General features: G+C 59.9%; 167 protein-coding genes, 1 tRNA gene and 3 pseudogenes (2 of these 171 cut by a window edge). 98 read left to right on the top strand and 73 right to left on the bottom strand.

Features of this window, described 5'->3' with window-relative positions; translation table 11 throughout:
• Positions 1-157 carry the 5' portion of a hypothetical protein gene (locus KDX39_RS02115; protein ID WP_231659190.1) on the bottom strand. 113 nt of this gene lie to the left of the window's left edge, so 157 of the gene's 270 nt are visible here — the first part of the coding sequence; its start codon is at positions 155-157; its stop codon lies beyond the left edge, outside the window.
• Between the two features lie 444 nt (positions 158-601).
• Positions 602-1,558 carry a tyrosine-type recombinase/integrase gene (locus KDX39_RS02120; RefSeq protein WP_231659191.1) on the bottom strand — a complete coding sequence of 319 codons (957 nt, stop codon included), beginning with the start codon at positions 1,556-1,558 and terminating at the stop codon, positions 602-604.
• 51 nt (positions 1,559-1,609) lie between these two features.
• On the opposite strand from KDX39_RS02120, the gene KDX39_RS02125 reads away from it, so the two are divergent.
• A tRNA-OTHER gene (locus KDX39_RS02125) sits at positions 1,610-1,679 on the top strand.
• A gap of 134 nt (positions 1,680-1,813) precedes the next feature.
• On the opposite strand, the gene KDX39_RS02130 is transcribed toward KDX39_RS02125, so the two are convergent.
• The 3 genes from KDX39_RS02130 to KDX39_RS02140 form a co-directional block, all read right to left on the bottom strand.
• On the bottom strand, positions 1,814-2,176 hold the full coding sequence (locus KDX39_RS02130; RefSeq protein ID WP_231659192.1) for an NUDIX hydrolase: 363 nt from the start codon (positions 2,174-2,176) through the stop codon (positions 1,814-1,816).
• Between the two features lie 197 nt (positions 2,177-2,373).
• Positions 2,374-2,751 (bottom strand): hypothetical protein, encoded by a 378-nt coding sequence (locus tag KDX39_RS02135; RefSeq protein WP_231659193.1) that lies wholly within the window; start codon positions 2,749-2,751, stop codon positions 2,374-2,376.
• A gap of 294 nt (positions 2,752-3,045) precedes the next feature.
• The gene (locus KDX39_RS02140) at positions 3,046-4,110 is read right to left on the bottom strand and encodes an NAD(P)-dependent alcohol dehydrogenase (protein WP_231659194.1); all 1,065 of its coding nucleotides are present in this window, start codon (positions 4,108-4,110) and stop codon (positions 3,046-3,048) included.
• A 266-nt stretch (positions 4,111-4,376) separates the two neighbouring features.
• Between KDX39_RS02140 and KDX39_RS02145 the strand changes: the two genes are divergently transcribed.
• Positions 4,377-7,262, top strand: coding sequence for a bifunctional diguanylate cyclase/phosphodiesterase (locus KDX39_RS02145; protein WP_231659195.1), 2,886 nt, complete (start codon positions 4,377-4,379; stop codon positions 7,260-7,262).
• A gap of 173 nt (positions 7,263-7,435) precedes the next feature.
• Complete coding sequence (locus KDX39_RS02150) at positions 7,436-7,987, top strand: hypothetical protein (RefSeq protein WP_184322875.1); 552 nt, start codon at positions 7,436-7,438, stop codon at positions 7,985-7,987.
• A 138-nt stretch (positions 7,988-8,125) separates the two neighbouring features.
• Here the strand turns inward: KDX39_RS02150 and KDX39_RS02155 are convergent, their stop codons facing one another.
• From KDX39_RS02155 to KDX39_RS02190, 8 genes are all read right to left on the bottom strand, one after another.
• On the bottom strand, positions 8,126-9,064 hold the full coding sequence (locus KDX39_RS02155) for a carbohydrate kinase family protein (RefSeq protein ID WP_231659196.1): 939 nt from the start codon (positions 9,062-9,064) through the stop codon (positions 8,126-8,128).
• Positions 9,065-9,088: 24 nt separating this feature from the next.
• Entirely contained in the window at positions 9,089-10,570 is a 1,482-nt protein-coding gene (gene xylB / locus KDX39_RS02160; protein ID WP_231659197.1) for a xylulokinase, read from the bottom strand.
• Between the two features lie 9 nt (positions 10,571-10,579).
• Positions 10,580-12,061 carry a mannitol dehydrogenase family protein gene (locus KDX39_RS02165; RefSeq protein WP_231659198.1) on the bottom strand — a complete coding sequence of 494 codons (1,482 nt, stop codon included), beginning with the start codon at positions 12,059-12,061 and terminating at the stop codon, positions 10,580-10,582.
• An 18-nt stretch (positions 12,062-12,079) separates the two neighbouring features.
• Positions 12,080-13,186, bottom strand: a complete 1,107-nt coding sequence (locus KDX39_RS02170; RefSeq protein ID WP_231659199.1) for an ABC transporter ATP-binding protein — start codon at positions 13,184-13,186, stop codon at positions 12,080-12,082.
• Positions 13,187-13,217: 31 nt separating this feature from the next.
• The gene (locus tag KDX39_RS02175; protein ID WP_004884895.1) at positions 13,218-14,051 is read right to left on the bottom strand and encodes a carbohydrate ABC transporter permease; all 834 of its coding nucleotides are present in this window, start codon (positions 14,049-14,051) and stop codon (positions 13,218-13,220) included.
• A gap of 10 nt (positions 14,052-14,061) precedes the next feature.
• Positions 14,062-14,994: a carbohydrate ABC transporter permease gene (locus tag KDX39_RS02180; RefSeq protein WP_099230373.1), complete on the bottom strand. Its 933-nt coding sequence runs from the start codon at positions 14,992-14,994 to the stop codon at positions 14,062-14,064.
• Positions 14,995-15,069: 75 nt separating this feature from the next.
• Positions 15,070-16,392 (bottom strand): ABC transporter substrate-binding protein, encoded by a 1,323-nt coding sequence (locus KDX39_RS02185; RefSeq protein WP_231659200.1) that lies wholly within the window; start codon positions 16,390-16,392, stop codon positions 15,070-15,072.
• 239 nt (positions 16,393-16,631) lie between these two features.
• Positions 16,632-17,537 carry an AraC family transcriptional regulator gene (locus KDX39_RS02190; protein ID WP_099230810.1) on the bottom strand — a complete coding sequence of 302 codons (906 nt, stop codon included), beginning with the start codon at positions 17,535-17,537 and terminating at the stop codon, positions 16,632-16,634.
• Positions 17,538-17,666: 129 nt separating this feature from the next.
• Between KDX39_RS02190 and cobF the strand changes: the two genes are divergently transcribed.
• Positions 17,667-18,446 carry a precorrin-6A synthase (deacetylating) gene (gene cobF / locus KDX39_RS02195; RefSeq protein ID WP_231659201.1) on the top strand — a complete coding sequence of 260 codons (780 nt, stop codon included), beginning with the start codon at positions 17,667-17,669 and terminating at the stop codon, positions 18,444-18,446.
• Positions 18,447-18,467: 21 nt separating this feature from the next.
• On the opposite strand, the gene KDX39_RS02200 is transcribed toward cobF, so the two are convergent.
• The 3 genes from KDX39_RS02200 to KDX39_RS02210 all read right to left on the bottom strand — a co-directional run bounded on the left by KDX39_RS02200 (position 18,468) and on the right by KDX39_RS02210 (position 21,107).
• On the bottom strand, positions 18,468-19,019 hold the full coding sequence (locus tag KDX39_RS02200) for a BRO-N domain-containing protein (RefSeq protein WP_231659202.1): 552 nt from the start codon (positions 19,017-19,019) through the stop codon (positions 18,468-18,470).
• 404 nt (positions 19,020-19,423) lie between these two features.
• Positions 19,424-20,755: a glycosyltransferase gene (locus KDX39_RS02205; protein ID WP_231659203.1), complete on the bottom strand. Its 1,332-nt coding sequence runs from the start codon at positions 20,753-20,755 to the stop codon at positions 19,424-19,426.
• Positions 20,742-21,107, bottom strand: a complete 366-nt coding sequence (locus KDX39_RS02210) for a response regulator (protein ID WP_231659204.1) — start codon at positions 21,105-21,107, stop codon at positions 20,742-20,744. The genes KDX39_RS02205 and KDX39_RS02210 overlap by 14 nt, the downstream gene beginning before the upstream one ends.
• Positions 21,108-21,438: 331 nt before the next feature.
• Between KDX39_RS02210 and KDX39_RS02215 the strand changes: the two genes are divergently transcribed.
• From KDX39_RS02215 to KDX39_RS02235, 5 genes are all read left to right on the top strand, one after another.
• Complete coding sequence (locus KDX39_RS02215) at positions 21,439-24,945, top strand: response regulator (protein WP_231659205.1); 3,507 nt, start codon at positions 21,439-21,441, stop codon at positions 24,943-24,945.
• Between the two features lie 46 nt (positions 24,946-24,991).
• Entirely contained in the window at positions 24,992-25,813 is an 822-nt protein-coding gene (locus KDX39_RS02220; RefSeq protein WP_231659206.1) for a CheR family methyltransferase, read from the top strand.
• The gene (locus KDX39_RS02225) at positions 25,810-26,424 is read left to right on the top strand and encodes a chemotaxis protein CheB (RefSeq protein ID WP_231659207.1); all 615 of its coding nucleotides are present in this window, start codon (positions 25,810-25,812) and stop codon (positions 26,422-26,424) included. The genes KDX39_RS02220 and KDX39_RS02225 overlap by 4 nt, the downstream gene beginning before the upstream one ends.
• Entirely contained in the window at positions 26,418-27,599 is a 1,182-nt protein-coding gene (locus KDX39_RS02230; protein ID WP_231659208.1) for a hybrid sensor histidine kinase/response regulator, read from the top strand. The genes KDX39_RS02225 and KDX39_RS02230 overlap by 7 nt, the downstream gene beginning before the upstream one ends.
• Before the next feature lie 113 nt (positions 27,600-27,712).
• Positions 27,713-28,090 carry a response regulator gene (locus tag KDX39_RS02235; RefSeq protein ID WP_004884919.1) on the top strand — a complete coding sequence of 126 codons (378 nt, stop codon included), beginning with the start codon at positions 27,713-27,715 and terminating at the stop codon, positions 28,088-28,090.
• A 232-nt stretch (positions 28,091-28,322) separates the two neighbouring features.
• Here KDX39_RS02235 and KDX39_RS02240 read toward each other — a convergent pair whose 3' ends face one another.
• Together KDX39_RS02240 and KDX39_RS02245 are read right to left on the bottom strand one after the other, a co-directional pair.
• Positions 28,323-30,353, bottom strand: coding sequence for a response regulator (locus KDX39_RS02240; protein WP_231659209.1), 2,031 nt, complete (start codon positions 30,351-30,353; stop codon positions 28,323-28,325).
• Positions 30,350-31,834: an ATPase domain-containing protein gene (locus KDX39_RS02245; RefSeq protein ID WP_231659210.1), complete on the bottom strand. Its 1,485-nt coding sequence runs from the start codon at positions 31,832-31,834 to the stop codon at positions 30,350-30,352. Before KDX39_RS02245 ends, KDX39_RS02240 begins: the two co-directional genes overlap by 4 nt.
• 215 nt (positions 31,835-32,049) lie before the next feature.
• On the opposite strand from KDX39_RS02245, the gene KDX39_RS02250 reads away from it, so the two are divergent.
• Positions 32,050-32,862: a crotonase/enoyl-CoA hydratase family protein gene (locus KDX39_RS02250; protein ID WP_231659211.1), complete on the top strand. Its 813-nt coding sequence runs from the start codon at positions 32,050-32,052 to the stop codon at positions 32,860-32,862.
• A gap of 39 nt (positions 32,863-32,901) precedes the next feature.
• Complete coding sequence (gene nudC, locus KDX39_RS02255; RefSeq protein ID WP_231659212.1) at positions 32,902-33,738, top strand: NAD(+) diphosphatase; 837 nt, start codon at positions 32,902-32,904, stop codon at positions 33,736-33,738.
• Here nudC and KDX39_RS02260 read toward each other — a convergent pair.
• The 6 genes from KDX39_RS02260 to KDX39_RS02285 form a co-directional block, all read right to left on the bottom strand.
• Positions 33,706-34,485, bottom strand: coding sequence for a TSUP family transporter (locus tag KDX39_RS02260; RefSeq protein WP_231659213.1), 780 nt, complete (start codon positions 34,483-34,485; stop codon positions 33,706-33,708). The genes nudC and KDX39_RS02260 overlap by 33 nt on opposite strands.
• 73 nt (positions 34,486-34,558) lie before the next feature.
• Complete coding sequence (locus KDX39_RS02265; RefSeq protein WP_231659214.1) at positions 34,559-35,707, bottom strand: Gfo/Idh/MocA family protein; 1,149 nt, start codon at positions 35,705-35,707, stop codon at positions 34,559-34,561.
• 110 nt (positions 35,708-35,817) lie between these two features.
• Positions 35,818-36,585 carry an SDR family oxidoreductase gene (locus KDX39_RS02270; protein ID WP_231659215.1) on the bottom strand — a complete coding sequence of 256 codons (768 nt, stop codon included), beginning with the start codon at positions 36,583-36,585 and terminating at the stop codon, positions 35,818-35,820.
• Between the two features lie 23 nt (positions 36,586-36,608).
• A complete protein-coding gene (locus KDX39_RS02275; RefSeq protein WP_231659216.1) occupies positions 36,609-37,676 on the bottom strand; it encodes a phosphotransferase family protein in 1,068 nt (355 codons plus the stop codon).
• A 207-nt stretch (positions 37,677-37,883) separates the two neighbouring features.
• The gene (locus KDX39_RS02280; protein ID WP_231659217.1) at positions 37,884-38,201 is read right to left on the bottom strand and encodes an SCP2 sterol-binding domain-containing protein; all 318 of its coding nucleotides are present in this window, start codon (positions 38,199-38,201) and stop codon (positions 37,884-37,886) included.
• A 69-nt stretch (positions 38,202-38,270) separates the two neighbouring features.
• Positions 38,271-38,981: a histidine phosphatase family protein gene (locus tag KDX39_RS02285; protein ID WP_231659218.1), complete on the bottom strand. Its 711-nt coding sequence runs from the start codon at positions 38,979-38,981 to the stop codon at positions 38,271-38,273.
• A 203-nt stretch (positions 38,982-39,184) separates the two neighbouring features.
• Between KDX39_RS02285 and sohB the strand changes: the two genes are divergently transcribed.
• Positions 39,185-40,216: a protease SohB gene (sohB, locus tag KDX39_RS02290; protein WP_231659219.1), complete on the top strand. Its 1,032-nt coding sequence runs from the start codon at positions 39,185-39,187 to the stop codon at positions 40,214-40,216.
• Positions 40,217-40,422: 206 nt separating this feature from the next.
• Here the strand turns inward: sohB and KDX39_RS02295 are convergent, their stop codons facing one another.
• Both KDX39_RS02295 and KDX39_RS02300 read right to left on the bottom strand, forming a co-directional pair.
• Positions 40,423-40,917, bottom strand: a complete 495-nt coding sequence (locus KDX39_RS02295) for a DUF934 domain-containing protein (protein ID WP_210041346.1) — start codon at positions 40,915-40,917, stop codon at positions 40,423-40,425.
• A complete protein-coding gene (locus tag KDX39_RS02300; RefSeq protein ID WP_231659220.1) occupies positions 40,901-42,559 on the bottom strand; it encodes a nitrite/sulfite reductase in 1,659 nt (552 codons plus the stop codon). Before KDX39_RS02300 ends, KDX39_RS02295 begins: the two co-directional genes overlap by 17 nt.
• A 538-nt stretch (positions 42,560-43,097) precedes the next feature.
• Between KDX39_RS02300 and KDX39_RS02305 the strand changes: the two genes are divergently transcribed.
• Positions 43,098-44,198 carry an ABC transporter substrate-binding protein gene (locus KDX39_RS02305; RefSeq protein WP_231659221.1) on the top strand — a complete coding sequence of 367 codons (1,101 nt, stop codon included), beginning with the start codon at positions 43,098-43,100 and terminating at the stop codon, positions 44,196-44,198.
• On the opposite strand, the gene KDX39_RS02310 is transcribed toward KDX39_RS02305, so the two are convergent.
• Together KDX39_RS02310 and metH are read right to left on the bottom strand one after the other, a co-directional pair.
• Entirely contained in the window at positions 44,180-44,410 is a 231-nt protein-coding gene (locus KDX39_RS02310; protein ID WP_231659222.1) for a DUF2970 domain-containing protein, read from the bottom strand. The genes KDX39_RS02305 and KDX39_RS02310 overlap by 19 nt on opposite strands.
• A gap of 104 nt (positions 44,411-44,514) precedes the next feature.
• On the bottom strand, positions 44,515-48,234 hold the full coding sequence (gene metH, locus KDX39_RS02315) for a methionine synthase (RefSeq protein ID WP_231659223.1): 3,720 nt from the start codon (positions 48,232-48,234) through the stop codon (positions 44,515-44,517).
• A 327-nt stretch (positions 48,235-48,561) separates the two neighbouring features.
• Here metH and KDX39_RS02320 point away from each other — a divergent pair, with 327 nt between their 5' ends.
• The 3 genes from KDX39_RS02320 (at position 48,562) to nfuA (ending at position 52,604) form a co-directional block, all read left to right on the top strand.
• Positions 48,562-50,694, top strand: coding sequence for a fatty acid cis/trans isomerase (locus KDX39_RS02320; RefSeq protein WP_231659350.1), 2,133 nt, complete (start codon positions 48,562-48,564; stop codon positions 50,692-50,694).
• 179 nt (positions 50,695-50,873) lie between these two features.
• The gene (locus KDX39_RS02325) at positions 50,874-51,896 is read left to right on the top strand and encodes an acyltransferase family protein (RefSeq protein WP_231659224.1); all 1,023 of its coding nucleotides are present in this window, start codon (positions 50,874-50,876) and stop codon (positions 51,894-51,896) included.
• A gap of 114 nt (positions 51,897-52,010) precedes the next feature.
• Positions 52,011-52,604 carry a Fe-S biogenesis protein NfuA gene (gene nfuA, locus KDX39_RS02330; protein ID WP_004884435.1) on the top strand — a complete coding sequence of 198 codons (594 nt, stop codon included), beginning with the start codon at positions 52,011-52,013 and terminating at the stop codon, positions 52,602-52,604.
• 55 nt (positions 52,605-52,659) lie between these two features.
• Here the strand turns inward: nfuA and KDX39_RS02335 are convergent, their stop codons facing one another.
• The 4 genes from KDX39_RS02335 to KDX39_RS02350 are packed head-to-tail and all read right to left on the bottom strand — an operon-like array spanning position 52,660 to position 58,244.
• Complete coding sequence (locus tag KDX39_RS02335; protein ID WP_231659225.1) at positions 52,660-54,615, bottom strand: acetyl/propionyl/methylcrotonyl-CoA carboxylase subunit alpha; 1,956 nt, start codon at positions 54,613-54,615, stop codon at positions 52,660-52,662.
• A complete protein-coding gene (locus KDX39_RS02340; RefSeq protein ID WP_231659226.1) occupies positions 54,612-55,451 on the bottom strand; it encodes a gamma-carboxygeranoyl-CoA hydratase in 840 nt (279 codons plus the stop codon). Before KDX39_RS02340 ends, KDX39_RS02335 begins: the two co-directional genes overlap by 4 nt.
• Positions 55,452-55,459: 8 nt before the next feature.
• Positions 55,460-57,067, bottom strand: a complete 1,608-nt coding sequence (locus tag KDX39_RS02345) for a carboxyl transferase domain-containing protein (protein WP_231659227.1) — start codon at positions 57,065-57,067, stop codon at positions 55,460-55,462.
• A 13-nt stretch (positions 57,068-57,080) separates the two neighbouring features.
• Positions 57,081-58,244: an isovaleryl-CoA dehydrogenase gene (locus tag KDX39_RS02350; protein WP_231659228.1), complete on the bottom strand. Its 1,164-nt coding sequence runs from the start codon at positions 58,242-58,244 to the stop codon at positions 57,081-57,083.
• Positions 58,245-58,379: 135 nt separating this feature from the next.
• On the opposite strand from KDX39_RS02350, the pseudogene KDX39_RS02355 reads away from it, so the two are divergent.
• Positions 58,380-58,681, top strand: a pseudogene (locus tag KDX39_RS02355) (hypothetical protein).
• 281 nt (positions 58,682-58,962) lie between these two features.
• Here KDX39_RS02355 and KDX39_RS02360 read toward each other — a convergent pair.
• From KDX39_RS02360 to KDX39_RS02370, 3 genes are all read right to left on the bottom strand, one after another.
• A complete protein-coding gene (locus KDX39_RS02360) occupies positions 58,963-59,874 on the bottom strand; it encodes a hydroxymethylglutaryl-CoA lyase (protein ID WP_231659229.1) in 912 nt (303 codons plus the stop codon).
• A gap of 17 nt (positions 59,875-59,891) precedes the next feature.
• Positions 59,892-60,284 (bottom strand): MerR family transcriptional regulator, encoded by a 393-nt coding sequence (locus KDX39_RS02365; RefSeq protein ID WP_025995485.1) that lies wholly within the window; start codon positions 60,282-60,284, stop codon positions 59,892-59,894.
• Positions 60,285-60,444: 160 nt separating this feature from the next.
• On the bottom strand, positions 60,445-61,380 hold the full coding sequence (locus KDX39_RS02370) for a LysR family transcriptional regulator (protein ID WP_231659230.1): 936 nt from the start codon (positions 61,378-61,380) through the stop codon (positions 60,445-60,447).
• Between the two features lie 170 nt (positions 61,381-61,550).
• Between KDX39_RS02370 and KDX39_RS02375 the strand changes: the two genes are divergently transcribed.
• Entirely contained in the window at positions 61,551-62,780 is a 1,230-nt protein-coding gene (locus tag KDX39_RS02375) for an acyl-CoA dehydrogenase (protein WP_231659231.1), read from the top strand.
• 42 nt (positions 62,781-62,822) lie between these two features.
• Here the strand turns inward: KDX39_RS02375 and KDX39_RS02380 are convergent, their stop codons facing one another.
• Together KDX39_RS02380 and xthA are read right to left on the bottom strand one after the other, a co-directional pair.
• The gene (locus KDX39_RS02380) at positions 62,823-64,169 is read right to left on the bottom strand and encodes a substrate-binding domain-containing protein (RefSeq protein ID WP_231659232.1); all 1,347 of its coding nucleotides are present in this window, start codon (positions 64,167-64,169) and stop codon (positions 62,823-62,825) included.
• A 127-nt stretch (positions 64,170-64,296) separates the two neighbouring features.
• Positions 64,297-65,109, bottom strand: coding sequence for an exodeoxyribonuclease III (gene xthA / locus KDX39_RS02385; RefSeq protein ID WP_231659233.1), 813 nt, complete (start codon positions 65,107-65,109; stop codon positions 64,297-64,299).
• Between the two features lie 191 nt (positions 65,110-65,300).
• Here xthA and KDX39_RS02390 point away from each other — a divergent pair, with 191 nt between their 5' ends.
• The 10 genes from KDX39_RS02390 to KDX39_RS02435 all read left to right on the top strand — a co-directional run bounded on the left by KDX39_RS02390 (position 65,301) and on the right by KDX39_RS02435 (position 83,127).
• Positions 65,301-65,972 carry a GNAT family N-acetyltransferase gene (locus tag KDX39_RS02390; protein ID WP_184322817.1) on the top strand — a complete coding sequence of 224 codons (672 nt, stop codon included), beginning with the start codon at positions 65,301-65,303 and terminating at the stop codon, positions 65,970-65,972.
• Between the two features lie 58 nt (positions 65,973-66,030).
• On the top strand, positions 66,031-67,758 hold the full coding sequence (locus KDX39_RS02395) for an autotransporter assembly complex protein TamA (RefSeq protein WP_231659234.1): 1,728 nt from the start codon (positions 66,031-66,033) through the stop codon (positions 67,756-67,758).
• 5 nt (positions 67,759-67,763) lie between these two features.
• Positions 67,764-71,444: a translocation/assembly module TamB domain-containing protein gene (locus KDX39_RS02400; RefSeq protein WP_231659235.1), complete on the top strand. Its 3,681-nt coding sequence runs from the start codon at positions 67,764-67,766 to the stop codon at positions 71,442-71,444.
• Between the two features lie 112 nt (positions 71,445-71,556).
• The gene (locus KDX39_RS02405; protein WP_231659236.1) at positions 71,557-72,474 is read left to right on the top strand and encodes a LysR family transcriptional regulator; all 918 of its coding nucleotides are present in this window, start codon (positions 71,557-71,559) and stop codon (positions 72,472-72,474) included.
• Positions 72,475-72,566: 92 nt separating this feature from the next.
• On the top strand, positions 72,567-73,067 hold the full coding sequence (gene tpx / locus KDX39_RS02410) for a thiol peroxidase (RefSeq protein ID WP_043306091.1): 501 nt from the start codon (positions 72,567-72,569) through the stop codon (positions 73,065-73,067).
• Positions 73,068-73,216: 149 nt separating this feature from the next.
• Positions 73,217-74,533 (top strand): MdtA/MuxA family multidrug efflux RND transporter periplasmic adaptor subunit, encoded by a 1,317-nt coding sequence (locus tag KDX39_RS02415; RefSeq protein ID WP_231659237.1) that lies wholly within the window; start codon positions 73,217-73,219, stop codon positions 74,531-74,533.
• On the top strand, positions 74,530-77,640 hold the full coding sequence (locus KDX39_RS02420; RefSeq protein ID WP_231659238.1) for an MdtB/MuxB family multidrug efflux RND transporter permease subunit: 3,111 nt from the start codon (positions 74,530-74,532) through the stop codon (positions 77,638-77,640). Before KDX39_RS02415 ends, KDX39_RS02420 begins: the two co-directional genes overlap by 4 nt.
• Positions 77,637-80,744, top strand: coding sequence for a multidrug efflux RND transporter permease subunit (locus KDX39_RS02425; RefSeq protein ID WP_231659239.1), 3,108 nt, complete (start codon positions 77,637-77,639; stop codon positions 80,742-80,744). The genes KDX39_RS02420 and KDX39_RS02425 overlap by 4 nt, the downstream gene beginning before the upstream one ends.
• Positions 80,741-82,213, top strand: a complete 1,473-nt coding sequence (locus KDX39_RS02430; protein ID WP_231659240.1) for an efflux transporter outer membrane subunit — start codon at positions 80,741-80,743, stop codon at positions 82,211-82,213. Before KDX39_RS02425 ends, KDX39_RS02430 begins: the two co-directional genes overlap by 4 nt.
• Positions 82,214-82,380: 167 nt before the next feature.
• Complete coding sequence (locus KDX39_RS02435) at positions 82,381-83,127, top strand: SDR family oxidoreductase (RefSeq protein ID WP_231659241.1); 747 nt, start codon at positions 82,381-82,383, stop codon at positions 83,125-83,127.
• A 99-nt stretch (positions 83,128-83,226) separates the two neighbouring features.
• Here the strand turns inward: KDX39_RS02435 and KDX39_RS02440 are convergent, their stop codons facing one another.
• Complete coding sequence (locus tag KDX39_RS02440; protein ID WP_231659242.1) at positions 83,227-83,385, bottom strand: hypothetical protein; 159 nt, start codon at positions 83,383-83,385, stop codon at positions 83,227-83,229.
• A gap of 319 nt (positions 83,386-83,704) precedes the next feature.
• Between KDX39_RS02440 and KDX39_RS02445 the strand changes: the two genes are divergently transcribed.
• The 3 genes from KDX39_RS02445 to glgB are packed head-to-tail and all read left to right on the top strand — an operon-like array spanning position 83,705 to position 91,299.
• Positions 83,705-85,726: an alpha-1,4-glucan--maltose-1-phosphate maltosyltransferase gene (locus tag KDX39_RS02445; protein WP_231659243.1), complete on the top strand. Its 2,022-nt coding sequence runs from the start codon at positions 83,705-83,707 to the stop codon at positions 85,724-85,726.
• Between the two features lie 18 nt (positions 85,727-85,744).
• Entirely contained in the window at positions 85,745-89,071 is a 3,327-nt protein-coding gene (treS, locus tag KDX39_RS02450; RefSeq protein ID WP_231659244.1) for a maltose alpha-D-glucosyltransferase, read from the top strand.
• Entirely contained in the window at positions 89,068-91,299 is a 2,232-nt protein-coding gene (gene glgB, locus KDX39_RS02455; RefSeq protein WP_231659245.1) for a 1,4-alpha-glucan branching protein GlgB, read from the top strand. Before treS ends, glgB begins: the two co-directional genes overlap by 4 nt.
• Before the next feature lie 231 nt (positions 91,300-91,530).
• On the opposite strand, the gene KDX39_RS02460 is transcribed toward glgB, so the two are convergent.
• Complete coding sequence (locus KDX39_RS02460; protein WP_231659246.1) at positions 91,531-94,167, bottom strand: autotransporter family protein; 2,637 nt, start codon at positions 94,165-94,167, stop codon at positions 91,531-91,533.
• A 246-nt stretch (positions 94,168-94,413) separates the two neighbouring features.
• Positions 94,414-95,619: an MFS transporter gene (locus KDX39_RS02465; protein ID WP_231659247.1), complete on the bottom strand. Its 1,206-nt coding sequence runs from the start codon at positions 95,617-95,619 to the stop codon at positions 94,414-94,416.
• Between the two features lie 163 nt (positions 95,620-95,782).
• Between KDX39_RS02465 and KDX39_RS02470 the strand changes: the two genes are divergently transcribed.
• Entirely contained in the window at positions 95,783-96,916 is a 1,134-nt protein-coding gene (locus KDX39_RS02470; RefSeq protein WP_231659248.1) for a lactonase family protein, read from the top strand.
• 97 nt (positions 96,917-97,013) lie between these two features.
• Here the strand turns inward: KDX39_RS02470 and KDX39_RS02475 are convergent, their stop codons facing one another.
• The 3 genes and pseudogenes from KDX39_RS02475 to KDX39_RS02485 form a co-directional block, all read right to left on the bottom strand.
• On the bottom strand, positions 97,014-98,603 hold the full coding sequence (locus tag KDX39_RS02475) for an ABC-F family ATPase (protein WP_025995726.1): 1,590 nt from the start codon (positions 98,601-98,603) through the stop codon (positions 97,014-97,016).
• Between the two features lie 20 nt (positions 98,604-98,623).
• Positions 98,624-98,896 (bottom strand): annotated as a pseudogene (locus KDX39_RS02480) (hypothetical protein); the annotation flags it as partial.
• Between the two features lie 6 nt (positions 98,897-98,902).
• A complete protein-coding gene (locus tag KDX39_RS02485) occupies positions 98,903-99,175 on the bottom strand; it encodes a hypothetical protein (RefSeq protein ID WP_231659249.1) in 273 nt (90 codons plus the stop codon).
• A gap of 224 nt (positions 99,176-99,399) precedes the next feature.
• Between KDX39_RS02485 and KDX39_RS02490 the strand changes: the two are divergent.
• A pseudogene (locus KDX39_RS02490) lies at positions 99,400-99,609 on the top strand (chemotaxis protein); the annotation flags it as partial.
• 93 nt (positions 99,610-99,702) lie between these two features.
• Here the strand turns inward: KDX39_RS02490 and KDX39_RS02495 are convergent.
• On the bottom strand, positions 99,703-100,503 hold the full coding sequence (locus KDX39_RS02495) for a lipopolysaccharide biosynthesis protein (protein WP_442964518.1): 801 nt from the start codon (positions 100,501-100,503) through the stop codon (positions 99,703-99,705).
• Positions 100,504-100,851: 348 nt separating this feature from the next.
• Between KDX39_RS02495 and KDX39_RS02500 the strand changes: the two genes are divergently transcribed.
• From KDX39_RS02500 to KDX39_RS02580, 17 genes are all read left to right on the top strand, one after another.
• Complete coding sequence (locus KDX39_RS02500; protein ID WP_231659250.1) at positions 100,852-101,313, top strand: hypothetical protein; 462 nt, start codon at positions 100,852-100,854, stop codon at positions 101,311-101,313.
• Between the two features lie 186 nt (positions 101,314-101,499).
• Entirely contained in the window at positions 101,500-102,201 is a 702-nt protein-coding gene (locus KDX39_RS02505; RefSeq protein WP_231659251.1) for a DUF3053 domain-containing protein, read from the top strand.
• Positions 102,202-102,352: 151 nt separating this feature from the next.
• The gene (locus KDX39_RS02510; RefSeq protein WP_099230504.1) at positions 102,353-102,550 is read left to right on the top strand and encodes a hypothetical protein; all 198 of its coding nucleotides are present in this window, start codon (positions 102,353-102,355) and stop codon (positions 102,548-102,550) included.
• Between the two features lie 101 nt (positions 102,551-102,651).
• The gene (locus tag KDX39_RS02515; protein WP_231659252.1) at positions 102,652-103,218 is read left to right on the top strand and encodes a GNAT family N-acetyltransferase; all 567 of its coding nucleotides are present in this window, start codon (positions 102,652-102,654) and stop codon (positions 103,216-103,218) included.
• Between the two features lie 9 nt (positions 103,219-103,227).
• The gene (locus tag KDX39_RS02520) at positions 103,228-103,851 is read left to right on the top strand and encodes a glutathione S-transferase family protein (RefSeq protein WP_231659253.1); all 624 of its coding nucleotides are present in this window, start codon (positions 103,228-103,230) and stop codon (positions 103,849-103,851) included.
• Positions 103,852-103,924: 73 nt separating this feature from the next.
• A complete protein-coding gene (locus tag KDX39_RS02525) occupies positions 103,925-104,350 on the top strand; it encodes a DUF3830 family protein (protein WP_099230508.1) in 426 nt (141 codons plus the stop codon).
• 125 nt (positions 104,351-104,475) lie between these two features.
• Positions 104,476-104,919 carry a hemerythrin domain-containing protein gene (locus KDX39_RS02530; protein WP_004884478.1) on the top strand — a complete coding sequence of 148 codons (444 nt, stop codon included), beginning with the start codon at positions 104,476-104,478 and terminating at the stop codon, positions 104,917-104,919.
• Between the two features lie 48 nt (positions 104,920-104,967).
• Positions 104,968-105,315: a 2-oxoacid ferredoxin oxidoreductase gene (locus tag KDX39_RS02535; protein WP_184322803.1), complete on the top strand. Its 348-nt coding sequence runs from the start codon at positions 104,968-104,970 to the stop codon at positions 105,313-105,315.
• Positions 105,316-105,651: 336 nt separating this feature from the next.
• Positions 105,652-106,503, top strand: coding sequence for a transporter substrate-binding domain-containing protein (locus KDX39_RS02540; protein ID WP_231659254.1), 852 nt, complete (start codon positions 105,652-105,654; stop codon positions 106,501-106,503).
• A 65-nt stretch (positions 106,504-106,568) separates the two neighbouring features.
• The gene (locus tag KDX39_RS02545; RefSeq protein ID WP_099230514.1) at positions 106,569-107,231 is read left to right on the top strand and encodes an amino acid ABC transporter permease; all 663 of its coding nucleotides are present in this window, start codon (positions 106,569-106,571) and stop codon (positions 107,229-107,231) included.
• 9 nt (positions 107,232-107,240) lie between these two features.
• Positions 107,241-107,903, top strand: coding sequence for an amino acid ABC transporter permease (locus tag KDX39_RS02550; RefSeq protein ID WP_210069790.1), 663 nt, complete (start codon positions 107,241-107,243; stop codon positions 107,901-107,903).
• Positions 107,900-108,691, top strand: a complete 792-nt coding sequence (locus KDX39_RS02555) for an amino acid ABC transporter ATP-binding protein (RefSeq protein WP_099230518.1) — start codon at positions 107,900-107,902, stop codon at positions 108,689-108,691. Before KDX39_RS02550 ends, KDX39_RS02555 begins: the two co-directional genes overlap by 4 nt.
• A 24-nt stretch (positions 108,692-108,715) precedes the next feature.
• On the top strand, positions 108,716-109,102 hold the full coding sequence (locus tag KDX39_RS02560) for a RidA family protein (RefSeq protein WP_099230520.1): 387 nt from the start codon (positions 108,716-108,718) through the stop codon (positions 109,100-109,102).
• Between the two features lie 56 nt (positions 109,103-109,158).
• Complete coding sequence (locus KDX39_RS02565) at positions 109,159-109,941, top strand: IclR family transcriptional regulator (RefSeq protein WP_099230522.1); 783 nt, start codon at positions 109,159-109,161, stop codon at positions 109,939-109,941.
• A 24-nt stretch (positions 109,942-109,965) separates the two neighbouring features.
• On the top strand, positions 109,966-111,171 hold the full coding sequence (locus KDX39_RS02570) for an amino acid deaminase (RefSeq protein ID WP_231659255.1): 1,206 nt from the start codon (positions 109,966-109,968) through the stop codon (positions 111,169-111,171).
• Between the two features lie 29 nt (positions 111,172-111,200).
• Complete coding sequence (locus tag KDX39_RS02575) at positions 111,201-112,121, top strand: sugar kinase (RefSeq protein WP_231659256.1); 921 nt, start codon at positions 111,201-111,203, stop codon at positions 112,119-112,121.
• Between the two features lie 128 nt (positions 112,122-112,249).
• Positions 112,250-114,748, top strand: coding sequence for a UvrD-helicase domain-containing protein (locus KDX39_RS02580; RefSeq protein ID WP_231659257.1), 2,499 nt, complete (start codon positions 112,250-112,252; stop codon positions 114,746-114,748).
• Positions 114,749-114,773: 25 nt separating this feature from the next.
• Here the strand turns inward: KDX39_RS02580 and KDX39_RS02585 are convergent, their stop codons facing one another.
• On the bottom strand, positions 114,774-115,034 hold the full coding sequence (locus tag KDX39_RS02585) for a DUF1652 domain-containing protein (protein WP_231659258.1): 261 nt from the start codon (positions 115,032-115,034) through the stop codon (positions 114,774-114,776).
• A 356-nt stretch (positions 115,035-115,390) separates the two neighbouring features.
• Here KDX39_RS02585 and KDX39_RS02590 point away from each other — a divergent pair, with 356 nt between their 5' ends.
• Positions 115,391-116,470 carry a polyamine ABC transporter substrate-binding protein gene (locus KDX39_RS02590; protein ID WP_231659259.1) on the top strand — a complete coding sequence of 360 codons (1,080 nt, stop codon included), beginning with the start codon at positions 115,391-115,393 and terminating at the stop codon, positions 116,468-116,470.
• A 21-nt stretch (positions 116,471-116,491) separates the two neighbouring features.
• Here KDX39_RS02590 and KDX39_RS02595 read toward each other — a convergent pair whose 3' ends face one another.
• Genes KDX39_RS02595 through KDX39_RS02605 form a run of 3 tightly spaced genes read right to left on the bottom strand, consistent with a single transcriptional unit; the run spans position 116,492 to position 119,061 of the window.
• Positions 116,492-117,205: an ABC transporter ATP-binding protein gene (locus tag KDX39_RS02595; RefSeq protein ID WP_231659260.1), complete on the bottom strand. Its 714-nt coding sequence runs from the start codon at positions 117,203-117,205 to the stop codon at positions 116,492-116,494.
• A gap of 3 nt (positions 117,206-117,208) precedes the next feature.
• Positions 117,209-118,054: an ABC transporter permease gene (locus KDX39_RS02600; RefSeq protein ID WP_231659261.1), complete on the bottom strand. Its 846-nt coding sequence runs from the start codon at positions 118,052-118,054 to the stop codon at positions 117,209-117,211.
• On the bottom strand, positions 118,051-119,061 hold the full coding sequence (locus tag KDX39_RS02605; RefSeq protein WP_231659262.1) for an aliphatic sulfonate ABC transporter substrate-binding protein: 1,011 nt from the start codon (positions 119,059-119,061) through the stop codon (positions 118,051-118,053). Before KDX39_RS02605 ends, KDX39_RS02600 begins: the two co-directional genes overlap by 4 nt.
• 484 nt (positions 119,062-119,545) lie before the next feature.
• On the opposite strand from KDX39_RS02605, the gene KDX39_RS02610 reads away from it, so the two are divergent.
• Positions 119,546-120,232 (top strand): hypothetical protein, encoded by a 687-nt coding sequence (locus tag KDX39_RS02610; protein WP_231659263.1) that lies wholly within the window; start codon positions 119,546-119,548, stop codon positions 120,230-120,232.
• A gap of 78 nt (positions 120,233-120,310) precedes the next feature.
• Here the strand turns inward: KDX39_RS02610 and KDX39_RS02615 are convergent, their stop codons facing one another.
• The gene (locus tag KDX39_RS02615) at positions 120,311-121,306 is read right to left on the bottom strand and encodes an aldo/keto reductase (RefSeq protein WP_231659264.1); all 996 of its coding nucleotides are present in this window, start codon (positions 121,304-121,306) and stop codon (positions 120,311-120,313) included.
• A 201-nt stretch (positions 121,307-121,507) separates the two neighbouring features.
• On the opposite strand from KDX39_RS02615, the gene lexA reads away from it, so the two are divergent.
• The 5 genes from lexA to KDX39_RS02640 all read left to right on the top strand — a co-directional run bounded on the left by lexA (position 121,508) and on the right by KDX39_RS02640 (position 128,183).
• On the top strand, positions 121,508-122,125 hold the full coding sequence (lexA, locus tag KDX39_RS02620; protein ID WP_231659265.1) for a transcriptional repressor LexA: 618 nt from the start codon (positions 121,508-121,510) through the stop codon (positions 122,123-122,125).
• Positions 122,125-122,745 carry a translesion DNA synthesis-associated protein ImuA gene (gene imuA / locus KDX39_RS02625; protein WP_231659352.1) on the top strand — a complete coding sequence of 207 codons (621 nt, stop codon included), beginning with the start codon at positions 122,125-122,127 and terminating at the stop codon, positions 122,743-122,745. The genes lexA and imuA overlap by 1 nt, the downstream gene beginning before the upstream one ends.
• A gap of 7 nt (positions 122,746-122,752) precedes the next feature.
• The gene (locus KDX39_RS02630) at positions 122,753-124,168 is read left to right on the top strand and encodes a Y-family DNA polymerase (RefSeq protein WP_231659266.1); all 1,416 of its coding nucleotides are present in this window, start codon (positions 122,753-122,755) and stop codon (positions 124,166-124,168) included.
• Complete coding sequence (locus KDX39_RS02635) at positions 124,165-127,260, top strand: error-prone DNA polymerase (protein WP_231659267.1); 3,096 nt, start codon at positions 124,165-124,167, stop codon at positions 127,258-127,260. Before KDX39_RS02630 ends, KDX39_RS02635 begins: the two co-directional genes overlap by 4 nt.
• A 71-nt stretch (positions 127,261-127,331) precedes the next feature.
• Complete coding sequence (locus KDX39_RS02640) at positions 127,332-128,183, top strand: urea carboxylase-associated family protein (protein ID WP_231659268.1); 852 nt, start codon at positions 127,332-127,334, stop codon at positions 128,181-128,183.
• A gap of 142 nt (positions 128,184-128,325) precedes the next feature.
• Here the strand turns inward: KDX39_RS02640 and KDX39_RS02645 are convergent, their stop codons facing one another.
• Both KDX39_RS02645 and KDX39_RS02650 read right to left on the bottom strand, forming a co-directional pair.
• Positions 128,326-129,255: a magnesium transporter CorA family protein gene (locus KDX39_RS02645; protein WP_231659269.1), complete on the bottom strand. Its 930-nt coding sequence runs from the start codon at positions 129,253-129,255 to the stop codon at positions 128,326-128,328.
• Positions 129,256-129,261: 6 nt separating this feature from the next.
• Positions 129,262-130,848, bottom strand: coding sequence for a RimK family protein (locus KDX39_RS02650; RefSeq protein WP_231659270.1), 1,587 nt, complete (start codon positions 130,846-130,848; stop codon positions 129,262-129,264).
• 92 nt (positions 130,849-130,940) lie between these two features.
• On the opposite strand from KDX39_RS02650, the gene KDX39_RS02655 reads away from it, so the two are divergent.
• Together KDX39_RS02655 and KDX39_RS02660 are read left to right on the top strand one after the other, a co-directional pair.
• The gene (locus tag KDX39_RS02655) at positions 130,941-132,068 is read left to right on the top strand and encodes a GNAT family N-acetyltransferase/peptidase C39 family protein (RefSeq protein ID WP_231659271.1); all 1,128 of its coding nucleotides are present in this window, start codon (positions 130,941-130,943) and stop codon (positions 132,066-132,068) included.
• A gap of 90 nt (positions 132,069-132,158) precedes the next feature.
• Complete coding sequence (locus KDX39_RS02660; RefSeq protein WP_231659272.1) at positions 132,159-133,058, top strand: polysaccharide deacetylase family protein; 900 nt, start codon at positions 132,159-132,161, stop codon at positions 133,056-133,058.
• A 157-nt stretch (positions 133,059-133,215) separates the two neighbouring features.
• Here KDX39_RS02660 and KDX39_RS02665 read toward each other — a convergent pair whose 3' ends face one another.
• The 4 genes from KDX39_RS02665 to KDX39_RS02680 form a co-directional block, all read right to left on the bottom strand.
• Complete coding sequence (locus KDX39_RS02665) at positions 133,216-134,475, bottom strand: metal-dependent hydrolase family protein (RefSeq protein ID WP_231659273.1); 1,260 nt, start codon at positions 134,473-134,475, stop codon at positions 133,216-133,218.
• Entirely contained in the window at positions 134,472-135,785 is a 1,314-nt protein-coding gene (locus KDX39_RS02670) for an MFS transporter (RefSeq protein ID WP_231659274.1), read from the bottom strand. The genes KDX39_RS02665 and KDX39_RS02670 overlap by 4 nt, the downstream gene beginning before the upstream one ends.
• 188 nt (positions 135,786-135,973) lie before the next feature.
• On the bottom strand, positions 135,974-136,876 hold the full coding sequence (locus tag KDX39_RS02675; protein WP_231659275.1) for a LysR substrate-binding domain-containing protein: 903 nt from the start codon (positions 136,874-136,876) through the stop codon (positions 135,974-135,976).
• Between the two features lie 12 nt (positions 136,877-136,888).
• Positions 136,889-137,794 carry a LysR substrate-binding domain-containing protein gene (locus KDX39_RS02680; protein ID WP_231659276.1) on the bottom strand — a complete coding sequence of 302 codons (906 nt, stop codon included), beginning with the start codon at positions 137,792-137,794 and terminating at the stop codon, positions 136,889-136,891.
• A gap of 154 nt (positions 137,795-137,948) precedes the next feature.
• Between KDX39_RS02680 and ydiJ the strand changes: the two genes are divergently transcribed.
• Positions 137,949-140,996: a D-2-hydroxyglutarate dehydrogenase YdiJ gene (ydiJ, locus tag KDX39_RS02685; RefSeq protein ID WP_231659277.1), complete on the top strand. Its 3,048-nt coding sequence runs from the start codon at positions 137,949-137,951 to the stop codon at positions 140,994-140,996.
• A gap of 47 nt (positions 140,997-141,043) precedes the next feature.
• Here ydiJ and yghX read toward each other — a convergent pair whose 3' ends face one another.
• Entirely contained in the window at positions 141,044-141,931 is an 888-nt protein-coding gene (yghX, locus tag KDX39_RS02690; RefSeq protein WP_231659278.1) for a YghX family hydrolase, read from the bottom strand.
• 314 nt (positions 141,932-142,245) lie between these two features.
• On the opposite strand from yghX, the gene KDX39_RS02695 reads away from it, so the two are divergent.
• A complete protein-coding gene (locus KDX39_RS02695; protein WP_231659279.1) occupies positions 142,246-143,337 on the top strand; it encodes a GGDEF domain-containing protein in 1,092 nt (363 codons plus the stop codon).
• Here KDX39_RS02695 and KDX39_RS02700 read toward each other — a convergent pair.
• Entirely contained in the window at positions 143,309-144,205 is an 897-nt protein-coding gene (locus tag KDX39_RS02700) for a polyprenyl synthetase family protein (protein WP_306456799.1), read from the bottom strand. The genes KDX39_RS02695 and KDX39_RS02700 overlap by 29 nt on opposite strands.
• A gap of 172 nt (positions 144,206-144,377) precedes the next feature.
• Between KDX39_RS02700 and fni the strand changes: the two genes are divergently transcribed.
• Genes fni through crtB form a run of 5 tightly spaced genes read left to right on the top strand, consistent with a single transcriptional unit; the run spans position 144,378 to position 150,297 of the window.
• Positions 144,378-145,427: a type 2 isopentenyl-diphosphate Delta-isomerase gene (gene fni, locus KDX39_RS02705; RefSeq protein ID WP_231659280.1), complete on the top strand. Its 1,050-nt coding sequence runs from the start codon at positions 144,378-144,380 to the stop codon at positions 145,425-145,427.
• Complete coding sequence (locus KDX39_RS02710; protein ID WP_231659281.1) at positions 145,424-146,704, top strand: glycosyltransferase; 1,281 nt, start codon at positions 145,424-145,426, stop codon at positions 146,702-146,704. Before fni ends, KDX39_RS02710 begins: the two co-directional genes overlap by 4 nt.
• Positions 146,694-147,860, top strand: coding sequence for a lycopene beta-cyclase CrtY (gene crtY, locus KDX39_RS02715; RefSeq protein ID WP_231659282.1), 1,167 nt, complete (start codon positions 146,694-146,696; stop codon positions 147,858-147,860). Before KDX39_RS02710 ends, crtY begins: the two co-directional genes overlap by 11 nt.
• Entirely contained in the window at positions 147,857-149,347 is a 1,491-nt protein-coding gene (locus KDX39_RS02720; protein ID WP_231659283.1) for a phytoene desaturase, read from the top strand. The genes crtY and KDX39_RS02720 overlap by 4 nt, the downstream gene beginning before the upstream one ends.
• Entirely contained in the window at positions 149,344-150,297 is a 954-nt protein-coding gene (gene crtB, locus KDX39_RS02725; RefSeq protein ID WP_231659284.1) for a 15-cis-phytoene synthase CrtB, read from the top strand. The genes KDX39_RS02720 and crtB overlap by 4 nt, the downstream gene beginning before the upstream one ends.
• On the opposite strand, the gene KDX39_RS02730 is transcribed toward crtB, so the two are convergent.
• Complete coding sequence (locus tag KDX39_RS02730; protein ID WP_231659285.1) at positions 150,227-150,763, bottom strand: sterol desaturase family protein; 537 nt, start codon at positions 150,761-150,763, stop codon at positions 150,227-150,229. The genes crtB and KDX39_RS02730 overlap by 71 nt on opposite strands.
• A gap of 205 nt (positions 150,764-150,968) precedes the next feature.
• Here KDX39_RS02730 and KDX39_RS02735 point away from each other — a divergent pair, with 205 nt between their 5' ends.
• The 9 genes from KDX39_RS02735 to KDX39_RS02775 all read left to right on the top strand — a co-directional run bounded on the left by KDX39_RS02735 (position 150,969) and on the right by KDX39_RS02775 (position 160,301).
• Positions 150,969-151,919: a LysR family transcriptional regulator gene (locus tag KDX39_RS02735; protein WP_231659286.1), complete on the top strand. Its 951-nt coding sequence runs from the start codon at positions 150,969-150,971 to the stop codon at positions 151,917-151,919.
• Positions 151,920-152,132: 213 nt separating this feature from the next.
• Positions 152,133-153,593, top strand: coding sequence for an NAD(P)-binding domain-containing protein (locus KDX39_RS02740; RefSeq protein WP_231659287.1), 1,461 nt, complete (start codon positions 152,133-152,135; stop codon positions 153,591-153,593).
• Positions 153,590-154,564, top strand: coding sequence for an ABC transporter permease (locus KDX39_RS02745; RefSeq protein WP_184322773.1), 975 nt, complete (start codon positions 153,590-153,592; stop codon positions 154,562-154,564). The genes KDX39_RS02740 and KDX39_RS02745 overlap by 4 nt, the downstream gene beginning before the upstream one ends.
• Positions 154,561-155,481 carry an ABC transporter permease gene (locus tag KDX39_RS02750; protein WP_231659288.1) on the top strand — a complete coding sequence of 307 codons (921 nt, stop codon included), beginning with the start codon at positions 154,561-154,563 and terminating at the stop codon, positions 155,479-155,481. Before KDX39_RS02745 ends, KDX39_RS02750 begins: the two co-directional genes overlap by 4 nt.
• Positions 155,478-156,482 carry an ABC transporter ATP-binding protein gene (locus KDX39_RS02755; RefSeq protein WP_231659289.1) on the top strand — a complete coding sequence of 335 codons (1,005 nt, stop codon included), beginning with the start codon at positions 155,478-155,480 and terminating at the stop codon, positions 156,480-156,482. Before KDX39_RS02750 ends, KDX39_RS02755 begins: the two co-directional genes overlap by 4 nt.
• Positions 156,472-157,485 carry an ABC transporter ATP-binding protein gene (locus tag KDX39_RS02760; protein ID WP_231659290.1) on the top strand — a complete coding sequence of 338 codons (1,014 nt, stop codon included), beginning with the start codon at positions 156,472-156,474 and terminating at the stop codon, positions 157,483-157,485. The genes KDX39_RS02755 and KDX39_RS02760 overlap by 11 nt, the downstream gene beginning before the upstream one ends.
• A gap of 57 nt (positions 157,486-157,542) precedes the next feature.
• Positions 157,543-159,108, top strand: coding sequence for an ABC transporter substrate-binding protein (locus KDX39_RS02765; protein ID WP_231659291.1), 1,566 nt, complete (start codon positions 157,543-157,545; stop codon positions 159,106-159,108).
• 66 nt (positions 159,109-159,174) lie between these two features.
• Positions 159,175-159,705 carry a CMD domain-containing protein gene (locus KDX39_RS02770; protein ID WP_442964519.1) on the top strand — a complete coding sequence of 177 codons (531 nt, stop codon included), beginning with the start codon at positions 159,175-159,177 and terminating at the stop codon, positions 159,703-159,705.
• Complete coding sequence (locus tag KDX39_RS02775) at positions 159,702-160,301, top strand: peroxidase-related enzyme (protein WP_231659292.1); 600 nt, start codon at positions 159,702-159,704, stop codon at positions 160,299-160,301. Before KDX39_RS02770 ends, KDX39_RS02775 begins: the two co-directional genes overlap by 4 nt.
• Before the next feature lie 70 nt (positions 160,302-160,371).
• Here KDX39_RS02775 and dhaL read toward each other — a convergent pair whose 3' ends face one another.
• From dhaL to KDX39_RS02810, 7 genes are all read right to left on the bottom strand, one after another.
• Positions 160,372-161,016, bottom strand: a complete 645-nt coding sequence (dhaL, locus tag KDX39_RS02780; protein ID WP_231659293.1) for a dihydroxyacetone kinase subunit DhaL — start codon at positions 161,014-161,016, stop codon at positions 160,372-160,374.
• A gap of 3 nt (positions 161,017-161,019) precedes the next feature.
• On the bottom strand, positions 161,020-162,021 hold the full coding sequence (locus tag KDX39_RS02785) for a dihydroxyacetone kinase subunit DhaK (protein ID WP_099230610.1): 1,002 nt from the start codon (positions 162,019-162,021) through the stop codon (positions 161,020-161,022).
• Positions 162,022-162,061: 40 nt separating this feature from the next.
• Positions 162,062-163,177 (bottom strand): MDR/zinc-dependent alcohol dehydrogenase-like family protein, encoded by a 1,116-nt coding sequence (locus KDX39_RS02790; RefSeq protein WP_231659294.1) that lies wholly within the window; start codon positions 163,175-163,177, stop codon positions 162,062-162,064.
• 27 nt (positions 163,178-163,204) lie between these two features.
• The gene (locus KDX39_RS02795; protein WP_231659295.1) at positions 163,205-163,960 is read right to left on the bottom strand and encodes an SDR family oxidoreductase; all 756 of its coding nucleotides are present in this window, start codon (positions 163,958-163,960) and stop codon (positions 163,205-163,207) included.
• 231 nt (positions 163,961-164,191) lie between these two features.
• Positions 164,192-165,202 carry a substrate-binding domain-containing protein gene (locus KDX39_RS02800; protein ID WP_099230617.1) on the bottom strand — a complete coding sequence of 337 codons (1,011 nt, stop codon included), beginning with the start codon at positions 165,200-165,202 and terminating at the stop codon, positions 164,192-164,194.
• A 52-nt stretch (positions 165,203-165,254) separates the two neighbouring features.
• On the bottom strand, positions 165,255-166,232 hold the full coding sequence (locus KDX39_RS02805; protein ID WP_099230619.1) for an ABC transporter permease: 978 nt from the start codon (positions 166,230-166,232) through the stop codon (positions 165,255-165,257).
• On the bottom strand, positions 166,229-167,716 hold the full coding sequence (locus tag KDX39_RS02810) for a sugar ABC transporter ATP-binding protein (protein WP_231659296.1): 1,488 nt from the start codon (positions 167,714-167,716) through the stop codon (positions 166,229-166,231). Before KDX39_RS02810 ends, KDX39_RS02805 begins: the two co-directional genes overlap by 4 nt.
• Before the next feature lie 278 nt (positions 167,717-167,994).
• On the opposite strand from KDX39_RS02810, the gene rpiB reads away from it, so the two are divergent.
• From rpiB to KDX39_RS02825, 3 genes are all read left to right on the top strand, one after another.
• Positions 167,995-168,456 (top strand): ribose 5-phosphate isomerase B, encoded by a 462-nt coding sequence (gene rpiB / locus KDX39_RS02815; RefSeq protein WP_184322763.1) that lies wholly within the window; start codon positions 167,995-167,997, stop codon positions 168,454-168,456.
• A gap of 63 nt (positions 168,457-168,519) precedes the next feature.
• The gene (locus KDX39_RS02820; RefSeq protein ID WP_004885472.1) at positions 168,520-169,500 is read left to right on the top strand and encodes a sugar-binding transcriptional regulator; all 981 of its coding nucleotides are present in this window, start codon (positions 168,520-168,522) and stop codon (positions 169,498-169,500) included.
• Between the two features lie 386 nt (positions 169,501-169,886).
• Complete coding sequence (locus KDX39_RS02825) at positions 169,887-172,253, top strand: membrane-bound PQQ-dependent dehydrogenase, glucose/quinate/shikimate family (protein ID WP_231659297.1); 2,367 nt, start codon at positions 169,887-169,889, stop codon at positions 172,251-172,253.
• A 154-nt stretch (positions 172,254-172,407) separates the two neighbouring features.
• Here KDX39_RS02825 and KDX39_RS02830 read toward each other — a convergent pair whose 3' ends face one another.
• Positions 172,408-173,175 carry a helix-turn-helix transcriptional regulator gene (locus KDX39_RS02830; protein WP_231659298.1) on the bottom strand — a complete coding sequence of 256 codons (768 nt, stop codon included), beginning with the start codon at positions 173,173-173,175 and terminating at the stop codon, positions 172,408-172,410.
• 339 nt (positions 173,176-173,514) lie between these two features.
• Here KDX39_RS02830 and KDX39_RS02835 point away from each other — a divergent pair, with 339 nt between their 5' ends.
• The 4 genes from KDX39_RS02835 to KDX39_RS02850 all read left to right on the top strand — a co-directional run bounded on the left by KDX39_RS02835 (position 173,515) and on the right by KDX39_RS02850 (position 204,028).
• Positions 173,515-183,009, top strand: coding sequence for a non-ribosomal peptide synthetase (locus KDX39_RS02835; protein ID WP_231659299.1), 9,495 nt, complete (start codon positions 173,515-173,517; stop codon positions 183,007-183,009).
• Complete coding sequence (locus KDX39_RS02840; protein ID WP_331462069.1) at positions 183,006-200,747, top strand: amino acid adenylation domain-containing protein; 17,742 nt, start codon at positions 183,006-183,008, stop codon at positions 200,745-200,747. Before KDX39_RS02835 ends, KDX39_RS02840 begins: the two co-directional genes overlap by 4 nt.
• Positions 200,748-200,865: 118 nt before the next feature.
• Entirely contained in the window at positions 200,866-202,017 is a 1,152-nt protein-coding gene (gene macA, locus KDX39_RS02845; protein ID WP_210069767.1) for a macrolide transporter subunit MacA, read from the top strand.
• Position 202,018: 1 nt separating this feature from the next.
• Positions 202,019-204,028: a MacB family efflux pump subunit gene (locus tag KDX39_RS02850; RefSeq protein ID WP_231659300.1), complete on the top strand. Its 2,010-nt coding sequence runs from the start codon at positions 202,019-202,021 to the stop codon at positions 204,026-204,028.
• Here the strand turns inward: KDX39_RS02850 and KDX39_RS02855 are convergent.
• Entirely contained in the window at positions 204,003-204,713 is a 711-nt protein-coding gene (locus KDX39_RS02855; protein WP_231659301.1) for a helix-turn-helix transcriptional regulator, read from the bottom strand. The genes KDX39_RS02850 and KDX39_RS02855 overlap by 26 nt on opposite strands.
• Positions 204,714-205,236: 523 nt before the next feature.
• Between KDX39_RS02855 and KDX39_RS02860 the strand changes: the two genes are divergently transcribed.
• From KDX39_RS02860 to KDX39_RS02935, 16 genes are all read left to right on the top strand, one after another.
• Positions 205,237-205,746: a sigma-70 family RNA polymerase sigma factor gene (locus KDX39_RS02860; protein ID WP_099230640.1), complete on the top strand. Its 510-nt coding sequence runs from the start codon at positions 205,237-205,239 to the stop codon at positions 205,744-205,746.
• Positions 205,746-206,708, top strand: a complete 963-nt coding sequence (locus KDX39_RS02865) for a FecR domain-containing protein (RefSeq protein WP_269439787.1) — start codon at positions 205,746-205,748, stop codon at positions 206,706-206,708. Before KDX39_RS02860 ends, KDX39_RS02865 begins: the two co-directional genes overlap by 1 nt.
• A gap of 71 nt (positions 206,709-206,779) precedes the next feature.
• Entirely contained in the window at positions 206,780-209,182 is a 2,403-nt protein-coding gene (locus tag KDX39_RS02870) for a TonB-dependent receptor (protein ID WP_231659303.1), read from the top strand.
• 343 nt (positions 209,183-209,525) lie between these two features.
• A complete protein-coding gene (locus tag KDX39_RS02875; RefSeq protein WP_231659304.1) occupies positions 209,526-210,908 on the top strand; it encodes a diaminobutyrate--2-oxoglutarate transaminase in 1,383 nt (460 codons plus the stop codon).
• Between the two features lie 202 nt (positions 210,909-211,110).
• Positions 211,111-212,919, top strand: a complete 1,809-nt coding sequence (locus tag KDX39_RS02880) for an IucA/IucC family protein (RefSeq protein WP_231659305.1) — start codon at positions 211,111-211,113, stop codon at positions 212,917-212,919.
• A complete protein-coding gene (locus KDX39_RS02885) occupies positions 212,912-214,129 on the top strand; it encodes a type III PLP-dependent enzyme (RefSeq protein ID WP_231659306.1) in 1,218 nt (405 codons plus the stop codon). The genes KDX39_RS02880 and KDX39_RS02885 overlap by 8 nt, the downstream gene beginning before the upstream one ends.
• The gene (locus tag KDX39_RS02890) at positions 214,126-215,568 is read left to right on the top strand and encodes a DHA2 family efflux MFS transporter permease subunit (protein ID WP_231659307.1); all 1,443 of its coding nucleotides are present in this window, start codon (positions 214,126-214,128) and stop codon (positions 215,566-215,568) included. Before KDX39_RS02885 ends, KDX39_RS02890 begins: the two co-directional genes overlap by 4 nt.
• 17 nt (positions 215,569-215,585) lie before the next feature.
• A complete protein-coding gene (locus KDX39_RS02895) occupies positions 215,586-217,463 on the top strand; it encodes an IucA/IucC family protein (protein WP_231659308.1) in 1,878 nt (625 codons plus the stop codon).
• A complete protein-coding gene (locus tag KDX39_RS02900; RefSeq protein WP_231659309.1) occupies positions 217,463-218,236 on the top strand; it encodes an HpcH/HpaI aldolase family protein in 774 nt (257 codons plus the stop codon). The genes KDX39_RS02895 and KDX39_RS02900 overlap by 1 nt, the downstream gene beginning before the upstream one ends.
• 4 nt (positions 218,237-218,240) lie before the next feature.
• Positions 218,241-220,109, top strand: coding sequence for an IucA/IucC family protein (locus tag KDX39_RS02905; protein WP_231659310.1), 1,869 nt, complete (start codon positions 218,241-218,243; stop codon positions 220,107-220,109).
• Entirely contained in the window at positions 220,099-221,019 is a 921-nt protein-coding gene (locus tag KDX39_RS02910) for an ABC transporter substrate-binding protein (RefSeq protein ID WP_231659311.1), read from the top strand. Before KDX39_RS02905 ends, KDX39_RS02910 begins: the two co-directional genes overlap by 11 nt.
• Positions 221,016-222,005, top strand: a complete 990-nt coding sequence (locus tag KDX39_RS02915; protein WP_099230660.1) for a FecCD family ABC transporter permease — start codon at positions 221,016-221,018, stop codon at positions 222,003-222,005. The genes KDX39_RS02910 and KDX39_RS02915 overlap by 4 nt, the downstream gene beginning before the upstream one ends.
• The gene (locus KDX39_RS02920; protein ID WP_231659312.1) at positions 221,998-223,029 is read left to right on the top strand and encodes a FecCD family ABC transporter permease; all 1,032 of its coding nucleotides are present in this window, start codon (positions 221,998-222,000) and stop codon (positions 223,027-223,029) included. Before KDX39_RS02915 ends, KDX39_RS02920 begins: the two co-directional genes overlap by 8 nt.
• 10 nt (positions 223,030-223,039) lie before the next feature.
• Positions 223,040-223,831, top strand: a complete 792-nt coding sequence (locus KDX39_RS02925) for an ABC transporter ATP-binding protein (RefSeq protein ID WP_099230663.1) — start codon at positions 223,040-223,042, stop codon at positions 223,829-223,831.
• Positions 223,828-224,604: an IucA/IucC family C-terminal-domain containing protein gene (locus KDX39_RS02930; protein WP_231659313.1), complete on the top strand. Its 777-nt coding sequence runs from the start codon at positions 223,828-223,830 to the stop codon at positions 224,602-224,604. The genes KDX39_RS02925 and KDX39_RS02930 overlap by 4 nt, the downstream gene beginning before the upstream one ends.
• Positions 224,601-225,251 (top strand): RraA family protein, encoded by a 651-nt coding sequence (locus tag KDX39_RS02935; protein WP_231659314.1) that lies wholly within the window; start codon positions 224,601-224,603, stop codon positions 225,249-225,251. Before KDX39_RS02930 ends, KDX39_RS02935 begins: the two co-directional genes overlap by 4 nt.
• A gap of 74 nt (positions 225,252-225,325) precedes the next feature.
• Here KDX39_RS02935 and KDX39_RS02940 read toward each other — a convergent pair whose 3' ends face one another.
• From KDX39_RS02940 to KDX39_RS02965, 6 genes are all read right to left on the bottom strand, one after another.
• Positions 225,326-225,763, bottom strand: a complete 438-nt coding sequence (locus tag KDX39_RS02940; RefSeq protein ID WP_099230667.1) for a response regulator — start codon at positions 225,761-225,763, stop codon at positions 225,326-225,328.
• Between the two features lie 126 nt (positions 225,764-225,889).
• Positions 225,890-227,116 (bottom strand): pectate lyase family protein, encoded by a 1,227-nt coding sequence (locus KDX39_RS02945; protein WP_231659356.1) that lies wholly within the window; start codon positions 227,114-227,116, stop codon positions 225,890-225,892.
• A 318-nt stretch (positions 227,117-227,434) separates the two neighbouring features.
• A complete protein-coding gene (locus KDX39_RS02950) occupies positions 227,435-228,382 on the bottom strand; it encodes a sugar-binding transcriptional regulator (protein WP_099230671.1) in 948 nt (315 codons plus the stop codon).
• Positions 228,383-228,456: 74 nt separating this feature from the next.
• The gene (locus KDX39_RS02955) at positions 228,457-229,260 is read right to left on the bottom strand and encodes an SDR family oxidoreductase (protein WP_184322744.1); all 804 of its coding nucleotides are present in this window, start codon (positions 229,258-229,260) and stop codon (positions 228,457-228,459) included.
• Between the two features lie 57 nt (positions 229,261-229,317).
• The gene (locus tag KDX39_RS02960) at positions 229,318-230,082 is read right to left on the bottom strand and encodes an SDR family oxidoreductase (RefSeq protein ID WP_231659315.1); all 765 of its coding nucleotides are present in this window, start codon (positions 230,080-230,082) and stop codon (positions 229,318-229,320) included.
• A 10-nt stretch (positions 230,083-230,092) separates the two neighbouring features.
• On the bottom strand, positions 230,093-230,686 hold the final stretch of the coding sequence (locus tag KDX39_RS02965) for a sugar ABC transporter ATP-binding protein (protein WP_231659316.1). 918 nt of this gene lie beyond the right edge of the window; 594 of the gene's 1,512 nt are visible here — the last part of the coding sequence; its start codon lies off the right edge, out of view; its stop codon occupies positions 230,093-230,095.

A 230,686-nucleotide genomic window follows, 5' to 3' on the forward strand; every position in this document is an offset into this window, starting at 1 on the left:
TGGGGAGCCCTGTAGCAGCACAAAACTCAGCGCTTGAGATAGTAGACCAGCCAAAGACATCAGCTTGATTACGTACCATAAGCCAAATGATCTTTCTTGGCAGTGTGTTAAGCTGGTTGTGTTGCAAAGCAACAATCTGTTCTAAAGTGATAGACATTTAATCTTACCTATATAAGTTGATAGTTAAAGGCAGCCCCCTATATCCCCCATAAGATTGGGCGTGATATTATCTAGGAGGAAGTCTCGTGTTCCTACATCGCGTAATGGCGAGTAAGGAGGATGGTGCTAGAGGGTGTAGCAAGTGAGAGAGGGTTGCAGAAGGAGAAAAGCTTCTCCTATATATACTATACCTCGTTTTGAGAGAATTCCCTTCAAATTAAATTGAGATATTTTTCTCACTCAAATATATCTATACCTAGATTTGAGGCAAAAGTCCTCAAACTATTTTTAAAGTTGGCTCATTAGTTTGTTTTGATACTATGAGATAAGAGAGTGTGCGTGTTCCTACGCTTCCTGTAAGGCTCTGTAAGGCACGCTATAAGCAAAGCCTGCAACTGATGAGGATAAGAGTCTTACGCCTCACCAGTGAGCTTGTAGGGCCTCAGTCAATCAGATGTAATACATCCTTAGCATTCAGGTGGGAGTATCTGGCGAAAGACCTAGTGTCTCTATGTCCAGAGACAATCATTATCTGAGCGTTGTTAAACCCTCTCTTAGCTACATTGGTTATTCTTGTATGTCTGAGTTGGTGTAGCCTGACATTGCTATCAAGGTTAGCTGCTGTTCTAGCTCTCCTGATGGCCTGAGAGACGCTGTGAGGCGCTACAGAGAACAGTCTGCCTCTTGGTAGGCGTTCTGCTAGAGCATGTCTTTGAGCCTTTTTCAGAAGCTCTATTGCACGTAGGGTCAGGGGCACTGAGCGTGTACCATTCTTGCCATCCACTACGTCCACAATCCTTTGTTCCAGATGCAGGCAGTTAACTGTCAGCTTCAGTATCTCAGAACGACGCATAGCTGTTTCGTATGCAAGCTCTGCTATCAGGGCCATTGTGGGTGATAGCTCATTGAGGATTAGACGTAGCTCACCAGCAGTTACCACCTTGTCACTGGACTTGTCGGGCTTAGGTAGGGTGATATCACAGACAGGGTTAGGTATGTCTATTAGCAGGCCACGCTTAGCGTACTTGAAGAACCGAGAGAGGAACGCTAGTTGATGTCTGCATGTGGCTGCCTTGACGGTCTGTAAGCGCATCAGTTTGAAATCGTTTACTAGCTTAGGGGTTATGTCATGAATTGACTGAGGGAAGGCGTGAGCTAGTTGCTCAACGATCTGGACAGCATGGGTGTAGGAACCCTTGCCCTTGAGGTGGGAGTCACAGTAGGTCATGCCCAATGTGAATATGGTGTGTTGCTTGTGGTCCTTGATGACAGCTTCAAGCTTGTCAGCCCATGCCTGAGCCTCTGCCTGTGTAGAAAATGTCTTCGACTGAGGGGGTTTCCCTTTCAATCTGACCTGAGCGTTCCAGTTGCCTGATGGTAGGGAGCGGATGTTAGCCATGTTGACGCCTCATGATGTGAATGGGCGTTCTCTCAAGGCCATAGCCTGTAGGGGCTACGCGTTGTGGTTCCTCTCCTTGACATGGTGGGGGTCGTTGGTTCGAGTCCAATCGCGCCTACCAAACAAAATCCGCTCTGCTGGGCGGTGATGAAAAGGGCGATCCGAAAGGGTCGCCCTTTTTTTTGCGTGCGTTTTACAGGGTCGCGCCCGGGCTTGCCTCAAATGCGCCAGCGCTTGGGCGCATCGAGGCCGGGTTCACCCTTGTAGAGCAAATGATTTGACGATGGACTTGGTGGCCGGGCTCGCTTTCAGATCGCTGACGTTCTTGGGGGCGAGCCATTTGCAGGCAGCGATCTCGTTTTGCGGTCTGGCTTCACTGGAGTCAGGCACCAGTGTGATGAACACGTGGTGGGTCACCCGGTCCTGTTCATACTCGGCCAGATAACGCAGCTCCAGATTTTCCAGGCCTGTCTCTTCGTTCAGCTCGCGCGCTGCGGCCTGTGCCGGAGTTTCTCCGGGCTCGACTTTGCCGCCTGGCAAGGCCCATTTGGATTTTGGTTTGCGCACGTAGAGGATTTGTCCGTCTCGCTTGCAGATGACTGTCGCTCGTTTTTTCATATCCCTTCACCTGTTAGCGTCCCTTACCTTCAATATCTGCAAGGACTTCATGAACTTGAGACCGGCACGCAGCAAGCGATAGTCACTAAATTGTAATAAAAAGTTCATTTATATGAATAGAGCACAATCAGTGCCATGAATTGAGCTTAGTCGAAGAGCGGCGAGCGCTTCATTCAGCGAGTGCTCGGCCCCTGGCTTCAGAAATGTCTGACGAGATCACGCGTTGCGATGTGTTGCGAGAGTTTCTGAAAGGTCCTGTCGTCGGCGGCCGCGAGTATTTTTCGGCCGTCCTTCAGCGTCGTCAGGAACGTTATTTCCTTTTCCTCGCCTGCCAGCATGACGCCTGCCGCAGCGCCCACAGGCCCGAGTACCAATGCGCCCGCCAGACCGTAGCCTATGGCGCCTTCGATTTTTTTACTGGAAGCCTGGCTGGCCATTTCCACTGACTTGATATCGCCGTGCTTGAAACTGATACCCGGCCAAGGGAAGAGAGGCGTTACGAGGGTGATGGTGCCAGCACGGTACTCTCCATCACCTTGAAGAAAGTCACCCGCTAAAATTTTGATCTTAGCCATGTGTAATTCTCCGTCCATTGAGTTGGCGCGTTTCAATCGAGCAACTATTTCGCGCCCCAAAAAAGTGCGTGTCAATGCTCTGGAGACGAGTTGCGGAAGCTAAAGACGAAAGGTTCGACGTTCGTCCGCGTTCCACACTGCCGGAAAGCGGAACGCATGATCGGCAGGGGGCTCGAAATTGCAGCGTCGGGCGGCGGCCTGTCATGAGGCGGGACATGTGTGTGCATGAGGGTAGGCATCAGGTTGACAGTGGCGGTCTGGCTGGCATGCCGCCAGCCGGACCGCCTGTGAAGGTCAGGCTGCAGAGGCTTCCTGCTTGAGCGTTGCCATGTCGATCACGAAACGATATTTAACGTCGCCCTTGAGCATGCGCTCGTAAGCTTCGTTGATGTCCTGCATGGCAATTTCTTCGATGTCCGACACGATGTTGTGTTTGGCGCAGAAGTCGAGCATCTCCTGGGTTTCCTGAATGCCGCCAATCAACGAGCCTGCCAGGCTGCGACGTTTGAAGATCAGGTTGAACACGGCTGGCGACGGGTGAGGTGTAGCGGGGGCGCCGACCAGTGTCATGGTGCCGTCGCGCTTGAGCAGCCCCAGGAATGCATCCAGGTCATGAGGTGCGGCAACGGTATTGAGGATGAAATCCAGGCTGTTGGCGTGAGCGGCCATTTCATCAGCGTTTTTGGAGACCACCACTTCGTCCGCGCCGAGACGCTTACCGTCTTCGCGTTTGTTAGGCGACGTGGTGAACAGCACTACATGAGCACCCATGGCGTGCGCAATCTTCACGCCCATGTGGCCCAGACCACCCAGCCCCACGACTCCGACTTTCTTGCCGGGACCGACTTTCCAGTGACTCAGCGGCGAGTAGGTGGTGATGCCCGCACACAGCAACGGTGCAACGGCCGCCAGATTCTGGTCGGGCGCGATGCGCAGGACGAACTTCTCTTTGACGACGATTTTGTCAGAGTAACCGCCGAAGGTGTTTTCGCCGCCGAAGACCGGCCCGTTGTAGGTGCCGGTAAAACCGCTCTCGCAGTACTGCTCTTCGTTGTCGGCGCAGGACGGGCACGTCTGGCAACTGTCGACCATGCAGCCGACGCCAGCCAGATCGCCTACCTTGAATTTGGTCACATTGGCACCGACGGCAGTGACTTTGCCGACGATCTCATGGCCTGGCACCGACGGATAAAGCGTGTTGTGCCATTCGTTACGGGCCGTGTGCAGGTCAGAGTGGCAGACACCGCAGTAAAGGATGTCGATCTGAACATCGTCGGCGCCCGGAGCGCGTCGTTCGAATTGGTAAGGTGCGAGCTTGTCGGTGGCAGCCTGGGCTGCATAGCTGTAAGTCTTGATCATTGCGATCACCTGTCCAGTATGTGTTTGGCGAAGAAACCGCAGACAGAATAGTGTGGAAGATGCGATGTTGTCCGCTGCGGGAGCCGTTTATGACCTGAAAAACCATCAATTAGTGCCATGATCACCGCCATATTCAGTGAATGAGGCAGCCGACTTGAAGGTACAATCCTTGCATTGAAATTGTTGCCTGAATGTGACAGCGCACTGCCAACCCTTGTCAGAAGCGTGAACTATATTCGCCGTCTGTTTCTGAATCTGGTATCGAAATGACAGTTCCACCTTTGGCCTCCTGCATGCGCCAGCCGACTGATAGCGCGGCTCCCTGCGATGCACTGCGCGACCGCCGTCACCGGCTTTCCAGTCATCAGGCCATTGATGAGCTTCTGGCTGTGACACGCAGTCAGATCCCGGCAGTGCCTTGGGCGGTCTATATCGCAGGTGAGCAAAAGCGCCTGTTGGGGCAGGGTGCGCTTCATTACGATTGGCCCGAGCAGATTCCCGTTGGCCAGTTTGAGTCGTTCTGTAACGAAGGACAGGTCTATCGGTGGGCGACAGGTCAAGGTGAGGAGGCACTTGGCTGGCTGCTGGCACCCTTGTCTGAACAACATAATCCGGCACTGGTCGATCTTGCTGTCAGGCTGGGCTCGTTGTTGCAGAGCGCTGCACTGGTCAGGGCGCAGATTACCCAGAGGGCGCTTTACGAGATCAGCCTGCTGGCCAGCTCCACCCATGAACGAGGCACACTGCTGCAAGGCATTCACCAGCAGCTCGGCACGCTGATCGATGCCGAGAACTTCTATCTGGCGCTTTACGACAGCCAGTCCGGCAAGATCACCTATCCGTATTACATCGACCGTTTCGACGATGAAGCGATGGCCCCGGAAACCTTCGAGTACCTGGATCCCGCCAGTATCTCCATGACCGGCTATGTGCTGACCCAGGGGCAGTCCATGTTTCTCGATGCCGCGGGCATCGAAGAAGCAGAAGCGGCTGGCCGTTTCAGGTGCAGAGGGCGTCGTCCGGAATTCTGGATGGGGGCGCCGCTGAAAAACGCCTCGGATGAAGTGTTCGGCATGGTTGCGATGCAGGTCTATGACGTGTCCCGTGTCTACAGCGCTCAGGATCGGGCGTTGTTTTCGGTGGTGTCCAGGCATGTGGCCATGGCAATGGACAGGCTGTTGCACCGTGCCCACCTTGAGCAGACCGTGCTGTTGCGCACCCAGCAACTGTCTGCCGCCAACGTCGCGTTGCGTCTGGAAGTGGCCGAGCGCGAGCGTGCCGAGCATCTGCAAAGTGCGTTGTTTCAGATTGCCGAGCTGTCCAGCCGTCCCGGAGACATGAACGAGCTGTTCCAGAGCCTGCATACGATCGTGGGTGAACTGCTGGTCGCGCTCAACTTCTATATCGCGCTTTACGAGGAAAGTACGGGCGAGGTCACCTTTCCCTACTACATTGACGAGCGTCTGACGCAGTCGCCTGCGCCCCGGCGTGGTCAGCGCGGGTTCACCGAATATGTCATTCGCCAGCGCCGTCCGTGCCTGATCGACAGTGAAGACGCACTCAGGCTGGAAGCTGCGGGCGAGATCGAAGTGCAGAATCAGTCCAACCGCTCGACGTCCTGGCTGGGCATTCCGCTGTTCGAAGCTGAGGAAGTGCGGGGTGTTCTGGCTGTTCAGAGCTATTCGCGTCACGTCAGCTATACCTTGCGCGATCAGGAGTTGCTGACCTTCGTGTCACGCCATATCGATACGGCGCTCTCTCGCCGAAGCGCTGCCGAGGCGATTCATACCGCCAACCTGCGTCTGGAGGCGCGGGTACTGGACCGGACTCGTGAACTGGATCAGTTGAACGCAAGGCTCCAGTATGAAAACGCTCATGATTCGCTGACGGGGCTGCCCAATCGCAGCTACTTGCAGCAACGATTGCAGGTGGCCTGGGAGGATTTCTGCGGCCGGGGGCGGGCACTGGTGGTGATGTTCATCGATCTGGATCGCTTCAAGATCGTCAACGACAGCCTTGGCCACCACTGTGGCGACTTGCTGCTGGTTCAGGCGGCGCAGCGTTTGCGCAATTGCATGCGTGACGGTGACCTGCTGGCCCGTTTAGGCGGCGACGAGTTTGCCGTGCTGGGCTTCGGCGCGCGATTGAGCGCCGGTGTCGGGATAGCCCAGCGCATCCTCACGGCATTCGAATTGCCCTTTATGATCGATGAACACACGGTGTTTACGTCCTGCAGCATCGGCGTGGTCGGGGCCGATGGTCAGTTCCACAAGGAGCCCGCAGACCTGTTGCGTGATGCCGATACAGCGATGTACACGGTGAAGAGCGGCGGACGTGATGGCTGTGCAGTCTTCAACCAGGCATTGCGCCGTCAGGTTTCGGATCAGATGGATCAGGAAGGTGCATTGCGTACGGCGCTGAAACGTACCGATCAGCTTATTCCCTATTTTCAACCCATCACCTGCCTGGAGACCGGCAGACTGCTGGCGCTGGAGGCGTTGATTCGCTGGCGACAGCCTGACGGGCAGGTGGTCACTCCCGAGTGTTTCCTGCCGGCGCTGGAGGGCCTGCGGCTGATTGGCCGTCTGGACCTGTACATGCTCAGGCAGGTCATTGCGATTCTGGCTGACCCGGCCAATGCGCATCTGCCTCCGGTCCATGTGAACTGCTCCAGCTACAGCATTACCCGACCGGCGTTTGCAGGCGAAGTGCTTTCCATGCTGGTCGAGTACGGCGTATCCCCGGCCAGACTGTGCCTTGAACTCACCGAAGGCGCGCTGGTTGCGGACCCCGAACAGGCCCGTCTGTCCATGAAGCAACTGGCGGATCAGGGCATGTCGGTGGTGCTGGATGACTTCGGGGCCGGGTTTTCCTCTCTCAGCTATGTGCACCAGTACCATTTCAGCGGTTTGAAGATCGACAAGTCGTTCATCTTCGAATTGACCACCAGTGATCGAAGCCGCGCGATCGTGCGGGCGATTGTAAGGATGGCCGAATCGCTGGACCTGACCGTGGTAGCCGAAGGGGTGGAAGACCTGCAGACGCTGGAACTGTTGCGCGAGATGGGTGCCGGTCAGGCTCAGGGCTATTACTTTGCGGGCCCGTTGCCGCTGGAACAGTTGCAGGTCGTTCAGGGCCAGACCGCCCTGTGACGGCAACGCTTTGCCGCGTTTGGCGTGGTTGAGCAGGTTGATCACGTAAACGTCATCTTTCTGCCGCTGCCTGTAGCGGCCATTGTCCTATGAATCATGGGCTTACGATGATTTTGGCAATTGGCATCGGTCTTGCTGGTGTACAGGCGCATCACGTCATCAGGAGGTGAAAGATGATTATTGGCAACAGTGGGCTTGAACAGCTGGTTTCCCATGCTGTTGGAGCCATAGGGCGCAAGACGCTGGGCGAGGTGTCGCAGGATACGTTCGGCGCGGTGGCCGCGGCAGGTCTCGGCAACGGTGCGTTCCCGGTCACCTCGCAAAACGCCAACGCTGCGTCCACGGATGACGCGCAGGGCAACGGTGGTTACAACGAGTCGTTCGCACGGATGATGGTCAATCTCAAAAGCGCGGCGGACACGTCGCTTTCCGAGAAGACGGCGGATCGTGATAACGGTGTTACAGGATCGACGGCCAGCGCTGGTGTTTCGGATGGCGCTGCGACCGGTGTCCAGAAGTTCATGGACACGCTGAAGCAGACAGCCGAAGAGAAAGTGCGGGAAAAACTGACTGGCATCACCCAGCAGCAATACACCGCGATGAAGCCTGAGGATCAACTGACTATCGATCAGAAAGTCCAGGACGCCCTCAAGGACAAGCAGAACGATGTTGCGGATGACATCAATACGCGCATCCGGGGCATCAAGGCCGGTTTGCTGGCCTGACATTTCAGCAGGCTGCACCCATGATTTCGCGAGCCAGCTTGCTCACACGTACTCGTGAGAGCAAGGTGATTCGCGATTTTTTTTGCCCGGGTTTCGTTGAGGTGGTTCAGCGTGCACACCCGGACGCTCTGCGGTCACTCAGCGCAACTGATCCCGGTAGGGCAGATCCGGCCCGACCCGTGTGCAGGTCAGCGCCGCTGCACTCGCTGCAAACTCCAGCATCTGATCCAGCATTTCCTTCGTGATTTCCGACAGCGCCTTTGGCGTATCCACCTGCCGCTCGGTCAGGAAGGTCAGCAGCGCTGCCTGGAACGTATCGCCTGCGCCTACCGTGTCCACCGTCACGACGCTCTTCGCCGGGATCGACCAGGTGCCGTGCTCGCGGGTGAAGATGCTGGCGCCTTGTGTACCACGCGTCACGATGACCAGGTGCGTATGCCGGTTCAGCCAGCCTTTTGCAATGGTCTCGGGGTCGCGGTCGGGATACAGCAGGTGCAGGTCTTCATCGCTGACCTTGATCATATGCGCATGCTCGGCAAATGCCGCGATCTGGGAGCGCCAGCGTCCGATGTCCGGCGCCGGGTTGAGGCGTACGTTCGGGTCGAGCGAAATCAGGCGTTTGCCGCTCTCACGAGCGACCAGCGCCAGCAGCGTATCGGCAATCGGCTGCACCACCAGCGAGAACGAGCCGACATGAATGCCTCGTACGGTGTCGTCGAGTCTGGGCAAGTGTTCCAGGCGCAACTGGCGATCAGCACAGCCTTCGCCTCTGAAGCTGTAGGTGGGCGAACCGTCGGCCCCGACCGCGACCATGGCCAGTGTGGTGGGCGCATTGAATTCAATCAGATGCTCTGCACCGACCTGCTCGTCTTCAAGCACAGCGCGCAGACGACTGCCCAGGTAATCCGTCGACAGACCGGCAAACAACGCGGATTCGACACCCAGCCTGCGCAGGCCGATGGCAACGTTGAAGGGCGAGCCGCCGGCGATGGCGTCAAACCCCAGTTTATTGAGCGCGCTGCCGGTGTCGGCGCGGGTGAAAATGTCGAACAGGGCTTCGCCGCAAACCAGAAACATAGGTGCTCCGTCAAAAAGGCAGGTTCAAACTGCTCGTAATTGGTCTTGATAATGCCGGTAGACCTGTTGATAGGCGGCCACGTTCTGCGCAATCGGTCGGGTCTCGCTGGCCGGGTCCAGGCTTACGCATCGCTCACACAGGTCCTGCAAGCTGCCGGATTGATCATTGGCCGATGACCAGCACCACGCCGCCTGGATTGCCGCGCCCAATGCTGCGGCTTCTGCGAAGCTTGTGCAGACCACCGGCGTGTCCATGATGTCGGCCACGATCTGCCGCCAGACTGCGCTTTTCGAGCCGCCGCCGATCAGGCGGATGCTCTCGCTTTTGATGCCGCTGGCGCGCAGCAGATCGAGTCCGTAGCGCAGGCCGAACGTCGTGCCTTCCACCACCGCCCGACACAGATTGGCCTGGCTCAGATTGGTGCTGTCCAGACCGTGAATGCTACCGGTGGCGTCGGGCAGGGCGGGTACGCGCTCGCCGTTCAGGAACGGCAGCATGAGCACGCCCTCGGCGCCAATCGGCGCGCTGGCTACGGCCGTATTGAAAGCCGCAATGTCCAGCGCGAACAGCTCGCGGATGGCCGTCGTGGCGTTGGTCAGGTTCATGGTGCAGATCAGCGGCAGCCAGCCGCCGGACGACGAGCAGAAGGTCGCAACCGAACCGTGCTCGCTGACCGCAGGTTGATCGGCGAACGCGTACACCGTGCCGGAAGAACCCAGGCTCATGGTGATCAACCCCGGCTGGATATTGCCGGTGCCGATGGCGCCCATCATATTGTCGCCGCCGCCGCTGGACACCAGCGCCTGCGGATTCAGACCCAGCAGTCGGGCAATCTCGGGCCGCACTGTGCCAACGGCCTGCTCAGCGTCCAGCAATTGCGGAAGTGCCTTTTCAAGGCGTCCGCTCGGGTCGATGTGTGCCAGCAGCGGTAGATCCCAGTCGCGCGTGCGCACATTGAAATAACCGGTGCCCGAGGCGTCGCCGTAATCGGTGCAGCAGCGGCCGGTCAGCCAGTAGTTCAGGTAGTCGTGCGGCAGCAGAATCCTGTCGATCTGCCCGAACAGTTCCGGGTGTTGCTCCTTGGTCCACAACAGCTTTGACACCGTATAGCCCGGCGCGATGACCAGTCCCAGGCGCTCCAGTGAACCTGTTTCACCACCCAGATGGTCCAGCAGACGCTGGTTTTGCGGAGCGCTTTCGGTGTCGCACCAGAGCTTGGCCGGCCGCAGCACCTGACCCTGCGCGTCGAGCAGTACCAGCCCATGCTGCTGTCCGGAAATGCCGATACCTTTCACCTGCTGTCCTGAAACGCCGGACTGGGCGAGCGCTTCGCCGACCGCGTGCTGCAGGGCCGAGAGCCATTGCTGAACGTCCTGTTCGCGACGTCCGTGATGGTCACTGATCAGGCTGTGGGGCGCCGAGCCTTCGCCCAGCACGCGGCCTGTCTGTGTATCGAGCAGCAAGGCTTTGGTGCCTTGGGTGCCGCAATCGATTCCAAGAAACATGGTTGTCCCTCAGCGGCCCTTGGCCAGTAATTTTTCCAGAGTGCCGCTGACGCCCAGTGTGCGCAGATCCTTCAGGTTCTGTTCGAACGCTGCCACGAAAGGTGCCGACTGCGGGATGGCCAGACCGAAGATTTCTTCGACCTGCAACAGACGTTCGGTGATCAACGCATCATCGGTGACCAGGCCTTTGCAGAACTCGGCGCGTGGGTCGGGAATGCTGTAGACCGCGCCGTTCTCGTCCATACCCTTTAGGTACAGGGCCCAGGCGGCGACCACGAGTGAGGCCCGCTCCAGATTGCCCTGATCGACAATCAGCCAGTTGATGGTCGGAATCGTGAATTTCGGAAATTTTGAAGACCCGTCCGAGCAGACTCGCTCCAACTGGTCGGCAATCGCCTGATTGGAGAATCGCTCGATCAACGTGTCCTTGTAGCTCTCCAGATCGATACCGGGCACCGACGCCAGTTGCGGCGTGACGTCAAGGTCCATGTAGGCGCGGATGTAACGCACGAACAGCGGATCGTTCATGGTCTCGTGTACGAACCGATAGCCCTTGAGAAAGCCCAGATAGGTCAGTGCCAGATGGCTGCCGTTGAGCAGCTTGATCTTCATTTCCTCGTAAGGCGTCACGTCGTCGGTGAACTGCACGCCCACCTTTTCCCAGGCGGGCCTGCCGTTGACGAACTTGTCTTCCAGCACCCACTGCACGAACGGTTCGCAGACCACCGGCCAGGCATCGTCGATGTGTTTCTCGTCAGCCAGCTTCAGTCGGTGAGCGGCGCTGGTCATCGGCGTGATGCGGTCGACCATCGCATTGGGAAAGCTCACGTTGTCTGCAATCCAGTCGTGCAGGTCGGCGTCACGCTGGGCGGCGAAGGTCAGCAGCGCCTTGCGCGTGACAGCGCCATTGTGCGGCAGGTTATCGCAGGACATCAGCGTGAAAGCGGGCGTACCTTCGGCGCGGCGTCGGGCGAGTGCCGCGCACAGGAAGCCGAACACGGTTTTCGGGCTGTTCGGGTTGGCAAGGTCATGCTGAATCTGCGGCAGATGCGTCATGAACTGACCGTTGCTGTCGTCGATGCAGTAGCCGCCTTCGGTGATGGTCAACGACACGATACGGATGTCCGGGCTGGCCAGCTTATCGATCAGCGCCTGCGGACTGTCCCCGGCCAGCAGCATGCCGCTGATCGACGCGATGACGCGTGTCCGGGTGTCCGGTGTGTCGCCCAGCTCGTAGAGCGTGTACAGGTAATCCTGTTGGGCGAGGGCATCGCGCACAGCCTGGTCCTCGGGGCGCAGACCGACGCCGCAGATGCTCCAGTCCATACCTTCGCCGGTGTTCATCAGCGCATCGGTATAAAACGCCTGATGGGCGCGGTGGAAACCGCCGACCCCGATGTGGGCGATGCCCTGGCGGGTGTCGGTCGCAGAATACGCAGGCACATCAATATCGGTGCCCAGGCGCGACAGATTCTGTTTGTTCAATTTCATGACAGGACTCTCCAGTACTCAGGCGGCAGCGGTCTGCAGGGCTTTGGGGATCACCAGACCGTCAGCGTCGAACAGGTGGCAGTGGGCATTGTCCAGATGCAGATGCAGCGTCTCGCCATACTGGCTGGCCAGATCGCCACGAATACGCATGGTCAGTGCCTCTCCCGAACGGGTACGCACGTGGCAGAAGGTGTCGCTGCCCAGGCGTTCGCTGACATCGGCAATGACCTGCAGCTGGCAATCACCGGTCTGGGCGATGTCCAGATGCTCGGGGCGGATGCCCAGCGTGACCGGAGCGCCGACTGCCAGACCTGCGCGGCTGACCGGCATGCTGATCGTGGTGCCCGCGTCCAGATCCACCTGACAACTGCCGCTGTCGATGCGACTGATTTTGCCTTTGAGAAAACCCATTTTTGGCGTGCCGAGAAAGCCCGCCACGAACAGGTTCGCCGGATGGTGATACAGGTCCAGCGGAGAGCCGACCTGTTCGACCTTGCCGCCGTTGAGCACCACCACCTTGTCTGCGAGGGTCATGGCTTCGACCTGGTCGTGGGTCACGTAAATCATGGTTGCCTGTAGTTCTTTATGCAGGCGCGACAGTTCCAGACGGGTCTGCACGCGAAGCGCGGCGTCGAGGTTGGAGAGCGGCTCGTCGAACAGGAAGATTTTCGGATTACGCACGATGGCGCGGCCAATCGCGACCCGCTGACGCTGACCACCGGAAAGCTGTTTGGGTTTACGCTCCAGCAGCGGCCCCAGCTCCAGGATGCGCGCAGCTTCATCGACTTTCTTCTTGATCTCGTCCTTGTTGCCGCCAGCCAGGTCCAGGGCGAACGACAGGTTCTTGCCTACGGTCATGTGCGGGTACAGCGCGTAGGTCTGAAACACCATCGCCAGGTCGCGCTTGGCCGGGGTCACCTGCGTGATGTCGCGGCCATCGAGTTCGATGGTGCCGGAGGTCACTTCCTCCAGCCCTGCGATCAGGCGCAGCAGCGTGGATTTGCCGCAGCCCGATGGACCGACGAAAACCACGAACTCGCGGTCTTTCACGTCAAGGTCGATGCCTTTGATGATTTGATGACCGTCGAAGCCTTTTTGCAGATTTCTGATGCTGAGGTTAGCCATGATGGACTCCTTTTTATTCTGTAGGCCGGGGCTATTTGACGGCGCCGAACGAAAGACCGCGAACCAGTTGCTTCTGGCTGATCCAGCCGAAGATCAGGATCGGTGCGCAGGCAAGCGTCGAGACGGCGGACAGCTTGGCCCAGAACAGACCTTCGGGGCTTGAGTAGGATGCGATCAGCGCAGTGAGCGGCGCCGCGGCGGACGAGGTGAGGTTCAGGGACCAGAACGCTTCGTTCCAGCACAGGATCAGCGAAAGCAGGGCGGTGGACGCCAGACCTCCCTTGCAGATCGGCATCAGCACGCGAAAGATTTCCTGCCGTGTACTGGCGCCGTCCAGGCGCGAAGCTTCGAGAATTTCGCCCGGAATGTCCTTGAAGTAGGTGTAGATCATCCAGACCACAATCGGCAGGTTGATCAGCGTGTAAATGATGATCAGCGCCAGCCGCGAATCAAGCAGGCCAAAGGTCTTGGCCAGCAGGTAGATCGGCATCAGCACGCCCACCGGCGGCAGCATCTTGGTGGAAAGCATCCACAGCAGGGTGCCGCGCGTGCGTTTGGTTTCGAAGAACGCCATCGAGTAGGCCGCCGGAATGGCCACCAGCATGCTCAGGATGGTCGCACTGAACGAGATCAGCACCGAGTTCCAGGCGAAGTGGAAGTAGTCACTGCGCTCCTGAATGTGCAGGTAGTTTTCCAGTGTGGGCGTGAAAAACAACTGCGGTGGCGTGGCGAAGGCGTCGATTTCGGTCTTGAAGCTGGTCAGTACCATCCAGAAGATTGGAAAGAAGATCAGCGCGGCGATGAGCCAGGACAGGGTCCCGAGCAACAGGCTTTGCAAGCGGCGTGATTGTTTGAGCGTCATCATGGCAGGGCCCTCATGACTTGTCGGTGAGGTTTTTGCCGATCATCCGGATCAGGACGATCGCTGCGATGTTGGCGATGACCACGGCGATCAGTCCGCCCGCAGACGCCATGCCGACGTCGAACTGCAGCAGCGCCTGGATGTAGATCAGGTAAGCCAGGTTGGTCGAGGCAAAACCCGGACCGCCGTTGGTCGTGGTGAAGATTTCAGCGAATACCGACAGCAGAAAGATGGTTTCAATCATCACCACGACTGCAATCGGACGAGCCAGGTGCGGCAGGGTCAGGTGCCAGAAAATCGCCACAGGGCCTGCGCCGTCGAGACGCGCCGCTTCCTTCTGTTCCTGATCCAGCGACTGCATGGCGGTCATCAGAATCAGGATGGCGAACGGCAGCCACTGCCAGGACACAATGATGATGATCGACAGCATCGGGTAATGGGCGAACCAGTCGATGGGCTCGGCACCGAAGAACTTCCACACGGCCGCCAGCACGCCGGAAACCGGGTGGAAAATCAGGTTTTTCCAGATCAGCGCGCTGACCGTCGGCATGATGAAGAAGGGAGAGATCAACAGCACCCGTACGATGCCGCGACCGAAGAACTCACTGGCTTCCAGCAGCGCCGAAATCAGCACGCCGAGAATGACACTGATCGCCAGCACACTGCCCACCAGCAGCAGGGTATTGCCTGCGCCGGGCAGAAAGCCGCTGTCGGTCACGAAGTATTGGAAGTTCTCCAGACCGACGAATTCATTGTCGCCGGGGGACAGCAGGTTGTAGCGAATCAGCGAGAAATAAATGGTCATGCCCAGCGGGACGATCATCCATACCAGCAGCAGCGCGACGGAAGGGCTGACCAGAAACCAGCCCGGCTTGAAACGACGGCTTTTGATCGGGGGCAGTTCGCCGGACGCGTCCGTACGATCAGAAATGGCTGAGGTTTTCATGGGGGCTCCCATCGGATATCACAAAGTCTTGATGCAAGGGCGGAAGAAGTGGATCTCCCGCCCTGCAGCGTGCGGTTACTTCTTCGGATAACCCGCGCGCTTCATGTCGCGCTCTGTGGAGGTCTGAGCATTCTTCAAGGCAGCATCGACCGAGGTCTGACCGATGAGCGCGGCCGAGAACTGCTGGCCGACACTGGTGCCGATTGCCTGGAACTCGGGGATCGTCACTAGTTGAATGCCGACATAAGGCACCGGCTTGAGGGTCGGTGTCTTGGGCGTCACAGCCTTGAGCGATTCCAGCGTGATGTTGGCGAACGGTGCGGCTTTCTTGTACTCATCGCTGTAGGTCGAAGCGCGGGTACCTGGCGGCACGTTGGAAACGCCATCCTTCTCGGCCACGAGCGCGGCGTACTCTTTGGAGGTCGCCCACTGGGTGAACTCGGCGGCGTCCTTGGCATTCTTGGCGCTGGCAGGAATCGCCAGGGACCACGAGTAAATCCAGGATGAGCCCTTGTCGGTCACTTCATGCGGCGCGTAGGTGAAGCCGACGCTGTCAGCCACTTTGCTTTGGGTCTTGTCGGTCACGAAGGAGCCGGCCACGCTGGCGTCCACCCAGATGGCGCACTTGCCGCTGTTGAACAGTGCGAGGTTCTCGTTGAAACCGTTGCTCGATGCGCCCGGCGGGCCGGACTGCTTCATGGTATTGACGTAGAAATTCAGCGCGTTCTTCCATTCCGGCTGATCGAACTGTGGTTTCCACTGCTCATCGAACCAGCGTGCGCCATAAGCGTTGGCCAAGGTGGTGATCAGCGCCATGTTCTCGCCCCAGCCGGCCTTGCCGCGCAGGCAGATGCCGTACTGTTCCTTGGATTTGTCGGTGAGCTTGCCGGCGAACTCGGCGATCTGTGTCCAGGTCGGACGCTCGGGCATGGTCAGGCCTGCCTTTTCGAACAGGTCCTTGCGGTAGTAGGTGATCGAGCTTTCTGCATAGAACGGCAGGGCGAACAGTTTGCCGTCGACCGACAGGCCGTCACGCACCGAAGGGAACACGTCATCGAGTTCGTAACTGGCAGGCAGGTCCTTCATTTCCTGCAGCCAGCCCTTGGCGCCCCACAGTGACGCCTCGTACATGCCGATGGTCAGCACATCGAACTGGCCGCCCTTGGTGGCGATGTCAGTGGTCAGGCGCTGACGCAGGACGTTTTCTTCGAGCACCACCCAGTTGAGCTTGATGTCAGAGTGCTTTTCTTCAAAGGTCTTGGAGAGGCGCTGCATGCGGATCATGTCGCTGTTGTTGACCGTGGCGATGGTCACGGTTCCGGCAGTGGCGGTGCCACTGGCCATGAAACAGGTGCTGAGGACGGTACTGGCAAGCAGAACTTTTGCTGAGGTCTTCATTGATCACTCCTCTTCCACGCCCAGAGAGCTGCAGAAGGCAGGTTATTGTTTTTGTCTCTTCCGGAGGAAGGAAGATGTGGACTGATTACAACGGCGTTCGTGATGAAAGACAAATCCTGCACCGCACTGCCACTGATACTTTTTTGCAGTGAGTCTGCAAGCGTGCCTGCACCGCGAACGCCCGGTGACAGGCGTTGGCGAAGTTTGAGCGTAGACGATGGGCGAGGAGGCGGGGCGAATCAGTACAGGTTTTGTTCGGTCAGTCGCTGGACGGCCAGGCGCCGGTAGTGCGACGGCGTCATGCCCTTGAGTTGCTGAAAGCGCCGGTTGAAGTTGGAAATGTTATTGAAGCCGGACTCGAAACACACGTCGGTCACTGGCTTGTCGCCATCTGCCAGCAGCTCGCAGGATTTGCTGATGCGCAGGCGATTCACGAACTCGACAAAGCAGCGTCCGGTGGCCTGCTTGAAGACTCTGGAAAAATACGTGGGCTTCATGCCCAGGTACTCGGCAACTTCCTCCAGCGGCAATTCCCGGCTGTAGTTGGCAAAGATGTAATCCACCGCCCGGTTGGTCCGGTCGACGCTGTGCTCGTCCGCCGCATGGGTGACGGCCGTGCCGGACAACAGCTGATAATCATCGCTGGCCGCCAGCAGTTCCAGCAATATGAAGAAGTGGCCCAGACGGGTGATGCCACTGGAGTCGGCGATGCGTTGCATCAGCTTCATGGCCTGGCGAATGGTGCGCTTGCAGCGAAACTCGATACCGTACCGGGCACGTTCCAGCAGCGGTGCCAGGGTTCTGAGTTCGGCGAAGACCTGATTACCGCTTTCCAGCAGCTCGTCGGTGAAGTTGACCAGCATGTCGCGCTTGGGCACGACTTCGTCTTCGTCGATCTGGCTGATCCAGTTGTGCGGCAGGTTGGGACCGGTCAGGAACAGGCTGGCCGGGTGGAAGTTGCCGATGTAATCACCTACGAATACCTTGCCGGAACTGGCAACGATCAGGTGCAACTCGTATTCCTTGTGAAAGTGCCAGCGCACCAGCGGACAGGGAAAACCGTGCTCGCGATAAATGATCGAAAGACCGTTATGGTCGTCCATCAATTCGTAGGAAGGGTCCGCAATTCTTGTTGTTTTGCTCATGGCGTGGCCGTTTGCAGTGGTTGCCAGAGCGTTAATGTGCCTCATTTTTCAGATCATTGCCCGACCGTCACCGAAAAAACGCTTAGGATCAGTCACTCTTCACAGCAGTGATTGCAGGAGCGGCACGCGATGAAACAGATTCTTCTCATCGGCATGGGGGCCGGCGATCCCGAGCAGATCACGGTTCAGGCCATCAACGCGCTGAACCGGGCGAACGCCGTTTTCCTGCTCGACAAGGGTTATGCCGACGACGATCTGCTGCAAGTGCGCAAAGCGATTTGCGAGCGCTACATCACGCACACCGATTATCGACTGGTGCAGGTCCAGGACCCGCGCCGCGAAGACGATCCCGACGGCTACGAGCGCGGTGTCGAGCATTGGCACGAACAGCGCGCCATCCTGTTTGAGCGCCTGATCGGCGATGAGCTTGGCGAGAACGGGGTGGGCGCGTTTCTGGTCTGGGGCGACCCCGCGCTCTACGACAGCACCATGCGCATCCTCGACCGGGTGCTGGCGCGGGGCAGGGAAGTCCTTGAGTATCAGGTCATTCCTGGCATCACCAGCGTGCAGGCGCTGGTCGCCAGTCATCGCATACCGCTGAACCGTATCGGCGAACCGCTTCTGATCACCACAGGCCGTCGCCTTGCAGCGAACCCGGAAGATGAGCCAGACAACGCGGTGGTCATGCTCGACGCCCATTGCACCTTTGATCGTTTCGTCGGCAAGGGGCTGGATATCTATTGGGGCGCCTACCTGGGCACCCCGGACGAGATACTGGTGTCAGGCAGGCTCGATGACGTGTGTGGACAGATCAAACGCCTGCGCGCCGAGGCGCGACAGCGCAAGGGGTGGGTGATGGATACGTATCTGTTGCGCAGGCCTTGTTCCTCGACGCAGACGAAAGCTTGACCGTTCAAGGAGCACCAGACTTCAGGCCCTGAATCGCACGGATTGCATCATCAACCGTTTCCACCACGGCCCTTTCACGGGCGCTGAGTCTGAAGTTGTCTGCACCTGAACCAGTTCAGGCACGTCGCGCAATCTGATCCAGAGATCGTCATGCCATTGCAATGTGCTCAGCGGACGCCCTTGCCAGCGCATCTGACAGGATTCAGGGTGGTCGAAGTCTTCGCGATGCCGGGCGTGCAAGGTCGGAAGTACGTCCTGAACCAGCCACTGACGCAGGGCTCGGTTCTCGGGAACGTAATGATGGACGAGCATGGCGAACACTGCGGATTCGCTGAGCATCAGGCAGCGTTCCCACGCTTTGTGCGTCTGCAGCCACGCTGTGCGGGATTGATCGGCATCGAGTTTCAGCGTAGAGCGTTCGTCCAGGCGCTTGCCCATGAGGCGGGCAAGGTCTGACAGGGGAAACCAGGCCTGAGCACCGATCATGACGGCTCGCAGCATGCGGTGATGGCGGATGAAGACGGTGGGTTCGAGATAGTCGGTGCAAGGGGAGGCGGGGTGTGGCAGGTCCATGAGTGAAAGCTCCTTTGAGGTAAACCCCACCCGTTACGTCGCTAAACATAATGGGTGGCGACTGTACGACGGTTAGCGAACCGGCCACAAAGGCACACCGGCAGATCCGAAGATCTCCGAAGTACAGCCGCCATAACGCGTGCACCAGATGAAAAATACCTGACGCAGTCTTAGGGCACCTTTGAGTCGGATCGCTAAATCCGGTCACTGTTCTGCAGCGACGGCGCACCTTAAAGCCGCAAATCGACACGCGCAAGCGGTCAGGATTTTCTCGGAAACTTCATACGAAGGAAAGGGAATTGTCGCCACTAGCAGACGACTTTGGGGCCGCTATACAGGCTTTAGCGTAAAAGAATGCATGCCGATATCGGGCGAATGGGCATCCGTGTATTGACAGAAAACACTCAAACCTTGCGATTCTTCGCCTCGATCCACTGCGCCATGTACTTGGTGCTCTTGTGGTGATGGTGCCGCAGCATCGAGCCGGTGAAATTGGCCAGCCTGTGACTCGGCAGGTCGCGGCGCAGGGCGTCGATGCGCTCCATCAGGCTGGCGCAATGCTGCTCGTGTCGAAAACGCGCGTTCAAGAGGGTCCAGCCAGCCGTTTGCGCTTCAGACCACAGCGCTCGATTCTGATAAAGACGCACCGCGGCGTCTGCGATGTGCGCCGGATCGGTCTCGACCTTTCCGGGCCATGGCAACCCGCCACTCATGGCTTCGGCACCGATCGGTGTCGTGACCGAGGGTGTGCCGCACAGCATGGCATCAATGAGCTTGCCTTTGATGCCGGCCCCGAAGCGCAAGGGTGCCAGGCATACGCGTGCGTCGGACATGACCTGCAGCGCATCCTCGGCCCAATTCATGATGTGGAAACCTTGAGCGCCATTGTGCAGCGCCGTCGCCTTGGGTGGCGTGTAGGCGCCGTAGATGTGCAGTTGCGCCTGAGGCAGCTGCTGGCGGATCAGCGGCCAGATGGCGTTTTTCATCCAGAGCACCGCATCCCAGTTCGGCGCATGGCGAAAGTTGCCAATGCTGAGGAAGTGCGCACGCTGGTCAAACGGCCTGGCGGCCTGCGATGGCTCATCGAGCATCAGCGGGCACCAGTGCAGCAATGATGCAGGCATGCCGAACCATCCTGTCAGCAGATCGATCTCCACGTCCGAGGTCATCAGGTTCAGGTCGCATCGGTACAGCGATGCGATTTCACGCTGGGCCAGATCACTGGCCGCCATCAGGCTGAACAATTCAGCATCGCCAGCGCCGAACAGGTCTGAAACGTCATTGCCGGACTCTTCGTTCAGCAGATCCTTCAGCCTTTGATGGCGTGCATGGCGCAGGCTCTGCAGGTCGGAGGTCTCGAGAATCCGTAGCGCGCCGGGGCACTGCTGCTCGACCCGCCAGCCGAACTGTTCCTCGATCATGAACTGATCGAACAGCACCACGTCGGGTTGAAGGTCGCTGACGAACGCATCGAAACTGCTGTTGTTGAGCTCGATGCGCACCTCGGTGATGCCCAGGCTGACCAGATCCGCGCGATGCTCGCCTTCTGTGGCAGGGCTGGCGAAGGTGATTTGCCAGCCATGCTCGAGGAAGCAGCGAATCAACTGCATCACGTGCCCGCTGGCCGCAGACGAGCGAGGTTCGGGCCAGACATACCCTATAATCAACAGGCGCCGGGTGGCGTTCTCGGCAGGCGGGGAAATACGGCCGGATGTCTCGATATCAATGCTGGCCAAGAACGCTTTTTACCTTGTCGCGCAAATCATCGATGGAGAAGGGCTTGCCGATCGAGTGCATGCCCGCGGGCACCTCGATGTTTTCCGAATACCCGCTGGCGAACAATACGGGCAGTTCCGGGCGCAACGCCCTGGCTTTTTTGGCCAGCTCAGTGCCTTTCAAATCAGGCAGGCCCTGATCGGTCATCATCAGGTCGATGCTTCTGGTTTCATCCTTGATGATTTCAAGCGCCGTCATTGCATCTTCGGCTTCGAGCACCGCGTATTCCAGCTCCTCGAGAACGTCGACGATCAGCATGCGCACAATAGTGTCATCCTCGACTACAAGAATGGTGCTGGTTGCGTCCGGCATGGTTGACTCCTTAAAGCCTGAAAATAAAGGTGGTGCAAAGAACGCAGAACGTCATGCGCCTTGCCGGGCAGTGCAAGGTCAATGACCCTGACGTGTCCGCTATTCATACAGTCCCTGTATCAGTAAATAAAACGCACACAGAAGTTCAATCTGTCGCAGTTCCCCGCAAACCAGCATAGCAATCCATGACGCAAGAGCCACGCTTGTCGATGCGCAGGAGCTTATCGCCGATTTATGTGTGAAATTTCAATCCTCTAAGTGAGAAATGAGAGTCTTTTTCACGGCTTTACGGCAAACTCTACGGTTTTGATCAAACCGTCAGGGATTTTTCATGAATCGGACGTCTGTCGTCGATGAACAACGCTTCCGCAAACTACTGGGACGTAACGTCGGTCTGCCTCTAGGTGTCGGCGTGTTAAGCGCGGTTTTCTTCATCCTTTTGATCAGCTATCTGCTGTCGGCCATTCAGTGGGTCGAACATACCGATAGAGTCATCAACAACACCAATCGCTCGATGAAACTGTCCATCGACATGGAAACCGGCATGCGCGGTTTTCTGCTGACCGGCGATCAGCATTTTCTCGACCCTTATGAAGTTGCCAAGCCTCTGCTGACGGCGGAACTCCAAGGTCTCAAGACGCTGGTGGAAGACAACCCGACTCAGCTCGACCGTTTTCGGCGCCTGCTCACCCTGCAGGACGAATGGAATGCCTTTGCTCTTGAGATGATCAAGCTGCGCCGCGAAAACGGCGACTACCAGACGCCGGTTCTGGCCGGGCGGGGCAAGCGTATCACTGACCAGATCCGCACCGAATACGATCAGGCGGTGGAGATGGAGCAGCAACTGCGCCTGAACCGCAACGCCGAAGTCACTCGCAGTACAGTGATGTCTGTCGCGCTGTACCTGGTTTTCGTGGTTATCGTCAGCGGCATTCTGGCCTGGGTCGGCCGTCGTGACCTGATGTCGCTGTCCGACACCTACAGCGATAACCTCAGGCAGCAGGAAACCAACGCTGAACGCCTGCAGAAAGTTGCCTGGCTGCGCAACGGGCAGAGCGAGCTGGCCGAACAGGTGCTGGGGCAACTGACCCTGAACATGCTGGGCCGCAATATACTGCTTTTTCTGGCCCGGTACCTGGGGGCTTCAGTGGCTGCGATCTATGTGCGTCAGGAGCACGGTGGTCTGGTGCGCGTGGCCTCTTACGGTTTTTCGCGTGAACAGGAAGAGCGCGATCAGACCATTCATAGCGATGAAGGTATCGTCGGCCAGGCGGCGCGACAGGATCGTGTCATCACTCTGAACGATGTGCCCGTCGATTACTTCAAGGTCAGCTCCGGCCTGGGCGACGGTTCGCCACGCAGCGTGATCGTTGTGCCGACCAGCAATGACGATCAGGTCAACGGCGTTGTCGAGCTGGGCTTTCTGCACGCGCTGACCGAACAGGACGTTGAATTCCTCGAATTGATCTCCGACAACATTGGCACCTCCATCGAGGCGGCTCGTTATCGCCAGCGTCTGCAGGAAGTGCTGGCCGAGACGCAACAGCTCAATGAAGAGTTGCAGGTGCAGCAGGAAGAACTGCGTACCGCCAACGAAGAGCTTGAGGAGCAGTCGAGGATTCTCAAGGAATCCCAGGTGCATCTGGAAACCCAGCAGGCCGAGCTTGAACAGACCAACGAACAACTGGCCGAGCAGGGGCAGGCGCTGGCTGATCAGCGCGATGCGCTGGATCGCAACAACGAAGAATTGAATCAGGCGCAGGTCGAATTGCAGGCCCGCGCCGACGAGTTGCAGCGCTCCAGCAAGTACAAGTCCGAATTTCTGGCCAACATGTCCCATGAGCTGCGCACGCCGCTCAACAGTTCGCTGATTCTGGCCAAACTGCTGGCCGAAAACCCGACCGAGAACCTCACTGCCGAACAGGTTAAGTTCGCCGAGTCGATCTATTCGGCGGGCAACGACTTGTTGAACCTGATCAACGACATTCTGGACATTTCCAAGGTCGAGGCCGGCAAGCTTGAAGTGCGCCCTGAAAACAGTAGCGTGTCGCGACTGGTGGAAGGGTTGCGCGGCCTGTTCCAGCCTCTGGCAACCGAGAAGCGTCTGCAGTTCACGGTGGAAATTCAGCCCGGTGCGCCGACCATGCTGTACACCGACCGGCAGCGACTGGAGCAGATTCTGAAGAACCTGCTGTCCAACGCCATCAAATTCACCGAAACCGGCACCGTGAGCATGATCGTGTCGCGTCAGCCGGGTTCGGGCATTGCATTCACGGTACGCGACTCTGGCATCGGCATTGCTGAAGAACATCAGCAGAGCATCTTCGAGGCATTCCGTCAGGCAGATGGCACGACCAACCGTCGTTACGGCGGCACCGGGCTTGGGCTGTCGATTTCCCGCGACCTGGCCGCGCTGCTGGGCGGTTCGATCAGCGTGACCAGTGCGCCGGGGCAGGGCAGCATCTTCACGCTGGTATTGCCGGAGCAGTACCTCGAGCACCCCGCAGAGAGCCAGAGTTCGGACGTTGCTGCCGTGGTGTCGGTACCGATCACGCCCGCGCCGGTCATCGCCAGGCCTGTGGTGGAGCCGGAAGTGGTGCGTGACGAGGCGATTCCGGTCTTCGACGATGACCGCGACAAGGCGCCTTTCGACAAGCGCTGCATTCTGGTCATCGAAGATGAAGTGCGGTTCGCTCAGATCCTGTTCGATCTCGCTCATGAACTGGGCTACTACTGCCTGGTGGCTCATGCGGCCGACGACGGCTTCAATCTGGCCGCGCGCTTCACGCCGGACGCGATCCTGCTGGACATGCGCCTGCCGGACCACTCGGGCCTCACAGTGCTGCAACGCCTCAAGGAACTGGCGCCTACCCGACACATCCCCGTGCATGTGATTTCGGTCGAGGACCGGCAGGAAGCGGCCTTGCACATGGGCGCCATCGGTTACGCGGTCAAGCCCACGACCCGTGAAGAACTCAAGGACGTGTTCGCCAAGCTGGAAGCGAAACTGACCCAGAAGGTCAAGCGCATTCTTCTGGTCGAGGACGATGCCTTGCAGCGTGACAGCATTGCGCGCCTGATCGGCGACGACGATATCGAGATCACTGCGGTAGGTTTCGCTCAGGAAGCGCTGGATCTGCTGCGCGACAACGTCTATGACTGCATGATCATCGACCTCAAGCTGCCGGACATGCTCGGCGACGAGCTGTTGCGGCGCATGTCCACTGAGGAAATCTGCTCGTTCCCGCCCGTGATCGTATACACCGGGCGCAACATGACCCGTGATGAAGAAGCCGAGCTGATGAAGTATTCACGCTCGATCATTATCAAAGGCGCTCGCTCGCCGGAGCGTCTGCTCGATGAGGTGACGCTGTTCCTGCATAAGGTGGAGTCCCAGCTCTCGAATGAGCGTCAGAAGATGCTCAAGACGGCCCGCAGCCGCGACAAGGTGTTCGAGGCTCGCAAGATTCTGGTGGTCGATGACGACGTGCGTAACATCTTCGCGCTGACCAGTGCGCTGGAGCACAAGGGCGCAGTGGTCGAGATCGCGCGTAACGGGTTCGAAGCGATTGCGAAACTCAATGAAGTCGAAGATATCGATCTGGTGCTGATGGACGTGATGATGCCGGAGATGGACGGCTATGAAGCGACCATCGAGATTCGCAAGGATCCGCGCTGGCGCAAGCTGCCGATCATTGCGGTGACGGCCAAGGCCATGAAGGATGACCAGGAGCGTTGCCTGCAGGCAGGTTCGAACGACTACCTGGCCAAGCCTATCGACCTGGACCGACTGTTCTCGTTGATTCGCGTGTGGCTGCCAAAAATGGAACGTATTTGAATGCGCACGGCCAAACCGGTCTTCGACCACATTTTCGGGCTCGTCCATGCACCTTGATCGCAACGCCGACATCGAGTTGAGGTTGCTTATTGAGGCGATCTACCTCAAGTACAGCTACGACTTTCGGGATTATTCCGGCGCTTCGGTCAAGCGCCGTGTGGCGCACGCGTTGCGCCAGTTCGATTGCAGCACCATCTCCGCGCTCCAGGAGCGTGTGTTGCACGACCCGGCCGCGTTCATGCAGTTGCTGCAGATCCTCACCATTCCCGTGAGTGAGATGTTTCGTGATCCGTCGCACTTCCTGGCGATTCGCCAGGAAGTCGTGCCGCTGTTACGCACCTATCCTTCCATCAAGGTATGGATCGCCGGCTGCAGTACCGGAGAGGAGGTGTATTCGATGGCCATCCTGCTGCGTGAGGAAGGGCTGCTGGAGCGCACGATCATCTACGCCACCGATATCAATCCCAGCTCACTGGAGAAAGCCAAGCAGGGCATTTTCTCGATGGAAAACCTGCGTGCCTACACCGAGAACTATCGCAAGTCCGGTGGGTTGCGTGATTTCACGGACTACTACACATCGGCCTATGATTACGCGATCTTCGACAAGACGTTGCGTGAAAACGTGACCTTTGCCGATCACAGTCTGGCGACAGATAGTGTATTCTCCGAGACGCAATTCATTTCCTGTCGTAACGTATTGATTTACTTCAATAAAAAACTTCAGGATCGAGCTTTTGGGTTGTTTCATGACTCGCTTTGTCATCGGGGGTTTCTGGCGTTGGGCAGTAAGGAGACGCTCGAGTTTTCAGCCTATGGCAACGCGTTCGAGGCGCTGGTCAAGCCCGAGCGGATCTACCGCAAATCATGAAGACGACCTTTGCCGGGGCTTCGGCCGGCGACGCTTTGCCGGTGGTGGATGCGATTGTGGTCGGCGCTTCTGCAGGTGGTGTCGAGGCGCTGCTGAAAATTTTCAGTTGTCTGCGACCGGGTTTCGGTCTGCCGATCCTGGTGGTACTGCATCTGCCGGATGATCGTCGCAGCCAGTTGGCGCATGTGTTCCAGAGTCGGCTGCCGTTTCCGGTAAAGGAAGCCGACGACAAGGAAAGTATCGTGCCCGGCACGTTGTATTTTGCGCCGTCGGGTTATCACCTCTCTGTCGAGACTGACCGTACGTTGTCATTGAGTCAGGAAGACCGGGTTTTCTATTCAAGGCCGAGCATCGACATCCTGTTCGACTCGGCCTCGGACGCCTACGGTGAGCGCCTGGCTGGCGTGCTGCTGACCGGTGCCAACAACGACGGAGCGCAGGGATTGCTGCAAATCAAGCGTTATAAAGGTTTCACAGTGATTCAGGACCCACGGCAGTCCCAGGCGAGTACCATGCCCGAGGCCGCTCTGGCGCTGCACTCGCCGGATTATCTTCTGTCTTTGAACGAAATCGGACCTTTGCTGGCCGAGCTGGAACGAATCGCATGCTAAATGAAGTCCAGGCAAAACTGCTGATCGTCGACGATCTGCCGGAGAACCTGCTGGCCCTCGAAGCGCTGATCAAGCGCGAGGACCGACTGGTGTTCAAGGCGCTGTCGGCTGACGAGGCGTTGTCGCTCCTGTTGCAGCATGAATTCGCCCTCGCCATCCTCGATGTGCAGATGCCCGGCATGAATGGCTTTGAGCTGGCCGAGCTGATGCGCAGCACCGAGAAGACCAAGAGCATCCCCATCGTGTTCGTCAGCGCTGCGGGTCGTGAGCTCAACTACGCGTTCAAGGGCTATGAAAGCGGTGCGGTGGACTTCCTGCACAAGCCGCTGGACATCCATGCGGTCAAGAGCAAGGTCAACGTGTTCGTCGATCTGTTCCGGCAGCGCAAGGCCATGAAGATGCAAGTCGAAGAGCTTGAACGCAGCCGCCAGGAGCAGGAGACACTGCTCAAGCGCCTGCAATCCACTCAGGGTGAGCTTGAGCACGCGATACGCATGCGTGATGACTTCATGTCGATTGTCTCCCATGAAGTGCGCACGCCGCTCAACGGCCTCATTCTGGAAACCCAGTTGCGCCAGTTGCACCTGGCCAAGGACAACATGTCGGCGTTTACGCTCGACAAGTTGCGCGCCATGGTCGACCGCGACGAGCGTCAGATTCAGAGCCTGATACGGCTGATCGAGGACATGCTGGACGTGTCGCGCATCCGGACGGGCAAGCTGTCTATCCGGCCCAGCCCGTTCGATCTGTGCGAGTTGGTGACCCAACTGCTGGAAAATTTCTCGGCTCAGATCGCAGCGGCGAACTCGAGCATCACGCTGGTTGCCGATGAGCCGGTCATCGGCGTTTGGGATGAGTTCAGGATCGAGCAAGTGGTCGCCAACCTGCTGACCAATGCACTGCGCTATGGCGCTCGCAAGCCCATCGAGGTTCGCGTGTACTGCGAGGGCGGTCAGGCCAGTGTCGAGGTTCGCGATCAGGGCATCGGCATCACCCCCGAAAACCAGAAGCGTATCTTCCAGCAGTTCGAACGGGTCTCGGCCAACCATGCGGTCGCCGGACTTGGCCTTGGGTTGTTCATCTCCGAACAGATCGTCATGGCTCACGGCGGCCGTATAGAGGTGGAAAGCGAAGAGGGCAAAGGGTCGGTTTTCCGCGTCTGCCTGCCTCAGTAAAACGGGCAGGCCTCAAATACAGATGGCATTACGGAATTATCGTATTTCCATCGCAACCTCCTCAGCGCGCCGTGGTCGTATTGGCAGCTATCTATAAGATCAAAGGCAGTTCAATGAGCGCTGATGCAGAAAACGTCGTACTTATCGTCGAAGATGAACCCCTGATCCTGATGCTGCTGGCCGATTATCTCTCGGGCGTGGGCTATCGCGTCCTGCAGGCCGAGAACGGCGAGCAGGCATTCGAGATTCTGGCCACCAAACCGCATCTGGACCTGATGATCACGGACTATCGCCTGCCTGGCGGTATTTCAGGTGTGCAGATTGCAGAGCCGGCAGTCAAGTTACGACCGGAACTGAAGGTCATTTTCATCAGTGGCTACCCGGCAGAAATCATTGATTCGGGCAGTCCTATTGCGGCCAAGGCCCCCATTCTGGCCAAGCCGTTCACCATGGAAACGCTGCAGTCGCAGATCCAGGACTTGCTGGCCTGATTGTTCGCTGAAATCCGTTTCTGCCCGGACGGCGTGGGGCTCTCGGAGGTCACGACAGCAGCGATTGGCTGCGTGGCGGTCTCTGGCTACATCTGATACACCGCCTGCCGGAGCTTGGCACATCGCTGGCAAGCCGCCTCCCACAGTCGGGTGTTCGCTTCGCCATGAAGGGAAGGCAGGGCTCCATGAACCGGGATGGCGTGCAGCGGAGGGGTATCGAGTTCGAGCTGTCTCAGGCTTCGATCATTTCCCGCACTTTGGACGTCAGGTGATCGAACGCAAACGGTTTGGTGATCAATTGCATGCCGGTGTCCAGGAATCCTGCGCGTGCCGCTGCATGCTCGGCATAGCCAGTGATGAACAGAACCTTGAGTTCCGGACGCAGTTGCCGGGCAACCTCCGCGAGTTGGCGTCCGTTCATGCCTGGCAGCCCGACATCGCTGATCAACAGATCGATGCGCTGACCTGACTCCAGTATCGGCACCGCAGCCAGAGAGTCTCCTGCCTCGAGGAAGGCATATCCAAGCTCGCTGAGTACCTCGCTGACCAGTGCCCTCACGGCCGGATCGTCTTCGACGATCAGCACCGTTTCGCCTTCTTTGGCATAAACCGCATTGCTCTGGAAGTTTTGTTCGTCCTCGTCCTGATTACCCTTGAAGCGCGGCAGGAACAATTCCACGGTGGTGCCCCGGCCGACTTCGCTCTTGATCGCCACATGGCCATGAGACTGTTTGCTGAAACCGTAGATCATGGATAACCCCAGGCCTGTTCCCTGACCGATAGGCTTGGTGGTGAAAAACGGGTCGAATGCGCGGCTGATGACCGCTTCCGGCATGCCGCAGCCGTTGTCGGTGATGCTCAGGACAACGTAGTCGCCGGGCAGCAGGTTTTCGTGGGCGTTGGTAAAGGATTTGTCCAGTTGACGATTGTGAGTCGCCACCGTCAGCAATCCACCATCAGGCATTGCATCCCGGGCGTTGAGTACCAGGTTGAGCAGGGCGTTTTCCAGCTGATTGGGGTCCGCTTCGGCGGTCCACAGATCACTGGCCAGACGCATGTCCAGCTTGATGCTCTCGTTGACACTCCGCTGAATCAGTTCCCCCATGGCATTGATCAGGTGATTCATTTCAACCGGCTTGGAGTCCAGCGACTGACGACGCGAGAACGCCAGCAGGCGGTGGGTGAGGGCGGCTGCGCGGTTGGCTGACGTCACGCCAAGGTCGATGAGGTTGTCGAGCCCCTCGGTGCGTCCGCGGGCCAGACGTCGCCTGATCAGTTCCAGACTGCCGATGATGCCGGTCAGCATGTTGTTGAAATCGTGGGCAATGCCCCCGGTCAATTGGCCGACTGCTTCCATCTTTTGTGACTGACGAAGTACTTCTTCCTTGTGTCGCAACTGTGAGGTGCGCTCTTCGACCTGCTGTTCCAGCGTCTCGTTGAGGCGCCGCAGTTGGGATTCAGCCTGTTTGCGCTCGGTGATATCGGACGTCACACCGACCAGCGAGATGACGAAGCCGTTATTGTCGCGTATGGCGCGGGCCCGTACGTCAACCCAGTTGAGCGATCCGTCCGGCCAGACATTACGGTATTCAATGATGAAATCCACGCCGATATCCAGACTTCGCTGCAGCGCGGATTGCATGCGCGGCTGGTCTTCGGGATAAACGACACCCAGCCAGTCTTCGTAGGTAAAATTTTCAAGCTCTTCACGGCCGTAATGGCCTCGGGTAATCGCTGAACACGTGAGTTGCAGACGCTCGGACTCCAGCTCCCATGAGCCAAGACGTCCGGCCTTGAGCGCATTTTGCAGGCGCTTTTCGCTTTCCAGAAGGTCTTCCAGGCGCCCACGGGCTTCGTACTGACGTCGTCGCCCGCGTACTGCGGTCGCCACCAGACTGACCAGCGTGACCGGGTGGAAGGGGCGTTCGAGGAAGGTCACGTTGCCCAACAGGCTGCCCATGCGCGCCGAAGGATTCTGCTCGGGGCCACCATGGTGAGTCAGAAGTACAATGGGCAGGTCCGACCAGGCGGGCTGTTGACCCAGCAGGTCGAGCAGTGGAGTGATATCAACGGTGCGCAAGGCTTCATCGGCAACGATCGCAAGGCCCGCGCCGGTCTGTAATTGCGCGACCAGCTCATTCAGATCGCGTGCCACGATTGCCGGATAACCGGCCTCTTTGAGAATCATCAGGGCAATCTGGCTGTCCCGTCCACGTGGCGCCAGAATGATCGCCCGTTCTGAAAGTTGCCCCGCAATACTCACAAGTCTTCGTCCGTCAACAGCGGTTTGCTTTCGCCCAGATAGGTAGGAACGCCACGCAGCACGCCTTGGAAGGCTTCCAGCGGCGCACCAATCTTCAGACCCTTGTTGCTGATCCGGTATTCGCGGATGGTCGATTCGTGCGTACCGGTTCGTTTCTTGATGATGGAGATGGCCCGGCGTACCTGGCCCAGCGCCTCGAAATAGCGCAGAAGAATGACGCTGTCGGCCAGGTAGGTGATGTCGACCGGCGAGCGCATATCACCGACCAGCCCGTGTTGAGCGACAGTCATAAAGGTCGAGGCACCGCGGCGGTTCAGATAGAGCAGCAGCTCATGCATGTGCAGAACCAGTGCATTCTCTTCAGGCATGGACGCCTGATAGCCATTGATACTGTCGATCACGACGGTCTTGATCTGCTTTTGATCGACTGCACGTCTGACGCGATGAGAAAATTCGCCGGGCGACAGTTCTGCGGCGTCAATCTGCTCAATCAGCATGTTGCCGGTTTCCTGCAGCGCACGCAGGTCAATGCCGATCTTCAACATTCGCTCGAACAGCAGCCCCATCTCTTCATCAAAGATGAAAAGCCCGACTCGCTCGCCTCGTGCAACTGCCTGAGCAGCAAAAACCATCGAGATAAGTGACTTGCCCGTGCCCGCAGGGCCCAGAATCAAGGTGCTGGAGCCGCCCTCGATGCCGCCGCCGAGCAGATCGTCCAGCTCCTGAATGCCGCTGCTGAACTGAGCGCGCGAGTAGTCTGATCGGTGTTCGGCAGCCACCAGTCTTGGAAAGACGTGAATACCATCTTCGGCAATATTGAAGTCGTGAAAGCCGCCACGGTACTTCTGGCCACGGTACTTGACGATCTTCAAGCGCCTGCGTTCTGCGCCATAGGCAGGCGTCAGTGACTCGAGTCGGATAACACCGTGGGCCACGCTGTGCACGGTCTTGTCCAGCGCTTCGGTGGTCAGGTCGTCCAGCAATACGACGGTGGCATCGTAGCGCGCGAAATAGTGTTTGATTGCCAGAATCTGACGGCGATAGCGTAGCGAGCTTTGCGCGAGCAGGCGTATTTCGGAAAGGCTGTCGATGACCACGCGGCTCGGCTTGACGCGTTCGACCACTTCGAAAATCTGCCGTGTCGCTTCGCCCAGCTCCAGGTCGGAGGAGTACAGCAGGCTCTGATGATGGTCGGCGTCCAGCAGGCTTTCCGGCGGCGTCAGCTCAAAAATCTTGATGTGCTCATCCAGTTCCCAGCCATGGGAACGCGCGCCATCACGCAGCTCCCGTTCGGTCTCGGAAAGCGTGATATACAGCGAGGTTTCGCCCGCTCGGGCACCTTCCAGCAGAAACTGCAGCGCTACCGTTGTCTTGCCGGTTCCGGGTTCTCCTTCGAGAAGGAAAACGTGACAGCGTGAAAGACCTCCGGAAAGGATATCGTCCAGACCTTCAATGCCGGTTGCCGCTTTTGACGTATTCAAGTATCGCCCTCTGATAACTGACGGAGCAGTAGTAGTGTCACCCAATACTGGACATCATGGCACTACGACGGTTCAGACTATTTGGTGGCTCGCACTGCCTGCACCTTGCCGCAAGGGCATATGGGTCCGGCAAATGTCACAACAGTCGCTGACAGCAGTCATGACTGGATTGTTATAGTCCAACGATGGACATTCACCTGCCTGAGGATCATGCCGTGCGTGATTACCAAACTTTCCTGGTTGAGCTGAACGACAACATTGCCCATGTGCAGATCAATCGCCCGGACAAGATCAACGCCATGAGCGAGGCCTTCTGGACCGAGATCATCGAGATATTCCAGTGGATCGAACAGGAGGACGAGGTCCGGGTCGTGGTGCTCAGCGGCGCGGGCACGCACTTTTCGTCCGGCATTGACCTGAAGATGCTCGCTGCGGTCGCCGGACAGCTCGGCGAGGACGCGGGGCGCAACGCCCGGGTGCTCAGGCGCACCATCCTCGACATGCAGGCGTCGTTCACTGCCGTGGACAAGTGTCGCAAGCCGGTTCTGGCTGCGATTCAGGGCTATTGCCTGGGAGGAGCCATCGATCTGGTGTCGGCTTGCGACATGCGCTACGCCGCAGCCGACGTGCAGTTCGCGATTCGTGAAATCGATATGGGCATGGCGGCCGATGTCGGCACACTGCAACGCCTGCCGAAAATCATTCCCGATGGCATCATGCGCGAGCTGGCGTATACCGGCCGTATGGTCGAGGCCGAGGAAGCCGTGCGCATCGGTCTGATCAATCGCAGCTTTACCAATAAAGCCGCTTTGCTTGAAGGTGTCATGGCCATCGCCGGGCAGATTGCCGGGAAATCGCCGATTGCCATCGAAGGCACCAAGCAGATGATTGGCTATATGCGTGATCACCGCGTGGACGATGGGCTTGAGCACGTTGCTATCTGGAACGCTGCCATGTTGCAATCAGCGGACCTGAAGCTGGCAATGGTTGCCCAGATGAGCAAGCAGAAGCCAGTCTTCGACAATTGAAGCGATAGCACGCTTGTGTTCGAACAAAGGAGTTTTTCCATGACGCGCCCGGAGCGTTGGACGACCGCAGTACTGGATATCGAGGCCAGTGGTGGTTGGGCCGTGGTCCATGGCGACCACGGGTTTCTGTTGGACAGCAACGGGGTGATGTTCCCCAGGGCCTGGCTGAAGGGGCTGGACCTGCCGGTACAGAGTGAGCACGGCATCGGTCACTTCGACGGCGAAGCGGTCTATCTGCTGGTGCTTGAAAGGTCGGTAGCGGTTGAGGGCTGTTCGTGGCAGGGCCTGCGGCAGTTCATGCTGGAGGGTGACTTTGCCATCTTTCAAATGCTCGGTTATGCAGCGCAGATCAGCACCTGGGCCAGGGAACACCGTTTCTGCGGAGCCTGCGGCCGTCCGACGGTGCAGGTGCCCGGCGAGCGCGCCATGTACTGCGAACATGACAACCTGCGGCTCTATCCGCGCATTTCACCTTCCATGATCGTCCTGATCACCCGCGGCGACGAGATCCTGCTGGCGCGCTCTCCGCGCTTTGTAACGGGCGTTTACAGCACGCTGGCGGGGTTCGTCGAGCCCGGCGAATCTGCCGAGGATTGTGTGCGTCGTGAGGTGATGGAAGAGGTGCAGGTTCGCATCAAAAACCTCAAATACATGGGCAGTCAGTGCTGGCCGTTTCCGCATTCCATGATGCTGGGCTTTCATGCTGAATACGACAGCGGTGAGATCGTGCCTCAGGCCGATGAAATCGAAGACGCACGCTGGTTCAAAATCGATGACCTGCCACCGTTGCCCGCCAGCCGTTCCATTGCGCGTTATCTGATCGAGGCCTATCTGGCCGCGCGATCAGGCGCCTCCGAACCAGTGTTGCCAGGCTAGACGTACCGTCAGGCCCAGCACCACAGTGATGAACACAGGGCGGATGAACTTTGCGCCGCCCTTGATCGCCGTCCCTGCACCGAAGTAGGCGCCGAGCATCACCGCCAGGCCCATGCACAGGCCGATCACGTAATCCACCTGGCCCGAGAACATGAACACCGACAGCGCCACCGCATTGCTGACAAAATTCATGCTGCGCGCAACGCCGCTGGCTTTCACCAGGTCGACCGGGTAAATCAGCAGTGTGCTGACCGTCCAGAAAGCGCCGGTTCCAGGCCCGGCGACACCGTCGTAGAAGCCCAGACCGAGACCCTGCGGCACCTGCCATTTCTTCCTGATAGGCGCATCGCTGTCCAGCGGTGCCTTGGGTGTGCCGCCGAACAGCAGGTACAGGCCGCAGCCGAACACAATCACCGGCAGCATCTGATTCAGCCACTCCGCAGGCAGGTAATGGGCAATCACCGCACCTATTGCCGCGCCGGCAGCGGTGCCGACAATGGCGTGAATCCACTGTTTCGGATCGAACAGCTTGCGCCGGTAGAACGTGAAGCTGGCGGTCGCTGAACCAAAGGTCGAGCTGAGCTTGTTGGTGCCCAGCACGAGATGAGGCGGCAGGCCTGCGGTCATCAGGGCCGGTGTGGTCAGCAGTCCGCCTCCGCCAGCGATGGCGTCGATGAATCCGGCAATGAAGGCAACCACCGCCAAAATGGCGAGGGTGGTCAGGTCGACGCTGAGTTCGAAAGGCATGGAGGGCGGCTTATGGCAGAAGGGCAGAATGGCGGCGCATTCTAACCCTTTGCCGAATGTTGCAGGAAGCCTGTCAGATATCCGCGAGCGCTATCCAGCGTTGCTGCTCGGCGGCCAGCCGGATTGCCGCGGCCAGTCGCTCGATCTGCCAGGCTTCCTCGAAATCAGGACCTCGGCTGCCTTGGCCGCATATCGACAGGATCAGCGCCTGAACCTCCAGTGCCTTGAGCTCGTTGTACCCCAACTGATGGCCCGGCGCCGGACAAAACGCAGCGTAGCCAGGCAGCGACGGGCCGGCCAGCAGTCGCTGGAAGCCGTCCCGGCCGGGCGCTCCGCCACGGTACAGGCGCAACTCGTTGAGTCGCTCCTGGTCGAAGGCCAGCGTGCCTTTGGTTCCGCTGATCTCGAAGCTGAGATGATTCTTGTAGCCGTGCTTGAGCCAGCTGCTGCTGAAGGTGCCGCGTGCGCCGTTGGCGAAGCGCAACAGGGCATGGGTCTGATCGTCGACCGCAATGTCGCGCAGTTCGGTGCTGCCCGCGCTGGCGGGGCGTTGACGGTGAACGGTGCTGACATCGGCACATACCGCTTCGACGTCGCCCAGCAGGTGACGCGCCATGGCCAGCAGGTGGCTGCCCAGATCGGCCAACGCTCCGCCTGCGTGAGCGGCTTCGCAGCGCCACGACCAGGGCGATTGTGCGTTGCCCATGAAGTCTTCACTGAATTCGCCCTGAAAGCTGACGATGTCGCCCAGCTCACCCGCCCTGATCATTTCCCGGGCCAGGCCAATCATCGGGTTATGCTGATAGTTGTAGCCCACCTGGGTCACGACACCTGCGGCCCTGGCGCTGCGGCGCATCTGATCGGCCTGGGCCAGACTCACGGCCAATGGTTTTTCGCAGTACACCGCCTTGCCTGCGGCAATGGCAGCCATGGCCATCGGGAAATGCAAGTGATTTGGCGTGGTGATCGCCACGATCTGTACGCTCGGATCATCGATCAATTGTTGCCAGTCGGCATGGCTGCGATTAAAGCCCCAGGCCTGCGCGCACTGCTCGGCGCGTGCGCTGTCGGCGTCGGCCAGCGCGGCGAGACGAATACGCGCGGGAAGATCCAGGGCCGCGTTGGCATTGCCGAATGCCAACGCGTGAGCACGGCCCATGAAGCCGGTACCGATCAGACCGATACCGTATTCCGGAAGGGTGGAAGAAGTGATTTCCCGCATGACAGTCTCCAGAGAGGATTGTTGTTATGCGGAAAATATATTCCAAATAAATAATTAATGGAAAATATAATTCATATTTATAGCCGTGCGATGGCCTCGGTCCTGGTGAATCAGGACAGGAAACCACCATCCACGTTCAGCGCCACACCCGTGGTGTAGCTGGACGCCTCGCTGGCAAGGTACAGCACCGCTCCGGCCATTTCACTGGGCGCTGCGACACGCTTGAGCGGTATCTGGGCCAATGCCATGTTCAGAATCGCGTCGTTCTTGACCAGCGCCGAGGCGAATTTGGTGTCGGTCAGGCCGGGCAGCAGGGCGTTGCAGCGGATGCCGAAGCCTGCACATTCCTTGGCAAATACCTTGGTCATGTTGATCACTGCGGCTTTGGTCATTGAGTACACGCCCTGGAACGCACCCGGTGAAACCGCGTTGATCGACGCCACGTTGATGATGCTGCCCCCGCCGGTCTCGCGCATCAGCTTGCCGGCCTCCACCGACATGAAAAAATAGCCGCGAATGTTCACGTCCACTGTTTTCTGGAAAGCGCTCAGATCAGTGTCCAGTACGTTGCAGAATTGCGGGTTGGTGGCGGCATTGTTGACCAGAATGTCCAGACGCCCGAACTGCTCACGAATCTGCGCGAAGACGCCGCCGATCTGTTCCATTTCGCCGATGTGGCAGGCGATCGCGGTGGCCTTGCCGCCATCGGCGGTAATGGCATCGGCAACCGCCTGACACCCGTCGATCCTGCGACTCGACACGATGACATGGGCACCTTGCTGTGCCAGCAGACGGGCAATGGCTTCACCAATTCCGCGGCTGGCACCGGAAACGAAAGCGATCTTGCCGTCGAGGTCGAAGAGTTGGGTTCTGGACATGTCTTTTCCTTGTTCTGATGTCATCAAAGGCTGGATTTGGCGATCACGTTCAGGCTCATCTGCTCCAGCAGCCTGTTCATATGAATGAACTGTGCGAAGCGTTTGTCCTGCGTCTGGCCGTGATAGAACCGGTAGTAAATCTGCTGCACGATGCCGGCCAGGCGAAACAGGCCGTAGGCGTAATAGAAGTCGAAGTTGTCGATCCGCACGCCTGCACGTTCCGCGTAGTAATCCACGAATTGTTGGCGGGTCAGCATGCCGGGCGCGTGGCTGGGCTGACGACGCATCAGTTGTACGGGCGCCGGGTCATCGGCCTGAATCCAGTAGGCGAGGGTGTTGCCCAGGTCCATCAGCGGATCGCCCAGAGTGGTCAGTTCCCAATCCAGCACACCGATAATGCGCATGGGGTTTTCCGGGTCGAGAATCACGTTGTCGAAGCGGTAATCGTTGTGGACGATGCTGGCGACCGGCGAATCGGCTGGCATCTTTGCAGCCAGCCAGGCCTTGACCTCATCCCACGCAGGCGCGTCGGGGGTCATGGCTTTCTCATAGCGCTCGGTCCAGCCCAGGATCTGTCTTTGCACGTAGCCCTGGGGTTTACCCAGATCACCCAGGCCGCAGGCCTGATAATCGACCCGGTGCAGGTCCACCAGTTTTTCGATGAAGCTTTTGCACAGGTCTTCGGTCTGACTCGCGTCCAGGCCCAGTGCCGGTGGCAAATCCGAGCGCAGGATAATGCCCTGGACGCGTTCCATGACATAGAACTCGGACCCGATGACCGATTCGTCGGTGCAGTGCAGATAAGCCTGGGGGCAGTAGGGGAACGCGTCCTTGAGCTGGTTGAGGATGCGATACTCGCGGCCCATGTCATGGGCCGAGCGTGCCTTGTGCCCGAAGGGCGGCCGACGCAGTACCAGTTCCTGTTCGGGGTACTGGATCAGATAGGTGAGATTCGAGGCGCCGCCCGGGAACTGGCTGATCAACGGCGTGCCGTGCAACTCCGCAATATGGTTTTTGAGATACGGGTCGATAAGGGCGACGTCAAGTTCTTCGCCACTACGAATATCCGTGGACTGGTCAGTCAGCGCCATGCTTATCCCTTCTGCTTATTATGGTCAGCCAGAAACATTGACTAATCTAATGATCGAGTGATCCGCTAACAACTTCCGGATCGCCTTATAGGCTAGCGTGTTGCCGGTCAATCAGCGGCCTTGATCACTGATCGTGATTCGCCAGACGAAAAAAAACCGAAGCCTGTCGGCTCCGGTTTCTTCAGGTGCATCAATCGGGTCCTGGACTCAGACCGGGAACAGCTCGCTCAGCTTCATTGCCAGCATCATGTCGCCTTCGGCGCGCAGCTTGCCACCCATGAAGGCCTGCATGCCGTCGGTTTCGCCGCTGACAATGCCTTTGAGCGTTTCGCTGTCCATGACCAGCGTCACGTTGGCGTCAGGGTTCTTGCCTTCCTGCAGGTCGCAAGTGCTGTCCTTGACGATCAGGGCGTAATCCTTCTCTTCGTCGGTGATGTGAAAACCGAAGACCAGATCCAGGCCGGCAGCGGCGCTCGGGTTGAACTTGGCTTGCATGGTTTTCACGGCGTCAGCGGTTGAGGTCATGTCTTGATCCTTTTATGGGTTCTGGTTTTGGTGAGTTCTGGCGCCCGACGAGCGCGCCTTTGGCCGGGCTCAGCGATAGGTGATGAGTTCCGGCGCTTTCAGCAATTGCAGGTGCGTATAACTGTTGAAGGAAGCCAGGGTCACTTCGTTGCCTCTGAATCCAAGCCGGTGCAACGAAGTATTGACGATGTGCCAGTTGAGTTCGAATGCCTGCTGCGCGGGCATGCCTGTAATCAGATGCAGCAGCGCGGTAATGGTGCCGCCGGATGTGAACACGGCGATACGCTCATCGGGTTCTGCGTTTTGAATGATCCGGTCCAGTCCGGCCTTTACTCTTGCGACGAAACCCGACCAGCTCTGCAGGCCGAGGGTGTCGTGCTGACCACCGATCCAGCGGCCGATGACCAGTGAAAACAGACGCTGAAACTCGGCACGGTTGTTGGCCGCATCCCGCAGGATCTCCAGCGCCTTGGGTTCTTCCGAGAGCATCGCGGGGATCAGGGCACGCAGGACGCCCTCGGCGTCGAACTCATCGAACGCACCGTCTATTTCCAGTTCAGGCACGTCCAGACCGGCTTCGCTGAATTGGGCCAGTGCATTGAATGCGGTGTCTTTCTGACGACGCAGCTCGCCGGAGATGCAACGGTCAAAGCCGATACCCAGATCCACAAGGTGTGCGCCTACAATCTGTGCCTGACGAATGCCCACAGGCGACAGGACGTCGTAATCGTCTGCACCGAATGAGGCCTGGCCATGTCGTATCAGATAGATGCTGCCCACGTCCGGTTCGTCTCGGTACGTTGAAGGTCTGGCGAGGTTATGAGGGATGCCGGGGAGCTGTCAATAAAAAAACATACGCTCGTTTGAAATCATCGTTTTAATGGCTGGTAACCCTTGCCGCTGGTGATCCCGAGGGGGCGTCGGTATGCTGGCGACATCGCGGCCCTTGATTGGTAAGGGCGCAATGCAAGTGAGGAATATCCGTGGATTTCGTTGTCGATTACGCCAGCTTTCTGGCCAAGACAGTCACGCTGGTGGTTGCCATTGTCGTGGTGCTGGTCGCCATTGCGTCCATGCGTGGCAAGGGACGTCGTAAAACGGCCGGTCAATTGCAGGTCACGCGTCTCAATGACTTCTACAAAGGTCTGCGTGAGCGCCTGGAACAGTCGCTGCTGGGCAAGGAACGCCTTAAAGCGCTGCGCAAGGAGCAGGCCAAGGCACTGAAAAAAGAGAAAAAGGACAAGCAGCAGGCCGAGGACAAGGCCCGTGTCTACGTGCTGGACTTCGATGGCGATATCAAAGCCTCTGCCACCGAAAGCATGCGCCACGAAATCACTGCACTGCTGACCCTCGCCACCGAGAAGGACGAAGTGGTACTGCGTCTGGAAAGCGGCGGCGGCATGGTTCACAGCTACGGACTGGCGTCTTCGCAACTGGCGCGCATTCGTCAGGCGGGCATCCCGCTGACCATCTGCATCGACAAGGTGGCAGCCAGCGGCGGTTACATGATGGCCTGCATCGGCAACAGAATCATCAGTGCACCGTTTGCGATTCTGGGGTCGATCGGCGTGGTGGCGCAGTTGCCCAACGTCAACCGTTTGCTCAAGAAGCACGATATCGACTTTGAAGTGCTGACCGCCGGCGAGTACAAACGCACCTTGACGGTGTTTGGCGAAAACACCGAGAAGGGCCGCGAGAAGTTCCAGCAGGATCTGGATATCACCCACGACCTGTTCAAGAACTTCGTCGCCAGCTACCGCCCGCAGCTGTCCATCGATGAAGTCGCGACCGGCGAAGTCTGGCTGGGTATGGCGGCGCTGGACAAGCGGTTGGTGGATGAACTCAAAACCAGCGACGAATACCTGGCCGAACGCGCCAGGGATGCCGACGTTTTCCATCTGCACTACGTGCAGCGCAAGAGTCTGCAGGAGCGTATGGGCATGGCAGCTGCGGCATCGGCAGATGGCTTGATCGCCAAATGGTGGGGGCGATTGACGCAGCAGCGGTTTTGGTGATCCTGGCTCTTTCAGTCCTCATGCCGATTGAATGCGCTGGATCATGAATGACCTGATGTGAGCCATGCGTCGGGCCCACCGGATCGGCCATCTGTGCCATACAGGGTGCATGGCAGAACCGAGGTACTAACCCTTTTGCAAGACGCAAATAAAAGCCCGGACCTTCAACAAAGGCCCGGGCTTTTGGTTTCAGCGGATCAGTGCAATCAGCGGCGACGGAACAGCGGCAGCGGTTCGTCAGTAGCGGCCTGATAGGTCACCGAGAAGTCCTTGAGGCCTTCCAGCGCTTCGTACGGGTCCTTGTCGGCACGCACCGCAAAGGCGTCGAAACCGCAGCGGCGCATGTAGAACAACTGGTCGCGCAGTACGTCGCCGATGGCACGCAGCTCACCCTTGTAACCGTAGCGGTCACGCAGCAGGCGCGCATTGGAGAAGTTGCGCCCGTCAGTAAAGGCCGGGAAGTTGAGAGCGATGACCTGGAACTGATCGACGTCGGCGCCGATCTCCTCGGCTTCTTCATCGCTGTCCAGCCACACGCCCAGGCCGCCATCACGCGCCTTGAGGGCGTGGCCGTGTTCGCGCCACAGTGCCAGCGGAACGATCAGGTCGTCGCAGTTCGAAAGGCTGTCGAAGGTCGTGTCCTTGGGCAGCAGGTGCCAGGTTTCATCGATAACTTCGTTGTTCTTAATGATTCGCTGCATAGACGCGCTCCTTGAAAGGGTCAATGCCAATACGCTGATAAGTGTCGATGAAACGCTCGTCTTCGTTGCGTTTTTCGACGTAGACGTCGATCAGCTTCTCGATCACATCCGGCATGGCGTCCTGGGCGAAGGACGGCCCGAGGATCTTGCCCAGGCTGGCATCGCGGCTGGCACTGCCACCCAGCGAAACCTGATAGAACTCTTCACCTTTCTTGTCCACGCCCAGAATGCCGATATGGCCTACGTGGTGGTGGCCACAGGCATTCATGCAGCCGGAGATGTTCAGGTCCAGCTCGCCGATGTCAAAGAGGTAGTCCAGATCGTCGAAACGGCGCTGGATCGATTCTGCAATCGGGATCGACTTTGCATTGGCCAGCGAGCAGAAGTCGCCGCCAGGGCAGCAGATGATGTCGGTCAGCAGGCCGATGTTCGGCGTGGCAAAGCCGTTTTCGCGCAGTTCGTTCCACAGCGTGAACAGTTCAGTCTGCTCGACGTCTGCCAGAATGATGTTCTGTTCGTGGGACGTGCGCAGTTCACCGAAGCTGTAGCGATCGGCCAGGTCTGCAACGGCGTCCAGTTGCTTGTCGGTCACGTCACCCGGTGCGACGCCGGTCGGCTTGAGCGACAGGGTCACGGCGACATAGCCAGGCTTCTTGTGCGCGAACACATTGCGTTGGCGCCAGCGCGCAAAGCCAGGGTGCTGCGTATCCAGCGCGGCCAGTTCGGCGTGCTGGTCGGCCAGAGCCTTGTATTGCGGGTCGATGAAGTGCTTCGAAACGCGCTCTACCTCGGCTTCGGTCAGTGTGGTCTGGCCGCCTCGCAGGTGAGCCATTTCCGCTTCGACTTTCTCGGCGAACACTTCAGGAGTCAGCGCCTTGACCAGAATCTTGATGCGCGCCTTGTACTTGTTGTCACGACGGCCATAGCGGTTGTACACACGCAGAATGGCATCGAGGTAGCTCAACAGATCCTGCCACGGCAGGAATTCATTGATGAAGGCACCGACGACGGGCGTACGGCCCAGACCGCCACCGACCAGCACACGGAAACCCAGCTCGCCGGCTTCGTTGCGCAGCGGCTCAAGGCCGATGTCATGCACTTCGATGGCGGCGCGGTCACTGCTCGAACCATTGATCGCGATCTTGAACTTGCGCGGCAGGTAGGCGAATTCCGGGTGGAAGGTCGTCCACTGGCGAACGATCTCGCACCACGGACGCGGATCCACCAGTTCATCCGCAGCGACGCCGGCAAACTGATCGGTGGTGACGTTACGCAGACAGTTGCCGCTGGTCTGAATGGCGTGCATCTGCACGGTGGCCAGTTCAGCCAGAATGTCCGGCACATCTTCCAGTGCCGGCCAGTTGAATTGCACGTTCTGGCGGGTGCTGATGTGGGCGTAGCCCTTGTCGAAGTCGCGGGCGATCTTCGCCATCATGCGCGTCTGGCGCGACGTCAGTTGGCCATAAGGAACGGCCACGCGCAGCATCGGGGCGAAACGCTGGACATAGAGACCGTTTTGCAGGCGCAACGGTCGAAACTCTTCCTCGCTCAGTTCCCCGGCCAGGTAGCGTCGGGTCTGATCCCGGAACTGCTTGACGCGGTCCTCGATGATCTTCTGATCGTAATCGTCGTATACGTACATATAGGTCCTGTTCTCAGGCTTCGTAATGAAGCAGGGCGGCTGCGGGTCGATTGCAGGCGGTCACTGCGTCATCTGATCAATTCTGCGCGCACGGTCGCGCACTCCCTACGGAGCGGAGGCGAAGATATCAGTTTGGAGATATCGATAAAAGTGATGTTTATATATATGCAAATCACTAAAAGCGATAAGCATTTCAGCGCTTGGATATACCCCTGCTTGCCGTGTGGGCAAGTGTCGGCTTAACTGACTTTTATCTCCGTCTGAAGAACCTGCTTCAGTCTTTTCATGTGCTATCACCCATAAGACCGACAAGAGGCGATGCAATGAGCAAGCACCCCAAAACGACCAAGCCCGACAGCTCCGTGGATGCCTGGGCCATTCTTTTCATTATCCTGCTGGCGGTAGGGGCCGCAGTGTTCTGGATCAGCGGGCAATAGTCAGGGCCCGGAGAATTTGCTGCGCACGCTCCAGAATCCGTCAGTTGCAGCCGATAGACCCGCCATAGAGTGATCAATTCTGTGGTTCAGGGTCTGGGTATATGAAGGTGTTCGTGGTTCGTCTGGCGGTCCTGGTGGGCTGGCTGTGGGCGAGTTCGGCGTGGGCGGCCTCGGTTGTGTTTATCAGTCCCGGTGCTGAGAGCGACGGGTATTGGCGCAGCTATGTCCGGTTAATGCAGTCGGCAGCCCGCACCACCGGCATGACGCTGACGGTCCTGCATTCCGACCGTGACACCCGCAAACTGCTCGCCATGGCGCGCGAGACGCTGCAAGGAACAGTGCGTCCCGATTATTTGCTGTTCTCCAACGAACTTAACGTTGCTCCGGAGATTTTGCGTCTTTCGCAGGGCAGCGGCGTCAAATTGTTTGCCGTCAACAACACCCTCACTGCGGACCAGATTCGCATTATCGGCGACCTTCCTACGCGTTATCCCGATTTCATCGGCAGCCTGGTCGGCAACGACGAGGAGGGTGGATACCTGACTGCCAAGCGCCTTATCAGCCTTTATCCGCGTCCGTCAGAAGGCAGTACGGTCGAGATGCTGGCATTTGCCGGCACCAATACCACGCCTGTTTCGTTGTTCCGTGAGCAGGGCTTGCGCCGCGCGCTTGCGGAGCACCCTGAAGTTCACCTGCGTCAAATCGTGTTGAGTGGCTGGCTCAGGCATCGGGCGCTTGAGCAGGCGCGGGTATTGCTTAACCGCTATCCGGATGTTCGCCTGATCTGGGCTGCCAACGAACAAATGGCCTTCGGTGCCATGGACGCGTTGCGGGAGCGCGGCGGCCAGCCGGGCAAGGACATTCTGTTCAGCGCTATAAATGGCACGTTCATGTCACTCCAGGCGCAGATGGATGGGCGTCTCAGTGTCGTCGCAACCGGGCATTTTACCCTTGGCGGCTGGGCGATGATCCTGCTGCACCGCTATGACACTGCTCATCGACAGACTCACTTACAGGCCGGAGCGAGGACCGTCCAGGTGCTGCATCTGGTTGAACGGCAGGATGCGCAGCGTTTTCTGGAGGCCACCCGAAACGAAGGCTATCGGCTTGACCTGCAGGCATTCAACGTAAGCGCGACGGGTGAGGACTCGCCGTTTTCACTGAAAAACATGCTGCCGGACGCTCACTCGAGCGCCAGGTAAAGCACCAGTTGCACGACGCCAAACAGGATTGCGACGAACATCACGGTGACCAAGAGCCCCAGCAGCAGAAAGTGCGCAGGCTTGCCATAGCTGAAATCACGTTCGCGATTCTTGCCGCTCTGCACGCCAAACGCCGCCGCCAGAACGCTGTGCAGCATCTGCTTGAAGGTCGGGGCCTTGTTTTTGGAAGCGTCGTCGGATGGTTCTTCCATCGCACTCACCTGCACAATGCCTGTTCAGCTTAGCCAAGGCGGCGTTGCAGCAGCGCGCAGTCCGTCGCCGGATTGCCCGGCGACGGTCTGGAAGTGGCTGCGAGTTACTCGTCGTAACCGAGGTTCGGGGCCAGCCAGCGTTCCGTCACGCTCAGGTCCTGGCCTTTACGGGCGGTGTAGCTTTCGATCTGATCCTTGTCGATTTTGCCGACGGCGAAGTACTGCGCCTGAGGGTGAGCGAAGTACCAGCCGCTGACTGCCGCCGCCGGGAACATGGCGTAGTGCTCGGTCAGGAATACGCCGCTGCGGCCAGGTGTGTGCTCGGGGGTGCCTTCCGGCAGCGGGTCGAGCAGGGCGAACAGGGTGCCTTTCTCGGTATGGTCCGGGCACGCCGGATAGCCTGGCGCCGGGCGGATGCCCATGTACTGCTCTTTGATAAGGGCTTCGTTGTCCAGCGCCTCGTCTTTTGCGTAGCCCCAGTAGTCCTTGCGCACTTGCTGGTGCAACCATTCGGCACAGGCCTCGGCCAGACGGTCGGCCAGGGCCTTGACCATGATCGAGTTGTAGTCGTCGCCGTTGTCCTGATACGCCTTGGCCACTTCCTCGGCACCGATGCCTGCGGTGGTGATGAAACCGCCGATGTAGTCGGTCAGTCCGCTGCTTTTGGGCGCGACGAAGTCGGCAAGCGAGTAGTTGGGCTTGCCGTCGGGCTTGATGGTTTGCTGGCGCAGGTGATGCAGTTTTGCCAGCGGCTTGCCGTCCTCGCTATAGACTTCCAGGTCATCGTGATCAACCTGATTGGCTGGCCAGAAGCCGAACACGGCGCGGGCGCTGATCAGTTTTTCGTCGATCAGCTTGCGCAGCATCTGCTGAGCGTCGGCAAACAGCGCGGTGGCAGCCTCGCCAACCACTTCGTCGGTCAGGATGCGCGGGTATTTGCCAGCCAGATCCCAGGAGATGAAGAACGGCGTCCAGTCGATGTAGTCGGCCAGCACGTTCAGGTCGATGTCGTTCAATACCCGGGTGCCGGTGAAGGTCGGCCGGGCAGGGGTGTAGTGTTCCCAGTCGAACTGCGGTTTTTTCGCCACCGCAGCGCCGTAGCTGAGGCGCTCGGTGCGCGAACTGCGGGCCGAGGTGCGCTCTCGCACTTCGATGTATTCCAGGCGCGTCTTCTCGATGAAAGCAGGCTTGAGCTCCCTGGACAGCAGCTGAGTGGCAACGCCTACCGCGCGCGACGCATCGGTCACATAGATCACTGCATCGTTGCTGTACTTGGGTTCGATCTTGACTGCAGTGTGAGCCTTGGACGTGGTCGCGCCGCCGATCATCAGGGGCAGGTGGAAGTCCTGACGCTGCATTTCCCGGGCGACATGCACCATCTCGTCCAGCGATGGCGTGATCAGACCGGACAGGCCGATGATGTCGCACTTTTCCTCGCGGGCCACTTGCAGAATTTTCTCCGCAGGCACCATCACGCCCAGATCGACGATGTCATAGCCGTTACAGCCCAGTACCACGCCGACGATGTTCTTGCCGATGTCATGCACGTCGCCCTTGACCGTGGCCATCAGAATCTTGCCCTTGGCCTCCGGCTTGTCGCCTTTTTCCAGCTCGATGAAGGGAATCAGGTGCGCCACGGCCTGTTTCATCACGCGTGCGGATTTGACCACCTGGGGCAGGAACATCTTGCCGGAGCCGAACAGGTCGCCGACCACGTTCATGCCCGACATCAGCGGGCCTTCAATCACTTCGATAGGGCGGTTGAACGACTGGCGCGACTCTTCTGTGTCTTCGACAATGTGGGTGGTGATGCCCTTGACCAGCGCATGTTCCAGACGCTGGTTGACGGGCCAGCTGCGCCATTCCTCGGTCTCGGCCTCCTTGACGCTGCCGTCGCCTTTGAACTTGTCGGCAATCGCCAACAACGCATCGGTGCCCTCGGGATTGCGGTTGAGCACCACGTCTTCCACGCAGTCGCGCAGCTCTGCCGGGATCTGGTCGTAGATTTCCAGCTGTCCGGCGTTGACGATACCCATGCTCAGGCCGTTGCGGATCGCGTGCAACAGGAACACCGAGTGAATCGCCTCACGCACCGGGTTGTTGCCCCGGAACGAGAACGACACGTTGGACACGCCACCGGAGGTCAGCGCGTACGGCAGTTCGTCGCGGATGTAGGCGCAGGCGTTGATGAAGTCCACGGCATAGTTGTTGTGCTCTTCGATGCCGGTGGCGATGGCAAAGATGTTCGGGTCGAAAATGATGTCTTCCGGCGGGAAGCCGACTTCATTGACCAGAATGTCATAGGAGCGTTTACAGATTTCCTTCTTGCGCGCTTCGGTGTCCGCCTGGCCCTGTTCATCGAAAGCCATGACCACAACCGCCGCGCCGTATCGCTTGCACAGTCTGGCGTGATGAATGAACTGCTCGACGCCTTCCTTCATGCTGATGGAGTTGACAATGCCCTTGCCCTGAATGCATTTCAGGCCCGCTTCGATCACTTCCCATTTCGAGGAGTCGATCATGATCGGCACACGGGAGATGTCCGGTTCGCCTGCGATCAGGTTGAGGAAGGTCACCATGGCCTTCTTCGAGTCCAGCATGCCTTCGTCCATGTTGATGTCGATCACCTGCGCGCCGGCCTCGACCTGCTGCAGGGCGACTTCCAGTGCTTCGGTGTAATTGTCTTCACGGATCAGGCGGGCGAAGCGGGCGGAACCGGTAATGTTGGTGCGCTCGCCGACGTTGACGAACAACGATTGGCGATCGATGGTGAATGGCTCGAGCCCCGACAGTCGACAGGCCTTGGGGATGTCCGGGATCTGACGCGGCGCGTAACCGGAAACCGCCTGCGCGATGGCCTTGATGTGCGCAGGCGTGGTGCCGCAGCAGCCGCCGACGATGTTCAGGAAACCGCTTTCGGCGAATTCCTCAATGATCTTTGCGGTCTGACTCGGCAGCTCGTCGTATTCGCCGAAGGCATTGGGAAGGCCAGCGTTCGGGTGCGCGGAGACGTGGGTATTGGCCTTGTTGGCCAGTTCCTGCAGATAAGGACGCAGTTCGCTGGCGCCAAGTGCGCAGTTCAGGCCCACCGAAATCGGCTTGGCATGGCTGATGGAGTTCCAGAACGCTTCGGTGGTCTGGCCCGACAGGGTGCGACCGGACGCGTCGGTGATGGTGCCGGAAATCATGATCGGCAGTTCGAAGCCCAGTTCTTCGAATACACCCTGCACGGCGAAGATCGCGGCCTTGGCGTTGAGGGTGTCGAAAATGGTTTCGATGAGGATCAGGTCTGCGCCGCCCTCGATCAGGCCGCGCGTGGCTTCGGTGTAGTTTTCGACCAGCTCGTCGAAGGTAACGTTGCGGTAGCCGGGGTTGTTGACGTCCGGCGACAGCGAGCAGGTCCGGCTGGTAGGGCCGAGCACTCCAGCGACAAAGCGTGGCTTGTCCGGGGTTTCCAGAGTCTTGGCATCCGCTACCTTGCGCGCCAGACGAGCGCCCTCGACGTTCAGTTCATAGACAATGGACTCCATGCCATAGTCGGCCTGGGATACCTGGGTCGCGTTAAACGTGTTGGTCTCGAGAATGTCGGCCCCGGCGTCCAGGTATTCCTTCTCGATGGCGCCGATGACATCCGGGCGGGTCAGGATCAACAGATCGTTATTGCCCTTGACGTCGCTCGGCCAGTCGGCGAAACGCTTGCCACGATAGTCCTGCTCCTCAAGCCTGTAGCTCTGGATCATCGTGCCCATGCCGCCATCGAGGATCAGGATCCTCTGTTTCAGAGCATTGACGAAGGCTTGATGGCGGGCGCTGCGGTCGGACATGAGGGCTACCTTGAGAAGGTCGATACTTAAAGAACGCGATAATAGCAAACCGGAAAGGATTTGGTGTTGTCAGGGCTTTTGCATGAAAATCGTTCATGTTGGGCGCGTGTGCAGCCTTGTAGAATCATCAGCCTTTTACTCTCAGAGCCCGGTTACATGCCGCACCGCTTGCTGGCAGGGATTGTCCTGCTCTTTTCCTCCTTCGCACTTCAGGCCCAGACGCCGCTTCCGGTCTCGTCGCCCGCCATTTCCTACGTGCGGGATATTCAACCGATCCTCACCGAAAAATGCGTCGCCTGTCACGCCTGCAACGATGCGCCTTGCCAGCTGAATCTGGGCAGCGGCGAGGGTGTCGGTCGCGGAGCCAGCAAGATCCCGGTCTATCAGGGTGAGCGCACCCAGGCCGTCGCGCCGACCCGTCTGTTCTATGACGCCCGCGACACCGACGCGTGGCGTGGCAAGGGCTTCTACTCGGTGCTTGATGCGCAGGGCAGCCAGGCGGCGCTGATGACGCGCATGCTGGAACTGGGGCGCAGTGCGCCACTGCCCGCCAACAGCAAGATTCCGGACAACATTGCACTGGGCATCAATCGTGAAAATGTCTGCCCGTTACCCGGCGAATTCAATGCCTACGCGGCCGCACACGCTCAGCAGGGCATGCCGCTGGCGGTCGCAGGGCTGACCGACGCCGAATACCAGACACTGCAACGCTGGCTGGCGGCAGGTGCCCCGGTGGAGCAGCAGGCCATTACGCCGACGGTCACCGAGGCGAGTCAGCTCCTTGCCTGGGAAAACCTGCTTAACCAGCCGGGTGCCAACCAGGCACTGGTCGGCCGCTGGTTGTTCGAGCATCTCTTTCTAGCCCACATCTACTTCGAAGACGGCGCTGCGGGGCATTTCTATCAGTGGGTGCGTTCACGAACGCCGACTGGCAGACCGGTGGACCTGATCGCGACCCGACGACCCAACGATGATCCGGGCAGCGATTTCTATTACCGACTGGTGCCGGTCCAGGGCGTGATCGTCCACAAGACCCATATCACCTATGCCTTGAGCCCGCAGAAAATGGCGCGGGTCAAGCAGTTGTTCTATTCCAGTGACTGGAAGGTCAACGCATTGCCCGGTTACGGTCCGGGGCATCGGGCCAATCCGTTCCAGACGTTCGAGGCGATTCCGGCTGCGGCGCGTTATGAGTTCATGCTCGATAACGCCGAGTATTTCGTGCGCACCTTCATTCGTGGCCCGGTCTGTCGTGGGCAGATCGCCACCGATGTGATCCGCGATCAGTTCTGGGTGATGTTTCAGGAGCCCGGTCACGACCGTTACGTGACCGATGCCGTTTACCGGGGAGAGGCGACGCCGCTGCTGGCCATGCCCGGGCAGAACGATAACGTCGGCAGTGTCCTGAGCCTCTGGCTGTCTTATCGTGATCGTCGCAACGCCTACGAAAATCTGCGGCGCGACACCTACGCGAAGAAGCCACCACCGGGCTGGAGCGATCTGTGGACCGGCAATGACAATGCGCTTTTGACGGTCTTCCGTCATTTTGACAGCGCTTCGGTCAACAAAGGGCTGATCGGCGATGTGCCGCATTCGATGTGGCTGTTCGACTATCCATTGCTGGAACGCACCTATTATCAGTTGGCGGTCAACTTCGACGTCTACGGCAATGTCTCCCACCAGGCCCAGACGCGTTTGTATTTCGACCTGATTCGTAACGGCGCGGAAATCAACTTTCTGCGCCTGATGCCTGCCGACCTGCGCGAAGGTCTGCTCGGTGATCTGTATCAGGACAGCGGCAAGGTCAAGATGTGGCTGGATTATCAGGACATCGACGACGACACGCCCACAGGCATCGGTCTTGACAAGAAAAGTCCGGTACGTGATTTCGCCACTCGCTTGATTCAGCGCGTCGGGCCGCTTAACGCCTCGCCGGATCCGATCAATCGCTGTGACGGCGCCTATTGTTCGCGTCCCGGTCTGAGCAGCGCCTTTGCCCAGGCAGAGCAGGCGCTCAGCCGGTTGACGTCGCGACCCGCTGCGGGCCTGAAGGTCATCGACCAGTTGCCCGAAGCCACGATGCTGCGCATCGAGGACGGCACCGGCAAGCGGGTGATGTACAGCATGTTGCGCAACCGTGCGCACACCAATGTTGCGTTTCTGTTGGGCGAGTCATATCGCTATATTCCGGGTCTGGACACCCTGAGCATTTACCCGGGAGTGCTCAGCAGCTACCCGAATTTCATGTTCAACATTCCGGCCGCCGAGGTGCCTGCGTTCGTCGATGCGATGCAGGGGAGCAAGGATCAGGCGAGCTTTGAACAGATCATTCAGCGCTGGGGCATCCGGCGGACGCATCCGCTGTTCTGGACGTATTTTAACGACCTGAACCGCTACCTTCAGGAAACCAGTCCTCGGGAAGCGGCGGTGCTCGACATGAATCGTTACGAGAACCTCTAGACTGCCGTTTTCGACTCATATAGGTGGCCCGCGGCCATCTCTGCAAACCTGAACGAATCGCATTTTCTACGATCTTTTTTTCAAAAATGCGGTCCGAGAGGGGCGCGCCATGGAACCTGTCGCTGAGGCGATCGCAGGTGACGGGTTGAGTTGAAAGTCAGGCAGTAGAGGTTTTTTGGATGTTGATTTCGGTACAGGCCCTGCGGGCGTTCGCGGCGTGGGTGGTGGTGTGTCATCACTTCATGCAGATTTTTTACGACTTCAAGGCCAGCGGCCCCATTGGCGAATTCTTTGTGTCCAAAGGCGCCGTCGGCGTCGATATCTTTTTCGTGATCAGTGGACTGGTGATCTTCCTCTCTACCCAGAAAAGCGACATGCCCGCCGGACGTTTCATCCTGCATCGCCTGATTCGTATCGTCCCCGCTTACTGGCTGTACACCGCCGCCATGGGGCTGTTGCTGCTGGCTGCGGCGCCCATGTTGCCGCACCAGGTCATCGGCTGGCAGAACTTCATGCTGTCGTTGATTTTCATTCCCTCCGAAAACCCCGGCGGCTATGGCTTGTATCCCACGTTGAATGTGGGATGGACGCTCAACTACGAGATGTTTTTCTACCTGCTGTTCAGCATGGTGTTCCTGTTCAAACAGCGTCATCGTCCACTGATCATCGCAGCGGCGCTGTTCGGTGTGAGTGAAGTGCTGGCGCGTGCCGGATTGATCAGCCGCTTCTACGGCAATGACATCATCTACGAATTTTTGCTGGGCATCGGTATCGGTATTCTGTATCGCCGTGGCTGGATCAGGGAGGCGTTCTGGGTGCCGCTGGCAGGCATCGTGATCGGCCTTTACGCGATCAATCACCTGACCAACGACCAGCGCCTGCTGAACTGGGGATTGCCCAGCGCGCTGATCGTCCTCTCCTGTATCTCGCTGGAACCTTACTTCCGTGGCAGTCGACTGCTCAAGGTACTAGGCGATTGCTCGTATTCGGTGTACCTGCTGCATGTGCTGGTACTTTACGGAGGCCTGCTGATGGCACAGCGCTATGGCCTGAACCCTTATCTGGTGTTCGCATTCTGCGTGCCGGTCATCGCCATTGGCGCATGGCTGAGTTACGAGTGGATCGAGAAGGGCGTGTATCGTCGTCTCAAGGACTGGCTGGACGCGCGCCGCGCCGTGCAGCCCGCCAGCGCGCTCTCCTGATGGGACGTTTCGGGCGGTGCTGTTTCCGACGCCGCCTTTTCCGACAAAAATACTGGGACTTTGTGTGGCGCACTCGATTGGCGTAAACTGCTGGCACGTCTGCGAGGAATTTTCATGACCGCTATCACTATTACCGATGCCGCCCACGATTATCTGGCCGATCTGCTGGAAAAGCAGAACACCCCGGGAATCGGCATCCGCGTGTTTATTACCCAACCTGGCACTCAGTACGCCGAAACCTGTATCGCCTATTGCAAGCCGGGCGAAGAGAAGCCGGAAGACAAGGCCATTGGCCTGAAAAGCTTCACGGCCTGGATCGACGGTTTCAGCGAAGCCTTTCTGGATGATGCCGTCGTCGATTACGCCACCGACCGCATGGGCGGCCAGTTGACCATCAAGGCGCCTAACGCCAAAGTGCCGATGGTCAATGCCGATAGCCCGATCAACGAGCGCATCAATTACTACCTGCAAACCGAGATCAACCCGGGGCTCGCCAGCCACGGCGGTCAGGTCACATTGATCGACGTAGTCGAGGAAGATACCCAGAACATCGCCGTTCTGCAGTTCGGCGGTGGTTGCCAGGGCTGTGGTCAGGCTGATGTCACGTTGAAGGAAGGTATCGAGCGGACCTTGCTGGAGCGTATTCCAGAGCTATCCGGTGTTCGCGATGTGACCGACCACACCCAGAAAGAAAACGCCTACTACTGAGTCGTTCCTTTCTGGAAAACGCCCTGACGTGCTCAGGGCGTTTTTGTTTCCGGCTTCAATCGGCTTCAATCGCGACCAGCACGGCCCCTTCGCTGACCATGTCGCCTTCCTGACAGTGCAGCGCCGTGACCATGCCCGATGTTGCTGCGCGGATGCTGTGTTCCATCTTCATGGCTTCCAGCACCACCAGCAGCGCACCTGCTTCGACATGTTGCCCTGACTCGACAAGTACTCGAACAATGCTGCCGTTCATGGGGGCCGTCAGACCGCCGTGGAGGTTATGACTCAGCCCGGCCTGGGCGATCGGGTCTGGCTGAGTGACCGTGAAGGGCTCGCCGTGCCATTTCAGGTACAGGCTGGCACCTCGACGAATGGCTGAGTGCTGAAGTCTGACGCCGTCCGTTTCGACACTCAGCGTCTCTGAACTCAACCGATAGGTTGATGCGCTGTCATGACGCAGCCGAATCCTTTTGCGTTGGCTATTGCAGTCCAGATGCAAGTCGATTTCAGCCGGCAAACCTGCGCGAAAGCCGGAGTTGTTGCTCCAGGGCGAGGTGGGGTCATCTTCGCGGATGCGTCCGGTTTCGCTCTGCCTGAACGCTTCTGCGGCGGCTTGCCAGAAGTCTTCGGACAATGGGCGTTGTACGGGCAGCAACTGATCCTGGTAGCGGGGGATGAATCCCGTGTCCAGCTCTGCAGCAGCGAAGGCCGGGTGCGCAATGATCCTGCGCAGGAACGTCAGGTTGGTTTTGACGCCGCCGACGGCAAACTCGTCGAGCATACCGAGCAGGCGCAGGCGCGCTTCTTCACGGTTTTCGCCCCAGGCAATCAGCTTGCCCAGCATTGGATCGTAGAACGGCGAAATGCTGTCGCCTTCAGAAACACCGCTGTCCACGCGGCGTCCAAGGCCAGGGGTCGATTCGCGATACAGCTCGAGTTTTCCGGTGGCGGGCATGAAATCGTTGGCCGGGTCTTCCGCGTAGAGTCGTACCTCGATGGCGTGGCCGGCCAGCGGAACCTGCGCCTGGCTGATGGGCAGCGTTTCACCACACGCCACGCGAATCTGCCACTCCACCAGATCGAGCCCGGTGATGTATTCGGTAACGGGGTGTTCGACCTGCAGGCGGGTGTTCATTTCCATGAAGAAGAAGTCGCCACGGGCGTCCAGCAGAAACTCTACCGTGCCTGCGCCGACATAACCGATGGCTTGCGCCGCCTTGACCGCAGCCTCGCCCATGGCGCGCCGCAGTTCGGGCGAAAGGCCGGGAGCGGGAGCTTCTTCGACGACCTTCTGGTGACGACGCTGAATCGAGCAATCGCGCTCGTTCAGGTACAGGCAATGGCCATGCTGATCGGCAAAGACCTGAATTTCCACATGCCTTGGCTGAAGCACATATTTTTCGACCAGCATGCGCGAGTCGCCAAAGGAAGACAGCGCTTCACGCTGGGCAGACGCCAGGGCTTCAGCCAGTTCGCTGTGCTGCTCGACCACTTTCATTCCCTTGCCGCCACCACCTGCTGTCGCTTTGAGCAATACCGGATATCCGATGCGTTCAGCCGCGGCGCGAAAGGTTTCGAGGTCCTGCGCTGCACCATGGTAACCCGGCACCAATGGCACGCCAGCGTCTTCCATCAGGGATTTGGCCGCCGATTTACTGCCCATGGCCTCGATGGCCGAGGCGGGTGGGCCGAAAAAGATAAGTCCGGCGTTTTCGATGGCGCGGGCAAAATCGGCGTTCTCCGAAAGGAAACCGTAGCCGGGGTGAATCGCCTGGGCTCCGCTGGCTTTTGCGGCAGCGATGAGCTTATCGATCATCAAGTAGCTTTCAGAGGCCTTGCTTCCGCCCAGATCGACGCAGATGTCGGCTTCGCGGCTATGGCGTGCGTCCCGGTCAGTTGTGCTGTGTACTGCAACGGTGGTCAGGCCCATCTTCCTGGCGGTGCGCATGATGCGGCAGGCAATTTCGCCACGGTTGGCGACCAGCAGCGTGTTCAGTTCAACATGGCTCATGACTGCAAGTCCTTTTTGCAAGAGGCGCTGTCATCGGCCTGCGCCTGCCAGCCGGGTGAGCGCTTGCCAAGGAAAGCGCGCAGACCTTCCTGTCCCTCTGTGCTGGTCCGGATACGTGCGATGGCGTTTTCACAATAGCGACGCAGGGCAGGGGTCAGCTCACCGCTGCCGACTTCGCGCAGCAAATCCTTGCTGACGCGCATGGCTTGAGGGCTGTTCAGCAGCAGATTGTCGATCCAGCGGGCTGTCTGCTCGTCCAGCGCTGCCAGCGGGCAGTGTTCGGCGATCAAGCCGATCTGCTGCGCGCGCTCGGCACTGAAGCGCTCTGCGGTCAGCGCATAACGCCGTGCAGCACGTTCGCCGATGGCCTGAACCACGAACGGACTGATCACCGCAGGTGCCAGGCCGATGCGCACTTCGGACAGGCAGAACTGCGCATCGTCTGAGGCGATGGCCATGTCGCAGCAACTGATCAGCCCTAATGCGCCGCCGAAGGCTGCACCTTGCACCACGGCCAGGGAGGGAATCTTCAGTCTGGCGAGGTTGTACATCAGCTCGGCCAGTTCCCGGGCGTCGTCCAGGTTGGTGTTGTAGTCGAGTTCTGCGGCATGTTGCATCCAGGCCAGATCCGCGCCGGCGCTGAAATGCTTGCCGCGACCGCGCACCAGTAGAAAGCGCAGGGCTGGTTTGCTCTGCACCTCGTCCAGCGCCAGGATCAACTCGCGGATCATCTGCGCATTGAAGGCGTTGTTCTTATCCGGCCGATTCAGCCACAGCGTGGCGAAACCACGCGGGTCGTCGATCAGTTCAATTGTCGCAAAGGCAGTCATGGTCATTTCCCGGCTTACATTCGGAACAGGCCGAAAGTGGTGGGTTCGATAGGGGCGTTGAGCGAAGCGGAGAGGGCGAGCGCGAGAATGTCCCGGGTCTGTGCCGGGTCGATGACGCCGTCGTCCCACAGGCGGGCGCTGGAGTAGTACGGATGCCCCTGATGCTCGTATTGATCCAGGATCGGCTGCTTCAACTCGGCCTGCTGCTGTGCGCTGAACGCCTGACCGCTGCGTTCGGCCTGTTCACACTTGACCTGCACCAGCACGCCGGCGGCCTGCTCGCCGCCCATCACGCCGATTCGGGCGTTGGGCCACATCCACAGGAAACGCGGGTCGTACGCGCGGCCACACATGCCGTAATTGCCCGCGCCGAAACTGCCGCCGATGATCACGGTAAATTTCGGCACCCGCGCGCAAGCCACAGCCGTCACCAGCTTGGCGCCGTGCTTGGCGATGCCACCTGCTTCGTATTTCTGGCCGACCATGAAACCGGTGATGTTCTGCAGAAAGAGCAGGGGGATGCCGCGCTGGCAGGCCAGTTCGATGAAATGCGCGCCTTTTTGCGCGGCCTCGGCGAACAGAATGCCGTTGTTGGCCAGGATCGCGACCGGATAGCCCTTCACATGAGCGAAACCGCAGACCAGCGTGGTGCCGAACAGTGCCTTGAACTCATCGAACACCGACCCGTCCACCAGCCGGGCGATGATTTCACGCACATCGAACGGCTGTTTGGTGTCGGACGGGACAATGCCGTACAGCTCGTCGCTGGCGTACATTGGGTCAATGGGCTTCTGCACGTTCAGTTGACCCTGCTTGCGCCAGTTCAGGTTTGCGATGCAACGCCGGGCCAGTGCCAATGCGTGCTCGTCGCTGTCAGCGTAGTGGTCTGCCACGCCCGAGGTCCGGCAATGCACGTCGGCACCCCCCAGGTCCTCCGCGCTGACCACTTCGCCGGTGGCGGCTTTCACCAGCGGCGGGCCTGCAAGGAAGATAGTTGCCTGCTCGCGGACCATGATCGCTTCGTCGGCCATCGCGGGTACATACGCACCGCCTGCGGTGCAGGAGCCCATCACTACGGCGATCTGCGCAATGCCCTGAGCGCTCATGTTTGCCTGATTGAAAAATATCCGGCCAAAGTGTTCACGGTCAGGGAAAACCTCGTCCTGACGCGGCAGATTGGCCCCTCCGGAATCCACCAGATAAATGCAGGGCAGGCGATTCTGCTGGGCGATGGCCTGAGCGCGCAGGTGCTTTTTTACCGTCAGTGGATAATACGAACCGCCTTTGACGGTGGCATCGTTGGCGATGATCATGCACTCGACGCCTTCCACCCGGCCGATACCGGCTATCACGCCAGCCGCCGGAACGTCTTCGCCGTACACGTCGTAGGCGGCCAGTTGACCGATTTCCAGAAACGGCGAGCCAAGGTCCAGCAACTGATTGATGCGCTCACGGGGCAGCAGCTTGCCGCGCGAGGTGTGCCGCTCCTGAGCCTTGGGGCCGCCGCCTTGTTGAACCTTGCTCAGCAAGGCGCGCAAAGCGTGAACCTGTTCCAGCAGCGCTGCGCGATTGCGCGCGAACTGCGGGTCCCGGAGGTTGATACGGGTATGCAGAATGGCCATAAAGACTCCGGAATCAACGGGTTTCGTTGAACAGTTCGCGGCCGATCAGCATGCGGCGGATTTCGCTGGTGCCCGCGCCGATTTCATAGAGCTTGGCGTCACGTAGCAGACGGCCTGCGGGGAACTCATTGATATACCCATTGCCGCCAAGGATCTGAATGGTGTCCAGCGCCATCTGTGTTGCGCGTTCGGCGCTGTAAAGGATCACGCCTGCGGCGTCCTTGCGGGTGGTTTCACCGCGATCACAGGCCTGCGCCACGGCGTACAGGTAGGCGCGGCTGGCGTTGAGCTGGGTGTACATATCGGCGACCTTGCCCTGAATCAACTGGAACTCACCAATGCTCTGACCAAACTGCTTGCGGTCGTGGATGTAAGGCACTACCACGTCCATGCAGGCCTGCATGATGCCGGTCGGTCCGCCAGACAGCACGACGCGCTCGTAATCCAGACCGCTCATCAGCACCCGGACACCGCCGTCGAGTTTGCCGAGCAGGTTTTCTTCGGGCACCTCCACATCGTCGAAGAACAGCTCGCAGGTGTTGGAGCCGCGCATGCCGAGCTTGTCGAATTTGTTGCTGCGGGAGAAACCTTTCCAGTCGCGCTCGACGATGAACGCGCTGATGCCGTGGGCAGCCTTCTCCAGATCCGTCTTGGCGTAGATCACGTACGTGTTGGCGTCCGGCCCGTTGGTGATCCAGGTCTTGCTGCCATTGAGCACATAGCGATCGCCACGCTTGTCGGCACGCAGCTTCATCGAAACCACGTCAGAGCCGGCATTGGGTTCACTCATGGCCAGCGCACCGACGTGTGCGCCGCTGATCAGCTTCGGCAGATAACGTGCCTTCTGCTCGGGGTTGCCGTTGCGATTGATCTGGTTCACACACAGGTTCGAATGCGCGCCATAGGAAAGCGCCACCGAGGCAGAGCCGCGGCTGATCTCTTCCATGGCCACAACGTGAGCCAGATAGCCAAGACCGGCGCCGCCATATTCTTCGCTGACCGTTATACCCAAAAGACCCATGTCGCCGAACTTGCGCCACATATCCGCCGGGAACAGGTTGTCCTTGTCGATCTGTGCTGCGCGCGGGGAGAGTTCTGCGCTGACGAAGGACCGCAACTGGTCGCGCAGCATGTCGATGGTTTCGCCCAGGGCGAAGTTCAGGCTTGGGTAACTCATGGGTAGCGTTCCTGTTTTATTCTTGGCGGATAGGCTATGACCTTTACGTTAACGTAAACCTGCGTTGCGGCACTGTCAATGTCGGCGTTGACAACAGCACGACGTGGCCAGCGAAGGGGTGAGTGGGGGTATCGAATGCCGGAAAGCACGAAGGGGAGCCTGGGCTCCCCTTCAAGGTTTCTTCTTCAATGCTCTTTTTTTGTTTTCGGGAGGCCTGTTGTTATTTTTGGCAGCCTTGCCCTTCACATCTTTTTTGAGCGATCCCTAAGCAGGACCAAAAGCAAACGTATTTTTTTGAGCGCTGATGACACTTTCATCGTAGTGATCCAACCAGTCCGGCAGCCGCCTTGAGGCAGTTTTATTGTTCTCTGTCTGGTTGCGAACGGCTTGCAGGCAAGCGATTCAGAAAAGCTATCCACTCCAAAAAAATCTGTTAGCTACGCCTCTGTCCGTGTTGTTCTTGTTATGTCAGAGCCGGTACGTATTGTTTTTATTGGGTTGCTGCGTGTTTTTATTTTTGTTGTATCAGAGATATAGCAGGACCCGTGCCAGTTTTTAAAAACCCTTTAAATACGGGGTTTCGGGTGCATCGCTGTATCACGGGACCTTTGAATGGGCTGTCGATTGTTTCCGTGTTACCCGTTTGCCTCGACAGGACGCGACGGAGGGTAACACTGTGTGACAAGTTGTCGCACTTGGTTACCGACCGGTGACACGCTCATGCAGACAGGCGCGCCCTGGCCACTCGCGAACCGTTACTGCGCTCAAGCACGTCGCAGATCCGCTGGCCCGCCTGAATCACCTGATCCAGATCGACTCCGGTTTCGATCCCCATGCCTTCGAGCATATACAGCACGTCCTCGGTAGCAACGTTGCCGCTGGCGCCCTTGGCATAAGGGCAGCCACCGAGGCCTGCGACAGAGCTGTCGAAAACGTGAATGCCTTCTTCAAGGCTGGCATAGATATTCACCAGCGCCTGACCATAGGTGTCATGAAAGTGTCCCGCGAGCTTGCCGCGTGGAATCTGATTGGCCACCGTACTGAACAGCGCACGGGTTGCGCCCGGTGTGCCGGTGCCGATGGTGTCGCCCAGCGAAATCTCGTAGCAACCCATGGCGTGCAGTTCGTTGGCGACTGCAGCCACTTGCTCGGGTGTGACACGCCCCTCATAAGGGCAGCCCAGCACGCAGGATACGTAGCCTCTGACGCGCAACCCGTGCAGACGGGCCGCTTCCATGATCGGCGCGAAACGCTCCAGGCTTTCGCTGATAGAGCAATTGAGGTTGCGCTGCGAGAACGCCTCCGACGCCGCAGCGAATACCGCAACTTCCCGAACGCCTGCCGCCAGGGCGTCCTCGAAACCTCTGAAGTTGGGGGCCAGCGCCGAATAGATAACGCCTTCACGGCGCTGGATCTGTTCGAAAACCTGCGCGGACCCTGCCATTTGAGGTACCCACTTGGGAGAAACAAAGCTGCCGACCTCGATGTGGCCCAGTCCAGCTGCTGTGAGGTCATCCACCAAGCGGACCTTGTCTGCGATGCTGATAGGGCGTGACTCGTTCTGCAGGCCATCGCGCGGGCCCACTTCTACGAGGCTGACATGTCGGGGCAGGGACGTGGGCAAAGGCATGGCGAGGCTACCTGAAGTCATAGGGTTGGAGTGGCGGTTCGATCCAGTGCCGCTCGGCAGCGTTCTTCCGCCGTATCGAGTTCAAGCTGCATCTGCTGGATGTCCAGTAACTGTTGTTCGAGTTGGTCACGACGCTCGGCAATCTTGCCCAGCATGGTGTGCAGCTGTTTCTGGTTATCGCCGCTGGGGTCGTAGAGCGAGATCAGTTCCTTGCACTCGGCCAGTGAAAAACCGATGCGCTTGCCGCGCAGGATCAGTTTCAGGGTCACTTTGTCTCGCGCCGAATAGATACGTTCCATACCTCGCCGCTCTGGGCAGAGCATGCCCTGTTCTTCATAGAAACGAATGGCGCGGGTAGTAATGTCCAGCTCGCGAGCGAGTTCTGAAATGCTGTAGGTCTGGCTGCTCATGGTGAGGCTCAACGAAAGGCGTAGGGTTTAACCTACGGCCTGCTTGACGTATACGTCAAGCAGGCTTGCTGAGAAGGCGTGCAGGAAAGACGATTGTTCTCGATCTGGAAATGACGTCAACTCGAAAACTATTCGTTAATAAAAACAATGTATTAACGTATCAAGCTGAGGCTTTTTCCAGGTGTTGTTCCTGCGCGGTAACCCGCTGGCACAGCTCAATGATCTGCTCGCGCATCCAGCGATTGGCCGGATCCTGATCCGTGCTTTCGTGCCAGTAGAGGTGCGTTTCGACCGAGGGCACGTCATTCACCGGCAGGTACACGAAGTGCAGGTCGTTGCGACGGGCAAAGCGTTCCGGCACGGTCATGACCATGTCCGTTTGCTGCAAAACCTGTGTGGCCATCAGGTAGTGCTGGGAGCGCAGGGCGATCTTGCGCTGGATACCCATCTTGCCCAGCGCCAGGTCCACATGACCCAGTCCACTGCGACGGCTCGAAATATGAATGTGCGCCTGCGCCAGATAGTCATCCAGAGCGAACGCCGGCTTGCCTGCAAGGGGATGTCCCTTGCGCATGGCGCAGACGTATTTATCTTCCATCAGCTTGACATGCCGTACCTGTGGATCGGTGTTGAGCGGTGCGTCGACGGCAAAGTCCAGCCGCCCGGCCGCGAGTTCTTTGGTGGTCTCGCGACGCTTGGACAGAAAGCTTTCGATGGTCACCGCTGGCGCCAGACGACGCAGACGTTGAAACAGCAGCGGCAGAATCACCGCTTCGGTAAGGTCGGTCATGCTGATGCGATAGTTCTTGCTGGCCTGCTGCGGATTGAATATCCGGCTTTCCTGGACGGATACACGCAGCAAGGACAGGGCATTGCGTACCGGGCCGATGATGTTCTGCGCCATGGGCGTGGGCACCATGCCCTGGGCGGTGCGCACGAATAACGCATCGTTGAAGGTCTCGCGCAAGCGTGCCAGCGCGTTGGAGACGGCCGGCTGGGTGATGCCGACGATCTGTCCGGCCCGGGTCAGATTGGCTTCTGTGTAAATGGCGTCGAAGACAATGAATAGATTGAGATCAACCTTGCTCAGGTTCATTGGTGGAGCGCCTCGTCCTGTTTTTGTGGATCGTCGCTTGTGCCGCAACGTGGCTTGATCATATATCGGTTATGAATGTTTATACACGCTGAGAATAGATTAGATAAATGCACGCGCGTTCTCTAGCATCCCTCTCATCACAAAGACGCCCCGAAGAAAGGTAGCTGCTCATGGATTTTGCGTATTCCCCCAAGGTGCAGGCACTGCGTGAGCGTGTGACCGCGTTCATGGATGCCTACGTTTATCCGGCCGAGCCGGTGTTCGAACGGCAGGTTGCGGAGGGCGACCGTTGGCAGCCGACGGCGATCATGGAGCAGCTCAAGGCGCAGGCGAGGGCAGAAGGGTTGTGGAACCTGTTCCTGCCCGAGTCCGAGCTGGGTGCCGGGCTGACTAATCTGGAATACGCACCGCTTGCGGAAATCATGGGCCGTTCACTGCTGGGGCCGGAGCCGTTCAACTGCTCCGCGCCGGATACCGGCAATATGGAAGTGTTGGTTCGCTATGCCAGCGAAGAGCAGAAAACCCGCTGGCTGGAGCCCCTGTTGCGCGGCGAGATTCGTTCGGCGTTTGCCATGACCGAGCCGGATGTTGCCTCATCGGATGCCACCAACATGGCCGCGCGAGCCGAGCGTCAGGGCGACGAGTGGGTGATCAACGGCCGTAAATGGTGGACATCCGGTGCCTGTGATCCGCGCTGCAAGATTCTGATTTTCATGGGCCTGAGCAATCCGGAGGGTCCGCGTCATCAGCAGCACTCCATGATTTTGGTGCCCGTCGACACGCCCGGCGTGAAAATCGTGCGGCCGTTGCCGGTATTCGGTTACGACGATGCACCCCATGGTCATGCGGAAGTGCTGTTCGAAAACGTTCGGGTGCCTTACGAGAATGTGCTGCTGGGCGAAGGGCGCGGCTTCGAGATTGCCCAGGGGCGTCTCGGGCCGGGTCGCATCCACCACTGCATGCGTTCGATCGGCATGGCCGAGCGGGCGCTTGAGCTGATGTGCAGGCGCTCCATCGATCGTGTTGCGTTCGGCAAGCCTTTGGCGAGGCTCGGCGGCAATATCGACAAGATCGCCGATTCACGCATGGAGATCGACATGGCCCGCTTGCTGACACTCAAGGCGGCTTACATGATGGACACGGTGGGCAACAAGGTGGCGAAAAGCGAAATCGCGCAGATCAAGGTCGTGGCACCCAACATTGCGCTGAAGGTGATTGACCGGGCCATTCAGATGCACGGCGGGGCGGGCGTTTCCAATGATTTTCCGCTGGCTTACATGTATGCCATGCAACGCACCCTGCGTCTGGCAGACGGTCCGGACGAGGTCCACCGGGCTGCAATCGGCAAGTTTGAGCTGGGCAAGTATGTGCCTGCGGATGGGGTGCGCAGTCGGTCTTGAGCGTTCTGACAGGGCGCTGCAAGTCAGATGGCGCACACGCGACTACTCCACCCACACCTCAACCCTCCGATTCTTGATCCGGCCATCGTCCAGGTCGTTGGCGGCGACGGGCATTTCGTCACCAAGTCCCAGAATTTCTCGGAAAGTCACGCCACTTTTCTGCAGTTCACGGCGCACGGCCATGGCCCTGAGCCTTGAAAGCAGCACCGCACGCTCCGGGTCGCTCTTGGCGTCGCCGAAGCCGACGAGCGTGACGCGTTGGTGAAGTCTGCGGTTGGCTTTCAGGTATTCCACCACACGCTTGAGATCCAGTTGGGCCTTGTTGTCCAGCCGTGCGCTGCCCTGGGCGAAGCGAAAGTTGACCGAAAGACGCTCGGCCTTGCGGGTGAGAGACTGGTAATCGACCGGCATCTGGCGGGTTGTCGCGACCTTGATCGCCTGCACCGTCTGCGCGACGAATCCGTTTTGTGCCACGATGGCCTGGCCCTCGGCGCTCTGCGCGAACTGCACCAGCGCTTCAGCCCAGGGTTGTTGTTTCAATGGTGGCACGTATAAGAACAAGCGCCGTGACAGCGGATAGTCCTCGGTGGCAATCAGGTTGACCGTCGGCAGCATGGGCTTTGAATCGCCATCGGCAATCGCGATGGCTCTGCCGCGACGGACGTAAGGCAGGCCGATGAACCCGATACCGTTACGGTCCTTGCTGACCTCATCGGACAGTTGCTCGCTGGACTCGAATCGGATCGCGGCTTTGGACAGGCTCTTGCCCTGTTTGAGCAGTACCAGTTCCTTGAAGGTTTCCCACGTCCCGGACTTCTCGTCACGTGTGTAAAGCCTGATCGGACCGGTTGTGCCACCCACCTCGCTCCAGTCCCTGACCTCGCCGGAAAAGATCCGCGCCAGTTGCCGTGTGTCCAGCTCGCGCAGCGGGTTGCCGGGATGCAGGATGACCGCCACCCCGTCGATGGCGATGACTTGTTCGCCTGCAGCGCTTTGAAGGTCGCCCAATCGTGCGAGGTCCGCAGCCTCCTGAGGCTTGATCGGGCGTGAGGAGGAGGCCATGTCGGCGGTCCCTGCATTCAGAGCTTCGAATCCGGTACCTGAACCGTGGGCAGCGATTTCTACCCGAACGGGCTTGTTTGTGCCTGACACCACGCCCACGACACGCTGTTCATTGACGGCATCACCTGGCAGGGTCTGTACGGCTTGCAGTCCCTGCTGACGCATGAGTCCTTCGACCAGCATAGGCCCGAGCCTGGCGTTGATGGTATTGGAGCCTTGAATGCGCAGTGCGGGCGAATCGTCAGACGGTATCGGCAGCGGGGGCGCCGCGACGCAGGGAAGGGTGGCGCTTGCAAGGAGCAGCGCCGCAAGCAGAGCGCGCAACATCGGCGGCACCTTGAATGAACGGAAGTGCCGAGAGAATAAGACAGGGACGTTACGGAGATATGACAGTTTTCACGTCGGAGGAAGCGCTACCTGCCCGCAATGTCGGACAGGAACTTGCGCTCGGCTGTCAGTGCAGTTCCAGCCAGATCGGCGCGTGGTCCGATGGCTTTTCCATGCCGCGCAGATCGTAATCCACGCCCGCAGCCTTGATGCGCGGCTGCAGGCCGCTGGAGGTCATGATCAGGTCGATCCTGAGGCCGCGCTTGGGCTCGTCTTCAAAGCCGCGGCTGCGGTAGTCGAACCAACTGAACCGATCGACGACTTCCGGGTGCAGATGCCGAAAACTGTCTACCAGCCCCCAGTTTTTCAGCCGCTCCATCCACTCGCGCTCCTCGGGCAGGAAACTGCATTTACCGGTTTTCAGCCAGCGCTTGGCATTGTCCGGACCGATGCCGATATCGCAGTCCTGTGGCGAAATATTCACGTCGCCCATCACTATCAGCGGCTGCTCATTGCTGAAACGGGTTTCGAGCAGCGTTTGCAGGTCGTTGTAGAAACGCTGTTTGGCGGGGAACTTGGTCGGGTGGTCACGGCTTTCGCCCTGTGGAAAATAGCCGTTCATGATGGTGATGGCCTGGCCGTCAGCATCGGCATAAGTGCCCTGGATGAAACGCTTCTGCGACGCTTCGTCGTCGCCGTCAAAGCCTTTGTTCACCGCCAGCGGAGCCTGGCGCGATAGCAGCGCGACGCCGTAATGACCTTTCTGTCCGTGAAAATGAACGTGGTAACCCAAGGCTTCGATCTCTGCCTGAGGAAACTGCTCATCCGAGACTTTGGTTTCCTGAAGACCGATCACGTCAGGCTGGTGTTTCTCGATCAGCGCTGCCAGCTGATGCGGTCGAGCGCGGAGCCCATTGATGTTGAACGAGACGATTTTCATAAAACGGCAGTCCTGAAGAAAAACAAACCGCGATGCTAGCTGACCTGTCGACTCAGGGCCAGCAGAGCGGCCTTTGGAGGTATATCGAGCCTGTCTGGCAATTTGTTTGAACTGTCGCAAGGTGCCATCACTCGAAACGATGCTTGCCAAAGTGCTGCGCAAAAGCAGTCCCGTCATTATGAGGTCCGTCCATGTCCCAACCTGCTGCCATCCGGGGCGAAATTCGCCAGCTCGACAGTGGTTATGCCCGTGAAACCCGTGCCTTGCTGTTCCGTGCGTACCGTAACGATCCAACCTTCGCCTATGTATTCAACTCGCAGCGCTCTGGCTTCGAAAATCGGATTCGCGAAACCATCCGTCAACTGGTCAAGCAGCATTTCCTGCAGAACCAGCCTGGCATGGGGTTGTTCATCGAGGATCGTCTGGTGGGCGTTGCGCTTATTGCACCGCCGCAGCGTCGTCTGGGGATTACGGAAAGCTGGGCATGGCGTTTGCGCATGGTGGTGGGGACGGGCCTGAGTTGCACGCAACGCTACCTGGCTTACTACAATGCAGTGCTGGCCTGCGTGCCTTCGGAGACCGTTCATGTACTGCCGTTGATCGGGCTGGAGCCGGAATTTCAGGGGCAGAAGACCGGACAGGAACTAAGCGAACAGCTTCTGCAGGCGCTACATGACTGGTGCTCGGAGGATGAAAATTCCGAAGGCATCGTGCTGGACACCGGAAATCCTCGCTATCTCGAGTTCTATAAGCGGCAGGGCTATCAGGAAGTTGGCGAAATTGCGGTAGGACCCGTCCGAGAGCATGTCTTTTTTCACCCGAACCCTAAGGCCCCACTGCCGATCCATGACGTAACGGTTTGAAACACCGTTGTTTTAGGGTTTTCAGCGTAGCCCTCAGGTCGTGCTAGCATCCTTGCCCATGAAGCTTTTCAGAATATGCACTGGCGGTGTGCTTGTAATGTCTTTAAGTGCTGCGGCACTGGCCGAAGCACGCCTTGATGTGCAGATCACGCCCGCCAACCCGGACCTCAAGGCCAACATAGAAGGTTATGTCGGTGAGCTTGGCGAGCGTAACGCTCAGGCCCTGCGTAATTTCAGTCTCGGTGCGGAGCAGCAGGCGGAAAAGGCCGCTCAGGCGCTTGGATACTATCAGGCGCAGATCGACAGTGAAATTCGGGACGGTGAAAACCCTCGCCTGATCATCAAGGTCTTGCCGGGTGAGCCCATTCGCTTGCGCAATGTGGTCGTCCGGGTCGAGGGGCCGGCCGCGTCGCTGAAGGCCTTCAAGGTGCCGCAGAGCGACGCGCTCAAGGCCGGTGCCGTTTTGAACCATGGTCATTATGAAGACGCCAAGCGGCTGATTCAGAATCAGGCGTCCCGCTACGGCTTCTTCAGCGGTCACTTCACAAGCCAGCGTCTTGCCATCGACCCGCGTGCCGGTGTTGCGGACATCGATCTGGTGTATGACAGCGGTCCCCGTTATTCGCTGGGCAAAGTGGTGTTCAGTGGTGATTCGCCGTTCGACGAAGACCTCCTCAAACGGATGGTGCCGTTCAAGGAGAACACCCCCTACGACTCGCAGTTGATTGCAGAGCTCAATCAGGCGATGCAGGCGAGCGGTTACTTCGAAGGCGTGCGCGTGGATGCGGCACCGACCGCAGCCGTCGGCCAGGTTATCCCGGTCACGGTGCAGCTTGAAACCCGCAAGCCGCGCACCATGGGCCTGGGTCTTGGTTTCTCCACCGACGTCGGGCCCAGAGGCAAGGCCAACTGGACCCGGCACTGGGCCAACGCTCAAGGGCACAGCTACGGCTTCGAGTCTGAACTTTCGGCCCCTCGGCAGAACGTGGGCCTTTGGTACGACGTGCCGCTCGATCCGCCGTTGACCGACAAGCTGCGTTTCGCCGGTGGCTATCAATACGAAGAGATCGCAGGTACCGACAGCCTCAGCAAGCTGCTGACCGTCGGCCCCGAATGGCACAGCAAATTGCCCAGCGGCTGGGAGCGGGTGGTCTCGCTGAAATGGCAGCGTGAAGAATATCGGCTCGGGGACGATTCCGGTCTGAGCACTTTGCTGATGCCGGGCGTCAGCTATTCCTACCTGCGCAGCGACGACCGTATCGACCCGCATAAAGGCTACCGGCTGCAATTCGATGCGCAGGTGGCCAAGGAGGGGTTGGGGTCCGACGCCAACCTTGTTCGCGGCAATGTGCTGCTCAAAGGCCTGACCACCGTTGCACAAAATCACCGTTTTCTCGGGCGTGTCCAGTTCGGTGGAAACTTCACTGACGGCTACACCTCGATACCGCCATCGTTGCGCTTTTTCGCGGGTGGCGATCAGAGCGTGCGCGGTTATGACTATCAGACCCTGTCACCGACCAACTCCGATGGCGACCGGATCGGTGGGCGCTACATGGTGGCGGGCAGCGTTGAGTACCAGTACTCGATTGCCGAAAAGTGGCGGCTGGCGACCTTTGTCGATCAGGGCAACTCGTTCAACAACCTGGATTTGCCGAGCCTGAAAACCGGCGTCGGCTTCGGCGTGCGCTGGGTCTCTCCGGTTGGACCGCTGCGTCTGGATCTGGCGCATCCACTGGACGATGACGGCGGTGTTCGTCTGCACTTTTCCATGGGGCCGGAGCTTTGACGAAGATGAACATCAAGCGCGGTCTGAAAATCGCCGGACTGAGCCTGCTGGCGGTTTTGCTGGTGCTGGTAGCAAGCATCTCGCTGGTGCTTGGCACGCAAAGCGGCAGCCAGTGGGCACTGGCCCGCATGCCTGGCCTGCAACTGGGGAACTTTCAAGGTCGGCTGGGCGGTCAGTGGAGCGCCGACCGCTTGCTCTGGGTGCAAGGTGAAGACCGCGTCGAGGTTCAGGCGCTGGCATTTGACTGGACTCCGGGTTGCCTGCTCAAGATGACGCTCTGCGTCGATCAACTGAACGCTGAAAGCGTCATGCTGCACTTTGCGCCCGGCACAGAGCCAGCCAGTAAAGGTCCCATGACCTTACCCACTCTCAAGTTGCCGCTGGCTATTGAACTCAAGGACGTCCAGCTTGGCAGTCTGCAACTCGACGGTATCGAGCAACTGCGCGACCTCAAGCTTGCCGCCCACTGGACGGCTCAGGGGCTGCAGATCGACCGTGCGCATCTGCAGCGTGACGAAATGGTTCTGGACCTCAACGGGCTGCTCAACCCTGCTGGCGACTGGCCGCTGGCCCTCGCTGGGCACTTGCAATTGCCGCCGCAGGACGGCAAGCCGTGGGCATTGGCACTGGATATTCAGGGTGATCTGCTCAAGACCCTGCAACTGAATGCCGACAGCAGCGGGTATCTGACAGGCCGTTTGAGCGGAGAGCTGCAACCGCTTGCCGAGCATCTGCCCGCGCGCCTTCAACTCACTTCGGACCGTTTCAAACCCAGTGCAGGGTTACCGGAAACGATCCAGCTTGATCAGTTGCTGCTGACCGCCGAAGGTAATCTGGACACTGGTTATCAGATCAACGGCACGGCCAGTCTGCCTGCGGAAAAAGGCCCCATGACGCTTGCGCTGCAAGGCCTCGCGGACGCCAAAGGTGCCACCATTGAGGCGCTGAACCTCGCCGCCAGCGAACAGCAGCGTCTGCTCGTCAATGGCAAAGTGAACTGGGAGACCGGCTTAAGCGCAGATGCCACAGTCGATTGGCTCGATTTCCCGTGGCAGCGGCTGTATCCGCTTGAATCGGAGCCGCAAGTCGCACTGCATGCATTCAAGGGGGATGTGTCCTATACCGACGGCAAGTATCTGGGTAATTTCAATGCCAGTCTCAAGGGGCCGGCAGGTGCGTTCACCGTCGTCAGCCCCTTCAGCGGCGACCTGCAGCGGATTTATCTGCCGCAACTGGAAGTGGTGGCCGGGCAGGGTAAGGCCAGCGGTCATCTGAACCTGCAATTTGCCGACGGCATTGGCTGGGACACGGCACTGGACCTCAGCTCGCTGGATCCTTCGTTCTGGGTGGCTGAACTGCCCGGTACGCTCGCCGGACCTTTGCGCAGCAAGGGGCAGCTCAAAAACGAACAACTGGAGCTGACCGCCGATCTGGATCTGAAAGGTCGCCTGCGTGGGCAGCCTGCGGTATTGCAGGCGAAGGCCGATGGCCGGGGTCAGCAATGGAACCTGCCTGGTCTGAGCATTCGCCTCGGTGACAACCGGATTGAGGGCCGTGGGAGTCTCGATCAGCGCCTGCAAGGCCAGCTGGATCTCAATCTGCCGCGACTGGGCCAGTTGTGGCCACGCCTGCAGGGTCAGGCGAAAGGTCGTCTGGATCTGGCGGGCACCTTGAGGGCTCCGCAGGGCCAGCTCAACCTGCAGGGCAGCCAGCTCGCATTTCAGGATAACCGTCTGCAGAGTCTGACGGCCAACGCGAAACTGGACGCGGCGCAACGTGCGACGATCAACGTCAAAGGCTCCGGCATTCAGGCGGGCGATACGGCCCTCGGGACATTGACGCTGGACGGCCAGGGCACCCTCAAGGCGCAGCAGTTGAAGCTCGATCTGCAAGGCCCGTTGCTCAAGCTGGCGCTGGCGCTGGATGGAACGCTGGATAACGGCAACTGGCGTGGCCGTCTGGCCAGTGGCAACGTCCAAAGCGGTGGACAGGCCTGGCGTCTGCAACAACCGGCAAAAATCGAACGGCTGGCCGATGGAAAACTCAACGTTGGTGCGCATTGCTGGCTGTCCGGTAACGCGAGCCTGTGCGGTGAGGATCAGCGGCTGATGCCCGAGCCTCGCTTGCGTTATCACCTCAAGAACTTCCCACTCGAGAGTCTTGCCCAGTGGATGCCCAGGGATTTTGCCTGGAAAGGATCGCTCAACGCCGACGTTCAGCTGGATGTGCCTGCTGCCGGCCCCAATGGCCAGATCACAGTCGATGCCGGTGGCGGCACGTTGCGGGTACGCGACAAGGAGCAATGGCTCGACTTCCCGTACCAGACTCTCAGGCTGACCAGCACGTTGACGCCCAAGCGCATCGATTCCCGGCTTGATTTTGACGGCGCGAAGCTGGGGCGTCTGCTGTTGAGCGCGCAGATCGATCCGCTTTCCAGCAATAAAGCGCTGTCTGGCGAATTCAACTTGTCGGGTCTGGATCTGTCGGTGGCGCGCCCGTTTGCACCTATGGTCGAGAAGCTCAACGGTCGCCTGAATGGCAGCGGCCGTCTTTCCGGTGGACTGTTGGCGCCGCTGGTCAATGGCAGCGTCACGCTTCAGGGCGGCGAAGTGTCGGGTCCAGAGTTGCCGCTGGAGCTGCGTGACCTTAATGTTCAGGCGCTGATTGCTGGCGAGAACGTTCAGGTGAACGGCGGCTGGAAAAGTGGCTCCACTGGGCAGGGCTCCCTCACCGGACAGGTGGCCTGGGGGCAGGCATCGGTGGTTGACCTGAGTCTGAAAGGTTCGCGGCTGCCGATTCATGTGGAGCCTTACGCGGAAGTCGAAGCGGCTCCCGACCTGAAAATTTCGATGCAGGGCGAGCGGCTGGCGGTCTCCGGCAAGGTGCTGATCCCCAAAGGCACTATCACCGTTCGCGAGCTGCCACCTTCAACCGTCAAGCTGTCAGGCGACACTGTGATTGTCGGCCAGCAGACCGAGGAGGGCGCGCCGCCACTTGCCGTTGCCATGGACATCGACGTGGAAGTCGGCCAGGACACGCTCAGTTTCAACGGCTTCGGCCTGACTGCCGATCTGGTCGGGCGTGTCCACATAGGCGACAACCTCGATACCCGTGGCGAGCTGAGTCTCAACAACGGGCGTTACCGCGCCTACGGGCAGCGCTTGACCATTCGCAAGGCGAGGCTCCTGTTCGCAGGCCCTGTGGATCAGCCGTATCTGGATATCGAGGCGATTCGTCAGACAGACGATGTGATCGCTGGCATCCGACTGACCGGCAGCGCGGAACAGCCGACCACCGAGGTATTCTCCGAGCCGGCGATGAGCCAGGAGCAGGCGCTGTCCTATCTGGTGATGGGCCGTCCACTGGGCAATTCCGGCGAGGACAACAACATGGTTGCGCAGGCTGCGCTGGCACTTGGCGTCGCAGGCAGTGCTTCGACGACCGGCAAACTGGCCGATAATCTGGGCATCAAGGACTTCGAACTGGACACGTCCGGGACCGGCGACAAGACCAATGTCGTAGCCAGTGGCAAGATCACCGACAAGCTGAGCCTGCGCTACGGGGTTGGCGTGTTCGAGCCTGCCAATACCATCGCGTTGCGCTACCTGCTGAGCAAGCGGGTCTACCTGGAAGCGGCCAGCGGAATCGCCAGCTCACTGGACATTTTCTACAAGCGCGACTTTTGATAGCGACGCTGTCACGGAAGGCTGACAAAATGTTGCGCTCGACAGAACAGGCAAGAACCCGCTAAAACGTTTCTTCATATTGGCTTACCCAGAAAGCGGAATACCGGTAATCATGGATCGATTCAACGCCATGCGCGTTTTCACCCGCATCGTCGAACTTGGCGGCTTCGCCAGGGCCGCCGAGAGCCTGCAGATGCCCCGTGCATCGGTGACGATTCTGATCAAGCAGCTGGAAGCGCACCTGGGTGTCCAGCTCTTGCAACGCACCACACGCCAGGTCAGTGCCACGCCCGATGGCAATGCTTACTACCAGCGCTGCCTGAGTCTGCTGGCTGACCTGGAAGATGCCGAGTCCGCGTTCTCATCGCTCAACGCCGGGCCCAAGGGGCTGCTGCGGGTTGATCTGCCCATGAGTCTGGGATGCATGATCGTGATGCCCTCGCTGCCGGAGTTCACTCGACGTTATCCGCAGATCGAACTGGAGATCGGCATGAGTGACCGACAGGTCGATCTGATACGTGAGGGCGTCGATTGCGTACTGCGCGCTGGAAGCTCCCATGATGAGGCGCTGGTCGCCAGGCCTCTGGAAAACCTTACGCAGATGACCTGTGCCAGCCGGTCGTACCTCGATCAGCACGGCTCGCCCCTTGATCTGGATGAGTTGGCGCAGCACAAGGTGATTGAATATTTCTCGACCGGAACCAACAAGCGTTACGGGTTACAGTTCATGGTGCGTGGACAGTTGCATGAGCCCCGCCTGCCACGCTCAATTGCCGTCAACAGCGCAGAAGGCTACGTCGCTGCGTGTGAAGCCGGGTTCGGACTTATCCAGGCACCGCGCTACCATATTGCCGGGCAGTTGCGCAGCGGCACGCTGGTTGAAGTACTGCGTGAATATCGGCCGCCTGCATTACCGCTTATGGCGCTGTATCCACCGCATCGACAGTTGTCGCGGCGTGTCAGGGTGTTCGTCGACTGGCTGGCTGAATTGTGTGCCCGGCCCGAGATCAGGGACCGACTCAATTCCTGAGCGAATTCGGAATTATCCGATATAGGTCATGCTTCACTTTCGTGTTTAACTTCTGGTTCTTATCCAAACCCACTGAAAAAGGACATCGTTTCATGGCTCAAGTGACTCTCAAAGGCGGCCCTGTTCAAGTCAATGGCGAACTGCCAAAGAACGGCAGCGCTGCACCTGCTTTCACGCTGGTGGGTGCCGGCCTGGCTGAAGTGACTCTGCAGGAGTTCGCCGGCAAGCGCAAAGTACTGAACATCTTCCCAAGCGTCGACACGCCGACCTGCGCGACTTCGGTACGCAAGTTCAACGCTCAGGCAAACGATGTGGCCAACGCAGTCGTGCTGTGCATCTCCGCCGACCTGCCTTTCGCCCAGGCTCGCTTCTGCGGTTCCGAAGGCCTGGAAAACGTCAAGAACCTGTCCACCTTCCGCAGCGCTGATTTCAGCGAAAACTACGGTGTGGCCATTGCCGACGGTCCTCTGAAAGGTCTGACCGCCCGCGCCGTCGTGGTTCTGGATGAAAATAACAATGTGCTGCACAGCGAGCTGGTTTCCGAAATCGCTGAAGAACCGAACTACGAGGCTGCACTGGCAGTATTGAAGTAACGTTCAGCAACCCATCGACGGCCTGAACCCGTTCAGGCCGTTTTTATTTGTGCTTCAACCGTTTAACGAAAGTAAGCGCTTGGTAAAGGCGCTTTGCTTGCAGCTCATCTGTGCTTATTGTTCAGCCTCCAAAGAAGCCCTCACCTGTAATGGTTGATTTATTCATGCAATCGTCTGGCCCCCGTAAATCCCGTCGCTGGTTGATCAGTTTGTTGGTCCTGTTGATTATTGTCGGCCTGTGCTGGAGGTTCTGGCCCGGCTCTGCCTCAACCACCGGCACTGATACGGCCGGTAAAGCCACGCATACCAGCAAATCAAGCGGTATGGTCAGGCCCGGTTTCGGCGGCTCGGCTGCAGCGGTTCCCGTACGTGTGGCGCCAGTGACGCAGAGCGATTTTCCAATCTATTACAAGGCGCTGGGCACTGTTACTGCGACCAATACCATTAACGTACGCAGCAGGGTGGCGGGCGAACTGATCAAGCTCAACTTTCAGGAAGGCCAGATGGTAAAGGCTGGCGATCTATTGGCGGAGATCGATCCACGCAGCTACCAGGTCGCACTTCAGCAGGCCGAGGGCACGCTGGCAACCAATCAGGCGCTGTTAAAAAATGCTCAGCTTGACGTTCAGCGCTACCGCGGACTTTTTGCCGAGGACAGCATCGCCAAGCAGACGCTGGACACCGCCGAATCGCTGGTCAATCAATATCAGGGCACCATCAAGAGCAATCAGGCAGCAGTGGCCGAAGCGAAACTCAACCTGGATTTTACCCGTATCCGTGCGCCGATTGCCGGTCGGGTAGGGCTCAAGCAGTTGGACGTCGGCAATCTGGTGGCTGCCAACGACACCACCGCGCTGGTTGTCATCACCCAGACCCAGCCGATTTCAGTCAATTTCACCTTGCCCGAGAAAGACCTTTCCAGCGTGATTGCCCGCTATCGCACGGGTGACAAACTGCCCGTGGAAGCCTGGGATCGCGGCGACGTGAAAATGCAGGCCACGGGTGTACTCGCCAGCCTCGACAACCAGATTGACGTGGCAACAGGCACACTCAAGTTCAAGGCCCGCTTCGATAACCGCGACGAAACCTTGTTCCCCAACCAGTTCGTCAACGTGCGACTGCGCGCCGACACGCTGACTCAAGCCATCCTTGTACCGACTGCCGCGGTGCAGTTCGGCACCAACGGTACGTTCGTGTACGTCATGGACGGTGACAGGAAGGTGAAGATCAATCTGCTCAAGACCGGCCCGAGCAATGAAACGTCCACGGTCATCACCGAAGGTCTGGCAGCAGGTGCGCGCGTGGTGCTCGAAGGCACTGACCGTCTGCGAGACGGCGCCGAGGTCGAAGTGGTCAATGACAGCAAGGACGTGCCCGCAGGGCCGGGCCAGAAACTGCAGGGCAAGCCCGACAGCGGTACCGACAAATCGGCTTCGCTCCCGAAGGCGGATAAACCAAGCGTATGAACATGTCCCGCCTGTTCATCCTGCGGCCGGTCGCCACCACGCTCAGCATGCTCGCCATTGTGCTTGCCGGTTTGATCGCCTACGGCCTGCTGCCGGTTTCGGCGCTGCCTCAGGTGGATTACCCGACCATTCGTGTGATGACGCTGTATCCGGGCGCCAGTCCGCAAGTCATGACCAGCGCCGTCACAGCACCACTGGAACGTCAGTTCGGACAAATGCCGGGACTCACCCAGATGGCCTCCACCAGTTCGGGCGGAGCTTCGGTCATCACGCTGCGCTTCAGTCTGGAAATCAACATGGACGTGGCCGAGCAGGAGGTGCAGGCCGCCATCAACGGTGCCACCAACCTGCTGCCCAATGACTTGCCCGCACCACCGGTCTACAACAAGGTCAACCCGGCGGATACGCCGGTACTGACCCTGGCGATTACCTCGAAAACCATGCTGCTGCCCAAACTCAACGATCTGGTCGACACGCGCATGGCGCAGAAAATCTCGCAAATCAGCGGCGTCGGTATGGTCAGTATTGCCGGTGGTCAACGGCAGGCAGTAAGAATCAAGGTCAACCCCGAAGCGCTGGCTGCGAACAGCCTGAACCTGGCGGATGTACGCACGCTGATCAGTGCGTCCAACGTCAACCAGCCCAAGGGCAACTTCGATGGACCGACCCGTGTCTCGATGCTGGATGCCAACGACCAGCTCAAGTCGCCCGAGGAATACGCCAACCTGATTCTGGCCTACAAGGATGGCGCGCCACTGCGCCTCAAGGACGTGGCGCAGATCGTCGACGGTGCCGAAAACGAACGGCTGGCGGCTTGGGCCAATCGCAATCAGGCCGTTCTGCTCAATATCCAGCGTCAGCCGGGCGCCAACGTTATCGACGTGGTCGACCGGATCAAGACCATGCTGCCGGGCATCACCGATAACCTGCCAGCCGGGCTCGACGTGACCGTACTGACCGACCGGACTCAGACCATCCGCGCCTCGGTCACCGACGTCCAGCACGAATTGCTGATCGCCATCGTACTGGTGGTGCTGGTCACGTTCCTGTTCCTGCGTCGCTTGAGCGCGACAATCATTCCCTCGATTGCGGTACCGTTATCGCTCATCGGCACTTTCGGCGTCATGTATCTCGCCGGTTTTTCCATCAACAACCTGACCCTGATGGCGCTGACCATTGCCACAGGTTTTGTGGTGGACGATGCCATCGTCATGCTGGAGAACATCTCCCGTCACATCGAAGAGGGCGAAACGCCGATGCAGGCTGCCCTGAAAGGGGCAAAGCAGATCGGCTTCACCCTGATTTCCCTGACCCTGTCGCTGATCGCAGTACTGATTCCGCTGTTGTTCATGGCCGATGTGGTAGGGCGCCTGTTCCGCGAGTTCGCCATTACACTGGCGGTCGCCATCCTGATTTCCCTCGTGGTCTCGCTGACCCTGACGCCAATGATGTGTGCGCGTCTGCTCAAGCGCGAACCCAAGGAAGAAAAGCAGAGCCGCTTCTACCGCGCCAGCGGCGCTTGGATCGACTGGCTCGTCAACGTCTACGGTGGCGGTTTGCGCTGGGTGCTCAAGCATCAACCGCTGACCCTGCTGGTGGCCATTGGCACATTGGGGCTGACGGTCCTGCTCTACGTGATCGTGCCCAAGGGCTTCTTTCCGGTGCAGGACACCGGCGTCATCCAGGGCATTTCGGAAGCCCCGCAATCGGTGTCGTTCAAGGCCATGAGCGAGCGGCAGCAGGCGCTCGCCGATATTATTCTCCGGGATCCGTCGGTGGTCAGCCTGTCGTCCTACATAGGCGTGGACGGTGACAACGCCACGCTCAACAGCGGCCGGTTCCTGATCAACCTCAAGCCCCACGGCGAACGCGACCTGACCGCCGCCGAAATCATTCAGCGCATACAGCCGGAAGTCGACAAGCTGTCGGACATTCGTCTGTTCATGCAGCCGGTGCAGGACCTGACCATCGAAGACCGCGTCAGCCGGACCCAGTATCAGTTCAGCATGTCTTCTCCCGACGCAGAGCTGCTCAGTGAGTGGAGCGGCAAGCTGGTGGATGCGCTGGCCCAGCGCCCCGAGCTGACGGATGTGGCCAGCGATCTGCAGGACAAGGGCCTTCAGGTGTATCTGGTGATCGACCGGGATGCGGCCAGCCGGGTCGGTGTCAGCGTCGCCAATATCACGGACGCGCTGTATGACGCGTTCGGTCAGCGGCAGATTTCAACGATATACACACAGGCCAGCCAGTACCGCGTCGTGCTGCAATCGGCGTCTGCCAGCGAGCTGGGGCCTGAAGCGCTGGAACAGATTCATGTAAAAACCACTGATGGTGCTCAGGTAAAACTGTCGAGTCTGGCGCGGGTCGAGCAGCGTCAGGCGCAGTTGGCAATCGCCCACATCGGGCAGTTCCCGGCGGTGATGATGTCGTTCAATCTGGCGCCGAATATCGCGCTGGGCAAGGCGGTCGAGGTCATCGAGCAGGTGCAGAAGGATATCGGCATGCCGATCGGCGTGCAGACCCAGTTCCAGGGCGCGGCGCAGGCGTTCCAGGCGTCCTTGTCCAGTACGCTGCTGCTGATCCTCGCAGCGGTAGTGACCATGTACATTGTGCTGGGTGTACTGTACGAGAGCTACATTCACCCGATCACCATTCTCTCGACGCTGCCTTCCGCTGCGGTCGGCGCTTTGCTGGCGCTGCTCATCAGCGGTAACGACCTGGGGATGATTGCCATCATCGGCATCATTCTGCTGATCGGCATCGTGAAGAAGAACGCCATCATGATGATCGACTTCGCGCTCGATGCAGAACGTAATCGCGGTGTCGATCCCGAGACGGCCATTTATGAGGCGGCCTTGCTGCGTTTCCGGCCCATCCTGATGACCACCCTGGCAGCGCTGTTCGGCGCCATTCCCTTGATGCTGGCCACCGGTTCCGGTGCAGAGCTGCGTCAACCGCTGGGTCTGGTGATGGTCGGCGGTCTGCTGCTGAGCCAGGTTCTGACCCTGTTCACCACGCCAGTGATCTACCTGTATTTCGACCGACTGGGTCGCCGCTGGAGCCGCAAACCTGGTGCCCCGGCCCGTATGGAGCAGGCTGACGCATGAACCTGTCAGCGCCCTTCATCCGTCGACCGGTTGCCACCGTCCTTCTGAGTCTGGCAATCATGCTGCTGGGCGCCGTCAGCTTTCGGATGCTGCCGGTGGCGCCGTTGCCGAACATGGACTTTCCGGTCATCGTCGTGTCGGCCAGCCTGCCAGGGGCCAGTCCGGAAATCATGGCGTCGAGCGTTGCCACGCCGCTTGAGCGGTCGTTGGGCACCATCGCCGGGGTCAATACCATGACCAGCAACTCGAGCCAGGGCACGACGCGGGTGATTCTGCAGTTCGATCTGGATCGCGATATCAATGGCGCCGCCCGTGAAGTTCAGGCTGCCATCAATGCATCGCGCAACCTGCTGCCCAGTGGCATGCGCAGCATGCCGACCTACAAGAAGGTCAACCCGTCCCAGGCACCGATCATGGTGCTGTCGCTGACGTCTACCGTGCTGGAAAAAGGCCAACTGTACGATCTGGCGTCCACGATCCTGTCGCAGAGCCTGTCCCAGGTCACTGGCGTGGGTGAAGTGCAGATCGGCGGCAGTTCGCTGCCTGCGGTGCGTATCGAACTGGAGCCACAGCTGCTCTCCCAGTACGGCGTCTCGCTGGACGACGTACGTAATGCGATCACGGGCAGTAACGTCAGGCGACCCAAGGGTTCGGTGGAAAACGATCAGCACAACTGGCAGGTTCAGGCCAACGATCAACTGGAGACGGCCAAGGATTACGCGCCGCTGATCATTCGCTATCAGGATGGCGCAACGTTGCGACTCAAGGATGTCGCCAAGGTCAGCGATGCGGTCGAGAACCGCTACAACAGCGGTTTTTTCAATGACAACCAGGCTGTGTTGCTCGTCATCAACCGTCAGGCCGGGGCCAACATCATCGAGACTGTGGCGCAGATCAAGGCCCAGCTTCCTGCCTTGCAGGCCGTGCTGCCTGCCAGCGTGAAGCTTGATGTCGCCATGGACCGCTCCCCGGTGATCACTGCGACCCTGCATGAAGCGGAAATGACCCTGCTGATCGCCGTGGTGCTGGTGGTGCTGGTGGTGTTCCTGTTTCTGGGCAGTTTCCGCGCTTCCTTGATTCCAACCCTGGCGGTGCCGGTCTCGCTGGTGGGCACCTTCGCCATCATGTACCTGTGTGGGTTCTCCCTGAACAATCTGTCATTGATGGCACTGATTCTGGCCACCGGGCTGGTAGTGGACGATGCCATCGTGGTGCTGGAAAACATCTCAAGGCACATCCATAACGGCCTTGACCCCATGAAAGCGGCTTTTCTGGGGGCCAAGGAAGTCGGCTTTACACTGCTGTCGATGAACGTTTCGCTGGTGGCCGTGTTCGTTTCGATTCTGTTCATGGGCGGTCTGGTCGAAAGCCTGTTCCGCGAGTTCTCCATCACGCTGTCGGTGGCGATCGTGGTCTCGCTGGTCGTTTCCCTCACGTTGACGCCCATGCTCTGCGCCCGTTGGCTGAAACCGCGTGAGGCTGAGCGGGAAAACGCGTTTCAGCGCTGGAGCGAACGGGTCAATGACCGGATGGTCGTCGGTTACGATCGTTCGCTTGGCTGGGTCCTCCGTCACCCGCGCCTTACACTGGCCAGTCTGCTGATCACCATCGTGGTCAACTTCGCGCTCTACGTCGTGGTGCCCAAGACGTTCCTGCCGCAGCAGGACACCGGGCAACTGATGGGCTTCGTTCGTGGAGACGACGGACTTTCATTCAAGGTCATGCAGCCGAAGATGGAAATCTTCAGGCGCGCCGTGCTGGCAGACCCGGCGGTACAGAGCGTCGCTGGCTTCATCGGTGGCAGCGGCGGCACCAACAACGCCTTCATGATCGTGCGACTCAAGCCCATCGGCGAGCGCAAGCTGTCGGCGGAGAAGGTGGTCGAACGACTGCGCAAGAATTTGCCGCATGTGCCAGGCGGCCGTCTGTTCCTGGCCCCGGATCAGGATCTGCAGCTGGGTGGCGGGCGTGAACAGACCAGTTCGCAGTATCAGTACATCGTGCAGAGCGGGGACCTGGAAGTCCTTCGTGAGTGGTATCCAAAGATCGTCGCCGCACTCAAATCGCTGCCGCAACTCACGGCCATCGACGCGCGGGAGGGACGAGGCGCGCAGCAGGTCACGCTGATCGTCAATCGCGATACCGCCAAGCGGCTGGGTATCGACATGAACATGGTTACGGCGGTGCTCAACAATGCGTACAGCCAGCGTCAGGTTTCCACGATCTATGACAGCCTGAACCAGTATCAGGTGGTGATGGAGGTCAATCCGAAATATGCGCAGGATCCGGTAACACTCGAACAGGTACAGGTGATCACTGCCGATGGGCTGCGAGTGCCATTGTCGAGCATTGCGCACTATGAACGCAGCCTGGAGAGCGACCGCGTTTCTCACGACGGTCAGTTTGCGTCAGAGAACATCTCGTTCGATCTGGCCGAAGGCGTCAGTCTCGATCAGGCCACCATTGCCATCGAGCGTGCCGTTGCTGCGATCGGTTTGCCCTCCGAGATCATTTCGAAGATGGCCGGGACCGCGAACGCATTTGCGGCGACCCAGAAAAGTCAGCCCTGGATGATTCTAGGTGCCTTGCTGGCGGTTTATCTGGTGCTGGGCATTCTTTATGAAAGCTACATTCATCCGCTGACGATCCTGTCCACGTTGCCGTCGGCGGGTGTGGGCGCATTGTTGAGCATCTATGTGCTGCGCAGTGAATTCAGCCTGATTTCGTTGCTGGGCCTGTTTCTGTTGATCGGCGTGGTCAAGAAGAACGCGATCATGATGATCGATCTGGCGTTGCATCTGGAGCGCGATCAGGGCATGACGCCTCAGGAATCCATCCGCAGCGCGTGTCTGCAGCGTTTGCGACCGATTCTGATGACGACCATGGCCGCCATTCTGGGCGCGCTCCCTCTGTTGCTGAGTACTGCCGAAGGCGCTGAAATGCGTCGGCCGCTGGGCCTCACCATCATCGGCGGCCTGGTGTTCAGTCAGGTGCTGACGCTTTATACCACCCCGGTGGTTTACCTTTATCTCGACCGCTTGCGCCATCGCTTCAGCCGGTGGCGGGGCCGTCGTACCGATGCAGCTCTGGAAACTCCGTTATGACTGATCGCCTCGCCTTCAAACCCAATCACCGATGGCTGGTCAGGCCGCTTGGCATGGGGCTCTGCGTCTTGCTGCTGAGTGCCTGTGCGGTCGGCCCGGATTATCACAAGCCGGATATGGCCACACCAGCCAGCTTCAAGGCTGCCGAAGGCTGGAAGCAGGCGACGCCACGCGATGACGCAATGGCCAGAGGCGCGTGGTGGGAGGTTTACGACGATAAGGCGCTCAACGCATTGGTGGAGCGACTCAACGCCTCCAACCAGACCGTGGCTCAGTATGAAGCCCAGTACCGTCAGGCTCAGGCGTTGATCCGCAACTCACGAGCGGCGTTCTTCCCGACCCTTGATCTCTCCGTCGGCAAGACTCGTTCCAGTCAGGGGACCGGCAGCAGTACCTCGGGAAGCAGCAACCTCAACTCCGGTATCCGCGAAACCCACAGCGCCCAACTGGGTGTCAGTTGGGAGGCGGATGTCTGGGGCAAGCTGCGCCGAGGCCTTGAAGCCGATACGGCCAACGCACAGGCTAGCTTCGCGGATCTGGCGGCAATGCGCCTGAGCCTGCAGTCGGAACTGGTGCAGAACTACCTCCAATTGCGCGTGATCGACGAGCAGAAGCGCCTGCTGGAGGCCACGGTCGATGCCTATCAGCGTTCTTTGACGCTGACCCAGAACCAGTACCGTGCCGGTATTTCGGGACGTGATGCCGTGGCTCAGGCACAGACTCAGCTGAAAAGCACTCAGGCCGACCTGATCGATCTGGTGTGGCAGCGGGCGCAGTTTGAAAACGCGATTGCCGTGCTGATGGGCATGGCGCCGGCGGACTTCAATCTGCAGGCGACGACCTCCATCCCCAAACTGCCGCAGATTCCGGTCGGGTTGCCGTCGCAGTTGCTGGAACGCAGACCCGACATCGCCGCTGCCGAGCGCTCGGTGATGGGCGCCAACGCCAATATCGGGGTGGCGAAGGCGGCTTATTATCCAGACTTCACCCTGAGCATGAGCGGCGGCTACAACAGCAGTACGTTCGCCAACTGGATCAGTCTGCCAAACCGTTTCTGGTCAGTCGGTCCGCAGCTGGCCATGACCCTGTTCGACGGCGGACGACGCTCTGCTGAAGTCGACCGCACCGAAGCCGTCTACGATCAGACCGTCGCGCAGTACCGGCAGACCGTGCTCAACGGTTTTCAGGAGGTGGAAAATTACCTCATTCAACTCAAGGTGTATGAAGAAGAAGCCGAGGTCCGTCAGGAAGCCCTCGTGGCTGCCCGCGACGCTCTGCGCCTGACCAGCAATCAGTACAAGGCCGGTCTGATCGGCTACCTGGATGTGGTTAACGTACAGGCCACGGCACTGAGCAATGAGCGGACAGTGCTGAACGTGCTGCAAAGTCGCCTGATTGCCAGCGTGCAACTGATTGCCGCACTGGGCGGCGGATGGGATGGACAAACCTCGCCAGTGGTTGAGCGTTGAGGTCATTGAGGTCTCTGCATGGCAGAACCCATTGACCGGTATGGCGTACGGAAACTGAAACACGGCGATGGCATCGGATTCCAAACACTGGCAGGATCAGGGCTCACCGCAGGCACATGCCGGGCCGGTGCCCACGGTCCGTATCGAGATACACAAGAGACCCATCCATGGAAAAAGTTCTCATCATCACGGGGGGCTCCCGGGGGATCGGCGCAGCCACTGCCAACCTCGCGGCTTCCCAGGGCTATCGCATCTGCATCAACTACCTGTCTGACCATGTCGCTGCCGAACGGACCTGCGCCCAGGTCAGAGCCCTGGGCGCTCAAGCCATTACGGTACAGGCTGACGTCAGCAACGAAGACGAGATCATCCGGCTGTTTGCCCGTGTGGATGCCGAACTGGGACGTGTGACGCATCTGGTCAATAACGCAGGGACGCTGGCTCAGGCGTGCCGGGTCGAAGAGATGTCGGAATTCCGGATGCTCAAGATGATGATGAGCAACGTGGTCGGCCCCATGCTGTGCAGCAAGCATGCGTTGCTGCGCATGTCGCCGAACCATGGCGGGCACGGCGGAAGCATCGTCAATGTATCGTCGGCTGCGGCCAGGCTGGGATCGGCAGGGGAATATGTCGATTACGCGGCATCCAAGGGTGCGCTGGACACGTTCACCCTCGGTCTTTCCAGGGAAGTTGCTCCAGACGGCATACGCGTCAATGCTGTCAGACCTGGCTTTATCTTTACTGACTTCCATGCACTCAGTGGTGATCCGTTCCGGGTCAGCAAGCTTGAAGGCGCTTTGCCTATGGGGCGTGGCGGCACGGCCGAAGAAGTGGCCGAGGCGATTCTATGGCTACTGTCCGACAAGGCCTCCTACGCCACGGGCACGTTCATTGATCTGGCGGGCGGTCGCTGACCCGCACTCTGTCAGATCGTCGAGCGGGCTGACCCGTCCAGAGGCAATCCTGTCAGGAAAACGGGTCAGAAGATCCTTGAATCGCTCGCAAATGGCCGGTCAGAGGATAACCGGCGGATCATCAGCAGGCGGATCAATGATCGGAGGCACCGTCGTCGGCGGCTCCTGTTCAGGTGGTGGTACTTCTGTAGGAGGTACCGGGACGGGAGGTTCATCGATGTTCGGGTCGATCGGTTCTGGTGGAGTGGGAATGTTCATGGCTTCAGCCTCCTTGTTGGCCTGATGGCTTTCCTTCGACTGCCACGCTTTACCGATGATTCAATCCAATCGCAGCTCCGCCGTGGCCTGTGGGCAAATCGCCTGTCGAGGTGCAGTTGTTTATCGCTGCGCTATGCTCTGAGGCGTTGTCGACCTGCGCTCAAAACCTTTGAACTTTAGTCACGCATCCCGCTCGGAACCTAAGCAGCCGAATCGGGCGAGTTGTCAGCGCAGGGGGGATTTGTGCTGCCGTATCGTTAATTTTTCAATTGCATGGAATGCACAGGAGCGTCCCTGGGGCGTGAAGGAGTGATGCTCGATGAATGAACAGCCATACGGTCCGGATTCCCTGACCTCAGAAGTGCCGCACCCAAGTCGTCCTTTGTCATTGACCCAAGCCCTGCAGTTGCCCCGTATCGTGATTGAAGACACGTTGCCGGTGATCGATGGCGGGCTGTTTGCGGCCAAAGGAATCGTCGGCCAGCCGGTGACCGTCACCAGCAAGGTCTACGCAGACGGTCACGACAAGATGGCGGTCAATATCGTCTGGCGCGCTGCGGACGAAGAACACTGGCACAGCGCTCCGATGCGCGAACTGGGCAATGACAGCTGGACCGGCGAATTCACGCCGACGTCCGTGGCCCGCTATATCTTTCGTCTTGAAGCCTGGATCGACCAGTTCGGCAGCTACCGCTACGAGTTGGAGAAGAAGTTCGGTGCCGGTGTGCCCATCGAACTGGAGCTGGAGGAAGGTCGCATTCACCTCGTCCACGCGGCAGAGCGCAGTCAGGATGAGCAGCGTCATGCCATCGAGAGCGTGTTGCAGCGGCTGGGCGAGTCGAACAGTGACGAGAAGGTCGCCTTGTTGCTTCACAGCGAAACCGCGGCGCTGATGAAACAGGCTGATAATCGTGCATTTCTGAGCCGTAGTGCAGAGTTTCCGCTCGACATCGAGCGGGAATTGGCGCAGTTCGCCAGCTGGTACGAGCTGTTCCCGCGCTCGATCACTGACGACAAGGCCCGCCATGGCACGTTCAACGACGTGCATTCGCGCCTGTCGATGATTCGTGACATGGGCTTTGACGTTCTTTATTTCCCACCGATTCATCCGATTGGCCGAGCACACCGCAAGGGCCCGAACAACTCCCTGACCGCTGGCCCCGATGATCCGGGCAGCCCGTACGCCATCGGCAGCGAGGATGGCGGTCACGAGGCGATCCACCCGCAGCTTGGCAGCCGTGAAGACTTTCGTCGTCTGGTGGCCGCTGCGGCGGATCACGGGCTGGAAATCGCCCTGGACTTCGCCATTCAGTGCTCTCAGGATCACCCGTGGCTCAAGCAGCATCCTGGCTGGTTCTCGTGGCGCCCCGACGGCACCATCCGTTACGCGGAAAACCCGCCGAAGAAATATCAGGACATCGTCAACGTCGACTTCTACGCACCAGATGCGATTCCCGGCCTGTGGCTGGAATTGCGCGACATCGTGCTGGGTTGGGTCGAGGAGGGCGTGAAGATCTTCCGTGTCGACAATCCACACACCAAGCCATTGCCGTTCTGGCAATGGATGATCGGTGAAGTGCGCAATCAGCATCCTGACGTGATGTTCCTGGCGGAAGCCTTCACCAAGCCCGCAATGATGGCTCGCCTTGGCAAGGTGGGTTATTCGCAGAGCTATACCTATTTCACCTGGCGCAACACCAAGGCCGAGCTGTCCGAGTACTTCACGCAGTTGAACGAGGTGCCTTGGCGCGATTGCTACCGGCCGAACTTTTTCGTCAACACGCCGGACATCAATCCGCGATTCCTGCACGAGTCCGGGCGGCCAGGGTTTCTGATCCGCGCGGCACTGGCGACCATGGGGTCGGGATTGTGGGGCATGTATTCGGGATTCGAGCTGTGCGAAGCGGCGCCTATTCCCGGCAAGGAAGAATACCTGGACTCCGAGAAGTACGAGATTCGGGTCCGCGACTTTACCGCGCCGGGCAACATTATCGCCGAGATTGCCCAGCTCAACCGCATCCGCCGCCAGAACCCGGCGTTGCAGACTCATCTGGGTCTGAAGCTGTTGAACGCCTGGAACGACAACATTCTGTATTTCGGCAAACGTTCTGCGGATGGCAGCAACTTTGTGCTGGTCGCGGTCAACCTCGACCCTCATAACGTTCAGGAAGCGAACTTCGAATTGCCGCTTTGGGAAATGGGCTTGCCAGACGATGCAGTGACATCCGGCGAGGATTTGATGACCGGGCACCGTTGGAACTGGTACGGCAAGGTGCAGTGGATGCGCATTGACCCGTCGTATCAACCTTTCGGTATCTGGCGTATCCAGGTCGCACAGTAAAACTGCAAGGAGTCAGCCATGGCAAAAAAGCCCGATGACGCGGCATTCATCAAAGATCCGCTCTGGTACAAGGATGCGGTGATTTACCAGGTGCATGTGAAATCGTTTTACGACTCCAATAACGATGGGATCGGCGATTTCGCAGGTCTGATCGACAAGCTCGACTATATTGCCGAGCTTGGGGTCAACACGATCTGGCTGTTGCCGTTCTACCCATCGCCGCGTCGGGACGATGGCTATGACATTTCAGAGTACCGCGACGTGCACAGCGACTACGGCACGATGGCGGACGCCAGGCGATTTATTGCTCAGGCCCACAAGCGCGGCTTGCGGGTCATTACCGAGCTGGTCATCAACCACACCTCGGATCAGCATCCCTGGTTCCAGAAGGCCCGGCATGCCAAACGCGGCTCCAAGGCACGTGACTTCTACGTGTGGTCGGACACCGATCAGAAGTACGACGGCACGCGCATCATCTTTCTCGACACCGAGAAGTCCAACTGGACCTGGGATCCGGTGGCAGAGCAATATTTCTGGCACCGCTTCTATTCGCATCAGCCGGATCTGAATTTCGATAACCCGGCGGTGATGAACGCGGTGCTCGAGGTCATGCGTTTCTGGCTGGACATGGGCATCGATGGCCTGCGTCTGGATGCGATTCCTTACCTGATCGAGCGCGACGGCACCAATAACGAGAACCTGCCGGAGACCCATCAGGTTCTCAAGCGGATCCGGGCCGAGATCGACGCCAATTACCCGGACCGCATGCTGCTGGCGGAAGCCAATCAATGGCCGGAAGACACTCAGCTGTACTTCGGTGACAGCAAAGGCCCTGACGGCGATGAGTGCCACATGGCGTTTCACTTCCCGTTGATGCCGCGCATGTATATGGCGCTGGCGCAGGAAGACCGTTTCCCGATTACCGACATTCTGCGCCAGACCCCGGAAATTCCGGAGAACTGCCAGTGGGCAATTTTCCTGCGCAATCACGATGAACTGACCCTTGAAATGGTCACGGATCGTGAGCGTGACTATTTGTGGAATTACTACGCAGCGGATCGTCGTGCGCGGATCAACCTCGGCATCCGACGTCGTCTCGCGCCGCTGGTAGAGCGTGATCGCCGCCGGGTCGAGCTGCTGAACAGCATGCTGTTGTCCATGCCGGGTACACCTACGCTGTATTACGGCGACGAGATCGGCATGGGCGACAACATCTATCTCGGCGACCGGGATGGCGTACGCACACCCATGCAATGGTCCATCGACCGCAACGGCGGGTTCTCGCGCGCCGATCCGGCCAGCCTTGTGTTGCCGCCGATCATGGACCCGATGTACGGCTTTCAGTCGGTCAACGTCGAAAGTCAGGAGCGGGATCCGCATTCGCTGCTTAACTGGAACCGCCGCATGTTGGCCGTGCGCAAACAACAGAAGGCGTTCGGACGTGGCACGCTCAAGATGCTGTCGCCGTCCAATCGCAGGATTCTCGCGTACATCCGTGAATACACAGGACCTGATGGCCATAGCGAAATCGTGTTGTGCGTGGCCAACGTTTCCAGCGCAGCCCAGGCCGCGGAACTCGAACTGTCGGCCTACGCCGGTACCGTTCCTGTCGAGATGCTGGGGGGCAGCGCATTTCCGCCGATTGGCCAGTTGAGCTACCTGCTCACGCTGCCGCCCTACGGTTTTTACTGGTTTTTACTGGCTTCGGAGAATCAAATGCCCAGTTGGCACGTCGAACCGGCACAAAGCATGCCGGACTTCCCGACCCTGGTGCTCAAGAAGCGTCTGGAGGAGCTGCTCGACGAGCCGCTCCGCAGCACCATGGAAAACACTTCACTGGCGGTCTACCTGCCCAAGCGACGCTGGTTCGCAGGCAAGGACAAGCCCATCGAGCGTGTCAACATCGCCTACGCGGTCCGCTTCGGCGACCCGGCGCATCCGGTCCTGCTCAACGAGATCGAGGTCACCGCAGGCGAGCAGACCGAGCGTTATCAACTGCCATTCGGCCTGTTGGCGGAAGAGGAAATCAACAGCGCGCTGCCCCAGCAATTGGCGCTGGCCAGAGTGCGCCGTGGCCGTCAGGTGGGATTGATCACCGACGCGTTCACGCTGGAGACCTTCATCCGCGCAGTGATTCAAGGCATGCAGGCAGACACGGTCATTCCTTGCGCCGACGGCGAGCTGCGCTTTGAACAGACCGCGCAACTCGCGCCGCTGGGGCTGAACAACGAGTCCGAGGTGCGTTACCTGTCCGCCGAACAGTCCAACAGCTCCGTGGTAGTCGGCAGCGGCCTGGTTCTGAAGATGATCCGTAAAGTCAGCGCCGGTACCCACCCGGAGCTGGAGATGGGCGCTTACCTGACCAACGCCGGCTATCGCAATATCTCACCGTTGCTGGGCTCGGTGGTTCGCGTGGGTCATGACGGTCAGCCGCACCTGCTGATGATTGCCCAAGGCTATCTGAGCAATCAGGGTGATGCATGGGAATGGACCCAGAACAATCTGGAGCGCGCCGTTCGTGACGAGCTGGCGCATGGCGTCTCCGAACAGGAGCAGCACTACAACGCGCTGCTTGAGCTGGCCGATTTCTCTCGCAGTCTTGGGCAGCGTCTGGGCGAAATGCACCAGATTCTGGCCGCAGCGACCGACAATCCAGACTTCGCCGTGGAAGTGAGCAGCCAGGAAGACAGCGAGGCCTCGGCAAAAAGCGTGGTGGCTCAGTTGGATCGGGCCTTGCAGTTGCTCGAACAGCGCAAGAACGACCTCGGCACTGACGATCAGCAACTGGTGGAGGCTCTGATCGCTCAGCGCCAAGCCATCGGGTCGCATGTCACGCGCCTCGCCAAACGCTCGGTAGGCGGCCTGCGCATTCGCGTGCACGGTGATTTGCACCTTGGTCAGGTGTTGGTGGTCAAGGGTGATGCTTACCTGATCGATTTCGAGGGCGAGCCTGCGCGTGCGCTGAGCGAGCGACGTGCCAAACACAGCCCGTTCAAGGATGTCAGCGGTGTCCTGCGCTCGTTCGACTACGCTGCCGCCATGGCTGTGCGCAGCGCGCAAAGTGTGGACACCTCCGAGGGAGCCGCTGCCGCCCGCAAACGGGTTGCCAGCACGTATTTGTCCCAGGCCCGTGAAGCATTCATCGAAGGGTACCGCTCAGCGACCCTCGGGATGGCTCACGCCTGGAAAGATTCGAACGGGGAGGACGCAGCGCTGGAACTGTTCACCCTGGAAAAAACTGCTTATGAAGTGATCTACGAAGCCGAGAATCGTCCGAGCTGGCTGGCTGTGCCGCTGCAAGGCTTGCGTGGATTGCTGCACCTGTCTGATGGAGAGCCAACATGAATGCACCTGACAAAATCGGCACGCGTCGCCAGGCGATGCCCGCCGCAGTGGACATGGATGCGTTGATCCGTGCTGAACATCGTGACCCGTTTTCGATCCTGGGCCCGCATGGCGATGGCGGCAGCGGACAGTTCGTTCGCGCATATCTGCCAGGCGCCTTGAGTGTGCGCCTGCTCGCCCCGGACGACGGGCGTGAGCTGGGCGAGCTGGAGATGAGCGAAGTCCCGGGTTTCTTTATTGGTCATCTCGAACACGCTCAGCCCTACCAGTTGAAAATCAACTGGGCAGGCGGCGAGCAGATCACTGAAGACCCTTACAGCTACGGTCCGCTTCTCGGCGAAATGGACCTGTACCTGTTTGCCGAGGGCAATCATCGCGATCTGAGCAGTTGCCTGGGGGCGCAGGTGACCAACGTCGGTGGCGTGGACGGCGTACGGTTTGCGGTCTGGGCACCGAATGCTCGACGCGTTTCGGTAGTCGGCAGTTTCAACAACTGGGACGGCCGTCGCCATTCGATGCGCTTGCGTCATCCAACCGGTGTCTGGGAAATCTTCGTCCCGCGCCTGCAGCCGGGCGAAGTCTATAAATACGAGATCCTCGGTGCCCGCGGCATTCTGCCGCTCAAGTGCGACCCGATGGCGCTGTCTACGACGCTGCCGCCTGATACGGCCTCCAAGGTCTCGGCACCGCTGCATTTTAACTGGAACGACAATGACTGGATGGCCTCGCGGGCCAGCCTTCATGACGTAAGCGCGCCATTGTCGATTTATGAACTGCATGCCGGTTCGTGGCAGATGGAACAGAACGATGAAGGCCAATGGCGTCAATACAACTGGCGCGAACTGGCGGATCGGCTCATCCCTTACATCAAGGAGCTGGGTTTTACCCACATTGAACTGATGCCGATCATGGAGCACCCGTTTGGTGGTTCGTGGGGTTATCAGTTGCTCGCCCAGTTCGCGCCAACGGCGCGTTACGGCTCGCCTGAGGATTTTGCGGCCTTCGTCGATGCCTGCCACCAGGCGAATATCGGGGTGATTCTGGATTGGGTGCCTGCGCATTTCCCGACCGATACTCATGGTCTGGCTCAGTTCGACGGCACTGCACTCTATGAATACGCCGACCCCAAGGAAGGCTTCCATCAGGATTGGGACACGCTGATCTACAACCTGGGTCGCACCGAGGTTCACGGCTTCATGCTCGCCTCAGCGTTGCACTGGCTCAAGCATTACCACATCGACGGTTTGCGCGTGGATGCGGTGGCCTCGATGCTGTACCGCGACTACTCCCGCAAGGCGGGCGAGTGGGTGCCGAACCGGTTTGGCGGTCGCGAAAACCTTGAAGCGATCGATTTCCTGCGCCACCTCAATGATGTCGTCGCGCTGGAAGCGCCGGGTACTATGGTCATCGCCGAAGAATCCACGGCCTGGCCGGGTGTGAGCCAGTCGACCCAACAAGGCGGTCTGGGTTTCAACTACAAGTGGAACATGGGCTGGATGCACGATTCGCTGCACTATATGGAGCAGGACCCGATTCATCGTGAGCATCATCACGGTGAATTGAGCTTTGGTCTTATGTATGCGTGGTCCGAGCGCTTCATTCTGCCGATTTCTCACGATGAAGTGGTACACGGCAAGCATTCGCTGATCGACAAGATGCCCGGCGATCGCTGGCAGAAGTTCGCCAACCTGCGCGCCTACCTGGCGTTCATGTGGACCCACCCCGGCAAAAAACTGCTGTTCATGGGCTGCGAGTTTGGCCAATGGCGCGAGTGGAACCATGACGAGCAACTCGACTGGTACCTGCTTCAGTATGCAGATCATATCGGGGTCAAGAAGCTGGTCGGCGATCTGAACCGCATCTATCGCGAAGAAAAACCCCTGCATGAACGCGATGCAGAGCCCATGGGCTTCCAGTGGCTGATCGGCGACGACAAGACCAACAGCGTCTATGCCTACCTGCGCTGGAGCAAGGGTGGGGAGCCGCTGCTGGTGGTCGCTAACATGACGCCGGTTCCGCGTCTGGATTACCGGATCGGTGTGCCGTTCGACGGCAAATGGGTCGAACTACTCAACACCGATGCCGAGATGTACGCGGGTTCCAATGTCGGCAATGGCGGCGGTGTGATGGCTGACGTTGAGCAGGCACACGGACAGCCTGCGTCGCTGAGCCTGAATCTGCCACCGTTGGCCGTGTTGATTCTCAAACCCGAGAGGCATCCGGAATGAAGGTAATGCTTCGGTAACCAACCGGATTTCTGGAGTCCATAGAGCAGTGTAGGAGGCAGCTTGCGGGCGGTGCGTTCTGTCAGTCGATCTGGTGTCGGCTGGCCTTTCGCTGTCGCCCACAAGCTGCCTTCTTCTGTCTAAAGCGTCTTCCGGCTAAATGCGTTTTAGGAGTTCGAAGGGGGACATCTGCAAGCGAACCCGCCTACGTGCCGGGCCGCTGCTGCAGATCGGTTACCAATTGATTCTGATCCCGAGGCTGATGCCGGTCTCTTGTGTGTCACGTCCCTCCAGGTCCCGTCTGTAATCTGCGTTCAAGTAGACCCCTGCGTCCTCGAATGGATACGCCACCAACCCGGCACCCAGACTGGCGGTTGTCGAGTCGTGTTCGGTGCTGATCCTCTCGACGTTTTCATAGATAACGGTGTCGTGACCATGGGTGTCGTGCCAGAAATCGGTCTTCAGGTAGGGCTCGACAGGCACTCCAAACGATGTGTAGTGCCCTTCGAACCGTATGCCTAGACGTCTGGTGTTCCGGGCCTGGTTATCAAACTCGAGGGATGAGATCCCGTCGTGCTGGTCGTCCAGAACGACACGCTGGTGAATCACCTGCACCTGCGGTTCCGCTACCCAGTTTGCACTCACAGGTAAGGGATAACCGGCCTCGATGGACAGACTCGCGACGTGCCCCTCGGCCTTCACGCGCACGCCGCGTTCAGAGCGGCTCGAGCCGTCGAGGCGTGTGCCCATCGCCACAGCGTCCACATAACCGTACTGGCCATTGATCAGGGTCCAATACGCGCCCACGCTGTCTCCACGCAGATTCAATCGACCGGTACGGCTTTCTTCGAATCCATTCGCGAAGCCTTCAATGTGGCCTTTCAAACGGTTGTGTGCCACGAAGATGCCGACACGTTGGGTGGCGTCATTGCCCGTCTGCCAGGCAAACAGATCGTGGCCGATCTGGTAACCCTCAAGCGACGCGTTCAGGCTTGGACTGACCGTGCCGGACCAGCGCTGTCTGAGATCGCTGCCAAATACGCGCGCCCAGCCTGCGGAATCCGCACCGTGTTGGCTCAGCAGACGCTGATTGCCCTGGCGTTCGTGAAACGTGCCCAGCGAAGACAACGCCAGAACGGCAGCGGCAGGCGCCATGAGCGAATAGTTGGGTACTTCCTGCCGGTACAACACGACAGGTGCCGCGCCGCGCACGGGCTCGGGCAGTTGCGGTGTGCCGGCGGCCGGAACGGGCAGGGTGGCTGCAGGTTGCGGGACGGGTAAGGCAGGCGGTTCAGGCGCTGACGGAACGGGTTCCGAGGGAGGTTCAGACTCAGGCTGAGGTGCTGGTGCTGGTGCTGGTCTTGGCGGCGCAGTAGCCGGCTCCGGCTCCGCAGGCACGCTCGCCATTGCAAGTGGAGGAGAGATCACGGAAGAGCGCAGGAACCAGCTGTTTTCACTGCCCGCCGTGGCGCCACCCTTGAACAGGTAATACTGATATGCCCCGACCGACAGCGAGTTCTGCAACGAGAACGCTGCGTTGTCGCTGGTTGCGCCCTGAACGGCCTGAACCACTTCAATGCCATTGTTCTGAGTCAGTGCGCCCTTGCCACCTTCATTGATGACGGTCATGCGCGTGGTTCCACCGATTCGACCCTGGGCAACCACCAGTCTGTCACTGGCAGAGCTGTCGTCGCCGAGCACCGACTGCAACAACAGCTGCCCATTGAGGCCGGTGTAATTGCCCTGCACGGTCAGGGTGTCCCGAGCGGTGCCGCCACTCAGGTCCAGGGTGCCCGCATTGTCAAGCGTGGCGGGCATTGCGCCATTGAACGAGTTGATCGAACCTGACGCAGATGACAGGCGACTGCTGGCATCAATGTTCAGTATTCCGGTTCCGCTGATGCTGTCTCCCAACGTGAAGGCGCCCGCCAGATCCATTCGTGAAGCGTTGCTCAGATTGACCGTTTCCCACTGTCGGTAGCGGGCGGGCGCTGAGGAGGCCGTGTTGTCCAGCGTCAGTGCGTCGTTACCCGTTCCGCCATCCAGCACGCTATTGGTGCTGAGGTAGTACTCGCTCAGGTTGTACAGGCGAGCGATGTCGTCGCCCTCGGCCATGAGAACACTGCCAGTCACATTGCCGCTGTCACGCCATGTGAATTGATCGTTGCCGAAGCTGGCCCTGATGCCGCCGAGGATTTCGCCACCGCTCAGGGTCAGTCGGTCGTCGCCGCCGCTTACGCTGACTGCGCCACCGATTCTGCCGCCGGAAACGTTGATGGTGTCGCGACCGAAGCCGGTGACCAGGTTGCCGATGATGGTCCCGCCGGACAGGTCGAACAGGTTGTCGTCCAGCTTCATGTCCACCCGCCCGATACTGCCGCCACTCATGGTCGCCCGGTCGCCATCCTCGAACGCTCTGGTAATCACGCCCCCCGTCATCTGGAATGTGTCGAGTCCGTCGCCCTGAGCCAGTGAACCGACGATGCCCCCGGTCATGATAAAAGTGTCTGGTTCGGCGCCCTGGCTGACGTCGCCACTGACGACACCGGCGGACATTGTGAACCGGTCACTGCCTGCGCCTTGCGTGACGTTGCCGGTAATGCGCCCGGAGTTCATGTCGATGCTGTCCTGGCCAGGGCCAAACGTGACATTGCCGGTGATGGACCCACTGCCACCTGCAGGAAAAATCAACGTGTCGTTGCCCCCGGACCAGCTCACCGGGCCGCTGCTGCCGCTGTCGCACGTTTGCGTGTCACTGCCTGCTGTCGATATCAGAGCGCACGTGCCATCGGCGTGAGGGGAAATGATCACCAGTAGCGCGACGGTCAGAAGCTTGCCTTTACCACGCGGCGGGATTTGCCTGAGGGTCATGACTGCTCTCCCTGTGACGCGGTCAGGGAGGCATAAAAGGTTGCGTCAGTGCCCGACTGCCACGTCAGTGACGCCCTACACGAGGCTGGCGACGACTGCTCTGCCAGCCCTCGGAATGGGCCGCACGTTCAAGTCAAGGATGGATCCTGCCTAGCGTCAAGAAGTTGACCGACCGGCGGCAGATAGATTGGCCTGATACGCAACCTATGGAACAAGCAGAGAAAAGCTTATAGCCTAATGAGCGTTTCAGGCCGGTTGGCGAGCTCGACGAGACAGCCATAGGGTCAAAAGCAAGGCACTGATCGAGAGCAGGGAGGCGTAGAAAAATATCCAGTCATAGCCCTGACCCAGCGCGATAGCGCCCATCACCGGCCCGGCAACCGCCAGCGCCAGATCAAAGAACACGGCGTAGGCGCTGAGGCCCGCACCTCGACTGGGCGTCGGTACGCTCTTGATCGCTTCGACGCCCAGCGCCGGGTAAACCAGTGACAGGCCAATGCCGGTCAAGCCTGCGCCCGTCAGCGCGAAGCCACTGCTCGGCGACAGCCAGAGTAATACCAACCCACAGGTTTCCACCGCCATGCAGAGAATCGCCGCGTTGAATCCGCCCAACCGATTGATTGCCCCAATGAACAGCAGTCGGGCGAGGATGAAGCCCACCCCGAACATACTCAGGCAATAGGCCGCGCCTTCCCAGCCACGACTCAGGTAGAAGAGGGTGATGAAGGTGGTCAACGTACCGTAACCGATGGAAGACAGTGTCAGCCCCAGCCCATAGGGCGCGATGCGTCCGAACACCGACCAGTAAGGCAGGCGTTCGCCGGGGATGATGGGAACCGACGGCTTGTTACGGATCAGCCACAATGCCAGCCCTGCCATGACCATCAGCGCGATGCCCAGACTGTTGAAGCCCACGGCATCAATCACCACCACGCCAAGCGGTGCGCCGATGGCAATGGCTCCGTAGGAGGCAATACCGTTCCACGAAATCGACTTGGCCGTGTGTTCCGAACCCACTTTGCCGATGCACCAACTGATGGTCCCGACGCCGATCAATCCTTGGGAAACGCCCAGAAACAGGCGGGCCAGGATCAGGATCGACAGACTTGCGGTTGGAAATTCCTCGAGCAGGGTGGCGAGCAAGGTCATCGCGCCACTGAGGCCAATGCCCCACAGCCCGAAAACAATCGCGCGTTTGCTGCCCAGCGTATCCGTGGCCCGACCGGCATAGGGTCTGCTGAGCAGGGTCGCGAGGTATTGCGAAGCGATGGCCAGACCTGCGATCAGTGGACTGAAACCCAACTGATCATGAACATAGCCCGGCAGCACTGCGATGGGCAGGCCGATACACAGGAAGGCTATGAAGGTGTAGAGAACGATGGAAACGATTTGCAGCGTGATCGTGATCGAACTGGGCTGCACGGCAGAGTGTTCAGGTGAGGCGGCAGGCATCGGGCTCGTTCGCTGGCAGGCGGTGGGCGTGCAGCCATCATGGCCTGCGTTGCCGATAAATGAAAGCACGCTAACGGTTTATCTGTCGCCTCACGACGCTGTTGCCGTTGCGGTTGGATAGTCATAGGATGACTGATCACAAACAATAACAAAAAGGCTCTCCATGAAGAAAATCCTCCTGCTGGCCGCTGCGGTTGGCTGCTCGTTCGGTCTGCCGGTCCAGGCATCGACCTTCGCTTACATCTCAAGCCCCGCAGACGGGCTCATCTCGCAGTATCAACTGGATGACGCCAGTGGTGCGCTCAGTCTGGTCGAGCAAACCCGAGCGGGTGACCAAGTCAACCCGATGGCGCTATCGCCTGATGGCAAAGCGTTGTTCGCCGCGCTGCGCGCCAAACCGTATCAAGTGGTCAGCTTCAGCATCGAGCCTGTGACCGGGCATTTGAAACCCTTGGCTCAGGCACCTTTGGCGGAAAGTCTGGCGTATCTGTCCACTGACCGCAGCGGCCGTTTTCTGATGGGTGCATCCTATGGCGCCGATTTGCTGAGCGTACAGCCTATCGACGCCCAGCATCGCCCCAGCGACAGCATTCAGACCTACAAGACCGGCATGCACGCACACTCGGTGCGCACCGACCCCAGCAATCGATTCGCCTACGCAGGCAATCTCGGCGTTGATCGCGTCCTGCAATACCGTCTGGAACCAAAGGACGGCAAGCTGGTGCCGATTGGGGAGGGCTATGTGACGGTTCCGCAGAACACTGGACCGCGCCACCTGGCGTTCGCACCCAACGGCAAATTCCTCTATGTCGTAGGCGAGATGAATGGCACCGTCACTGCCTTCTCGATCAACGACAAGACCGGTGCGTTGAAACAGGTCAATCAGGCCAACGGCATTCCCGAGCGTCTGAAGCTGGCGCAGGGTCAGGTGCGCGATGCACGCAACAACGACTTGAAGGACGATCCGACACCGCGCATCTGGGCCGCTGATGTGCGGGTCTCACCGGACGGCAAATGGTTGTTCACCAGCGAACGTACCAGCAGCAGCGTGTCGGTGTTCAAGGTTGAGCCAGCCAGTGGCAAGGTTGCGTTCGTGGAAAACTACCCGGTCGAGGAAAAGCAGCCGCGTAACATCGCGGTAGCACCGAACGGGCGCTGGTTGCTGGTGACAGGAGAGAAAGCCGACAAGGTCGGCAGCTATGGCATTGCAGCGGACGGCGGATTGAAGCGCGTCAGTGAAGCGCCTTCAGGCAAAGGCGCGTTGTGGATCGAAATGCTCAGCCAGCCGGTTCAGTAATACCAGCCCTTGCTTTTTGCTCATCGCCTGAAACGCAAAACCCCTGCCGCAAGGGCAGGGGTTTCAGGTACAGCGAGTGCTATTCCAGGCGTCTGGCTTAGAACGCCACGCCCTGGCTGCGCAGGTAGTCGTCGTACGTACCGCTGAAGTCGATCACGCCGCTGGGGCTCAGCTCGATGATGCGCGTGGCCAGCGAGGACACGAACTCACGGTCGTGGCTGACGAAGACCAGTGTGCCCGGATAGTTTTCCAGCGCGAGGTTGAGCGCCTCGATGGATTCCATGTCCAGGTGGTTGGTCGGTTCGTCCATCACCAGCACGTTCGGCTTTTGCAGGATCAGCTTGCCGAACAGCATGCGGCCCTGTTCACCACCGGAAATAACCTTGACCGACTTGAGGATCTCGTCGTTGGAGAACAGCATGCGGCCCAGCGTGCCGCGAACCAGTTGCTCGCCGCCTTGGGTCCACTGACCCATCCAGTCGAAGAGGGTGCTGTCGTCTTCGAAGTCGTGGGCATGATCCTGTGCGTAGTAACCGATCTCCGCCGACTCGGTCCACTTGACCGAACCTGCATCCGGCTGCAGCTCGTTGACCAGTGTGCGCAGCAGCGTGGTCTTGCCGATGCCGTTTGGCCCGATGATCGCCACACGCTCACCGGCCTCAACGGTGAAGCTGAAGTCCTTGAACAGCGGCACACCATCAAAACCCTTGGCCATGCGCTCGACCACAACCGCCTGACGGTGCAGCTTCTTGGTCTGCTCGAAACGAATGAACGGGCTGACGCGGCTGGACGGCTTGACCTCGGCCAGCTGGATCTTGTCGATCTGCTTGGCGCGGGAAGTGGCCTGCTTGGCTTTGGAGGCGTTGGCCGAGAAGCGGCTGACAAACGACTGCAGCTCGGAGATCTGTGCCTTTTTCTTGGCGTTGTCGGACAGCAACTGCTCGCGGGACTGGGTCGCCACGGTCATGTACTCGTCGTAGTTGCCCGGGAACAGACGCAGCTCGCCGTAATCGAGGTCAGCCATGTGCGTGCACACGCTGTTCAGGAAGTGACGGTCGTGGGAGATGATGATCATCAGGCTGTTACGCTGGGTCAGGATATTTTCCAGCCAGCGAATGGTGTTGATGTCCAGGTGGTTGGTCGGTTCGTCGAGCAACAGCACTTCAGGATCGGAGAACAGTGCCTGCGCAAGCAGAACACGCAGTTTCCAGCCTGGCGAGACTTCGCTCATCGGGCCGTTGTGCTGCTCGATGCCGATACCCAGACCCAGCAGCAGTTCACCGGCGCGGGACTCGGCGGTGTAGCCGTCCATTTCCGCGAACTCGGTTTCCAGCTCGGCCACGGCCATGCCATCGTCTTCGCTCATCTCCGGCAGCGAGTAGATGCGATCGCGCTCGGCCTTGACCTTCCACAGCTCTTCGTGACCCATGATCACCGTGTCGAGCACGGTAAATTCCTCGTAGGCGAACTGATCCTGGCGCAGCTTACCCAGACGCACGTTCGGCTCCAGCATTACCTGACCACCCGAAGGCTCGAGATCGCCGCCCAGGATTTTCATGAACGTGGACTTACCGCAGCCGTTCGCGCCGATCAGGCCGTAACGGTTACCGGCACCAAACTTGACCGAGACGTTCTCGAACAGGGGTTTGGGGCCGAACTGCATCGTGATGTTAGCTGTGGAGATCAATTACTTTACCTATCAATAGCTTATGGTGCGCTTATTTGGGCCGGGACCCTTTCAGGGCCAGTCAGGAGCCTTTCCGGTTCGCTCCAGTCCGGACTCGAGTTGATCCATCGCGCATGCGTCGACAGCAGCATCAGCACGTTATGGCCGAGCTGCCGGGAAATAAATGCGGGGGTTCATGCCAGACATGGCGCGCATTGTCGCATAGGTATGGCGACAGTTGTATGGCGGGTTGGCTGGATGTTCAGATTCTCTGGCACAGGTGTCTGCCCGTCGTGCAGGTCAGACGCAGCTCTGCGAAGTCAAGTGAGGGCCGGCTCCGGACCCTGTGTTATCTGTGCAAAGAAAAACCTGGGGCTGACGAAGCCTGCAAATCGTTCGGCACCGACGGTTTTCCGGTGAGTTGGCTGTTCAGCCGCGCCCGATGCATCGCCCGAACCGACCGATGTTTTCTTTGAAGATCTGTCAGAGGTGCCCGCAGCATGAAAAGGCTTAAACTGACTCACGTTTTTCATCTGTGGAGCTTCAAGTGTGACTTGGTTTTTGGAACGCGTGCTTGCCATGGTTTTATTCATGCCGCTGATGCTGATAGGCGGGTGGCTGGGGTTCGAGATACCTGGCGTGGATCATAGTATCCGTACAGCATTTTTCATCAGTTGGATGATCGCGATGGGGTTTGTGGTCGATCGCATCTGCAAATGGGTATTCAGGAAAAAGTAGAGTATGCAGATGGCTCGCGAGGCTGCGGGAAGCGAGGGGCATACCGTGTTGCGTCTGATGAAGGTCGCGGCGCAGCCGTGCGTTGATCAGTGATCGTAATATTCAGGTGGCATCAGCTGCCGAAGAGCAAAGCCTGGTCGCCGAGGAGATCCACCGTAACGTCAATGACATCAATACACTGGTTGTTCAGGTCAGTGCTGGTGCCGAGCAGACAGCGGTTACCAGCCGCGAACTCGCTCGACTGGCCGAACAGCAGCAGGGGTTGGTAGGGCGTTTCAAGGTGAGCTGATCCGAAGGATCTGTTCTGATACTCAAAGGCCTGGAAGCGTCAGCTTGCAGGCTTTTTTGGGACATTGGTGCAGGTCATTTCGACGCCGTTACATCATTCGTTAAAGCCCGAAAGCCCGAGCATGTGTCGGACGTCCTCCAGACTCAACTTGGGAATGATGTCGTCAGGCACTCTGGACGTCGCCGACAGGTTGTAGACCTGAAAATCGTCACCCATCACCGAGTTTGCCATCAATTTCAGGGAAGGCAGGATCCGCGACTCGTAGTGTTGATCCAGCCCGCACGGAGACAGCCTGGCGCCGGGCGTTTCGTAGTAGCGTCCTGCCGATTGATTCAGGTCGAAACCCACCAGAAAGACCTTGCTGAAACCAAGGTGGTGGGCCAGTTGCAAGGCCAGGTACATCACGGTGCGGGCGTCGAAAAAGCCCAGGCTCATGTCTTTACTGAAACCGATGTCCCTGCTGCGTCGGCTGAACAGCGAAAGTTTTCTGACCAGCCCGGATCGCTGTTCGAAGAGGCTCACGGCACTCAGTCGGTCAGCCTTCTTCAATGCGTAGACATTGCCTTTGGGCGAACTTCGAAGGTTCCCGATCTGGCTGGCCCACAGAGCGATGTTGTCACTGATGCGCATAGCCTGGGCAAACAGTTCTGGCTGCTGTCTTGAGAAGTCCCGGTCCGAGCAGACGTAGAAATGAGGGTTGATTCCTGCCTGGGTGAACATGGAAATCGCCCCATTCATTGTAATCATGGGGATGCAGGAAAACTCCCGTATCGGGAAGTCTGCTGCCGAAGCGCCGGAGCCCACAAGAAAGACCGGCCCTGCAGCGTTGCCCTTGCACATATCGAAGTCTTGCAGATCACAGATGTCGGCGGAAAGCTCGATGGCAACAGGCATAGAAAAATCCGTTACTTCTGACTGATGTGTAATCATTGCGATGGCTTATTGATGTTATATGGTGCTGGTTAGTTGCATAAGCTGGTGCTGGATGATAGCACCTTGTATCCAAAATAGTTCGCTAAGTTAAAGCGCTATTTCAGTCATGTATCCGGATTGTATCCATTAGTTGTTCGAATAGGCGGATGGGCATCGAATATGAGTACGGCTGACTGGCTCGCGATCATGATGAGGCGCCTAGGTGTAATCCGATGAAATACATGGATTTAGAATGGAGTGATGGCATTATGATATTGTGGCGTGATATCATTTTGGCTTGATTACTACACAGCAACGGAGTTGCAAGAAATGCGTCCAGTGTCACCACTCAAACTCTCTCTCATTGCCATTGCGGCCTTTGCCGTTACCGGTTGTGCGAGCATTGTCAGCGATTTGAAATACCCGGTAGCGGTGACGTCCAGTCCGTCCGGCGCCGCTTACGAGATCGTCAATGAGAGTGGCGTTTCCGTTCGCTCGGGTGTGACGCCTGACGAGGTGACACTAAGGGCTGGAGCGGGTTATTTCGACGGCGAGAAATACAGGGTCACTTATCGTAAGGACGGTTATGTCAGCAGCACTCAAACGCTCGACTCGGGCATTGACGGTTGGTACTGGGGCAACATTCTTATTGGTGGGCTGATCGGCATGCTGATCGTCGATCCCGCAACCGGAGCCATGTACACGCTACCGGAGAAGATCAATTCGACACTGGCGCTGGCGCCGGTTTCGCCAATATCTGCTGTCGGGCAGTCTTCGGTGCAGGTTCAATAGTCTGTGGGCCAATACGCGCTTATAGCGGGCTTCATGAATTCAAACGCCGCGCCTTCTGAGGAAGAACGCGGCGTTTTTACGCGCGTCAGGGGAACTACATGATGTCATTGCGAGACTATAGGTTCGCTCACGCTGGACAGGCTACCTGATCAGGCGTGCATTCTTATGATCTCGGAGATTCATGACATGAAGTCCTTTTTTCGTCCCGCTCTGCTGCTGGCTGTTGCGCTGCCGTTAATACTGGCCGGTTGCGGCGACAAGGAACCGGAGCAGCGCGCCGCGTTCACGCAGTTCCTGCAGACCCGCATTGTGGACAAGCCGGGTGTGCGCGTCCCTACACTGACTGAAGATGAAAAGAAATCCTTCGGCGACTACAGCTCCCACTACGCTGTCATCTCGGATTTCAACGCCGGCATGGATGCGTCGGTCAAGCCACTGAACGAACTGGTACAAAAGGGTGCGATTCGTTCGTTGAATGACGTGATCGAGCGCCGCGCCGACCTCAAGGCTGTACAGACAGGCCTCAACGACATGGGTGAACAGCTGACAAGAGAGCAGGCCAAGGCTGATGCTGCTCATGAGACGCTGAAGCAGCCGGACGATCTGAAAGTCGTCTACAACAAGGCCTATGACAAGACAGTCAGCGTGCCGGCAAACACTTTTCGCGAAATCCTGCCGCAGATCAATGGCACGTTCGAAAGCACGTTGAAGATCGCTGACTATGTTGATGCGCACAAATCGCAGATCGATCTTTCCGGCCCTGTCGCGAAGGTAAGCGATCCTGCCGTGCAGACGGAACTCAACAGGTTGCTGCAGGACTTGAACAGTCAGGCAAGGAATGTCCAGCAAGCGCAGGCACGTCTGCAGGCGGTCATGCTGGGCCGCTGATCCAGCGTTGCGTCTCAAGACGCAGCAGCGCTCGGGCCATGATGCAGCCGGTCGATCACACGAATGACCGGTTGCGATTTGCCCGTCACCGCCTAGTCTGTCTGGCAGACAGTCTGACGCCCTGTCAGACCTTGCAGTGAGGAGGTATCCCATGTCGACAGTACCACCGCTTTTCAATGACGAGGTTCCGGCCTGGGATCGTTATGCGGCGGCTGCGCTCAGCACGACGATCACCTGCACCGAAACAGCGGAGGAGGCAGTAGTGGCGGCTGCCGAGCTTGCAGACAAGCTTGTCAAGGAACGCGAGAAACGGATCAAGGCTGCCAAAGAGCATCTTTTCCAGCACTGATCCTCAAGTCGAGCCTGGTCCTCGATCGGGCTCGCGGGTCTTTAAAGCTGCCTTCCTGATATATAATCCGCGCTTCGCCATTCACTCCGGTCAACCACTTGATGATCAATACCACCCCAATGGAATTGAAGCTTCGCGAAGCTGTGGTTGAGGATTCGATGTGCGTGGCGGTATTGGGGCTGCAAGTTTTTCTGGATACCTATGCCACCGATGGCATTCGTGAGTCGATTGCTTGTGAGGCGCTGGAAGCTTTTTCCTGGAAGTCCATTGCGGGAATAATCGCCCAGCCTGAGGCATTCATTATTGTCGCCGAGTCCCGTGGGCATCTGGTGGGGTTCGCTCAGGTGGCGCTGCGCACCGGGCACGAAATGATCGGCGATGCGCAGGCTGCTGAACTGCAGCGCCTTTACGTGCAGGAACGCTTCACCGGGCTGGGAGTAGGGAAGCGTCTGCTCAAGGCAGCCGAACTGCAGGCTGCACTTGGTGGCGCGCTTCTGCTTTGGGCGACGGTATGGGTCGGCAATGATCGGGCGCTGGGCTTCTATCCGCAGATGGGTTACAGGCTCGAGGGCTCACCCATGTATGTGCTACAAGGCGAAGAACACGAGAATCGGCTTTACGCCAAACGGCTGGATGGCTTTGAGCCTGAATATAGGGTTTCGCAATAAGGACATTGAATGTTACGCATCCTGGGCAAGGCCTCCTCCATCAACGTGCGAAAGGTATTGTGGACCTGTGAGGAACTGGTAATACCGTTCACTCAGGAAGACTGGGGCAGCGGTTTCAGGTCGACCGACAGCGCAGCATTTCTGGAGCTTAATCCCAATGCGATGGTGCCGGTCATCATCGACGGTGATTTCGTGCTCTGGGAATCCAACACCATCATCCGTTATCTGGCCGGCCAATATGAGGGCGATCAGCTCTATCCCAAGAAGCCGAAGGCGCGGGCGCGAGTGGATCAGTGGATGGATTGGCAGAGCTCGGATCTCAACAAGTCCTGGACTTATGCCTTCATGTCGCTGGTGCGCCGCTCGGCCGGTTTTCAGGATGCCGTGTCGGTTGCTGCATCGCTTGCCATGTGGTCCAGGCACATGCAAGTGCTGAACACTCATCTTGAAAAGACTGGCGCTTACGTGGCTGGCGAGCATTTTTCGCTGGCTGACATTGCTGTCGGGCTGTCGGTCAATCGCTGGTTCGAGACGCCTTTCGAGCATCCCGACCTGCCGGCGGTCAATGGATATTACGAGCGGTTGAGTCATCGGCCGGGCTATCTGTTGTACGGACGAAACGGTATCTCGTGACGTCTGATGGCGTCAGTGTTTATCCTGCATGCCCATTTGACTCCACCCCATTACCCTCAAAGGAAGCGCGACAGTGACCCTCATCAGAATAACCGCTGGCGGCTACTCGTTCCTGGCCGAAACCAATCCGGACGCGCCGAAGACTGTCGCTGCGTTCTTGAAGCTGCTGCCCTATAAGCAGAAATTCATTCATGTGCGCTGGAGCGGCGAGGGTTGCTGGGTGCCGCTGGATGATTACGAATTGAAGCTCGATGACAGCCTGGTCGGCTTTGAAAATGCCACCAGTCATCCTTCTGTGGGCGACATCCTTTTTTATCCCGGCGGCTACAGTGAGACCGAGATCATCCTGGCGTATGGTTCGTGTTGCTTTGCCAGCAAGATGGGGCAGCTGGCGGGTAATCATTTCCTGACGATCACAGAAGGTAAGGAAAATCTACGCAAGCTGGGCGTGAAAACGCTGTGGGAAGGCGCGCAGGACGTGGTATTCGAGCTGGTTTGAGCGTTCCTGTTGACGAAATGCTGGCGAGATGCCGATTCGCCAGTATTTTTTGGAACCGCTGATCTTCGCCAGGGGTCTAGTCAACAATGCTTCCACAACCCGGAAGCCGAACTGGAGATCAGTCCTTGAATATTTTCGAAGCACTACGCGAAAGCCATGATCGTCAACGCGGCTATGCCGACGCACTGATTCAGACCAGTGGCGATTCAGAAGCAAGGGCTCAGGCCTACAAGCAACTCAAGGAAGAACTCCAGGCGCATGAAACCGCCGAAGAGCGTTTCTTCTACATTCCGTTGATGGAGCATGACAACGGCATCGACCTGAGTCGTCACGCCATTTCCGAGCATCATGAAATGGACGAGATGATGGAAGAACTGGACGAAACCGAAATGTCCAGCCCAGCCTGGCTGGCGACTGCGAAAAAGCTCTCCGAGAAAGTGCACCACCATTTGAAGGAAGAAGAGCAGAAGTTCTTTCAGATGGCTGGCAAGCTGTTGGATGAAAAGCAGAAGCAGTCGTTGGCCGGCAAGTACGTGAAAGAGTACGAAGAACAGATCGCTGAAGGGTAACGGGTGGTCGCAGTGCTAGAATCGTTTTTTTATCAGTGAAGGCATGACATGAAGTTAGCGATTCTGGTGATTGCGGCAGCGGTGTTGGTCGGGTGCGCGGCGCCGTCGAATTCAGCACGTTCAGGCGGACCGTTGAAGATTCTGTCCAGCACCAAACCGGCAGCTGCCGTTGCCCAGTGCATTCAGGTGACCTGGCAGAACGAAGCCATGTTTGGCAGCTCTGCAGACGTTTTCATGGATAAGCTGTCCGGAGAGGGCTTCACTGTGTTCACCACAGAGACCCGCTATTTCGCGGATGTGCGTCCCCAGGGCGCCGCGTCCACTGTCGATTTCTATGCCGCCCCGAGCGATACCCAGACAGGCCTGCGTTCTGCTGCCATTGCTACCTGCCTTTAAGCATCACCCTTCAGGCCCGCCATTCTGGCGGGCCTTTGCTTGCAAAAAGCAAAACCTATTCTGTCTTCTCATCTATTGATTGCTGTGCGCCCAATTGCGGCGCGAACGCACAGTGGTGGGGCTTTGGTACCCAACCTTCGCCATCAATAACGCTGTTTTAAGCAATCTCTCGAATCCCGCTTGCCGCGCGTCCATCACACTCCTTTGATTCGCCTCACTTTTTTTGCAGCCTGCTTTTGCCAGGCAGTCTGTGGCACACTTTCTGCTCTCTATTCCGTTGTTACATACCTTGATCCGCTATAGCGGAATATAGACAAACCCGGTGGAGTTCATGTGATGCGCTACGGACCTTCTTTTCTGAAAACCTGTGTATTTGCTTTGGCAGCGGCCGTCACCTTGGCCAACCCTGCAATGGCGGCAGAGGGCAGCAAACTGGATGCGGTATTGAAACGCGGCAATCTGGTGGTCGGCACGGGCAGTACCAATGCGCCGTGGCACTTCCAGGGGGCGGACGGAAAGTTGCAGGGGTTCGATATCGACATCGGCAGGATCATCGCCAAAGGTCTGTTCAATGACCCGAGCAAGGTCGAATTCGTGGTTCAGTCCTCGGACGCACGCATTCCCAATCTGCTGACGGACAAGGTGGACATCAGCTGTCAGTTCATCACCGTCACCGCCAGTCGCGCACAACAGGTTGCGTTCACCTTGCCGTATTACCGTGAAGGCGTCGCGCTGCTGCTGCCCGCCAACAGCAAGTACAAGGAAATCGATGACCTGAAAGCCGCTGGCGACGGTGTCACGGTTGCCGTGCTGCAGAACGTCTACGCCGAGGAGTTGGTCCATCAGGCGCTACCCAAGGCGAAGGTCGATCAGTACGACAGCGTCGACCTGATGTATCAGGCCATCAACTCCGGCCGTGCCGACACCGCTGCGACCGACCAGTCCTCGGTCAAGTACCTGATGGTGCAGAACCCTGGCCGTTATCGTTCGCCAGCCTTCGCCTGGAGCCCGCAAACCTATGCCTGCGCGGTCAAACGTGGCGATCAGGACTGGCTGGACTTCGTCAACACCGCCTTGCATGAAGCCATGACCGGTGTCGAATTCCCGGCCTATGCCGCCTCGTTCAAGCAATGGTTCGGCGTGGACCTGCCAGTGCCTGCGATCGGCTTCCCGATGGAATACAAATAAGTCGGATCGAACCTCTCTAAAGGCAGGGTCAGCTAAAGCGCTTACCCTGCCGGGTACAGGCAACCATGAACTATCAGTTGAATTTTGATGCCGTCTGGCGCGATTTTCCGAGTCTGCTGGCGGGGCTGGGCCTCGGACTGGAACTGGCCCTGATCTCGATTGCCATCGGCTGTGTGATCGGTCTGATGAACGCTTTCGCACTGCTGTCGCGTTACCGAGCGTTGCGTATCGTGGCGTCGATCTACGTCACGGTGGTGCGCAACACACCCATTCTGGTGTTGATTCTGTTGATCTACTTCGCGCTGCCGGGCCTGGGCATTCGTCTGGACAAGCTGCCGTCGTTCGTCATCACCCTGTCGCTGTACGCAGGCGCTTACCTGACCGAAGTGTTTCGCGCCGGTCTGTTGAGCATCCACAAGGGCCAGCGTGAAGCAGGGCTGGCCATCGGTCTGGGCGAGTGGCAGGTCAGGGCGTACATCGTGGTACCGGTGATGCTGCGCAACGTGCTGCCGGCACTGTCCAACAATTTCATTTCGCTGTTCAAGGACACCTCGCTGGCCGCTGCCATCGCGGTGCCGGAACTGACGTATTACGCGCGCAAGATCAATGTCGAAAGCTACCGGGTGATCGAAACCTGGCTGGTGACAACCGCGCTGTATGTCGTGGCCTGCTACGTGATTGCCACGTTGCTGCGCACCCTCGAACAACGTCTGGCGATTCGCCGCTAGGAGGCTGTCATGTACCAACCCCCTGGCTGGTTGCAGGAAGTGTGGAATGCCCGTGAAGTGCTGTGGTCGGGTTTTCTGACCAGTATTCAGTGTTCGGCGCTGGCCATTCTGTTCGGCACCCTGATCGGCATGTTTGCCGGTCTGGTGCTGACCTACGGCGGTTTTTTTGCGCGCCTTCCGATTCGGCTGTACGTCGATCTCATTCGTGGCACACCGGTGTTCGTACTGGTGCTCGCGGTGTTCTACATGGTGCCCGCGCTGGGCTGGCAGATCACTGCCTTTCAGGCCGGTGCACTGGGGCTGACGTTGTTTTGCGGCTCGCACGTGTCGGAAATCGTGCGCGGTGCCCTGCAGTCGATTGCGCGAGGACAGCTGGAGGCGGGCAAGGCGATCGGGCTGCGGTTCGGCCAGTCGCTGCGGTATGTGCTGTTGCCGCAGGCCATGCGCCAGATTCTGCCGACCTGGGTCAATTCCTCGACCGAGATCGTCAAGGCCTCGACCCTGTTATCGGTGATCGGCGTGGCCGAGCTGCTGCTCAGCACCCAACAGGTGATCGCCCGAACTTTCATGACGCTGGAGTTCTACCTGTTCGCCGGTTTTCTGTTCTTTCTCATCAACTACGCCATTGAGCTGCTCGGGCGATACATCGAAAAACGGGTGGCCTTGCCATGACACAGACCCAGACCAAAGCCCTTTCACCCGCGTTGCTCAGCATCGAGGGCCTGCACAAATCCTATGGCACTGTCGAAGTGCTCAAGGGCGTCGATCTGCGCATGCAGAAAGGCAACGTCGTAACCCTGATTGGCTCCAGCGGCTCGGGCAAGACCACGCTGCTGCGCTGCGTCAACCTGCTGGAAGAGTTTCAGGGCGGACATATCCGGCTGGAGGGCCAGGACATTGGTTACAGCGAAATCAATGGCAAGCGCACCCGACATCCCGAGCGGCTTATTGCCCAGCACAGAGCCATGACGGGCATGGCGTTCCAGCAATTCAACCTGTTTCCGCATTTGAGCGCGCTGCAGAACGTGACACTCGGGCTGCTCAAGGTCAAAAAGATGCCCAGGGATCAGGCGGTAGCGCTGGCAGAAAAATGGCTGGATCGGGTTGGCCTGCTGTCGCGGCGCGATCACTTCCCGGGCCAGCTGTCTGGCGGTCAACAGCAGCGCGTGGCGATTGCCCGAGCCATCGCCATGAACCCCAGTCTGATGCTGTTCGATGAAGTGACCTCGGCGCTGGACCCGGAACTGGTGGGCGAAGTGCTGAATGTCATCAAGGATCTGGCGGAAGAGGGCATGACCATGTTGCTGGTCACCCATGAAATGCGATTCGCTTATGAAGTGTCCGATCAGATCGTGTTCATGAATCAGGGCCGTATCGAGGAGCAGGGCCCGCCCAAGGCGTTGTTCGAACAGCCCAAATCAGCGCGTCTGAGCGAATTTCTCAAAAATATCCGGTTTTAATAACGTTTCAGAAAGGAGAACCCCATGAGCATTACCCGTTATGGTGCTGGCAGCACTGCCGGGGGCGGCCAGCCCCGTCCATTCGCCCGCGCCGTCGAAGCCGACGGCTGGCTGCACGTATCCGGGCAGGTCCCGGCAGTGGACGGCGAGATCATTGTCGGCGGTATCGTCGAGCAGACCCACCAGACCATGCGCAACCTGATCGCCATCCTCGATGAGGCCGGTTACGAGCTTAAGGACGTGATCCGTGTTGGCGTCTGGCTCGAAGATCCACGCGACTTCTGGAGCTTCAACAAGGTCTTCGGAGAGTACTTCACGCCGGAGCACGCTCCCGCACGCGCTTGTGTACAGGCCAACATGATGGTGGACTGCAAAGTCGAGATCGACTGCATCGCCTACCGGCAGAAGTAGCCGCTCAGGTTTGCCGCCGGCCCGTGTCGGCGGCCCAACACTATGGATAGCAGCAGATGACCGATGTGACTCAAGCGAGCGAAGACACTGTCAAGCGCCGTGCCCGAGGGCTGGACAGGGCGTTCGATATCCTCGATTTCCTCAAGGAAAAAGCGACGCCCATGAGGCCCAATGAAATCGCCAGCGGCATCGGCAGTCCCAAGTCCACAGTCTACGAGCTGGTGGCCTCATTGCTGGAGCGTCGGATTCTGGAGCCGGTCGGCAAGGACGGACACGTCTATCTCGGTCGCCAGTTGTATTTTCTGGGCCAGGCGCACCTGCGGCACTTTGACTTCACGCGTGAGGCCGAGATCTGCCTGGGTGACATCGTCAGCCAGACGCGGGAAACCGCGCAAATGTGCCTGCTCAATGGCCGTAAATACACCGTGGCGCTCATGAAAGAGGGTGAGCGGCACTTCCGGATTTCTTCCGACATCGGTGAAGACGCGCCGATTCCCTGGACCGCGTCCGGGCGCCTGCTGCTCAGCCATCTCAGCGATCAGGAGATCGTCGACCTGATCGACCCGGAGGACTTCATCCTGCCGGGTGGCGAGCGTCTGCCGCTGGACACCTTTCTTGGCGAGATACGCAAGGCGGGTGAGGAAGGCTTCTTCTCCTTCGACAGTGTGGCCGACACCTTCACGCACTGTTTTGCCGCACCCGTCAGGAACGGGCAGGGTCAATGCATCGCCACCCTGTGCATCGTTGCGCCACGTGCCGATGCCAGGACTCACTACAGCGACTATCGCCGGGTGCTGATCGACAGCGCCAATGGCCTGGCTCGCCGAATCAATGAATAACGTGTTTTCAGCAGGAGATTACTGATGAGCATTGCCGTCATCGACAAAGGTCTTGCCCGGCCGGGAGACAGCCTGGTCAGCGACGTCAGCCTGCCCGCGCTGGTCATTCACCAGCAGGCACTGGATCACAACATTCGCTGGATGCAGACGTTCGTGACCAACAGCGGCGCCGAACTGGCACCGCATGGCAAGACCAGCATGGTACCCGCGCTGTTCCGGCGGCAGATCGAAGAGGGTGCCTGGGGGATGACGCTGGCCACTGCCGTACAGACCCAGGCCGCGTATGCCCACGGCGTGCGCCGTATCCTGATGGCCAATCAGTTGGTCGGCCAGCCCAACATGGCGCTGATTGCCGAACTGCTGGCCGACTCGACCTTCGAATTCCACTGCATGGTCGATCACCCGGACAACGTCGCGGCACTGGGCACATTCTTCGCCGAACGAGGTCTGCGCTTGAACGTGATGATCGAATACGGTGTGCCGGGCGGGCGTTGCGGCTGTCGCACCGAGGCCCAGGTGCTGGAGCTGGCAGACGCCGTCCTGGCGCAGCCTTCGTTGGCATTGACCGGTATCGAGGGTTACGAAGGCGTGATTCATGGTGATCACGCCATCAGTGGCATCAAAGCATTTGCGGCCTCGCTGGTGCGCCTGGCGGTCGAATTGCAGGATAAGGGCGCTTTCGCGCTGGATCGGCCGATCGTGACCGCTTCAGGTTCGGCCTGGTACGACCTGATCGCCGAAGCATTCGATGCGCAGGCGGTGCGCGAGCGATTTCTCAGCGTGTTGCGCCCCGGCAGTTATGTGGTGCACGACCATGGCATCTACAAGGATGCGCAGTGCTGCGTGCTGGATCGCCGTGCCGAGCTGAGCGAAGCGCTGCGGCCGGCGCTGGAAGTCTGGGCGCACGTGCAGTCCATGCCGGAACCGGGCTTTGCGGTCATTGCCATGGGCAAGCGCGACGTGGCTTATGACGCAGGCCTGCCTAACCCGTTGCGCCGTTACAGGGCGCACGTCATGCCTGCCAGCGGCGATGACGTCAGCAACTGCAAGGTCACGGCAGTGATGGATCAGCACGCGTTCATGACCGTTGCGCCTGGCTGTGAGCTGAAGGTGGGCGACATCATCGCCTTTGGCACATCGCACCCATGCCTCACCTTCGACAAGTGGCGTTCAGGTTGCCTGGTGGATGATGACCTGCGGGTGATCGAACCCTTCCGCACGTACTTCTGATTCCACGCGTACAGAGGAGTGACCGTCACATGAGCCTTTCACGTGTCGCCCTGATCGGCGAATGCATGATCGAATTGCAGCAGCATGCAGATGGCAGTCTGCACCAGAGCTTTGGTGGAGACACCTTGAACACGGCGGTCTACCTGGCCCGTTTGCTGGGTAGCGGGCAGGTGGACTATGTCACCGCGCTGGGCGACGACAGCTTCAGTGATTCCATGTGCAAGGTCTGGTCGGAAGAGGGTATCGGTCTGGGTAAAGTACAACGCCTGCCTGGCCGCCTGCCGGGGCTTTACTGCATCCAGACCGATGCCAGTGGCGAACGACGGTTTCTGTACTGGCGCAACGAGGCGGCAGTGCGGGATTGCTTCATGACACCGGCAGCCGAGCCGATTCTTGCTGCACTGACCAGTTACGATGTGCTGTATTTCAGCGGCATCACCCTGGCAGTGTTGGGGGCAGAAGGCCGTTCGCGTTTGCTTGCGATGCTCGCCAAGGCCCGCTCGCGGGGGGCAAAGGTCGCCTTCGACAACAACTACCGGCCCAGATTGTGGGCCAGTGTCGAGCATGCGCGTGAGGCCTATCTGGCGTGCCTGCCATATGTGGATCTGGCATTGCTGACCGAAGACGATGAGCAGGCGCTGTACGGGTATACCGACACCGAGCAGTTGCTGACGGCCTATAGGCAGCGCGGGATTGATGAGATTGTCATCAAGCGTGGCGCCCAGAGTTGCATTGTGGAAACTGACGGCAAGCGTTTCGAGATCCCGACGCAAAAGGTGGAGCGAGTCGTCGATACCACGGCTGCCGGGGACTCTTTCAGTGCCGCGTATCTGGCGGCCCGGCTCAAGGGCGAGCATCCACAACAGGCGGCCGAGGCCGGGCATCGGCTGGCGGGTATTGTCATTCAGCATCCGGGCGCGCTGGTCCCGAAGTCCGTCATGCCGCAGTAGTGGCATTTACTGCGTTACATGCAGTTGATCGGCTAACGCACTGAGCACAAAGCATTTCGCTGGAACCTGCGCGCAAATCCAGCCACCATAGGCGTCCTTTTTGCCCCGAGCCCATGACCGGAGTCTGCGTGCCCGACGATCTGCCTTCTGCGCTTCCCCATGATCTGGATGTCGATCTCAACCCGCCTGAACAGTTGCCGTTCTTCAAGCGGCTGTTGTCACGGCTGATCGGCCGCAGCCTGACCGGGCTGGGGTCGCAGCACACGCCATCATGGTTTCAGGGGCATGCCGATGGTTACCTGAACGGGCACATCGAAGGCGTCAGGGAAGGTTACGCCGACGGGTACATGGACGGTCAGCAAGAAGGCCGTCAGGTGCTGGTAATCAGTGACACGCGCCCTGCAAGGCACCGCGGTCCCAAAGTTGACGATCACCTGTTCGATGACTGGCGGCTGGCACTCACGCCCGAATTGAAAAAGCGCATCAAGAGTGACGTCGCCGAAAAACTCCCGGCCCATGCGCAGCCCAGTGCGGCGCAGTGGAAAATGATCTTCAGCGACACGCCGTCAACTTATGTGATTGCCGGTGCGGGCGCTGGCAAATCCACGTCGTTGGTGCTGCGCATCCTGTTGCTGCATCACTACCTGGGCTACGAGCTGGATGCGATGACCGTGGTGACCTTCACCCGCGAGTCGCGCAAGGACTTCATCAACAAACTGATCGACGTCATGGCCCTGTGGGGACATGCGTTGAGCCAGAAACAGGCGCGTGATGTGGTGCGTACCTTTCACTCGCGCATTCTGCCTTTGGTGCGCAGCCTGCCGGGCTTCGAACAGTTGCGAGCCTTCGAGACGCTCGATGGCCAGACATCCGCTCAGGAAGACGCCGACAGTAACCCGTTCGATCTGCGCATCAACGATGCCCAGCGCCACCAGATGAATCTCTGTTATCGCGACCTCTACGCCAGCAATGAGCGTTTCCGGGAGGTCATGGCGCCGCTGTATCGCCACGCCTTGCAACTCAAGGAACTGGACCGCGACCATCCGGACGTCCAGAAGCGTGTAGCCGTGACTGAGCTATCCTCGAAACGTGATGAAGAGTGGTGCGATACCGTCGAGGATCTATGGATACGCGCCGGCGCCTGGCCTATAAAAGGCATTGAACCTATGCGGCAAACCGTTGAAATCAATGGTTTTGCGTTCCATTTTCACGGCTACATTGCCGAGCTGGATGCATGGGTCGTGCTGGGGCTGGACGCCAGCGAAGACCAGCATCTCAAACGGCCTGGCGCCAAATTGCCGGTATGGGCAGAAGGCGTCATAAAGCGCACCCTGTTTCAAGCTTTCTGTAGTAAGCCATTGATATGGTTGGATAACTACAAGTCTGCGAGCGAGGTCATGCAGTCACTGGCGGGTTCCGCCGTTGCCGGTCCCGGCTTCGATTACCGGGTCAAAGGCGAACTGAGCGCCGGGCCGCTGCTGGACTGTTTCGTAACGGCCGCGAGCTTTATCGAAAACCTGGGCCTGGACGTGCCGAGCGCCGTCGCCGAGATGAGTTTTGCCAGCGATGACCCGGACAGGTTCTTCTTCGAGGCCCTCAGCCTGTTCTGGAAAGCCTTCGAACAGCACCTGCTGGCCCAGTCGCCACCGGTCATGACGTACAACCGAATGTTCGCGCTGTTTGGTGAAACCTCGCCGGAGAATCTCAAGCACGTCAGTGACCCTGTGCTGCGTCCTCTGTCGCACCTGATGATCGATGAATTTCAGGACGTCTCGCCGCAGATCGTTTCGTGGATACGCGCCTGCCTGCGTGAAATCCGCCGACGTGGGCCGGCCATGCACACCGGGCGTATTGCCCAGCATTCCTCATTGTTGTGTGTGGGCGATGACTGGCAGTCCATCTATGGCTGGCGCGGCAGTTCGCCGAAGTACTTCATGGAGTTCCCCAAAGAGTTCTCATCGCCAGCGACCACCAAAGTCATGCTCAGCGAAAACTATCGCAGCCATCAGCACATCATCGATGCGGCCGAGCATATCGTTCGGGCGGCCCCTGCGATTCCCGGCAAGAAAGCCCGTGCCAGTGGTGCGCCTCAGGAATTGCTGCCAGTCAGTGTGCGTGATCGTGATGAAGACGAGCTTGCCGAACGGGTCGCCGAGCATTACAACGACGGCGACTCGATCCTGCTGCTGTACCGCAAGGGCAGCGAAAAAGCCCGCTTCTCCCAGCGCCTTCAGGCGTTGATCGACACTGACGCGATGCACGGCGCTCAGGGGCGACGTATCAAAACGCTGACTTACCACAGTTCCAAAGGGCTCCAGGCCGACGCCGTATTTCTGCTGGGAGATTGCCAGCACCTGACTGTTTCGCCCTACAAGAATCAGGTCTACCGCCTGGCAGGTCTTGGCGATGCCAATGACCTGCAGCCGTTCGATTCGGCACAGAAGGATGAGGTATTGCGCCTGGCCTATGTCGCCATTACACGTGCGGCCCGGCATTGCTACTGGTACGTCGAAGACAGTGCTGGCAGTGCTGACAGTGTTCAGATGCCCAAGGCATCGGACAGGGTCGCGGCCGACAAGCCATTCTTCGAAGACCTGCGCCAGAAATCACTGACACGCCGTCAGTGAAGGGTTGTGTGCATCAGGACAGATATCAGGAAAAGCCGACCAACGGAGTGTTGGCACCGAACAGTTCAAGTTCGGTTTCGATGGCCTCGATGATTCTCTCCACGTCTGCAGCGTTCATCACGGTGGCGCAGGGCAGTCCTGCTATCGCCAGTACCGTCTCGCCACTGGCCCGGTCGAACAGGCGGGCGATCATGCTGCTGGGCGCGTCCATGCTGGCTTCGAAGCCTACCGGATGAAAATGCCAGCGCATGAGTTGGCATGCATTGGGGAACGTTACCTTGTTCATGGCGATATTCATGGCGATGGCCCACCTGATTCAATCGAGCACTTCCCGGGCTCCATAGGGTAGGGAGACCCACCGAGATTCAACCTGCAAAAGCCCGAGTGAGCGGAAAGAACTACCGAGGTTTATTCCTCGCCGCATCATGCTGCTTTCCTACGGTGTTATCAGAGCGGTCTGACCAGAGCTAAAAATAGCACCCGACAACAGAATGATGGAAAAATTTTTTATGACGCAGCAAGATTTTTTCAATTATTTGATGCGCGTCAATATCGAGTATTCGTCAAGGGCGTTCTGTGCAGGTCTTGTGGGCTTGTCATGCACTAGGGCAAGCTGTCGCCATTGACCCGAGGAAGACAATAATGCTGAAAAAAGCCCTTGCTGCGCTGATGTTGCTGGCTTCGACCAGCCATGCGGCGGAGACGGTCAATATCTACAACTGGACCGATTACATCGCGCCGGACACCCTGAAGAATTTCGAGTCCGCCACGCATTACAAGACCGTGTACGAGACCTACGAAACAAACGAACGCCTCAACGCCAAGCTGATGGCCGGGCACTCGGGCTACGACGTGGTGTTTCCGTCGGTGCACTTCATGGGACGGCAGATCGAAAAAGGGCTGCTGAAAACCCTCGACAAAAGCCAGTTGCCCAATTGGAAAAACCTTAATCCGGTATTGCTCAAGGCGTTGAATGCCAGCGACCCTGGCAATCAACATGGTTTCCCCTATCTGTGGGGCAGTACCGGGATCGGCTACAACGTGGCCATGGTCAAGGCTGCGCTGGGCAAGGACGCCCCGCTCAACTCATGGGACCTGCTCCTCAAGCCGGAAAACATCAAAAAGCTTGCCGGGTGCGGCGTCGCGGTCATCGACAGCGCTCCGGCCATGCTGCCTATTGCCCTGAACTACCTGGGGCTTGAGCCGCACAGCGAAAACCCTGAGGACTACGCGCGCGCGCAGGCTGTGCTCACGGCAGTGCGGCCTTATATTCGTAACTTCAGCTCGTCGCAGTACATCGCCGATCTGGCTTCGGGCAAGATCTGTGTGGCTGTGGGTTACTCTGGAGATATTTCCCAGGCTCAAGAGCAGGCCGCGCAGGGGGGCAACACGATTGTGATCAACTATGTCGTGCCGAAGGAAGGTGCGCCAATGTGGTTTGACATGGTTGCGATTCCCGAGGAAGCGCCGAACCCGAAGGCGGCTTATGCGTTTCTGAACTATCTGTTGCGCCCTGACGTCATCGCGGGCATCACCAATGTCGTGCACTACGCCAACGGCAACGAGAAGGCCGATGCGCTGATCAAGCCAGCGTTGTGGACCGATACCGATGTCTACCCTGACGCCGACATGCTTGATCGCATGTTTGCCATGGCCCCGGTGCCAGAGAAGATCGATGCGCTGCGGGCCAAAATCTGGCGCGATATCAAGGCGGATAAGTAACGCCCGGCTTCTCGTTGACGATCAGATCAGATGGGCCTGCTGCAACTCGGTCAGGGCCTGAGCTTTCAGACGGGCCAGTCGCGGATTACGTCGATCCCTTGGCGCCTCCAGGCCCACCGTCAGTTCGTGCACGATTCGGCCGGGCCGGCTGCCCATGATCAGCACCCGATCACTCAGGTACAGCGCTTCATCCACGTCGTGGGTTACCAAAAGCAGGGTTATGGCGTGCCGGCTGGCCAGTTGCAGCAGCAGATCCTGGAGTTTCATGCGGGTGAATGCATCCACGGCACTGAACGGTTCGTCCAGCAACAGAACGGCCGGGTGTGAGTACAAGCCTCGGGCGATCGCCACGCGCTGTGCCATGCCACCTGAAAGCGCCTTGGGCAGGGCATCGGCAAAACCGGTCAGACCCACCTCGTCGATCAGTTGCCTGACCCAGGCGCGGTCGTAATTCCCGTCATCCCTGAAGCCGATGTTCTGTTCCACGGTGAGCCATGGCATCAGTCTTGGTTCCTGAAAAACGAACGCCACCTCGCCCTGCAGCCGTTTCACTTTGCCCTGAAAGTCGCGTTCAAGGCCGGCGGCGATTCTCAGCAAAGTACTTTTGCCGCAACCGCTCGGGCCAAGCAGGCTGACGATTTCGCCTGCCTGCAACGACAGATCGATGTCCCGCAGAATGGTGCTTTCGGCAAAAGCCTTGTGTGTGACGCGAATTTCCATCAATGCAGCGGACATCGGTCAACCCTCCTGGCTTTGGCCATTGAAGGCGTCGCGCCAGCTCAGAAAACGTTTTTCAAGGCCTGCCAGCAGGCCGTCACTCAACTTGCCCAGGCTCGCCAGCACGACAATGGCGGCCAGGACGATGTCCGGGCGTGAGGTTTCGCGACCGTCGCTGAGCAGGTACCCCAAGCCCTTCGTAGCGGCAATCAACTCGGCGGCGACCAGAAACATCCACGCCAGACTCATGCCGCCACGCAGTCCGGTAAACAGGCCGGGCAGAGCGGCAGGCAGAAGAATCCGCCGTGTCAGGCGATAGCGACTGAAACCGTTCATCTGCCCGACCTCCACCAGCTTGCGGTCAATGCCGCGAATCGCTGCCACGCCATTGAGGTAGACCGGAAAAAACGCACCGATGGCAATCAGCACAATCTTCGACGTTTCTCCAATACCCAGCCACAACAGCAGCAACGGCACCCACGCCAGGCTCGGAATCGAACGCAGCCCGGCAAACGCAGGTTCCAGATACGCCTCGGCTTCACGACTCAGGCCCACCCAGGCGGCGAACAGCAGCGCCAGGCTCGCGCCAATGGCGAAGCCGCTGAGCACACGCAGCAGGCTGGCACCGATGTGTTTCCACAGCGAGCCCTCGGCCAGGTCGCCCAAGGTCATCACGATCTCGCTGGGCGCAGGCATCTGATAGGAGGGCAGCCAGCCGATCCGTACGACCAGCTCGAGAATGACGATGATCAGGATGGGTAATACCAACCCTTTACTTGATGTTTTATACCGTTCCCATACGCCGCGTTTGACCCGAGTCGACAGGGCAGGCTGCGCGCCCGGCAGCGTCTTTCCAGCGCTGCTCATTGGCGAGCAATCACGGAAGCCGAAAAATCAGGCGTGATCAATTGATCGACAACCTGTTCGACGTTCACACCTTTGCGCACCAGTTCTTCGGAAACCAGAATCGGCGCTGCGGCTTTGGAGGACTCAACATCCTTTGCGCTCAGTTGCGGCGCGCTCAGGTCAGTCCGTGACAATTGCAGGCGGGCCACTTCCAGGGGCAACCCCGACTCCTGGGCCAGCAATCTGGCCAGTTCATCCGGGTGCCCGACGGCCCATTCACGTGCTTTCTCGTATGCCGTCAAGACCGCTTTTATCGCCTCCGGATGTTCCTTGGCGTACGTCTCGGTGACGCTCAGCACGCCATAGCTGTTGAAGTCCTTGTTGCGATACAGCAGGCGGGAGCCTGCCTGGATTTCGCTGGCAGCCATGTGCGGGTCAAGACCTGCCCAAGCGTCCACATCGCCTTTTTCCAGCGCGATGCGGCCGTCCGGGTGTTGCAGGTGCAGCAGTTCCACGTCGTCTTTCTTCAGGCCAGCCTGTTGCAACGCACGCAGGGTGAACAGGTAGGGATCGGTGCCTTTGGTGGCGGCAATTTTCTTGCCTTTGAGGTCAGCCACTGTTTGCAGAGGCGAGTCCTTGCGCACCACGAACGCAGTCCATTCCGCTCGGCTATAGACATACACCGACTTGATCGGGCTGCCATTGGCACGAGCCAGCACTGCCGACAGACTGGCCGAAGAGGCGAAGTCGACACTGCCGCTGTTGAGGTATTCCAGTGATCGGTTGCTGCCCTGGCTCAGGACCCAGGTCACCTTTGATTGCGGCAGCGCCTGTTCCAGCCAGCCGAAATGTTTGAGCGCAAGACTTACGGGTGAGTAGTAGGCGTAATCCAGATGGATTTGCGCAGGAACTGTTTCAGCCGCCTCAGCGACCGGCTGCTGCGCAAAGACCAGAGCCATACTCATTAGCAATCCTTTGGCGAGCAAACGGGAGGTCTTCAAGCGAAACGCAGAGCGAAATGATGGCATGGTGGGCGTCCAGGATCAGGATGAGGTGACAGTAACGAGTCTGTTATTTCCAATTCGGCAGTTGCATAGGTTTAATATGCCTAAAAAGGAATATGCAGGCTCTGTGCCAGACCTGATGCGACACAAATCAGCATGTTTTAGAGCGATCCTGGGTTGCAGATGCTGTCGTTCAGAGCGCAGTACTGTTTGCGAGCTGTTGTCCTGCCAACAGTCGAAAGTGGCTGCGCAGTACTGCCTTGCTTAAGTTTTTGCAGAAAATCAGCCTATTTTTGGCCTCAAATGCAACAGAAAGGGATTTTGGGACTCCTATCGTCCGTATTCTTCATTCCGCAACATTGCAGTACTAGTCTTAATCCGTGATCAAGGGACACGTATTCGACTGATCCGCAGGGACAGAAAAGGGTGGCGAACCCGCTATGGCAAGCGCCTTCGCAGCAGCGACACGCTGACTTTTCCCTTAACCGCGTACCGGACTCAGACAATAATGAATATTCCCAAACTCTCTTTGAGCAGCCGACTTCAGCGGCGTATTGCCTGGATTACCCTTCCTTCCGTTCTGATGGTTTCAGCCGTGCTGCTGTTTTCCATGGGCAAAGGCGTGTACGCCGACCCGAAAAACGGTACCCAGACGCTGGTTTTCCTGCGCCACGCCGAAAAGCCTTCCATGGGTCTGGGCCAGTTGAATTGTCAGGGCCTCAATCGGGCAATCGAATTGTCCGAACTGTTGCCCAAGGAGTTTGGCAAGGCCGACTTCATTTTTGCGGCCAATCCAAGTCGGCACGTGGAAGAGGGTGATGGCGACCTTTCCTACAGCTACGTCCGCCCCCTCATGACGGTTGGCCCGAGCGCGATCAAGCTTGGCCTGCCGATCAACATCGATTTTGGTGCCAACGACACCAGCGATCTGGCTGACGAACTGATGCACGACAAATATCACAACGCGATCATTTACACCGCCTGGTCCCACGGCTATCTGCCGGAACTGATCAACAAGGTGGCCAAGCAAGCGTCCGGCAAGGATGTGAAGCTGGTCAACGATTGGGAAGGCGACGATTTCGATTCAGTGGTCGTCGTGACCCTGAAGTGGGTAGATGGCAAGGCCACGCTGGAATATCAGAACCACAAACAGGGCCTGAACAACGGAGCCGAAGCGTGCCCGCAATCAACGTGAGAACGTCGCCGGCAAGTTGCTGACATAGCGTGTCTTTTCAGTCATTTGATGTTCGATCACGCTGATCAGACGAGCCGATCAGCCCTTGATAAACTTCATCGACTCCGCCCCGTAGCGCTCACCTGCTACGGCACCTTCGGCTGGAAAGATCGCATCCAGCTGCGCCAGTTCGTCTTTGCTCAACGCCACCGAAGCCGCCGCCACGTTGCTTTCCAGGTACTTGCGCTGCTTGGTGCCGGGAATCGGGATGATGTCGTCGCCCTGAGCCAGAACCCAGGCCAGGGCCAATTGCGAAGCGCTTACGCCCTTGGCGGCTGCGATGGCTTTGACCTTTTCCACCAGTTCCAGATTGCGTTTGAAGTTCTCATCCTGAAAGCGCGGGCTGAAACGGCGGTAGTCGTCCGCTGCAAAATCGTCCGGAGTGCGCAGTTCGCCGGTCAGAAAGCCTCGCCCCAGCGGGCTGTAAGCCACGAACGCGATGCCCAGACGACGGCAGGTGGCAAGCACGTCGTCCTGCTCCGGATCGCGCGACCATAGCGAATACTCGCTTTGCACCGCCGCCAGTGGATGAACCTTGTGGGCGCGCTCGATGGTTTGCGCGCTGGCTTCGCAAATACCGATGTGACGCACTTTGCCAGCCTTGACCAGTTCGGCCATGGCGCCAATGGTTTCCTCGATCGAGACATTCGGATCGACGCGGTGCTGGTAATACAGGTCCAGATAGTCAGTGTTCAAGCGCCTGAGGCTGCCATCGATGGCCTGACGTACATACTCGGGACTGCCATCGACACCGCGGGCGTGTGGATCGTCGCTGCGCACAATGCCGAACTTGCTGGCCAGATAAAGGCTGTCGCGCTTGCCCTGCAGCGCACGGCCGAGAAGGGCTTCGTTGGTGTGCGGGCCGTACATGTCGGCGGTGTCGAAAAAGCTGACACCCAATTCAAGAGCGCGATGCAGCGTCGCAATGGATTCCTGCTCGTCGATGCCCGTGGTGTAGAAGTCCGACATGCCCATGCAGCCAAGACCAATCGCTGAAACCTGCGGGCCTTGATGGCCGAGTTGACGTGTGATCACGATGCTTTCTCCCTGGAATGAAAAGACAGATCAAGTGTGTGCTCTTCGCATTGCGCAATAAACCGGCTGTTTCTGATTTAACTGTTCGTTTTATCTAAACAATCCAGGGCGCAATACCGTCTGCAAGCATGGCAACCATGACCCGGCGACATGGCTGATCCGACAAAACGCACTAGCCAGAAAAAACGCAAAAGAGTACAAATGTACTCCATGAGCACATTATCTCCCCGCCGCAGCGCCATCCTTACCTTCATCCGCGATCGCATCGCGCAGCAAGGGCAATCACCGAGCCTGGCGGAAATCTCCGAGGCCTTCGGGTTTGCTTCACGCAGCGTGGCGCGCAAACACATTGTGGCCCTGACCGAAGCCGGACTGATTGAAGTCATGCCGCATCAGGCTCGCGGCATTCGTCTGCTGCAGAACCAATCCCGACCAGAGCTGCTGGAAATCCCTGTGCTGGGACGTGTCGCTGCCGGTGCCCCCATCGGGCCTGATCTCGACATTCACGCCACATTACATCTGGATCGCAGCACCTTTACCCGTGTGCCCGACTACCTGCTGCGAGTGCAGGGCGACTCCATGATCGAGGACGGCATTCTCGACGGTGATCTGGTCGGCGTGCACCGCAACCCGCAGGCCAGCGACGGTCAGATCGTTGTCGTCCGACTGGACGGCGAAGTCACCATCAAGCGTCTGCGGCACAGTGCCGACGGGCTTCAGTTGCTGCCGCGCAATCCTGCCTACAACCCCATCATTGTTACGCCGGATCAGGACTTCGCCATCGAAGGCGTGTTCTGCGGTCTGGTCCGGCGCGAATGATGGGCGCTGTCGTCAGCCTGGACAGCCTGCTGGACGAACGCAGGGTCTGGAAGGGGCGTCAGCAGTCTGCGCCGCAGGTCAGTCCGCAGCCCAGCGGCCATGCCTTGCTCGACAGCGTGCTGCCCACTGGCGGCTGGCCGCCCTCGGCACTGACTGAAGTCCTGATTCCGGCCAATGGCAGTGGCGAGTTGCGTCTGTTGTGGCCCAGTCTGGCGCGGCTCTCCAGCATGGGGGAGCGTATCGTGCTGGTCGCGCCGCCTTATCTGCCGTATCCGCAGGCCTGGCTGGCTGCCGGCGTCGATTTGCGGCAGATGACCCTGATCGAGGCCAGCGCCAAAGATGCCTTGTGGGCCGCTGAACAATGTTTGCGTTCCGGCAGTTGTGGCGCTGTGGTGTGCTGGCCCGGCATGGTCGACGACCGTGCGTTGCGTCGCCTGCAGGTGGCCGCCGAAACCGGGCAGACCCTGGCTTTCGCGTGTCGGCCCCAACAGGCCGCTGCCAACCCGTCGCCCGCTGCGTTGCGTATTGCTGTCGATATCCGTCCCGCACAATTGCGGGTACTCAAATGCCGCGGCGGGCTTGCTCCCGCCTTGCCGATACCTTTCCCGACCGACGCTTGAGGTTCTTATGCTGTGGGCCTGTGTCTTGCTGCCGCAACTGGCACTCGACGGCGTCATGCGCCGCCATACCGATCCGGATGAACCGCTGGCCCTGATCAGCGGCAGTGCCCAGCGTCGAGTGCTGCAGGCCGTCAACCCGGCCGCGCGGGCCTTGGGCCTGCGACCCGGTCAGTCGCTCAGTGCGGCGCAGGCATTGGCGTCAGGTTTCGTCATGGTCCCTCATGATCCGTCTGAAACCGAGCGCTTGCAGCAACTGCTGGCAGCCTGGGCCTACGGTTTCAGCTCCAACGTCAGCCTCAAATACCCTCGCGTTCTGCTGATGGAAATCGAGTCCAGCCTGAAGCTGTTCGGGCCGTGGCCAGTGTTCGAGGCCAGGTTGCGCGAAGAACTGACCGGGCTCGGCTTTCGTCATCGTATAGTCGTGGCCCCCAACCCGATTGCGGCCCGCATGCTGGCCAACATGCACGACGGGTTGAGCATCGATTGTCCGCATGATCTGCGTCGCACCCTGGAGCAGATGCCGGTGGACCGCATCGGTCTCGGTCGTGAGGTGGCAACCGCCCTGGCCCGCATGGGGCTGCGAAATGTCCGACAGGTGCTGGCTCTGCCGCGTGACACCCTGGCACGGCGTTTTCCTGCCAGCGTGTTGCAGCATATCGATACCCTGCTGGGCGAGCGGCCGGTCGCCCTCGAGTGCTATATGCCGCCGGACTTTTTCGACCTGCGCATCGAATTGAATTTCGACGTCGAATCGCATCAGGCGCTTTTGTTTCCGCTCAAACGCCTGATTGCCGATCTGGCCATGTTTCTGACCGGTCGCGACAGTGGCGTGCAACGATTTGCCCTGCATCTGGAGCATGTCGACGGACCGGACACGGTCGTGCAAGTCGGCTTGCTCAGCGCCGAACGTGATGCCTCGATGCTGTTCGAGCTGGCTCGCGGCAGGCTGGAGCAGGTGCTGGTGGGGTCTCCGGTGCGGGCGGTGCGCTTGCTGGCGCAGGACTTGCCCGATTTCGTCCCGACGCACCGAACCCTGTTCGATGAGCGTGAGCAACAGACGCTGCCCTGGGAGCAGTTGCGCGAGCGCCTGCGGGCACGGTTGGGCGACGAGTCGGTCAGCGGCCTGAGAGCGCTTGCCGATCATCGTCCCGAGTGCGCCTGGCGGCCAGCGACGGAAAGCAGGGTGATTGCGCAAGTCCACGGCCATCCGCGTCCGGGCTGGTTGCTGCACCAGCCGCAACCATTGCCCGCGCACACCACCCGCATCGTGGCCGGGCCTGAGCGCATCGAGTCAGGCTGGTGGGACGGCGGCGATGTGCGACGCGATTATTATTTGGTGGAGACCCTCAACGGCCAGCGCGCCTGGGCCTACCGCAAGGTGGGCGAAAACGGCGAGCTGCTGCTGCACGGCTGGTTCGCGTGAACGTGGATTACGCCGAGCTGCATTGCCTGTCGAACTTCAGCTTCCAGCGTGGCGCGTCCAGTGCCCAGGAGTTGTTTCAACGCGCGAAACGGCATGGTTATGCGGCGCTGGCGATCACCGACGAATGCACGCTGGCCGGGATTGTAAGGGCGTGGCAGGCCTCGAAGGACAGCGATCTGCCACTGATCGTCGGCAGCGAGATGCAGATCGAAAACGGGCCGAAGATCGTCCTGCTGGTGGAAGACCTGATCGGCTATCAGACACTGTGCCGGATCATCACCCTGGCCCGGCGTCGCGCCAAAAAGGGCGAGTACCGGCTGTTGCACGATGACTTCGAGATACCGTTCAACGGTTTGCTGGTGGTCTGGTTGCCGGACATCGAAAGTGATGCGCAAGCCTGCCTGGCTCAGGGCAACTGGTTGCGTGACCGGTTTGCCGAGCGCCTGTGGCTAGGCGTCGAGCTGCATCGCGGACCTGATGACGAACAGCGGCTTGCGGATCTGCTGGCATTGGCGCAGTCCCTGAGCATTCCTGCGGTGGCCAGCGGCGATGTGCACATGCACGCGCGGGGACGACGTGCGTTGCAGGACACCATGACCGCCATCCGTCACCACACAACGGTGGCCGAGGCGGGGCATCTGCTATTCGCCAACGGCGAGCGCCATTTACGCACACCGGATGCGCTTGCCGAGCTGTACCCCGACTGGCTGTTGGCCGAATCGGTACGCATTGCTCGCCGCTGCATATTCGATCTTGGCGATTTGAATTACGAATACCCCCATGAGCTGGTACCCAAGGGCCAGACACCGTCGTCCTGGCTGCGTGAACTGACCGAGCGTGGCGTGCGCAAGCGCTGGCCCGATGGTGTGCGTCCGACAACCCGCGAGCAGGTCGAGAAGGAACTGGCCCTGATCGCAGAAATGAAGTTCGACAGCTACTTCCTGACCGTGCATGACATCGTCGAATTTGCCCGCAGCCAGCACATTCTCTGCCAGGGACGCGGATCGGCGGCCAACTCGGTGGTGTGTTACGCATTGGGGATTACCGAGCTGAATCCGGAGAAAAGCAACCTGCTGTTCGAGCGCTTTATCTCCAGAGAGCGCAACGAACCGCCCGACATTGACGTGGATTTCGAGCACGACCGCCGCGAAGAAGTCATTCAGTACGTGTTCCGGCGCTATGGTCGGGGCAGGGCGGCACTCACTGCCGTGGCCAGTACTTATCACGGTTCCGGCGCGATGCGTGACGTGGCCCGCGTGCTGGGCTTGCCGCCGGATCAGATTAACGCACTGGCCGATGCCTTCAGCCGCTGGAGCGATACGCTGCCATCCCCCGAGCGGCTGTGCGAATATGGCTTGGACCCCGAAGCCCCGATGCTCAAACGGGTGCTGGCCTTGAGTGAAGAACTGATCGGCTTTCCCCGGCATTTGTCCCAGCATCCGGGCGGGTTCGTGATTTCCGAGCACCCGCTGGACACCTTGGTACCGGTCGAGAACGCCGCCATGGCCGAGCGCACTATCATTCAGTGGGACAAGGACGATCTGGATCTGGTGGGTCTGCTGAAGGTCGATATTCTGGCTCTGGGCATGCTCAGCGCGCTGCGCAGAACGTTTGATCTGGTGCATTTGCACAGGGGTAAACAGTGGACGTTGGCGACCATGGAAGCTGATGACCGCCCGACCTACGAGATGATCAGCCGTGCCGACACCATCGGTGTGTTCCAGATCGAGTCGCGCGCGCAGATGGCCATGCTGCCGCGCCTGAGACCCGAGAAGTTCTACGATCTGGTGATCGAAGTGGCCATTGTCCGGCCGGGGCCTATTCAGGGCGACATGGTTCACCCGTACCTGCGCAGGCGTAACCGGGAAGAGGAGATTACCTATCCGCCAAAATTGAAAAACGTGTTCGAACGTACCCTCGGCGTGCCGCTGTTTCAGGAGCAGGTCATGGAAGTGGCAATCATCGCCGCGGACTACACGCCTGGCGAGGCCGACCAGTTGCGTCGCTCAATGGCAGCCTGGAAGCGCCATGGCGGGCTTGAGCCGCATCGCGAGCGTCTGACCAAGGGCATGTTGAAGAACGGCTACGAGCAAGACTTTGCCGACCGTATCTTTGAGCAGATCAAGGGCTTCGGCAGTTACGGCTTTCCCGAGTCCCATGCCGCCAGCTTCGCCTTGCTGACTTACGCCAGTTGCTGGCTCAAGTGCCATGAGCCGGCAGCCTTTACCTGTGCGCTGATCAACAGTTGGCCGATGGGGTTTTACAGCCCCGATCAACTGTTGCAGGACGCGCGCCGCCACCACATCGAAATCCGTCCGGTGGACGTGCGTTACAGTGACTGGGATTGCTCGCTTGAACCTGTCGAACACCCTGACTACAGACGTAATCTGGCGATCCGTCTGGGCATGCGCATGGTGCGCGGTTTTCGGGAAGACGATGCGCTGCGTATCGAACGCGCCAGAGCGACGCGTGCATTCTGCGATGCCACCGACCTGACGATCCGTGCCGGACTGGGCAACCGTGCTGCCGAGTCGCTGGCCGATTCCGGTGCGTTGCGCGGGCTGATCGGTCATCGACATCGGGCGCGCTGGGAAGTGGCTGGTGTGGAGGCGCAGCGACCGTTGTTCGATGATCTGCCCAGCGAGGAACACCAGGTCACGCTGCCGTTACCCACCGTGGCCGAGGACCTGGTCGCCGACTACGCCACGATGGGTACGACGCTGGGGCCGCATCCGCTGGCCTTGTTGCGTCGGCAGTTGGCGGCCAAGCGCTTTCGCAGCTCGCGGGACCTGCTCACACTGGAAAATGACCGGACCCTCAGCGTGGCGGGGCTGGTCATTGGCAGGCAACGCCCCGGCACGGCCAGTGGCGTGACCTTCGTGACGCTGGAGGATGAATTCGGAATGGTCAACGTCGTGGTCTGGCGCGATCTGGCCGAGCGGCAACGCAAAGTGCTGGTCGGTTCACAGCTGCTGCAGGTGTTCGGGCGTCTGGAATCCAAGAGCGGCGTGCGACATCTGATCGCCCGGCGCCTCTATGATCTGACGCCCCTGCTGACCGGGCTGGATGTGCGCAGCCGGGATTTCCAGTGAGCGCAATACGCAAGCGGGCGCGCAACTTGCAGTGTTGAACGCCTTTTCAGACTGCCCACGAGAGGTCCTGCATGTACAAAGACTATCCCGCTGCCTATCAGGTGAGTAAAGGTGCCGCGCTGCAAGTGGATACGGACTTTTACGAGCGCATACGCGCCACTTTGCAGCAGCGCACGCTGATCGAGCAGTTCGAAATACCGATCCGCACAGGACGAGCCTGGAAGGTCAAGGCAGGGCAGGTGTTTCGCGTCACCACACCGGTCGGCCCGCAGGTGGGGGATTTCAACGTATGGAACGCGGATGATCCCCGGGAGCGCATGTGGGCCGCGAGAACCCGTCAGCTGCAGGGCGCGCACGTCAGCACCCATGACCGGCTCTGGTCGAACCTGCCGTTTCTGCGGCCGATGGTCACCATCACCGACGACAGCCTGGCCAGTTACGGCATCGACGAGCATGGTGGACGCCTGCACGACCTGCTGGGCACGCGCTGCGACCCGTACGTCAACAAGATGCTGACTGGCGAGGACTTTCATCACCACTGCCATTCGAACCTGACGCGGGCAGTCTTGCCACACGGCCTGACCGAGTTCGATGTGCACGACGTGCTGAACATCTTTCAATGCACCGGGCTCAACCATGACGACATGTACTTCATGAAAGCCTGCCCGGCACAGAAGGGTGATTACCTGGAATTCTTTGCCGAAATCGACTTGCTGTGTGCATTGTCGACCTGTCCGGGCGGCGATCTGTCGCTGCCGATGTGGGGGCCGGATGCTCAGGATCCTTTAAGTGTGTGCAGGCCGTTGGGTGTCGAGATCTATGCGTTGGAAGCGTCGCTGCTGGAAGGCTGGCAACCGCCGCAGCGCGCAGTCTACAACGGACTTCATGGCCTGCAGATTGCCAAGGCCGAATGGGAAATCTAGATTTCTGGCATCCTGGGCGGCGTCCTGTCTGATCACACGCCCCTTTGATGATGGATCGAGACCTTGTGAAGGCGGCTTGCCGGCGAGGCGATCCATCAAACGACCTGCAGGTAACCGGCATGCCGCGTTCGGCGACATTTCATCACGTCGAGCGCGCCATCCTGCGCAACCCCCAGATCATCGCCGCCCCCATGCCGAGCATGGCCACCAGCAACGCGGGATAGCTGACCCACCAGTTGAGCGGGGCGGTCATCATGCTGAATTCCGACATGCCACCAATCCCGGCAATCAGGTTCAGCGGCAGGAACACCACATTGATCAGGGTGAGCTTGCGCAGCAGGTTGTTGGTGCTGTTGTTGACCAGATTGCCTCGCGCATCCATGAGCCCGGCAAAGACCGTTGAATAGATCTCCGCCTGTTTGTAGCACTGGTCATTCTCGATAATCATGTCGTCGATCAGCGCCAGGCTGGCGTTGCCATACTGTTTGCCTTGCGCATGATTGCGCAGACGGGTCAGGACAGCACCGTTGCTATGAATCGCGTTGATGTAATACACCAGGCTTTCGCTAAGGTTGAACATCTGCAGCAGATGGCGATTTTCCAGTGACGAATTGAATTTCTGTTGCAGTTCGCGAGCCACCATCTTGATCACTTTCAAATGGCCCAGATAGTGATGGATGTTGTTGAACAGCATCTCCAGCAGAATATCCAAAGGCTGCTCAAGTGGGCGTTGCGTCAACAGTGACGTCAGCGGTTGATCATCGTCGCAGATCAGCACCAATTGATCCTGCTTGAGCAAAACGCCGAATGACGAGACATCGAACGAAAAACTGTCCTTGCCCGAATAGTTTTCGGGCCGTTTCCAGATCAGAAACAGCGCATCGGGATGAAACTCGATGCGGGAAATTTCGTCCGGGTCCAGTGCCGATGCCACGGCATGTTCATCCAGGTGAAAACGCTCGGCCAACAGCGTGCGTTCTCTGGCGTCCGGTTTGCTGAACCACAGCACGTGCGCTGTCAGTGGGTCGCAGGCTTGCAGGCGGTTGGCGTCGAGTTTCAGGCCTTTTATCATTGGCTATTACCAGGCCTGGCCAAGACGTTTTATATCCAGGCGCCGAATGAACTCTTCCAGTATCAGACCGTACAAATCGTCCTGCAGGTAGGCGTCTTCGATACCGGCGTCCAGGTTGGGGTTATCGTTGACCTCAATCACCACCACCTTGTCGCCAGATTGTTTCAGGTCAACACCGTACAGTCCGTCGCCAATCAGGTTGGCGGTCTTGAGTGCGAGTTCAACCACCGCTTTCGGCGCTTCATGAACCGCCAGGGTGCGGCATTCGCCGTTGATTTGCGCACCGACGGCCTTGTGGTTGTAAATCTGCCAGTGCCCCTTGGACATGAAGTACTGGCAGGCAAAGATCGGCTTGCGGTTGAGGATGCCGATGCGCCAGTCGTACTCGGTATAGAAGAATTCCTGTGCCAGCAGCAGTACCGAATGTTCGAAAAGTTGTGCAGTGGCCGTATGCATTTCCTCGGCTGTGCCGACTTTGATCACGCCACGCGAAAAACAGCCGTCAGGGATTTTCAGTACCAACGGGAAGCCCAGCCGTCGGGCAACGTTCTCAAGTTCTTCGGGGCGGTCCTTGTAGAGAATTTCGGTACGCGGCATGCCCAGGTCATGGCTTTTGAGCAGGTCGGACAGGTACACCTTGTTGGTGCAGCGCAGAATGGACGTCGAATCGTCCATGACCACCAGCCCCTCGCTTTCAGCCTTCTTGGAGAAGCGATAAGTGTGGTTGTCGACACTGGTGGTCTCGCGGATCAGCAGCGCGTCGTATTCGGCGAGTCGCGCGTAATCCTTCTTCTCGATCAACTCGACATCGAGCCCCAGGCGTTGGCCGACACGAATGAAATTGTTCAGGGCCGCTGCGTTGGAAGGTGGCAGTTGCTCCTGCGGATCATGCAGGATCGCCAGGTCGTAACGGGCCAGACGGCGTGAACCGGGCTGACGCCAGACCTTGCGACTGAAGCCATCCAGCGCAAGCGCGAACTCGTCCTGCTGATCATCACGCAAACGGGGCAGGGCACCCGACTTGATGCCTGCGATATGCCAGTTTTCGCGCTTGCGGAATTCAACCAGCAGGATCGGACAAGGAAACGCTTCGAATAACTGGCGCGCCAGATCGTTCAAGGGCGCAAGTGTTGTCTGACCGAAGTAAAGCGTCAGGGTAAAGCCTTCGGTCTCGTCATACGGATGATCCTGAAGTGCGGTTTCCAACACTTTGTCCAAATCATCCAGTGCCAGTCCATACAATGATTTTCGTGTCAGTTCGCTGATGGTGCGGACGGAAGGAATGACAGAGTGCTGACGCGCTTCGGCCAGCAGCGAACAGTAATAACCGTGGCCCAGGTACTTATAGCTGCGGCATAGATTGATGACCTGCACGCGCTTGCCAACTGTAGCTTCCAGCGGGTTTTCCAGATAATTCTGCGCGGTCATCAGGTTTTCGCTGGGGAAGTAAGACGCCCAGTCTTCCAAACGTTCGACAATAATGACCACTTGGCTTTGTACTGCAAACGGGACTGCGGGATAGGCACGTTTCGTTGTTGCTGAAACTGCACGTTGAGCCGATACTTCGTTCATCTTCACCTGCGCCGCTGACATGTGTAATCGATCCGATGGGAAACAGTCCTTTCTATTAAGCATGTGCTTATTGAAATGTCCCGTTTCGTTACGCAACTTTTACGGCGGTGAAGATGGACTTTATGTTTCGCACTGCAGTGGAATCCGATGTCGAGGATTTGCTGTTTCTGGAGAGCCGGTGCTTTGAAGGGGACCGGCTGACGGCACGCAGCTTCAACTGGATGATCCGTCGGGCCAACGCTTGTCTGATTGTCGCCGAGCGAGCCGGCCAGCTTACCGGTTACGCGCTGGTGCTGTTTCATCGGGGAACATCACTGGGCCGTCTGTACTCGCTGGCCATTGCCGAGGCGGCACGAGGACTGGGACTGGGCAGGCAGCTGTTGCAACATGCCGAACAACGGGCAGTAGAGCGCGATTGCGCCTATCTGCGTCTGGAAGTGCGCCCCGACAACCTTGCAGCCATCGGTCTTTATGAGCGCAGCGGCTATCGACGCTTTGCTCAGGTCGACGATTACTATCAGGATCATGCCCCGGCGCTGCGTTACGAAAAACGCATTGTCGAGCATGCCCGGCATAATGGCCGCTCAGTGCCTTACTACCAGCAGACACTCGACTTCACCTGTGGCCCGGCTTGCCTGTTGATGGCCATGAAAGCCTTGCAGCCCGAGCGCTCGATGCTGCGTGCCGAGGAGTTGCAGATCTGGCGTGAAGCAACCACCGTTTTCATGACCTCGGGCCACGGCGGTTGCAGTCCGCAAGGGCTGGCGCTGGCAGCCTGGCGGCGAGGCTTCGCCGTGAAGCTGCTGGTGTCGATGGCCGGGCCGTTGTTTCTGAACGGTGTGCGAAGTGACACCAAGAAACAGGTGGTGCGCCTGGTCCACGAACAGTTCTGCCGCGAGCTCGACGCTTCCGACGTGCAGACGCTGGCCAATCATGCCTTGAACCTGCCGCGTGTGCTGGCGGAAGGCGGCAGACCGCTGGTGCTGATCAGCAGCTATCGCCTGACGCGCTCCAAGGCTCCGCATTGGGTAATGGTGACTGACTGCGACGCCGATTTCGTCTACCTGCATGACCCGGATATCGATCACAGCCTGCACCGTCAGGCCATCGACTGTCAGCATTTGCCGGTGAGCCACGCTGACTTCAATCGCATGAGTTGTTTCGGGACTGACAAGCTGCGGGCAGCAGTGATCGTTTATCCTTCGGCAGTTGGCGAACCTGATGATGTGCAGGTTTCATGAACCGCTGTGGCTTTAATCCTGACGCGAGGCTAGTGTGTGCGCCGCAGCACTGGCGAAGGTTCATTGGCTGTTCATTCGGATTACGCATTCATGAAAACCGTTTTTGCCACTTTGTGGACCTCGATCATTGTCCTGAGTTTACCGGCCTGCATCAGCGCGCCTGTGCCGCTGACGACAGAGACCGCCGAGCGGCTTCGTCAGCAACCGCCAGTGCGTTTCCTGCTGTCGTTCGACGACGGCCCCAGCGCAACGACCTTCTACAACCCCACCGCAACCGTGCTCGACAGCCTGGCCGACAACCCGCTGGAACCGAACATCAAAGCAGTGTTTTTCGTGCAGACCGGCGCAACCGGGGCGGGCAACAGTGATGAGGGCAGGGCGCTGATGCGCCGTGAACGGGCGGAAGGTCATGTGCTGGGCTTTCACACCGCAACCCCGCACCACACCAACCATCGCTCGCTGACGTCAGAAGCGCTTCATCAGTCGCTGACCCAGGGCAGCGAGATCATCGAGTCGATCACTGAGACGCCGACCATTCTGTTGCGCCCGCCATTCTGGAACTATGACAAACGCACCTTCGGCATTTATCAGCAGCACGGCCTGCATGTGCTGCTGACAGATCTGAGCGCCAATGACGGCAAAATCTGGGGCTACAACTTCAGCCTCAGACGCCGCTCGAACATGGTCAGCCAGCTGTCGCAGGTGCGTGAGCGCATCGCTGCGGGCGAGTTACCCGCAGTCGATGGCGTGATTCCGGTGGTGGTGACCTTTCATGACCTGAACCGCTACACAGCCCGGCATGCGCGTGAGTACCTGCAGATTCTGGTCGACAGCGCCAACCAGACTGGCGTGCGCCTGTCTGCCAAACCGTTCTACGACGACAGTGCGCAGTTGCAGCGCGCCGCGATGGCGCGCACCGTCAAGGACGCGGATGAACAAGTGAAGCTGCCGGGCCTGTGGAACTGGATCTGGGATCACAACGCTGACTGAGCCATTGTCGGTATTCCTCCGGGTCAGAGGCCTCTTCGTCTCCGACCCGGCGCTGCCCGGCAGCAACTACAGAATAAATCGTGCGTCTTCAGTGGCTTGAGGGTTGTTTGAGAAAGGCGTTCGGCCCTTGCATCAAGGGCCGAGTCGGCGTTGCAATTCAGACCAGCGTGTTCTTGCGCACCTTGCCACCCTGAACAATCATCGCCAGTCGTTCGCCCTGACCGACCAGGCAGTGAATGTCGGTCAATGGATCGCCGTCCACTACCAGTACGTCAGCAATCGCGCCCTTGGCGATGCACCCCAGTTCGCCCTCACGCTGAAGAATCTGTGCTGCCACACGGGTTGCGCTGCGCAATGCAGCCAGATTGCCCAGCACTTCGGCGCGGATCTTCAGTTCGTGGGTCTGGTACTCATGCATTTCGCCCAGCAGATCCGAGCCATAGCCCATCGGCACACCGGCCTCGGCGAACAGCACCAGCGCATTGCGCCCGGCCTGACGGACGTCCTCGATCTTGGCCACCGAATCCGGCGGCAGACCGAAGCGTTCACCGTATTCGGCGAGCATTTCGTAAGTGACCTGGGTCGGAACGGCAAACGCGCCTTTTTCAGCCATCAGTCGTGCTGTATCAGCGTCCACCAGATTGCCGTGCTCGATGGTCCGCACGCCGCACTCGATGGCCCGGCGAATGGCGCGGGCTGTGTAAGCGTGGGCCATGACGTAGGTATTGGCCGCTGCCGCTTCGTCGACAATCGCGCGAATTTCAGCCTCGCTGTACTGAGTGTTGGCAATCGGGTCTGTAGGCGAAGACACACCGCCCGAGGCCATGATCTTTATCTGGTTAGCCCCCTGCTGCAGCTCTTCGCGCACAGCCAGTCGCACGTTGTCGACACCGTCTACCACTCGGGCAATCGCACCGGCCCGGAAGCAGCATGAGCAGGGCTCGTTGAGCAGCAGTTCACCACGCGCGCGCATGTCGCCATGGCCGCCCGTCTGGGACAGCGCCTTGCCGGAGGCGAAGATTCGCGGTCCCGGAATCAGCCCCATCTGAATGGAACGCGCCAGCGCCCAGTCAGCGCCGCCTGCATCACGCACGGTAGTGAAGCCGCGGTCCAGCATCGCAGACAGAATCGGCAGTGCGCGGTACATGATGATTGCGTTGGGCTGCAGCGCATTCATGCCCAGGTTGGCGTTCGAGGCCAGTACGTGGACGTGGCAGTCAATCAGGCCCGGCATCAGGGTCTTGCCGCCCAGATCAATCACCTGATCGTGCGGTCCGGCAGGTCCTCCTTCGGCGCGCATATCGACGATGCGCTCGCCCTGGATCACGATTTCCTGATCCGAAATCAGTTGTCCCAGTTCGAGGTCCAGAATGCGGCCGTTGCGCAGGATCAGACGTGGGGATTCAGCAGTACTCATTGATAGGCTCCAGTCAGAGGGCGATTCGTGGCAGCAGACGCAGGGTCGCGATAAAGCATCGCGCCGATACCGCTGACAATCGCCGCGAACATGAGGTAGAAGGCCGGCGCGAGATTGCTGCCGGTCGAGGCAATCAGCCAGGTGATGGTGAAGGTGGCGAAACCGCCGAAAATGGTCACGGCGAAGTTGTAGGCAACCGACAGGCCGGTGGACAGAACGTGGGTCGGCAGCAACTCACCAAACGCGGCGAGAATCGAGCCGATGTAGCCGGAAATCAGCAGACCCAGCACCAGTTCGAAAATCAGCAGCGAGAACAGGCCAGGCATCTGATTGATGAACAGGAACATCGGATAGGCACTGAAAAAGATCGCGATGGCCGAGCCCAGCAGCCAGGAGCGGTTGCCGCTGCGATCCGCCATGGCGCCCACCAGCGGTGTGGCAACGATCAATACCGCGCCACCCATCATGCCTGCGCTGAAGCCCATCCATGAGGGCAGGCCAAGCACGCGCTGGGCGTAGGAGGGAATGTAGAACAGGATTGCGTAGGTGCAGACGGTCCAGAGCACCACCAGCGAAAAACTGATCAGGGTCTGGCGCGGGTAGGTCTTGATGACTTCACGCAGCGGTGAATCGACCGGCTTGCTGGCGGTGTAGGCCGGTGTTTCGTCTACCCGGCTGCGAATGTAGAAACCCACCGGGCCGATCAGCGTGCCAATCAGGAACGGTACGCGCCAGCCCCAGCTTTCCAGTTGTGCCTGGGTCAGGTAGCTGGACAGAATCGCACCCAGCGCCGAGCCGAGCAGCACGGCGACGCCGATACTGGCCTGAATCCAGCTGGAGTAGAACGCCTTGCGGCCCGCCGGCGCATGTTCTGTCAGAAACGCCGTGGCGCTGCCCATTTCGCCGCCAGCGGAAAAACCCTGCAGCAGGCGCGCCAGCACGATCAGTACCGGGGCCAGGTAGCCGATCTGCGCGAAGCTCGGCGTGAGGGCAATAATCAGCGTCCCGAAGGCCATGAGCAGGATGGTCAGCGACAATGCCGCCTTGCGCCCATGCTTGTCGCCGTAGATGCCCAGCACGATGCCGCCCACCGGACGCATGAAGAAGCCCACGCCAAAGGTGGCCAGCGCCAGCAGGTAGGACGTGAGTTCGCTGCCGGTGGGAAAGAAGACCTTGGCGATAATGACTGAGAAAAAGCTATAGACCGTGAAGTCGAACCACTCCAGGCCATTACCGATGACCGTGGCGGTGATGGCGCGGCGCGCCTGCCTGTTCTGCGGATGTGTGAGGGATTGTTGTAGTGTGCTCACGTTTTAGCTCCTGCATGCAATACACGCAGGGAACGACCCTGCATTGATAAGGGGGCAGAGTCGGAAGGTGAAACAGAATCAGGTCTAGCGCCCGTTATGGTTGAGAGTAGGCTTATACCCGATTTGGAGAAAACGCTCTTTACGCAGGTTTGCATGCGCTATACGCATGCAACTGAATCCTTGAAAATTCAGGCCGTCGAACTGATTTCTTCGCTCAGCCATTTCTCGAAGGCACGCGCCGCGCGGCGCGGCATCTTGCCGCTGGGTGTCAGCAGGTAATAGCCGCCCACCGCGCCGACGCTTGTGTTGCACGCAGGCACCAGCGCGCCGGAGCGCACATGTCTGTCGATCATGGGTTGCCAGCCGAGCACGATGCCATGACCTGACATTGCCAGATCCACCAGCACCGGATACAGGTTGACTGTCATGCGCTTGCGGATCAGCGAGGCATCCACGCCCTGACGGCCGAACCAGTCATTCCAGGACAGCCACTGGCGCTGGCCGTCTTCCAGCATCAGCAGGCAGTGATCGAGCAGTTGCGCGGGTTCGAGCAATTGGCCGTTCAGATAGTCCGGCGAGCAGTAGGCATTGACCGACTCGGCAAACAGTAACCGGCTGTCCAGCCCGGCAGGCGAGCTTTCACGCAGAAAATAAAGGGCCAGATCGAATTCGGCACGGATCAGGGAATCCAGCCCGTCGACGACGCGCAGCCGGATATCGACGCCGGGAAATTCATCGCGATAGCGACCCAGCAAAGGACCGAGCCATAAGGCCGCGACGCCGCTGGAACAGGCCAGTGTCAGTTGTTGCTCGCCGCTGTGAGTGATGACCTGCGCCGTGGCTTCTGCGCACAGGGTCAGCACACGATGAATCTGTTCGGCGTAAATCTGCCCGGCAACGGTCAGGTGGATGCGCTTGTGCTCGCGGCGAAACAGCGCTCGGCCCAGGAATTCTTCCAATTGCGCCACTTGCCGACTGATTGCGCTTTGCGTCAGGTGCAGTTCGGTCGCGGCACGGGTAAAGCTGCCGTGACGCACGGTGGCCTCGAAAGCGATGAGGTTCTGCAAGGGTGGCAGCGGTTCGATGCGCATGAAGGCTCCGGATCAGAGGCGGTCGGGAAACGGAATGGACAGCAGCCAGTCCCTGAACACGCACAGTGACGGCAGGTTCTGAAAGCGTGTGGCGTACGCCAGATAATAATTACGGCCGCTGTCCAGCGGTTCGAACAGCGTCACCAGCTCACCACTGTCGAGTTCGTCCAGCACCAGAATGCGTGGCACCAGCGCGATGCCGATGCCTGCTGACACCGCCTGGATGAGGTGTGAAGTCAGCTCGAAACTCGGGCCGGGGCGCATGACGTGGTGGTCCAGCCGGTTGCGTTCGAACCAGTCCGACCAGGCATTGGGGCGTGATACCACGCTGAGCAGCGAGTGTTGCGCCACCTGTGCCGGGGTCATGGATGCATAACCTTTCAGTGCGCCGGGACTGGCAATCAGGACCAGCTTCTCGCTGACCAGCGGGTGGGCGATGTAACCCGGCCAGTTGCCGGTGCCTGCGCAGATGATAGCGTTCATTTCGCTGGCGGCTGGCGTCAGATCCGCGTGCACGATGCGCGAGTGCACGTGCACTACATAGCCCGGATGCCGCGCATAGAAGTCATTCATGCGCGGCAGCAGCCATTTCGAGCCGAACGTAGGCAGCACGGCGAGGTGCAGGGTGCCGCCCTCGGCCTTGTGAGCGATGGTCTGCAGGGTCGCACTGCGGATTCGACCGAGGGCTGCAGCCAGTTCGTGCTGGTACAGCGCACCTGCGGTGGTCAACTCGATACGCCGGCCATCGCGTTTGAACAGCTCGACTTCGAGCTGGGCTTCCAGCGCTTGCACCTGACGGCTCACCGCGCTCTGGGTCAGCGTCAGTTCATCGGCGGCCTTGGTAAAGCTGCCATGCCGGGCGGCCGCCTCGAAAGCGATCAGCAGCGACATCGAAGGCGTGAGTCTTCTGGGGTTCATTCATAAAACTCATGGAAAAACGGCAGGTTTTACGTTTGCACTGAGGCGTCGCAGGCCGGAGAATCAAGCCAACCGTTGATATTGCCGTGCTTGCGAGCCATTCGAAGCATACGTGCTTTGCATATAAAAAGCCTAACCCGTCAGGAACACCACCATGATTGCGCTGTTAAAGCCCACGTCCGAACAGGTCGGTCACTACGACCGTTTCCTCAACGCCCTGAGCGAGGGTGGTTTTCGCGGGGAAATTGCCCGGGACATGGGGTCGCGCACCGTGCTGGCAACCGACAACTCCATCTATCAGCGCCTGCCACAGGCCGCGGTGTTCCCGATGGACAGCCATGACGTGGCCATCGTCGCCCGACTGGCTGCGCGTCCTGAACACAAACAGGTCGTTCTGACACCTCGAGGCGGCGGCACCGGCACCAATGGCCAGTCGCTGACCGATGGAGTGGTGGTCGATCTGTCGCGGCACATGAACACTATTCTTGAGATCAACGTCGAGGAACGCTGGGTGCGGGTCCAGACCGGCGTTGTCAAGGACCAGCTCAATGCAGCGCTCAAGCCACACGGTCTGTTTTTCGCGCCGGAGCTGTCGACCTCAAACCGCGCCACGGTGGGCGGCATGATCAACACCGACGCAAGCGGGCAGGGCAGTTGCACCTACGGCAAGACCCGTGACCACGTGCTGGAGCTGTCCACCGTGTTGCTGGGTGGCTCGTACGTGAACACTCAGGCCATGGACGCCACGCAACTGACGCGCGAACAGGCGCGGGTTGACCGTGCAGGCGAGGTCTATCGTTGCGCGCAGCAGATTGCCGACACCCAGGCACAGTTGATCAAGGACATTTTTCCACCGCTCAATCGGTGCCTGACCGGCTATGACCTGGCGCACTTGCGTGAGGAAGACGGCCGCTTCAACCTTAACAGCGTGCTGTGCGGTTCCGAGGGGTCGCTGGGTTTTATCGTCGAAGCCAAACTGAACGTACTGCCGATTCCCAAGCATTCGATTCTGGTCAACGTGCGGTACGCAGGCTTCATGGACGCGTTGCGCGACGCCAAGGCCTTGATGGCGCACAAGCCGCTGTCCATCGAAACGGTGGATTCCAAGGTGCTGATGCTGGCAATGCAGGACATCGTCTGGCACGGCGTTGCCGAGTATTTCCCTCAGGATCCGGCCACGCCGACGCTGGGTATCAACCTGATCGAGTTCAGTGGCGACGAGCTGAACGAAGTCGAACAGCGGGTGCATGCGTTTGTCGCGCACCTGCAGAGCGACACCTCGGTGGTGCGTCTCGGTCATACGCTGGCGACGGGCAGTGCGGCGGTCAACCGCGTCTATACCATGCGTAAACGTTCTGTCGGTCTGCTGGGCAACGTCAAAGGCGAAGCGCGGCCGCAGCCGTTTGTGGAAGACACGGCCGTGCCGCCGGAGAACCTGGCCGATTACATTCAGGAGTTCCGTGCGCTGTTGGACAGTTACGGTCTGCAATACGGAATGTTCGGCCATGTGGACGCAGGCGTGTTGCACGTACGGCCGATTCTGGACATGAAAGACCCGGCGCAGGCGGCCTTGATTCGTCCGATTTCCGATGCCGTCGCTGCCTTGACCAAGCGCTACGGCGGTCTGCTCTGGGGCGAGCATGGCAAGGGCCTGCGCTCGCAGTACGTGCCCGAGTACTTCGGTGATCTGTATCCCGCGCTTCAGGCCTTGAAGGCGGCCTGTGATCCGTTCAACCAGCTCAACCCCGGAAAGATCGCCACGCCGGCTTCGGTTCCTGAGGCGCGTCTGACCCTGGTGGACGAGGTAACGTTGCGCGGTGATCTGGACCGAACCATCGACGAGCGTGTCTGGCAGAGCTACGACACGGCGTTGCACTGCAACGGCAACGGCGCCTGTTACAACTACGATCCAGACGATGCAATGTGCCCGTCGTGGAAGGCTACCCGTGACCGCGTTCACTCCCCGAAGGGCCGGGCTTCATTGGTCCGGGAATGGCTGCGTCTGCAGGGCGGCCAGGATGTGAACGTGCTGACCGCCAGCGCCAGGGCGCGTACTGCCAACGTGGTGAAAAGCCTGGCCGAGCGCGCTGTCAACAGCATCGCCCGCGTGGCGGGGCAGAAGGATTTCTCTCATGAAGTCTATGATGCCATGTCAGGTTGCCTGGCCTGCAAGTCCTGCGCAGGCCAGTGCCCGGTCAAAGTCAATGTCCCGGAGTTTCGTTCGCGCTTTCTGGAGCTGTACCACAGCCGCTATCTGCGTCCGCTCAAAGATTATCTGATTGGCTCGCTTGAGTTCAGCATCCCGCATCTGGCGCGCTTTCCCAAGCTGTACAACGGCGTGATGGGTGCAAAGCCGGTCCGCCATCTGCTTGAACACGTGGCTGGCATGGTCGACAGCCCGTTGCTGAGTCTGATGGACTTCCGCGCAGCCTGCGCGCGCTGGAACGTCGGCATTGCGACGCCTGCGCGTCTCGCGGCGCTGACTGAACAGGAGCGCCAGCGCACAGTGGTGCTGGTGCAGGACGCGTTCACCCGTTACTTCGAAACCCCGCTGGCGGCCGACTGGCTGGAGCTGATCTCACGCATGGGTTACCAGGTCTACCTTGCGCCGTTCGCCCCCAATGGTAAGCCGTTGCAGGTTCAGGGCTTCATGGCAGCCTTCGAGAAGGCGGCGAGCTTCAATAGCCAGTCACTGCGCAAGCTGCAGGAGGCCGGTATCCCATTGATCGGCCTCGACCCGGCAATGACACTGGTTTATCGCCAGGAATACAGCAAGACCCTGGGCAGCGAGAACATTCCGAGCGTGATGCTGCCTCAGGAATGGCTGGCCTCGGCGCTGGTCGAGCAGGGTTCGGAAGCCGAAAGCGAAACGTACTACTTCCTGCCGCACTGCACCGAAAAAACCAACGAACCGGGCAGCGTAGGCCTCTGGCAGAAAGCTTTCGCCCACTATGGCCTGACGCTGCAGGTATTGCCGAGCGGCTGCTGTGGCATGTCCGGCACCTACGGCCACGAAACGCGCAACGTGAAGACCAGTGAGACTATCTACAGCCAGTCCTGGCAGCCACTGGTGGCACGTCATGGCGGTGACGACCGACTGGTTGCCGATGGTTACTCGTGCAGGAGCCAGGTCAAGCGCCAGGATGGCAAGGTGATCAGGCATCCGTTGCAAGTGCTGCTGGAGCGGTTGCGGGCTGCATGATGCTGCACGACCGAACGATCAGTTGGATGAGAGCACTGCATCCGCACTCAAACCAGATACTTTCGGAACCATCCCAGCGTCCGGTCCCAGGCCAGTCTGGCGGCGGCTTCGTCATAGCGCGGGGTCGAGTCGTTGTGGAAGCCATGATTGGCACCCGGATAAATGTAGGTTTCGTACGTCGTGCCAGCGGCTTTCAGAGCCTGTTCGTAAGCAGGCCAGCCTTCGTTGATGCGCGTGTCCAGTTCGCCGTAGTGGATCATGATCGGTGCCTTGATCTTCACCACATCCTCTGATTTCGGCTGACGTCCATAAAACGACACCGCCGCACCCAGCTCCGGATACGCCACCGCTGCTGCGTTGGTGACGCCGCCGCCGTAGCAGAACCCGGTGATACCGACTTTGCCCGTGGTCGCGTCATGCTTCATCAGCCATTCGATGGCGGCGAAGAAATCATTCATCAGCTTTTCGGGATCGACCTTCTGCTGAAGCTCGCGACCTTTGTCATCGTTGCCCGGGTATCCGCCGACCGATGACAGCCCGTCCGGTGCCAGGGCGATGAAGCCGGCTTTGGCCACGCGACGGGCAACGTCTTCGATATACGGGTTCAGCCCCCGGTTTTCATGCGCCACGACAATCGCGGCAACTTTGCCGGTCGCCCTGGCGGGACGCACCAGATAGCCTCGCACCTGACCATGGCCCTTGGGCGAGGGGTAATTCACGTACTCGGCGATGATGTCCGGGTCGGTGAACTCCACCTGCTCGGCCAGCGCATAGTCGGGACTCAGGGAGGCGAGCAGGGCGCTTGCGGTAAGACCGCCCAGGGTGAACACGGCCGCGCGGTCGAGAAATTCGCGCCGGTTGATCCTGCCATGGGCGTAGTAGTCGTAAAGTTCGAGCAGTTCAGGGGCAAAGTCTTTCGCTGTGAGACGTTCCATCCGTACCCCTCCTTATCAATCATTCGAGACCAGCCATACGCTGGGTAAGCAGCGCTTCATTAAAGCAGTGTTTGGCCCGGATGAGGCGTTTCACTTGCACAACGCCCATGCCAGAGGGCCCGGTCGAATTGTCCTTTGGCCGCATGGGCACTTTCCGAGTCCAACGCCTTCAAACAAGAGCCTCACAGCCCGGTTGCAACGACAATTATTGTTGCTGGACGCATCAAGCGCAGCGTGTTCATGCCGACAATACGACATGAATCACGTCCTGATACACCACGGTCGTATTCAACCTGTACTTTCGAGATAACGTGATGATCCTCTCCGCCGATGACCGTTCCCAGCTCTTCAAGGAGACTGCTGTCCAGTTCTGGAAACACATCATTCCCATCGTGTACGTCGCGCTCCTGATCCATTTTGTTCTGTTCGGGCTGTTCATCGCTCTGGACGTCACCATTCTCTGGGTCGCCAACCTGCTGAGCACGCTGATCTACGTCAATTGCCTGTACCTGATACGGGGGCGCCGCTACCGGCAGGCAGGTCAGTGGATGAGCCTTGAGATCATCGGCCACGCCATTCTCGCAACCTGGGTATTGGGCTGGGACAGCAATTTCAGCTTTTACCTGTTCTGCGTCGTGCCGATCATCGCCTTTACCTTTCAACTGGCCACATTCAGGCGGTTGGTCTACAGCCTGTCGATCCTGATGGCGGCTGTCGGCTGCTTCGCATTTCGCCGCTACATGGGGCTCTCGTCCGGGCTGAGCAGAGAGGTTCTGGACATTTTCGGCATCGCCAATGTACTGATCGCAACGTCGCTGTCGATCTACGCCACGGCATTGTCGGTACGCTTTACCTCTTCAATGCAACTGAGCCTGTTCCATATTGCCAATCGCGACAGCCTCACCAACCTTTACACGCGCCGAAGAATCCTGCATCGCGTGCGGCAGATGGAATCGCAGCGCCAAGGGCTTTCTGCGTCGCTGATATTGCTCGATATCGACCATTTCAAGCAGATCAACGACCTTCATGGCCACGAGTCCGGCGACCTCATCCTGCAACGCGTCGCGGGCATCATCAGCGCCTGCGTGCGTCACGATGACATGGCTGCCCGCTGGGGCGGCGAAGAGTTTCTGGTACTCATGCCCAACACCTCGCTGGCCGACACGCACAAGGTGGCCGAACGTATCTGGGCGCGAATCAGAGAGGAAGCAGGGCACATCGATACCCGCAAGCTGGACGTGACGGCGACGCTGGCGACAGCGGTCATCCATCCGGGCGAGGCCTTTCAGGTTGCGCTCAATCGTGCGGATGCATTGCTGTATCAGGGAAAGGAGCAGGGCCGAAATCGAGTGATGACGGCCGAACAGGTGGTGTGTGTTACAGCGCCTTCAGAAAGACCAGCTTGAGGTAGGCGCTGATGGTTTGCGCCCCTCCGTAGGCCTTGTCGAGGTGTTTTTCTGCCATCGCCAGATGGGTATGAAGCTGCTCGGCCACTTTCTGCTGGCCATAAAGTGACACGAATGTGGATTTACCCTTGTCCCTGCCTTGATCCTTGGCGTTGTCGAGCGCCTCGTCCTGTAGATCGTCGTACAGTTGGAAGGCCTGACCCAGCTCTGTGGCAAACCCCTGCAACTCAAACCGTACAGACTCGTCAGCGCTGCTGAGCAGCCACGCCATGTCCATGATGGCGCCGAACAGAACGCCAGTCTTGAGTCGATTGGTCAGGGCGATCTCTTCAGCACAGCGGCTGCGCTGACCTTCACGCAGGTCCTGATACTGTCCACGAACCAGCCCTTGCATGCCGACTGTATCGGCGAGAATTTCGACGATCCGGGTACGGTTCGACGGTGGCACCTCATTGATCGCGGCAACCACGCCAAATGCCCGGCTCAGCAGCGCAATCGCTGCGAGGATCGCCACGTCCTGACCGAACTTCAGGTGTACGGTAGGGCGTCCACGCCTCAACTGTGCGTTATCCATGCACGGCATGTCATCCAGCACCAGAGACGCGGCGTGGATCATCTCCACGGCACAGCCCAGATCCAGCGATGCATCGCCAGACTGGCGGTCGGAGTGCTCCAGCCCCTCGGCGGCCAGCATCAGCAGCATGGGGCGCACGCGTTTACCAGGTGCCAGCGTGCCTTCGCGCATCGCCAGCGCAACCAGGTCGCGCTCATTCCCTTCCTGCGGCAACAACTCGTCCAGGCGTTTCTCGATGCGCGCACGCATGTCTGCCAGTTGTTCGATCAGGCCATTATGGAGGGAGGCATCCATTTCCATTTTTGTCATTGCTTCTACTCTGGCTATATAGGCTCGACAGTCCAACTGCCTCGTCTCAGGCTCACTTCCTGACTTTCAAACAAACGGAACGACCTCCGCTCCTGAGTGCCTCAAGAATCTAGAGACCACACGCTCGGAAAAATGATCCAGCTGAATCGGAGCTGTCATGGATAAAATCGACCTCAGTCGACGCAAGGATGATCACCTCGATATCGTCCTTCAACAGCGCTGCGCGGGCTCTGATACAGGCCTTGACGCGGTGCGCTTCGAACATTGCGCACTGCCGGAACTGAACCTTGGCGACATTGATTTAAGCAGCAGTCTGTTGGGTATTCCCCTGCGCGCACCGCTGTTGATCAGCTCGATGACCGGCGGTGCCGAGCGCTCCACAGCGATCAATCGGCATCTGGCCCGGGCCGCGCAGCGGCTGGGGGTCGCCATGGGCGTAGGGTCGCAACGGGTCGGATTGCGCAGCCCCAACGATCAGGGGCTGACCCGCGAACTCAGACGTCTGGCCCCGGATATCCCGTTGTTGAGCAACATCGGCGCTGCGCAGTTGCTTGAAGCGGACGGCCTTGACCTGGCGCGCCGGGCAGTGGATGCGTTGCAGGCCAATGCCTTGATCATTCACCTGAACCCCTTGCAGGAAGCCGTCCAGGCGGAAGGCGACAAGGACTGGCGCGGGGTACTGGATGCGATTGGGCGTACGGTCGAAAGTGTCGGCGTGCCGGTCATCGTCAAGGAGGTCGGTGCCGGGTTGTCGGTTCCTGTCGCGCGTTCGCTGGTTGCCAATGGCGTTCAGGTGCTGGATGTGGCGGGCAAGGGCGGGACGAGCTGGGCAGCGGTCGAGGGCGAGCGCGCCACCCGGTCGGCGGATCGTGACGTGGCGATGGCCTTTGCGGATTGGGGTATACCGACGGCCGCAAGCCTGATCAACGTCCGACAGGCACTGCCCCACACGACGCTGATCGCTTCCGGTGGCATTCGTAATGGTATCGATGCTGCCCGGGCCATTCGTCTGGGAGCCGATCTGGTCGGACAGGCTGCCGGTGTGCTTGCCGAGGCGTTGGAGTCGGATTCCGCCGTGGTTGAACATTTTGAAACAATAATTCGCCAGTTGCGTATCGTCTGCTTCTGTACGGGATCGCGGGATCTGGCCGCGTTGCGTGGCGCTCGGCTGCTTGACCCACTCCCGTTGAGCGAGCGCATTTCATGAGCCATTTCGGCGTAGTGGCCCCCGCGTTCTACAGCCATTTTCAGGCGTTTCAGGCTCTGGCACTGGAATTGATCGAGCGCGGTCACCGGGTCACGTTCTTCCATCAGGCCGATACACATCGCTGGCTGACCGATCCACGCATTGGCTTTTACACCCTGGGCGCTATCAGCCACCCGCCCGGCAGTCTCGCCAGAACGTTGCGCCGGGCCGCCGCACCGCATGGCCCGCTGGGCTTGCGCCGGGTGATTAGAGACCTGAGCGCGACAACGGCCATGTTCTGTACCGAACTGCCTGCCGCACTGGCGCACGAAGCCATCGACGCGCTGCTGTGCGACCAGATGGAAGCGGGCGGCGGTCTGGTGGCTGAGGCGCTGGGTCTGCCATTCGTTTCCGTGGCCTGCGCACTGCCGATCAACCGTGAACCGCAGTTGCCGTTGCCGGTGATGCCGTTCGCCTATGGCACGGATGCACGCAGCAGACGCCTCTATGAGGCAAGCACCCGGGTCTACGACTGGATGATGCGCCCGCTGCGCAAGGTCTTGCACGATGCGTCCCATCGGTTGGGCGTGACACCGCGTAACGGCATGCACGAATACCTGTCGCCGTTTGCGCAGATCAGCCAGACGCTGGACGGTTTCGATTTCCCGCGTGAAAACCGGCCTGCGCATTTTCATACGGTAGGCCCGCTGAGAACTGCGCCTCAGACGGTGCAGGGCGAGTGGTCCATCGACCCGAATCGGCCCTTCATTTTCGCCAGCCTGGGTACATTGCAGGGAGGGCGGCTGGGGATGTTCAAACAGATGGTGATCGCCTGTCAGCGTCTGAACGCGCAGTTGCTGATCGCTCACTGTGGCGGCCTCGATGCCACTCAGGAACAGGCGCTCAGGCAAATGGGTGATGTCCGCGTGACGGCATTCGCGCCTCAACAATGGGTACTGGAGCAGGCCGATGTCGTGATTACCCACGGCGGCCTGAACACAGTGATGGATGCGATTGCCGCCTGCACGCCGATGCTCGTCATGCCGATTGCTTTCGATCAGCCTGGGGTAGCGGCCAGGGTCTGTTATCACAGACTCGGCAAGCAACTGCCTCGTCGCGCCCGAGCGGCAAAAATCCAGGCCCAGTTGCAACACCTGCTCGTGCACTCCGACAAGCCGCTGCGCCAGTTGGCGACTGAACTGGATCGGGCAGGCGGAACCTTCAAGGCCGCGAATATCATCGAAGATGTGCTTCGCACGCGCCAGCCGGTATTCGCAGGAGGCGTTCATGCGTTATGACCTGATTCTGGCCGGCGGCGGATTGGCCAACGGGTTGATTGCCTGGCGTCTCAAGCAACGTCGGCCCGAGCTGAAGATCCTCTGTATCGAGGAGCAGCCGCAACTGGGCGGCAATCACACCTGGTCCTTTCATGACGGCGACCTGAGCCAGAAGCAGCATCAATGGCTGCGCCCGTTGGTAGTCAAGACCTGGCCTGCTTACGACGTCTATTTTCCAGAACGCTCGCGGCGGATGGAAAGCGGCTACGCAAGTGTGACTTCCGAGCGGTTTGCTCAGGTCATCGAGCCTGCGCTGGGCGATAGCCTGATGACGGGAACACGCATTGTCGACGTCAGTCCGGATTCGGTACTGCTCGACAACGGCGAACGTCTGCAGGCGTGCGCCGTGATCGATGGCCGCGGTGTACAGCCCAGTCCGCATCTGGTGCTCGGGCAACAGGCATTTCTGGGGCAGTTGCTGCAGTTGAAGCACCCTCACGGTCTGGACATGCCGATCATCATGGATGCCCGTGTGCCTCAGGAACGCGGGTATCGCTTCGTGTATGTATTGCCGTTTTCCAGGGACACGTTGCTGATCGAGGACACCCATTACGTGGACCGGCAATCGTCTTCACCGGATGAGTTGCGTCGGCACATCGCCGATTATGCGCGTCAGCACGGCTGGTCGATTCAGTCCTGCCTTCGTGAAGAGCAGGGCGTACTGCCCATTACGCTGGCCGGGGATTTCAATGCGTTCTGGAACGAAAAGCCAGGCCAGCCGCGTTCCGGTCTGCGCGCAGGCCTGTTTCACTGCACCACAGGCTACTCGTTGCCATTGGCCGTCAGGCTGGCCGAGTGGATCACTCGTCAGAACAACTTTGATGCCGAGTCGCTGGCAGCAGGTATTCGCGCGTTTGCGCAGAGCCAGTGGCAGCGCCAGCGTTTCTACCGGCTGCTCAACCGCATGCTTTTTCTGGCTGGCCGACCTCAGGATCGCTGGCAAGTGATGCAACGTTTTTACGGATTGCCCGACAGCCTGATTCGCCGCTTTTACGCCGGTGACACGCTCGCCCGCGACAAGGTCCGGGTGCTGGTCGGCAAGCCTCCTGTGCCGGTCGCCGAAGCCATGCGTGCCGCAGTACGTTATCTGCCCAGACATTACGAGAGTTCTTTATGACCCCAGCAAAAAACGCCGTGGTGATTGGCGCCGGCTTCGGCGGCCTGGCACTGGCGATCCGGCTTCAGGCCGCAGGCGTGCAGACGACCTTGCTTGAGAAGCGCGACAAGCCTGGCGGCAGGGCCTACGTTTATGAAGACGAGGGTTTCACCTTCGATGCAGGTCCTACGGTGATCACCGACCCATCGGCCATCGAAGAGCTGTTCACGGCGGCCGGCAAATCGATCAAGGATTACGTCGATCTGTTGCCTGTCTCGCCGTTTTACCGTTTGTGCTGGGAGGACGGCACGCAATTCGATTACGCCAACGATCAGGTTTCTCTGGACCGCCAGATCGGCGCGCTCAACCCCAGGGACGTCGCGGGCTATCAGCGGTTTCTGGCGTATTCGAAAGCCGTGTTCAACGAGGGGTATCTGAAGCTGGGGGCAGTGCCGTTCCTGTCGTTTCGCGACATGATTCAGGCCGGCCCGCAACTGGCGCGTCTTCAGGCCTGGCGCAGCGTGTACTCCAAAGTGTCGGAGTTCATCGAAGACGAGAAACTGCGTCAGGCGTTCTCCTTCCATTCGTTGCTGGTGGGCGGCAACCCGTTTGCCACGTCGTCCATTTACACCCTGATACATGCGCTGGAGCGCCAGTGGGGCGTCTGGTTTCCGAAGGGTGGCACGGGGGCGCTGGTGCGGGGGCTGGTCAAGCTGTTCGAAGACATCGGCGGGCGCATCGAGCTCAATGCCGAAGTCGCCAGCATCGAAGTCAGCGGTGCACGCGCCACTGGCGTGCGGTTGCGGGACGGGCGGGTGTTGAGCGCCGACTGCGTGGCCTCGAACGCCGACGTGGTGCACACCTACGCCGAGCTTCTGGCCCAGTACCCTAGAGGGGTGAAGGAGGGAGCCCGGCTCAAGCGCAAGCGGTTCAGCAACTCGCTGTTCGTGATCCATTTCGGCCTCAAGCGACCCCAGCCCCAATTGCAGCACCACACTGTTTGCTTCGGGCCGCGCTACCGCGAACTGATTCAGGAAATCTTCAAGGGCGATGCGCTGGCCGAGGATTTCTCGCTGTACCTGCACGCCCCCTGCATCACCGACCCGAGCCTTGCGCCGCCGGGCTGCTCCAGCCATTACGTGCTGTCACCGGTTCCGCACCTGGGCAATGCGCCTATCGATTGGGAAATCGAAGGGCCGCGCTACCGTGACCGGATCTTTGAATACCTGGAGAAGTACTACATGCCAGGCCTGCGCGAAGACCTTGTGACCAGCCGGATCTTCACGCCCAACGACTTTCGCGACGAGTTGAATGCGCACCTGGGGTCGGCCTTCTCGCTGGAGCCGATCCTGCAGCAAAGTGCCTGGTTCCGGCCTCATAACCGCGATGCGAGTCTGGCCAATGTGTATCTGGTTGGTGCCGGGACGCATCCGGGCGCAGGTGTCCCCGGAGTGATCGGTTCGGCCAAGGCCACCGCAGGCTTGATGCTGGAGGGCGTCCACGCATGATGGCACCGGATACACAGGATCAGCAGCTTGTAGACCATGCGTTACAGAGTATCGCCGTGGGTTCCAAGAGCTTTGCGGCCGCGTCGAAATTGTTTGACCCGTTGACGCGCCGCAGCGCCGTGATGTTGTACGCATGGTGCCGCCATTGTGATGATGTCATTGATGGTCAGGAAGCGGGGCATGATGCAACCGTCGTCTCACCCGCTGAAGTACGTGAACGTCTGGCCGGACTCGTTGCCAGGACGCATGACGTCTACGCAGGCATCCCGGCGCAGACACCGGCCTTCGCTGCATTCAAGGACGTGGTCTACCGCCACGGCATACGTCGGGACTACGCACTGGATCACCTCGCAGGTTTTGCGATGGACGTGAATGCACGGGACTATCGCAGCATCGAAGACACGCTGGAGTATTGCTACCACGTCGCCGGGGTCGTCGGGTTAATGATGGCGCAGGTCATGAACGTCAGCGATGATGCGACCCTGAACCGGGCATGCGATCTGGGCATGGCGTTTCAGTTGACCAACATTGCCCGGGACATCGTCGAGGACGCTTCGGTCGGACGTTGCTATCTGCCAGCCGACTGGCTGGATGAAACAGGCATCCCTCGTGACCGCCTGGCCGAACCTGAGTATCGCCAGCGGATCGCCGTGCTTGCCCGGCGGCTGGTGGACATGGCCGAGCCTTTCTACGAGAGCGCGCAGGCTGGACTGGCCGGGTTGCCGTGGCGCTCTGCCTGGGCGGTGGCCACGGCCAGAGGTGTTTATCGCGAGATTGGAATAAAAGTGCGGGAGGCCGGGGCGCAAGCCTGGGACTCACGCCAGTCGACCTCGAAACTCGACAAACTAAGGTTGGTGGCCGCAGGAGCCTGGCAGGCGACTATTTCACGCGGGAAGCGCTATCCACCACGTCCGCCTGATCTTTGGAAACGCCCTCGTCGTGCCTATTGAGCGGACCGCCATGCAGTTCGCGCAGTTGCGCCTTCAGTTTTGCCACTGAAGGCGCGTACAGGAAGCCGAATGACACGCAGCGTTCCTTGCCGGACACCGCATGATGCATCAGATGCGCCTGATAGAGCCGCTTCGCATAGCCCGCGCGAGGCACAAGGCTGAACGGCCAGCGTCGGTGAACCAGTCCATCGTGGGCAACGAAATACAGCAGGCCATAGGCCGTCATCCCGGCACCGATCCACTCCAGCGGGTGATAACCCCCGGTGCCCAATGCAATCAGTACGATCGCAACCCCCGCGAAAACCACCGCATACAGATCGTTCTTCTCGAACCAGCCGGTCCGGGGTTCATGGTGCGAGCGATGCCAGCCCCATCCCCAGCCATGCATGACGTACTTGTGCGCCAGGAACGCGAAGCCTTCCATGCCGATCAGCGTGGCGAGAAACACCAGCGAGTTGAAAATCATCCGTTTTGTCCTCCAGGGTTGCCTGGGTTGAGACTGTGGCAGCGGGGCGGCGTTCGTTCGGGCTCTCGGGCGGTATCGCCAGGGACTGCAAATCGTACTCTGCACAGGCGCGTACGCTCTACTCTGCGTGTAGACTTTCGCCACTCGAACGGCGAAGCCGCGCATTATGCGCTCCAGCCATCATCTGTATCGATCAAGGGTGTTTATGGATTTGCGTCAGCTTGAAGCCTTTGCGGCAGTGATGTCGGCGGGCAGTGTCACGGCCGCTGGCAAGATGCTCGGCCGCTCACAGCCATCGGTCACCCGGGTGATTCAGGAGCTTGAGCAGGAACTGGGTTTTGCGCTGTTCGAGCGCAGCGGGCCGAAAGTCACGCCGACGCACAAGGCGTTCATGATGTATGGCGAGGTGGAGAGTGCGCTGCTGGGTATTCGCAACATTCGCCAGCGCGCGCAGCACATTGCCGAGGAAGAGAATCATCAGATCAAACTGGTGGCGATTTCCGCCCTGGCCGCCGGGCTGCTGCCGGCCGCGCTGGCCAGGCTGCCGGAGCACTTGAAGCCAAGGCAAATCCAGCTGCAGAGCATGTCGCCGGAAAATGTGGTGCAGGCGGTGCTGTCCAAGACCACGGACCTAGGGGCGGTAAGCCTGCCGCTGGAGCATCGCGGGCTGGAGATTCACTGGATCGGCGAGGCACCTTGCGTCGCTGTCCTGCCAGCTGAATCCGACCTGGCGACCTATGAGGTGCTGCCACTGGACGTGCTGGCGCGTCAGACGCTGATCACCATGGCCAACCCCTATCGGTTTCGTCGACGCATCGACAAGGCGTTTCAGGAAGCGGGCGGCGAGCTGCCGCACATGCTCGACACCAACACGTCACTGATCGCCATGCAGATGACAAGGGCCGGGCTGGGCATCGCGCTGGTCGATCCGTTCACGGCCATGGGTGTGCCGATTCAAGGGGTAGTGGTGCGGCCGATCGCCTGCAACATCCCGTTCTTCTTCGGTCTGATTTCGGCTTTCGCCAGCCCGCATTCCGATGTGGCCCTTGCGCTGATCGATGAAATCGCCGTGGCTGCGAAGGCGCTGTTGCCTGAAATGGTCATGCATGAAGCCAGTGCTCACGATGCCCTGTTGCAGAGCATTTACGCCGAATGAGAGCGATCAGCCGGCCCTCAAAATCGTATCGACCTGCCATTTAAGAATATCAATATGCTTTTTTTCGCGTTGCGGGAATAAAAAACGCCTTTTAGTATTTGGTTTTTGCATTCATACCCTTAAAGAATTCATTTATTTCGTTATTGGAATGGATTTTGAAAGGTTGAATGAAGGCTCGGGTTGTCTGCCCGATCATTTACCGAGTACCGATCAATGCCCCATGTAGATGCCCCCGCAGGTCTTGAAGCACTGGAAGCACGCTTGTGTCAGGACCTGGCCTGGCTGGACCTGCCTGCGAACCCGTGGGTCAAACCACGCGAGAGTGAGGGCAGAGCCGTGCTGGACGTCGCGATCATCGGCGGAGGCATGGCGGGACTTGCGCTGGCGGCCGAGCTGCGTCATCTGGGTGTGGCCGCCGTGATATTCGATCAGTCGCCCGCAGGCTACGAAGGCCCCTGGGCGACGACTGCGCGCATGGAAACCCTGCGCTCGCCCAAACAGCTCACCGGCCCGGCGCTCGGTCTTCCCGCGCTAACATTTCGTGCCTGGTACGAAGCGCAGTACGGCGTCGAAGGCTGGGCGACACTGGACAAGATTGCGCGCCTGCAATGGGCCGATTACCTGCGCTGGTACCGTAAGGTGTTGAACCTGGACGTGCGCAATGAACACCGTGTCAGTCGGGTCGTGCCCGGGGCGGACGGTCTGGTTGCGCTGGATGTCGAAACACCGTCTCAGACACTTTTCTTTGTCGCGCGCCATGTGGTGCTGGCGACCGGCCGTGACGGACTGGGCGGTCCGTGGGTGCCCGAATTCGCGAAGTCGCTCCCCAGGCATTTATGGGCTCACTCCGCTGACGGCTTGCAGGACAACTGGTTCGAAGGCAAACGCGTCGCCGTGATCGGTGGCGGCGCCTCGGCCATGGACAGCGCCGCGACTGCGCTGGAGGCGGGCGCGACGGGTGTGGATCTGCTTATTCGTCGTGCTGTGCTGCCGCGCGTCAACAAGGGCAAGGGCGCAGGCAATCCGGGTATGGTCCATGGCTACTGGCGCCTGCCGGATGAGTGGAAGTGGCGAATCCGTCATTACCTCAACACCCAACAGGTTCCGCCGCCACGCGGCAGTACGTTGCGGGTCTCCAGTTCGGGCAAGGCGCGGTTTCTGCTCGGTTGTCCGCTGTTGGGTGTCGAGCAGAACCCTGCGGGCGGCGTGTGGCTGGATACACCTTCGGCGCGAATCGAGGCGGATTTCGTGGTGTTTGCCACAGGCTTTCGTACCGACTTTGAACAGAGGCCGGAGTTCGCACCGTTCTCTGCGCACATTCGTGTCTGGCAAGACCGTTACAAAGCGTTCCCTGATGAACAGGATGAGGAACTGGCTCAACTGCCGGATCTGGGCAACTGTTTCGAATTTCAGGAGAAAAAGCCGGGTGCCTGCCCCGGAATCGAACACATCCACTGTTTCAGCTACCCGGCAGCATTGAGCTACGGCGCGGTGTCCGGCGATATTCCGGCCATCAGCGAAGGCTCCAAGCGCCTGGCGCACGCACTGGTGGGGCAGTTGTTCAATGAAGACGTGGCGCTGCATTTTCAGGCCATGCGCGACTATGCCGATCCTGAGCTGCTGGGTGACGAATGGGTTGCCAGTCAGCCGAATGCCGACGAGTTACGCTCATGATCGGCTGGGCATTGCGTCGGCTGACACAGTCGCTGTTGGTGATTCTGCTGATGACCTTGGTAGTGTTCGTCGGCCTTAATGCCATTGGCAATCCGATGGACATCCTGGTGGGTGAAGACCTCAATCAGGCCGAGCGTCTGCAGGCGATTGCCCATCTGGGGCTGGACAAGCCGCTGTGGCAGCAATACCTGATCTTTCTCAAGGGAGCGATGCACGGCAATCTCGGCCAAAGCTTCGTCTACCACGAAGACGCCATGCGCCTGATCCTGCAACGGCTGCCTGCAACCTTCGAACTGGCGTTCAGTGCGCTGTTTCTGGCGGTGGTGATCGGCGTGCCGCTGGGCATGTTCGCCGGGACCTGGCCGGATCATCCGGTTTCCAGGCTGCTGATGGCGGGCAGCATTGTCGGCTTCTCGCTGCCGGCGTTCTGGGTGGCCTTGATGATGATCATGCTGTTCTCGATCACGTTGGGCTGGCTGCCTGCCAGTGGGCGCGGCGAGACCCGTGAGTGGCTGGGTGTGCAGTGGTCATGGCTGACGCTGGACGGCCTGCAGCACTTGCTGTTGCCCGCGTTGAATCTGGCGCTGTTCAAGATTTCGCTGGTGTTGCGACTGACCCGTGCCGGTGTGCGCGAGGTGCTGCCTCAGGAGTTCGTCAAATTTGCCCGGGCCAAGGGTCTGTCGCCGCTGCGCGTGATGTGCATGCACGTCATGCGCAACACCATGATCCCCGTCGTGACTGTCTTGGCCATGGAACTGGGTTCGACCATTGCCTACGCGGTGGTCACCGAAAGCATCTTTGCCTGGCCCGGTGCAGGCAAGCTGATTCTGGACAGCATCAACATGCTGGATCGCCCGGTGGTGGTCGCTTACCTGATGGTCGTCGTGGTGATTTTCGTGGTGCTCAACCTGATCGTCGACGGCCTGTATTACTTGCTCGATCCACGCGTACGCGTCGAGGCTTCCCGATGAATGCCATTCCCAAGGCGTCGACCATCAGTGTCGGCCTGCAAGCACAGTCGCCGTGGCGGCGCGTGGCAGTCGAGTTCACTCGGTCGCCGTCTGCCCTGTTGGGGCTGGTGATTCTGATGATCATCATTCTGGTCGCCGCGCTGGCGCCCTGGATCGTGGTCCAGAACCCCTACGATCTGATGCAACTGAATGTCATGGATGCCCGCATGGCGCCCGGCAGTCCGAACATGGACACCGGTTACACCTATTGGCTGGGCACGGACGGACAAGGGCGCGATCTGGTATCAGCGATCATTTACGGCTTGCGCATCAGCTTGTGGGTCGGCATTGGTTCGGCGCTGATCGCTGCCGTGATCGGCACGTTGCTGGGACTGGTCTCTGCGTATGCAGGCGGCTGGGTCGATGCGCTGTTGATGCGTCTGGTGGACCTGCTGCTGTCGTTTCCGGTGATCCTCATGGCTTTGATGATCCTCGCCTGGCTGGGCAAGGGCGTCGGTAATGTGATGCTTACCCTGGTATTGCTGGAATGGGCTTATTACGCCCGCACTGCAAGGGGCCAGGCCCTGACTGAAAGCCGTCGCGAATACGTCGATGCGGCGCGCGGGCAGGGCATTGGTCCGTGGCGCATCGTGATCGGTCATATTCTGCCCAACTGCCTGCCGCCACTGATCGTGATCGGCGCGCTGCAGATTGCCCGTGCCATCACGCTGGAGGCGACCCTGTCGTTTCTCGGTCTGGGCGTGCCGGTCACCGAGCCGTCGCTGGGGCTGCTGATTGCCAATGGCTTCCAGTACATGCTCAGCAACGAATACTGGATCAGTCTGTTTCCAGGGCTGGCGCTGTTGATCACCATCGTCGCGATCAATCTGGTGGGCGACCGTCTGCGTGATGTGCTGAACCCGAGGTTGCAGCGATGAGCCAGCTTGAAGCAACGCCGATGGCTGATCAGCCGACCCTTGACGTGCGCGGCCTGTGCACCTCGTTCCATACCCGTGCAGGCGTGCTGCCGGCCGTGCGTGATGTGTCATTGAGCGTGCAACCGGGACGGATTCTCGGCCTGGTAGGTGAATCCGGATCGGGCAAGTCCGTGACGGGGTTTTCCATTCTCGGACTGGTCGACGAGCCGGGCCGCATCAGTGCAGGCCAGGTGCTGTTCAAGGGGCGTGACCTGACGAAACTCACGGCCCCGCAGCTGCGCGATGTGCAGGGCAATCGGGTTGCAATGATCTTTCAGGACCCGATGATGACCCTCAATCCTGTCCTGCGGGTCGACACGCAGATGGTCGAAGCCGTCCGGGCGCACCGTTCGGTCAGCAGGCGCGAAGCACGTGAGCACGCCAGCCGCACGCTGGCACAGATGGGTATTGCCAGCCCTGAAGAGCGCCTGCGCGCCTATCCGCATCAATTGTCCGGCGGCATGCGTCAACGGGTGGCGATTGCCATTGCGTTGTTGCACGCCCCGGACCTGATCATTGCCGATGAGCCGACCACCGCGCTGGACGTGACCATTCAGGCGCAGATTCTCAGCGAAGTGCAGAAGCTGGTCCGGGAGCAGGGCACATCGCTGATCTGGATCACCCATGATCTTTCTGTGGTGGCCGGGCTGGTCGATGACGTGGCGGTGATGTACGCCGGGCGCATCGTCGAGCAGGGGTCGGTTGCCGATGTGCTGGACCGCCCGCAACACCCTTACACCCAGGGGCTGATCGACAGCCTGCCCAGTCGTAACCGGCGAGGGCAGCGCCTGCGGCAGATTCCCGGCATGGCGCCGGATCTGTCGTCGATGCCGCAAGGCTGTGCGTTTGCCGCCCGTTGCCCAAGGGCGTCGTCGGTCTGTGCGCAGGAACCTGCGCCTCGCGAAATCGCGCCGGGCCAGACGGTTCGTTGTTTTCATCCGGGAGCTGCCGATGTCCAGTGAACAGATTCCCCTGATCGAGCTGCATCAGGTCAGCAAGACCTTCGGTAAACCGGTAGCTGAGCGTTCGGTCCAGGGCGTTCTGCAGCGTCTGCACCTGACGCGACCCAGACCTGTCACCCATGCGGTCGATGCCGTGGACCTGCGCATTGCTCGTGGTGAGGTGGTAGGGCTGGTCGGGGAGTCAGGCTGTGGCAAGTCGACACTCGGGCGCATGGTTGCCGGCTTGCTGCCGGTGTCGTCAGGCTCTGTCTCGGTAGACGGAAAACCCATCGACAACCTGACCGCCAGCGAGCGCAAGGCGCTGCGTCTCAAGGTGCAGATGATCTTTCAGGACCCGTCATCGAGTCTCAATCCGCGCCTGCGGGTCGACCGCATCGTTGGCGAAGGTGCGCTGCTGCATGGCCTGACCGACAGCAAAGGCATGGACGATTACGTCAGTGCGCAGTTACAGCGCGCCGGTCTCAGTCCGCAACTGCGCCAGCGTTACCCGCACCAGTTCAGTGGCGGCCAGCGCCAGCGCATCGGTATTGCCAGGGCGCTGGCCGTGCAGCCTGAACTGCTGGTGTGCGATGAGTCGGTCGCTGCGCTGGATGTTTCGATCCAGGCGCAGATTCTCAACCTGTTCATGGACCTGCGCGATGAGCTGGGCCTGACCTATCTGTTCATCAGCCATGACCTGGGTGTCGTTGAACACCTGTGTGACCGGGTCGTGGTGATGTACTTGGGCCGTGTGGTCGAGACTGCATCGGTCGATGACCTTTTCGCCCGTGCCAATCATCCGTACACCCAGGCACTGCTGGCGCAGATCCCGCGTTTCGATATTCGCAGCACCCGATATGACGCGATCAAAGGGGAAATCCCCAGCCCGCTGAACCCGCCCGCCGGGTGTCATTTCCATCCTCGTTGCCCGCACGCCATGGCGCGCTGCCGCGAAGAAGTTCCAGCGCTGAGGGAGGTTTCGCCGAACCACCGGAGCGCGTGTCACCTCAACGACAACCTCTGAACGGGCGCGCAGATGCTCGTGTTCCCTCTTGCCAATGATTGCGTATCAGGAATTCTCATGAAACCACTTGTTCGTTCCCTGTTAGCTTCAGCCCTTGTTCTGGCCGCAGGCAGTGCGGTCGCGCAGAGTCTGCGTATCGGCTATGCCGACCCGATTTCATCCCTCGATCCACAACTGAACAACTACGCTGGAGACCGTTCGGTTGCCCTGCATGCGTTTGAGTCGCTGGTCAGCCGCCGCGATGACAAGACCCTGCCGGGGCTGGCGAAAAGCTGGAAAGTGGTCGATGACACCACGTGGGAGTTCGACCTGCGTGACGACGTCAAATGGCAGGACGGTCAGCCGCTGACCGCTGACGATCTGGTGTTCTCGTTCGAGCGCGCCCGCAATGTGCCGGGCAGCGTGGCGTCTTACGCCGGGGCGACGCGCACCGTCGCTTCCGTTACCGCCAAGGACGATCACACGCTGATCATCAAGACCCGCCTGCCCAACGCCAACCTGCTGCCGGACGTCGATTCGATCTACATCGTCAGCCGCCACGCAGGCGCCAACGCCAGCAGCGCCGACTACAACTCCGGCAAGGCCATGATCGGAACCGGGCCTTATCGCTTTGTGTCCTTCGTGCCTGGCGACCGGACGGTTTTCGAGCGCAACGATGCGTACTGGGGCCCGAAGCCGACCTGGGACAAGGTCGACTACCGCTTCATCGCCAATGCGGCCAACCGCACCGCGGCATTGCTGGCAGGCGACGTGGATGTGATCGACAAGGTCTCGCCAACGGATGTGGAGCGTCTGCGCCAGACGCCGACGGTCAAGGTTTATGCCTATCAGGGCTTGCGTGCGCTGCTGATTCAGCCAGGTTTCCGCGCCGGTCCCAATGAGTTCATTCGTGACAACGCGGGCAAGCCGCTGCCCGAAAACCCGTTGCTGGACGTTCGTGTGCGCAGGGCGCTGTCACTGGCCATCAACCGTCAGGCCATCAACGAGCGCATCATGCAAGGCACTGTGACCGAGGCCAATCAGTGGATGCCAGCCAATACCTTCGGCTATAACCCGGACGTGAAGAACATCCCGTATGACCCGAAGCAGGCCAAGGATCTGCTGGCGCAGGCGGGCTTTCCCGAAGGCTTTCAGTTGACTGTCCATGTCCCCGGTGACCGCTACCCGCAGGCGCCGGAGGTCATGCAGGCCGTCGCGCAGTTCTGGTCGCGCATCGGCGTCAAGGTCCAGCTGGAAGTGCTGCCATGGGCGGTTTATGCCGGCAAGGCCAACAAGAACGAGCTGGCGATCAGTGTGATCGCCTGGGGAAACGGCACGGGTGAGGCGGCTTATGCGCTGACCAATATCCTGACCACCGTCGACAGCGCCAAGGGGCAGGGAGCGTCCAACTGGGGCCATTACAGCAACCCGGTCGTGGACAAGGCGCTTGCGGATTCGACCGCCGAATTCGATGAAGCCAGACGCCGCAAGATTCTTCAGGACTCGGTCAAGGTGGTCAGCGATGACGTGGGGATCATTCCGCTGTTCCATTACCAGAACATCTGGGCGGCGCGCAAAGGGCTGAAAGTCGAGCCACTGGTCAGCGACCGCACGGCCGCCACCATGGTCACCGAACAACCCTGATCTTTCACGCCTTCGCGTCGTTATTTCAATCGCGATGCGAAGGCCATACCGACGTTGAGAATGCCCATGATCCTGACGACTGACATCACCCCTCAGCCTGACCTGCTCGACAGCCTGTTGAACATCGAGCCAGGCAGCCATTTGCACAAGGTTCGCCATGCCCGCGACAAAGTCGCTTCGGCCACTCAGGGCAGTCAGGACCTGTTTTTCGACCCGGCACTGGATAACGACCTGTCACTGAGCGAGCGCCTGTGGGTGGCCTATTACGCCGCAAAGCTTGGCGAACAGGCCACGCTGACCACGCATTATCTGAAGCAATTGCAGGCGCTGGGAATAAAAGCCCCGGTACTGGCTGACATCGATGCGGGGGCCATTGATGTGCTGGATGATGCGCGGCTCGCGGCGATTCTGCGTTTCACCCGTACTTTGATCGAGTCGCCAGTGCATGGCGATCAGGCTGCACTGCTGACGTTGCAGCACGAAGGGCTGAGCACCGCCGAAATCGTCGTGCTCGCGCAGTTGATTGCATTCATGTCCTATCAAGTGCGTCTGGCCGCAGGTCTCGGCGCGCTGCACTCTGCCGGAGCAGCCCAATGAGCGAGCTTATCGAAAGTAATGGTTTCACCAATCAGGTGCTGGGTTGGAAAGCCTGGCTGCCTACAGTCGAGCTGAACGGCGCAACGCCGGAACAGCTCGCCGTGCTTGAAGAAAGCCATCCGCAGGCCAAGACCTCGGATTACTACCTGACGCTGGCGCACCATCCGGCCATACTTCGGCAGCGCTCCCAGGCGTTCAACGCCATCATGTACGCGCCGGGCGGCCTGTCCCGCGCCGAGCGAGAGCTGGCCAGCACCGTGGTCTCTCGCATCAACCGCTGCGTGTACTGCGCCTCGGTGCACGCGCAACGCTTCGAGCAACTGGCCAAGCGCAACGACGTCATCGCCCAGGTATTTGCCGACCCGGCGACTGCAGGCACCACTGATCGTGAGCGCGCTATCGTCCAGTTCGCCATCGACCTGACGCTTGAGCCTGAATCGCTCAATGCTGGCCACATTCAAGCGTTGCGTGAGCAAGGACTGGACGATGCGCAGGTGCTGGACCTGATTCACGCGATTTCGATTTTTGCCTGGGCCAATCGGTTGATGCTGAATCTGGGGGAGCCGGTTTATCCCGATGCGCGTTCAGAGGGCTGATAACTCGGCCCCGTCATGCCTCTGCCTGACCCGTTGCAGCGATGCGCCGGGTCTTGTTCAGGCGCCGGAACTACACCAGCCTGGGCTGCACCGAATCCGCCAGCCGGGTCAGGATCAGGCAACACGATACCGCGCCTGCATCCAGCACGCCGATCGAGCGTTCGCCCAGGCGGCTGGCGCGACCGATTCTTGCCATCAGGTCCCTGGTCGAGTCGCGTCCCTGTGAGGCTGCGCGTTTCATGGCTTCCAGCGCGTCGTTGAACGAAACGCCCGAGGCATGGGCTTGTTCGAAAGCTTCGACCGCTGGAATCAAGGTGTCCATCAGACACTTGTCGCCTACGCCGGCTTCAGTGATGTCCTGCAAGGAGGTCAGCCCGCCGCGCAGCAGGTGAGCGAACGTCGCTGCGTCGATCTGCTCGCTGCCGCGTACTTCATCGGCCATGCCAATGAACAGGCTGCCGTACAGCGGGCCCATGGAGCCGCCGATGCCTTCCATCAGGCTGAGCGTGAGTTCGTCGAGTGCTTCGGCGAGGGTCAGTTGTCGACCCTCGATGCTGCGTCCGCAATGGGCAAAGCCCTTGGCCATGTTGATGCCGTGGTCGCCGTCACCGATGGCACCGTCGACTTCACTGAGGTATTCACGGTTGGCCACGATCACCGCGACCAGATCGGTGACGATGGCGCTGCCGTCACGAGAGGAAAAATGCTGGCTCATGGTTCACTCCGCCTGGGTCATGCCGATGGAGCGGCAAGGGTGGTCGATCAGGGTTTTCAGCTCGGCGTCCAGGCCCAGCAGGGTCAGCGTCACGCCCATCATTTCCAGAGACGTGAAGTAGTTGCCGACGTAGCAGCGATGAATGTTCAAGCCCCGCGCCTTGAGCTGGCGTTCGACTTCGGCGTAGAAAATGTACAGTTCCATGACCGGCGTTGCGCCAAGTCCCGAGACCAGCACCACAACGCTGTCGTCCTGATTGAAATCGCGGTCAGCGAGAATCGGTGCCAGCATGCGCTCGGCCATGGCTGCGGCGGATTCGATGGGGATGACTTCAATGCCGGGCTCGCCGTGGTGGCCGATACCCAGTTCCATCTGGCCGTCCGGAATCTGGAAGTTGGGCTTGCCGACTGCCGCGATGGTGCAGGGCGTAAGGCCGATACCGATGGAGCGGCACTGATCGACGGCTTTCTGGGCGACACGGATCACGCCGTCCAGGTCGTAGCCCAGCGCTGCAGCAGCGCCGCCGGTCTTCCACATGAAGATTTCCCCGGCCACGCCGCGACGCTTGGCAATGTCGGCTTTGGGGGCCGAGGCCACGTCGTCGTTGGCAACCACGGTGCGAATCTGCAAATCCTTGCTGGCCGCCATTTTCATCGCCAGCTTTACGTTCATGTTGTCGCCGGCATAGTTGCCATACAGGCAGGCCACGCCAGCGCCGCGATCCGCTGCGCGGAAGGCATCGAAGAAACTTTTGGCCGTCGGAGAAGAGAATATCTCGCCGACTGCCACGGCATCGACAAGGCCGGGCCCGACATAGCCGAGAAAAGCCGGCTCGTGACCCGAACCACCGCCGGTGACGATGCCGACCCGGCCGTGGGGTGAAGGCGTGGTTTTGCTGATGACTCTGGGGTTGCTGGTGCCTTGGGACAGCTCGGAATGCGCAGCCAGAATGCCGCGCAGCATGTCCTCGACCACTTGGTCGGGATCGTTGATGACTCGATTCATAACGCGGTTTCCTGTGTTCTTTTTATAAGGAGCGTACGTGTTACGGTTCCAGCACCACTTTCAGCGACTTGTCGCCGCGTTCCATCACGGCGAAGGCTTCCTTGAAATCGGCGAGGGGGAATTTGTGGGTGACCACGTCTCGCATGTCGATCTTGCGATTGCCAATGAAATCGATGGCGCGTGGGTACATGTAGGGACCCAGATGTGAGCCCAGCACGTCCAGTTCCTTGCGGTCGCCGATGATTGACCAATCTACCGTGGCCTCGTCGTTGAACACACTGAATTCAACGAAACGACCCAGCTTACGCAGCATCGCCAGGCCCTGATTGACGGCTTTATGGTGCCCGGTGGCTTCTATATAGATGTCGCAGCCGTAGCCTTCGGTGATGTCCCTGATCTTTGCCAGTACATCGACCTCGGCCGGGTTCCAGACTTCATCCGCGCCCATGCGCAGGGCGAGGGCGGCGCGCTCGGGTTTCATGTCCAGAACGATGAGCTTTTTCGGGTTGCGCATGCGCACCGCGCCGATGATGCCCAGACCCAGCGTTCCGGCCCCGGCAACCACCACCACGTCATCGAAATCGACATTGGCGCGCTCCGCCGCATGCAGCGAGCAGGCCAGCGGCTCGATCAGAATGGCTTCGTCCGGTGCAATGGAGTCCGGCACTTTGTGAATGATGCCTTCCCTGGTAAAGATCATGTACTGGGCCATGGCGCCCTGAACATTATTCTGGAAGCCGTAGAGGTCATGCTTCTGACACATCCAGTACTGCCCGTGGTTGCAGAAACGGCAGCCCCAGCAAGGCACGATCTGTTCGGAAATCACTCGGTCGCCGATCTTCACACCGCGCTTTTCCGCACCCGGGCCAAGGGCAACCACGCGACAGACGAATTCGTGACCGGGAATCATCGGCGGTTTGACATAGCGCGGCTGCTCGGCATCGCCCCAGAACGATGGCGCGCCTCGATAGGTCTTGATGTCGCCCATGCAGATTCCGCACAGCTCGACCTTGGTCAGGATCTCGTCCGGGCCAGGCGTCGGGACGTCGACCGTTTCAAGCCGGTAATCCTCCGGGCCATGACAGACCACCGCCTGCATGGTGGCTGGAATCACGGGAGAAAGTTGTTCGTCGGTGCGTTCGGTAGCGGTGGACATGACAAAAACCTCACGACAGAAATGGGGTTACTGAATGCTGTAGCCACCGTCGATCACCACGTTCTCTCCGGTGATCATGGCGGCGACGTCGCTGAGCAGGTACAGCGCCAGCCCGGCAATTTCTTCCGGCTGAGCGAAGCGGCCCGCCGGAATCTGCAATTTGGCCTTTTCACCCAGCTCGCCTGCCCAGGCTTTCTTGCCCAGCGCGGTTTCGACGATGGTGGGGGAGATGGCATTGACGTTGATGTGCGGCGCCCACTCCATGGCCAGTACCTTGGTCATGCCGACCACCGCAGCCTTGCTGGCGCAGTACGCGACATGACGGTCCAGACCGATGACAGCAGCCTGTGACGCCAGATTGACGATGCGCCCGCTGCCTTGGGCGAGCATGTGTCGGGCGCAGGCCTGGGCAACGAAGAAGCTGGCCTTGAGATTGATATCCAGCGTGGTGTCCCATGCGTCCTCGCTGACATCGACGGCCTTGTCCAACAGGGCAACGCCCGCACTGTTGATCAGGTAATCGAGGCGACTGAGGTGGTCAAAGGCGTTGTCTACGCTGCGTTGCACCTGATCGAGCTGACGCAGGTCGACGGCGATACCGAGATGGCCATCGCCCAGGCTTGCGGCGACTTCAACCACCGCAGGGTCACGGTCAAGCAACGCAACCCGCGCACCGCGCTCGACCAGCAGGCTGGCACAGGCCAGGCCAATCCCGGCCGCGCCGCCCGTGATGACGGCGCATTTGCCGGTAAGGTCGAAAGCCTGATTCCAGAATCCAGACATGAACATGACTCCTGTGTAGAGGGTTTTATCTACCTATGCTCGTTGCCACACCGACTGCTCATTGCTAGACACTCATCATGTCGCAGCCAACGGACTGTGGGAGGCGGCGTGCCGGCAAAGCGCTTTTTGATGCTGCACACCAGAGACTGAGTTGACGCTATCGCCGGCAAGCGGCCTCCCACAGGTTTTGCATCCAGTCAGGCACTCAGGTTTTGGCTGCCATCAGGTAAGCTACTTCCCGCCGCTTACCTGCTGATACAGCGCATCGGCATTGGCGTCGGTCACCGGCACCCATGGCAGGATGTAGTTCTTGTCAGTGCCATCTCCCCATTTCACGTCTTTGGCGTAACGCTCCCAGATCACTGATTGCGGCTTGTAATCCTTGCCGGACAGGGCACGCAGCGCGACGTCCAGCGCGCCCTGGGACTGGGCCTGGGCGTCTTGCAGGAAGGTGGTGACTTCGTTTTTCTTGGCTGCCTGAATGGCATCCGGCATGCCGTCGATGGAGGTGACGGGCACCTCGGCAGGCGTCAGTCCGCGGGATTTGACGGCTTGCAAGGCGCCGAGCGCCATGTCGTCGTTTTGCGCGATGATCCCGGAAATGCCGCCATTGGGATGGGCGTTGAGCCAGTCTTCGGTCAGGGCCAGCGCTTCGGCGCGTGACCAGTTGGCGGTCTTCATTTCGATGATCTTGATGTCCGGGTGTTTCTTCAGGACTTCCATCTCGCCTTTCTCGCGATCGATCTGGGCAGACTGGCCAATCGGTCCTTGAATGATCACCACGTTACCCTTGCCCTTGATCTTGTCGACCATGGCCTGAGCCTGCAGGCGTCCACCCTCGACGTCATCGTTGCCGACATAGGGCACTTTGGTCCCTGCCACGCGGGTGTTGGACGCGATGACCGGAATATCATTTTCCATGGCGCGAGCCACGGTGCCGACGCCGGCCTTGGTGTCGATAGGCACGAAGATGATCGCGTCGTAGTGCTGGGTGATCATGGTTTCGATCTGGTTGTTCTGAGTCAGCGCGTCATAGTTACCATCGAACACAGTGATCTGTACGGTGCCATCCTTGACTGCCGGGTGCTGTTTCAGCTCTCGCACCCAGTTCTGCATGAACTGGCCCTTGAGTCCGTAAACGGCTGCGCCGATCTTGTAGGTCTTGCCGTCAGCGGCCAGGGAAATGCTACTGGCGAGCAGGGTGAGCGCCGCGACAGCGGCCAGGGATGTGCCGAATTTCATGATGAGAACTCCGTTATTGTTGTAGTCAGTCGTTCATTCAGAGGAAAAGCGATTAGCGTTTTTTCTTGCGCCACACGTCGATCAGTACTGCGAACACGATGATCAGGCCCTTGGCGACCTGTTGGTAATAAGAGGACACGCCGAGCAGGTTCAGACCGTTGTTGATCACACCGATCAACAACGCGCCGAACAGGGTGCCGACGATACTGCCGGTGCCGCCCGACAGGCTGGTGCCGCCGATGACGACGGCTGCGATGGCGTCCAGTTCATACGACATGCCGGCCTGGGGCAGGGCGGACGTGGTTCGGGCGGAGAGCACGACACCGGCCAGCCCCGCCAGCAATCCGGAGACCACGTACACCGAGAACATCACCTTGCGCACGCCGATGCCTGAGGTGCGGGCGCTTTTCTCGTTGCCGCCCACGGCGTATACGTAACGGCCATAAGTGGTGTAACGCAGCACCATCCAGAAAATCAGCGCCACCACGGCGAAAATGATGATGGGCACGCCAATCGGTCCGACTCGCCCGGTGCCCAGCGCCAGATAGGCCTCGGGCAGGTCGGTCACCGGGCTGCCGTCGTTGAGGATGAAGGTCATGCCGCGGGCGATGCTGAGCATGCCGAGGGTCGCGACAAATGGAGGAATCGACAGGTTGGCGACCATGAAACCATTGACCACGCCCAGCATCGCCCCGGCAAACATCCCGGCACTGACCGCCGCCAGCAGGCCGTAGCCCTGAGTCGCGACCAGCGCACTGCACAGTCCGGCAAACGCCAGAATCGAACCGACCGACAGGTCGATGCCCTTGGTCAGGATCACGTACGTCATGCCGACTGCAAGAATGCCGTTGATGGAGGTCTGGCGCAGGATGTCCATCCAGTTGCGCCAGGTCATGAAGTATTCGCTGGAAAACGCCATCACGATACATAACACGATGAACACCAGCGGCAGGCCGAAACGGTCCAGGGACAGACGCAGGCGGCTTCGGGGTGCGGCAGTAACGGGCGCGGTCACGGTTTTGGCGTTCATGAGGCAAGACTCAGCAGGGCTTCCTGGGAAAGGTCGGTGTCGCTGCTGATGGTCACCAGCTTTCCGGCCTTGAATACGGCGATTCGGTCACTCAGGCGCAACAGTTCCGGCGCTTCCGAAGACACCACGATGGCGGCGCCGCCGGCGCGCACGAACTGGTCAAGCAGGTGGTAGATCTCCTGCTTGGCCCCCTCGTCGATGCCCCGGGTCGGCTCATCGCACAGAAGGCAAACGGGCTCGGTGGACAAGCACTTCGCTAGCACCACTTTCTGTTGATTGCCGCCGCTCATTGAGGAAACGGGAAGGTCCAGTGAGGTGGTCTTGATCTGCAGACGCCTGACCATGTCTTCGGCCAGACGGGTCTCCTTGCGTGCGTCGATCAGCGACCAGGTCGACAGACGCTTGTAAGCCGACAGGGCAATGTTGGAGAGAATGCTGCTGCTCAGCACCAGGCCACTGTCCTTGCGGTCTTCGGTGACCAGCGACATGCCGGCGCGTATCGTCGCCTTGGGCAGGCCGATCGGCATGGGCTTGCCCTGAAGAGTAACGGTGCCTGAGTCCGGAGTGGTCAGCCCGTAGATGCAATTGAGAAACTCACTGCGTCCCGAGCCCATCAGGCCGTAGATGCCAAGAATCTCGCCCTGACGCAGTTGCAGGCTGATGTCGTGGAATTCACCGTTGCGACTCAGTCCATCAACATTCAGGCAGCATTCGGCAGCGCATTCGCGACCAACCTTGTGGTCGATGCGCGTCAGTTCCTGACCGACGATGCTGCGCACCAGATGCGCCCGATCAATGTCCGCCATACGCCCGGTTTCGATAAAAGCCCCATCACGGAAGACGGTGTAGTCATCGGCGATCTGCGCCAGTTCACTGAGTCGATGGGACACATAGACGATACCGGCACCTTGCGCGGTCAGGCGGCGAATGGCCTTGAACAGCGTCTGTGCTTCGCGCTCGCCAATGGCCGAGGTGGGCTCGTCCATGATCATGACTTCGCAGTCGTGACTGAAGGCCTTGGCAATTTCCACCAGTTGAATCTGCGCCACGCTTAGGCGATGCATGGGGCTGGTGGCTTCGACCTCGAATTCCAGGCTTTCCAGCAGTTCGCGGGTGCGCCTGTTGAGTTCTCGGGCATCGACAATGCAGCCGGCACGGCGTGGCTCGCGGCCCAGCCAGATGTTTTCGGCGACGGTCATGTATGGGATGGGCTCAAGTTCCTGAGTGATCATCGCGATTCCCGCAGCCAGTGCATCGCCTGGACGATTGAACTGCACCGGGTTGCCGTTGAGCAGGATGGTGCCCGCGTCACGCTGGGTGATGCCCATCAGGATGCTGAGAAAGGTCGATTTGCCAGCGCCGTTGCCGCCGCACAGTGCATGAACGCTGCCTGCGCGCAGTGACAATCGGCCGTCACGCAGGGCGGGGATGCCTGCGTAGGACTTGGCGACATGTTCAGCCTGGAGCAGTAATGGCATGGCCATCGGCGTGTCCTCGTGCTGTGAATTCTTATTAGGTGCACTGGTGCTGCGTAGTGATCATATGTGTATCAAATGAAATTCTGTGCAGTCAATCTCTTTCCTCGATAAATTTCCTTACGGGCTGATTACCCGTTATGTACCGGATTTTAAGCGATCGTTTGAATCTCAATCCACATCCTGCTTGACACTACGTCGTTAATGTCTGAGAAATAACTGATCGGAATTTCACCGATTGAACATTTGGTCAGTGATATGTGACCCCGGCAGTGGAGCCAAACGCCATGAACACACTTTTCCCGGTGGCTATCGGATGCGATGAAGCAGGTTATGAGCTCAAAGAGTTGTTGAAGCGGCATATCGAGACGCTGGGGCATCCAGTCACCGACTTCGGCACCCACTCGACCGCTCCGGTGCTCTATCCGGACATTGCCCTTGCCGTGGCCACCGCCATCAGTGCCGGGCAACAGCGGCTGGGCATCCTGGTGTGCGGAACGGGAATCGGCATGGCGATCTCGGCCAACAAGGTGTTGGGCATTCGTGCAGCTCAGGCCCACGACACCTACTCGGCAGAGCGGGCGCGCAAGAGCAACGATGCGCAGATCCTGTCCATCGGTGCGCGAGTGATCGGCGCGGAGCTGGCGAAAAGCATCGTCAAGTCGTTCCTGGAGTCGGAGTTCGAAGCGGCGCGCTCGGGCGCCAAGGTCGACCGCATCAGTGCCATCGAGCGCGACGGGCATCAGTAGTGGACGCAGAGGGCCGGGAGTAGAGAGAATGCGCCTTTGACGTCGAAACGGAAGCCCGTCCACATGAGTGACAGTAACCAGCGCATGGCCAGTGACATCGATCTGATGACTGAGGTCGCGATGCTTTATTACCTTGAGAACGTCACTCAGGAAGCCATCGCCAAACGCTTTGACCTGTCCCGTGCAAAAGTCAGTCGATTGCTCAAACGCGCGCGCGACGAAGGTATCGTTGAAGTGCGTGTGCTGCAGCATCCTGCGATGAACAACGAACTGGAGCAGGCGCTGGTCGAGCGCTTTCAACTGGATCGCGCGCTGATTGCCGTCGATCACAGCGACCCCGACACCCAGCGCTCGGCGGTGGCCAGCCTGGTGGCCAACTACCTGAACAAAACGCTGAGTGACGGCATGATCGTCGCCGTCGGTATGGGCCGCAATGTAGGCGCAGTGGCGGACAACGTATTTCTCCCCGTGACTCGCAACTGCACTTTTGTCTGCGCCATTGGCGGTTCTCTCAAGGCAGGCGAGTACATGAACCCCGATCACATCTGCCGCCGTCTGGCGCTGCGTTTTGGTGGCGAAAGCGAAAGCCTGTACGCCCCGGCGCTGGTCGCCAACCCGGAACTGCGCGGCGTGCTGATCAATAACGACACAGTACGCTCGACGCTGGACCGGGCGCGACGTGCCGATATTGCGCTGATCGGTATCGGTGACATGAGTGAGAACAGCAACATGGTGCGCATGGGCTGGTTCTCGCCTCAGGAAATTGCTCAAGCGCGGTTGTCCGGCACCGTGGGCGACATGATGGGCTACGACTTCATCGACATCCACGGTCAGCCCGCGGTCAACGCCATTCAGGGCAGGGTGATCGGATTGACGGTGCAGGAGCTTTTTCGCATCCCGGACGTGGTGGCCATCGCCAGCGAAAATACCAAGGCGGCAGCGACGCTGGGTGCCTTGCGTTCCGGCGTGATCAACACCCTCGCTACCACGGTGACCAACGCGCACACCATCCTGGCGCTGGATGACGCAACGCGCAAAGTATGACGACAGAGCGGATCGCCGCCTTGCCAACACTTCCATAAACCGCTTTACTGCGTTTCAGTGCCGAACATGTATGTCGTCAGACAACTGTTTGTCTGAATAAATGCGGTCTGGCGGAGGGCACCACCACGTCTTCAACGTAGTGCTGTCGCTCGGTAAACACTGGACGGAGGGAGGCGGCTTGCCGGTGATTCAGTCGACGCGGCAAGTCAGGAACATCGCATCATCGTTTATCGCCGGCAAGCCGCTCCCCACAGAAAAGCAGCGTTTCTTCAGCAGGCCATGCGTTGTTTGACAAGCGTCGGCCTGTCGGCGATGGCGTCAGCAGTCGCTTGAAAAACACGCGCTCCACACACGGCTCCAACACATAACAAGACAGGACAAGGACGATGATTTTAAGAGCGACAGGTATCGTGATGGCGATACTGAGCATTGCGCTGCTTTATATGGGGGCGCAACTGGTAGCAGTTGGCGGCTCTGCGGCCTATTCGGTGATTGCCCTGGGCGTGCTGGCAACGGCCGTACTGGTGTTCCTGAAGAAGAAATCGGCGTTGACGCTGTACGCGCTGCTGATGTGGGGGATTCTTCTGTGGATCATCTACGAAGTCGGCTTTGATAAATGGCAGTGGATTCCACGCGGCGACCTGTTCGCGCTGATCGGTTTCTGGCTGGCAATGCCTTGGGTGGTACGCCCGCTGCTGCGCAACCGGACTGTCGACAGCACTCGCGGGTTTCACCCTTTTCTGGGCAGCACTGTCGCCGTCATGGCGCTGATCGTGATTGCGCTCATGTTCTACGATCCCTATGCGGTGAAAGGCCAGACCGGCTCCTCGGCCGCATCACGCACCACCGAGGTCGCAGGCAATGAGTGGGTGGCCTATGGCGGCACCCAAAGTGGTCAGCGTTTCTCGAGTCTGGATCAGATCAATCCGCAGACCATCGATAAGCTGTCGGTGGCCTGGGAATACCACACCGGTGATCTGCGTGACGCAGACAAGGATGCGGGCGAATACACCTTCGAAGCGACGCCGTTGAAGGTCAACGACCGCGTGTATGTGTGCACACCTCATAACGAGGTACACGCTCTGAATCCGGAAAGCGGGAAGCTGGACTGGAAATACACCCCTGATAAGACCCGCTCTTACTTGCAACAGCACCAGACCTGCCGTGGTGTGAGTTACTACGCAGCGCCGACGGCTCAGAATGCGCCGGCAGCGCAGTGCGAAAAACGCATCATCATGGCCACGGCAGACGCCAGGCTGGTTGCGCTCGATGCCGACACCGGCAAGCTCTGCAGCGATTTTGGCAGCAATGGCGTAGTCGATCTGCGCGACAACATGGGCAACGTCCGTCCACATGCCCTGATGCAGACCGCCGCGCCGCTGGTGGCAGGTGATCTCATCGTGCTCGGTGGCTCGGTGATGGACAATGGTTATGACCAGGGCAATCCGTCCGGTGTGATTCGCGCCTACAACGTCACCACCGGCAATCTGGTCTGGAATTTCGATCCCGAAAATCCACAAAACACCGCGCCTGTTTCGGCGGGGCAGAACTATCCGCAGGACACCCCGGTAGCGTGGGCCACGCTGAGTGCCGACCTGAAAAACGGCCTGGTTTACGTGCCGTTCGGCAACGCATCGCCTGACGAAACCGGCACGCGTCGCGACCCGAACGGCAATACCGAAAAATTTCGTGATGCACTGGTGGCGCTGGATCTGAAAACCGGCGCGTTCAAATGGAAATTCCAGACCTCCCACAATGACCTGTGGGATCGCGATAACCCGTCGCAACCTTCGTTGCTTGATCTGGGCAAGGAAGGCAGCAAACAGCCCGCGCTGCTGTTGCCGACCAAGGTGGGGAACATATTTGTGCTCAATCGCCTGACCGGTGAGCCGATCACGCCAGTCGATCAGGCCAGGGTGCAGACAGGCGGTGGCGTGCCGGGTGAACGCTTTGCGCCGACGCAGCCGGTTTCAAGACTCAACTTCATTCCGCCGCCGCTGACCGAGAGGTCGATGTGGGGCGTCACGCCATTTGATCAGATGGCCTGCCGCACCACCTTCAACACGCTGCGCTACGATGGCAACCCATGGACGCCGGCCACCGAGTCCGGCTCGCTGATTTATCCCGGAAACATCGGCGTATTCAATTGGGGCTCCGTGGCGGTCGACCCCGACCGACAGATTCTTGTAGCGACGCCTGTGCGCCTGGCCTACATCTATAACCTGATCAAGCGTCCCGAGCAGGATCAGGAAAAACGCCTGTTCACCAAAGATGGCAAGCCGTATTGGAACGAAAACTTCAACGGCGATTACGCGATCCGTATCTCGCGACTGGCGTCAGGTCTGGGAATCCCTTGCACCGCGCCGCCCTGGGGCAGCATGGTCGGCGTGGACCTGAATACTGGCAAGACCGAATGGAAACGCCGGGTCGGCACCACCAAAAATCTCAAGACCAGCTTCATGGAAGATCGTTTTCCCGTCGGCTTCCCGATGGGCATGGTGGCGCATGGGGGGCCATTGTTGACGGCGGGTGGTTTGATTTTCCACGGGGCGACGGCTGACAATTTCATCCGCGCCTACGACGTGAACACCGGCGAGGTGCTCTGGCAGTATGAATTGCCAGCAGGCGGGCAGGCGACGCCTTCAACCTATACCGGAAGCGATGGCAAGCAATACGTGATCATTTCCGCAGGCGGACACGGTTCCCTGGGCACGACGCTGGGCGACAGTGTGATGGCGTTTCGTTTGAACTGACATGAGGATGTGAGAGGGCACTCGCCGCGCGACAGCGCTGCGTCGAAAACATGGTGAGGCCTTCCGCAGAAGCATTCTCAACAGTCATTATCAAAAAGGGCCATGCGCTGACGCGTCATGGCCCTTTTTTCCTACACAGTAGACAGCGCAGGACTTACGGTCCGGCCATCCATCTCGCCAGACTGTGCCGACCACTGACCCCGAGTTTTGCAGTTGCGCGTTTCAGGTAGGTTTCCACCGAACTGTTCTTGACGTTCAGGCGTCGAGCCATCTCTGCGACCGAGCCGCCGGTCAACAGACCGATGCACACTTCCTGCTCGCGCGCCGACAGCGTGATTGCGTCCTGCGCCAGCCTTCCACTGAACGCTTCATCGATCGAGCCTGGCTCGAATTCGATTTTTTCCGCAGCGGATTGCACCAACAGTTGCGAGTGGTGCTCGACCAGGGGCAACAGCGTGTCCGAGAGGCTTTTGAGCAATGACAACTCGCTCAACGAGAAGGCTTTGGAACCGGCAAGTCGATAGAAGCAAATGATGCGTCGCAGTTCGCCGCTGCTGGACACCAGGCTGCAGACCTGAATGTCACGGCGTGCCGATTTCTGGCCCACAGGCACTCGGGTCTGGACCAGCAAAGAGGCGTCCATGTGCACGATGCTCTGCAGCAAAGATTGCTGGAGGGCTTCAGATGCGCAGATATCGTGCTGCACGCCCGCACCACCCAGACGGGTAATGCGCTCCACTCCTGACTGAGCCTCATCAAGCGCCCACTCGCACAGAACAATCCCCTGAACCGAGACCAGCGTGTCGACCAGTTCCAGCATTTTTCCGGCAAATGAGGCGTTGCCGGTGCTCGAAACCAGTTGCCCCAGTTCCTGATAGAAGCGTGGGTCGTGGCTGGCGTTCGGCGAGCGTGTCGATTTCATCTTTTAGCCTCCTTGACTCTGTCCGTGCATGAGCGCCGTCCTGCGATTGACCTTCGACAGGGTGACGGCAGATACAGCGGATGATTCGGCGTATTCAACCGAAGGATCCTTCCGACGTCTGTAGCAGAAAACAGGGACAGGCTCGCCACCCGATTTCGCACGCGGGGCAGACAAGGTCACGAATCGATGCAAGCAGCATCATGCCGCGCAGGGGGCGAAGCGTCTAGGTTGAGAGGGCGGGTAATGGCTATAAGCCAGCGTCCGGGTTAAGCGGGACATACAGTGTCAACAGGCCAGTGCTTCAATTCCCGACTAAATTTCCAGGAAGGACCTTGAGACATGTCGGCCACTGATTTGTTCCCTCTGACCGCTGCCCAGCGTGACATCTGGCTGGACCAGATCAGCCGTGGCGACTCGCCTCTGTATAACATTGGCGGCTACGTCAAGCTGGTCGGCCATGTCGATAAAACCCTGTTGCAGCATGCGTTCGAGCAGCTTGTGGCGACGCATGAGGGCTTGCGTACGGTCCTGTTGCCGGGGGCCGGTGCCGACGGTTTGCCGATGCAGCGCTACGCCGACTTCATCCCTGTGTCCATGCCGCTACACGATCTTCGCGACGCCACTGATCGAATCACTGCCGCAGAGACGTTGATACGCGAGCAGATGCAGTGCCCTTATGCCCTGGATGGCGGTCCGCTGTTTCGCTTGTGCCTGGTGCTTCTGGATGAGGGTCAATACTGGCTGGGCATTCAGGCGCATCACCTGATTCTCGATGGCTGGGGTTTCGGGCAACTGATCAAGTCGCTGGCCGAGCAATACACCGCGCTCGCCGAAGGCGACAGCCTTGATCTTCTGGGGCCGTCCTACAGCGACTTCATCAACGATGATGCGCGCTATCACGATTCGCCCCGTTATGAACGGGACAAGGCCTACTGGCTGGACAAGTACCGGGATCTGCCGGAGCCGCTGCTGGTGTCGCGTTACCACAACCGCAGGTCCACCGACCCGGCACCGTCCCATAGTTGTGTACTGGCGTTCCCGGCCGCGTTGCACACGCGCATGAACCAGTTTGCCGAGCGCTGCGGTGCGTCGGCGTTTCATGTGCTGCTGGCTGCGCTGCACGTCTACCTCACCCGCACGGCACAGCGCGACGATTGGGTGGTCGGCTTGCCATTGCTCAACCGCACGGGCGCACGCTTCAAGGCGACACTGGGGCATTTCGCTCAGGTCAGCGCCGTGCGCATGGCCTTCGCGCAAGATCTCGATTTCTCGGCGCTGGTCACCGAAGTGCGTGACAGCCTCAAGCGCGATTTCCGTCACCAGCGTTTTCCGTTGAGCGAACTCAACCGCACCCTGAGCGTGTCCCGTGAAGACCGGGCGCAGTTGTTCGAAGTGTCGGTGTCCTACGAGCAAGACAACCATGACTACCGTTTCGGTGATATTCCGGCGCAGGCCGTGAAAGTCTCCAATGGCTATGAGCCGACGCCCTTGGCCTTGCACATGCGCACCAACCGCTTCAGCGATCAGGCCTCGCTGCACGTGGTCTATCACCGCGCCTGGTTCGATGATGCCGAAGCCCGGGCAATCGGCGAGCGGCTGCTGCAAGTGATCGAGCAGGCGCTGGAAAATCCTGCATTGCAGGCCAGTGCGTTCGACGTGCTGACACCTGCCGAACGCCGACAAATGAGCCGTTGGAATGACACCGACACCGTGTCGGCCAGGCAACCGCTGATTCACCACCGCATCGAACAGCATGCCCGGAATTGTCCGGAAGCGGTGGCGGCGATTTTTGATGGACAGCGCCTGACCTATAGCCAACTCAACCGAAGTGCCAACAGCCTTGCGCGACGTTTGATCGAGTCAGGCATCGTGCCAGACGACCGGGTCGCGGTGGTTTCGCGTCGCGGACTGGACACACTGGTCAGCCTGCTCGCCATTCTGAAAGCCGGTGCAGCTTACGTCCCCATCGATCCCGCGCATCCTCGCGAGCGACTGGCCTATCTGCTCAGCGACAGCGCGCCGTCGGTGGTGCTCACGCGGGCGAACCTGCGCGAGCGTCTACCGACACTGACCCAGCCAGTGATCGAACTGGACGACTGCCATGAAGACCGTGGTTCCGACATCAAGCCCAACATTGTTTCGCTGCGCAGCAGCCATCTGGCCTATGTGATTTACACCTCAGGCTCCACCGGCCAACCCAAGGGCGTCATGGTGGAACACCGGATGCTGGCCAACCTGGTGGACTGGCACTGCGAGGCGTTCAAGCTGACCGCAGGCGGGCATGCGTCGTGTCTGGCAGGCTTTGGTTTCGATGCGATGGCCTGGGAGATCTGGCCGACCCTGTGTGCGGGTGCAACCCTGCATATGGCACCGGTTCAGGAAAGCGGCGATGACGTCGATGCGATGCTGCGCTGGTGGTTGAAACAGCCACTGGACGTCAGCTTTTTACCGACACCGGTCGCCGAATACGCGTTCAGCCTGGACGAAGACCACCCGACGCTGCGGACCCTGTTGATCGGCGGCGACCGTCTTCGTCAGTTTGCCGAAAACCGCCGATACGCGGTGGTCAACAACTATGGCCCGACCGAAACCACGGTGGTTGCCACCTCTGGGCAGGTGCGGGCAGGCGCATCGCTGCACATTGGCGGTCCGATCGCCAACACACGGGTCTACGTGCTGGACGAGCGTCTGCAGCCGTTGCCTATTGGTGTGACAGGTGAGCTGTACATCGGTGGTTCGGGTGTTGCGCGAGGCTATCTCAACCGTCCTGAAATGACCGAAGAGCGCTTTCTGGCCGACCCGTTCAGCCAGGACGCGCAGGCGCGGATGTACCGCAGCGGCGATCTGGTGCGCTGGAATGCCGACGGCACGCTTGATTATCAGGGCCGTAACGATGATCAGGTCAAGATTCGCGGCATGCGTATCGAACCGGGTGAAATCGAAGCGGTGATCGTCAGCCAGACCGGCGTCAAGGAAGCCGTGGTGCTGGTGCGCGATGAGCAGCTTCTGGCGTGGTTTACCGAAACCTCGAGCGTGGACACGGACGAACTGCGCCAGACCCTGCGCGCCAGATTGCCGGCTTATATGGTGCCGCGCGCGTTTACCCGACTGGACGTTCTGCCACTGACCGGTAACGGCAAGCTTGACCGCCGTGCGTTACCGAATCCCGACCCTGCCAGCCTGCTGGGCCAGGCTTACGAAACACCGAAAGGTGAAGCCGAAGTCGCCATTGCGGCTGTGTGGGCGCAGGTACTGGGCGTTGAACGGGTAGGGCGGCATGACAACTTTTTCGAACTGGGCGGCCATTCGTTGCTCGCGATCAAGCTGGTAGAGCAACTGCGCGCTGCCGGGGTCAATGCCGATGTGCATGTGTTGCTTTCGCAACCCACTGTTGCTGCGCTGGCGGCGAGCCGTACCGAGCTTCGCGAACAGGCCGTGCCGCCCAACGCGGTGCCACCGGGTTGTGAGCGTATCACCCCGCAGATGCTGAGCCTGACACGTCTCGATCAATCCGCGATAGACCGTATCGTCGCCAGTGTTCCGGGCGGCGCTGCCAATGTGCAGGAAATCTATCCGCTGGCACCGCTTCAGGAAGGCATTCTCTATCACCATCTGTCTGCGGAGCAGGGCGATCCCTATCTGCTGCAATGGCGTCTGGCATTTGACAGCCCGGAGCGTCTGCACGCCTGGGCCGATGCGTTGCAACAGGTCATTGATCGTCACGACATTCTGCGCACCGCTGTAGCCTGGAAAGGGCTTGAGAGCGCCCAGCAGGTGGTCTGGCGCAAGGCTGACCTGGTGGTCCAGCAGGTCAACCTCGACAGCGAGACCGCTGCTGATGAAAACGTTGCCAATTCTGTGATGGATCGTCTGCACCAGCGGTTCGACGCCCGTCATCATCGCCTGGACCTTTCCCAGGCGCCATTGATGCGCCTGGCTTACACCCATGACCCGGTCAACGGTGAAGTCGCCGCCGTGCTGTTGTTCCACCATCTGGTGCTCGACAACGCCGCGATGGAAATCGCCACGCGGGAAATGGAAGCGTTGCTGCTCGATCGCCAGACGACTCTGGCCGCTCCGGTGCCGTACCGTAATTACGTGGCGCATGTGCGCATGGCCAATGACGACGCGCGACACGAAGCGTTTTTCAGCGACATGCTGGGTGATGTAGACGAGCCGACCCTGCCGTTCGGGGTGCAGGATGTTCGTTCCGACGGCGGTGATGTCGAGCAGGCCCGACGGGTACTCGACAGCGAGTTGGCGCTTCGCTTGCGCGAGCAGGCCCGGCAGCAAGGTGTCAGCGCGGCGAGCCTGATGCACGCCGCCTGGGCGCGCGTGCTGGGTGTCATTGCCAATCGACGTGACGTGGTCTTCGGCACGGTGCTGCTGGGTCGCATGCAAGGCGGCGAGGGCGCAGACCGGGCGCTGGGTGTATTCATCAATACCTTGCCTTTGCGCGTCGACACCACGAGCAACGCCCGTCATGCAGTAAAGACCGTGCACTCTCGACTCTCGGCCCTGATTGCCCATGAACAGGCATCGCTGGTGCTGGCTCAGCGCTGCAGCGGCGTCGCTTCAGGCTCACCGCTGTTCAGCGCCTTGCTCAACTACCGCCACAGCGCCGAAGTCCGGCCTCGCGACGGCGAAGGTGTGTGGCAGGGCGTGCGCGTGCTGGGCGGTGAAGTGCGCAGTAACTACCCGTTGACCCTGAGCGTGGACGACCTGGGCGACGGGTTCGACCTGCATGTGCTTGCGCGGCATGGCATGGGCGCCGAGCGCATTGCAGGCTGGATGAGCAACGCTGTGACACAACTGGTGCAAGCGCTGGAACAGGGCTTGCCCGAGCCGCTGGAAAGCCTGTCGATTCTGGAAACGGCTGAGCGTGAACGGGTGCTGATGGCGTTCAATGCCAGTGCACGTGGCTTTGTCGAAGGTGTGACGGTGCATGCACAGGTCGAAGCCCGCGCAGCAAGTCAGCCGCAGGCTCAGGCCGTTGTGCAGGGTGACGAGGTCCTGACTTACGCTGAACTCAACCAGCGGGCCAACCGCCTTGCACACCATTTGATCCGCCTGGGCGTGAAGCCGGACGAGCGTGTCGCGTTGTGTCTGCGTCGAGGTTCGGGCCGTGTGGTCGGCATGCTGGCCATTCTCAAGGCTGGAGCCGCCTACGTTCCGATAGACCCGGCGTACCCTGCCGACCGCATCGCCTATCTGCTGGAAGACAGCGCGCCACGCGCCGTCGTGACCGAACATTCGACCGCAATTCTGGTGGGCGACGTGCATCAGGTGAATCTTGACCTCGGACTCTGGCACGACGCCCCCAACAGCAATCCACAGGTTGCGGAGCTCAACGACCGTCATCTGGCCTATGTCATTTACACTTCAGGCTCTACCGGCCAGCCCAAGGGTGTGATGGTCGAACATCGCACCTTGAATAATCTGGTGCATTGGCACTGCCAGGCGTTTGACCTGCACGCAGGCAGCCACACCAGTACGGTTGCCGGTTTCGGCTTCGACGCCATGGCCTGGGAAGTCTGGCCGGCGCTCTGTACCGGCGCTGTGTTGCATGTGCCACCTGCCGAGGTCGCCAACGAACAGGTTGATGAGTTGCTCGACTGGTGGCTGGCGCAACCGCTTCAGGTCAGTTTTCTGCCAACCCCGGTTGCCGAACAGGCGTTCGCCCGCACACGTCAGCACCCGACCCTGCGCACGCTGTTGATCGGCGGCGACCGCTTGCGGCAGTTCGACAGGGACCCCGGGTTTGCGGTCATCAACAACTATGGGCCGACGGAGACCACTGTTGTCGCGACTTCGGGTCGGGTGATTCCGGGGGCGCAGTTGCACATTGGCGGTCCGGTGGCCAACACACGTCTCTATGTGCTGGACGAGCAACGGCAACCAGTGCCGGTCGGGGTGATCGGCGAGCTGTATATCGCGGGCGCGGGCGTTGCCCGTGGCTATCTGAATCGCACGGACTTGACCGAAGAACGATTCATTGCCGATCCGTTCTGCGCTGATACTCAGGCACGGATGTATCGCAGCGGCGATCTGGTGCGTTGGAACAACGATGGCACGCTGGATTACGTGGGCCGCAACGACGATCAAGTCAAGATTCGCGGCATGCGCATCGAGCTGGGCGAGATCGAGACGGCGCTTGCCAGTCAGCCCGGCGTAAGAGATGCCGTGGTGCTGGTACGCAACGAGCGTTTGCTGGCCTGGTTCACCGAGACGACCGACGTGAAAATCGAGGCGCTGCGCCAGGCATTGCTGGACCAATTGCCGGGTTACATGGTGCCGCTGGCGTTCATGCGCCTGACGGCCTTACCACTGACCAGCCACGGCAAACTCGACCGCCGAGCGTTGCCTGACCCTGAACTCGCCGATCTGACGGCTACCGTCTACGAAGCGCCGCAAGGTGAAATCGAGGTGATCATTGCCGGGCTCTGGGAGCAGGTGCTGGGCCTGGAACGCGTCGGGCGCCATGACAACTTCTTTGAACTGGGCGGGCATTCGCTGCTGGCCGTGAGTCTGGTGGAGCGGATGCGCAATGCCGGTCTGAGTGCCGATGTGCGCGTGCTGCTTGGCCAGCCAAGCGTGGCGGCGCTGGCAGCTTCGGTGGGGAGCGGTCGTGAGATCGTGGTGCCGGACAACAACGTGCCCATCGGCTGCGCACGCATCACGCCGGACATGCTGAGCCTGACGCGTCTGGATCAGGCCGCCATCGAGCGCATTGTTTCGACAGTGCCTGGCGGCGCTGCCAACGTGCAGGAAATCTACCCGCTGGCGCCGCTTCAGGAAGGCATCCTGTATCACAACCTGACGGCTGAGCAGGATGATCCTTATCTACTGCAATTGCGTCTGAACTTCGACAGCATGGCTCGCCTGCAAAGCATTGCCGAGGGTTTGCGCAAAGTCATCGCCCGCCACGACAGCCTGCGTACCGCGGTGATCTGGGAGGGGCTGGAAGCACCGCAACAAGTGGTCTGGCGACATGCAGAACTGTCGGTCGAGGAAGTCTCCGATCTGACCCGTCCGGCCCCCATGGACCTGTCGCGCGCGCCGCTGATCCGTCTGGATTACAACCGTGACCCGTCTCGCGAGAGCGTTTCTGCCACGCTGCTGTTTCATCACATTGTGGTCGATGCGACCGCGCTTGAAGTGATGCGCGAGGAATTGCTCGCCCATCTTCGCGGTGAGCCTGAAACCACGCTGCCTGCCGTTCCTTATCGCAACTACGTGGCTCAGGCACGTCTGGGCGTCAGCGAGGCCGAGCACGAGGCCTATTTCCGCGAGCAATTGGGCGATATCGACGAGCCCACCTTGCCGTTCGGCCTGCGCGATGTGCAGGGCGATGGTCGCAGCATCGAAGAACACCAGCAGACGCTGCCCGACGAGCTGATGCACCGCCTGCGCCGCCAGGCGCGGCAACTGGGCGTCAGCGTCGCGAGCCTGTTCCACCTTGCCTGGGGACGGGTTCTGGGGGCCGCGACCGGCAATGATCGTGTCGTGTTCGGCACGGTATTGCTGGGTCGCCTGCAAGGGGGCGCCGGTGCGGATCGCGGCATGGGCATGTTCATCAATACCCTGCCTGTTCGGGTGGATCTGGATGAGGTCAGCGTGCGCGATGGCGCACGAGCCACTCATGCGCGTCTGGCCACACTGCTGGGGCATGAGCACGCCTCGCTGGCTCAGGCACAGCGTTTCAGCGGCGTGGGCACATCCTCGCCCTTGTTCAGTGCCATCCTCAACTATCGCCACAGCGCAGGACAGGCAAGACAGGACGCGCAACGCGACAGCTGGCAAGGCCTGGAAATTCTCGCCAGCGAGAAACACACCAACTACCCGCTGAGCCTCAATGTCGACGACCTGGGCGAGTCCCTGCGTCTGTCCGTGACCGTTGCGCCCAAAGTGGGTGCCCAACGCATTTGTGGCTACATGCAGCAGGCGCTGACCGGGCTGGTCGATGCGCTCGACACTGAGCCCGATCTGCCTGTGCTGGAGTTGCCGGTGCTCGACGCGCGGGAGCGTCAGCAATTGCTGGTCGGGTTCAACGCAACGGCCGTCGCCCATGACCCGGAGCAGACGCTTCTGGACCTGTTCAAGGCTCAGGTTGCCCGCACGCCGGACGCCATCGCCGTACTGGCCGAACATGCGCAGTTGAGCTGGCAACAGCTCAACGGGCAGGCCAACGCCCTGGCTCATCACCTGATTGATCTGGGTGTGCAGCCTGACGACCGGGTGGCGATCTGTGTCGAGCGCGGCACACCGATGGTGATCGGCCTGCTGGCTATTCTCAAGGCGGGCGGTGCCTACGTCCCGCTCGACCCGGGTTATCCCCGCGAACGACTGCATTACATGCTTGAAGACAGTGCGCCAAAAGTGCTGTTGGTGCAGGGCTCGACCCGCAAGTTGCTGGAAAACGAGCAGGTGTTGCGCGTTGACATGGACGCACCGGACTGGAACCACGAACGCCTTCATGACCCTGAAGTTGCCAGTCTCACCGCCTGTCACCTGGCTTACGTCATCTATACCTCGGGTTCTACCGGCACGCCCAAGGGCGTTATGGTGGAGCATCGCAACCTGGCGAATCTGGTGCGTTGGGGCTCACTGCTGTGCCCGGCGACGCCGCATGGCGGGCTGTTGCACAAGACGCCGATCAGTTTCGACGCGTCGGTCTGGGAGATTTTCTGGCCTCTGTGCAGCGGGCTGCCGCTGGTGCTGGCCCGCCCGGACGGGCAGCGTGACCCGGCTTATCTGTCCCGTTTGATCCGCGAGCGGCAGGTCAGCGTGGTGCAGTTCGTGCCGGTGTTGCTTCAGCAGTTCCTCGAGCTGCCGGACAGCGGCCAGTGTCACAGCCTGACCGACATCGTCTGCGGTGGCGGTGAACTGACGGCCGCACTGGCCGAGCAGGTGCGCCTGCGTCTGCCGTGGGTGCGTCTGCACAACGTCTACGGACCGACGGAAACCACCGTCGATTGCAGCTTCTGGACGCTGGACCCGCAGATGCCGCTGCCGGAGACCACGCTGCCGATTGGCCGTCCGGTCAGCAACATGCGTCTGTACGTGCTCGACACGCATGATCGGCCCGTGCCGCAGGGTGTCATCGGTCAACTGCACATCGGCGGTGCAGGCGTCACCCGTGGTTACCTGAACCTGCCGGAACACCAGGCAGAGCGCTTCATCGACAGCCCTTTTGTCGAAGGCGATCGCCTGTATCGCAGCGGTGATCTGGTGCGCCAGCAGGCCGATGGCAATCTGGAATTTCTGGGTCGCAATGACGACCAGGTGAAAATCAACGGGCTGCGCATCGAGCCGGGCGACATTCAGGCCTGCCTGATTCGTCACCCAGGTATCGAGCAGGCGGTGGTCATGGTGCGCGACGAACAGCCGGGCGGTCAGCGGCTGGTGGCGTATTACACCGGCGCGCCGAAGTCAGTCGAGGCCCTGCGCGATGCACTGCGTAAAGACCTGCCGGACTACATGGTCCCGGCTCTTTACGTGCACCTCGATGCCTTGCCGCTGAGCCCGAACGGAAAACTGGATCGTCACGCACTGCCGGTGCCGGGCGCCGACGCGTTGCTGTCCAGACCTTATGAAGCGCCGGAAGGCGAGATGGAAACCCTGCTGGCCGAACTCTGGAGCGAACTGCTCGGTGTCGAGAACGTAGGGCGACACGACAATTTCTTCGAACTGGGCGGCCACTCGCTGCTGGCGGTCAGCCTGACCGCGCGCCTGCGTCAGGAAGGCCTTGAAGCCGACGTCCGCGCACTGTTCGAGCACCCTACGCTGGCGGGCTACGCAGCCATCACAGAGAACATGGAGATTATCCTGTGAGTATCAACGAACTTCTGGCGACGCTGAAAGCCAATGACATCCACCTGACGGTCAAGGACGGTCAACTGGTGGTGCAGGGCAATCGCCGCGCACTGACGGATAAGGGCCTGCTGGACAGCCTGCGTGAACATAAGCCCGCACTGATCGAGCGCCTTGAACAAGGTGATGCACTGACCACCCGCCGTGGCACGCAGACCTTCCCGGAAAACGCCATTCCAAGCGGCTGCACCCACATCACCCCCGACATGCTGACGCTGGTGGTGCTTGATCAGCCGGCCATCGATCAACTGGTCCAGGCCATACCGGGCGGTGCCGCCAATATCCAGGACCTTTATCCGCTGGCCCCGCTGCAGCAGGGCATTCTGTATCACCACGTCACGGCGACCCATGGTGATCCGTATGTGATGCAGGTGGAGTTCGCGTTTGCCGATCGTGAGCGTCTGGATGCCTTTGCGCTGGCGCTGCAAACGGTGATCGCACGCCATGACATTCTGCGCACTTCAGTGCATTGGGACGGTCTGGAAACGCCGGTGCAGGTGGTCTGGCGTCATGCGGAACTGGTCGTCGATACCTTGCCGAGCACTGCAGGCATCCTGCTGGACCTCGGGCAGGCGCCGTTGATCCGCCTGATCTGCAACCAGAACACCGACGATGGCGTCAAGGCAACCCTGGTGTTTCACCACATCGCCATGGACCACAGCGCACTGGAAGTGGTGCGTCACGAGATTCAAGCCTGCCTGTCCGGACAGGCCGAGGCGCTGGGCACCCCGGTGCCGTTCCGCAACTATGTGGCCCAGGCGTTGCTGGGCGTCAGCGAAGCCGAGCATGAGGCGTTCTTCCGCGACATGCTGGCCGATCTTGATGAGCCGACACTGGCTTACGACCTGCAGGACCTCAGTGGAGAGGGCGGCGACATCGGTGAATTCACGCTGGCACTGGACCCATTGCTGTGTCAGCGCCTGCGCAATCAGGCACGCACGCTGGGCGTCAGTGTCGCCAGCCTGTTCCACCTGGGTTGGGCGCGTGTGCTGGCTGGCCTGACCGGCCGTCAGCGCGTGGTCTTCGGCACCGTACTCATGGGCCGCCTGTTGGGGGCCGAGGCCACCGAACGGGCACTGGGTATTTTCATCAATACCTTGCCGCTGCGCCTGGATCTGGGCGACCAGGACCTGCGTACCGCGATTCGCACCACCCATCAGCGCCTGACCACGCTGATGCGCCACGAACACGCGCCCCTGGCGCTGGCCCAGCGTTGCAGCGGCGTCGCTGCGCCGACGCCTCTGTTCAACGCCTTGCTCAACTATCGCCATAGCGCGCCTGCCGAGGCGGGCAGTGAGACCTGGCAGGGTATTCAGGTGCTGCATGCGCAGGAACGCAGCAACTATCCGCTGGTGGTCAGCGTCGATGACCTGGGTGAAGCGTTCAGCCTGACGGCGCAAACGTCCCCGCAGATTGATCCGCAGCGTATCTGCGCGTATCTGCAACGTGTGATGGAGCATCTGCTGGAGGCGCTGGATCAATCGCCACAGACCTCGGCCGAGCAGCTCGACATGTTGCCGCTCGAAGAGCGCACGCACCTGCTGCAGCGCTTCAATCCACAGCCGTCCGATTTCGCTGGCAGCCTGACGCTGCACCAACGTATCGAGCAACACGCGCCTGAATCCATTGCCGCACAGGTCGGCGAGCAATCGTTGAGCTATGGCGAACTGAACCTGCGTGCCAACGCGCTGGCCCATCACCTGATCAGCCTTGGCGTGCGCGCCGACGACCGCGTGGCCGTCATGGCCCGTCGCGGCCTCGATACGCTGGTGGCCATGCTCGCGGTGCTCAAGTCAGGCGCTGGCTATGTGCCGGTGGACCCGTCACACCCGGACGAACGCGTGGCCTACCTGCTGACCGACAGCGCGCCGAACGTGGTGCTGACCCAGCAGGCATTGCTCTGTCGCGTGCCGAAACTGGCTGCGACGGTCATTGCCTTCGATCAGCCGAGCTGGCCGGAACGTCTGGACAATCCGCAGGTGGCAGGGCTGACTTGCGCGCACCTGGCCTATGTGATCTACACCTCGGGCTCCACCGGCCAGCCCAAAGGCGTGATGGTCGAGCACCGCACGCTGAACAACCTCATCGACTGGCATTGCCAAACCTTCGACCTGCGGGCGGGCAGTCATACCGCCAGCGTCGCCGGTTTCGGTTTCGACGCCATGGCCTGGGAAGTCTGGCCCGCGCTGTGCGCCGGGGCGACCCTGCACCTGCCGCCTGCGGAGGTGGGCAACGAGCAGCTCGATGCCTTGCTCGACTGGTGGATCGCCCAGCCGCTGCAGGTGGCGTTCCTGCCGACACCGGTCGCCGAATACGCCTTCAGCCGTGACCTGCGTCATCCGACCTTGAGCACGCTGCTGATCGGCGGCGACCGTCTGCGCCAGTTTCACCGCGATCCGGGCTTTGCCGTGATCAATAACTACGGCCCGACCGAGGCCACAGTGGTCGCGACGTCGGGACGTCTGCTGCCCGACAGCAGCCTCGACATCGGCAAACCCATCGCCAACACCCGCGTGTACCTGCTCGACGAGCGCCAGCAACTGGTGCCGCTGGGCGTGGCGGGCGAGCTGTATGTGGCCGGTGACAGCGTGGCGCGGGGCTACCTGAATCGCCCGGACCTGACGGCCGAGCGCTTCCTGCGTGATCCGTTCCAGAGCAACTGCGAAGCGCGCATGTACCGCACCGGCGACCTGGCCCGCTGGAACGCCGATGGCACGCTGGAATACCTGGGGCGCAACGACGATCAGGTGAAGATCCGTGGCGTACGTATCGAGCTGGGCGAGATCGAGGCTCAATTGAGCCAGTTGCCGGGCATCGAAGAAGCGTTGGTCGTCGCTCGTGAAGATGAACCGGGTCAGCCAAGGCTGGTGGGGTATTTCACCGAACGGACAGATGTCACCACCTTGAACGTGGGCGAACTGCGCACGGCCTTGCTGGCGGTGCTGCCGGGTTACATGGTGCCCGGCGCACTGGTCCGCCTGGACGCCTGGCCACTGACGGCCAACGGCAAGGTCGACCGTCGTGCCTTGCCAGTACCGGATCGCGACGCACTGAACACTGGCGAATACCAGGCGCCGCAAGGCGAGCTGGAAATCGCCCTGGCGGTAATCTGGAGCGAGTTGCTGCAGGTCGAGCGGGTAGGGCGTCACGATCGATTCTTCGAACTGGGTGGCCATTCACTGCTGGCCATGCGCATGGTGTCTCAGGTACGCCAGCGCCTGTCGCTGGAGCTGGCGCTGGGTGATCTGTTTGCCGATAGCGCGCTGGCGGCCGTCGCGCGCTGCCTGGGCAGCACCGGACGCAGCGAGCTGCCTGCCATCCAGGTCACCCGTCATGACGGGCCGGTGCCGCTGTCCTTTGCCCAGCAACGGTTGTGGTTCCTGGCGCAAATGGAAGACGCCAACAGCGCTTACAACATTCCGCTGGGTCTGCAATTGACCGGTCAACTGGATACTCGTGCGCTAAAACGCGCCCTTGAGCGCATCGTCGTGCGCCACGACAGTCTGCGCAGTCGCTTCATCCAGCAGGAAGGCGAAGCTCGTGTACAGGCTGCACCCGCGTCGGTCGTTCCGGATCTGCTCTGGCAGGACCTGCGCGGTCAGGACGAGCAGGCGCTGCAGCGTGTGGTTCGCGAAGAAGCCGCACAGCCGTTCGATCTGCTCGACGACCTGCCGATTCGTGGACGTCTGCTGTGCCTGGCCGAAGACCGGCACGTGCTGCTGCTGACCCTGCATCACATCGTCGCCGATGGCTGGTCGCTGGGCGTCTTTACCCGTGAACTCACCACGCTTTACCGGGCCTTCAGCCAAGGACTGGACGATCCGCTGCCACCACTGGCCTTGCAGTACGCCGATTACACGCTGTGGCAGCGCGACTGGCTGGACGGCGAGCGCATGAGTCAGCAGAGTGATTATTGGCATCAGGCACTGAGCGGCGCCCCTGCGTTGCTGACCCTGCCCACCGACCGACCGCGCCCGGCGCGTCAGGACTATTCGGGAGCCAGCGTTGCGGTGCATCTTGATCCACGCCTGTGCGATGACTTGAAAACCTTCTGCCAGCTTCATGCCGTGACACCGTTCATGCTGTTCATGGGTGCCTGGGCCGTATTGCTGGCTCGCTTGTCAGGGCAGTCCGAGGTGGTGATCGGCATGCCGGTGGCCAATCGTCGGCGCAGTGAAGTCGAGGAGCTGATCGGCCTGTTCGTCAATACCCTCGCGGTGCGCATCGACACGTCCGGTGAGCCCGACGTCAGCACGCTGCTGGCGCGCATCAAGTCTCAGGTGATCCAGGCTCAGGAACATCAGGATCTGCCGTTCGAGCAGGTGGTGGAACGTCTGCGGCCGCCACGCAGTCTGGCCCACAGCCCGCTGTTCCAGGCCTCGCTGGCCTGGGACGGAAGTCAGGGGCTTGGACTGCAACTGGGTGACCTGCACCTGCAACCGCTGTCCGATCAGCCGACCTTCGCCAAGTTCGACCTGACCTTGAGCATGAGTGAAACCAACGAGGGGTTTGCCGGTGTGGTGGATTACGCCACCGCACTGTTCGACGAATCGACTGTTGCCCGTTACGTGGGTTACCTGGAGCAGTTGCTGTGGACCATGGTCGGCAATGCGCACGCCGTGCCCGCCAGAGCAGGATTGCTGGGGCCTCAGGAGCGCCGTCGTCTGTTGGTGGAGTTCAATGCCAGCGAACAGAATTTCCAACTCGATCAACCCTTGCAGACGCTGTTCGAAGCGCAGGTTGCCCGAACCCCGGATGCCGTCGCGCTGGAATCTGCCGGAGTCTGCCTGAGTTATCGCCAGCTCAACGAAGCGGCGAATCGTCTGGCTCATCATTTGATCGGGCAGGGCGTGCAGACAGAAAGCCGCGTCGCGGTGTGCCTGCAGCGTGGTCCGCAACTGGTGATCGGCCTGCTGGCCGTGCTCAAGGCTGGCGGTGCCTATGTGCCGCTGGACCCGGGCTATCCGATGGATCGTCTGGCCTACATGCTCGGCGACAGCGAAGCCTTGGCCCTGCTGGTCGATGGCACGACGCAGGCGCGTTTTGCCGATCGCCCACTGCCGCAGGTCAACCTGGACAACTGCACCTGGAACGTGCAATCGCCCGAAAACCCGATGGTGTCGGGATTGGGCGCAGGCCATCTGGCCTATGTGATCTACACCTCGGGCTCTACCGGCGCACCCAAGGGGGTGATGGTTGAACATCGCGGCCTGTGCAATCTGGTGCAGTGGAGTTCGCAACTGTGTCCGCCAGCGGCGAACGGCGCGCTGCTGCACAAGACACCGGTGAGTTTCGATGCATCGGTGTGGGAGCTGTTCTGGCCCCTGTGTGCAGGTCTGCGTCTGGTGTTGGCGCGCCCTGATGGTCAACGTGACCCGGCGTATCTTGTCCAGGAAATTCAGGACCGTCAGGTCAGCGTGGTGCAGTTCGTGCCCGCGCTGCTGCAACAGTTCGTAGATCTCGACGAAAGCGCCCGTTGCGTCAGCCTGACCGACATTGTCTGCGGCGGTGGCGAATTGACCGCTGCCATGGCGGCACAGGTCCGCCTGCGCCTGCCGCAGGTCCGTCTGCACAACGTCTATGGCCCGACCGAAGCGACGGTGGACTGCAGCGTATGGACTCTGGAACCCGATGAACCGGTTCCGGAATCGGCGTTGCCGATCGGTCGCGCAATCAGCAATACCCGGCTGTATGTGCTGGATGACTATGACCAGCCAGTGCCTCAGGGCGTGGTGGGTCAGTTGCACATCGGCGGTGCGGGTGTCACCCGCGGTTACCTGAATCTGCCTGACATGCAGGCACAACGCTTCATCGACAGCCCGTTCGTACCCGGGGATCGCCTGTATCGCAGCGGCGATCTGGTACGCCATCGGGCAGACGGTCAACTAGAGTTTCTCGGCCGCAATGATTTCCAGGTCAAGCTGCATGGCCTGCGCATCGAACTGGGCGAGATCGAAGCACGCCTCAGCGCCCATCCGGCGTTGCGTGAAGTGGCCGTGCTGCTGCACGGCGAGCGCCTGGTGGCCTGGTTCAGTTGCCGGGAAGGTCATTCGGCGCCCGGCATCGATGCCTTGCGTGCCCATGTATTGGCGCAACTGCCGGATTACATGGTGCCGACGGCCTATGTCGCGCTGGCCGCCTTGCCTCTGAGCCTCAACGGCAAGCTGGACCGTACCGCGCTGCCAGAGCCGGACGCAAGCGCAGTGCTGAGCCGTCACTACGAGGCGCCATTGTGCGAAACCGAAGCCCGTATCGCCGAACTCTGGGCCGAGCTGCTGAATGTCGCCCGCGTAGGGCGTCAGGATCATTTCTTCGAACTGGGCGGCCATTCGCTGCTCGCCGTCACGCTGATTGCACGCATGCGCAAGCTGGGCATGAGCGCTGACATCCGCGTGCTGTTCGCCCAGCCGACGCTGGCTGCGCTGGCCAGTGCGGTCGGCACCGACAACGCGGTGCAGATCCCGGCAAACCGGATCGATGCAGACTGCCGTTACATCACACCGGACCTGCTGCCGCTGGTGCAGGTTGATCAGGAAGCCATCGACCGCATCGTCGCCCATGTACCTGGCGGTGCAGCCAATGTGCAGGACATTTACCCGGTCGGGCCGTTGCAGGCCGGTATTCTTTATCACCACCTGGCCGCTGGCGACAGCGACCCGTACCTGCTGCAACCTCGATTCACCTTCGTTGACGCGACACGTCTGGACGCGTTCTGCGGTGCGTTGCAACAGGTGATCGAGCGTCACGACATACTGCGCACGGCGCTCTTCTGGGAAGGCTTGCAAGCCCCGGTGCAGGTCGTGTGGCGCAAGGCGCTGCTGCGTGTGGATGCGGTTGACCTGCAGACGCTGGACGACGCGCCACGCATGGACCTGACCCAGGCACCGCTGCTGCACCTGGTATATGCCCATGATCCGGCCACCGGACTGATCGCTGCGGCGCTGCGTTTCCATCACGTGGTCATGGACCACGTGGCACTCGATGTACTGGGCCAGGAGCTGCAAAGCATCCTGCTGGGTGAGCCTGCGCAACTGGCCGAGCCTGTTCCGTACCGCAATTACATCGCTCAGGTGCTGCAAGGCCCGGACGATGCCGCTCATGAAGCGTTCTTCCGCGAACAGTTGGGTGACATTGAGGAACCGACGTTGCCGTATGGCCTGACGTTCGCCTCGCAGGACGATGCTCCCCACGAGGCGCGTCTGCTGCTGGACGATGCGCTGTGCCACAGGGTGCGCGATCAGTCGCGTCTGCTGGGCGTCAGTGCCGCGAGTCTGATGCACCTGGCCTGGGCTCAGGTACTGGGGCACCTGTCGGGACGAGAAAGCGTGGTCTTCGGCACGGTGCTGCTGGGTCGTCTGCAGGGCACCGAGGGTGTGGAACGTGCGCTGGGTGTGTTCATCAACACCTTGCCGCTGCGCATCGAACTGGGCAGCCAGTCTGTGCGCAATGCGGTACTCGACACTCACCGCAGGTTGACCGGTCTGCTGACCCACGAGCATGCGCAACTGGCGCTGGCTCAGCGTTGCAGCGCACTGCCTGCGGGCGCTCCGCTGTTCAACACGCTGCTCAATTACCGTCACAGCGCGGCACACAAGGCCGTTGATGACGAAACCGTGCGAGCGTGGCAAGGCATCGAGGTACTGAACGCCGAGGAACGCAGCAACTACCCGCTGACCCTGAGCGTCGATGATCTGGGCGAAGGTTTCAGTTTCACGGCACAGGCAACGTCGGGCATCGAGCCGCAACGAATCTGCAATTACCTGCACGAAGCGCTGACCCATCTGATTCTGGCGCTGGAACAGCAGCCGGACACGGACATGACGCAGTTGGCCATTTTGCCTGCCGCCGAGCGTCAGGAACTGCTGAGCGCGTTCAATGACACCCGTCGTGAATACCCACGTGAGCAGTCTGTACACGGTCTGTTCGAGCAACGTGCCGCCCGACATCCGGATCGTGTGGCCGCCGAGCATGGCCGGCGCTCGATGACCTACGGTGAACTGAACGCGCAGGCCAACCGCCTCGCTCATTACCTGATCGAACAGGGCATCGCCCCCAACGACCATGTGGCAATCGTGCTTCCGCGCTCAGTGGAACTGCTGATCGCTCAGCTGGCCGTGAGCAAATGCGCCGCGACCTTCGTTCCGCTGGATGTCAATGCACCGGCAGAACGCCAGAGTTACATGCTGGATGATTGCCAGGCCGTCTGCGTACTGACCCGCAGCGCTACGGCCATCAACGCGACGACGCGCCGTATCGATCTGGACAGCCTGAACCTGAACGGCCAGCCGGACCACGACCCGGAATTGGCGCACGGTTCGGACACGGCGGCCTACGTCATGTACACCTCCGGCTCCACTGGTGCGCCCAAAGGGGTGCGTGTGCCGCATCGCGGTATCGCTCGTCTGGTGCTGAACAATGGCTATGCCGATTTCAATGAACATGACCGCGTCGCTTTTGCGTCAAACCCGGCGTTCGATGCCAGCACCATGGAAGTGTGGGGCGCCTTGCTCAATGGCGGGCAGCTGTGTGTGGTCGACCACGAAACACTGGTCGATCCGGTTCGCTTCAGCGCCTTGCTGAGCGATGCTCGAATCAGCGTGCTGTTCATCACTACCGCGCTGTTCAACCAATACGTGCAGCAGATCCCGGAAGCCCTGCAAGGCCTCAGGCTGCTGCTTTCGGGCGGTGAACGCGCAGACCCGGCCAGTTATCGGGCGCTGTTGGGCGGGGCGCAGGGGCTGCGCCTGTTCAACGTTTACGGCCCGACCGAGACCACCACCTTCGCGACGACCTGTGAAGTGCGCGCCGTGTCCGAGGGCGACGAGAGCGTGCCGATTGGCCGTCCGATTGGCAATACCAGCATCTATGTGCTGGATACCCATCAGCGCCTGGCACCGAAGGGCGTGACGGGCGAGCTGTACATCGGTGGCGATGGCGTTGCGCTGGGCTACCTGAACCGCCCGGACCTCAGCGTCGAGAAATTCCTCGTCGACCCGTTCAGCGATGAGCAGGGCGCCATGATGTACCGCACCGGCGACCTTGGTCGCTGGATGGAAGACGGTCAGCTGGAATGCCTGGGACGCAACGACGATCAGGTCAAGATCCGTGGCTTCCGCATTGAGCTGGGTGAAATCGTCAGTTGCCTGCACCAGTTGCCGGGCATTGGCGAAACCGTAGTGCTGGCCCGCGAAGACGAGCCCGGCAACGTGCGGCTCGTGGCCTATTACACCAGTCATGAAGAAGACACGCTGCTTGCACCGGAACAGATGCGCGCGCATTTGCAGGCTCGTCTGCCGGACTACATGGTGCCGACAGCCTTTATCGAGCTCAAGACGCTGCCCTTGACAGCGAACGGCAAGCTGGACCGCCGTGCGCTGCCCAAACCGGAGCGTTCGGCGTTGTTCGGCCTTAACTACGAAGCGCCTGAAGGTGAGTTCGAAGTGGCACTGGCCGAGATCTGGGCCGAGGTGCTGCAGGTCGAACGAGTCGGCCGTCACGACCATTTCTTCGATTTGGGCGGGCATTCGCTGCTGGCGATGCGCATGGTGTCTCAGGTTCGCCAGCAACTGGGCGTGGAGTTGCCATTGGGCGAGTTGTTTGCTCTCGGTGAACTGGCTGCGGTGGCTGCGGCGCTGTGTGGTGTGGCCCGCAGCGAATTGCCTTCGATTCTGCCGGTTAAGCGCGACCAGCCGATGCCGTTGTCGTTCGCCCAACAACGGCTTTGGTTTCTGGCACAGATGGACGGCGGCAACGAGGCCTATAACATCCCGATGGCCCTGAGCCTCGAAGGCGCGCTCGATATGACAGCACTGACGCGAGCCCTGGCACGTATCGTCGAGCGCCACGAAACCTTGCGCAGCCGGTTCGTGGCCAGCGGCTACAGTGCACAAGTGCTGTTCGTGCCCACGTCTGCCGATGCCATGCTGATCGTCGAGGACATTCGCCACGCTCCCCGCAATCTGGACGAGTGTGTCCGCGCCGAGGCAGTCGCACCGTTCGATCTGGCCAATGGGCCGCTGATCCGCGCTCATCTGCTGCAGGTCGCCGACGAGCGTCATGTGCTGCTGCTGACCGTGCACCACATCGTCGCCGACGGCTGGTCGATGGGTGTGCTGACACAGGAATTGCTCGCGCTGTACCCGGCGTACTGCCAGGGTCAGCCCGACCCGCTGCCGCCGCTGGCGATCCAGTACGCCGATTACGCCGTGTGGCAACGTCGCTGGCTGACGGGCGAGCGCCTGCAACACCAGGCTGCCTACTGGCGTCAGACGCTGGAAGGCGCGCCGACACTGCTCACCTTGCCGACTGACCGTCCGCGTCCTGCACAACAGGATTTCGCAGGCGCAAGCCTGGCGTTGCAACTGGAGGCGAGGCTGACGACAGATCTGCGCAAACTGGCGCAACGCCAGGGTGTCACGCTGTACATGGCACTGATGGCCGCCTGGGCCACGACGCTCACGCGTCTATCCGGTCAGGCCGAAGTGGTGATCGGCAGCCCGGTGGCGGGACGCGGTCGTACTGAACTGGAAGACCTGGTCGGCCTGTTCGTCAACACCCTGGCCGTGCGTATCGACACCTCGGGCAGCCCGAGCGGTGAAGCGCTGCTGGCGCAGGTCAAAGTGCGCGTGCTGGAGGCACAGGACCATCAGGACCTGCCATTCGAGCAGGTCGTGGAAGTGGTTCGCCCGACACGCAGCCTGGCCCATGCCCCGTTGTTCCAGACCACACTGAACTGGATGCCGGGTGAACACGCCGCCGTACCGCTTGGGGGTCTGGTGGTGGCTGCGGTTGAACAGGTCAGTCAGGTGTCCAAGTTCGACCTGTCGCTGAACCTGAGCGAGCGGGGCGAAACCCTGATCGGGTCGCTGGACTACGCTACGGCACTGTTCGACGAAGCGACGGCGAAGCGGTACCTGAACTACTTCGTGCAGATTCTTGAAACGCTGGCAACGCATGAGCAGACGCAGCTTGACCGCATCGCGCTGGTCGGCGAACAGGAACGGCATTACCTGCTGGAAACGCTCAACGCAACGGCTGTTGCGGTTGACGACGAGCAGACCGTGCACGCGATTATCGAAGCCCGTGCAGCCAGCACGCCCGAGAGCGTGGCGGCACAGGTCGGCGAGCGTCGCCTGACTTACGGCGAACTGAACCTGCGTGCCAACGCGCTGGCCCATCACCTGATCAGCCTTGGCGTACGCGCCGACGACCGCGTGGCCGTCATGGCCCGTCGCGGCCTCGATACGCTGGTGGCCATGCTCGCGGTGCTCAAGTCGGGCGCTGGCTATGTGCCGATGGATCCGTCACACCCGGACGAACGCGTGGCCTACCTGCTGACCGACAGCGCGCCGAACGTGGTGCTGACCCAGCAGGCATTGCTCAGTCGCGTGCCGAAACTGGCTGCGACGGTCATTGCCTTCGATCAGCCGAGCTGGCCGGAACGTCTGGACAATCCGCAGGTGGCAGGGCTGACTTGCGCGCACCTGGCCTATGTGATCTACACCTCGGGCTCCACCGGCCAGCCCAAAGGCGTGATGGTCGAGCACCGCACGCTGAACAACCTCATCGACTGGCATTGCCAAACCTTCGACCTGCGGGCGGGCAGTCATACCGCCAGCGTCGCCGGTTTCGGTTTCGACGCCATGGCCTGGGAAGTCTGGCCCGCGCTGTGCTCCGGGGCGACCCTGCACCTGCCGCCTGCGGAGGTGGGCAACGAGCAGCTCGATGCCTTGCTCGACTGGTGGATCGCCCAGCCGCTGCAGGTGGCGTTCCTGCCGACGCCGGTCGCCGAATACGCCTTCAGCCGTGACCTGCGTCATCCGACCTTGAACACGCTGCTGATCGGCGGCGACCGTCTGCGCCAGTTTCACCGCGATCCGGGCTTTGCCGTGATCAACAACTACGGCCCGACCGAGGCCACAGTGGTCGCGACGTCGGGACGTCTGCTGCCCGACGGCAGCCTCGACATTGGCAAACCCATCGCCAACACCCGCGTGTACCTGCTCGACGAGCGCCAGCAACTGGTGCCGCTGGGCGTGGCGGGCGAGCTGTATGTGGCCGGTGACAGCGTGGCGCGGGGCTACCTGAATCGCCCGGACCTGACGGCCGAGCGTTTCCTGCGTGATCCGTTCCAGAGCAATTCCGAAGCGCGCATGTACCGCACCGGCGACCTGGCGCGCTGGAACGCTGACGGCACGCTGGAGTACCTGGGGCGCAATGACGACCAAGTGAAAATCCGTGGCGTGCGTATCGAGCTGGGCGAGATCGAAGCGCAGTTGAGCCAGTTGCCGGGCATCGAAGAGGCGTTGGTCATCGCTCGTGAAGATGAACCCGGTCAGCCAAGGCTCGCAGCGTATTTCATTGAGCGCGATGGCTCGCTGTCGACCCCGGTGTCCGAATTGCGGGCTGCCTTGCTGGCGGTGTTGCCGGGCTACATGGTGCCCAGCGCCTTTGTGCGTCTGGACGCCTGGCCACTGACGGCCAACGGCAAGGTTGACCGTCGCGCTTTGCCAGTACCGGATCGCGACGCGCTGCCGGGTCGGGATTACGAAGCACCCCAGGGGGCGGTGGAAACAGCCGTGGCCGAGATCTGGAGTTCATTGCTGCACGTCGAGCGGGTGGGGCGTCATGACCACTTCTTCGAACTGGGCGGACACTCGCTGCTGGCCGTGAACCTGATCGCGCAGATGCGTCGTCAGGGGCTTGATGCCGATATTCGCACCCTGTTCGCGCAGCCGACGCTGGCCGCATTGGCGGCTGCGATTGGCAACAGCGAGCAAACGCAGGTGCCCGCCAATCCGATCGAACCGGGTTGCCCGCGCATCACGCCGGACATGCTGCCGCTGGTGGCACTGGAACAGGCCGACATCGATCTGATTGTCGCCAGCGTTCCGGGTGGCGCGGCCAACGTGCAGGACATCTATCCACTGGGGCCGCTGCAGGCCGGCATCTTCTATCACCACTTGTCCGCAGGTGGCGACGATCCCTATCAGTTGCAGGCCCGTTTTGCCTTCAGTGACCGTGCGCGCCTGAACGCATTCTGCACAGCCTTGCAGCGGGTGATCGCCCGCAACGACGTGCTGCGCACTTCACTGTGTTGGGAAGGGCTGGAAACACCCGTGCAGGTGGTCTGGCGCCAGGCCACGCTGCCGGTGATCGAAGTGGCACTGGATGACCTCGTCGAGGCAGAGCCTCTTGGGCTTGAGCAGGCGCCGCTGCTGCGTCTGATACACGCGGATGATCCGGCCAACGGACGGATTGTGGCGGTGTTGCTGTTCCACCACCTGATCATGGATCACATGGCGCTGGAGCTGCTGAGCCACGAACTGCAGGCGATGCTGCTCGATCAGGAAGCGCAGTTGCCTGCGCCGGTGCCGTATCGCAATTACATTGCCCAGACGTTGCAGGGGCAGGGCGATCAAGGGCACGAGTTGTTCTTCCGCGAGCAACTGGGTGATCTGGACGAGCCGACCCTGCCTTACGGCCAGGGTTGGTTACCGGGCGCTGACGTGCCGGGTGAAGCCAGGCAGCCACTGACGGCTGACTTGAGTCGCAAGGTGCGAGATCAGGCGCGTGTGCTCGGCGTCAGTGCTGCCAGTCTGATGCACCTGGCCTGGGCGCAGGTGCTGGGACAGTTGTCCGGTCGTGAAAAGGTCGTGTTCGGCACCGTTCTGCTTGGCCGGCTGCAAGGCGGAGAAGGCGTGGAGCGCACGCTGGGAGTGTTCATCAATACCTTGCCGCTGCGTATTGATCTCGCGGGCCAGTCGGCGCAGGAGGCCGTGCTTCAGGCCCACCGCCGCCTGAGCGGTCTGTTGGCGCATGAACACGCGCCGCTGGCACTCGCGCAACGCTGCAGCGCGCTGCCGGCCGGTGCGCCGCTGTTCAGCGCATTACTCAATTACCGTCACAGCGCGGCGCCTGGAACGGCCGATGCCCCGACCAGCGAAGCCTGGCAGGGTATCGAGCTGCTTGAGGCCGATGAGCGCAGCAATTACCCGCTGACCCTGAGTGTCGACGATCTGGGCGAAGGCTTCGACCTGACCGCGCTCACCTCGGCAGGCATTGATGCGCGACGTGTCTGTGCCTACATGGTCTGTGCCGTAGAAGCACTGGTTCAGACCTTGGTGCAGGCGCCACGCATGGGCCTCGACACGCTGGATTTGTTGCCCGCTGCCGAGCGCGCCGAGTTGTTGAACGGCTTTAATGTGCGGCGCACCGAGCCTGACAGCGCGTTCACCATTCATCAACGCATCGAGAACCGGGCAACCTTGGTACCTGATGCCGTAGCGGCGCAAGTGGGCGACCAGCGTCTGAGCTACGGCGAATTGAACCGTCGCGCCAACGCCCTCGCGCATCATTTGATCGGGCTGGGTGTGCGTCCTGACGACCGCGTGGCGGTGATGGCGTGCCGCGGGCTGGACACACTGATCGGGCTGCTGGCTGTGCTCAAGGCCGGTGCCGGTTATGTGCCGGTCGATCCGGGTCACCCGGACGAGCGCGTGGGCTACCTGCTGCAAGACAGCGCGCCGGTAGTGGTGCTGACTCAAGTCGATCTGCTGGAGCGGCTTGTTGACCTGAACGTGCCCGTTGTGGCAATGGACCGCGTCGAGTGGCCAATGCGTGCGGACAATCCGCAGGTTGTGCACCTGACCATCAACCGTCTGGCGTACGTGATCTATACGTCGGGCTCCACCGGTTTGCCCAAAGGCGTGATGGTCGAGCACCGGACCCTCAATAATCTGGTGGACTGGCATTGTCAGGCCTTCGATCTGCACGTCGGCAGCCATACCGCCAGTGTCGCCGGCTTCGGCTTCGATGCCATGGCCTGGGAAGTCTGGCCAGCGCTGTGTGCCGGGGCAACCTTGCATGTACCGCCTGCGGCTATCGGCAACGAGCAACTGGACGCATTGCTCGACTGGTGGATGGCCCAGCCGCTGCAGGTTGCCTTCCTGCCGACGCCGGTCGCCGAGTACGCGTTCAGCCGCGAGCTGCGTCATCCGACGCTGCGCACGCTGTTGATCGGCGGCGACCGACTGCGTCAGTTCCCTCGCGACCCCGGTTTTGCGGTGATCAACAACTATGGCCCGACCGAGACCACGGTCGTGGCCAGCTCCGGCGAGATGTCTCCCGGCGGTGTGCTGCACATCGGCAGACCGTTGTCCCACGCACGCCTTTACGTGCTGGATGCACGTTGCCAGCCGGTCCCGTTGGGCGTGCCCGGCGAGTTGTACATCGGCGGAGACGGTGTGGCCCGGGGGTATCTGAACCGTCCGGAGATGACCGCCGAACGTTTCCTCGATGACCCCTTCAGCGAGCAGCCGAATGCGCGGATGTATCGCTCCGGCGACCTGGTTCGCTGGCTGGCCGATGGCACGCTGGAGTATCTGGGGCGCAATGACGACCAAGTGAAGATTCGTGGGGTACGTATCGAACTGGGCGAGATCGAGCAGCAACTGGCATCGTATCCGGGCATTGGCGAAGCCGTAGTGGTGGCGCGGCAGCTGGAAGAGGGCGGATTGCGCCTGGTGGCTTATTACACCTGCCTTGCTGCGCCGCTCGACGCAAGCACGTTGCGTTCGCATCTTACGGGCCTTCTGCCTGAGTACATGGTGCCTGCCGCTTATGTAGCGCTGGATGCACTGCCGCTGACCCAGAACGGCAAGGTGGACCGCAAGGCACTGCCGGTGCCGAGTCTGGATGCGCTTGCAACAGCCGTCTATCAGGCACCCGAGACACCGATGGAACAGCGCCTGGCCGAGCTATGGGCCCAGGTGCTGGAGGTCGAGCGGATCGGCCGTCACGACAGCTTCTTCGAGCTGGGCGGTCATTCGTTGCTGGCAATTCGTCTGGTCAGCCTGATCCAGAAATCCGGCCTGTCGCTGAGTCTGGCCGAGCTGTTCCAGCACCCAAGCGTCGCAGCACTGGCCGGGTTGCTCGAGCAACGACCTGACGGCATCGCTGAAATGCCCGAGGTGATCACGGTGCGAGAGGGCAGCAATAGCGCGCCGCTGTTCCTGATCCATGATTTCACCGGTCTGGACGCCTACTTCCCGGTGCTGGGCCAGCATCTTGAAGGCGATTTCCCGATTTACGGTCTGCCCGGTATTGGCCTGGGACAACCGCAACTCAATACGCTGGAAGGGCTGGCAGCAGGGTTGATTGAGCGAATTTGCAGTGTGCAACCGCACGGGCCTTATCGTCTGGCGGGCTGGTCGTTCGGCGGTGTATTGGCTTATGAAGTGGCCACGCAACTGCTGGGCATGGATGAAACGGTTTCCTTCATCGGTCTGCTGGACAGCTATGTGCCGCGCCTGACCGATCAGGGCAAGGCGCGGTGGGAGGGGCCAAACCTGCTTGAGCGTGAGTTGCTGGCGCATTGCGCAGCGTACTGGCAGGCGCAGGGCAAGGCGGGCATCACCCCGCTGATGCGCCTGGTGACTCTGCAGGAACAGGCCGACATGCCGGCATTCGAATCGCTGTTGCAACTGTGCCGGGATGAACAATTGCTGTATCCGGACCTGGCACAGGCAAGCGATCTGCAACTGCGTCATTACCTGGAGCGCGAGCTGGCCCACGGTCATGCGCTGGCTCACTACCGGCTCGAACCCGTGAACCTGCCGGTGCATCTGTTCCGCGCCGAACAGTTACAGAATGCACCGGGCGATGCAGCCAGCGGGCAGGATTCCAGCCACGGATGGGCCGAGGTTGTGCCTGCCGGGCAACTGCATTGCGTCAGCGTGCCGGGTGATCATATGAGCATGATGCAGGCACCTCATGTTCAGGTGCTGGGGCAGGCGCTCGGCAAGGCACTGGCCGCTCAGGCCGCTGCTGTGCAGCCGTCTCAGGTCTACAAATCGTTGCTGGCCATACAGAGCGGACAGAATGCCCAGGCGCCACTGTTTTGCGTGCCTGGCGCGGGTGACAGTGTCACCAGCCTGATCGGTCTGGCCGAAGCGCTGGGGCCTGACTGGCCGATCTATGGCTTCCAGGCGCGCGGACTGGAAGGCCGTTACGTGCCTCACAGCCGCGTCGAAGCGGCCGCCATAAGCTATGTGCGGGAAATCGAGGGTCTGTACCCGCACGGCCCGTTGCATCTGGTGGGTCATTCGTTTGGCGGCTGGGTGGCGCATGCCATGGCAGGCAGGCTGCAGGCACAGGGGCGCGAAGTGCTTTCGCTGACCCTGATCGACAGCGAAGCGCCCGGCAACACGACGACCTGCAGCAAGCCGTACACCGCCACGGCGGCAGTGCAGCGGCTGATCAATGCACTGCAATTGTCCAGCGGCAAGAACCTCGAGCTTGATACGCAGACCTTTGCCGACGCTGACCACGCGGTTCAATCACTGCAGCTTCGCGAAGCCATGGTGCGCGTCGGTCTGCTGTCCTCGCGGATTGCGCCTCAGGCGCTGAACGGGATCGTGCGCACATTCTCCAGCGCCTTGCGCACCCTGTACCGGCCGGAAATCGGCTATGCAGGGCCAGCGAGTCTGGTGCTGCTGACCGATCCCGCTCTGGATGCAGCGGCCAATCGTGTCGAGCAGAACGACATGACTCAGGGCTGGCAACAGGTATTGCCGCAACTGACGCTGTGGAACGGTCCGGGCGATCATTTCAGCATCCTCAAGACGCCCGACGTCTACAGCCTGGCGGCATGGTGGTACGACAGGCAGCCCGTCAGTGTCCGGGAACCGCTCTCATGAACCCCTGAATGAAACCCCGGTGGCAGGCATCTGGCCTGCTCCGGGGCTGCGCATGGAAAACGGTAAATCAGTCGTCGCCCGTTGAGCGGGCACGATCTTCAAGGATCAGCAGGCCTCTATGAACAAGTCGAAATTACGCAAGACGGGATTGATCACTGCGCTGGTAGTGGTAGCGGGCGTTGTGCTGTATGCCGTCGAGGCACCGGCCAAACCGCCCGCGTATATCACCGCAAAGGCCGAGCGTGGTGACATCGAAAACGCCGTACTCGCCACGGGCGTACTGGAAGGCATCAAGCAGGTGGATGTCGGCGCTCAGGTGTCGGGGCAATTGAAGTCGCTCAAGGTCAAGCTGGGCGACAAGGTCAAGAAAGGCCAGTGGCTGGCCGAGATCGATCCGCTGGTGCTGCGCAACACGTTGCGCCAGGCCGAGGTGGACGAGGAAAAACTCAAGGCCCAGCGGGCCTCGGCGCAGGCTCAGATGAAACAGGCCAAGCGCCTCTATGACCGCTACAAGGAATTACAGACCGATCAGTCGGTATCCCGTCAGGACTTCGAAAGCGCCGAGTCCGATTACGAGATGCAGCAGGCCAACGTGCGCGCGCTGGACGCTGAAATCAAAAGTGCTCAGGTGCAGATCGACACCGCCAAGGTCAACCTGGGCTATACACGCATCATTGCGCCTATCGATGGTGATGTGGTCGGTATCGTTACGCAGGAGGGCCAGACCGTCATCGCTCAGCAACTGGCGCCGGTGCTGCTGAAACTTGCCGATCTGGACACCATGACCATCAAGGCTCAGGTGTCGGAAGCGGACGTCATCCATATCACGCCGGGGCAGGAGGTCTATTTCACGATCCTGGGTGAGGACAAACGCTACTACGCCAAACTGCGCGGTACCGAGCCCGCGCCGCAGGATTACCTGGAAACCGAAAGCGGCAGCTCGGCTTCCCGGCAGAATTCGGCAGTGTTCTACAACGCGTTGTTCGAGGTGCCCAATCAGGATCAACGCCTGCGCATCGCCATGACTGCTCAGGTGCGCATCGTTCTGGGCACGGCGCGCAACGCGATTACCGTGCCTGTAGCCGCGCTGGGGTCGCGGACCAGCGAGGGCTCTTCCTTTGTGCGGGTGGTGGATGCAAAGGGCTTCGCTCAGGAGCGCAAGGTTCAGGTCGGCATCAACAACAACGTGCAGGCAGAGATCAAGGACGGGCTGGTCGAAGGTGATCAGGTGGTCATAGGTGACCCGACAGCGGTTGTGGCAGGGGCCTGACATGAACCAGAAGGTAGAAGTCGCCGACCTGCACGAAGCCTCGATTGCATCGCAGCAACCTTTGCTGCAACTGGAGAACGTGAGTCGCAGCTTCATGGCCGGAGACCGCGAGGTCACGGTCCTCAAGCAGATCAATCTGGCGATTCACGCCGGTGAACTGGTAGCAATCATCGGTGCCTCCGGCTCGGGCAAGTCCACGCTGATGAACATTCTCGGTTGCCTCGATAACGCCAGCAGCGGCATCTATCGAGTCGCGGGTCAGCAGACCCGCGACCTGGATGACGATGCGCTGGCCGCCTTGCGGCGCGATCACTTCGGCTTCATTTTCCAGCGTTACCACCTGCTGCCGCATCTGGATGCCGTGCGTAACACGGAAATTCCGGCGGTTTACGCGGGCACCTCCCAGGCCGGGCGTCATCAGCGTGCCCAAGAACTGCTGACGCGCCTCGGGCTGGGCGGGCATCTTGAGCACCGCCCGAGTCAGATGTCGGGCGGGCAACAGCAGCGGGTCAGTATTGCCCGGGCGTTGATGAACGGCGGCGAGGTGATTCTCGCCGACGAACCGACCGGCGCACTGGACACCACCAGCGGCAAGGAGGTCATGCGCACCCTGCTGGAGCTCCACGCGATGGGGCACACCGTCATCCTCGTGACCCACGACCCGAAGGTCGCGGCCAATGCCGAGCGGGTCATCGAAGTCAGCGACGGTGAAATCATCAGTGACACACGCACCGCGCCACGTGTGCAGCCGGTGGCTGAACCCCAGCCTGCGCTGCAACAACCGGCTACCGCCAGGCGCCGAATGATCGCCAGCTTCGGCCTGTTTCGCGAAGCGTTCAACATGGCCTGGATCGCGCTGATTTCACACCGCATGCGCACGCTGCTGACGATGCTCGGGATCATCATCGGCATCACCTCGGTGGTCTCCATCTCGGCCATCGGCGAAGGCGCCAAGCGTTACGTGCTCAAGGACATTCAGTCGATTGGCAGCAACACCATCGACATTTACGCGGGCAGCAACTTTGGCGACAGTCGGGCCAAGTCCATCGAGACGCTACTGCCATCAGACGTCACGGCGCTCAATCAGATGTATTACATCGACAGCGCCACCCCGGTGGTCGGGCGCAGCATGCTGGTGCGCTACCGCAACATCGACGTCGATGCGCAACTCAATGGCGTCAGCAGTCGCTACTTCCAGGTGCGCAACATTCAACTGGCAGCCGGTATCACTTTTGACGATCAGGATGCCCGGCGCCAGGCGCAGGTCGTGGTGCTGGACCACAACACTGCCCAGCGTCTGTTCGGTCCGGGCGTTGATCCATTAGGAAAGGTCATCCTGATCGGCAAGCTGCCGTGCACAGTGATAGGCGTCACCAGTGATCACAAGAACCTGTTCATTGCAGGCAATACGCTCAACATCTGGATGCCCTACGAAACCGCCGCCGGACGCGTGCTCGGTCAGCGCCATCTGGACAGCATCAGCGTGCGGGTCAAGGACGGCATGCCCAGCAAGGTCGTGGAAGAGGAAATCAAGGCGCTGATGCTGCAGCGTCACGGCACCAAGGATTTTTTCACCAACAACCTGGACAGCGTCATGCAGACGGTGCAGAAAACCAGCCGCTCCCTGACGTTGCTGCTGTCGTTGATCGCCGTGATCTCGCTGGTGGTGGGCGGTATCGGGGTGATGAACATCATGCTGGTGTCGGTTACCGAGCGAACTCGGGAGATCGGGATTCGCATGGCTGTGGGTGCCCGACAGTCGGATATCCGCCAGCAGTTTCTGGTGGAGGCGGTCATGGTCTGCCTGATCGGTGGTGTCATCGGTATCGGTCTGTCTTACGGCATCGGTTACCTGTTCACGCTGTTCGTCAAACAGTGGGAAATGGTCTTCTCGATGGCTTCGGTGGTCACCGCGTTTGCCTGCTCGACGCTGATCGGCGTGCTGTTTGGCTTCGTACCGGCCCGCAACGCGGCGAGGCTTGACCCTATCGAAGCGCTGGCGCGGGACTGAAAAGCGGCGTACGGGCCCGGTCGCCCGATGATATATCGTTGGGCGAGGCGTACATCCAGCGCATCAGCGAGTTACGTCCGCTGATGCCCAGCTTGACCGCTGCACGACGCTGGTAACTGCTCACCGTGCTCACCTTGAGTGCCAGACGCTCCGCCTGCTCCATGGCGGTCTGGCCTGTCAGCAGTCCCACGCAGACTTGCAGTTCGCGTTCGGAAAGCACCAGACCGGTTTCACGCAGTCGTTCGTGGAAACGGTCTTCAAGGCCTTCGGGTTTCCTTGATTCGGCATCCAGGTTGGCCAGTTGCAGGGCGTCTACGTGCTTTTCCAGAATCGAAAACAGCAACGGAGAGATGTCCTCCAGGCGGCGTCGTTCGGTCATCGAGAAATCACTGGACGGGCGTCCGCGAAACGCCGTGATCTTGCAGCAGTAACTTGGCGATTCCTGGGCCGGATTCAACTGAATGGAATCAGTGAAGCGCGAGGCCGCCCGGTGCGATGTCACGGTTTCGTTGAACACCGTGGACACCGGCGCTTTCGGTGTTTGCCAAGGCCTGGGCAGCAAGTAGAGGTGGGTCGCATCCACGGTCAACTGTGAGTTGATCAACTCGTGAAACATGCTTGAAAAATGGCCGCTGCCGATGCTGGCTATGGCCCTGCCGATTTGAGGAAGTAGCGTTGGGGTCATCTTGCTCATCCATGATTTCAGAACTACTGACGTCTCTAAGACGTTAATACGACTTGGCAGTCACATAAACTAATATTTTTATTTAGTTGAACTAGCGTGCCTGCGAAAGATGACGATTTAGAGCGAAAGGAAATTATCTGCCGTAAAAACGAAGGCTCATTTTTTTTGGAGGGACCGGACAGGCCGCAGAGCCGGGATGCCGAGACCGTCTGAAGGCGCAAGGAAGCTTGCCAGACATCAATACCGTCGCACATCGGTGTGACAGGGCCCTGTTGGTCAAGCAGGGATGCGCCAAAAAAAGGCTCGGTTGCGTCGCACTGTGTGCCCTGGCAGGCTCAGCGTCACAACATTCTGTCAAGGCTCGATCACCAGCAAGCCTTTACAAACCGTGCCGTTGCGCGGTTTTGACGGCCTCTCGGCCCAGCTGCGACGGGAGGCTTATCGAAAAAGTGCGTGGACTCTGGATATAACACTAATTAGAATGAGTCTCATTTGACACATCCATAGCGCAAGGCCTCTCGACATGATCGAAGCAGCGACGTCAACGGACCATTCTCTACATTCCCTGTATCGCGACCACTATGGCTGGCTGGAAAGCTGGCTGAGACGGCGCATGGGCAATGCCTGGGATGCTGCGGACCTTAGCCAGGATACGTTTCTTCGCGTGCTGTCCAGTTCACAGCAGATCGCCGATATGCAGGAACCTCGTGCTTATCTGCTGACCGTCGGCAAGCGCCTGTTGAGCAACTTCTATACCCGTCGCAGCCTGGAACAGGCTTATCTTGAAGCCTTGGCACAGTTGCCGGAAGAGGCCGCTCCATCTCCCGAACAGCGCTGGCTGCTACTGGAAACTCTGCAGGCGCTGGACGAGTTGCTCGACGGACTGTCCGCTGTCGTGCGCAGGGCCTTTCTGTGGAGCCAGCTCGAAGGCCTGGGTTATCGCGAAATTGCCGAACGTTTGCAGGTCTCCGAGCGCACCGTCAAACGCTACATGGCACACGCCTACGAACATTGTCTGCTGGTGGACTGGTGATGCGTCAGTCGCTGTCCAGCGAAGACCGGGAGGTCGCACGCGCAGCGGCGCAATGGCTTGCGCTGCTGGAGTCCGGCGGTGCGAGCGACGAGGACCACGTCAAACTTCAGCATTGGCGCGACAGTGCCAGCAGTCACGAACGCGCCTGGCAAAAGGCACAACAGCTGCGCCAGCGTTTTTTCGGCCTGCCGTCTCACCTTGCGATGGCCACCCTTGATCGTCCCGACAGGGCACGGCGCGCAGCCCTCAAAAGAGCGCTTGGAGTGGCTACGCTGGTTCCGGCCGTCTGGCTGCTGGGCCGGCAATTGCCGATTGATGTCTGGCGCGCCGACCTGCAAACCTCTATCGGCGAACACAAGCGTCTTGCGTTGGCGGACGGCAGCGTTCTGCAACTGAACACCGACAGCGCTGTGAACGTCGATCTGAATACCCGGCAGGTAACGCTGGTTCGCGGCGAGATGGCGCTCAAGGTGTCCGGCAACACGCCGCTTACCATTGAGGTTCCGTACGGCAGGATCATCGTCAGCCGAAGCGAAGTCTGCGTGCGTCTCAACGCCAACGATTGCCGGGTATCGGTTGTCAGCGGCAGCGTGCGACTGCAGCCGCGGCAAGGGGCTGAACTGGATCTGCGTGCGCAGCAGCAGATCAGTCTTCAGCGTCACGGGGCAGGGCCGATCAGCGCGTTCGACGCCCTGTTACCGGGCTGGCGCGACGGCGTGCTGACCGCTCAGAACCAGCCGTTGGGCAGTTTCCTGCGCGAACTTGGTCGTTACCGGCCAGGGCTGTTGCGTTGGGAGCCCGGACTTGAAGCCTTGCGCGTCACAGGCAGTTTCCGGCTCGACGATACAGACCGTGTCCTTTCGCTGCTGGCCGCCAGCCTGCAGGTTGATGTGCTTATGCGTACCCGTTATTGGGTGACGCTGGTGCCTCGCAAAAATCTTTCTGCAAAAAATAGTGCGTGAAGCCTGTCCCTTTTTTTCGCCTCACTGGTCATTCCAGGTAAGTGAACAAAAAACTACGAGAGCTTCCCTACATGTCCGCAGTGCCTCCTTATCGTTTACGTCCGCTTTTGCACTTCAGCCTGTTGCTGACCCTCAGTTCCAGCCCGCTGTTCATCTCTAACAGTTGGGCGGAAACCTCAGGGCGCCGCGCCTACGAAGTTCCCGCTGGCAGCCTGAGCGCCGCGCTGACCCGTTTTGCGGGACTGGCCGGGGTCAACCTTTCCGTAGACCCTGCGCTGGTGAACGGACGCAACAGCGCAGGGCTGTCCGGTGACTTCGCGGTCGAGGAAGGCTTCGCGCGTCTGCTGCAAGGCTCGGGCCTGCAACTGGTGTCAGTCGGTGAGCAGGCCTATACGCTGGTTCCGGCGCCGAGCAGCGGCAGCCTGGAGCTGGCGCCCACCTCGATTCTCGGTGCCGGCGGCACGACTGACGGCCAAGCCTACGCGGGCGGTCAGGTTGCACGCCGCGGCTCGCAAGGCATGCTCGGTGCGCGTGACTTCATGGACACGCCGTTCAGCATGACCACCTACACCCAGGAAGCGGTGAAGAACCAGCAGGCCCGCACGCTGGGTGACCTGATCGCCAGCGACCCTTCGGTACGTGCGACCAACCCGGCAGGCGGACGCTATGAGCAGTTCACCATTCGCGGCTTGAGCCTCTTCAACAGCGACGTTTCCTACAACGGCCTGTACGGCATCCTGCCGACCTACACGATCGACATGGAAATGGCCGAGCGCGTGGACATCCTCAAAGGCCCGAGCCAACTGGTCAACGGCATTTCGCCGCGCGGCAGTGTCGGCGGCGGCATCAACGTGGTGCCCAAGCGCGCTACAGACAAACCCATCACCGAGTTCACCGGCAGTTATGCCTCGGACAGCCAGGTCGGCGGTGCCGTGGACATCGCCCGCCGTTTTGGCGACGAAGACAAGTTCGGTATCCGCTTCAACGGCGTCAAGCAGTCCGGCGACACCACCTGGGACCACCAGAGTGTCGACCGCCAGATGGCGGTCCTGGGACTGGATTTCCGTGGCGAGCGCCTGCGTCTGTCCACGGACATCGGGCACACCGAGCGCAACACCGATGCACCCCAGGAGCGCGTACAGATCGGCCCGAACGCCAAGGTGCCCAACGCCAACGATGTGCGTGACAACTACGCGCAATCCTGGAGCAAGGCACGCACCGAGGACACGTTCGGCATGGTCAATGCCGAATACGATGTCAACGATTCCGTGATGCTGTACGGCGGCGTGGGTGCGCGCAAAAGCGACCATGATTTCCTGCGCCATGCGGTCTCGATCACTAACAATGCAGGCGACTTCAGCGTGCCGCCACGCGATTTCACTCGCGACGAAAACGTGCGCACGGCAACGGCCGGTGTGCGCAACTGGTTCAAGACCGGTCCGGTCAGCCATGAAGTGAACCTGGCGGCCAGCTACTTCTACATGGACTTCGAAAACGGTGGCGCCCGCTACGCGGCGTCTCCAAGCAACCTGTTCAACCCGGTAGACACACCGACTCCAGCCAACCCGACGCGCAGGGATGACAAGGTCTACACCGAAAACCGCTTCAGCGGTCTGGCGCTGTCCGACACGCTGGGCTTTTTCGATGATCGTCTGCTGCTGACCCTGGGCGCACGCTGGCAGCGGGTCAAGGTCGATGACTGGACCAACAACGTCAAGGGCGACACGGCTTACGATGAGGAAAAGGTCTCGCCCTCCGGCGGCATTCTGTACAAGGTGACCGATGAGCTGTCGGTGTATGCCAACTACATGGAAGGCCTGAGCCAGGGCAAGATCGCACCGTCGACCTCGATCAACGAAGACGAGATCTTCCCGCCCTTCATCAGCCGTCAGGTCGAGGTGGGTGCCAAATATGACCTGGGATCGTTCGCTTTCACCGGCAGCGTGTTCCGCATCAAGCAGCCAGCCTACGAAACCAATGCCGCCTCCCGCGTGTTCGGGCCGAACGGCAAGCGTGAGAACAGTGGCGTAGAGCTGACCATGTTCGGCGAGCCGCTCAAGGGCTTCCGCCTGCTGGGCGGTGTGATGTACATCGACAGTGAGCTGAAAAACACCACGGGTGGCACCTTCGACGGCAACCGTGCGCCTGCCACGCCCGAATACAACGTCAATGTCGGTGCCGAGTGGGACGTGCCGACCGTGCAGGGCCTGACGCTGACCGGGCGGGGCATCTATACCAGCTCTCAGTATCTGGATCAGGCCAATACCAAGGACATCGATTCGTCCGAGCGTTTCGACGTCGGCGCACGCTACGCCTTCAAGATCGATCAGAAGACCGTCACGCTGCGGGCCAACGTCGAGAATGTCATGGACAAGCGCTACTGGAGCTCTGCCGGCGCCTCGGATGACAGCGAGCCGGGCCTGACGCTCGCGACACCCCGAACCTACCTGATCTCGGCCACTGTGGGCTTCTGATCAATCATTCATGCGCTGCCCAGGGACGGGCACCTGCGCTTCATCACTCAATGCGGAACGACTCTGATAGAGAGAGCGCCATGCAAAGTGTCGGCTGAATAAATACCCTGCTTATAACGCAGCCAACGTGCGGCCTTTAAAAAAGTAACCAGTCACGCACACTGATTTGTGCGCTCAGCGTTGCCTTGAATATCCAGTTTTCTATTGGCGTACTACTGTGCGCGCTCAATTAAGTCGGCGCGTATCCAGTGCCTTATAAAATCCAGAATTAATTCCAGTAACAGACTTGCAGTTTTCTGGAAATGAGAATAGTTTGCATCCCGAACTTAGCGAGGGTTACCCCATGTTGAATGATGGCTTATTGAACTCTACTACCTCTTCGCATAAAACCAATGCCAACTATCTGGCCCGTCAGGCGAGATTTGAATCCAACGTACGAAGTTATCCGCGCAAGTTGCCACTGGCGATTGCCAAGGCGCATGGCCTGTGGGTAACGGATGTCGAAGGCACGACGTACCTGGATTGTCTGGCCGGAGCCGGAACGCTGGCATTGGGGCACAACCATGAGGCGATCATGGCCAGCCTCGACAGCTTCCTGACGTCGGGAATGCCGATGCACACGCTGGACCTGACCACGCCGGTCAAGGATGCCTTCAGTGAAGCGCTGCTGAGTCTGCTGCCAGGGCAGGGCCGCAACTATTGCCTGCAGTTCTGCGGCCCGTCCGGCGCCGATGCGGTGGAAGCGTCGATCAAGCTGGCGAAAACCGCAACGGGCCGCAGCAATATCATCAGCTTCTCCGGTGCCTACCACGGCATGACCCACGGTGCTCTGGCGCTGACCGGCAATACCGGGCCGAAAGATGCGGTCGCCAGTCTGATGCCAGGCGTGCAATTTCTGCCTTACCCGCACGAATACCGCTGCCCTCTGGGTCTGGGCGGCGAAGCCGGTACCGAGGCGCTGAGTTACTACTTCACCCAGTTCATCGAAGACGTCGAAAGTGGCGTATCGCTTCCCGCTGCGGTGATTCTGGAAGCCGTGCAGGGCGAGGGCGGCGTCAACCCTGCCCCGGACAGCTGGTTGCGGCAGATACGCGAAGTGACCCGTAAACACGGCATCCTGCTGATTCTTGACGAAGTGCAGGCCGGTTTTGGCCGTACCGGCAAGATGTTCGCGTTCGAGCATGCCGGGATCGAACCGGACATCATCGTCATGTCCAAGGCGGTCGGTGGCGGCCTGCCGCTCGCCGTGCTGGGCATCCGGCGTGAGTTCGACGCGTGGGCGCCGGGCAACCACTCGGGCACCTTCCGCGGCAACCAGATGGCAATGGCCACCGGTCTCGCGACACTGGAAGTGCTGCAGCGCCAGAACCTGGCCGGTCAGGCCGCCAGACGCGGACAATGGCTCAAGGATCAACTGACGCTTTTGCAACAACATTACCCGGCCATGGGGCAGGTACGTGGACGCGGTCTGATGCTTGGCATCGAGATCGTCGACGAGCGCAAACCTGCAGATCGCCTCGGCAGCTTTCCGACCGACGCCGAACTTGCGCTGGTTATTCAGCAGCACTGTTTCAAACAGGGTCTGTTGCTGGAACGCGGTGGCCGCAACGGTAACGTCATCCGCCTGTTACCGCCGCTGATCATTACAGACGAACAGTGCCAGTTGGTTGTTCAGCGATTCGAAGAGGCACTCAAGGCCGCATTAATTCAATTGCGCACACACTAACGTCACCGCGTTCATTTTCATTCAAACCTGTCGGCCGCCATTCAGAAGTTTGGGCCGAACAAACGTAGTGTGTTTGCTGAAGGGTTTATCGTCCCGAATGATAAGCCGGGCAAATGCTTGAGTTGTTTTCGCAGCAGATGATTATCTGACACTTGTTGCGATGTCACTTAGACAGTAAGCGTAAAGCGACTGTGGAGCAGACATGACTAATACCGATCGCACCGTTTTATCAACTATGGTGAGCGAGCTGGCGACGACCCGCGCGTTACTCAATTGCCTGATAAAGGAATTTGCACTGCCGGAACACTGCCTTCACTACACCTGGCCCCAGGGCATGCAGGGCATCGCGCCTGGCTGCTTTGTCGATGGCGGCCACTGGAAAGGCATCCCGCTGACCATCAGCCTGCCCAATAAGCAACAATTCTTCGTGCTGGTAGATCGCCGCGACGGCCTGGGCAGCCACCGCTATCTGTCCGACGTCTATGCACGGCGTGGACAAGGCAGTTGGCAATGCCCGGCTTTTCCTGAATTCGTCCAGCAGTTGCTGAGCGCCTGTGAGTACATGACCCGCGCCAGCAACGACGAACTGCTGGTTCAGGTCATGCAAAGCCAGCACCTGACGGCTGCCATCGTCGCCCATAACATGACCGGCGAGCACCCGGAGCCGTTGAGCGGATACCTGGCCAGCGAGCAGGGCCTCTGGTTCGGGCATCCCAATCACCCTGCACCCAAGGCGCGCCTGTGGCCCGAACATCTGGCACAGGAAACCTACGCGCCGGAGTTTCAGGCAAAAACCGCGCTTCACCTGTTCGAAGTGCCGATGGAGGGGCTTCGGATCAGTTCCAATGGTCTGAGCGAAGCACAAGTGATGGCCGGTTTTGTCGACCAGGCAAAAGCCCGGCCCGGCCACGCGCTGATCTGCATGCATCCGGTGCAGGCCGAGCTGTTCATGCAGGATCGTCGTGTGCAGCGTCTGCTCGAACTGGGTGAAGTCACCGACCTTGGTACCAGCGGACCGCTGGCCAGTCCGACGGCTTCGATGCGCACCTGGTACATCGAAGGGCACGACTATTTCATCAAGGGTTCGCTGAACGTGCGCATCACCAACTGTGTCAGGAAAAACGCCTGGTACGAGCTGGAAAGCACGCTGATCATCGACGAGCTGTTCCAGCGCCTGCAGCAAACCAGACCGGAAACCCTTGGCGGGCTGTCCACGGTGGCTGAACCCGGTTCCATGAGCTGGGCGCCCAAAGGTGCCAGCGAAACCGATGCCCACTGGTTTCGCGAGCAGACCGGCGCAATTCTGCGCGAAAACTTCTGCCGCCATTCCGGTGCCGACCGCAGTGTGATGGCGGGCACGCTGTTCGCCCGCGATCTGCGCTCACGTCCGCTGGTGCACGACTTCCTGCAAAACTTCAAAGGCTCGAAACTCGATGATGAGGACCTGCTGGCCTGGTTCGACCAGTATCAGGCCTTGCTGCTGCGTCCGGTCATGGCGCTGTTCTTCAACCATGGCGTGGTGATGGAACCGCATTTGCAGAACGCCGTGCTGATTCACGATAACGGCCAGCCTCGACAGTTGCTGTTGCGCGACTTCGAAGGCGTCAAACTCACCGACGAACTGGGTATCAAGTCCATCGAAGTCGGTTTGCACCCACGCATTCGGCAGTCACTGACCTACACCCGAGAGCAGGGCTGGAGCCGCATCACCTATTGCCTGCTGATCAACAACCTGTCCGAAGCCGTGCTGGCCCTGAGCTGGGAGCGGCCGCACCTTGCGCCGCTGATGTGGCAGCAGGTCGAGCAACAGCTACGTAGCATCCGCAAGGAACTGATACGTCCGGCGCCAGAACTGGATGCACTGATCGCAGGCCATTCGATTGCCTGCAAGACCAACCTGAAAGTGCGTCTGGCGGCCAAGGCCGATCGTGAGGCCAATTACGTGCGCCTGGCATCACCATGGGCCGAAGAAGGGCGCTACGCTGAGCAGGATGAGGTGCGTTATGCATAAGTTGCCTGACACGGTGCGTGCCGCCATAAACGAGGCGCGCTCGCTGGAGTCGGATCCGCTGGCTGCTTTCATTTACGATCTGGACGCCCTTGAGCAGCATGTGAGCGAGGTCATGGCAGCGCTGCCCGCTGGCGTTGAACTGTACTACGCGATCAAGGCCAACAGCGAAGCGCCGGTACTGGCCACGCTGGCCCCTCTGGTCAGCGGCTTCGAGATTTCCTCGGGAGGTGAGATCGAGCGGGTGATGGCGTGCGCTGTGCGCAAACCCTATGTGTTCTCAGGTCCCGGCAAGCTGGACTCGGATCTGCGCAGCGCGCTGCTCAACAAGGTCGAGGCGTTCCATGTGGAGAGCCTTAACGAAATCGAACGTCTGCAACGACTGGCGAGCGAAGTCGGACGTGTCCAGCCGGTGTTCATCCGCATCAATCCGCAGTTGCCGCCCACTCAGTCGAGCAGACTGGCCATGGCCGGAACCGCCACGCCATTTGGCATCGACGAAGCGGACCTCGCTGAAGCCGTGCAGCGCGTCGACAGCGCCAGTCACCTTTCGCTCAAGGGCTTTCATGTCCATGCCATGTCGCACCAGCAGTCGGTCGAGCGTCACGAACAACTGATTGATCTTTACCTGCAGCGCTGGCCGCAGTGGAAAGCCCTGACCCGCAACCCGGAGCATGTCACGCATTTCAACGTGGGCGGCGGCATTGGCGTCGATTACCTCAGCGGTCAGCGTTTCGATTGGCAGCGCTTTTGCCGTTACCTGGAAAAGCGCCTGGGCGAAGAGGCCGATGCGCCGATCCTGCGTTTCGAGCCAGGCCGTTTCATGAGCGCTTATTGTGGCTACTACGCAATCGAAGTACTGGATATCAAGACCAGTCACGGCGAGCATTTCCTGGTCTGCCGCGGCGGGACCCACCAGTTCCGGCTGCCGGTGGCCCAGAGTCACGATCACCCGGTCATCCATCTGCCGAACGTGCCACAGACTGCCGAATCCGAGGAAAGGGCCTGCACGGTGGTCGGTCAGCTGTGCACGCCCAAGGATGTATTGAGTCGCAGGCACCCGTTCAAGGGGGTGGCGATCGGCGACTTGCTGGTGCTGCCGCTGGCCGGTGCCTATGGCTTCAACATTTCCCATGTGGATTTTCTCTGCCACCCGCGTCCGGCGCAGCACTTCGTGCGCAACGGTGAACGGATCCGGGAGGACGTTCGGTGAAATCCGGCCTCAACGTCCCGCGCAGTTGGGTGGTGATCAACGTATTGCTGGGCACGCTGACCGTGAGCCTGAGCAACAGCTCGCTCAACCCGGCGCTGCCCACGTTCATGGAAGCGTTCCGGATCGGTCCGCTGATGGCCACCTGGATCGTCGCCGCGTTCATGACCAGTATGGGCATGACCATGCCGCTGACCAGCTTTCTCAGCCAACGGGTCGGGCGCAAGCGCCTGTACCTGTGGGGTGTTGCGCTGTTCATCGGCGGATCACTGCTGGGGGCGCTGGCCAACTCCATTGCGTTGGTGATCGCCGCGCGCGTGGTGCAGGGCGTGGCCAGCGGGCTGATGATTCCGTTGTCGCTGGCCATCATCTTCGCCGTCTATGAAAAGCATGAGCGGGGCAGGGTAACCGGGCTCTGGAGTGCCGCCGTGATGCTCGCTCCGGCATTGGGTCCGCTATGCGGCAGCCTGTTGCTGGAGTGGTTCAGCTGGCGGTCGTTGTTTCTGATGAATGTGCCCATCGGCCTGCTGGCATTGGTGTTGGGCATCGGTGTCCTCCCCGCGTCCGAGCCGCCCGAGCGCAAGCCTTTCGATCTGGTCGGCTACTTGCTGATCGCGTCGGGGATCGGCCTGCTGATGGTGGCCATCAGTCGCATGCACCACGCCGAGGCGCTGCTGGACCCTCTCAATCAGGGCATGGTTCTGGTGGCGGTGACCTGTCTGATCGCGTTCGTGCGCGTGGAGCTGCGCCGCAAGGATCCGTTGCTGAACCTGCGGTTGTTCAACCTGCGCGGCTATCGACTGAGTGTGATCGTCGCCGTGGTGCAATCGGTCGGCATGTTCGAGTGCCTGGTTCTGCTGCCGCTGCTGGTGCAGACCGTGATGGGTTACAACCCGATCTGGACCGGTCTGTCGCTGCTCTGCACGGCGGCTTTCGCCAGTCTGTTCGGACAGTGGGGCGGCAAGGCACTGGACCGTCATGGTCCGCGCAAGGTGGTCGCCATCGGCCTGTTGCTGACCGGTCTTTCGACGCTGGCACTGGGTCTGCTCGAATCCGATGCGGCCATAGGCATGGTGTTCGTTTTAATGATGGTCCGCGGCGCAGGTCTGGGCCTGTCCTACATGCCGATTACCACCGCCGGTCTCAACGCGTTGCCTGAACCGATGGTCACGCAGGGTGCGGCGATGAACAACATCTCACGGCGTCTGGTGGCGTCGCTGGGAATTGTCATCGCATCGCTGTGGCTCGAGTTCCGCCTGAGCTCGGCAGGACCGACCGCCACGCCATCGGCCATCAGCGAAGTCTTCATTGCCACCGGATTGCTGATCCTCCTGGCCTTGCCCTGCGCCTGGCGCTTCCCCGTCAATGAAAAGCCCATGAATGAAAAGCCCGTTAACGATGAGCGCGCCGAGGCACAGCCTGGCGCCGTCGAAACCCGATAATTCCGTGAGGTATGAACATGGCAACCCCTCTACCGTTGAACCCTTTGCCGCGTGATCAACATTCCGTAAAAGCCCCGGCAACCGGCGACTGGCTGGCGAACATCGACGCTGGACGTTATGCAAAAGTGCAGCGCCGCGTGATCGGTCAGTTGCTGCAGACGCTGCTTTACGAGGCCGCTCTGCCTTACACCTGTGTATCGCTGGATGAGCATCGGCATCTGTTTGTGGTGCCAGCGACAGATTCGGCTCAGGCACCTGTCGAGTACCGCTGCAGCGGCCTGCTCAGCAGCAGTTTCGAGTTGATCAGGCTTGATCACGCCAGTCTCGAACGCGTCGACAAGGACGGCAAACGCAGCGTACCGGACCTGCATCAGGCCCTCACCGAGTTGCTCGCCCCATTCAAGGACAGCCCGCATCTGGCGCGCTTCATTCAGGAAATCGAGCAGACTCAGCTCAAGGACCTGCAAGCCCGCAATCAGGACTATAAGCCAGCGAAGCCCGCTCACCAGCTGGATGTCGACGCCCTGGAGCAGCATTTCATGGACGCCCACAGCTACCACCCGTGCTACAAGTCGCGCATCGGCTTTTCACTGGCCGACAACGTCAGATATGGACCGGAGTTCGCCACGCCGATTGAAGTGGTCTGGATTGCCGTTGCTAAAACCAGTGCCTCTGTCGGTCACGTTCGTGCGATGGACCTTCAACAGTTCATTCGCAGCGAACTTGGCACGCAACGCTGGCAGGCGTTTGCCCAAACGCTGGCAGCGCAGGGCAAGGCCATGGATGACTATCAGCTCATGCCGGTGCATCCATGGCAGTGGGACAACGTGACAGTGTCGACCTTCTTCCCCGAGCTGGCCGGCGGCGAGCTGATCTATCTCGGCACCTCCAGTGATCAATACAAGGCCCAGCAGTCGATACGCACCTTGGCCAACGCCAGCGATCCGAAGAAGCCATACGTCAAACTGGCGATGAGCATGACCAACACGTCCAGCACGCGCATTCTGGCGCGGCATACGGTGTTGAACGGGCCGATCATTGCCGACTGGCTGCAGCACCTGATCAGTACTGACAGCACCGCTCGCGAACTGGGGTTCGTCATTCTCGGCGAAGTGGCCGGAGTCAGCTTCGACTATCGTCATCTGCCGGAGTCGCGTTCGACCCAGACCTACGGCACGCTGGGTGCAATCTGGCGCGAAAGCCTGCATCAGTACCTCAGGAATGATGAGCAGGCCGTGCCGTTCAACGGGCTGAGTCATGTGGAAAATCGTTACGGTGATGGAACACCGTCGCCTTTCATTGATGCGTGGGTACGTCAGTACGGCCTGGAAAACTGGACCCGGCAGTTGTTGCAGGTCACCGTGCCGCCGATCATTCACATGCTTTACGCCGAAGGCATCGGCATGGAATCCCACGGCCAGAACATCGTACTGATCACCAAAGACGGCTGGCCGCAGCGGATTGCACTCAAGGATTTCCATGATGGCGTGCGCTATTCGCCTGCGCATCTGGGGCGTCCCGAGCTGTGCCCCGAGCTGGTGCCGCTGCCTGCCAGCCACGCGAAACTCAACCGCAACTCGTTCATCATTACCGACGATGTCAACGCCGTGCGCGATTTTTCCTGTGACTGTTTCTTCTTCATCTGCCTCGCGGAAATGGCGATTTTCCTGCGCCAGCAGTACCAACTGGATGAAGCGCTGTTCTGGCAGATGACGGCTGACGTGATCCTCGCGTATCAAAAGGCCCATCCGCAGCACCGTGACCGTTTCGGGCTGTTCGATGTGTTTGCACCGACCTACGAAGTGGAGGAGCTCACCAAGCGGCGCCTGCTGGGTGACGGCGAACGTCGCTTCAGGTCCGTGCCCAACCCTCTGCATGCCTACAGGCCGCAATGATGCTGAGGACCAACACGCTCAAGCAGAAACTCGACAACGGCCAGCCGGTATACGGACTGATCAGCTCGATCCCGGCGCCTGCTTCCATAGAGCTGATCGCCGAGGCCGGTTTCGACTTCGTGATCATCGACATGGAGCACGTGCTGATCAACCCGGAAACCGTGGAGAACATGATCCGCGTGGCCGAAAGCTACGACCTCACACCGCTGGTGCGGGTCGCCGATCTCAACCCGAAAATCCTGCTGCGGCTGCTTGATGGCGGTGCACAGGGCATCGTGTTGCCTATGATCGAAAGCCCGGAACAGCTAGCGGACGCGATTGCGGCCTGCAAGTACCACCCGCTGGGCCATCGCAGCCTCAATGCCGGGCGTCCGGGTTCATTCGGCAAGCACAGCCTGGCGCAGTACGTCGAAGCGGCCAACCGGCAAATCATGCTGGTGGCGATGATCGAGAGCGCCGAAGGCGTGCGCCGCGCAGCCGACATCGCTGCGGTGCCGGGCCTGGACATGATTCTCGAAGGCGCGGCGGATCTGTCCCAGTCGCTCGGCATGCCTTGGCAGATCGATACCCCGGTCGTGCAGCAGGCGCTGCTCGACACCTGGCAGGCGGCGAAAGCCGCAGACGTTGCCTATTGCACCATTCCCCGCCAGCCGGGCGACGCTGCTCGCTGGCAGGCTCGCGGGGTCAACGCCTTTGTTCTGGGGGATGAGCGCGGCATTGCCTTTCGTGCACTTCAGGCCCGCCTGACCCAACATTCTGTAGAAGGAAACTGATCCGATGAATTTCACTTCACACGCTGCAGACCTGGTGATGCAGGACCTGGTCGACTGCCTGTTGGCCGAAGACTTCTTCGGCCAGGAAAACCTGGCACTGCAGGACACCGCCCAATGGCAAATGCGCCATCCGCAGGCGTCGGCGCTGGCCGGGCAAAGTGCCGGGCAGCAAGTCTGGGACTGGAACTGCGATGCCGCCGAGCAACGCTTCATAAGCATCGCGCTGCGCCCCGGCATCACCCAGCAATGGGAGAAGGTGCCCGACACGCCGGTGCTGGGCCGTCAGGGCGAGCGCTGGACACAGTTGTCGCCCGAAGACTTCATGAAGTGGGTGTTCGCGGGCATGGCGACGCGTTTTGCAGACAACGAAAAAGGCCTGTCGCTGTTCCTCGACGTGCTGCGTATCAGTGTCTGGCAGACTGCACTGTCGCTGGATCACAACGTGGATGACCAGAACCTGATGGCTCAGGACGGCCACACGTTCTTCCGCACCATGGAGCAGTGGGCCTCGTTACGTGACCGCCCTTACCACCCGCTGGCCAAAGCCAAGCAGGGCCTGGACGAGCAGCAGTACCGCGCCTATCAGGCCGAGTTCGCCAAACCGGTGGCGTTGAACTGGGTGGCGGTGGACAAGACCCTGCTGCAATGTGGCGAAGGCGTCGCGGACCTGCAGGCGTCTTTCCCGGCCCGCTACCTGCTGCCCACTGACCTGCAGGCCCGGCTTGACCATGAAATGCAGGCCCGCGGCGTTGCCCACAGTCACGTCGCGCTACCGGTTCATCCCTGGCAGTTCGAGCACGTCCTTGAGGCGCAAGTGGGGGACGCGCTGGCCAAGGGCGACTGCCTGCGCCTGGATTTCCAGGAAGCGTCAGTCTTTGCCACATCGTCATTACGCTCGATGACGCCTTGCTTCGACAGCGCGGATTACCTGAAGCTGCCGATGGCGATCTACTCCCTCGGTGCATCGCGCTATTTGCCGGCGGTGAAGATGATCAACGGCAATCTGAGCGAGGCGTTGTTGCGCCAAGTGGTGGAAAAGGACGAAACGCTGAGTCGCTCGCTGCACCTGTGTGACGAGCGTAAGTGGTGGGCCTTCATGCCGAACGGCGCCAGCCTGTTCGACGAAGGCCCCCGTCATCTTTCGGCCATGCTGCGCCGTTATCCGGCAGCTTTGCTAGACGATCCCGAATGCCGTCTGTTGCCGATGGCTGCGCTGGGCACGCCGTTGCCGGGCAGCAACCGGCACTTCTTCGATGAATGGATGGCGTATCGCGAGCTGCCACGCAATCAGGCCTCGGTCCTGACGCTGTTCCGGGAGTTGAGCCACAGCTTCTTCGACATTAACCTGCGCATGTTGCGCCTGGGCATGCTGGGCGAAGTACATGGTCAGAATGCGGTGCTGGTGTGGAAAGCCGGACAGGCACAGGGCCTGTTGCTGCGTGATCACGACTCGCTGCGCATCTTTGTGCCGTGGCTTGAGCGCAACGGAATGCAGGATCCGGTGTATCGCATGAAGAAAGGTCATGCCAATACCCTGTACCATGAGCGCCCTGAAGATTTGCTGTTCTGGCTGCAGACGCTGGGTATTCAGGTCAACGTCCGGGCAATCATGGATACCCTTGCACAGGTTTACGACATTCCGGTCACCGCGCTGTGGGCCGTATTGCGCGACGTGCTGGACAACCTGATCACCACCATTGAATTCGACGAGGAGGCTCGCGACATGCTCCGCCACCAACTGTTCGAAGTACCGAACTGGCCACAGAAACTGCTGCTCACGCCGATGATTGCGCGAGCAGGCGGACCTGGCAGCATGCCGTTCGGCAAAGGCCAGGTGGTGAACCCGTTCCACAGGTTGCGACGTGAGGTCTGACGAGCCTTTTCAGCCATCGCGGCGCGGCCTGCTACGCCTGTCGCTGGGGCTCTTGGTGTTACCCGGATTGACGCTGCCCGGCATTGCCCGGGCAGCGCCGTTGCGGGTGGTCACGCTGTTTCAGGGCGCCTCCGACACGGCGGTGGCGCTGGGCGTCATGCCCTGTGGCGTGGTGGACTCCTGGAGCGAGAAACCCATGTACCGCTACCTGCGTCCGGCACTGGCAACAGTGCCTCACGTGGGCCTGGAAACCCAGCCGAGTCTGGAAGACATCGTTCTGCTCAAGCCGGACCTGATCGTGGCCTCGCGTTTTCGCCATCAACGCATTGCGCCCTTGCTCGAACAGATCGCCCCGCTAGTGATGCTGGAAGAGGTGTTCGAATTCAAACGCACCCTGGCGATGATGGGCGCAGCCCTGAATCGCCAGCAGCAGGCCATGGCGCTGCTTGGACAATGGCAGCAACGTGTGGCGACGCTGCGAGAGCAACTGAAGGCGAGGTTTGCCGGACGCTGGCCCATCACCGTATCAGTGCTCGATGTCCGCGAGGACCATATCCGCAGCTACCTGCCCGCCAGCTTTGCCGGTTCCGTGCTCAGCGAGCTGGGCTTCGACTGGACACCTGCCGCCCGCGAAGCACAGGGCGTTTCCCTCAAACTCAGCAGTAAAGAGAGCCTGCCTGTGGTCGATGCCGACCTGTTCTTTATCTTTCAGCGTGGCGACAGCAAAGCCGCGCAGAACACGTACGAAAAGCTTGTGCAGCATCCGTTCTGGAAACAGTTGCGCGCACCGCAGGACGGTCAGGTCTGGCGCGTGGACGCGGTGGCCTGGAGCCTGTCCGGCGGGATACTGGGGGCCAACCTGATGCTCGACGAGATCTCACAGGTTGCGCTCGGAACCCGTCCTTCATGAGTCAGGGGATGAGACTGGGCATCGCCGCAGTGGTGCTTGTGATGTGCATGGGGTTGAGCCTTGCATCAGGCGCCAGCTGGATTTCGCCTGCGGCGATCCTCAACAGCGTCTGGCAGACGGATGCCCTGAGTGCGAGCCAGCATGTGCTGCTCGACAGCCGCTTCACGCGTACATTGATGGCCATTGCCGTGGGCGCAAGTCTGGCCGTGGCCGGTGCCCTGATGCAGGCCCTGACGCGTAACCCGTTGGCGTCTCCCGGTCTGTTCGGCATCAATGCGGGGGCGACGTTCTCGATCATTGCCTGTTCCTCGTTGCTGACCCTGACGTCGATGAGTCAGTGGCTGTGGTGCGCGTTCATCGGCGCGGCGGTGGCCGGGTGTCTGGTCTGGGTGATCGGCAATCGGGGGCAGGGCAGTCTCAATCCGCTGCGTATCGTTCTGGCGGGAGCGGCTATTACGGCGTTGTTCACCGCGTTCAGTCAGGCATTGCTGGTGGTCAATCAGGACGGTCTGGACACGGTGTTGTTCTGGCTCGCGGGTTCGCTGTCGGAACGCGACCTGAGCACCGCTGCGCCGATGCTGGCCTGTGTGGTGCTGGCCCTGATCGCCGCGCTGCTGCTGGCAGGGCAAGTCAATGTGCTCAATACCGGTGAAGCGATTGCCACCGCACTGGGTCAGCGCACCGGGCTGATTCGCCTGCTGATGAGCGTCGTGATCATTGCTCTGGCGGGGAGCGCCGTGGCACTGGCAGGCAGCATCGGCTTTATCGGCCTGCTGGTGCCGCACATGGTGCGCAAGACGTTGTCCATCGACCATCGCTGGCTTCTGCCTGGCTGCGCGGTGCTGGGTGCGACGCTTTTGCTGCTCGCCGACACCTTGGCACGGGTGGTGATCGTGCCGCAGGAAGTGCCGGTCGGTGTGATGACGGCCCTGTTCGGTGCGCCATTCTTCATTGCACTGGCACGCCGGGGAGCGCGGTATGGATAAGCACCTGACGCTCCGCTATCGAGGGTTCTCCAGACGCTTCACTCTGGCTGGCCTGACACGGTTGCTGGTGGCGCTCGCTTTCACGTTGCTGGTCATGTCGGGCTCGCTGGCGGTGGGCAAGATCAACCTTTCGCCTGCAACGCTGTTCGACGTGCTGTTCGGGCATGCGGACCAGAGTCTGGTGTTCATCGTCGAACAACTGCGCATGCCAAGGCTGGCGCTGGCCGCGCTGGTCGGTGCGGCGCTTGCCGTGTCCGGCCTGATTCTGCAGAGCATCATCCGCAACCCGTTGGCCTCGCCGGATCTGTTGGGTATCACCAGTGGTGCCAGTGCGGCGGCGGTGATCTACCTGTCGTTCTTCTCGGCAGCGCTGGGTGCCCAGTTTCTGCCCCTTGCAGCCATCAGTGGCGCCGGTCTGGCGGCATTGGCCATCTATCTCCTGGCCTGGAATCAGGGCGCTTCACCGCTGCGTCTGGTGCTGATCGGCGTCGGCGTGTCGGCCTTGCTGGCCGCCGTCACGACCTTCATTCTGGTGTTCAGCCCGTTGACCACAACGTTGTCAGCCTACGTCTGGCTGACCGGTAGCGTGTACGGCGCCAGTTGGCCCGAACCAAGGGCGCTGGCAAGCTGGCTGGTGGTGGTCCTGCCGTTGCTGGTACTGCTCGCCCGACAGGTGCGGGTGCAGCAGTTGGATGATGATTTGGCCCAGGGCATCGGTGTGCGTGTGCAGTGGTTGCGTGCAGGGCTGTTGCTGGTCAGCGTGGCGCTGGCCGGTCTGGCCGTGGCCTGGGGCGGGGCGATTGCCTTTGTCGGCCTGATTGCGCCGCATATCGCCAAACGTCTGGTACCGCCAGGGTTTGCCGGTCAGGCGCTGATGTCTGCGCTGATGGGCGCCAATCTGGTAATGCTGGCCGATCTGGCCGGGCGTACGCTGTTCCTGCCGCTGGATCTGCCCGCAGGAATTTTTGTCGCGGTGCTGGGCACGCCGTTTTTTCTGTATCTATTGATCAACCAGCGGCATTAAGGAATTTTGGATGGCGTCCATTGCAACCCGTGACCTGACCCTGAGCTATCAGGGTCAGGTCATCATCGACAGCCTTGACCTGCTGCTTCCTCCGGGGCAGGTCACGGTGCTGATCGGCAGCAACGGTTGCGGCAAAAGCACGTTGCTCAAATCCCTGGCGCGTCTGCTCAAACCTCAGGCAGGCAGTGTGGTGCTCAACGGGGCTGACATTCATCACAAGTCCACGGCAACCGTGGCCCGTGAACTGGCGATCCTGCCGCAGATGCCCAGCGCGCCGGAAGGCATCAGTGTGCGCCAGTTGGTCGCGCTGGGCCGCTATCCGTACCAGAACTGGATGCAGCAATGGTCCGCTCAGGATGAGGCCATGGTCGAAAAGGCACTGATGCAGACCGGCATGCACGCGCTGGCCGAGCGCCCGGTGGACGCCTTGTCGGGCGGCCAGCGTCAGCGCGCCTGGATCGCCATGACCCTGGCACAGGACACCGATCTTGTGCTGTTGGACGAGCCGACCACCTTTCTCGACCTGGCTCATCAGATCGAAGTGCTTGACCTGCTGCGCGACCTCAACCGGCAGGAAGGCAAGACCATCGTCATGGTCCTGCACGACCTGAATCTGGCCTGCCGTTACGCCGATCACATGATTGCCGTACACCAGCGCACGGCGTTTGCGCAGGGGCGTCCTGCCGACATCCTCAGCGAAACGCTGGTCAAACAGGTGTTCGACCTGAATTGCCGGATCATCCCCGACCCGTTTTTCGGTACGCCGCTGTGCATTCCCTTCGGCCGGGAACTGCCGCAATGACCACAGCGCAAGTGTTCAGTGAAGCCGAATGGGCGTTGCTCTGCGGACCGTTGCAGCTCAGGACCGCTGAGGCTCGTGATCCCCGGTCACTGCCTGCGCACGCTTTGCTGGACGAAGCTGTGTGCCGCGAGTTGCTTGATGCACTGGGGCCGGTCATCGGTTCTCCCACGCGGGCGATCACAGCCTCCTTGCTGGCCAAACGGTTCTCCTTTCTCAGCACTGGCGCATGCCTGTACGCCATGTCGGTCTTCGACAAAGGCCTCAGCCTGTCGCTGGACAACAGCCTGGTCGAATACGCCCATGACGACGGCCTCTGGACCTCATCCATGCCGCTGCTGAGCGTTGTTCCTTTTAGCTATGCGTCCGGAGAGCGGGAAATCTGGCGTGAATCGATCGTTCGGACCCTGTTCGCCGGATTGCTGAAGCCGCTTTGGGAAACATTCAATCGGGTGAGCGGTATTTCTCGACGCATCCTGTGGGAAAACACGGCCGTTCGCGTGTATTCGCTTTACGAGAAACGTATGGCCAAGGTTGACGATCCTGTCATTCGTACTCGGTACGAAGCCGATTTCGACTGGCTGTTGAATCACGCGGATCCGTCCTTGTTCGGTCTGGACTACAACCCGCTGAAGCATTTCAGGCGACCACCGACGACATTGCCGTCCGGGCAGACCATTCGCTTCCGACGCACCTGCTGTTTTTATTACGACGCAAGCAATCCCGTCGAGTACTGCTCGACCTGTCCGTTATTGAGGCCAAAAAAATGCCGATGAATGAGCGAATCGCACCGCGACAGCAACACATCAGCCACGACGTGCTTGATCAGTACCGGGACATTTCAGCATCCACCATCGGCCATTTGACCGAATCCGGTTATCTGCCTGGCATCAGGCCGTTGTTCGAAGGTGCTCGCATGGCAGGCAATGTCGTCACCGTCAAAGTGGAACTGCCCGATGGCAGCATCTTGCGTGACGCTTTGATCAACAGCGAGCCGGGCGACGTACTGGTCGTCGAATGCACAGGTGATGACCATTGCGCCTGCTGGGGCGAACTGCGCACGCTGGCGGGCCTGATCAAGGGGCTGGCAGGTGTGGTGGTGTCGGGTGCGGTCACGGATGTCGCGGCGTTACGCGCGCATGGTTTACCCGTATTCAGTCGCGGGATCAGTGCCGTTACCACACGCAGCCTCGGGCAGAGTGGGGCGCTCAATCAGCCGGTCAGAATCGGCGAGGTCACGGTACAGCCGGGTGATATTGCGATTGGCGACGACGACGGCGTGTTCATTCTGACAGCACACCAGGCTGGTGAACTGTTGCCTGGATTGCTGGCGAAAGAACAGGCAGATCGAACGCGCCGTGATGAATTGCTGGGTCGACTGGTTGAAAAGCGAATGAACGTCACGAAACGCTTCGCGGTGTAGCGAGACGCAACCAGACCGCCAAGGCTACGCGCAATGCAATCCGGTTTCATTGCGCGCAACGGCGACGCAAGCGCTCAGTTCGGATCATCCATGGAAACCTGAGCGATGCCTTCTGCACCCAGACTGTCCATGATGCCGTTGACCAACTGGGTGATGGTCCAGGGCTTGGCGATGAACAGCACGTCATCCTTCAATTGATCGCTGCCCGGCGTGCCGTGGCCGGACATGACCACGACCGGAATGTGCGACCACTGTGAGCCCACCAGGTTGGCCAGCGCGATGCCGTCCATGCTGCCCGGCATACGGACATCCGTCAGTAGCAGGGCAACCTTGTTGGTGTTCTGCTGGAGGTATTTCATCGCTTCGTCGGCGTTTTCCACCGCCTTGGTGCGCAGTCCGACGTCCGTCTCGAGGATTTCACAGACGAAGTCACGGATCGTCTGTTCGTCTTCAACGACCAGCACCAGACCTTCCCCTTGTGCAGGCTTCCCATACTGCTCTGATTGAGCCATTTTTCGTTCCCTCAGCCTTGCATTTCACATTCAAAAACACTGCAACGTCGGATTGAACCGTTGCTCATGCTGATATGAGCAAAACAGGGAACGAAAAATTCATATTTTTCTGAAAATCAGCTTATCTCATTGTCTGGCCGGGCCACTGGGTACGATCTGAGCCTGCGTGCTCGCCACGCTGATCTTGCCTGCTCCAGCAGTCTGGGGCACTTGTTTGAACGCAACGTCTGCGGGCAAGGGCGTAATCAGATAGTCGGCGTGTTGGCTGAAAGCCTGAAGCGCATTGATATCTTCCGGGCGGTAATCGTTACCACTGAACGCTTGCTGATTGGGCACACACGGCCTGCCAATCGCGGCCTGACACGCTGCATTTTCGGCGTCGGTCCCTGGCGCGAAGAGTGCAAAAGCAGTGCCGGGTTGATGCGCATCGAAGTAGAAAGGGTGCGTGACATGATCGAAATAATTACCTTCCACCAGCAGGTGGGAGTAAATGGTCCGCGGCATGATTGCGCCTTGGTAGCTCACTTGGGAATACACGTTATTGACCAGTTGCACAGTGACGTCGGCATTGGCCATACCGCCGGCATGCGGCCCGCGACCGGACGTATCGTGCACGTAGTTTCTGGCCACGGTCAGCGTGTCCGGATTGCCCAGAAACAGCCACACCCAGTAGTGATGGCCGTCGCAGGACGCCGAATAGGGCGTGCGCCCGTCGAATTCGTTGTCTGAAATCGTGATATGGGAGGCAGACATCCAGCCGGTTGCGATCATCTGCCTGCCGATGCGTGCGAACGTGTTGTTGCTGATCCACACACCGTCGGTATTTTCGATGATGAGGGCATCGCCCGCCCAGACGGTCTGCGGATTGACATCAGACAGCGTCAGATTACGAACGATGACGTTGTGAACACCGCCGCCGATGTGCAGCGCGATGCCCTGGATGCCCGCCTGACTGCCTACCCCGATCAGCGTTTTGTTCGAACCCACATTGAGGCGTGTCATGCCGGCGTTGTCATAGGTCACGCTGGCCGATTTCCTGTCTTGACAGAATCCGTTGAAACCGTTGATTGCCAGCTGTCCGCCCCCGGCAGGGCACGGGTTGACCTCGCACCCCATCTCGGTGGTTGTGGGACTGCCGTTGATTATCACGCTGCCACGGAAGTCGAACGCGTGATCGAGTTCGATGACGCGCGGCGTGTCGTCGGAACAATGGCCGTGGTTATCATATGAACCGCACAGCGCCTTTCGAAGCTCGCCGATTGTCGTCGGGCGGACAGGCGCTACGTCGCCACCACCTGTAACGTTTTTGGCAAACCCTTCCGGGCTGTCTGCCGCGAAAGACGGCTCGGGCATCGAAAGTCCGCCGACTGTCACCAGTCCAGAAACCAACAACCCAAACAGGCTGTGTGCGGGGATAACCCTCGATATTTTCCAGCGTGCAGGCGATCTCATTCGGTTTGATTCCACGGTTTTGGACAGGCGAACGTCACTCATCGCCTGCATGAATCGAAGCGATGAGCATTTATGGGGAGTTGCCCGTTGGTCAGGCGGGTTCGCGAGGTTCCACCGAAAGACGGGAGAAGATCAAATGACTAATTATTTAACCGCAAGCCTTGGTGCTTTCGGCCAGGGAGAGAAGAACCAGCGTTTTTCCTGAGCGGGCAAAACGCATCAACCGATCAGTGAACGAGCTGTCGCAAGATCGGTAATCAATACATCCAGATAACCGCCGCGTAACGCACCGCGAATCGCGTTCACTTTTCGCTCGCCACCGGCAAGGCCGATGACCCGTTCTATGTTCAGAAGCTGCTCAAGGTCCACCGAAACCACGACTTCCTCGCTGTCCTGCAGCACCGGCTTGCCGTCTGCATCGTAATAGCGCAGACAGATATCACCTACAGCGCCGCGTTCAGCCAACAGCTTGAGCATCGGCTCACCGTGATAGTTTCCGCTGTTGCGCAGCAGTTTTGAGGGTTCGAGCTCGCCGATGCCGACAATCGCAACGGTCAGGTTGAAGAAGCGTTCGACGACTTCCCTGACTTCATCCAGTTGCAGAATACGGTGGCGGCTGTCGACCGACTGTTCGATGCTCTGTGACGGCAGCAGGTAGGAAGGGCAGCCCAGCAGCGTTGCCAGTTGCTGAGTGAGCAGGGTGGCCTCGAAAGCCCCCTTGTTACCCACGCCACCCAACAGTTGAACCACTTCAGTTGCCGCGCTGTGCTTGGAGCTGTGCATGTAGCCGACCATCGCCCGAATGGTCGAGCTCCAGGAACTGATGCCGATTCTGTCCTTCTCGGTGATGGTGGTCTCAATGTAGTGCGCAGCCGCCGAGCCGATGGCCTGCTTAAGGGCGTCTTCATCGTCGCTGGTCGGCTCGACGACGATCACCTGTCTGACGCCATAGCGTTGTTGCAGCTCACGCTCAAGGTCGAGGTGAAAATTCGCCGGTCGCTGCACCGAAATCTTGACGATTCCCTCTTTCAACGCGCGACTGAGCGCCCGGCTCACGAACGATTGGGACAGATCCAGTTGCTGTGAAATCTGGGACTGCTTCAGTCCGTCTTCGTAATAAAGCGAAGCAATCTTAGTCAGGAGCCGCTGCTCCTCAAGCATTCTCATCCGGGATCCAACTTAGCCAGTTTGCAGGCACTATGGTGCAATTCGCCTCAAAGCAAAAGCAACCCTTTGCTTGATCAGGACATGATCAGACCGCCATCGACATTGATTGACTGACCGGTGATGTAGGCAGCGTCCGCAGAGGCCAGAAAGGTGACCAGTCCGGCAACGTCGTGGGCCGTTCCAGCGCGTTTCATCGGGATGCCGGCGACCCATTCGGCCATCAGTTCGCCAGTGCCGTAGGTTTTATCGGGCGTCGACAATATCTGCCCCCAGACCCGGTCGTTGTACTCCCACATTTCGCTTTCGATGATGCCGGGGCAGAACGCATTGACCGTTATGCCGTGAGGCGCCAGCTCATGGGCCAGACTGTGAGTAATGCCGATCACGCCCATTTTGCTGGCCGCGTAGTGGGGCGTATAGATGAAGCCCTGGCGGCCCTGACCCGAACTGGTGTTGATGAGTCGACCCCCTCGCCCGTTGTTGATCATGTGTTTGGCGGCTTCGCGGCAGCACAGCCAGACGCCAGTGGTATTGACCTGCAGCACTCGGTCGAAATCGGCACGGGGCATGCGGTCGAAATGATCGATAGTGATGATCCCGGCGTTCTGTATTGAAACGTCGACACGGCCGAAGCGAGCCTGTGCCTGGGCGTACAGGTCGATCACCGCCTGCTCGTCGGTGATGTCGGCCACCACCGGCAACACTTCAGCGCCGGTCAATTCGACGATCCGTCGGGCAGTTTCATTGACTCGATCGGCGTTGGACACCATGACCAGTTTGGCGCCTTCTCTGGCGAAGCGCTCTGCAATACCTTCACCAATGCCCCGGCATGCGCCGGTAATGACCACAGTGACTCCGTCGAAGCGTTTATTGTTCAAGATCGTGCTCCTTTGCGGGTGGATTCAGTTCGAGATGCCTGTTTCAGGCGCTGTCGCTCACCAGCAGACGAATCCGCCGTCCACAACCAGGTCGATGCCGGTGCAGAAAGACGCAGCCTGACTGGAGAGAAAGATGGCGGGGCCGACCATTTCGTCGACCGTGGCCATGCGGCCCAGCGGCGTGGTCTCTTCGAAAATCTTCACCTGATCGGCAACCTCCGGCCGAGTATTCATGGGGGTTGCGGTGTAGCCGGGACTGATGCTGTTGACTCGCACCCCACGCTGCGCCCATTCCATCGCCAGGCTTTTCGACAGGTGGATAACGCCCGCTTTCGAGGTGTTGTAGTGAGCTTGCAACAGGCCACGATTGACGATAATCCCGGACATCGACGCTATGTTGATGATCGACCCTCGTTGGCGCGGCAGCATGACGCGGGCCTGTGCCTGACAGCTGAGCATGATGCCGGTCAGGTTGACGTCGAGCATCTGCTGCCAGCGGCTCAACTCCAGCGCTTCTGCGGGCTGGGCATTGGCGATCCCTGCGGCGTTGACCGCCAGGCTGAGCGCTCCCAGATCCTGTTCCGTACGGGCAACTGCGGCTTCCAGCTCTTCAGGGGACGTGACCGAGCCTTCCAGTGCCAATGCCTTGCGGCCATGGCGCTGGATGCCCTCGAGAGTGCTGGACATGTCCCGACTGCCGGGCAGGTCGAAGCAGGCGACATGTGCACCGGCTTCAGCCAGCCCGATCGCGATGGCCTGACCGATGCCGCTGCCGGCACCGGTGACGAAGGCGGTTTGTCCACTCAAATCAAACAGACGCATAAATCGACTCCTAGGCTGTCGCCAGTTCCATGACCGCCACAGGCGTGGCGTTTTCTTTGTTCAGGATGCCCATCTGGCGACCCCGGCTCATGACCATGACCCGGCTGGCCAGACCCAGCACCTCATCCAGATCGGAACTCACCACAATCACCGCCATGCCGTTGGCAGCCAGTTCGGCAATGACTTCATAAATCGCTGCACGGGCGCCGACATCGATGCCTCGGGTCGGCTCATCGAGGATGAACACCTTGGGGTTACGGGCGAGCCACTTGGCGATGATCACTTTTTGCTGATTGCCGCCGGACAGGCAGGAAATCGTCTGTTCCGGCAGGCCCTTGACGCCCATCCTCGAGACAGCCTGCTGCGCGAACTCCCTCAAGCCGGACGGAGAAATCCAACCCTGTCCGGGGAGCAGGTCGGTATTGCCGTAGATCAGGTTTTCTTCGATGGCATGGTCCACAACCACACCTTGCTGTTTGCGATCTTCCGGCACCAGAACGATCCCGGCCTGAATGGCTTCGTGCGGTGAAGCGAAGCGTTGGGGATGATTGTCGAGAATCAGCGTACCGGTGATGCGCTCTGCCGCGCCCGCAATGGCCCTGAC

The organism is Pseudomonas sp. CDFA 610 (assembly GCF_021147865.1).
Taxonomy (GTDB): domain Bacteria; phylum Pseudomonadota; class Gammaproteobacteria; order Pseudomonadales; family Pseudomonadaceae; genus Aquipseudomonas; species Aquipseudomonas alliivorans.

What these genes read in the sequence shown, in the direction of transcription:
- KDX39_RS02570 (WP_231659255.1), top strand. Translation starts at nt 109,966, where the DNA reads ATGAGCATTGCCGTCATCGACAAAGGTCTTGCCCGGCCGGGAGACAGC.
- KDX39_RS02720 (WP_231659283.1), top strand. Translation starts at nt 147,857, where the DNA reads ATGACCCCAGCAAAAAACGCCGTGGTGATTGGCGCCGGCTTCGGCGGC.
- KDX39_RS02400 (WP_231659235.1), top strand. Translation starts at nt 67,764, where the DNA reads ATGAACATCAAGCGCGGTCTGAAAATCGCCGGACTGAGCCTGCTGGCG.
- KDX39_RS02860 (WP_099230640.1), top strand. Translation starts at nt 205,237, where the DNA reads ATGATCGAAGCAGCGACGTCAACGGACCATTCTCTACATTCCCTGTAT.
- KDX39_RS02645 (WP_231659269.1), bottom strand. Translation starts at nt 129,255, where the DNA reads ATGATAAAAGGCCTGAAACTCGACGCCAACCGCCTGCAAGCCTGCGAC.
- KDX39_RS02665 (WP_231659273.1), bottom strand. Translation starts at nt 134,475, where the DNA reads ATGAGTACTGCTGAATCCCCACGTCTGATCCTGCGCAACGGCCGCATT.
- KDX39_RS02445 (WP_231659243.1), top strand. Translation starts at nt 83,705, where the DNA reads ATGAATGAACAGCCATACGGTCCGGATTCCCTGACCTCAGAAGTGCCG.
- KDX39_RS02735 (WP_231659286.1), top strand. Translation starts at nt 150,969, where the DNA reads ATGGATTTGCGTCAGCTTGAAGCCTTTGCGGCAGTGATGTCGGCGGGC.
- KDX39_RS02305 (WP_231659221.1), top strand. Translation starts at nt 43,098, where the DNA reads ATGAAGGTGTTCGTGGTTCGTCTGGCGGTCCTGGTGGGCTGGCTGTGG.
- KDX39_RS02425 (WP_231659239.1), top strand. Translation starts at nt 77,637, where the DNA reads ATGAACCTGTCAGCGCCCTTCATCCGTCGACCGGTTGCCACCGTCCTT.
- KDX39_RS02380 (WP_231659232.1), bottom strand. Translation starts at nt 64,169, where the DNA reads ATGTTGCGCGCTCTGCTTGCGGCGCTGCTCCTTGCAAGCGCCACCCTT.
- KDX39_RS02395 (WP_231659234.1), top strand. Translation starts at nt 66,031, where the DNA reads ATGAAGCTTTTCAGAATATGCACTGGCGGTGTGCTTGTAATGTCTTTA.
- KDX39_RS02440 (WP_231659242.1), bottom strand. Translation starts at nt 83,385, where the DNA reads ATGAACATTCCCACTCCACCAGAACCGATCGACCCGAACATCGATGAA.
- KDX39_RS02435 (WP_231659241.1), top strand. Translation starts at nt 82,381, where the DNA reads ATGGAAAAAGTTCTCATCATCACGGGGGGCTCCCGGGGGATCGGCGCA.
- KDX39_RS02830 (WP_231659298.1), bottom strand. Translation starts at nt 173,175, where the DNA reads ATGAAATCGACACGCTCGCCGAACGCCAGCCACGACCCACGCTTCTAT.
- KDX39_RS02140 (WP_231659194.1), bottom strand. Translation starts at nt 4,110, where the DNA reads ATGATCAAGACTTACAGCTATGCAGCCCAGGCTGCCACCGACAAGCTC.
- KDX39_RS02650 (WP_231659270.1), bottom strand. Translation starts at nt 130,848, where the DNA reads ATGTCAGCGGCGCAGGTGAAGATGAACGAAGTATCGGCTCAACGTGCA.
- KDX39_RS02185 (WP_231659200.1), bottom strand. Translation starts at nt 16,392, where the DNA reads ATGAAGACCTCAGCAAAAGTTCTGCTTGCCAGTACCGTCCTCAGCACC.
- KDX39_RS02555 (WP_099230518.1), top strand. Translation starts at nt 107,900, where the DNA reads ATGACACAGACCCAGACCAAAGCCCTTTCACCCGCGTTGCTCAGCATC.
- KDX39_RS02505 (WP_231659251.1), top strand. Translation starts at nt 101,500, where the DNA reads ATGAAGTCCTTTTTTCGTCCCGCTCTGCTGCTGGCTGTTGCGCTGCCG.
- KDX39_RS02730 (WP_231659285.1), bottom strand. Translation starts at nt 150,763, where the DNA reads ATGATTTTCAACTCGCTGGTGTTTCTCGCCACGCTGATCGGCATGGAA.
- KDX39_RS02920 (WP_231659312.1), top strand. Translation starts at nt 221,998, where the DNA reads ATGGATAAGCACCTGACGCTCCGCTATCGAGGGTTCTCCAGACGCTTC.
- KDX39_RS02130 (WP_231659192.1), bottom strand. Translation starts at nt 2,176, where the DNA reads ATGAAAAAACGAGCGACAGTCATCTGCAAGCGAGACGGACAAATCCTC.
- KDX39_RS02120 (WP_231659191.1), bottom strand. Translation starts at nt 1,558, where the DNA reads ATGGCTAACATCCGCTCCCTACCATCAGGCAACTGGAACGCTCAGGTC.
- KDX39_RS02610 (WP_231659263.1), top strand. Translation starts at nt 119,546, where the DNA reads ATGAATATTCCCAAACTCTCTTTGAGCAGCCGACTTCAGCGGCGTATT.
- KDX39_RS02540 (WP_231659254.1), top strand. Translation starts at nt 105,652, where the DNA reads ATGCGCTACGGACCTTCTTTTCTGAAAACCTGTGTATTTGCTTTGGCA.
- KDX39_RS02805 (WP_099230619.1), bottom strand. Translation starts at nt 166,232, where the DNA reads ATGAACGCCAAAACCGTGACCGCGCCCGTTACTGCCGCACCCCGAAGC.
- KDX39_RS02600 (WP_231659261.1), bottom strand. Translation starts at nt 118,054, where the DNA reads ATGAGCAGCGCTGGAAAGACGCTGCCGGGCGCGCAGCCTGCCCTGTCG.
- KDX39_RS02405 (WP_231659236.1), top strand. Translation starts at nt 71,557, where the DNA reads ATGGATCGATTCAACGCCATGCGCGTTTTCACCCGCATCGTCGAACTT.
- crtY (WP_231659282.1), top strand. Translation starts at nt 146,694, where the DNA reads ATGCGTTATGACCTGATTCTGGCCGGCGGCGGATTGGCCAACGGGTTG.
- macA (WP_210069767.1), top strand. Translation starts at nt 200,866, where the DNA reads ATGAACAAGTCGAAATTACGCAAGACGGGATTGATCACTGCGCTGGTA.
- KDX39_RS02210 (WP_231659204.1), bottom strand. Translation starts at nt 21,107, where the DNA reads ATGCCGGACGCAACCAGCACCATTCTTGTAGTCGAGGATGACACTATT.
- nfuA (WP_004884435.1), top strand. Translation starts at nt 52,011, where the DNA reads ATGACCGCTATCACTATTACCGATGCCGCCCACGATTATCTGGCCGAT.
- KDX39_RS02930 (WP_231659313.1), top strand. Translation starts at nt 223,828, where the DNA reads ATGACCACAGCGCAAGTGTTCAGTGAAGCCGAATGGGCGTTGCTCTGC.
- KDX39_RS02535 (WP_184322803.1), top strand. Translation starts at nt 104,968, where the DNA reads ATGAAGTTAGCGATTCTGGTGATTGCGGCAGCGGTGTTGGTCGGGTGC.
- KDX39_RS02755 (WP_231659289.1), top strand. Translation starts at nt 155,478, where the DNA reads ATGAGCCAGCTTGAAGCAACGCCGATGGCTGATCAGCCGACCCTTGAC.
- KDX39_RS02810 (WP_231659296.1), bottom strand. Translation starts at nt 167,716, where the DNA reads ATGGCCATGCCATTACTGCTCCAGGCTGAACATGTCGCCAAGTCCTAC.
- KDX39_RS02900 (WP_231659309.1), top strand. Translation starts at nt 217,463, where the DNA reads ATGCTGAGGACCAACACGCTCAAGCAGAAACTCGACAACGGCCAGCCG.
- KDX39_RS02550 (WP_210069790.1), top strand. Translation starts at nt 107,241, where the DNA reads ATGTACCAACCCCCTGGCTGGTTGCAGGAAGTGTGGAATGCCCGTGAA.
- KDX39_RS02870 (WP_231659303.1), top strand. Translation starts at nt 206,780, where the DNA reads ATGTCCGCAGTGCCTCCTTATCGTTTACGTCCGCTTTTGCACTTCAGC.
- KDX39_RS02150 (WP_184322875.1), top strand. Translation starts at nt 7,436, where the DNA reads ATGATTATTGGCAACAGTGGGCTTGAACAGCTGGTTTCCCATGCTGTT.
- KDX39_RS02560 (WP_099230520.1), top strand. Translation starts at nt 108,716, where the DNA reads ATGAGCATTACCCGTTATGGTGCTGGCAGCACTGCCGGGGGCGGCCAG.
- xylB (WP_231659197.1), bottom strand. Translation starts at nt 10,570, where the DNA reads ATGTTTCTTGGAATCGATTGCGGCACCCAAGGCACCAAAGCCTTGCTG.
- KDX39_RS02595 (WP_231659260.1), bottom strand. Translation starts at nt 117,205, where the DNA reads ATGTCCGCTGCATTGATGGAAATTCGCGTCACACACAAGGCTTTTGCC.
- yghX (WP_231659278.1), bottom strand. Translation starts at nt 141,931, where the DNA reads ATGGAACGTCTCACAGCGAAAGACTTTGCCCCTGAACTGCTCGAACTT.
- tpx (WP_043306091.1), top strand. Translation starts at nt 72,567, where the DNA reads ATGGCTCAAGTGACTCTCAAAGGCGGCCCTGTTCAAGTCAATGGCGAA.
- KDX39_RS02135 (WP_231659193.1), bottom strand. Translation starts at nt 2,751, where the DNA reads ATGGCTAAGATCAAAATTTTAGCGGGTGACTTTCTTCAAGGTGATGGA.
- KDX39_RS02515 (WP_231659252.1), top strand. Translation starts at nt 102,652, where the DNA reads ATGATCAATACCACCCCAATGGAATTGAAGCTTCGCGAAGCTGTGGTT.
- KDX39_RS02340 (WP_231659226.1), bottom strand. Translation starts at nt 55,451, where the DNA reads ATGACCATGACTGCCTTTGCGACAATTGAACTGATCGACGACCCGCGT.
- KDX39_RS02935 (WP_231659314.1), top strand. Translation starts at nt 224,601, where the DNA reads ATGAATGAGCGAATCGCACCGCGACAGCAACACATCAGCCACGACGTG.
- lexA (WP_231659265.1), top strand. Translation starts at nt 121,508, where the DNA reads ATGTACTCCATGAGCACATTATCTCCCCGCCGCAGCGCCATCCTTACC.
- KDX39_RS02190 (WP_099230810.1), bottom strand. Translation starts at nt 17,537, where the DNA reads ATGAGCAAAACAACAAGAATTGCGGACCCTTCCTACGAATTGATGGAC.
- KDX39_RS02835 (WP_231659299.1), top strand. Translation starts at nt 173,515, where the DNA reads ATGTCGGCCACTGATTTGTTCCCTCTGACCGCTGCCCAGCGTGACATC.
- KDX39_RS02415 (WP_231659237.1), top strand. Translation starts at nt 73,217, where the DNA reads ATGGTTGATTTATTCATGCAATCGTCTGGCCCCCGTAAATCCCGTCGC.
- glgB (WP_231659245.1), top strand. Translation starts at nt 89,068, where the DNA reads ATGAATGCACCTGACAAAATCGGCACGCGTCGCCAGGCGATGCCCGCC.
- KDX39_RS02575 (WP_231659256.1), top strand. Translation starts at nt 111,201, where the DNA reads ATGAGCCTTTCACGTGTCGCCCTGATCGGCGAATGCATGATCGAATTG.
- fni (WP_231659280.1), top strand. Translation starts at nt 144,378, where the DNA reads ATGGATAAAATCGACCTCAGTCGACGCAAGGATGATCACCTCGATATC.
- KDX39_RS02940 (WP_099230667.1), bottom strand. Translation starts at nt 225,763, where the DNA reads ATGGCTCAATCAGAGCAGTATGGGAAGCCTGCACAAGGGGAAGGTCTG.
- KDX39_RS02630 (WP_231659266.1), top strand. Translation starts at nt 122,753, where the DNA reads ATGCTGTGGGCCTGTGTCTTGCTGCCGCAACTGGCACTCGACGGCGTC.
- KDX39_RS02605 (WP_231659262.1), bottom strand. Translation starts at nt 119,061, where the DNA reads ATGCCATCATTTCGCTCTGCGTTTCGCTTGAAGACCTCCCGTTTGCTC.
- KDX39_RS02745 (WP_184322773.1), top strand. Translation starts at nt 153,590, where the DNA reads ATGATCGGCTGGGCATTGCGTCGGCTGACACAGTCGCTGTTGGTGATT.
- KDX39_RS02230 (WP_231659208.1), top strand. Translation starts at nt 26,418, where the DNA reads ATGCTAAATGAAGTCCAGGCAAAACTGCTGATCGTCGACGATCTGCCG.
- treS (WP_231659244.1), top strand. Translation starts at nt 85,745, where the DNA reads ATGGCAAAAAAGCCCGATGACGCGGCATTCATCAAAGATCCGCTCTGG.
- KDX39_RS02775 (WP_231659292.1), top strand. Translation starts at nt 159,702, where the DNA reads ATGAGCGAGCTTATCGAAAGTAATGGTTTCACCAATCAGGTGCTGGGT.
- KDX39_RS02785 (WP_099230610.1), bottom strand. Translation starts at nt 162,021, where the DNA reads ATGAATCGAGTCATCAACGATCCCGACCAAGTGGTCGAGGACATGCTG.
- KDX39_RS02375 (WP_231659231.1), top strand. Translation starts at nt 61,551, where the DNA reads ATGGATTTTGCGTATTCCCCCAAGGTGCAGGCACTGCGTGAGCGTGTG.
- KDX39_RS02220 (WP_231659206.1), top strand. Translation starts at nt 24,992, where the DNA reads ATGCACCTTGATCGCAACGCCGACATCGAGTTGAGGTTGCTTATTGAG.
- KDX39_RS02945 (WP_231659356.1), bottom strand. Translation starts at nt 227,116, where the DNA reads ATGCCCGAGCCGTCTTTCGCGGCAGACAGCCCGGAAGGGTTTGCCAAA.
- KDX39_RS02145 (WP_231659195.1), top strand. Translation starts at nt 4,377, where the DNA reads ATGACAGTTCCACCTTTGGCCTCCTGCATGCGCCAGCCGACTGATAGC.
- KDX39_RS02925 (WP_099230663.1), top strand. Translation starts at nt 223,040, where the DNA reads ATGGCGTCCATTGCAACCCGTGACCTGACCCTGAGCTATCAGGGTCAG.
- KDX39_RS02660 (WP_231659272.1), top strand. Translation starts at nt 132,159, where the DNA reads ATGAAAACCGTTTTTGCCACTTTGTGGACCTCGATCATTGTCCTGAGT.
- KDX39_RS02865 (WP_269439787.1), top strand. Translation starts at nt 205,746, where the DNA reads ATGCGTCAGTCGCTGTCCAGCGAAGACCGGGAGGTCGCACGCGCAGCG.
- crtB (WP_231659284.1), top strand. Translation starts at nt 149,344, where the DNA reads ATGATGGCACCGGATACACAGGATCAGCAGCTTGTAGACCATGCGTTA.
- KDX39_RS02680 (WP_231659276.1), bottom strand. Translation starts at nt 137,794, where the DNA reads ATGAACCCCAGAAGACTCACGCCTTCGATGTCGCTGCTGATCGCTTTC.
- KDX39_RS02365 (WP_025995485.1), bottom strand. Translation starts at nt 60,284, where the DNA reads ATGAGCAGCCAGACCTACAGCATTTCAGAACTCGCTCGCGAGCTGGAC.
- KDX39_RS02295 (WP_210041346.1), bottom strand. Translation starts at nt 40,917, where the DNA reads ATGCAGCGAATCATTAAGAACAACGAAGTTATCGATGAAACCTGGCAC.
- KDX39_RS02265 (WP_231659214.1), bottom strand. Translation starts at nt 35,707, where the DNA reads ATGCGGGAAATCACTTCTTCCACCCTTCCGGAATACGGTATCGGTCTG.
- KDX39_RS02420 (WP_231659238.1), top strand. Translation starts at nt 74,530, where the DNA reads ATGAACATGTCCCGCCTGTTCATCCTGCGGCCGGTCGCCACCACGCTC.
- KDX39_RS02360 (WP_231659229.1), bottom strand. Translation starts at nt 59,874, where the DNA reads ATGCCTTTGCCCACGTCCCTGCCCCGACATGTCAGCCTCGTAGAAGTG.
- KDX39_RS02280 (WP_231659217.1), bottom strand. Translation starts at nt 38,201, where the DNA reads ATGACCTCAACCGCTGACGCCGTGAAAACCATGCAAGCCAAGTTCAAC.
- KDX39_RS02520 (WP_231659253.1), top strand. Translation starts at nt 103,228, where the DNA reads ATGTTACGCATCCTGGGCAAGGCCTCCTCCATCAACGTGCGAAAGGTA.
- KDX39_RS02565 (WP_099230522.1), top strand. Translation starts at nt 109,159, where the DNA reads ATGACCGATGTGACTCAAGCGAGCGAAGACACTGTCAAGCGCCGTGCC.
- KDX39_RS02465 (WP_231659247.1), bottom strand. Translation starts at nt 95,619, where the DNA reads ATGCCTGCCGCCTCACCTGAACACTCTGCCGTGCAGCCCAGTTCGATC.
- KDX39_RS02790 (WP_231659294.1), bottom strand. Translation starts at nt 163,177, where the DNA reads ATGTCCACCGCTACCGAACGCACCGACGAACAACTTTCTCCCGTGATT.
- KDX39_RS02675 (WP_231659275.1), bottom strand. Translation starts at nt 136,876, where the DNA reads ATGCGCATCGAACCGCTGCCACCCTTGCAGAACCTCATCGCTTTCGAG.
- rpiB (WP_184322763.1), top strand. Translation starts at nt 167,995, where the DNA reads ATGAACACACTTTTCCCGGTGGCTATCGGATGCGATGAAGCAGGTTAT.
- KDX39_RS02345 (WP_231659227.1), bottom strand. Translation starts at nt 57,067, where the DNA reads ATGGCCATTCTGCATACCCGTATCAACCTCCGGGACCCGCAGTTCGCG.
- KDX39_RS02700 (WP_306456799.1), bottom strand. Translation starts at nt 144,205, where the DNA reads ATGGATGCCTCCCTCCATAATGGCCTGATCGAACAACTGGCAGACATG.
- KDX39_RS02795 (WP_231659295.1), bottom strand. Translation starts at nt 163,960, where the DNA reads ATGTCTGGATTCTGGAATCAGGCTTTCGACCTTACCGGCAAATGCGCC.
- KDX39_RS02495 (WP_442964518.1), bottom strand. Translation starts at nt 100,503, where the DNA reads ATGCCTGTTGCCATCGAGCTTTCCGCCGACATCTGTGATCTGCAAGAC.
- dhaL (WP_231659293.1), bottom strand. Translation starts at nt 161,016, where the DNA reads ATGAGCCAGCATTTTTCCTCTCGTGACGGCAGCGCCATCGTCACCGAT.
- KDX39_RS02260 (WP_231659213.1), bottom strand. Translation starts at nt 34,485, where the DNA reads ATGCCTTTCGAACTCAGCGTCGACCTGACCACCCTCGCCATTTTGGCG.
- KDX39_RS02740 (WP_231659287.1), top strand. Translation starts at nt 152,133, where the DNA reads ATGCCCCATGTAGATGCCCCCGCAGGTCTTGAAGCACTGGAAGCACGC.
- KDX39_RS02750 (WP_231659288.1), top strand. Translation starts at nt 154,561, where the DNA reads ATGAATGCCATTCCCAAGGCGTCGACCATCAGTGTCGGCCTGCAAGCA.
- KDX39_RS02300 (WP_231659220.1), bottom strand. Translation starts at nt 42,559, where the DNA reads ATGTACGTATACGACGATTACGATCAGAAGATCATCGAGGACCGCGTC.
- KDX39_RS02760 (WP_231659290.1), top strand. Translation starts at nt 156,472, where the DNA reads ATGTCCAGTGAACAGATTCCCCTGATCGAGCTGCATCAGGTCAGCAAG.
- KDX39_RS02235 (WP_004884919.1), top strand. Translation starts at nt 27,713, where the DNA reads ATGAGCGCTGATGCAGAAAACGTCGTACTTATCGTCGAAGATGAACCC.
- KDX39_RS02335 (WP_231659225.1), bottom strand. Translation starts at nt 54,615, where the DNA reads ATGAGCCATGTTGAACTGAACACGCTGCTGGTCGCCAACCGTGGCGAA.
- KDX39_RS02165 (WP_231659198.1), bottom strand. Translation starts at nt 12,061, where the DNA reads ATGAAATTGAACAAACAGAATCTGTCGCGCCTGGGCACCGATATTGAT.
- KDX39_RS02180 (WP_099230373.1), bottom strand. Translation starts at nt 14,994, where the DNA reads ATGAAAACCTCAGCCATTTCTGATCGTACGGACGCGTCCGGCGAACTG.
- KDX39_RS02655 (WP_231659271.1), top strand. Translation starts at nt 130,941, where the DNA reads ATGGACTTTATGTTTCGCACTGCAGTGGAATCCGATGTCGAGGATTTG.
- metH (WP_231659223.1), bottom strand. Translation starts at nt 48,234, where the DNA reads ATGTCCGACCGCAGCGCCCGCCATCAAGCCTTCGTCAATGCTCTGAAA.
- KDX39_RS02215 (WP_231659205.1), top strand. Translation starts at nt 21,439, where the DNA reads ATGAATCGGACGTCTGTCGTCGATGAACAACGCTTCCGCAAACTACTG.
- KDX39_RS02800 (WP_099230617.1), bottom strand. Translation starts at nt 165,202, where the DNA reads ATGAAATTCGGCACATCCCTGGCCGCTGTCGCGGCGCTCACCCTGCTC.
- KDX39_RS02485 (WP_231659249.1), bottom strand. Translation starts at nt 99,175, where the DNA reads ATGAATAAAACCATGGCAAGCACGCGTTCCAAAAACCAAGTCACACTT.
- KDX39_RS02275 (WP_231659216.1), bottom strand. Translation starts at nt 37,676, where the DNA reads ATGGCGCTGACTGACCAGTCCACGGATATTCGTAGTGGCGAAGAACTT.
- KDX39_RS02765 (WP_231659291.1), top strand. Translation starts at nt 157,543, where the DNA reads ATGAAACCACTTGTTCGTTCCCTGTTAGCTTCAGCCCTTGTTCTGGCC.
- KDX39_RS02915 (WP_099230660.1), top strand. Translation starts at nt 221,016, where the DNA reads ATGAGTCAGGGGATGAGACTGGGCATCGCCGCAGTGGTGCTTGTGATG.
- xthA (WP_231659233.1), bottom strand. Translation starts at nt 65,109, where the DNA reads ATGAAAATCGTCTCGTTCAACATCAATGGGCTCCGCGCTCGACCGCAT.
- KDX39_RS02270 (WP_231659215.1), bottom strand. Translation starts at nt 36,585, where the DNA reads ATGTCCAGAACCCAACTCTTCGACCTCGACGGCAAGATCGCTTTCGTT.
- KDX39_RS02200 (WP_231659202.1), bottom strand. Translation starts at nt 19,019, where the DNA reads ATGGACCTGCCACACCCCGCCTCCCCTTGCACCGACTATCTCGAACCC.
- KDX39_RS02545 (WP_099230514.1), top strand. Translation starts at nt 106,569, where the DNA reads ATGAACTATCAGTTGAATTTTGATGCCGTCTGGCGCGATTTTCCGAGT.
- KDX39_RS02325 (WP_231659224.1), top strand. Translation starts at nt 50,874, where the DNA reads ATGTTGATTTCGGTACAGGCCCTGCGGGCGTTCGCGGCGTGGGTGGTG.
- KDX39_RS02950 (WP_099230671.1), bottom strand. Translation starts at nt 228,382, where the DNA reads ATGAGAATGCTTGAGGAGCAGCGGCTCCTGACTAAGATTGCTTCGCTT.
- KDX39_RS02350 (WP_231659228.1), bottom strand. Translation starts at nt 58,244, where the DNA reads ATGAGTTACCCAAGCCTGAACTTCGCCCTGGGCGAAACCATCGACATG.
- KDX39_RS02960 (WP_231659315.1), bottom strand. Translation starts at nt 230,082, where the DNA reads ATGCGTCTGTTTGATTTGAGTGGACAAACCGCCTTCGTCACCGGTGCC.
- imuA (WP_231659352.1), top strand. Translation starts at nt 122,125, where the DNA reads ATGGGCGCTGTCGTCAGCCTGGACAGCCTGCTGGACGAACGCAGGGTC.
- KDX39_RS02710 (WP_231659281.1), top strand. Translation starts at nt 145,424, where the DNA reads ATGAGCCATTTCGGCGTAGTGGCCCCCGCGTTCTACAGCCATTTTCAG.
- KDX39_RS02500 (WP_231659250.1), top strand. Translation starts at nt 100,852, where the DNA reads ATGCGTCCAGTGTCACCACTCAAACTCTCTCTCATTGCCATTGCGGCC.
- KDX39_RS02460 (WP_231659246.1), bottom strand. Translation starts at nt 94,167, where the DNA reads ATGACCCTCAGGCAAATCCCGCCGCGTGGTAAAGGCAAGCTTCTGACC.
- KDX39_RS02470 (WP_231659248.1), top strand. Translation starts at nt 95,783, where the DNA reads ATGAAGAAAATCCTCCTGCTGGCCGCTGCGGTTGGCTGCTCGTTCGGT.
- KDX39_RS02510 (WP_099230504.1), top strand. Translation starts at nt 102,353, where the DNA reads ATGTCGACAGTACCACCGCTTTTCAATGACGAGGTTCCGGCCTGGGAT.
- nudC (WP_231659212.1), top strand. Translation starts at nt 32,902, where the DNA reads ATGACGCGCCCGGAGCGTTGGACGACCGCAGTACTGGATATCGAGGCC.
- KDX39_RS02825 (WP_231659297.1), top strand. Translation starts at nt 169,887, where the DNA reads ATGATTTTAAGAGCGACAGGTATCGTGATGGCGATACTGAGCATTGCG.
- KDX39_RS02155 (WP_231659196.1), bottom strand. Translation starts at nt 9,064, where the DNA reads ATGTTTCTGGTTTGCGGCGAAGCCCTGTTCGACATTTTCACCCGCGCC.
- KDX39_RS02390 (WP_184322817.1), top strand. Translation starts at nt 65,301, where the DNA reads ATGTCCCAACCTGCTGCCATCCGGGGCGAAATTCGCCAGCTCGACAGT.
- KDX39_RS02430 (WP_231659240.1), top strand. Translation starts at nt 80,741, where the DNA reads ATGACTGATCGCCTCGCCTTCAAACCCAATCACCGATGGCTGGTCAGG.
- KDX39_RS02905 (WP_231659310.1), top strand. Translation starts at nt 218,241, where the DNA reads ATGAATTTCACTTCACACGCTGCAGACCTGGTGATGCAGGACCTGGTC.
- KDX39_RS02590 (WP_231659259.1), top strand. Translation starts at nt 115,391, where the DNA reads ATGCTGAAAAAAGCCCTTGCTGCGCTGATGTTGCTGGCTTCGACCAGC.
- KDX39_RS02225 (WP_231659207.1), top strand. Translation starts at nt 25,810, where the DNA reads ATGAAGACGACCTTTGCCGGGGCTTCGGCCGGCGACGCTTTGCCGGTG.
- KDX39_RS02175 (WP_004884895.1), bottom strand. Translation starts at nt 14,051, where the DNA reads ATGATGACGCTCAAACAATCACGCCGCTTGCAAAGCCTGTTGCTCGGG.
- ydiJ (WP_231659277.1), top strand. Translation starts at nt 137,949, where the DNA reads ATGATTGCGCTGTTAAAGCCCACGTCCGAACAGGTCGGTCACTACGAC.
- KDX39_RS02170 (WP_231659199.1), bottom strand. Translation starts at nt 13,186, where the DNA reads ATGGCTAACCTCAGCATCAGAAATCTGCAAAAAGGCTTCGACGGTCAT.
- KDX39_RS02850 (WP_231659300.1), top strand. Translation starts at nt 202,019, where the DNA reads ATGAACCAGAAGGTAGAAGTCGCCGACCTGCACGAAGCCTCGATTGCA.
- KDX39_RS02880 (WP_231659305.1), top strand. Translation starts at nt 211,111, where the DNA reads ATGACTAATACCGATCGCACCGTTTTATCAACTATGGTGAGCGAGCTG.
- KDX39_RS02370 (WP_231659230.1), bottom strand. Translation starts at nt 61,380, where the DNA reads ATGAACCTGAGCAAGGTTGATCTCAATCTATTCATTGTCTTCGACGCC.
- KDX39_RS02820 (WP_004885472.1), top strand. Translation starts at nt 168,520, where the DNA reads ATGAGTGACAGTAACCAGCGCATGGCCAGTGACATCGATCTGATGACT.
- KDX39_RS02640 (WP_231659268.1), top strand. Translation starts at nt 127,332, where the DNA reads ATGTACAAAGACTATCCCGCTGCCTATCAGGTGAGTAAAGGTGCCGCG.
- KDX39_RS02855 (WP_231659301.1), bottom strand. Translation starts at nt 204,713, where the DNA reads ATGACCCCAACGCTACTTCCTCAAATCGGCAGGGCCATAGCCAGCATC.
- KDX39_RS02695 (WP_231659279.1), top strand. Translation starts at nt 142,246, where the DNA reads ATGATCCTCTCCGCCGATGACCGTTCCCAGCTCTTCAAGGAGACTGCT.
- cobF (WP_231659201.1), top strand. Translation starts at nt 17,667, where the DNA reads ATGAAACAGATTCTTCTCATCGGCATGGGGGCCGGCGATCCCGAGCAG.
- KDX39_RS02895 (WP_231659308.1), top strand. Translation starts at nt 215,586, where the DNA reads ATGGCAACCCCTCTACCGTTGAACCCTTTGCCGCGTGATCAACATTCC.
- KDX39_RS02885 (WP_231659306.1), top strand. Translation starts at nt 212,912, where the DNA reads ATGCATAAGTTGCCTGACACGGTGCGTGCCGCCATAAACGAGGCGCGC.
- KDX39_RS02585 (WP_231659258.1), bottom strand. Translation starts at nt 115,034, where the DNA reads ATGAACAAGGTAACGTTCCCCAATGCATGCCAACTCATGCGCTGGCAT.
- KDX39_RS02770 (WP_442964519.1), top strand. Translation starts at nt 159,175, where the DNA reads ATGATCCTGACGACTGACATCACCCCTCAGCCTGACCTGCTCGACAGC.
- KDX39_RS02310 (WP_231659222.1), bottom strand. Translation starts at nt 44,410, where the DNA reads ATGGAAGAACCATCCGACGACGCTTCCAAAAACAAGGCCCCGACCTTC.
- KDX39_RS02875 (WP_231659304.1), top strand. Translation starts at nt 209,526, where the DNA reads ATGTTGAATGATGGCTTATTGAACTCTACTACCTCTTCGCATAAAACC.